Origin of the sequence: Kallipyga gabonensis (genome assembly GCF_001286805.1) — a bacterium.
GTDB lineage: Bacteria > Bacillota > Clostridia > Tissierellales > Peptoniphilaceae > Kallipyga > Kallipyga gabonensis.
The window spans coordinates 863,308-1,093,993 of sequence record NZ_CXYV01000002.1 but is presented as its reverse complement, the minus strand read 5'-3'; the positions used below and the strand labels follow the sequence as shown (position 1 = coordinate 1,093,993).

Annotated in this window: 203 protein-coding genes, 3 tRNA genes, 5 pseudogenes and 1 other annotated feature (2 of these 212 running past the window's edge); of the genes and pseudogenes, 30 read left to right on the top strand and 181 right to left on the bottom strand. The window is 48.8% G+C overall.

Annotated features, from left to right (window positions below; genetic code table 11):
• The 12 genes and pseudogenes from rpe to BN2373_RS06405 form a co-directional block, all read right to left on the bottom strand.
• A protein-coding gene (gene rpe / locus BN2373_RS06460; protein ID WP_053943277.1) for a ribulose-phosphate 3-epimerase crosses the window boundary here: on the bottom strand, positions 1–135 show its start. Its footprint begins 528 nt before the window's first position; the window shows 135 of its 663 coding nt (coding positions 1–135); it begins with the start codon at positions 133–135; its stop codon lies beyond the left edge, outside the window.
• A 24-nt stretch (positions 136–159) separates the two neighbouring features.
• Entirely contained in the window at positions 160–1,062 is a 903-nt protein-coding gene (rsgA, locus tag BN2373_RS06455) for a ribosome small subunit-dependent GTPase A (protein ID WP_053943276.1), read from the bottom strand.
• Positions 1,063–1,108: 46 nt separating this feature from the next.
• Entirely contained in the window at positions 1,109–3,082 is a 1,974-nt protein-coding gene (pknB, locus tag BN2373_RS06450; RefSeq protein WP_053943275.1) for a Stk1 family PASTA domain-containing Ser/Thr kinase, read from the bottom strand.
• The gene (locus BN2373_RS06445) at positions 3,064–3,807 is read right to left on the bottom strand and encodes a Stp1/IreP family PP2C-type Ser/Thr phosphatase (RefSeq protein ID WP_053943274.1); all 744 of its coding nucleotides are present in this window, start codon (positions 3,805–3,807) and stop codon (positions 3,064–3,066) included. Before BN2373_RS06445 ends, pknB begins: the two co-directional genes overlap by 19 nt.
• On the bottom strand, positions 3,804–4,841 hold the full coding sequence (gene rlmN, locus BN2373_RS06440; protein ID WP_074018036.1) for a dual-specificity RNA methyltransferase RlmN: 1,038 nt from the start codon (positions 4,839–4,841) through the stop codon (positions 3,804–3,806). Before rlmN ends, BN2373_RS06445 begins: the two co-directional genes overlap by 4 nt.
• Positions 4,842–4,887: 46 nt before the next feature.
• Positions 4,888–5,835: a methionyl-tRNA formyltransferase gene (fmt, locus tag BN2373_RS06435; protein ID WP_053943273.1), complete on the bottom strand. Its 948-nt coding sequence runs from the start codon at positions 5,833–5,835 to the stop codon at positions 4,888–4,890.
• 27 nt (positions 5,836–5,862) lie between these two features.
• Entirely contained in the window at positions 5,863–6,411 is a 549-nt protein-coding gene (def, locus tag BN2373_RS06430) for a peptide deformylase (RefSeq protein WP_337999381.1), read from the bottom strand.
• 65 nt (positions 6,412–6,476) lie between these two features.
• Positions 6,477–8,675 (bottom strand): replication restart helicase PriA, encoded by a 2,199-nt coding sequence (gene priA / locus BN2373_RS06425; RefSeq protein WP_053943272.1) that lies wholly within the window; start codon positions 8,673–8,675, stop codon positions 6,477–6,479.
• 28 nt (positions 8,676–8,703) lie between these two features.
• Positions 8,704–9,918 (bottom strand): bifunctional phosphopantothenoylcysteine decarboxylase/phosphopantothenate--cysteine ligase CoaBC, encoded by a 1,215-nt coding sequence (gene coaBC / locus BN2373_RS06420; protein WP_053943271.1) that lies wholly within the window; start codon positions 9,916–9,918, stop codon positions 8,704–8,706.
• Between the two features lie 100 nt (positions 9,919–10,018).
• Positions 10,019–10,192, bottom strand: a pseudogene (rpoZ, locus tag BN2373_RS06415) (DNA-directed RNA polymerase subunit omega); the annotation flags it as partial.
• Positions 10,185–10,796: a guanylate kinase gene (gene gmk, locus BN2373_RS06410; RefSeq protein ID WP_053943270.1), complete on the bottom strand. Its 612-nt coding sequence runs from the start codon at positions 10,794–10,796 to the stop codon at positions 10,185–10,187. The gene gmk and the pseudogene rpoZ, both read right to left, overlap by 8 nt.
• 10 nt (positions 10,797–10,806) lie before the next feature.
• A complete protein-coding gene (locus BN2373_RS06405) occupies positions 10,807–11,691 on the bottom strand; it encodes a YicC/YloC family endoribonuclease (RefSeq protein ID WP_053943269.1) in 885 nt (294 codons plus the stop codon).
• Positions 11,692–11,895: 204 nt separating this feature from the next.
• On the opposite strand from BN2373_RS06405, the gene BN2373_RS06400 reads away from it, so the two are divergent.
• From BN2373_RS06400 to BN2373_RS06390, 3 genes are read left to right on the top strand one after another with little or no spacing between them, the layout of a single operon-like run.
• The gene (locus BN2373_RS06400) at positions 11,896–13,638 is read left to right on the top strand and encodes an Rqc2 family fibronectin-binding protein (protein ID WP_053943268.1); all 1,743 of its coding nucleotides are present in this window, start codon (positions 11,896–11,898) and stop codon (positions 13,636–13,638) included.
• 20 nt (positions 13,639–13,658) lie between these two features.
• Positions 13,659–14,792, top strand: a complete 1,134-nt coding sequence (locus BN2373_RS06395) for an exonuclease SbcCD subunit D (protein ID WP_053943267.1) — start codon at positions 13,659–13,661, stop codon at positions 14,790–14,792.
• Positions 14,789–17,599 carry an AAA family ATPase gene (locus BN2373_RS06390; RefSeq protein ID WP_053943266.1) on the top strand — a complete coding sequence of 937 codons (2,811 nt, stop codon included), beginning with the start codon at positions 14,789–14,791 and terminating at the stop codon, positions 17,597–17,599. The genes BN2373_RS06395 and BN2373_RS06390 overlap by 4 nt, the downstream gene beginning before the upstream one ends.
• A gap of 49 nt (positions 17,600–17,648) precedes the next feature.
• Here BN2373_RS06390 and gltS read toward each other — a convergent pair whose 3' ends face one another.
• The 10 genes from gltS to BN2373_RS06340 all read right to left on the bottom strand — a co-directional run bounded on the left by gltS (position 17,649) and on the right by BN2373_RS06340 (position 27,837).
• Positions 17,649–18,875, bottom strand: coding sequence for a sodium/glutamate symporter (gene gltS / locus BN2373_RS06385; RefSeq protein ID WP_053943265.1), 1,227 nt, complete (start codon positions 18,873–18,875; stop codon positions 17,649–17,651).
• Between the two features lie 100 nt (positions 18,876–18,975).
• Positions 18,976–20,088 carry a sodium ion-translocating decarboxylase subunit beta gene (locus BN2373_RS06380; protein WP_053943264.1) on the bottom strand — a complete coding sequence of 371 codons (1,113 nt, stop codon included), beginning with the start codon at positions 20,086–20,088 and terminating at the stop codon, positions 18,976–18,978.
• An 11-nt stretch (positions 20,089–20,099) separates the two neighbouring features.
• Positions 20,100–20,534, bottom strand: a complete 435-nt coding sequence (locus BN2373_RS06375; RefSeq protein WP_053943263.1) for a biotin/lipoyl-containing protein — start codon at positions 20,532–20,534, stop codon at positions 20,100–20,102.
• A gap of 13 nt (positions 20,535–20,547) precedes the next feature.
• The gene (locus BN2373_RS06370; RefSeq protein WP_053943262.1) at positions 20,548–20,799 is read right to left on the bottom strand and encodes an OadG family protein; all 252 of its coding nucleotides are present in this window, start codon (positions 20,797–20,799) and stop codon (positions 20,548–20,550) included.
• A 99-nt stretch (positions 20,800–20,898) separates the two neighbouring features.
• Entirely contained in the window at positions 20,899–21,687 is a 789-nt protein-coding gene (locus tag BN2373_RS06365) for an acyl-CoA dehydratase activase (protein ID WP_053943261.1), read from the bottom strand.
• A 36-nt stretch (positions 21,688–21,723) separates the two neighbouring features.
• On the bottom strand, positions 21,724–22,884 hold the full coding sequence (gene hgdB, locus BN2373_RS06360) for a (R)-2-hydroxyglutaryl-CoA dehydratase subunit beta (RefSeq protein WP_053943260.1): 1,161 nt from the start codon (positions 22,882–22,884) through the stop codon (positions 21,724–21,726).
• Positions 22,884–24,158: a 2-hydroxyacyl-CoA dehydratase subunit D gene (locus tag BN2373_RS06355; RefSeq protein ID WP_082338224.1), complete on the bottom strand. Its 1,275-nt coding sequence runs from the start codon at positions 24,156–24,158 to the stop codon at positions 22,884–22,886. The genes hgdB and BN2373_RS06355 overlap by 1 nt, the downstream gene beginning before the upstream one ends.
• Positions 24,159–24,199: 41 nt before the next feature.
• Positions 24,200–25,957 (bottom strand): acyl-CoA carboxylase subunit beta, encoded by a 1,758-nt coding sequence (locus BN2373_RS06350; RefSeq protein WP_053943258.1) that lies wholly within the window; start codon positions 25,955–25,957, stop codon positions 24,200–24,202.
• 50 nt (positions 25,958–26,007) lie between these two features.
• Positions 26,008–26,799, bottom strand: coding sequence for a glutaconate CoA-transferase subunit B (gctB, locus tag BN2373_RS06345; protein ID WP_053943257.1), 792 nt, complete (start codon positions 26,797–26,799; stop codon positions 26,008–26,010).
• A 21-nt stretch (positions 26,800–26,820) separates the two neighbouring features.
• The gene (locus BN2373_RS06340; protein WP_053943256.1) at positions 26,821–27,837 is read right to left on the bottom strand and encodes a CoA transferase subunit A; all 1,017 of its coding nucleotides are present in this window, start codon (positions 27,835–27,837) and stop codon (positions 26,821–26,823) included.
• 244 nt (positions 27,838–28,081) lie between these two features.
• On the opposite strand from BN2373_RS06340, the gene BN2373_RS06335 reads away from it, so the two are divergent.
• Entirely contained in the window at positions 28,082–28,831 is a 750-nt protein-coding gene (locus tag BN2373_RS06335; protein ID WP_053943255.1) for an IclR family transcriptional regulator, read from the top strand.
• 74 nt (positions 28,832–28,905) lie between these two features.
• Here the strand turns inward: BN2373_RS06335 and BN2373_RS06330 are convergent, their stop codons facing one another.
• The 30 genes from BN2373_RS06330 to hflX form a co-directional block, all read right to left on the bottom strand.
• Entirely contained in the window at positions 28,906–29,919 is a 1,014-nt protein-coding gene (locus BN2373_RS06330; RefSeq protein WP_053943254.1) for a threonine aldolase family protein, read from the bottom strand.
• Between the two features lie 72 nt (positions 29,920–29,991).
• Positions 29,992–31,629, bottom strand: coding sequence for an arginine--tRNA ligase (gene argS, locus BN2373_RS06325; RefSeq protein WP_053943253.1), 1,638 nt, complete (start codon positions 31,627–31,629; stop codon positions 29,992–29,994).
• Positions 31,630–31,763: 134 nt separating this feature from the next.
• Positions 31,764–33,278, bottom strand: a complete 1,515-nt coding sequence (locus BN2373_RS06320) for a YfcC family protein (RefSeq protein ID WP_053943531.1) — start codon at positions 33,276–33,278, stop codon at positions 31,764–31,766.
• A 105-nt stretch (positions 33,279–33,383) separates the two neighbouring features.
• Positions 33,384–34,322 carry a carbamate kinase gene (gene arcC, locus BN2373_RS06315; RefSeq protein WP_053943252.1) on the bottom strand — a complete coding sequence of 313 codons (939 nt, stop codon included), beginning with the start codon at positions 34,320–34,322 and terminating at the stop codon, positions 33,384–33,386.
• A gap of 10 nt (positions 34,323–34,332) precedes the next feature.
• Complete coding sequence (argF, locus tag BN2373_RS06310; protein ID WP_053943251.1) at positions 34,333–35,337, bottom strand: ornithine carbamoyltransferase; 1,005 nt, start codon at positions 35,335–35,337, stop codon at positions 34,333–34,335.
• Positions 35,338–35,404: 67 nt separating this feature from the next.
• Positions 35,405–36,652 (bottom strand): arginine deiminase, encoded by a 1,248-nt coding sequence (gene arcA, locus BN2373_RS06305; protein WP_053943250.1) that lies wholly within the window; start codon positions 36,650–36,652, stop codon positions 35,405–35,407.
• Between the two features lie 372 nt (positions 36,653–37,024).
• A complete protein-coding gene (locus BN2373_RS06300; RefSeq protein WP_238379633.1) occupies positions 37,025–38,212 on the bottom strand; it encodes a peptidase U32 family protein in 1,188 nt (395 codons plus the stop codon).
• A gap of 28 nt (positions 38,213–38,240) precedes the next feature.
• Positions 38,241–39,914 carry a ribonuclease J gene (locus BN2373_RS06295; RefSeq protein ID WP_053943530.1) on the bottom strand — a complete coding sequence of 558 codons (1,674 nt, stop codon included), beginning with the start codon at positions 39,912–39,914 and terminating at the stop codon, positions 38,241–38,243.
• Between the two features lie 124 nt (positions 39,915–40,038).
• Positions 40,039–40,338 carry a DUF1292 domain-containing protein gene (locus tag BN2373_RS06290; protein ID WP_053943248.1) on the bottom strand — a complete coding sequence of 100 codons (300 nt, stop codon included), beginning with the start codon at positions 40,336–40,338 and terminating at the stop codon, positions 40,039–40,041.
• Positions 40,335–40,760: a Holliday junction resolvase RuvX gene (ruvX, locus tag BN2373_RS06285; RefSeq protein ID WP_053943247.1), complete on the bottom strand. Its 426-nt coding sequence runs from the start codon at positions 40,758–40,760 to the stop codon at positions 40,335–40,337. The genes BN2373_RS06290 and ruvX overlap by 4 nt, the downstream gene beginning before the upstream one ends.
• Positions 40,761–40,872: 112 nt before the next feature.
• A complete protein-coding gene (locus BN2373_RS06280; RefSeq protein WP_053943246.1) occupies positions 40,873–41,151 on the bottom strand; it encodes an IreB family regulatory phosphoprotein in 279 nt (92 codons plus the stop codon).
• Positions 41,152–41,161: 10 nt separating this feature from the next.
• Positions 41,162–43,789, bottom strand: a complete 2,628-nt coding sequence (alaS, locus tag BN2373_RS06275; RefSeq protein WP_053943245.1) for an alanine--tRNA ligase — start codon at positions 43,787–43,789, stop codon at positions 41,162–41,164.
• A 129-nt stretch (positions 43,790–43,918) separates the two neighbouring features.
• A complete protein-coding gene (locus BN2373_RS06270; RefSeq protein WP_053943244.1) occupies positions 43,919–44,332 on the bottom strand; it encodes an Rrf2 family transcriptional regulator in 414 nt (137 codons plus the stop codon).
• Positions 44,333–44,398: 66 nt separating this feature from the next.
• Positions 44,399–46,816 (bottom strand): leucine--tRNA ligase, encoded by a 2,418-nt coding sequence (gene leuS, locus BN2373_RS06265; protein WP_053943243.1) that lies wholly within the window; start codon positions 46,814–46,816, stop codon positions 44,399–44,401.
• A 26-nt stretch (positions 46,817–46,842) separates the two neighbouring features.
• A complete protein-coding gene (gene asnS / locus BN2373_RS06260; protein WP_053943242.1) occupies positions 46,843–48,219 on the bottom strand; it encodes an asparagine--tRNA ligase in 1,377 nt (458 codons plus the stop codon).
• A 10-nt stretch (positions 48,220–48,229) separates the two neighbouring features.
• Positions 48,230–49,597 carry a replication-associated recombination protein A gene (locus BN2373_RS06255; RefSeq protein ID WP_053943241.1) on the bottom strand — a complete coding sequence of 456 codons (1,368 nt, stop codon included), beginning with the start codon at positions 49,595–49,597 and terminating at the stop codon, positions 48,230–48,232.
• A gap of 65 nt (positions 49,598–49,662) precedes the next feature.
• On the bottom strand, positions 49,663–50,127 hold the full coding sequence (nrdR, locus tag BN2373_RS06250; protein WP_053943240.1) for a transcriptional regulator NrdR: 465 nt from the start codon (positions 50,125–50,127) through the stop codon (positions 49,663–49,665).
• A gap of 1 nt (position 50,128) precedes the next feature.
• A complete protein-coding gene (gene ftsZ / locus BN2373_RS06245) occupies positions 50,129–51,217 on the bottom strand; it encodes a cell division protein FtsZ (protein ID WP_053943239.1) in 1,089 nt (362 codons plus the stop codon).
• A gap of 84 nt (positions 51,218–51,301) precedes the next feature.
• Complete coding sequence (locus BN2373_RS06240) at positions 51,302–52,072, bottom strand: cell division protein FtsQ/DivIB (RefSeq protein ID WP_053943238.1); 771 nt, start codon at positions 52,070–52,072, stop codon at positions 51,302–51,304.
• Entirely contained in the window at positions 52,062–53,342 is a 1,281-nt protein-coding gene (gene ftsW / locus BN2373_RS06235; RefSeq protein WP_053943237.1) for a putative lipid II flippase FtsW, read from the bottom strand. The genes BN2373_RS06240 and ftsW overlap by 11 nt, the downstream gene beginning before the upstream one ends.
• 13 nt (positions 53,343–53,355) lie before the next feature.
• Complete coding sequence (murD, locus tag BN2373_RS06230) at positions 53,356–54,687, bottom strand: UDP-N-acetylmuramoyl-L-alanine--D-glutamate ligase (RefSeq protein WP_053943236.1); 1,332 nt, start codon at positions 54,685–54,687, stop codon at positions 53,356–53,358.
• Positions 54,688–54,696: 9 nt separating this feature from the next.
• Positions 54,697–55,668 carry a phospho-N-acetylmuramoyl-pentapeptide-transferase gene (gene mraY, locus BN2373_RS06225; protein WP_074018034.1) on the bottom strand — a complete coding sequence of 324 codons (972 nt, stop codon included), beginning with the start codon at positions 55,666–55,668 and terminating at the stop codon, positions 54,697–54,699.
• Positions 55,669–55,717: 49 nt separating this feature from the next.
• Complete coding sequence (locus BN2373_RS06220) at positions 55,718–57,871, bottom strand: penicillin-binding protein (RefSeq protein WP_053943235.1); 2,154 nt, start codon at positions 57,869–57,871, stop codon at positions 55,718–55,720.
• 31 nt (positions 57,872–57,902) lie between these two features.
• Positions 57,903–58,460 (bottom strand): septum formation initiator family protein, encoded by a 558-nt coding sequence (locus BN2373_RS06215; RefSeq protein ID WP_053943234.1) that lies wholly within the window; start codon positions 58,458–58,460, stop codon positions 57,903–57,905.
• A complete protein-coding gene (gene rsmH / locus BN2373_RS06210) occupies positions 58,453–59,400 on the bottom strand; it encodes a 16S rRNA (cytosine(1402)-N(4))-methyltransferase RsmH (protein ID WP_053943233.1) in 948 nt (315 codons plus the stop codon). The genes BN2373_RS06215 and rsmH overlap by 8 nt, the downstream gene beginning before the upstream one ends.
• Before the next feature lie 12 nt (positions 59,401–59,412).
• Positions 59,413–59,850 (bottom strand): division/cell wall cluster transcriptional repressor MraZ, encoded by a 438-nt coding sequence (gene mraZ, locus BN2373_RS06205; protein WP_053943232.1) that lies wholly within the window; start codon positions 59,848–59,850, stop codon positions 59,413–59,415.
• A 218-nt stretch (positions 59,851–60,068) separates the two neighbouring features.
• A complete protein-coding gene (lgt, locus tag BN2373_RS06200) occupies positions 60,069–60,863 on the bottom strand; it encodes a prolipoprotein diacylglyceryl transferase (RefSeq protein WP_053943231.1) in 795 nt (264 codons plus the stop codon).
• 20 nt (positions 60,864–60,883) lie between these two features.
• The gene (locus BN2373_RS06195) at positions 60,884–61,609 is read right to left on the bottom strand and encodes a YebC/PmpR family DNA-binding transcriptional regulator (protein WP_053943230.1); all 726 of its coding nucleotides are present in this window, start codon (positions 61,607–61,609) and stop codon (positions 60,884–60,886) included.
• 48 nt (positions 61,610–61,657) lie between these two features.
• The gene (locus BN2373_RS07900; protein ID WP_053943229.1) at positions 61,658–62,290 is read right to left on the bottom strand and encodes an IMPACT family protein; all 633 of its coding nucleotides are present in this window, start codon (positions 62,288–62,290) and stop codon (positions 61,658–61,660) included.
• A 21-nt stretch (positions 62,291–62,311) separates the two neighbouring features.
• Positions 62,312–63,616, bottom strand: a complete 1,305-nt coding sequence (gene hflX / locus BN2373_RS06185; protein WP_053943228.1) for a GTPase HflX — start codon at positions 63,614–63,616, stop codon at positions 62,312–62,314.
• Between the two features lie 541 nt (positions 63,617–64,157).
• Between hflX and BN2373_RS06180 the strand changes: the two genes are divergently transcribed.
• The 4 genes from BN2373_RS06180 (at position 64,158) to BN2373_RS06165 (ending at position 69,694) form a co-directional block, all read left to right on the top strand.
• Positions 64,158–64,403, top strand: coding sequence for a hypothetical protein (locus BN2373_RS06180; RefSeq protein WP_053943227.1), 246 nt, complete (start codon positions 64,158–64,160; stop codon positions 64,401–64,403).
• Between the two features lie 280 nt (positions 64,404–64,683).
• Complete coding sequence (locus BN2373_RS06175) at positions 64,684–67,551, top strand: transglycosylase domain-containing protein (protein WP_053943226.1); 2,868 nt, start codon at positions 64,684–64,686, stop codon at positions 67,549–67,551.
• A gap of 98 nt (positions 67,552–67,649) precedes the next feature.
• Positions 67,650–68,348: a response regulator transcription factor gene (locus BN2373_RS06170; protein WP_053943225.1), complete on the top strand. Its 699-nt coding sequence runs from the start codon at positions 67,650–67,652 to the stop codon at positions 68,346–68,348.
• Positions 68,345–69,694 carry a sensor histidine kinase gene (locus tag BN2373_RS06165; RefSeq protein ID WP_053943224.1) on the top strand — a complete coding sequence of 450 codons (1,350 nt, stop codon included), beginning with the start codon at positions 68,345–68,347 and terminating at the stop codon, positions 69,692–69,694. Before BN2373_RS06170 ends, BN2373_RS06165 begins: the two co-directional genes overlap by 4 nt.
• On the opposite strand, the gene dusB is transcribed toward BN2373_RS06165, so the two are convergent.
• From dusB to BN2373_RS06100, 13 genes are all read right to left on the bottom strand, one after another.
• Entirely contained in the window at positions 69,663–70,643 is a 981-nt protein-coding gene (dusB, locus tag BN2373_RS06160; RefSeq protein ID WP_053943223.1) for a tRNA dihydrouridine synthase DusB, read from the bottom strand. The genes BN2373_RS06165 and dusB overlap by 32 nt on opposite strands.
• Positions 70,633–71,472, bottom strand: a complete 840-nt coding sequence (locus BN2373_RS06155) for a type III pantothenate kinase (RefSeq protein ID WP_053943222.1) — start codon at positions 71,470–71,472, stop codon at positions 70,633–70,635. Before BN2373_RS06155 ends, dusB begins: the two co-directional genes overlap by 11 nt.
• A gap of 74 nt (positions 71,473–71,546) precedes the next feature.
• Positions 71,547–72,167 (bottom strand): ECF transporter S component, encoded by a 621-nt coding sequence (locus BN2373_RS06150; protein WP_053943221.1) that lies wholly within the window; start codon positions 72,165–72,167, stop codon positions 71,547–71,549.
• Positions 72,168–72,213: 46 nt separating this feature from the next.
• Positions 72,214–73,167, bottom strand: coding sequence for a P1 family peptidase (locus BN2373_RS06145; protein ID WP_053943220.1), 954 nt, complete (start codon positions 73,165–73,167; stop codon positions 72,214–72,216).
• 10 nt (positions 73,168–73,177) lie between these two features.
• Positions 73,178–74,806, bottom strand: a complete 1,629-nt coding sequence (locus tag BN2373_RS06140; RefSeq protein WP_053943219.1) for a CTP synthase — start codon at positions 74,804–74,806, stop codon at positions 73,178–73,180.
• A 17-nt stretch (positions 74,807–74,823) separates the two neighbouring features.
• Complete coding sequence (locus BN2373_RS06135; RefSeq protein ID WP_053943218.1) at positions 74,824–75,372, bottom strand: DUF5673 domain-containing protein; 549 nt, start codon at positions 75,370–75,372, stop codon at positions 74,824–74,826.
• Positions 75,369–77,231 (bottom strand): ATP-dependent zinc metalloprotease FtsH, encoded by a 1,863-nt coding sequence (gene ftsH / locus BN2373_RS06130; RefSeq protein ID WP_053943217.1) that lies wholly within the window; start codon positions 77,229–77,231, stop codon positions 75,369–75,371. Before ftsH ends, BN2373_RS06135 begins: the two co-directional genes overlap by 4 nt.
• 56 nt (positions 77,232–77,287) lie before the next feature.
• Positions 77,288–77,842 (bottom strand): hypoxanthine phosphoribosyltransferase, encoded by a 555-nt coding sequence (hpt, locus tag BN2373_RS06125; protein ID WP_053943216.1) that lies wholly within the window; start codon positions 77,840–77,842, stop codon positions 77,288–77,290.
• Positions 77,827–79,404: a tRNA lysidine(34) synthetase TilS gene (tilS, locus tag BN2373_RS06120; protein WP_053943215.1), complete on the bottom strand. Its 1,578-nt coding sequence runs from the start codon at positions 79,402–79,404 to the stop codon at positions 77,827–77,829. The genes hpt and tilS overlap by 16 nt, the downstream gene beginning before the upstream one ends.
• Positions 79,405–79,416: 12 nt before the next feature.
• On the bottom strand, positions 79,417–80,100 hold the full coding sequence (locus BN2373_RS06115; RefSeq protein ID WP_053943214.1) for an FtsB family cell division protein: 684 nt from the start codon (positions 80,098–80,100) through the stop codon (positions 79,417–79,419).
• Positions 80,093–80,350, bottom strand: coding sequence for an RNA-binding S4 domain-containing protein (locus BN2373_RS06110; RefSeq protein ID WP_053943213.1), 258 nt, complete (start codon positions 80,348–80,350; stop codon positions 80,093–80,095). Before BN2373_RS06110 ends, BN2373_RS06115 begins: the two co-directional genes overlap by 8 nt.
• Positions 80,351–80,425: 75 nt before the next feature.
• The gene (gene dut, locus BN2373_RS06105) at positions 80,426–80,845 is read right to left on the bottom strand and encodes a dUTP diphosphatase (RefSeq protein WP_074018033.1); all 420 of its coding nucleotides are present in this window, start codon (positions 80,843–80,845) and stop codon (positions 80,426–80,428) included.
• A 92-nt stretch (positions 80,846–80,937) separates the two neighbouring features.
• Entirely contained in the window at positions 80,938–81,789 is an 852-nt protein-coding gene (locus tag BN2373_RS06100) for a Cof-type HAD-IIB family hydrolase (protein WP_053943211.1), read from the bottom strand.
• Between the two features lie 143 nt (positions 81,790–81,932).
• Between BN2373_RS06100 and ypfJ the strand changes: the two genes are divergently transcribed.
• A complete protein-coding gene (ypfJ, locus tag BN2373_RS06095) occupies positions 81,933–82,805 on the top strand; it encodes a KPN_02809 family neutral zinc metallopeptidase (protein ID WP_053943210.1) in 873 nt (290 codons plus the stop codon).
• Positions 82,806–82,934: 129 nt separating this feature from the next.
• Here ypfJ and BN2373_RS06090 read toward each other — a convergent pair whose 3' ends face one another.
• From BN2373_RS06090 to BN2373_RS06060, 7 genes are all read right to left on the bottom strand, one after another.
• Positions 82,935–83,696, bottom strand: a complete 762-nt coding sequence (locus BN2373_RS06090; RefSeq protein ID WP_053943209.1) for an SDR family NAD(P)-dependent oxidoreductase — start codon at positions 83,694–83,696, stop codon at positions 82,935–82,937.
• On the bottom strand, positions 83,693–84,280 hold the full coding sequence (locus BN2373_RS06085; protein WP_053943208.1) for a TlpA family protein disulfide reductase: 588 nt from the start codon (positions 84,278–84,280) through the stop codon (positions 83,693–83,695). Before BN2373_RS06085 ends, BN2373_RS06090 begins: the two co-directional genes overlap by 4 nt.
• A 20-nt stretch (positions 84,281–84,300) precedes the next feature.
• Entirely contained in the window at positions 84,301–84,963 is a 663-nt protein-coding gene (locus BN2373_RS06080; protein ID WP_053943207.1) for a cytochrome c biogenesis CcdA family protein, read from the bottom strand.
• Positions 84,964–85,000: 37 nt separating this feature from the next.
• Positions 85,001–85,879, bottom strand: coding sequence for a DNA-3-methyladenine glycosylase family protein (locus BN2373_RS06075; RefSeq protein ID WP_053943206.1), 879 nt, complete (start codon positions 85,877–85,879; stop codon positions 85,001–85,003).
• The gene (locus BN2373_RS06070; RefSeq protein WP_053943205.1) at positions 85,876–86,124 is read right to left on the bottom strand and encodes a lipoyl domain-containing protein; all 249 of its coding nucleotides are present in this window, start codon (positions 86,122–86,124) and stop codon (positions 85,876–85,878) included. The genes BN2373_RS06075 and BN2373_RS06070 overlap by 4 nt, the downstream gene beginning before the upstream one ends.
• A gap of 68 nt (positions 86,125–86,192) precedes the next feature.
• Positions 86,193–86,822 carry a chromate transporter gene (locus BN2373_RS06065; RefSeq protein ID WP_053943204.1) on the bottom strand — a complete coding sequence of 210 codons (630 nt, stop codon included), beginning with the start codon at positions 86,820–86,822 and terminating at the stop codon, positions 86,193–86,195.
• Positions 86,819–87,442 (bottom strand): chromate transporter, encoded by a 624-nt coding sequence (locus BN2373_RS06060; RefSeq protein WP_053943203.1) that lies wholly within the window; start codon positions 87,440–87,442, stop codon positions 86,819–86,821. The genes BN2373_RS06065 and BN2373_RS06060 overlap by 4 nt, the downstream gene beginning before the upstream one ends.
• Before the next feature lie 182 nt (positions 87,443–87,624).
• Here BN2373_RS06060 and BN2373_RS06055 point away from each other — a divergent pair, with 182 nt between their 5' ends.
• The 3 genes from BN2373_RS06055 to ppk1 all read left to right on the top strand — a co-directional run bounded on the left by BN2373_RS06055 (position 87,625) and on the right by ppk1 (position 92,493).
• Positions 87,625–88,983 carry an NCS2 family permease gene (locus BN2373_RS06055; protein ID WP_053943202.1) on the top strand — a complete coding sequence of 453 codons (1,359 nt, stop codon included), beginning with the start codon at positions 87,625–87,627 and terminating at the stop codon, positions 88,981–88,983.
• Between the two features lie 415 nt (positions 88,984–89,398).
• Entirely contained in the window at positions 89,399–90,313 is a 915-nt protein-coding gene (locus BN2373_RS06050; protein ID WP_053943201.1) for a Ppx/GppA phosphatase family protein, read from the top strand.
• A 2-nt stretch (positions 90,314–90,315) separates the two neighbouring features.
• Positions 90,316–92,493 (top strand): polyphosphate kinase 1, encoded by a 2,178-nt coding sequence (gene ppk1 / locus BN2373_RS06045; protein ID WP_053943200.1) that lies wholly within the window; start codon positions 90,316–90,318, stop codon positions 92,491–92,493.
• On the opposite strand, the gene BN2373_RS06040 is transcribed toward ppk1, so the two are convergent.
• The 9 genes from BN2373_RS06040 to BN2373_RS06000 are packed head-to-tail and all read right to left on the bottom strand — an operon-like array spanning position 92,490 to position 103,201.
• Complete coding sequence (locus tag BN2373_RS06040; RefSeq protein WP_053943199.1) at positions 92,490–93,215, bottom strand: type I 3-dehydroquinate dehydratase; 726 nt, start codon at positions 93,213–93,215, stop codon at positions 92,490–92,492. The two genes, ppk1 and BN2373_RS06040, sit on opposite strands and share 4 nt — an antisense overlap.
• Positions 93,212–94,240, bottom strand: coding sequence for a 3-deoxy-7-phosphoheptulonate synthase (locus BN2373_RS06035; RefSeq protein WP_053943198.1), 1,029 nt, complete (start codon positions 94,238–94,240; stop codon positions 93,212–93,214). Before BN2373_RS06035 ends, BN2373_RS06040 begins: the two co-directional genes overlap by 4 nt.
• A 21-nt stretch (positions 94,241–94,261) precedes the next feature.
• Positions 94,262–95,497 carry a 3-phosphoshikimate 1-carboxyvinyltransferase gene (locus BN2373_RS06030; protein WP_053943197.1) on the bottom strand — a complete coding sequence of 412 codons (1,236 nt, stop codon included), beginning with the start codon at positions 95,495–95,497 and terminating at the stop codon, positions 94,262–94,264.
• On the bottom strand, positions 95,487–96,761 hold the full coding sequence (locus BN2373_RS06025; RefSeq protein WP_053943196.1) for a shikimate kinase: 1,275 nt from the start codon (positions 96,759–96,761) through the stop codon (positions 95,487–95,489). Before BN2373_RS06025 ends, BN2373_RS06030 begins: the two co-directional genes overlap by 11 nt.
• Positions 96,762–96,801: 40 nt before the next feature.
• A complete protein-coding gene (aroC, locus tag BN2373_RS06020) occupies positions 96,802–97,920 on the bottom strand; it encodes a chorismate synthase (RefSeq protein ID WP_053943195.1) in 1,119 nt (372 codons plus the stop codon).
• Positions 97,913–98,944, bottom strand: a complete 1,032-nt coding sequence (aroB, locus tag BN2373_RS06015) for a 3-dehydroquinate synthase (RefSeq protein ID WP_053943194.1) — start codon at positions 98,942–98,944, stop codon at positions 97,913–97,915. The genes aroC and aroB overlap by 8 nt, the downstream gene beginning before the upstream one ends.
• Positions 98,935–100,725: an ABC transporter ATP-binding protein gene (locus BN2373_RS06010; RefSeq protein WP_053943193.1), complete on the bottom strand. Its 1,791-nt coding sequence runs from the start codon at positions 100,723–100,725 to the stop codon at positions 98,935–98,937. Before BN2373_RS06010 ends, aroB begins: the two co-directional genes overlap by 10 nt.
• Positions 100,688–102,163 (bottom strand): ATP-binding cassette domain-containing protein, encoded by a 1,476-nt coding sequence (locus BN2373_RS06005; RefSeq protein WP_053943192.1) that lies wholly within the window; start codon positions 102,161–102,163, stop codon positions 100,688–100,690. The genes BN2373_RS06010 and BN2373_RS06005 overlap by 38 nt, the downstream gene beginning before the upstream one ends.
• A gap of 39 nt (positions 102,164–102,202) precedes the next feature.
• Entirely contained in the window at positions 102,203–103,201 is a 999-nt protein-coding gene (locus BN2373_RS06000) for an ABC transporter substrate-binding protein (protein WP_053943191.1), read from the bottom strand.
• Positions 103,202–103,382: 181 nt separating this feature from the next.
• On the opposite strand from BN2373_RS06000, the gene BN2373_RS05995 reads away from it, so the two are divergent.
• Both BN2373_RS05995 and BN2373_RS05990 read left to right on the top strand, forming a co-directional pair.
• A complete protein-coding gene (locus BN2373_RS05995; protein ID WP_053943190.1) occupies positions 103,383–103,655 on the top strand; it encodes a (2Fe-2S) ferredoxin domain-containing protein in 273 nt (90 codons plus the stop codon).
• Positions 103,652–105,175 (top strand): 4Fe-4S dicluster domain-containing protein, encoded by a 1,524-nt coding sequence (locus tag BN2373_RS05990; RefSeq protein WP_053943189.1) that lies wholly within the window; start codon positions 103,652–103,654, stop codon positions 105,173–105,175. Before BN2373_RS05995 ends, BN2373_RS05990 begins: the two co-directional genes overlap by 4 nt.
• Positions 105,176–105,218: 43 nt before the next feature.
• Here BN2373_RS05990 and BN2373_RS05985 read toward each other — a convergent pair whose 3' ends face one another.
• The 5 genes from BN2373_RS05985 to BN2373_RS05965 are packed head-to-tail and all read right to left on the bottom strand — an operon-like array spanning position 105,219 to position 108,883.
• On the bottom strand, positions 105,219–106,025 hold the full coding sequence (locus BN2373_RS05985) for a C39 family peptidase (RefSeq protein ID WP_053943188.1): 807 nt from the start codon (positions 106,023–106,025) through the stop codon (positions 105,219–105,221).
• A gap of 45 nt (positions 106,026–106,070) precedes the next feature.
• Complete coding sequence (locus BN2373_RS05980; protein WP_053943187.1) at positions 106,071–106,745, bottom strand: aspartate/glutamate racemase family protein; 675 nt, start codon at positions 106,743–106,745, stop codon at positions 106,071–106,073.
• Positions 106,742–107,608 (bottom strand): bifunctional 5,10-methylenetetrahydrofolate dehydrogenase/5,10-methenyltetrahydrofolate cyclohydrolase, encoded by an 867-nt coding sequence (locus BN2373_RS05975; RefSeq protein ID WP_053943186.1) that lies wholly within the window; start codon positions 107,606–107,608, stop codon positions 106,742–106,744. Before BN2373_RS05975 ends, BN2373_RS05980 begins: the two co-directional genes overlap by 4 nt.
• Entirely contained in the window at positions 107,608–108,363 is a 756-nt protein-coding gene (locus BN2373_RS05970; RefSeq protein ID WP_053943185.1) for an FUSC family protein, read from the bottom strand. Before BN2373_RS05970 ends, BN2373_RS05975 begins: the two co-directional genes overlap by 1 nt.
• A gap of 19 nt (positions 108,364–108,382) precedes the next feature.
• A complete protein-coding gene (locus BN2373_RS05965) occupies positions 108,383–108,883 on the bottom strand; it encodes a DNA-deoxyinosine glycosylase (protein WP_053943184.1) in 501 nt (166 codons plus the stop codon).
• 148 nt (positions 108,884–109,031) lie between these two features.
• On the opposite strand from BN2373_RS05965, the gene BN2373_RS05960 reads away from it, so the two are divergent.
• Entirely contained in the window at positions 109,032–109,724 is a 693-nt protein-coding gene (locus BN2373_RS05960) for a hypothetical protein (RefSeq protein WP_053943183.1), read from the top strand.
• Positions 109,725–109,728: 4 nt separating this feature from the next.
• Here the strand turns inward: BN2373_RS05960 and BN2373_RS05955 are convergent, their stop codons facing one another.
• The 12 genes from BN2373_RS05955 to BN2373_RS07895 form a co-directional block, all read right to left on the bottom strand.
• Positions 109,729–110,415, bottom strand: a complete 687-nt coding sequence (locus BN2373_RS05955; protein WP_238379632.1) for a cation:proton antiporter — start codon at positions 110,413–110,415, stop codon at positions 109,729–109,731.
• A gap of 124 nt (positions 110,416–110,539) precedes the next feature.
• A complete protein-coding gene (locus BN2373_RS05950; protein ID WP_053943528.1) occupies positions 110,540–111,493 on the bottom strand; it encodes an L-lactate dehydrogenase in 954 nt (317 codons plus the stop codon).
• Between the two features lie 240 nt (positions 111,494–111,733).
• Positions 111,734–112,402 carry an HAD family hydrolase gene (locus tag BN2373_RS05945; protein WP_053943181.1) on the bottom strand — a complete coding sequence of 223 codons (669 nt, stop codon included), beginning with the start codon at positions 112,400–112,402 and terminating at the stop codon, positions 111,734–111,736.
• A 24-nt stretch (positions 112,403–112,426) separates the two neighbouring features.
• Complete coding sequence (locus tag BN2373_RS05940; protein ID WP_053943180.1) at positions 112,427–113,533, bottom strand: ABC transporter ATP-binding protein; 1,107 nt, start codon at positions 113,531–113,533, stop codon at positions 112,427–112,429.
• A 10-nt stretch (positions 113,534–113,543) separates the two neighbouring features.
• Complete coding sequence (locus BN2373_RS05935) at positions 113,544–114,296, bottom strand: GntR family transcriptional regulator (RefSeq protein WP_053943179.1); 753 nt, start codon at positions 114,294–114,296, stop codon at positions 113,544–113,546.
• Between the two features lies 1 nt (position 114,297).
• Positions 114,298–115,119 carry a PfkB family carbohydrate kinase gene (locus BN2373_RS05930; RefSeq protein WP_053943178.1) on the bottom strand — a complete coding sequence of 274 codons (822 nt, stop codon included), beginning with the start codon at positions 115,117–115,119 and terminating at the stop codon, positions 114,298–114,300.
• A gap of 22 nt (positions 115,120–115,141) precedes the next feature.
• The gene (locus BN2373_RS05925; RefSeq protein ID WP_053943177.1) at positions 115,142–115,972 is read right to left on the bottom strand and encodes a carbohydrate ABC transporter permease; all 831 of its coding nucleotides are present in this window, start codon (positions 115,970–115,972) and stop codon (positions 115,142–115,144) included.
• Between the two features lie 4 nt (positions 115,973–115,976).
• Positions 115,977–116,864 carry a carbohydrate ABC transporter permease gene (locus BN2373_RS05920; protein WP_053943176.1) on the bottom strand — a complete coding sequence of 296 codons (888 nt, stop codon included), beginning with the start codon at positions 116,862–116,864 and terminating at the stop codon, positions 115,977–115,979.
• An 88-nt stretch (positions 116,865–116,952) separates the two neighbouring features.
• Positions 116,953–118,254 carry an ABC transporter substrate-binding protein gene (locus BN2373_RS05915; protein WP_053943175.1) on the bottom strand — a complete coding sequence of 434 codons (1,302 nt, stop codon included), beginning with the start codon at positions 118,252–118,254 and terminating at the stop codon, positions 116,953–116,955.
• A 19-nt stretch (positions 118,255–118,273) separates the two neighbouring features.
• Positions 118,274–119,251, bottom strand: a complete 978-nt coding sequence (locus BN2373_RS05910; protein WP_053943174.1) for an SIS domain-containing protein — start codon at positions 119,249–119,251, stop codon at positions 118,274–118,276.
• A gap of 616 nt (positions 119,252–119,867) precedes the next feature.
• The gene (locus BN2373_RS05905; protein ID WP_082338143.1) at positions 119,868–120,722 is read right to left on the bottom strand and encodes an IS3 family transposase; all 855 of its coding nucleotides are present in this window, start codon (positions 120,720–120,722) and stop codon (positions 119,868–119,870) included.
• Positions 120,723–120,733: 11 nt separating this feature from the next.
• Positions 120,734–120,976 carry a hypothetical protein gene (locus BN2373_RS07895; RefSeq protein ID WP_162200058.1) on the bottom strand — a complete coding sequence of 81 codons (243 nt, stop codon included), beginning with the start codon at positions 120,974–120,976 and terminating at the stop codon, positions 120,734–120,736.
• Positions 120,977–121,034: 58 nt separating this feature from the next.
• Here BN2373_RS07895 and BN2373_RS05895 point away from each other — a divergent pair.
• From BN2373_RS05895 to BN2373_RS05885, 3 genes and pseudogenes are all read left to right on the top strand, one after another.
• Positions 121,035–121,877 (top strand): annotated as a pseudogene (locus BN2373_RS05895) (DUF2800 domain-containing protein); the annotation flags it as partial.
• Between the two features lie 2 nt (positions 121,878–121,879).
• Entirely contained in the window at positions 121,880–122,449 is a 570-nt protein-coding gene (locus tag BN2373_RS05890) for a DUF2815 family protein (RefSeq protein ID WP_053943172.1), read from the top strand.
• A gap of 207 nt (positions 122,450–122,656) precedes the next feature.
• Positions 122,657–124,605 (top strand): annotated as a pseudogene (locus tag BN2373_RS05885) (DNA polymerase).
• Positions 124,606–125,156: 551 nt separating this feature from the next.
• On the opposite strand, the pseudogene BN2373_RS05875 reads toward BN2373_RS05885, so the two are convergent.
• Positions 125,157–125,897, bottom strand: a pseudogene (locus BN2373_RS05875) (cysteine peptidase); the annotation flags it as partial.
• A 398-nt stretch (positions 125,898–126,295) separates the two neighbouring features.
• On the opposite strand from BN2373_RS05875, the gene BN2373_RS05870 reads away from it, so the two are divergent.
• On the top strand, positions 126,296–127,564 hold the full coding sequence (locus tag BN2373_RS05870) for an ISNCY family transposase (RefSeq protein ID WP_053943169.1): 1,269 nt from the start codon (positions 126,296–126,298) through the stop codon (positions 127,562–127,564).
• A 597-nt stretch (positions 127,565–128,161) separates the two neighbouring features.
• Here BN2373_RS05870 and rlmD read toward each other — a convergent pair.
• Complete coding sequence (rlmD, locus tag BN2373_RS05865) at positions 128,162–129,607, bottom strand: 23S rRNA (uracil(1939)-C(5))-methyltransferase RlmD (protein ID WP_053943168.1); 1,446 nt, start codon at positions 129,605–129,607, stop codon at positions 128,162–128,164.
• 10 nt (positions 129,608–129,617) lie between these two features.
• On the bottom strand, positions 129,618–130,178 hold the full coding sequence (locus BN2373_RS05860; RefSeq protein ID WP_053943167.1) for a manganese efflux pump MntP: 561 nt from the start codon (positions 130,176–130,178) through the stop codon (positions 129,618–129,620).
• A 178-nt stretch (positions 130,179–130,356) separates the two neighbouring features.
• Between BN2373_RS05860 and BN2373_RS05855 the strand changes: the two genes are divergently transcribed.
• From BN2373_RS05855 to BN2373_RS05845, 3 genes are all read left to right on the top strand, one after another.
• Entirely contained in the window at positions 130,357–130,557 is a 201-nt protein-coding gene (locus tag BN2373_RS05855) for a DUF6465 family protein (protein ID WP_053943166.1), read from the top strand.
• A gap of 86 nt (positions 130,558–130,643) precedes the next feature.
• Positions 130,644–131,561, top strand: coding sequence for an AAA family ATPase (locus tag BN2373_RS05850; protein ID WP_053943165.1), 918 nt, complete (start codon positions 130,644–130,646; stop codon positions 131,559–131,561).
• A gap of 41 nt (positions 131,562–131,602) precedes the next feature.
• On the top strand, positions 131,603–133,483 hold the full coding sequence (locus BN2373_RS05845; protein WP_053943164.1) for a vWA domain-containing protein: 1,881 nt from the start codon (positions 131,603–131,605) through the stop codon (positions 133,481–133,483).
• Between the two features lie 109 nt (positions 133,484–133,592).
• Here BN2373_RS05845 and BN2373_RS05840 read toward each other — a convergent pair whose 3' ends face one another.
• The gene (locus BN2373_RS05840) at positions 133,593–133,964 is read right to left on the bottom strand and encodes a desulfoferrodoxin family protein (RefSeq protein WP_053943526.1); all 372 of its coding nucleotides are present in this window, start codon (positions 133,962–133,964) and stop codon (positions 133,593–133,595) included.
• Positions 133,965–134,176: 212 nt separating this feature from the next.
• On the opposite strand from BN2373_RS05840, the gene lexA reads away from it, so the two are divergent.
• Positions 134,177–134,821: a transcriptional repressor LexA gene (gene lexA, locus BN2373_RS05835; RefSeq protein WP_053943163.1), complete on the top strand. Its 645-nt coding sequence runs from the start codon at positions 134,177–134,179 to the stop codon at positions 134,819–134,821.
• A 52-nt stretch (positions 134,822–134,873) separates the two neighbouring features.
• On the opposite strand, the gene BN2373_RS05830 is transcribed toward lexA, so the two are convergent.
• The 3 genes from BN2373_RS05830 to BN2373_RS05820 are packed head-to-tail and all read right to left on the bottom strand — an operon-like array spanning position 134,874 to position 138,860.
• Positions 134,874–136,202, bottom strand: a complete 1,329-nt coding sequence (locus tag BN2373_RS05830) for a bifunctional folylpolyglutamate synthase/dihydrofolate synthase (protein ID WP_053943162.1) — start codon at positions 136,200–136,202, stop codon at positions 134,874–134,876.
• A 31-nt stretch (positions 136,203–136,233) separates the two neighbouring features.
• A complete protein-coding gene (locus tag BN2373_RS05825; protein WP_053943161.1) occupies positions 136,234–137,913 on the bottom strand; it encodes a formate--tetrahydrofolate ligase in 1,680 nt (559 codons plus the stop codon).
• Between the two features lie 11 nt (positions 137,914–137,924).
• A complete protein-coding gene (locus tag BN2373_RS05820; protein ID WP_162200057.1) occupies positions 137,925–138,860 on the bottom strand; it encodes an Abi family protein in 936 nt (311 codons plus the stop codon).
• Between the two features lie 198 nt (positions 138,861–139,058).
• Here BN2373_RS05820 and BN2373_RS05815 point away from each other — a divergent pair, with 198 nt between their 5' ends.
• On the top strand, positions 139,059–140,027 hold the full coding sequence (locus BN2373_RS05815) for a DUF1002 domain-containing protein (RefSeq protein WP_053943159.1): 969 nt from the start codon (positions 139,059–139,061) through the stop codon (positions 140,025–140,027).
• A gap of 74 nt (positions 140,028–140,101) precedes the next feature.
• Here the strand turns inward: BN2373_RS05815 and BN2373_RS05810 are convergent.
• The 9 genes and pseudogenes from BN2373_RS05810 to rbr all read right to left on the bottom strand — a co-directional run.
• A pseudogene (locus BN2373_RS05810) lies at positions 140,102–141,892 on the bottom strand (ribonucleoside triphosphate reductase); the annotation flags it as partial.
• 157 nt (positions 141,893–142,049) lie between these two features.
• On the bottom strand, positions 142,050–142,736 hold the full coding sequence (locus BN2373_RS05805) for an anaerobic ribonucleoside-triphosphate reductase activating protein (RefSeq protein ID WP_053943158.1): 687 nt from the start codon (positions 142,734–142,736) through the stop codon (positions 142,050–142,052).
• A gap of 118 nt (positions 142,737–142,854) precedes the next feature.
• Entirely contained in the window at positions 142,855–143,370 is a 516-nt protein-coding gene (locus BN2373_RS05800) for a YkvA family protein (protein ID WP_053943157.1), read from the bottom strand.
• A gap of 42 nt (positions 143,371–143,412) precedes the next feature.
• Positions 143,413–144,078: a cysteine peptidase family C39 domain-containing protein gene (locus BN2373_RS05795; RefSeq protein WP_162200056.1), complete on the bottom strand. Its 666-nt coding sequence runs from the start codon at positions 144,076–144,078 to the stop codon at positions 143,413–143,415.
• Between the two features lie 346 nt (positions 144,079–144,424).
• Positions 144,425–144,497: transfer RNA gene (locus BN2373_RS05790), tRNA-Ala, on the bottom strand.
• A gap of 156 nt (positions 144,498–144,653) precedes the next feature.
• Positions 144,654–145,895 (bottom strand): aspartate aminotransferase type Ic, encoded by a 1,242-nt coding sequence (locus BN2373_RS05785; RefSeq protein WP_053943155.1) that lies wholly within the window; start codon positions 145,893–145,895, stop codon positions 144,654–144,656.
• A gap of 39 nt (positions 145,896–145,934) precedes the next feature.
• Positions 145,935–147,272, bottom strand: coding sequence for a metallopeptidase TldD-related protein (locus tag BN2373_RS05780; protein ID WP_053943154.1), 1,338 nt, complete (start codon positions 147,270–147,272; stop codon positions 145,935–145,937).
• On the bottom strand, positions 147,272–148,702 hold the full coding sequence (locus BN2373_RS05775; protein ID WP_053943153.1) for a TldD/PmbA family protein: 1,431 nt from the start codon (positions 148,700–148,702) through the stop codon (positions 147,272–147,274). Before BN2373_RS05775 ends, BN2373_RS05780 begins: the two co-directional genes overlap by 1 nt.
• A gap of 183 nt (positions 148,703–148,885) precedes the next feature.
• Entirely contained in the window at positions 148,886–149,473 is a 588-nt protein-coding gene (gene rbr, locus BN2373_RS05770; protein WP_053943152.1) for a rubrerythrin, read from the bottom strand.
• Positions 149,474–149,708: 235 nt separating this feature from the next.
• Between rbr and BN2373_RS05765 the strand changes: the two genes are divergently transcribed.
• The gene (locus BN2373_RS05765) at positions 149,709–150,533 is read left to right on the top strand and encodes an exodeoxyribonuclease III (protein ID WP_053943151.1); all 825 of its coding nucleotides are present in this window, start codon (positions 149,709–149,711) and stop codon (positions 150,531–150,533) included.
• 14 nt (positions 150,534–150,547) lie between these two features.
• Positions 150,548–152,227 (top strand): DUF2207 domain-containing protein, encoded by a 1,680-nt coding sequence (locus BN2373_RS05760; RefSeq protein ID WP_053943150.1) that lies wholly within the window; start codon positions 150,548–150,550, stop codon positions 152,225–152,227.
• Between the two features lie 87 nt (positions 152,228–152,314).
• On the opposite strand, the gene BN2373_RS05755 is transcribed toward BN2373_RS05760, so the two are convergent.
• Both BN2373_RS05755 and BN2373_RS05750 read right to left on the bottom strand, forming a co-directional pair.
• Positions 152,315–154,222, bottom strand: coding sequence for an ABC transporter ATP-binding protein (locus BN2373_RS05755; protein WP_053943149.1), 1,908 nt, complete (start codon positions 154,220–154,222; stop codon positions 152,315–152,317).
• Positions 154,212–155,963: an ABC transporter ATP-binding protein gene (locus BN2373_RS05750; protein ID WP_053943148.1), complete on the bottom strand. Its 1,752-nt coding sequence runs from the start codon at positions 155,961–155,963 to the stop codon at positions 154,212–154,214. Before BN2373_RS05750 ends, BN2373_RS05755 begins: the two co-directional genes overlap by 11 nt.
• A gap of 160 nt (positions 155,964–156,123) precedes the next feature.
• Here BN2373_RS05750 and BN2373_RS08080 point away from each other — a divergent pair, with 160 nt between their 5' ends.
• Positions 156,124–157,194, top strand: coding sequence for a Maf family protein (locus BN2373_RS08080; RefSeq protein ID WP_074017972.1), 1,071 nt, complete (start codon positions 156,124–156,126; stop codon positions 157,192–157,194).
• A gap of 6 nt (positions 157,195–157,200) precedes the next feature.
• On the opposite strand, the gene malQ is transcribed toward BN2373_RS08080, so the two are convergent.
• The 27 genes from malQ to BN2373_RS05610 form a co-directional block, all read right to left on the bottom strand.
• The gene (gene malQ / locus BN2373_RS05740; RefSeq protein ID WP_053943147.1) at positions 157,201–158,688 is read right to left on the bottom strand and encodes a 4-alpha-glucanotransferase; all 1,488 of its coding nucleotides are present in this window, start codon (positions 158,686–158,688) and stop codon (positions 157,201–157,203) included.
• A 45-nt stretch (positions 158,689–158,733) separates the two neighbouring features.
• Entirely contained in the window at positions 158,734–160,104 is a 1,371-nt protein-coding gene (gene pepV, locus BN2373_RS05735) for a dipeptidase PepV (protein ID WP_053943146.1), read from the bottom strand.
• Between the two features lie 41 nt (positions 160,105–160,145).
• On the bottom strand, positions 160,146–161,348 hold the full coding sequence (locus tag BN2373_RS05730; protein ID WP_053943145.1) for a dicarboxylate/amino acid:cation symporter: 1,203 nt from the start codon (positions 161,346–161,348) through the stop codon (positions 160,146–160,148).
• Between the two features lie 122 nt (positions 161,349–161,470).
• Positions 161,471–162,673: a coenzyme F420-0:L-glutamate ligase gene (locus BN2373_RS05725; protein WP_053943144.1), complete on the bottom strand. Its 1,203-nt coding sequence runs from the start codon at positions 162,671–162,673 to the stop codon at positions 161,471–161,473.
• A gap of 28 nt (positions 162,674–162,701) precedes the next feature.
• Positions 162,702–164,210: an IMP dehydrogenase gene (locus BN2373_RS05720; RefSeq protein ID WP_053943143.1), complete on the bottom strand. Its 1,509-nt coding sequence runs from the start codon at positions 164,208–164,210 to the stop codon at positions 162,702–162,704.
• Positions 164,211–164,227: 17 nt separating this feature from the next.
• Positions 164,228–165,502 carry a GTPase ObgE gene (gene obgE, locus BN2373_RS05715; RefSeq protein ID WP_053943142.1) on the bottom strand — a complete coding sequence of 425 codons (1,275 nt, stop codon included), beginning with the start codon at positions 165,500–165,502 and terminating at the stop codon, positions 164,228–164,230.
• An 85-nt stretch (positions 165,503–165,587) separates the two neighbouring features.
• Positions 165,588–165,878: a 50S ribosomal protein L27 gene (rpmA, locus tag BN2373_RS05710; protein WP_053943141.1), complete on the bottom strand. Its 291-nt coding sequence runs from the start codon at positions 165,876–165,878 to the stop codon at positions 165,588–165,590.
• A gap of 1 nt (position 165,879) precedes the next feature.
• Entirely contained in the window at positions 165,880–166,227 is a 348-nt protein-coding gene (locus BN2373_RS05705) for a ribosomal-processing cysteine protease Prp (RefSeq protein WP_074017971.1), read from the bottom strand.
• Positions 166,227–166,535, bottom strand: a complete 309-nt coding sequence (gene rplU / locus BN2373_RS05700; protein ID WP_053943139.1) for a 50S ribosomal protein L21 — start codon at positions 166,533–166,535, stop codon at positions 166,227–166,229. Before rplU ends, BN2373_RS05705 begins: the two co-directional genes overlap by 1 nt.
• An 8-nt stretch (positions 166,536–166,543) precedes the next feature.
• Positions 166,544–166,629 (bottom strand) — a sequence feature (ribosomal protein L21 leader region).
• Between the two features lie 34 nt (positions 166,630–166,663).
• Positions 166,664–170,026 carry a penicillin-binding transpeptidase domain-containing protein gene (locus BN2373_RS05695; RefSeq protein ID WP_053943138.1) on the bottom strand — a complete coding sequence of 1,121 codons (3,363 nt, stop codon included), beginning with the start codon at positions 170,024–170,026 and terminating at the stop codon, positions 166,664–166,666.
• A 35-nt stretch (positions 170,027–170,061) separates the two neighbouring features.
• The gene (gene mreD, locus BN2373_RS05690) at positions 170,062–170,562 is read right to left on the bottom strand and encodes a rod shape-determining protein MreD (protein ID WP_053943137.1); all 501 of its coding nucleotides are present in this window, start codon (positions 170,560–170,562) and stop codon (positions 170,062–170,064) included.
• Positions 170,555–171,469 (bottom strand): rod shape-determining protein MreC, encoded by a 915-nt coding sequence (gene mreC / locus BN2373_RS05685; RefSeq protein ID WP_053943136.1) that lies wholly within the window; start codon positions 171,467–171,469, stop codon positions 170,555–170,557. Before mreC ends, mreD begins: the two co-directional genes overlap by 8 nt.
• On the bottom strand, positions 171,456–172,487 hold the full coding sequence (mreB, locus tag BN2373_RS05680) for a rod shape-determining protein (RefSeq protein ID WP_053943135.1): 1,032 nt from the start codon (positions 172,485–172,487) through the stop codon (positions 171,456–171,458). Before mreB ends, mreC begins: the two co-directional genes overlap by 14 nt.
• 168 nt (positions 172,488–172,655) lie before the next feature.
• Positions 172,656–173,351 (bottom strand): RadC family protein, encoded by a 696-nt coding sequence (gene radC, locus BN2373_RS05675; protein ID WP_053943134.1) that lies wholly within the window; start codon positions 173,349–173,351, stop codon positions 172,656–172,658.
• Positions 173,352–173,367: 16 nt separating this feature from the next.
• A complete protein-coding gene (locus tag BN2373_RS05670; protein WP_053943133.1) occupies positions 173,368–173,889 on the bottom strand; it encodes a Gx transporter family protein in 522 nt (173 codons plus the stop codon).
• Between the two features lie 9 nt (positions 173,890–173,898).
• A complete protein-coding gene (locus BN2373_RS05665) occupies positions 173,899–174,306 on the bottom strand; it encodes a NusG domain II-containing protein (protein ID WP_162200055.1) in 408 nt (135 codons plus the stop codon).
• 133 nt (positions 174,307–174,439) lie between these two features.
• Positions 174,440–175,297, bottom strand: a complete 858-nt coding sequence (locus tag BN2373_RS05660) for an RnfABCDGE type electron transport complex subunit B (RefSeq protein WP_074017970.1) — start codon at positions 175,295–175,297, stop codon at positions 174,440–174,442.
• Between the two features lie 10 nt (positions 175,298–175,307).
• Complete coding sequence (locus tag BN2373_RS05655) at positions 175,308–175,886, bottom strand: electron transport complex protein RnfA (protein WP_053943131.1); 579 nt, start codon at positions 175,884–175,886, stop codon at positions 175,308–175,310.
• On the bottom strand, positions 175,886–176,536 hold the full coding sequence (gene rsxE / locus BN2373_RS05650; protein WP_053943130.1) for an electron transport complex subunit RsxE: 651 nt from the start codon (positions 176,534–176,536) through the stop codon (positions 175,886–175,888). The genes BN2373_RS05655 and rsxE overlap by 1 nt, the downstream gene beginning before the upstream one ends.
• The gene (locus BN2373_RS05645; RefSeq protein ID WP_053943129.1) at positions 176,536–177,105 is read right to left on the bottom strand and encodes an RnfABCDGE type electron transport complex subunit G; all 570 of its coding nucleotides are present in this window, start codon (positions 177,103–177,105) and stop codon (positions 176,536–176,538) included. The genes rsxE and BN2373_RS05645 overlap by 1 nt, the downstream gene beginning before the upstream one ends.
• Positions 177,098–178,099: an RnfABCDGE type electron transport complex subunit D gene (locus BN2373_RS05640; protein ID WP_053943128.1), complete on the bottom strand. Its 1,002-nt coding sequence runs from the start codon at positions 178,097–178,099 to the stop codon at positions 177,098–177,100. The genes BN2373_RS05645 and BN2373_RS05640 overlap by 8 nt, the downstream gene beginning before the upstream one ends.
• 11 nt (positions 178,100–178,110) lie before the next feature.
• A complete protein-coding gene (gene rsxC / locus BN2373_RS05635; protein WP_053943127.1) occupies positions 178,111–179,442 on the bottom strand; it encodes an electron transport complex subunit RsxC in 1,332 nt (443 codons plus the stop codon).
• Between the two features lie 75 nt (positions 179,443–179,517).
• Positions 179,518–179,602, bottom strand: a tRNA-Leu gene (locus BN2373_RS05630).
• A gap of 225 nt (positions 179,603–179,827) precedes the next feature.
• Positions 179,828–180,487: a lytic transglycosylase domain-containing protein gene (locus tag BN2373_RS05625; protein WP_053943126.1), complete on the bottom strand. Its 660-nt coding sequence runs from the start codon at positions 180,485–180,487 to the stop codon at positions 179,828–179,830.
• Positions 180,474–181,112 carry a dephospho-CoA kinase gene (gene coaE / locus BN2373_RS05620; RefSeq protein ID WP_053943125.1) on the bottom strand — a complete coding sequence of 213 codons (639 nt, stop codon included), beginning with the start codon at positions 181,110–181,112 and terminating at the stop codon, positions 180,474–180,476. The genes BN2373_RS05625 and coaE overlap by 14 nt, the downstream gene beginning before the upstream one ends.
• Positions 181,099–183,753, bottom strand: coding sequence for a DNA polymerase I (polA, locus tag BN2373_RS05615; protein WP_053943124.1), 2,655 nt, complete (start codon positions 183,751–183,753; stop codon positions 181,099–181,101). Before polA ends, coaE begins: the two co-directional genes overlap by 14 nt.
• A gap of 47 nt (positions 183,754–183,800) precedes the next feature.
• Positions 183,801–183,885: transfer RNA gene (locus BN2373_RS05610), tRNA-Leu, on the bottom strand.
• Positions 183,886–184,105: 220 nt separating this feature from the next.
• On the opposite strand from BN2373_RS05610, the gene BN2373_RS05605 reads away from it, so the two are divergent.
• On the top strand, positions 184,106–185,968 hold the full coding sequence (locus tag BN2373_RS05605; protein ID WP_053943123.1) for an ATP-dependent helicase: 1,863 nt from the start codon (positions 184,106–184,108) through the stop codon (positions 185,966–185,968).
• Here the strand turns inward: BN2373_RS05605 and BN2373_RS05600 are convergent.
• From BN2373_RS05600 to gltA, 13 genes are all read right to left on the bottom strand, one after another.
• Complete coding sequence (locus BN2373_RS05600) at positions 185,965–186,522, bottom strand: metallophosphoesterase family protein (protein WP_074018027.1); 558 nt, start codon at positions 186,520–186,522, stop codon at positions 185,965–185,967. The genes BN2373_RS05605 and BN2373_RS05600 overlap by 4 nt on opposite strands.
• Positions 186,523–186,579: 57 nt before the next feature.
• The gene (locus BN2373_RS05595; protein ID WP_053943122.1) at positions 186,580–187,281 is read right to left on the bottom strand and encodes a pseudouridine synthase; all 702 of its coding nucleotides are present in this window, start codon (positions 187,279–187,281) and stop codon (positions 186,580–186,582) included.
• Between the two features lie 63 nt (positions 187,282–187,344).
• Positions 187,345–188,043 carry a response regulator transcription factor gene (locus BN2373_RS05590; protein ID WP_053943121.1) on the bottom strand — a complete coding sequence of 233 codons (699 nt, stop codon included), beginning with the start codon at positions 188,041–188,043 and terminating at the stop codon, positions 187,345–187,347.
• Positions 188,044–188,163: 120 nt separating this feature from the next.
• Positions 188,164–188,667 carry an ECF-type sigma factor family protein gene (locus tag BN2373_RS05585; protein WP_154826139.1) on the bottom strand — a complete coding sequence of 168 codons (504 nt, stop codon included), beginning with the start codon at positions 188,665–188,667 and terminating at the stop codon, positions 188,164–188,166.
• A gap of 295 nt (positions 188,668–188,962) precedes the next feature.
• Entirely contained in the window at positions 188,963–190,585 is a 1,623-nt protein-coding gene (gene groL, locus BN2373_RS05580; protein ID WP_053943119.1) for a chaperonin GroEL, read from the bottom strand.
• A gap of 44 nt (positions 190,586–190,629) precedes the next feature.
• Positions 190,630–190,905 carry a co-chaperone GroES gene (locus BN2373_RS05575; RefSeq protein WP_053943118.1) on the bottom strand — a complete coding sequence of 92 codons (276 nt, stop codon included), beginning with the start codon at positions 190,903–190,905 and terminating at the stop codon, positions 190,630–190,632.
• 189 nt (positions 190,906–191,094) lie between these two features.
• Positions 191,095–191,862: a class B sortase gene (locus tag BN2373_RS05570; protein WP_053943117.1), complete on the bottom strand. Its 768-nt coding sequence runs from the start codon at positions 191,860–191,862 to the stop codon at positions 191,095–191,097.
• A gap of 30 nt (positions 191,863–191,892) precedes the next feature.
• Positions 191,893–192,645 carry a hypothetical protein gene (locus tag BN2373_RS05565; protein ID WP_053943116.1) on the bottom strand — a complete coding sequence of 251 codons (753 nt, stop codon included), beginning with the start codon at positions 192,643–192,645 and terminating at the stop codon, positions 191,893–191,895.
• Positions 192,646–192,727: 82 nt separating this feature from the next.
• On the bottom strand, positions 192,728–194,494 hold the full coding sequence (gene pepF / locus BN2373_RS05560; protein ID WP_053943115.1) for an oligoendopeptidase F: 1,767 nt from the start codon (positions 194,492–194,494) through the stop codon (positions 192,728–192,730).
• Between the two features lie 92 nt (positions 194,495–194,586).
• Positions 194,587–195,708, bottom strand: a complete 1,122-nt coding sequence (mutY, locus tag BN2373_RS05555) for an A/G-specific adenine glycosylase (RefSeq protein WP_053943114.1) — start codon at positions 195,706–195,708, stop codon at positions 194,587–194,589.
• A gap of 58 nt (positions 195,709–195,766) precedes the next feature.
• Positions 195,767–197,044, bottom strand: coding sequence for an FHA domain-containing protein (locus BN2373_RS05550; protein ID WP_053943113.1), 1,278 nt, complete (start codon positions 197,042–197,044; stop codon positions 195,767–195,769).
• Positions 197,001–198,077, bottom strand: a complete 1,077-nt coding sequence (locus BN2373_RS05545) for a P-loop NTPase family protein (protein ID WP_053943112.1) — start codon at positions 198,075–198,077, stop codon at positions 197,001–197,003. Before BN2373_RS05545 ends, BN2373_RS05550 begins: the two co-directional genes overlap by 44 nt.
• 141 nt (positions 198,078–198,218) lie before the next feature.
• Positions 198,219–200,519 (bottom strand): NADPH-dependent glutamate synthase, encoded by a 2,301-nt coding sequence (gene gltA, locus BN2373_RS05540; RefSeq protein WP_053943111.1) that lies wholly within the window; start codon positions 200,517–200,519, stop codon positions 198,219–198,221.
• 292 nt (positions 200,520–200,811) lie between these two features.
• Between gltA and BN2373_RS05535 the strand changes: the two genes are divergently transcribed.
• Positions 200,812–201,492: a TVP38/TMEM64 family protein gene (locus BN2373_RS05535; RefSeq protein WP_162200054.1), complete on the top strand. Its 681-nt coding sequence runs from the start codon at positions 200,812–200,814 to the stop codon at positions 201,490–201,492.
• A 57-nt stretch (positions 201,493–201,549) separates the two neighbouring features.
• Here the strand turns inward: BN2373_RS05535 and msrB are convergent, their stop codons facing one another.
• From msrB to BN2373_RS08100, 17 genes are all read right to left on the bottom strand, one after another.
• Entirely contained in the window at positions 201,550–202,533 is a 984-nt protein-coding gene (gene msrB, locus BN2373_RS05530; RefSeq protein ID WP_053943109.1) for a peptide-methionine (R)-S-oxide reductase MsrB, read from the bottom strand.
• A 14-nt stretch (positions 202,534–202,547) separates the two neighbouring features.
• Positions 202,548–203,012 (bottom strand): SsrA-binding protein SmpB, encoded by a 465-nt coding sequence (smpB, locus tag BN2373_RS05525; RefSeq protein ID WP_053943108.1) that lies wholly within the window; start codon positions 203,010–203,012, stop codon positions 202,548–202,550.
• 6 nt (positions 203,013–203,018) lie between these two features.
• Positions 203,019–205,583: a ribonuclease R gene (gene rnr, locus BN2373_RS05520; protein ID WP_053943107.1), complete on the bottom strand. Its 2,565-nt coding sequence runs from the start codon at positions 205,581–205,583 to the stop codon at positions 203,019–203,021.
• A gap of 164 nt (positions 205,584–205,747) precedes the next feature.
• Positions 205,748–205,972, bottom strand: coding sequence for a preprotein translocase subunit SecG (secG, locus tag BN2373_RS05515; RefSeq protein ID WP_053943106.1), 225 nt, complete (start codon positions 205,970–205,972; stop codon positions 205,748–205,750).
• Positions 205,973–206,043: 71 nt separating this feature from the next.
• Positions 206,044–206,676: a ComEA family DNA-binding protein gene (locus BN2373_RS05510; RefSeq protein ID WP_053943105.1), complete on the bottom strand. Its 633-nt coding sequence runs from the start codon at positions 206,674–206,676 to the stop codon at positions 206,044–206,046.
• A 21-nt stretch (positions 206,677–206,697) separates the two neighbouring features.
• Positions 206,698–207,048 (bottom strand): ribosome silencing factor, encoded by a 351-nt coding sequence (gene rsfS, locus BN2373_RS05505; RefSeq protein ID WP_238379643.1) that lies wholly within the window; start codon positions 207,046–207,048, stop codon positions 206,698–206,700.
• A gap of 13 nt (positions 207,049–207,061) precedes the next feature.
• Positions 207,062–207,655 carry a bis(5'-nucleosyl)-tetraphosphatase (symmetrical) YqeK gene (yqeK, locus tag BN2373_RS05500; protein WP_162200053.1) on the bottom strand — a complete coding sequence of 198 codons (594 nt, stop codon included), beginning with the start codon at positions 207,653–207,655 and terminating at the stop codon, positions 207,062–207,064.
• Positions 207,656–207,692: 37 nt separating this feature from the next.
• Positions 207,693–208,301 (bottom strand): nicotinate (nicotinamide) nucleotide adenylyltransferase, encoded by a 609-nt coding sequence (gene nadD / locus BN2373_RS05495; RefSeq protein ID WP_053943103.1) that lies wholly within the window; start codon positions 208,299–208,301, stop codon positions 207,693–207,695.
• Positions 208,302–208,309: 8 nt separating this feature from the next.
• Positions 208,310–208,600 carry a YhbY family RNA-binding protein gene (locus BN2373_RS05490; RefSeq protein WP_053943102.1) on the bottom strand — a complete coding sequence of 97 codons (291 nt, stop codon included), beginning with the start codon at positions 208,598–208,600 and terminating at the stop codon, positions 208,310–208,312.
• 98 nt (positions 208,601–208,698) lie between these two features.
• Complete coding sequence (locus BN2373_RS05485) at positions 208,699–209,571, bottom strand: hypothetical protein (RefSeq protein WP_053943101.1); 873 nt, start codon at positions 209,569–209,571, stop codon at positions 208,699–208,701.
• Positions 209,564–210,619, bottom strand: coding sequence for a hypothetical protein (locus BN2373_RS05480; RefSeq protein WP_053943100.1), 1,056 nt, complete (start codon positions 210,617–210,619; stop codon positions 209,564–209,566). The genes BN2373_RS05485 and BN2373_RS05480 overlap by 8 nt, the downstream gene beginning before the upstream one ends.
• Entirely contained in the window at positions 210,616–213,540 is a 2,925-nt protein-coding gene (locus BN2373_RS05475) for a DUF5702 domain-containing protein (protein WP_053943099.1), read from the bottom strand. Before BN2373_RS05475 ends, BN2373_RS05480 begins: the two co-directional genes overlap by 4 nt.
• A gap of 471 nt (positions 213,541–214,011) precedes the next feature.
• Positions 214,012–214,212: a Flp1 family type IVb pilin gene (locus BN2373_RS08070; RefSeq protein WP_053943097.1), complete on the bottom strand. Its 201-nt coding sequence runs from the start codon at positions 214,210–214,212 to the stop codon at positions 214,012–214,014.
• Positions 214,213–214,239: 27 nt separating this feature from the next.
• Positions 214,240–214,818 (bottom strand): hypothetical protein, encoded by a 579-nt coding sequence (locus BN2373_RS05460; RefSeq protein ID WP_154826138.1) that lies wholly within the window; start codon positions 214,816–214,818, stop codon positions 214,240–214,242.
• Between the two features lie 263 nt (positions 214,819–215,081).
• A complete protein-coding gene (locus BN2373_RS05455) occupies positions 215,082–215,879 on the bottom strand; it encodes a type II secretion system F family protein (RefSeq protein ID WP_154826137.1) in 798 nt (265 codons plus the stop codon).
• 9 nt (positions 215,880–215,888) lie between these two features.
• On the bottom strand, positions 215,889–217,115 hold the full coding sequence (locus BN2373_RS05450; protein WP_053943094.1) for a TadA family conjugal transfer-associated ATPase: 1,227 nt from the start codon (positions 217,113–217,115) through the stop codon (positions 215,889–215,891).
• A 323-nt stretch (positions 217,116–217,438) separates the two neighbouring features.
• The gene (locus BN2373_RS08100) at positions 217,439–217,654 is read right to left on the bottom strand and encodes a helix-turn-helix domain-containing protein (RefSeq protein ID WP_074017968.1); all 216 of its coding nucleotides are present in this window, start codon (positions 217,652–217,654) and stop codon (positions 217,439–217,441) included.
• A gap of 136 nt (positions 217,655–217,790) precedes the next feature.
• On the opposite strand from BN2373_RS08100, the gene BN2373_RS05445 reads away from it, so the two are divergent.
• The gene (locus tag BN2373_RS05445; RefSeq protein ID WP_053943093.1) at positions 217,791–218,168 is read left to right on the top strand and encodes a helix-turn-helix domain-containing protein; all 378 of its coding nucleotides are present in this window, start codon (positions 217,791–217,793) and stop codon (positions 218,166–218,168) included.
• A gap of 182 nt (positions 218,169–218,350) precedes the next feature.
• Here BN2373_RS05445 and BN2373_RS05440 read toward each other — a convergent pair whose 3' ends face one another.
• The 8 genes from BN2373_RS05440 to rpoB all read right to left on the bottom strand — a co-directional run.
• Positions 218,351–218,854, bottom strand: a complete 504-nt coding sequence (locus BN2373_RS05440; protein ID WP_053943092.1) for a methylated-DNA--[protein]-cysteine S-methyltransferase — start codon at positions 218,852–218,854, stop codon at positions 218,351–218,353.
• Positions 218,855–218,920: 66 nt separating this feature from the next.
• A complete protein-coding gene (gene tuf / locus BN2373_RS05435; RefSeq protein WP_053943091.1) occupies positions 218,921–220,111 on the bottom strand; it encodes an elongation factor Tu in 1,191 nt (396 codons plus the stop codon).
• Between the two features lie 102 nt (positions 220,112–220,213).
• On the bottom strand, positions 220,214–222,319 hold the full coding sequence (gene fusA, locus BN2373_RS05430; protein ID WP_274380703.1) for an elongation factor G: 2,106 nt from the start codon (positions 222,317–222,319) through the stop codon (positions 220,214–220,216).
• Between the two features lie 18 nt (positions 222,320–222,337).
• The gene (gene rpsG, locus BN2373_RS05425) at positions 222,338–222,808 is read right to left on the bottom strand and encodes a 30S ribosomal protein S7 (protein ID WP_053943090.1); all 471 of its coding nucleotides are present in this window, start codon (positions 222,806–222,808) and stop codon (positions 222,338–222,340) included.
• A gap of 132 nt (positions 222,809–222,940) precedes the next feature.
• Complete coding sequence (gene rpsL / locus BN2373_RS05420; protein ID WP_019134107.1) at positions 222,941–223,354, bottom strand: 30S ribosomal protein S12; 414 nt, start codon at positions 223,352–223,354, stop codon at positions 222,941–222,943.
• Between the two features lie 144 nt (positions 223,355–223,498).
• A complete protein-coding gene (locus BN2373_RS05415) occupies positions 223,499–224,296 on the bottom strand; it encodes a patatin-like phospholipase family protein (protein WP_053943089.1) in 798 nt (265 codons plus the stop codon).
• An 83-nt stretch (positions 224,297–224,379) separates the two neighbouring features.
• Entirely contained in the window at positions 224,380–228,018 is a 3,639-nt protein-coding gene (rpoC, locus tag BN2373_RS05410; RefSeq protein ID WP_053943088.1) for a DNA-directed RNA polymerase subunit beta', read from the bottom strand.
• Between the two features lie 20 nt (positions 228,019–228,038).
• Positions 228,039–230,686, bottom strand: partial view of a DNA-directed RNA polymerase subunit beta gene (rpoB, locus tag BN2373_RS05405; protein WP_053943087.1) — the 3' portion only. It continues 1,141 nt past the right edge of the window; 2,648 of the gene's 3,789 nt are visible here — the last part of the coding sequence; its start codon lies off the right edge, out of view — the gene reads right to left on this strand; its stop codon occupies positions 228,039–228,041.

Sequence of the window (230,686 nt, the reverse complement as noted above, 5' to 3'; positions counted from 1 at the left end):
AATATTGGGCACATAGTGACCATCCATGACATCGAGGTGGAGGTGGCCCACCCCGGCATCCTCTATGGTTTTCAGCTCTTTATCCAATTGGGAAAAATCTGCCGATAGAAGAGAGGGTAAAAGTACTTTCTTCACAAACAACTCCTTTTTTCATCGTCTTTAATAGGATCTGGAGGCTTCCACTTCTTCTAAAATTTTCAAATAGGAACGATAACGGCTGGGGTGAATCGTCCCCTGGTCAAGGGCCTTCTTCACCGCACAAGCCGGCTCTTTCCGGTGGAGGCAGTTGCGAAATTTACAGGCCTCATTCAAGTGACGGAACTCCGGGAAAAAATCCTCTACCTGACCGGTATCCTCGATTTCCTCCAAACTGAGGGTGGAAAATCCCGGAGTATCAAAGAGATAGCCATCTCGTCCAATTTTGAAAAGACAGCTCTTCCGGGTGGTTTGCCGACCTCGAAGGATTTTTGAAGAAAGACCGCCTACTTCAACATCAAGGCCCGTCATCTTGGCGACCAGGGAGGACTTTCCTGCCCCGGATGGGCCGGCTAGTGCAGAAATCTTTCCCTGAAGAGCTTGGATGAGCGGATCCAGCCCTTCACCGGTTAAGGCATTTGTGCGAAGAGTGGGATAGCCTATAGAACGATAAAGTCGAGTCCAATCCTCCAGGTCTTTTTCACAAGCACGGTCCATTTTGTTAAAACAGAGAAGGATGGGTAGCTTCCTCTTTTCAATCGAAACAAGGGTTTTATCCAGGGCTAAGGGATTCAAACTGGGTTCTTCAATGGTTTGGACCAGCAAAACCTGATCCACATTCGCTACAGGCGGTCGGAGAAGAAGGTTTTTTCGAGGAAAAATTTCCTCAATTATCCCTTCAGGACTATCCTTCCTCCGAGTGATCTCCACCAAATCCCCAACATAAGGCCGAAGATTTTTATCCCTGAAAGCCCCGCGACCCTTACAAGGAATACAAATCTGGTCCCCATCCACTTCACAATTGACTCGGTAAAGATCTTTTTCCGATTCGACAATATGACCTCTTAACGTTTGGCTTTCCTTCATATTCCTCCTGTCTATCATCATTGCATGCGAACCAATCTCTTATCCTTTAACTATGCTCCTCGGATCCATTGGATTCGCTTTGTTCGGGTTCATTTGCCTGTGCCGGCTTTCCGTCATAGAAAATCCGAAGGTCTGCGTTTTCCCCGGCCCTGACATGAACAGGAATATATCCGGACCGGTTCACATCTTCCGCTTTCAACCTGCTCCGGAAGAGGGCTTTCTTGGTACTTTGATTGTAGTCGAAGACCTCAACCAAAAAGCTGTCCTTTCCTTCCGGCGGGTAGACCCGAAGAGTAAAGTCCACCAGGCCGGGCTCCTGGCTGGCCTTGGGACCGGAGGAGATGACCAGATTGATGGAAGTGGAGCTTGGGACCTCCTCCCCCGCCTTGATGGATTGTTCAATAACAATGCCCGAAGGATAGGAACTTTCCCGCGTTTCAATCTTTCCTAAGCTGAGTTCCGCTTCACGGAGGAGGTCCTTAGCCTTACTTTGGTCAGCTCCGATCAGAACGGGAACCTTACTTGTCCTCTTCTCCGGGCCATCGGAAACGACCAAATTGACCCTTCCCCCCTGCTCCAGTCTTTCATTCGCTCTGGGCTCCGTTCGTATGATATGCCCTTTCTCCACATCGTCTGAATTCTCAAAGATGTTTTGACCCGTAGTAAAACCGGCATTGGTCAAGTCAGCTGCCGCTTCTTCTTGGGTGGACCCGGTCACATCCGGTATGGGGAGGGTATTCTTCCCCCGTGAAACCTTGAGTTCCACCTTTGTTCCCTTGTCTACCGTTGTACCGGATTTGATGGACTGTTCCATCACCAATCCCTCATCCGTCTTATCATCATAGGTTCTTTCCACTACCTCACCCAGGAGTTCATTGGTTTTCAGGAGGTCCATGGCCTCGTCCACTGATAAGTTAATCACCGGTGGTACCCTGGTTTGACTGGCTTCCAGGCGGTTCGCATTTTGACCGCCCAGGAAAGAAGTGACAAGAAGGACTGTTGCGACCGCTACCGCCACCAAAACCAGGGCGAACCAGGGAAAGCCTTCTTTTTTTTCTTCTTCCACCACCGGGTGGTTGAGCTTACTCTCATAGACCACTTCACGATGTTTCTTCCTGGCCGGTTTATGGTCTCCCGGATGAAAGGTCGATACGGACGATGCCCTCTTCATATACACCGTATCCCGGTTGGATAACGTTCGGAAATTTTTCAGATCATCCACCAAATCGGAGGCTGAAGCGTATCGATCTTCCGGATTCTTCTCCATGCAGGTCAAAATAATCCGGTTTAAGGCCGGAGATAGATCAGGATTGAGTTCAATCGGAGGAAGGGGGCTTTCCTGAATATGTTTGATTGCAATCCCCACGCTATTGTCCGCATCAAAGGGAACTCGCCCGGTAGCCATCTCATACATAACCACACCAAGGGAATAAATATCCGACTTAAAATCAGTAAAACGACCTTTAGCCTGCTCAGGAGAGATATAGTGAACTGTTCCCAGGATGGAATTCGTGTAAGTGATGGTGGATGCTGAAGAGATCCGGGCGATGCCAAAATCAGCAACTTTAATATCTCCGGACTTCATGATCAGAATATTGGCCGGTTTAATATCCCTGTGGACCAGGTTGTGGTCGTGGGCACACTGGAGAGCCATAGCGATTTGACTCCCGATCCGGGCAAGAACGGTGGAATCCATTTGTCCCTGGGCTGCGATGGCTTCCTTAAGCGTAGATCCTTCAACCAGCTCCATAACAATATAGTGGTACTGGTTTCCCTGTATCTCTTCGCTGCCGACATCATAAATATTGACAATATTTGGGTGGGAAAGAGAAGCCGCTGCCAGGGCCTCATTTTCAAACTTTCGGACAAATTCCTCGTCCTCAATATACTGGTTTTTTAATACCTTAACGGCTACCTTTCTTTTCAGAAGAATGTCCTCCGCTTCATATACATAAGCCATCCCTCCGGTTCCAATCCTCTGAAGAATGCGGTAGCGGTTATTCAATAAAACTTGGTCCATGTCGCTCTCCTATATTCAAATACGGTCACCGTAATATTATCAGATCCCCCCTTGTCCAAAGCGGCCTGGACAAGACTGGTGACTTGACTTTTTGCCTCTGTCGTATCCAATAAAATATCAAGGATCTCCTGGTCTTCCACCATGGAGGTTAACCCGTCACTGCAGAGAAGAAGGGTATCGCCTTCTTCCAAGTCCAGGTAATCCACTTCCACCTCGACTCGCTCATCTGTTCCTACTGCCCGAGTTAAGGTCGAACGTTCGGGATGGTGGCGGGCTCTTTCATCACTGAGTAATCCCTGGTTAACCAGCTTCTGTACCAAAGAATGGTCCTCGGTTAACTGACGAAGAGACCGGTCTCGCATGAGGTAAACCCGGGAATCTCCCACATGGGCAATGATGGCCTTTCCGTCATGGACCAGGACGACGACACAGGTTGTCCCCATATTGAAGTAATCAGGGTTTGTTCCGGCCAGATCGTAGACTGCCTTGTTGGCGGCTTCCACTGCTTCTACCACCATATTTTCATAGTCTGTCCTCTCTTTGGCGGAGATGAGAAATTCCTGGATCGTTTCGCTGGCCAATTTGGATGCCGTATCCCCGGCTCGATGTCCTCCCATTCCGTCACAGACCACAAAAAGAGCAAGGCGGGAAGAAAAATAGTTGACATAAGAATCCTGGTTGTTCGACCTTTGGATCCCCTTATCTGTGAGAGAATAGGTGTTCATGATGGTCCTCCCATCCCTTGGTAGAGGATTCGAAGTTGACCGCAGGCCCCGTCGATATCCTCTCCTCGTTTTTTACGTACACTGGCATGAATGCCTCGCTTATGTAGGGCATCTTCAAAAGCATAAATCCTCTCTTCCCTGCTGGACTTCCCCTTGTACTCTTTGATGGGATTGAGAGGAAGGAGGTTGATATGCCACATGGGTCCCTTGAAAAGTCGGGATAGGGCATCCAGATCCTGGAGACGATCATTTTCTCCTTCTATTAAAACATATTCCAGAGAAATCCGTCGTCCCGTCTTTTCAAAATAAGCCAGACAGGCTTGAATGATCTCTCGAATGGAATAACGGTTGGCAATGGGCATGGTCCGTCTCCGGTCCTCGTCCGAACTCGCGTGGAGGGAAATCGCGAGGTTGAGGGGAATTCCCTCTTCCACCAAATCGTAAATCCGAGGAACCAGACCGCAAGTGGAGAGGGTAATTGATCGGGCGGACAGGTTCTTCCCCCGGGGATCGGTAATGAGGCGTAAAAAACGAACCACCTCGTCATAATTATCCAGAGGTTCCCCGATTCCCATGAGAACAATCCGGTCTATTCGATCTCCCGTTATCTCCTCAGTGACATAGACCTGGCTGAGCATCTCTTCCGCTTGAAGATTCCTTACAAAAGCAGCTTTGGTTGAGGCACAAAACTGACACCCCATCTTGCAACCCACCTGAGAAGAAATACAAAGCGTTGTCCGGTCGGGATAAGGCATATAGACGGTTTCTACGGTATTCCCATCTTCCAAAGCATAGAGAATCTTTCGGGACCCATCTTGGGAAAGGAGCTGCCTGACTTCCTCTACCGTCCTGAAAGGATAGGTTCTCAAGGCTTCCCTGAGCGATTTTGGAAGAGTGGTGACTTCATCCGGAGATTTCAACCCCTTTTCATGGAGACCATGAAAGAGCTGGCTTGCCCGAAAGGACGGTTGACCCAAATCAGTAAAAAGACCTTCCAGCTCCTTTTGGGTCATCCCATTGATGGCTCTTTCCATACTTCCTCCCTTCTCCTTATCCCGAAAAAGACTCCTCGTTTCCACCTTATTGATCTTCCTTGCCTTGAAAAAGGGCTCCCGGGTCCAAAGGATTCCCATTGAGAAAATCCGGAACCGCCATGGCTTTCTTGCCGGGTGCCTGGAGGGAGGTGATGAGAAAAATCCCATCGCCTGTCCTCACGCCCAGGCCTTCTTTGCCGACGAAAACCAGACTTCCTGGCTTTTCCGGACCTGCCCCTTCCAGGGCAGAAGCCCCATGAACCTTATAGGTCTTTCCCTGGTAGTTGAATTTAGCCCCTGGCCAGTCCTTTAATGCTCGAACATGGTTCACCAGGTTCCTGGCCGACTTAGTGAAATCCAAATAGGCATCTTCCTTCGTGACTTTCCGGGTTTTCGTCACCCGACTTTCATCCTGATCTACCTTCAGTTCGAGATAGCCCTCATAATCCCGAAGGACCTCCAACATCAGATCGGCAGAAAGAAGGGATAGACGGTCCTGGAGACTTTCCAAATCATCCTTCTCATGGATTTTTATGCTTGCTTTAGCGAGGACTTCTCCGGCGTCCAAACCCTGACGAACGATCATGGCAGAAACACCGGTCTCTTCTTCCCCATTTAAGAGGGCTGCCTGGATAGGCGAGGCTCCCCGGTACTTAGGCAGGAGGGAACCATGGAGGTTGAGAATGTCCACCCCAAAAGTCTGACGGAGATCCTTACCGATCAACTGACCATAGGCGATCACGACTAAAACAGTAGGTTTTGCCTCCATTATTTTTCGAATAGCATCCGGACTATTCACGTTCTCCGGAGTAATGACGTCCAATCCATGGTCCAGGGCATAGGCCTTGACGGGAGTTGGGGTCTTCTCCTTCTTCCGGCCCCGGACCCGGTCAGGTTGAGTAACGACCAGGACGGGATCCATATCCTCTTCTTCGACCAATGCTTCCAGGCAGGGAATCGCATAGGCCGGTGAACCAAAAAAAGCAACTTTCAATTCCTACCTCCTTACCCTTGAGGGCTTTTACTCTTCTTCAGCCTGGCTTTTCGGACTTTCATCTCGTCGGAGGTTTTCCTGGAGAATTCCGTGGTCCTTTAGGTAGTCCACCTGGTCTTGGGTGGGATCCGACAGGTTAATTTCCTTCAAGACCCGGTCACGGAAAAGAACTCCGTCCAAGTGGTCAATTTCATGACAGATGCAACGGGCAAAAAGGCCTTGAGCCTCAACTTCATGGTCCTCCCCTTCTTCATCCGTATAACGAAGGCGGACTTCCTCCGGCCGAAGAACCGTACCGTTGAATCCGGGGAGAGAAAGGCAACCTTCCACATCCTCTTCCATCTCTTCAGACCGGCTGATGATTTCCGGATTAATCATTTTGATCGGTCCCTGACCGACATCAATAACAACCATCCGGCGGAGCTTGCCGATCTGAGGTGCAGCCAAGCCAACCCCCTCTTCCTTATACATGGTTTCTACCATATCATCCAATACTTTACGGATTCGGCTGTTAATTTCCTTGACAGGGCGAGACTTCTTCCGAAGAATAGGGTCACCCTCAATTCGCAAATTCATAAAAGCCATTTCTCATCTCATTTCTATTTACTGCTAACATGCTGGGAACAATCCTGCAAAATGACCTAAAAAATGGATACAGGATCCATCGTTAAGACGATATTGATTTTCGGCGTAGAGGGAAAGCGGTCAAGAATTTCCCGACCAAGAATGCGTAAATCATCTTGTTTTATCGACCGGACCATGATGCCGAAACGGTAACGCCGGTTCACTCGCTCAATGACCGATGGTGTGGGCCCCTCCACTTGGCCATCTTCCACCTGCTTTATCCTGCCCTCAATGAAAGCCCGCAGGTCATAGGCCTTTTCCAGGAGGGAGGCTCTATCGGGCGAAGTTAAGCGGATGTGAAGCTCTTCACGATAGGGAGGGTAGTGGTTCATGGCCCGAATTTTTTTCTCCCAACTGTAAAAAGCATCCACATCATATTGTGAGGCAGTAACAATGGCCGGATGGTCGCTTTTGTAAGTCTGGATAATGACCTGACCGGGATGGTCTCCACGACCTGCCCGACCGGCCACTTGGGTGATGAGCTGAAAGGTTCGCTCATTTGCCCGGATGTCGGGGAGGTTTAAGGAAATATCAGCCGCCATAACTCCAACAAGGGTTACCCGGGGAAAGTCGAATCCTTTGGCAATCATCTGGGTGCCCAAAAGAATATCAATCCTTCCGGCTAACATATCGCGGTAAACCCGGTCATAGGCTCCCTTTCGCGTCATGGTATCGGCATCAGCACGGACAACCCTTGCCCGGGGAAAAAGTCGGCGAACTTCCTCTTCCAATTGCTCCGTTCCTGCTCCAAAGTCTCGAATCGCAGTAGACCCGCAATTCGGACATTTTTTGTTAAGGGTCTTCTCCCTTCCACAGTAGTGGCAGATCAGTCGGTTTTGTCCCTTGTGGTAGGTCATGGCGACATCACAGGCATCACAGCGGTAGACATAGCCGCAAGACCGGCAAAAGACAAAAGAGGTATGTCCCCTCTTGTTGAGAAAGAGGATAACCTGGTTTCCCTCCTTAAGGGTCCGGTCTATTGCACGGTGAAGAGAACGGGAAAACATGGTTCGGTTGTTGGCCTTAAGCTCCTCCCGCATATCCACGATATCTACCCGGGGCATGGGCCGGCTTCCTACCCTTTTGGGAAGGTTCAACCGGATGATTTCCCCCTGGTCTACCCGGTAAAGAGTCGTAACCGAAGGAGTGGCCGTACCCAGTACCAGGCTGGCTCCGTTGTACTTGGCCCGGAAGCGGGCAAGGTCGTAGGTGTGGTATTTGGGATTTTTTTCAGAAATATAGGAGCCTTCATGCTCCTCGTCAATCACGATAAGACCCAGTTGATCAAAGGGGGCAAAAATGGCGGACCTTGCTCCAATTGCTATGGAGACTTCCCCCTCCCGGATTTTTTCCCACTCCTCGTAGCGTTCAGAAGTGGAGAGACGGGAATGAAGAATGGCTACCTGTCGGCCAAAACGCCCTTCAAAGCGAGCGATCGTTTGGGGCGTAAGGGAGATTTCCGGAACCAGGACGATGGCCTGCTTACCCTCCCGAAGGGTCTTATCTACCAGCTGAAGGTAGATCTCCGTCTTTCCTGACCCTGTCACCCCGCAAACCAGGTAAGTCCCCCTTGCCCGGGAAATACGGTCGAAGACTTTTTTCTGGTCTCCGGTCAGAGGGAGCATGGAGTCTCTCCCCTCGACCTCCACCTGCCTCCGGGCTACACGCCGGTCCGACTTTTCAATCCACCCTTTACCCAAGAGGGCTTTCAGGGTTGAAGAGGAGGCTCCGGTCACCTTCAAAAGTTGAACCTGCTCCTCCTCTCCCTCTTTTTTCAGATATTCAACGAGGGCAGCCTGACGATAAGCCCGGTCCGGAATGAGACAGGTCTTTCCCTTGTCCGTTAACCGATAGAAGGTACGGATTTTAGGAACGAATTCACCGATGGTTCCCGGTGGAAGGACGGACTGAATGGCCGATGCCCAGTCGGACAGAGTCGTCTCCACCAGAAATTCAGCAATCGCCAGGGATTCCTCAGAAAGATCCGGAAGTTCATCAATCTTACTTATCACCTCTTTTGTGGGAAAATCCGGTATCCTTTCTTCGACATCCAGAACCATGGCCGGTGTTTTCCGGTTCCCCCGACCAAAAGGGACATAGACGGCCGATCCTCTTTGAACACTCTTATCAAGGGACGAAGGGAGGGCATAGGTAAAAGGCTTGTCGGTCATTCGAGTTCCGGAATTGACCAAAACCTGAACAAATTTCCCTGTCATGCCTCCTCCTTTCCCATCGTCTTTACTTCTATCTTCTTATCCCCTTCTCTTGAAGGGCTAAGACAACCCTATCCACGATTACCCGTGCCACCTCTTCCTTGGACTGGAGGGGAAGGTCTTCCCTATCCTCCTTGGTAAAGATAGTCACGATATTGGTATCACCGGCAAAACCGGCTCCCCTGGCTGAGACATCATTAGCAACGATGAAATCCAGGTTCTTTTCCTTGAGCTTCTTTTTTGCATACTCCTCCACGAACTGGGTCTCCGCAGCAAAGCCCACAAGGACCTGACCTTTTTTTTCAGCCCCAAGAGTCTTGAGAACATCGGTGGTTTCCTTCAATGCTAAAGAAAAGTTTCCGACCTTCTCTCCCTTCTTCATCTTCTGGTCCATATATTGAACCGGAGTCATGTCCGCCGGTGCCGCCGCCATGATAAGGGCCTGGGTTGCTTCAAAGCGGTCTTTAAGTGCCAAATAAAGATCCTCTGTCGAGGTTACCGGAACATCCTTTACTCCCTTGGGTACAGGAGCTTGAAGAGGGCCATGAACAAAGGTCACATCTCCACCCCGTTTAACGGCTTCCCGAGCAATGGCGATTCCTTGCTTGCCTGAAGACCGGTTGGAGAGAAAACGAACCGGGTCAATCATCTCACGGGTCGGCCCCCCCGTAACCAGAAGGCTGACACCGTCCAAGTCTTTCGGACTGAAGAAATGATCCAGAACTTCTGCCAGATCCTGAGCTTCCGGCATTCTCCCCTCTCCCTTTTCATCGCAGGCAAGCAAACCGGATTCAGGCTCAATAATCCCGATTCCCCGATTCCTCAGTACTTGGATGTTTTCTTGGGTGGCCGGATTTCGGTACATGACCACATTCATTGCTGGAGAGACCAGGACGGGGCAGTGGGCAGCCAGAGCCGTCGAGGAAAGAAGGTCATCGGAGATACCATGGGCCATCTTGGCCAGGATATTGGCCGTTGCCGGTGCAATTAAAAAGACATCCGCCCACCGGGTCAAGTCAATATGGGGGATAAAATGATCTTCCTCTGAAAAAAGATCCATGTAGACCCTGTTCTTGGACATGGTCTGAAAAGTTAAGGGGGTAACGAACTCACCTGCTCCAGCCGTCATCACCACACGGGTCTGGGCTCCTAATTTATTAAGAAGGGACAAAAGGGTCAAGGTTTTGTAGATGGCGATCCCACCGGAAACCCCAACCAGAATTTTCTTTCCTTGAAGCCGGTTCATGGGTCCCTCCTTAGTGCATGACCTCGTGTTCTGCAATTTCTTCTAATAAGCGGTTTTCCCGGTAATTATCCACCTGGGTCAGGTCTTTATCCTTCTTGACAACCTCCCCTTGCATAATTTCATCCAGGGCAACCGTGCAGGGCTTTTTCCCGGCTGATTTCACCAGGGGCTCGGAGCCGTCAATAAGAAGGCGGGCTCTCTTCATCACCATAACGCAAATATCATAGCGTGATTTGGAAATTTGGGACAATTCCTTAAATGATGGATTAATCATGATATTCCTCCCGATATTTTTTCATCAAATTGGCATCGATTCTCTGGTTTTCCGCATCGATGATATGAAGAACCATCTCGGCACACTTCTCCACTTCATCATTGACCACAGCGTAGTCATAATTATGAAGATTGGCCAATTCTCCCTGTGAATTTTTCAAACGAAGGGCAATTTCCTCCTCGCCTTCCGTTCCCCGGTGGTGGAGTCGGTCTGCCAGATCCTTGACTTGCGGAGGAAGAAGGAAAATAAAGACTCCTTCATCTAAATTTTCCTTAACTTGCATGGCCCCTTGAACATCAATTTCGAGGATAACGTCCTCTCCTTTTTCCAAGTTTTCCATGACGTAATCTTTAGGTGTTCCATAAAAATTACCGTGAACCCTGGCAAATTCAATGAGTTTGTTTTGATCAATTAAGTCCTGAAATTCTTCCATGGAGTAGAAAAAATAACTCTCTCCGGAAACCTCGTGAGGGCGTTTAGGCCGGGTGGTTGCGGAGATGGATAATTTAAGTGAGGGACGCTGACGCATAATTTCCTCACAGACCGTCCCCTTGCCGACCCCGGAGGGACCGGAGACGATGATCAGGTGGCCTTTCCTTCGCATAATGTCCTCCTTATTCAACATTTTGAATCTGTTCGCGGATTTCTTCGATCTTCGTTTTTCCTTGTATCGTCCATGACCGGATGGACTCGTCATTTGACTTGGAACCGATCGTGTTGACCTCCCGGTTCATCTCCTGAATAATGAAATCCAGGGTCTTTCCCACCGGACCATGTTTGTGAAGAGTTTCATTAAAGCTTTTGATGTGACTTTTCAGCCGGACAATCTCTTCATCTATCGCTGCCTTCTGGACAAAGATGGCCAGCTCATTTTCTAAACGTCCTTCATCCAAAGGAGCGTTTGCGGATAGAAGCTCCTCAACCCTCTTGTTCAGCCTGTCCTTTTCTTCCAGAACCAATTTCGGTGCTCTTTCGTCGATTTGACTGACCAGGTCAGACAGGCTATTCAGCTTTTCCAAAAGATTCTCTTTCAGTCTTTCTCCTTCTCCTTCCCTCAGGTCTTCCACCTGATCCAGGGCCCGGTCAACCACCGACATGGCCAGAGTCTGCCAAGTCTCTTCATCGATAGTAGGCAGGGTGGGAACCATAACGCCGGGGAGCTTAACCAATTCATCCAAACGAAGCATGGGACCTCCCTGGCTGGATATGAATTCCTCTGTAAAGTCCTCCAGGTCTTTAGCAATTTGAAAGAGAGCGTCCTTGTTCACCTGGTATTCGGCTTCCAGAGATTGGGAAAGATCCGTAAGGGTGACATTGACCCTGCCCCGATGAATCCTCCCTTCCACTTCCTTGCGAAGGACAGGTTCCAAAAACCGAAGAGGATCAGGAAGGTGAATATAAAGGTCTAAAAAACGATTATTAACAGTAGAAATTTCTCCTTCAAGGCGAAGGCTGCCTTGGGATAGGGCAGCCTTCCCGTATCCGGTCATGGAATGCATATTTCCTCCTAACATCAGTTTTTGTTTAGTTTAGACCTTTAGCTGCTTTTTATCCAGAAAATATAACATTTTTGTAATATAAATAAGAAATCCTTCTGATTTCAATACTTTTCCTTTGATTTCTTATCAGGACCTTCGGGTGATCAATCGATGTGGATTATGCCCTAGTGATATAATGAGGAAAAGAAAAGAAAAGGAGATCCTATGACTTTCGACGGAATCACTTGCCGGGCGGTCGTTTTGGAATTGAGAGAAAAACTCTTAGGCGGTCTGGTCCGCAAGATCAACCAGGTCGGTCCTTCAACCTTAACGCTTTCCATCTACGCTAACCGGTCAAACTACCTACTCTATTTATCGGCAGACCCTTCTAAGTCCTGCCTTTTTTTGACGGAAAAAAAATATAAAAATCCCACCACTCCACCTGACTTCTGCATGGTCCTCAGGAAGCACCTGTCTTCGGCTAAAATTGAAGATATTCATCAGGAAGGATTGGACCGGACAGTTCGTCTGGATTTCTCTGCTTCGGGTGATTTAGGTGAGCGTCTTTCCCTGTCCCTGGTTGGTGAATTCATGGGCAAGTACTCCAACCTTATCCTGGTGGATGAGGAGGGGCAAGTCATCGATGCCATCCGCCGGGTATCCCGGCATATGTCTCGAGTCCGCCAGGTCTTCCCGGGGAAACGCTATGAGGCTTTTCCTTCCGATAAGTTGGATATCCTCAAGGAAGACATCCATTTATCTGACCTGTCAAAAAATATGCCCCCATCCGCCCAGGCCAATAAGATTTTTATCCGCAATCTGACCGGCTTCTCTCCCTTGGCCGCTCGGGAAATTCTCTATCTGTCCAGTCTTGACCCTGATAAAACTTTGAGTTCCATCCAAGACGATGAAATGGCACGGATCCAAAAGGTTTTCAACCAGAGAGTCCGGGATATTCGGCAGGGGACCTTCTCCCCTTCTCTTTATCTGCAAAACAAGAGCCTCTATCATGCTTTCCCTGTCACCTATATGGGACCGGCCGATGAGACTTCTCCCTCCATGTCCCAAATCATTGACCATTATTTCACCCGCTTTGGACGGGATGACCAGGTGGGGCAGGTAAAATCCAACCTCCAAAGCCTCTTGAAGGGACCTATGGAAAAAGGAGAAAAGAAGCTCCTTCGTCAGGAGGAGGATTACAAAAAAACATTGGACCGGGAGGTTCTCAAAGAAGAAGGCGACCTTTTAGCCGGTCAAGTGCACCGTATCAAAAAGGGTGATCGCTCTATCGAAGTCACTGACTTCTACCATGGTGATCTTCCCCGGACCATCCTATTGGATAAGTCAAAGGACCCCTGGGAGAATGTGGAAATCCGCTATCATAAGTATTCCAAACTCAAAAGGGCAAACCAACTCCTTTCCCGGTCTATTCCCCAACTTAAGGAAGAACTTGACTACTTCCGACAACTGGCCACAATGCTGGACCATGCGGAGACGATGGAAGACCTGGAAGAAATCCGTCAGGAAATGGTCGACCAGGGCCTCTTGAAGAAAAGAAAAAAAGGAAAGAAACAGAAATCTCCCCAGGCAAAACCTCCCTACCACTACCGGAGCAAGGGCGGGCTGGATATATATGTGGGTCGAAACAATAAGCAAAATGATGCCTTGACCCTGAAATTGGCGAACAAAGAGGACTTTTTCTTCCATGCCCAGGCCATTCCCGGTGCCCACGTCATCCTCCGCGTTCCGTCCGGTGATTCTCCCTCGACAGAAGATATGGAAGCTGCTGCCTGGTTGGCTGCCACTCATTCTGCCCAAAGCGAAGAGGGAAAAGTCAGCGTTGACTATACCGAAAAAAAGAATGTCTATAAGGCCAAAGGGGCTAAGCCCGGCATGGTTTACTACAATGATTTTTCCACGATCCTTGTCAATACTGATGCTCGACCCGAGCTTGAGCGAATTGAATAAGATCAAGAAGGGAGCTTGCTTTGAAATTTTTTCACCTTGCTGACCTCCACTTGGGAAAGAGAGTCCACGATTTTTCCCTGTTGGAAGACCAGGAGGATATTCTTCAAAAAATCCTTATCCTTTGTGACCAAGAGTCCCCTGATGGGGTCCTTTTTGCCGGCGATATTTACGATAAATCGACTCCGTCTGCTCAAGCGGTTAACCTCTTTGACCGTTTTTTGGTTGCCCTCACCGAAAAAGTGGACCATATCTTCCTCATCCCTGGCAACCATGATTCTCCGGAACGCCTGGCCTTTGGCGGAAGGCTCATGGCTAATGAGGGTGTCCATATTGCCCCACCCTACCAAGGACCCCAGTTACCCTTTATCCTGAAGGATGACCATGGCCCCCTTTATGTCCACCTCCTTCCCTACCTTCGTCCCAGTCTTGTCCAGCCACATTTCCCGGAAGAAGTCATCAATTCCTACACAGAGGCTGTGGGTGCTGCCATCGACCACCTTTCTATTCATCCTGAGGAAAGAAACCTCCTTCTTGCCCACCAGTTTGTAACCGGGGCAAGAAGATCCGATTCCGAGCGGATTATTGTCGGCGGATCGGATAACGTCTCTTCCGCTGTCTTTTCTGACTTTGACTATGTCGCCTTGGGCCATATTCATGGCCCTCAAAATATTCTCAGTCCCCGTCTCCGCTACGCCGGATCCCCCTTAAAGTATTCCTTTTCTGAAAAAAATCAGATTAAGTCCCTTACCGTGGTGAATATGGAAGAAAAGGGATGCGTTCAGGTCTGGACCCTCCCTCTGGTTCCCAAGCATGACCTTCGAGAAGTTCGAGGAAACCTGGAGGATCTCCTATCTGGTGCCCCAAGTTCCGGTCCGGAAAAAGAGGATTACATTGGGGCTATCTTAACTGATGAGGAAATGCCGCCTATGGCCTTAGCCCGTCTCCGAAAGGTCTATCCCCGAATCATGTATCTGGAACTTGACAATGTACGAAGTCGCCATCAATCCTTTATCGACATGGATATTAAGGAAGACCTATCGGATCTTGACCTCTTTTCAACCTTCTATGAGAGTCAAAACGGCAAGCCCCTTTCTTCCCATCAACAAGCCTACGTGGAAAAAATATTCAAACGAATTGGAGAGGAGGATCAGTGAAACCCCTTCAACTAACCCTATCCGCCTTCGGACCCTATGCCGGTGAATCTCAAGTGGACTTCACCCGTCTGGGTAAATCCGGTCTCTATTTAATCTCCGGGGATACCGGGGCAGGTAAAACGACAATTTTTGACGGTATTTCTTTTGCTCTTTTCGGCCAGGCATCCGGTGACAGCCGGGATCCTTCCATGTTACGTTCCACCTATGCTGACCCTGATCGTGCAACTTTTATTGATTTTACTTTTTCCTACAAAAAGAAAGTTTACCGGATCCATCGGTCTCCGGCCTATGAAAGGCCCAAGAAAAGAGGCGATGGAACTACCCTTCAACCTGCCCGGGCCAGCTTAACCCTTCCCTCCGGTAAAGTCGTGGCGAAAACAAGTGAAGTTACTCCCTTTGTCGAAGAGCTTTTAGGCGTTAACCGGGATCAATTTGCCCAAATTGCCATGATTGCCCAGGGAGACTTCCGCAAACTCCTCTTTGCGGATACAAAAGAACGACAAGAGATTTTCCGTAAGCTCTTTCATACTGACCGCTTTCGCCTTTTTCAAGACCGGGTCAAGGATGACCTTGCTCAGGTGATACAAAAGAGAAAAGACCAGGAAAACCGACTCCGGCAATACATTGATGGCATCCTGGTCCCTGACCAGGAGCTCCCGGCTAAGGGCCATCCTGATTCCTTAACTGAGGGACCGGTAAGCGAGGATGACCTCCTATCCTTCCTTGCCTCCCTGGAAAAATACGATTCCTACCGGCTCCAAGTGGCTGAGAATGAAGTTTACTCCAAGGAAAAATCGCTGGAAGGACTCCAGGCAAAAATTGTGGAGATCCGCCAACGTATGGAGAGCCAAGAGGAATTCGACCGCCTGAAAATAGAAGTAGAAGAAATCGGAGAAAAGGAGAAGCATGTCCGAGCAGATCTTCATTGCTTAGAAGAAGAAAAAGAGACTTTTGACCATATCTTCATAGAAAACACTCGACTGGAAAATCTTATGCCGACCTATGATAAATGGCAGGAAAAAGAAAAAGAAGTAGACAAGGACAGGAGCCGGTTGAAGGATCTCCAAAAGAGCCTTAAAAAAGGAGCAGATGACTTAGCCCGTTTGGAACAGGAAAAAAGGGAAAAAACTTCCTTACAGAGAGATATCGCTGATCTTTTCCGAAAGAAGAAAAAGGTTAACCAAAAATATCAAGATGAAGATGCTCACTTGAAAAATCTGGATAAGCTGGCTGAACTTTTGTCGGAAAGAGAAAAGCTGGAAGGAGAAATCCAAAAAGGTCAGGAACATTACCTCGAATGGGAACGAAAGGCAGGACTTGCCTATAATCAGGCGGCACGGCTTCGCCAGGCCTTTCACTTGTCTCAGGCCGGTCTTATGGCCCGTGACCTCATTGAGGGATCCCCCTGTCCGGTCTGTGGTTCCAGAGACCACCCTAAGCCGGCAGAGCTGGCCCCGGATGCTCCTCGGGAAGAGGAGGTCGACCGGGCAGAGAAAAAGGCAAGGATGGCCCAAAACCAAGCCGGGCAGGCAGCCTCCGAATTAGCCGGTCTTCGAGGGAAAAACCAGGAAAAGGAAAAGGCCTATTATACGCTTGCCAGGGACATGGACCTTTCCATCATCAAGGAAAGTCCATCGGCCAATCCCGTCGACATTCTTCAAATCAATAAGGAACTGGTCGAAGCTCTTCGTGCAAAGACTCATGACTGCCTTAATAAATATAAAGAAGAGGAAGATCTTCTGGATAAAGACATTGTTGAACAGGAAGAACTTCAAAAAGCAATTCCTCTTCTTGATAAAAAACGTGAGAAGATCATGGCCGATCTCGCTATCGACCGGGAGAGAGAAGCAGCCATAATAACGAAGATCCATAATCGTGACGAACAAATCCGAGAAGAGCTGGACGCTCTCCCCTACCCTAACCGGACTCTAGCTCAGGAGGCCCTGGATCAGGGGCGGGCTGACTATGAACTTTACAAAAAGCGAACACGTGAAGCAAAGGAAGACCTCAATAAGATGGAACAGAGGATTCAAACGCTGAAAGGACAAGGCTCAGTTTTAGAGAAAAGATTGAAAAAACTTTGCACGGAATCTTTAGAAGAGGCTCTCTTGGAAAAGGACCGGGTGGAGAATGACCTAAGCCGGGCACGAAAGGATATGGAGAATATCCGTTACCGGATGATGAACAACCAAAATGTAGGAGAAAAAGTCAAGATCGTCCTAAAGGAGCGGAAAGCGAGTGAAGCGGACTGGATCCTCCTCCAATCCATCTCAGCAACCGCTAACGGCCAAATTTCAGGTAAGGCAAGGATCAGTTTAGAAGCCTACGTCCAAATGCGGTATTTTGACCGAATTTTGAACCGGGCAAACCTCCACTTTTCTCAAATGACCTCGGGCCAATACGACCTTATCCGTCAGGAGGATCCTCAAGACCTTCGGTCCCAATCCGGTCTGGAATTGGCGGTTATCGACCACGCCAACGGGTCGGTTCGGTCCGTCAAGTCCCTGTCCGGTGGGGAGACCTTTATTGCCTCCCTCTCCCTTGCCCTTGGCCTCTCGGAGGAGGTGGAAGCCTGGGCCGGAGGAATCCAGCTGGACGCCCTCTTTGTGGATGAAGGCTTCGGGTCCCTGGATGAGGACACCCTGGCCCAGGCCATGGCGGCCTTGGACTCATTAACCCGGGGATCCCGCCTGGTAGGAATCATTTCCCATGTCAGTGAACTCCAGGAAACCATCCCCAAACAGATTGCAGTCACCAAGAGAGCGGGTGACCAGGGGTCCCTAATTCAGATCATCAACCAGGGATAAAAAAAAGGACCAGAACGGGAGCACCCGTCCTGGTCCTTTTTCATTGATATTACTGAATGCCGAGCAGATTCATAAAGAAAGTGATGTTGGCGGCATTGGTGAAGTTGGAGAACATACCTCCAACAACAGGGACAATAATGAAGGCCAGCTTGGAGAATCCATAGACCGAGCAGACGGCTGTCATGTTAGCCATGGAAGCCGGCACGGCACCCATACCGAAGCCGATATGACCACCCGCCATGACGGCTGCATCGTAGTCCGAGCCCATGGCTTTGAAGGTAACAAAGTAGGTGAAGATGATGGTCGCGACGGTTTCAGCGGCCAGGATCAGAATCAGAGGAATAGCCAGAGCAATGAGATCCCAGAGGGCCATAGACATGACGGCCATGGACACGAAGATGCTCAGGCAAACCGAACCGAAGATGTCGATCTCTTTGGCCGGGGTGGCCTTGGAGGTCCCCTTGATGGCGTCATAGACGTTGCGGACAATGGCACCGCCGATCATACCCATGACGTGGACCGGAAGGGTGAGACTGGGAAAAAGGATCTTGAAGAGATCAGCTAAGTAAGCCCCGATGCCAAGACCGATGAAGATCATGGCGGACGCTAAAGCCACCCGCTTCTTGTCCAAAACAACATGATCATCCGCCTGGTTTTCGAAAAAGGCCTCTCTGGAAGCTTCCGCCTTCTCCGTGTTAACAGGGGTAGCAAGGTTATATTTTTTAATCAGACGGGTTGCCACCGGGCCGCCGATGATAGAGCCTGCAGCCAGACCGTAGGTGGCGGCGGCGACAGCGACGGAGACAGCTCCGGTTACCCCGGCGTCCTCAGCCAGAGGGGCATAGGCAGCGGCGTTGCCATGTCCCCCGGTCAGAGGTATGGACCCGCACATAAGACCCAGCTTGGGATCCAGCCCAACGATAGGAGACATGCCGACCGCAATGGCATTTTGAAGAACAGCCAGAACAGCAGCCAGGATGATGAAAACAACGAGCTTGCCGGAAGATTTCTTGATAAGTTCACCGGAGGCTTCAAAACCGGATGCCGTGAAGAATAACTGCATAAAGAAGGACTGAAGGCTGGTGTCAAATTTGAATTTCACCAGGTCCAGCTGGTATAAAATCAAAGTTAAAATAGCAAATAAGGTACCACCAACAACCGCTTCAGGCAGGGACCAGCGAACCAAAAAGGGAATTTTTTTCCGCAGGTAGCGCCCAAAGAAAACTAAAAATACGGCTAACATAATTGTCTTGGCCGTATTCATTTCAATAACCATATGTGCTCCTTAAAAGTGATATATTTGGAACAGCGACTTGGAAAGCCGCTGTCCCAAACAGGTTCAGTATACTTATGTTTAATCGGCAAAATTGTGCAGATCAGCCAAACATATTCAGAAGAAGTCCTGCAGCGACTGCGGATCCGATGACACCCGCAACATTGGGACCCATAGCGTTCATGAGGAGGAAGTTAGAAGGATCTTCCTTTTGTCCAACACGCTGGGCAACCCGGGCTGCCATGGGAACGGCAGATACGCCGGCTGCGCCAATGAGGGGATTGATTTTCCCACCGGAAAGAGCATACATGAGCTTTCCAAAGAGGACACCGGCCGCCGTAGCAATAGAAAAGGCAACCAGACCCATAAGAATGATCCCCAGAGTTTCCGCAGTAAGGAAGCTCGGCCCCGTGGCCGTTGCTCCTACTGTCATCCCAAGGAGAATCGTCACCACATACATGATAATATCAGCGGCCGCAGTGACCAAATGAGGCACAACACCCGATTCCTTAAAAAGATTCCCCACCATCAGCATCCCGATCAGAGGGGCTGCAGAAGGAACAATTAAGGAAACAACGATGGTGACAACAATAGGGAATAAAATCTTCTCCCGCTTGGAAACCTGGCGAACGGATTCCATCTTCACCTGACGCTCTTTTTTTGTGGTCAGGGCCCGCATAATGGGGGGCTGGATAATGGGAACCAGGGCCATGTAGGAATAGGCGGCTACAGCGATTGCGCCCAATAAATGAGGGGCCATCTTTGAGGTCAGGTATAAAGCGGTCGGACCGTCCGCCCCACCGATAATCCCGATGGAAGCTGCTTCCTGTGGATTAAAGCCGAGAGCTAAGGCACCCAAGAAAGCACCGAAAACACCGATCTGAGCCGCAGCTCCCAAAAGCATGGATTTGGGATTGGCAATTAAGGGACCAAAGTCGGTAGACGCTCCTACGCCCATAAAGATAAGGGGAGGATAAATGCCCAGGCTCACGCCCTTGTATAAAACATCAAGTAATCCCCCCTCATCAACGAGGCCGGCAAAAGGAAGATTAGCCAGGAGCATCCCGAAACCGATGGGAATCAGGAGGTATGGCTCATATTCCTTGGCAATTGCCAGATAGATCAAGGTGCAGGCGACGATGAGCATAATTAAAGACCGAATGTCCATCCCCGCTATACCTGAAGATTGGTAGAGATCCTTTAACATTTCAACCATAAACTACCTCTCTATTCTAAAGAATAAAGGTCAGCTCCTGCATCAACAGTCTCTCCATCCGACACAAAAATTTGACCAATGGTTCCGGCAGTCGGAGCCATAATTTCATTTTCCATCTTCATCGCTTCCAGGATCATCACTACGTCGCCGGCTTCAACCTGGTCACCGACTGAAGCTTCAACGCGAAGAATCTTGCCTTGGATAGGTGCTGTCTCAACCTGTCCATTGCCTGAGGGGGCGTGAGCCGGGGCAGCGGGGGCAGCCGGGGCGGCAGGAGCAACAGGAGCAGCCGGGGCAGCAGGAGCAACAGGTGCAACCGGCTTGGGAGCTTCAGGACTTCTGGAAATAGGAGCGGCAGCAGGTGCGGAGGAAACGGCTCCTTCTTCCACTTCTTTCACCGTTACTTCATAGTTTTTACCATCAACAGTTACCATAAGAGTTTTCATACCATTCACCTCACTAGTTCTTTGAATCGCTGACGATGCAACATGCGACAATAGCTGCAATCAGTTGGCTATCCTGTACGGTGACGGATTCCACCACCGGTTCAGGACTTTTTGGACTTTGCTTTTTTTGTTTGACAGGGGCTTCTTCCTTACCGACATACTTTAATAGCGAGACAATAAAAGAAAGAAGAATGAGGATGCCAAAAACAATTAAAATAGAAAAGGCAGATGCCGTTAACCCCTGTGCAAAGGTGTAATTTCCCATAGGTTCCTCACTTCCACAGTGCTTCAATCAATAAAATAGTAATAATTCCTGATAGGAGAGATCGATCTTAGTGGACCGATCTCTCTTATCTCAACCGCTTTATTCTTGGGCCTGTGCCTTGACTTTGCTGTAAGCGTATATGGCAGCCCCAAGAGCTCCAACATACTGAGACAGATCGGAGGTGGACACCTCATGCTTCAGCTGTTGGCTTAATGCATGAACGACGCCCTTATTCTGGGCAACACCACCGGTCATGACTACCCGATCCCGTATGCCGATTCGACGTGCCAGGCCCACGACACGGGCAGTGATGGCCCAATGGACTCCGTTGGCAATATCGGCCTTATTCACTCCCTTGGCCAACTGGCTGATCACTTCACTCTCTGCAAAGACCGTACAGGTGGAAGAAATTGAAATCTTCTCTGTGGACTTAGCGGCTAACTTATCCAAGTCCGATACGTCCACTTCCAAAATCCGAGACATGACATCCAAAAACCGTCCGGTTCCTGCAGCACATTTGTCGTTCATCTGGAAGTTCACCATAGCCCCGTTGGAAATCTGGATGACCTTAACATCCTGACCTCCGATATCAATCACCGTCTGGACATCCGGAAAGAGATAGTGGGCTCCTTTGGCATGGCAGGAAAGCTCAGACATCTGTCCATCAGTCCTTTCAAAGGTATTTCTGCCGTATCCGGTTGTCAACAAATAGGATATATCATCAATGGTCAGTCCTGCATCGTCCAGAACGCCCTCAAAAGCCCGGTTAGGACCCGACGTTCCGGTACCAACAGGAATCAAAGATTTTCCGATGATTTCTTTTCCATCCGCCAAGATGACACTCTTACAAGCGGAAGAGCCGATATCCAGGCCCATGGTATAGATCATAGTTTTACTCCCAACTCTATTCTGTTAACAAGCCCATTACATGGCTTTATTGGCCTTTACTTCATCCGCTAAAGCCTGGAGAGCTGTCTCAAGCTGGCCGAAGTCTCTCATCTGCATATCCACACCGATTTTCACATGGCGAACCCCGGCATCATTCAAGGCCTTATTGAGGTAAGGATATTCCATCTCTTCCGGGTCGCAGAAAGTCATCATAAAGACAACGAGTCCATCAGCCTTATTCTCTTTGACCAAGTTTACCACATAATCAGCCCGACGGTTTTGATGAGAATCCTCATCATAGAGGAGGACATCGTAATCCTGGCCGGCGAACTGGCGAGCCAGAGCCTCCATAGGATCACCCTCTTCCGGTGCATCCACCCGGAAGGACCGGGACTCGCTTGCTACATCATCAGCAACAATAGCGATGTCGTTCTTGTCGAAAATCGAAAGAAGGGTGGGATTATCACAAATGATGCCTGAAGTAACCAGACGGACACCCTGCCAGTTGGATTCAGGAAGGGCTTCCAGTTCCTTATTCAGCTCCTCCAGCAACTTGGTGTGGTCTTCTTTCCGCATGAAGTAAGAAGCCTTCAAAACCGCTCCACGATCCACAGCGGAAACAGCCTCAGGATGGTCCCCGGCCAGCTTGACAAATTGTCTTCTAGCCTGACGGTTTTTATTGTAGACCTTAATGGTCTCACTCAATGCCTGGTCGGTGATTTCCTTGCCGGCAATCTTTTCAAGTTCATCCTTGACATTCTTATACTGTGACATGGTATAGCGGATACCATAGTCCTTGGCCCGGTTCTGAGGATGAGCCAGGAAAATGACGGGCATCTTCCCCATTTTTTCCATGGCTACGCGGATATTCTGGCTCATGGGCCGAAGAGTATCACAGAGAACGGAAGTGATGACCCCGTCCAGATCGTCCAGGGTTCCATCCAATAGCATTTCCAGATCCAACTGAGCTAAGGAACAATAGAAAGAAGCACAATATTCCTTGGCCAGAGAGATGTACTTGTCATTGGTCCCCCAAAGGCCGAAGGGAACCATGCCGGCAGCATGGACCAGCTCTTCCGGTGCATAGTAGGGCATGCAACCGATAGCTTTATAACCTTGAGATTTGTAGGAGGCCAGCTGGGCCTTGGGGTTGTTGGCAATTTCATTAAATTCCTTGAGCAATGCATCAATGGCCATTACTTGGTCTCCTTTCTCATCTGTCGTCTCTCTTCCATGGCTTCGACTAAACCCTGGACACGGGTCTCATACTGGGCGACATTGAAGTTTCTCGGATCAGCCTGGTCTCCATCAAATGCAGCACAGGGAATGCCTAAATTCTCCGTCCACCGTCTCTGCATTTCCGGCATATAACCGGACCAGGGCTTGCAGGAGCGGTTATAGTTGATCAATGCCCCTTCAACCCCGTTTTCTTCCATTAGACCCTGTCTCCATTCCACGCCCTCTTCCAGGCATACGCTATTGGGTGCCTTGCAGTAAGCCCGGGCCATGGAGTCGATATCATCATAAACAAAGCCGAAGGCCGGTGCATAAACCACAGCAGTAACGTTGATGCCGTTTTCCTTAAGCGGATGGTAGAGGTTGCGAAGTCCCGGCCAGCAAGGAATTCCCTCAAAAAGAATCCGGTAATTTTCCTTAAATGGTGCAGTGGACTTCCCTTCTTCGTGATAACGCTGAAGGTCTTCCGCCAACTGTTCAAAGGCTTTGGCCGTTTCCGGTTTCGCACGGGCAGTTACGACATCAGCCATGTGGTTAAAGAGGTCAAACCCGGACATGGGTGAAGGTTCATAGGAACAGAACTTGCAGACCTTGAGCCAGGCTTCAGAGGTACGGTTAGCGTTAGCACAGACTTCCTTGAACTTCTCTTCATCAAACTTCTTACCGGAGATCTCTTCCAGTTGTTTAATCGCATCCTTAAACTGAGCCTTTAGATATTCCACATTCTCATCGGAAACCCCATACTCATTCCGGTAAGGAATATCAACCATGATCAGAGGAATGTTATGCATACGGGCGATATTTTCATACCACTTGGTCATGCAGTTGCAGATGTTGTTACAGCAAAGGACAAAGTCCGGCTCAGGGACCCGGCGGGATTCATTGGTTGTCTCCACACCGGCAGCATAGGCTAAAGAAATACGGGCGTAGCCGCAAATATCATTATCGTAGCCCATGTCTTCGGCTTCCTGGCACATCCGCTCGCCGTCGTGGCGGGCAGCAATGCCGGCAGCCTGGTTTTCAGGATAGACAACGGCCAGGTCGAAAACTTCGGCCAGTTCACAGGGGAATTTGGATGCGGACCAACCCACCGGCTTCCCCGCTTTTTTGTCATCCCAGGCCTTTTGATAAACCCTGGTAACAATATCTTGAAGGGCTTTCGCTCCGGGCAAAACTTCCCTTTTTTTCTTCTTTGGGGCTTCCTGTTCAACTTTCTCTTCAACTTTTTCAGCCACAATAAGCTCCTTTCCTCACATTGGATTCTCTCTCCGGTCTTTTAATGCAGGTTGTCGTAATCCCGGATGACTCTGGGGGTAAGCATTTGGTGGAAGGGACAAATGGAATCGGGATTCTGATAGTAGCCTTCTGCAAAGGCAATGATGTAGGAACGCATCTTATTCATTTCCACGATTTCATCGACCAAACCGATCTTGGCACAGAATTTCGGTGTTGATTTTTCCTTATAATTCTCGATCAGGTGGTTCATTTTCTCGATCGTCGGTTCGAGGTCATGTCCGGCCGCTTCTTCCTTAACCAAACGACGGGAATACATGGCGGCAGCGGCCGTCTCCCCGTTCATCACGTTCATCTCGGTAGCTGCTGTGCCCAAAGAAAAGACGTTGGTTGCGTGTCCCTGGGGTCCGCCCATGACATAGTGGGCCGCAGCCGATCCGGTCCGAACCGTAATTTCCATCTGAGCGAGCCGGGAATTCTGGATGGAGTAGATGAGAGATTGACCCAAGCCCAAAAGCTCAGCCCGTTCAGCATCATCGCCTACATCAATACCCGTTGTGTCCTGTAACCAGACAATGGGAATACGGTCTCTGGCACAAAGGTTGACAAATTCATTCATCTTGATCAAGCCCTGGCGGTAGAGTTTTCCACCCAATCCCACTCGACCCTGGACATATTCCGGATAATTCATGATTAATCCCTGGTTATTGGTCACCGTACCGACAAGAAGGCCGTTTACCTTAGCCAGACCACAGATAATTTCCGGTCCATAGCCTTTCTTGAATTCCAGGAATTGAGAATTATCGAAGAGTCGGGCAATCAGCTCGTAAGGCTTGAACTGACGCTTCTGGTTAAGAGGGATCAGAGAATAGAGGTCGTCCTGGGAATATTGGGGTTCCATAGGGTCGTCCACCCGGAAAAACTGAAGATTATAAGCCGGGAGATAATCGATGTACTTCCGAATTCCGGCTAATACCCCTTCTTCATCCGCATAGACTTCACGGAAAAATCCGGTTTCTGAGTAGTGAACGCGAACCTGACCCGGTGCTTCAGCCGTCCCCTGCTTCGTTGCCTGGATAAGCTGCTCGGCACCTTCATGGTCCATGTATCCCTTGGGGTTCATCCCGCCCAGGATCCCGGCTCCTCCCACCGCCATGTTGGCCTTCTGGTGGGCAATAAGGATGGTGGGCGAAATGGAATGGTATCCACCTCCGGCAGGATTGGTTCCGAAGATCCCGACGATAACCGGGATGCCCAGCTGGTTCAGTTCAGCATTGCGGTAGAAGGGAGATCCGCCTCCACGGCGGTTGGCATAGACCTTCTCCTGCTCATCCAACTTAACGCCTGAGCAGTTTAATACATAGACCAGTGGAATTTTAAGGAGCTTAGCTGTGTCCGATGCCCGAATCAGGTTCTCCGACTGTCCGGGAACCCAGGCACCGGCTAATTTCTTATTATCGGAAGCAACGATGACACACCACTTCCCTGAAATTTTTCCCAGACCTTTGATAATCCCGGTAGACCCGTTTTTATTGTCCTGGGGATTATAGAGGCTGTTCAAGGGAAGGAAAATCTGGTCGTCAACCAGGATCCTCACCCTTTCCATCGCCGTCATTTCTCCAGACTGATGAACCTTGTCCGTAGGTTTACCCGCTTCCAAAGCTTCCCGGGTTAACTCCGCAATTTCCTCTTCGATGGCCTTTAATTCCCGGCTGTTCTCTTCATCCGGCTTCCTGAGGGGACTTCCCACAGAAGGCATAGCCTGGAAATAAGAGGGCATGGAATAAAGTTCTTGACTCATACTAGTGTATCCTTTCACTCTTGGATCCCCGCTGGGACCATTGCCCTTGTCTATTTCTTTAATTTAATGAAGACCTGACCGGGATCAATCTCTTCACGAATGACACGAATGATCTCAGGGTCCGGACCTTCCATGAGCTCGGCACGAGAGGTGTCAATTTCAAAGCCCGTATTCTCCTGGCAGATTTCCGGGCTGGAGTAGGGATAGTAATAGGCCAGATACATTTTCTTGGTTTCCTCATCAAATTTGAAAATACCAAGATCGGTAACTACCATCTGAGGGCCTCGATCTTCCGGAAGTCCAGCTGCCTTTCTGCTTCCTGGACCGGTCATCCAACCGGGGCTGGTCACATAGCCAATCTTATCGACAAAGCGTCTGGATTGGTGCTGCATCATGATGATGGTGTTCTGGTAAGTGGCGATGCCGTTTGCCCCACCTGATCCGGTGAAACGAACCTTGGGATTGTTGTAATCTCCAATGCAGGTGGAGTTGACATTGCCGTAAATGTCAATTTCCGCCCCACCAATAAAGGCAATCATATTATCTTTCTTATTGAGGTAGGAATTGGTCTCAAATCCCACAAAGCGAACATTGGGCCACTGGACAGCACAGTGGGCCATAAAGCGGAGGTCACCCACCGAACGGGGGACTTCCACCGGGTCGCAGTCCATCAAACCGGACTCCACAATCAAGTGGCAGGAGGGCTGAATCACTTTTTTGGCCAGGGATGCCCCGATCAAAGGAAGACCCGTTCCGACAGTGACAATTTGATCTTCTTCGATAAACTTAGCGATGGCATAGGCCTGCATTTCCTGTTTTGTATATTGTGTGTAATCGCTCATGTCTCTCTCCTTTCTCTTGATTTATTTGATGGAAGTGGAATAGCCCAAACCGGGAACCACTCTCAGCTTTGTCAGGCGAGCACCGCCGATTTTATCCAAAAGCTGGTCTTGATTCTCGATGGAATAGATCCACTTCTGGCAATAATCTTCGAAGGTTTCAGGAGGATTCTTTTCATCGTATTCCAGGCCCTTTTTCTCCAACTTGGCCTTTGCCTCTCCGGCGTTCTGGTAGCGAGAAGCCTTATCATATTCGCGTAAGGCATCGGGATCATCGTCATAATAGCCGTAGCACTGGGAAGGCCAGGCACCGAAAGGAACATGGACCACGGCATCAACGCAACCGCTGAAGATGTTGGACCGACTGGGATCCTGGCGGATATATTCATTGGAAACCAGCTCTTCGCAAGTGATGATGACTTTTTTTGCTGCAATCGCAATGTCAACATCATGGAATTCATCCCCTAAGATAACAGCAGTTCCGTCCGGGCTGGCCATCTGAGCATGGATGATGGCCGTATCAATCCGAGGAACAGGAACAGCTAAAACTTCCTCCCCCGGTTTGAAAGGATTCTCCATGCGGACCAATTTCTTATTGTCCACCTTGTCCAAGGTCTTTCTTTTTTCTTCAGACATCCCCCAAAGATCTTCCAGTCCAGAAGCCTGCATGAGGCTGACCGGCAAGAAGGGAAGTCCTAAGGCTGAAGCGTGAAGCTGGAGCATCAAAACATCCTGAGAATAGTCCTCATAATTCAATTGACCACTTTCAATAGCTGCACGGAAACGACGAGCGACGTTGGTAAAACCGGAGTTCGCCGTGTAGCAGTTGATGTAGGCCTTCACCCGACCTTCACCAATCAAAAGATCCCAGTCACCGCCGCCGGGTCCGGGCCAACCCACAAAATCCGTTTTTCCCTGGCGCAAGATTTCGTAAACCGCTGCGTAGGGCTTACGGTTGGTAGTGAATCCGCCCAAGCTCAGGACGTCGCCATCTTCCACATACTTGGCAACCGCCTCCGATAGTGACATCGTTTTGTCCATGTCATCCTCCTTCAACCTTTTGGGTGTTTTTTATTGACCGGGACAAGAAATTGAATGCGTTCCATATTATGGAATGTATTCCCAGTCTTCTCTATAATAATATAAGATTGAAGTGTTTTCGTCAATTTCACGCCCTATCTTTAGACAGTTTCCGAGTGTTTTTCATCTGGTATAATACAAATATGATAGAAGAAACATTTTCATTCACAATCTCCATATTGTGATCTTCAGCAAAGGAAAAAACATGTCAACCATCCAATCTTTAGACCGGGCCATCCAAATCCTCAATCACATGATTCTCGATAATGAAAGCACGATCGCCGACTTATCCAGGGATTTGGACCTGGCACCATCTACCGTCCACCGGATCCTTCAGACCTTGCAAGCCCACTCCTACGTTGTTAAAAATGAGGAAGCCAAGACTTACTCTCTGGGTCCGGCACTCATACGACTGGGTCAAAAGGCCTCCGCTAACAATTCCCTTCTTAAACTTTGTAACCCTGTCCTGAGGGGGCTGTCAGAGGAGGTAGGCGAAGACACCTATTTCGTCATTCGATCCGACTATAAGGGGATTCTTCTCTCCCGCTATGAATCCCCCACGCGATTGAAAATTATTGAACAGTTCGGTTATGGTCTGGACCTCCACTGCGGAGCTATCCGCAAGGTTCTTTTGGCCTTTTCCGGCCCCGATTTTTGGAAAGAATACTTGACCTATATCGATAAGGTCGGCACTGACTATCCACTTCCCTCTGAAGATCGCCTGGTTCAAGACCTCCAGGATCTCGTAGAAAATAAAGGAGGTTGGTCTTACGGAGATTACATTCCGGGATGCTACGGCATCGGAGCTCCTGTTTTTAATGCTGACGGTTCTCTGGCCGGATCAATCGGGACAATCGTTCCTGAGCTTCACCTCGCCTCCAGGGAATTAGACCAGTTGGTTAGTCTGGTTAAAAAATATGGGGTGAAATTTTCCCGCTCCCTCGGCTATCAATAAAATGAATGGTCGAGACATAAAAAAGAGGAAGGAATTGATGGAAAAATCCTTCCTCTTTTTTTTATTTGTTCAGATTATAGGGCTTGGATAAGAGCATCGACTGATGATTCCTTTGTTGCCCAGGAAGTAACAAATCGGACAGAATAATATCCGTCACCCTCATCTGCCCAATCTTCAAAGGCAAATTCTTTCCGCAATTCTTTGATTTTCTCCCGGGTCATGATGGGGAATATCTGGTTGGATTGGGCTTCTTGAATGAGTTGATAACCCTTGGCCTGAAGTGCATCAGCCAATTTCAAGGCCAGGCGATTGGCATGGGTGGCCAGATCATAATAAAGACCATCTTCAAAAAGAACTTCAAACTGGAGTCCGGTTACAAAGGATTTGGCTAAAATTGCTCCATTTTGCTTCATGATGACCCGGAAATCCTCCTTGAGTTCATCCTTCATGATAACCAGGGCTTCGCCCAGGAGTGCCCCGTTTTTTGTACCACCGATAAAAAAGGCATGGGAGTACTTGGCAAAATCCGCTAAGGTCATATCATTAGCCGGAGAAGTCAAAGCTGAACCCAGCCGGGCTCCATCGATATACAAGAAGAGACCCTTATCCTCGCAGTAATTATAGAGAGCCTTAATCTCTCCTTTGGTATACACCGTTCCCACTTCGGTGGTATCCGATATATAGACGAGTTTGGGATGGGCTGTGTTTTCCGCTTGATGGCTTTGGACCAGCCGGTCAATCGCCTCCGGTCGGAGTTTACCATCAGGGCTGTCTGCTAAATAGATTTTATGGCCTCGTGATTCGATGGATCCCGCCTCATGATCATGGATATGGGCAGTCTGGGCCCCGATAACCGCCTGATGGGGGCGAAGAAAGGCGGTAATAGCGACAAGATTGGCCTGGGTCCCCCCCGGGATAAAGTGAATATCTCCATCCGCACGATCCATCTCTTTCCGGAGGAGGTCCTTGGCTCGGTCACAGTGAATATCGTAACCGTAACCGGGTTGGGGATCGGTAAGATATTCTTTCATTCGGTCAAGAATATCCGGATGACAAAATTCAGAATAGTCGTTAACAAAAAACTGCATGAAATCTCCTTTTCTAACCATTAAGAAGAAAAAAAGGCACCCAAGACCGGCTTGGGTGCCTTACATGAAAAATCACATGGATTCCGGAGCAGAAATTCCAATCAGCCAAAGTGCATTTTCCATGACCTGGCGACAGGCCAGGACAAGGCCTATCCGCTCATTAGAAAGCTCGGGATCTTCAGGAACAATGACTTTAGAGGATCCATAGAACGAATGGAAGGCTGTCGCCATCTGCATGAGGAAGTTGCAGATTCTGTGCGGACGACGGAGTTGTGCAGCCTCTTCAACGATGGAAGGGAAGTCATCCATGAGCTTCAAGAGGTCGACTTCCTTCTCTTCATTGAGGCGGGTAAACTCTTTCTGCTCTTTGTACTGGGGTGCATTTCTTAAAACCCCACAAGCACGGGCGTGAGCATATTGGATGTAGTAAACCGGGTTCTCATTGGAGTGAGACCGAGCAAGAGCAAGGTCAAAATCCATCTGGCTCTCCACGGCACGGGAGGCAAAGAAGTAACGGGTGACGTCTACTCCAACATCATCGATCAAGGCTTGGATGGTGATGGCGTTGCCGGACCGCTTGGACATTTTGACTTCCTGTCCGTCTTCGACCAGGTGGATCATCTGAATCAGGTCAACTTCCAAATCATCCGGTCCGAAGCCCAGGGTCTGAAGACCCGCTTTCATACGGGCAACGTAGCCATGGTGGTCGCCACCCCAAAGGTTAATCATCTTTGTATATCCGCGGTCATGCTTAAATCTGTGGTTGGCCAAATCCGGCGTCATATAGGTCAGGTTACCATCTGATTTGATCAGAACACGGTCCTTGTCATCGCCCCACTGGGTCGTTTTGAGCCAGAGTGCACCGTCATTTTCATAGGTGACGCCCAAATCCTTCAATTTTTGAATGGTCTCTTCCACCAAGCCGGAATCATAGAGCCACTGCTCACTGACCCAGGAATCAAACTCAACACGGAGGTCTTTCAATACTTTCTCAATCTTTTTGAGCTCAATCTCATAGCCCTTCTGCTTAAAGTACTCGATCCGGCCTTCTTCCTTGTGAAGCCAAACGTCCCCTTCTTCCAGGGCAATGTCTTCCCCGATCTTCTTTACGTCATCGGCAAAATAACCGTCTTCGGGGACTTCCACATCTTCACCAAAGAACTGGGCATAACGGGCATAAACCGACTTCCCCAAATTGATCATCTGGGCACCGGCATCGTTGATATAGTATTCGCGAAGAACATCGTAGTTGGACGCCTTATAGAGACGGCAGATGCAGTCTCCCCAAACCGCACCACGGGCATGGCCCAGGTGGAGGTCACCGGTGGGATTGGCCGACACGTATTCAACGAGAACTGGTTTCCGGACTCCGGAGTAGTTCCAACCGTACTTATCTCCCTTTTCAAAGACCCGACTTATGACAGCGCCCAAAGAATCGGATTTCAGGCGGAAATTAATGAATCCGGGACCGGCCACTTCAACCGTGTCAATCAGGTCCTTTTCTTTGAGAAGTTCTTCTTTCATTTCATCGGCAATAGCCCTGGGGTTCTTTTTTAGACGTCCTGCAAGTTGCATAGCAATTGGGGTGGCGTAATCACCATATTCCGTATTTTTTGGAATTTCTATGGTGACCAATCCTTCCTCCTCCACGCCGTAGAGGTTTTTGACGACCCCTTCAACCGTACTTTGAAGTTTGTTTTCATTATTCATAAGCTACTCCCATCTGACCATACTAAAAAAAACGAATTTGATTCATTTTACCATATCTTGAATGATATGGGCAGAAAAAAGCCCCCGGCTCGAGGCCGGGGGCGAGTGAATCATTTACTCGATGAAGAAATCGCTTAGGAAATCATCTCCGCTGCGGTTAAAATGACGATGTTGGCAATGCCGACGATGATGAGGAACTTCCACACGAACTTCAGGTAGGTGGAGTACTCAACACGAGAGGCGGCAACGCCGCCCATAACAACACCCGAAGTCGGGGTGAAGTAGTTGATGACGCCGCAAGCGGCGGAGAAGACCATGATCATGATGGTCGGGTTGAAGCCCAATTCTGCAGCCAAGGGGCCCATGACCGGGATGGAGAGTCCGGCCAATCCGGAAGTGGAGGGCACCAGGAAGGAAAGAATCAGGTAGATGATATAGGCCAGAGGGATGAAGACCAGGGCAGGGACGCCGGAGAGGAGCTGAGCAGACTTGTCCAGGATCCAGAAGTCCATGTGGGTAGCATTCATGACAACGGTAATACCACGAGCCGTAGCAATGATCAAGGCAACAGAAATCAGGTCTGCTGCACCGGCCAAGAAGGAGTTGATAAAATGCTTCTCGGAGAATCCGGCAATCACAGCAACGATGATGGAAGCAAAGGTGAACCAGGCGGCTAACTGGGTGAAGTACCACCAACCCAGGGGCTCACCGGTCAGGAAGTCCGTCCAACCCATGGCAGCCAGGAAAGCATCCTCGTCGCCGCCAAAGATGAGGTCGGGCCAGGAAATCAAAGAAATGATCATAACAATAAAGGAGAAGCCGAAGACGGTCAGGATGGCTTTGTGCTTGCCGGTGAATTCCAGTTCGGCAGCCTTGGCTGCTTCCTCGCCCAGTTCTTCTTCCATGATCTGCTGTTCACGGACAGTTAAAAGGGTGGAACCCTTGTCCGCCTTAACCTTCTTGGCATAAGAAGTGACATACCAAGCTGCAATGGCATAGGTGGAGAGCCAGAGAATAACGCCCAGGCCCATGATTAAGGTGACATTGGGCTCAATGCCGACGGACTTGAGGGACGACATGGCAACGCCGGTAGCAAAGGGGTTAATGGTGGAACCCAAAACACCGGAGGTAGCACCGATCAAAACGGTGGACAGGGCAACCAGGGTATCGAAGCCGGCTGCGACCATGGCGGTGGTAATGAGGGCATAGAAACCGATGGTTTCCTCAGCCATACCGTAGGTGGTTCCACCCAAGGAGAAGAGGAACATCAAGATGACGATCAGTCTTTCTTCCTTGCCCTTCATCTTTTTAACCAGGTGGAGGACACCGGCTTGAAGGGCACCGGTTTCCATAACGATACCGATAAATCCACCAATGCAGAAAATAAAGACGATAAGGTCAGAGGCATCCATAAAACCATTGGGGATGGACATGAAGAAATCTTTAATCCCGGCCCCAACAACCTCAACATGGTTGCCTTGCTCAAGAATCTCAAGGAGAGAGCCGTATCTTTCAGGATCCAAGTTCTTGATCACGCTGTCGGAAATGGGTGATCCAGACAGAACTGCAGATACAATGCAGAGAACGAGAAGGATCAGCATCAAAATACTAAAGGCTGATAGGGATCCTCTCTTTTTCTTTTCAGTCATAAAATGACTCCTTTCGGAATTTTTGCTCTTCGTGAGAAAAGCATTTGACAGATGATCCGCCTGAAGGCCCATTCATGAGAATGGGCCTAGATGCGGGGATCTTTCCTACGAGTAAATGATTGTTCCCGTTTTTCCTTCCAAGGCTTCCTTGGCCCTCTCGAGAGAGGTGATCAAGGCTTCTTTGCCCTGGTTGGCTTCAACAAAGGATAAGCAGGCTTCCACCTTTGGCAACATGGATCCCTGGGCAAACTGACCTTGGTCAATATATTCCTTAGCCTCAGCCACATTGATCTTTTCCAAAGCTTTCTGATCCGGCTTATTGTAATTCACATAAACCTGGTCAACGGCCGTTAAAATAACGAGGAGGTCAGCACCGATGTCGTTGGCAAGTTTGGCCGAAGATCGGTCTTTGTCAATGACGGCCGGTACGCCTTCATAGCCGAATTCTTTTTCGATCACAGGGATTCCGCCACCACCGGTGGTGATGACAATGTCACCCCGGGCAACCAATTGGTCGACCACATCAAGCTCAACAATCCGTTTGGGCATGGGTGATGCTACCACCCTCCGCCAGCCGCGTCCGGCATCTTCTTTAACCGTCCAGCCCTTTTCTCTGGCTTCCTTTTCAGCAACTTCCTGGGTCATGAAGGAGCCGATGGGTTTGGTCAGGTTTTGGAAGGCCGGATCCTTTTCATCAACGACGACCTGAGTGACCAAGCAGGCCACCGGACGATCCTTGATTCCCCGTCTTGCCAGTTCAGTTTGAATGGACTGGACCAGGTGGTAGCCGATATAGCCCTGGCTCATGGCTCCGCATTCGGGAAAAGGCATAGCCGGAGTCTCTCCCCCATTAGAAGCGGAGAAGGCCATGGCATTGTTGATCATGCCCACCTGAGGACCATTTCCATGACCGATGATGACATCGTAGTTTTCAGAAAGGTCAACAATGGTGGAGGCGGTTTTCTTCACTAAAGAAAGCTGTTCTTCAGGCGTAGAACCCAGGGCATTTCCACCCAGGGCAACGACAATTTTCTTCCTTGCCATAGAATAAACCCTACTTTAAGGTAGCGAACATGACCGCTTTGATAGTGTGCATACGGTTCTCCGCCTCATCAAAGACTCTGGATTGCTTGCCAAGGAAAACTTCGTCGGTCACTTCCATGCCGTTCAGATCATACTGATCGCCGAATTCTTCATTAACTTCACGGCCGGTAGAGGTCTCCAGGTCGTGGAAAGAGGGCAGGCAGTGGAGGAAGATGGCTTCAGGATCAGCCAGGTTCATCAATTCCTGGGTCACTTTGTATTTGTGAAGTTCAGAAATCCGCTTCTGGTAGATTTCATGGGGTTCACCCATAGAAACCCAGATGTCGGTATAGATGGCATGGGCACCCTTGGCGGCTTCTTCCGGATCTTCAGTAAACTCAACAGTGGAGTTATAGTATTTTGCGTATTCCTTGGCCTTAGCAATGAGATCTTTTTCAGGCCAGAGATCCTTAGGACCACATCCAACGTAGTTGAGACCCAGCTTGGCACAGGTGATCATGAGGGAGTTGGAAACATTGTTCCGGCAGTCGCCCATGAAGACAAATTTGAGCCCCTTGAGATAGCCGAAGTTCTCACGAACGGTCAGCATATCCGCCAGCATCTGTGTGGGATGGGAAGCGTCGGTCAGTCCATTCCATACGGGAACGCCGGAATACTTGGCCAACTTTTCAACCAATTTCTGGTCAAAGCCGCGGTATTCAATACCGTCATAGAAACGGCCCAAAACCTTAGCGGTATCTTCGATGGATTCCTTATGTCCCATCTGGCTTGAGCCGGGGTCCAAGTAGGTGACGCCCATACCCAGGTCCATACCGGCTACTTCAAAGGAGCATCTGGTACGAGTAGATGTCTTTTCGAAAAGAAGAACAATATTCTTTCCTTCAAGATATTTATGAGGAGTACGGGTGTGCTTTAAGCTTTTGAACTTAGCAGACAGGTCGATCAGGTAGGTGATCTCTTCCGGAGTGTAATCTTGAAGGGTCAGGAAGCTCCTGCCCTGAAAATTAATTGGCATAGTCGCCTCTTTCTAAGTGATTATCATGGGCCGGGTCGACACAACCCGGCCCCGGTGTCAAAATAAACTACTTGGCCAGTTTTTCGATGGGCTCACGAACCAGAGGCATGGACATGCAGCGTGGGCCGCCACGACCGACGGTCAGGTTATCAGAATCAAGCTCCAGAACCTCGAATCCGGCTTCCTTCAAGGACTTGTTGGTCTCATAGTTCCTCTTGTAAACCAGAATCTTTCCGGGCTCCAGGGTCAGGGTATTGGAACCGTCAGTCCACTGCTCTCTCTCAGCAGCGATGACATCGCCGGCACCGCAGGGGAAGAGACGGACTTCTTTGCCCAGGATGTTTTCAAGGATTTCCTTGAGGGAACCCTTCATCTCTTTAATGACGATCTCGCCTTCCTTGTTCTCATCCTTGGTCAGTTCGAAAACGCGGAGAGTAGCGGTAATGCCGGGATGGTAGGTGAAGGCATCGCGGTCGATCATGGTGAAGACAGTATCAAGGTGCATCATGGCACGGTTGTTGGGAATATCAAAGGCATAGATTCTCTTGATATTGTTGGCACCCTTCTCCCAATAAATGTTATGGGCTAATTTCTGGAGAGCATCGGCCTCAGTCCGCTGAGAAATACCAACAAAGAGGGTGTTTTCATCGACGTTGAAGACATCACCGCCCTCAATGTGGAAGTGCTCATGACGGCCATAGAGGTTGGGCACCTTGCCGGCGTATTCAGGATGGTAACGGAAGATATAGTCGCAGTAGATGGTTTCACGGTTTCTGGTCACAGAGTACATCTTGTTGACGACAGCGGCATCACCCACGGAAGCAAAGGGATCGCGGGTGAAATAGAGGTTGGGCATGGGGTTCAAAATCAGCTGAGAGCTTCTATCCAGCTCGTCGATCAGGAAGTTGGTTTCCACTTCAGGCAACTCGTCGAATTTGACACCGGCCATGGTCTTCATCACTAGTTCCTTGTTGTCCTTGTACTGGCTGAAGAAATCCTTCAAAATGTCATGGTAGGTTTTTGTGACGATTCCTGCATCATCCAGGAATTCATCTAAGAATTGATCTTTAAGGTCTGGGTTGGCATCTAATGTTTCAGCCATGAGGTCTTCCAAATAAACAACCTCTACACCCTCTTCACGCATAATGTCAGTGAAACGGTCATGCTCGGCCTGGGCCTTGCTTAAATCGGGAATATCATCGAAGAGCAACTCTTCAAGTGTGTTCGGAGTGAGATAGAGCAGCTCATCACCGGGACGGTGGACGAGTACCTTCTTCAACCTGCCAATCTCACTAGTAACATTAATTGGGTTCATGTAATCTCCTTTCAAAGATTAAAATAAAGTGACCTTAAATCAACAGTAGGCGAAGCGTTTCCAAGTGTGGTAAAAACACAAAAAAAGGAAGAATCTCTCCGCAAGAGGGCTTTCTACAAACCAAAAACCCGTCTCTATGTTCAGGACCTCCAACTTTTATCAAAAATCTGAAAAAGCTGAGCTGAAGTCCATCTTCATGGTGAGATACTCCCTAGCTTGAAAAATCATCTTCCCTGGACTTAATATAACATAGTTTATTGAAAAAAGAAATAAATTTCAAAAATAATAAACCCGACAAAAAGGCCTGATTTTCAACAATCAGGCCTTAAAAATATTTTATAGATAAAATAATTAATTTTGATTTAGCATGGGCTAATTCTTTCGCCTACGCACCATATCCCCGACTTGACAGGATTCTTCCAGGGGGATCCAAAAGTCTTCCATCGGAACTTTAGCTTCCTCTTGACGAGATCCCTCTTGATCCTCAATGTTTGAGATGAGAAAAGTAAGGTTATGACCTTTGGCTCGAACCATTTCCACCTCATCGCCCTCTGCAAACTTATTCCTGCATTGGACAAGAATTCTCCCTCCCTTCTCATCCACCTCCTTCACCAGACCGATGAAGTCGTAATCCTGGATATAAGAGGTGGTATCATAATTTTGTCCGCCCAAGCCGGGATTACCAAAGAGGAAGCCCGATGTGAAATCTCTGTGTGAGGTCTTAGCCAATTCTCTCATCAAATCATCAACCAGGCCTTCATCAAGCTTTCCTTCCAGTGCAGCATCAATCGCCTGGCGGTAGGCTTTAACTACGCAAGCAACATAAAAAGCGGTTTTAACCCTTCCCTCGATCTTAAATGATCGGATGCCGGCGTCCATCAAATCGCTCATGTAGGGCAGGAGACAGAGGTCCTTGGAATTCAAAATGAAAGTCCCTCCCCCATCCTCTCCGATGGGGTAAAACTCTCCCTCTCGTTTTTCTTCCATCAGGTGGTATTTCCACCGGCAGGCCTGGGCACAGTCGCCTTGATTGGCATCCCTTCCGGTCATGTAATTGGACAAAAGACAACGTCCGCTATAAGAGATACACATGGCCCCATGGACAAAGCACTCCAAGTCCACATCATCGTAAGAGTTTTCCCGAATTTTGCGAATTTCTTTCAAACTGAGTTCCCGGGCCAGAACCAGACGCTTTGCTCCTAGATCCGCCCAGAAATTGACCGTGTCAGATGAGGTAATCGAAGCCTGTGTGGATACATGGATTTCCATCTGCGTGTTATTTCGAAAGGCCATAAAAATTCCGGGATCCGAAACGATGACGGCATCCACTCCAATGGATTCCAGAAAGAGAGCATAGTCCTTTAAGCCATCCAGGTCATTATCATGGGGCAGAATATTGGTGGTCACGTGAATTGCTGCCCCTTTCGCATGGGCATAACGGACAGCTTCCTCCAGTTCTTCCCGAGAAAAATTCTTTGATGCCTTCCGGAGCCCAAAGTTCTCCCCGCCCAGGTAGACAGCATCCGCCCCGAAATGGAGGGCGGATTTTAATTTTTCCATATCCCCTGCGGGGGCCAAAAGCTCAAATTTACCGGAGTTTGCCATTGGAATTCTCTGTTTCCATTATTATTGAAAGGATCATAGGGTTTCTCTGAATTTCAGCATAGACATAGGATTTAATCTTGTCCCTGATTTCCGATTTGAGGAAAGACCAATCCTTGATGTTCTTCTTTTCCGCATTGGTGAAAATAGCACGAACCTGCTTTTTCATCTCCTGAATCATGTCAATGTTGTCCTTCATATAGACAAAGCCACGGGATATGATTTCAGGACCGGCTGCAAGGTGGGCTGAATTCTTATCGACTGTCGCCACAATGACGATCATGCCATCGTCCGACAGACGCTTGCGGTCATTCAAAACCACATTGCCCACATCGCCAACGCCCAGACCGTCGATCAAGACCTTACCGGCCTGAACTTCATTGTCCGTATTGGCCTTAACGTGGGCTCCACGGCGTTCAAATTCAAATACGGTCCCGTTTTGCCCCATAAGAACATGGTCTTCCGCCATGCCTAAAGACATGGCCAGCTCTTTATGGGCAACCAGCATCCGGGTTTCTCCATGGGCTGGAATAAAGTACTGGGCCTTGACCAGGGAGTGCATAAGCTTAAGTTCCTCCGCACAGGCATGGCCGGAAACGTGAACCTCAGCGAGCGAAGAATAGATGAGTTTAGGACCCATTTCGGTCAACTTGTTGAGCATATCTCCGATTGCTTTCTCATTGCCTGGAATCTGGGATGCGGAGAGAATGATCGTATCCGTAGGCTGAATTTGAATCTGCCGATGGGCATTATTAGCCATCCGGGATAGGGCAGACATGGGCTCGCCCTGGGAACCTGTAATCAGGAGGGTCACCTGAGACGGCTTGTAGTTTTTAACGTCATTAATATCGATCAAGGTATTCTTCTTGACCTTAAGGTAACCCAGATTCATGGCTACATCCACATTGGTCAACATGGACCGTCCGGTTAAGGCGACTTTTCTGTGATTGGCTTCCGCTGCCCAGATAATTTGCTGAACCCGGTGGAGGTTTGAAGCAAAGGTAGCTACAATGATCCGATCCTTTGCACGGTTGAAGATGTTCTTAAAGGTCTCTCCTACCGTCCGCTCAGACATCGTATAGCCCTGGTGCTTGACGTTGGTAGAATCGCTAAAGAGGGCGAGTACACCTTCTTCTCCGAGGCGGGCCAGGGCCTGGAGGTCGGTAGGCTGCTCATCGATCGGGGTGAAGTCAAATTTGAAGTCACCGGTGAAGAGGACCGTACCGACCGGGTTGTGGACAGCGATCGCACAGGCATCAGGAATAGAATGGGCAACTCTGATAAATTCACACTCGAATGCCCCCAGCTTAATCCGGTCTCCGGCCTGAACATATTGAATCCACTTTGTCGAAAGACCATGCTCATTGAACTTATTCTGAAGCATACCCCCGGTTAAACGGGTGCAATAGATATTTACCGGAAGCTTTTTCAGGACATAAGGAACAGCTCCATAGTGGTCTTCATGTCCGTGAGTGATCAGGATTCCCCGAACTTTGGTTTTATTCTTTTCCAAATAGGTGATGTCGGGGATAACTGTATCAATCCCGGGCATATCCTCGTCCGGAAAGGTTAAACCACAATCAATGACAATGATGTCACTTCCGTACTCGATGGCTGTCATGTTCTTGCCGATCTCTTTAAGCCCGCCTAAAGGGATAATCTTGAGTTTTTTGGATCGGCTTGAGTTCTTCCTGCCGGTGGACTTGGTCCTTGGGCTGGAGTTCGAGGACCGTCTATGGGAAGACCTCCCCTCTTGACGGGATGGTCTGGTCCGATTTTGATGGTTAGTTGTTGTCAAATTCCATTCCTTTCCTGATATTCTGTGATTTCTCGTCTCCCCTCTCCTGAAGAATTTCCTGATAGGCCTGATAAACCTCATCATATTCACTGGCATTCTCCACGAATTGAAAGACCATATCCTCTTTGTCGGAATAATAGCGGAAAAGGACAGGATCCTTGGTGTCGGGATCCTCTAACCAACAGTAATCCCTCTCATCTACAGCGAAGGAAGCGAGGATTTTTACCTCAACGGCCTCCCCATCCGCATAGAGGGTGATGGTTTGCTTATCATTATTCTCCATCATGTAAGACTCCTTTTCTCCTTATCCAACCACGTTTGCAATATAAACGTTGCTGCAAGGGCATCAACGTATTTCTTCCGATGTTCACGCCGGACACCTGTTTTTTGAAGTACCCGGTCTGCAGAGATCGTCGTCATCCGCTCATCCTGGTAGATTACATCCTGTCCGATTTCTTTTTCCAGTGCCCGACCAAAGCTTTTTGCCCGATCAACCGATCGACCCTGGTCGCCATTCATATGTTTGGGCAAGCCGATAATCACTTCTCTGACTTCTTCCTCTCGAATAATGTCCAGGATTTTCTGAATATCTTCCTTTTGGGAAGTTCTCTTTATCGTACCATGGGCCTGGGCAATCAAATATGAGGGGTCACTTAATGCCACCCCGATAGTCTTACTGCCGACATCCAGTCCCATTGCCCTTTTCATCTCTTCTCCATCTCTTCAACTCTTCAACTCTTGTCTATTCACTTCACTCTTTCATTGCCTTGAATAAGTAAACCTAGGCCGGACTCTTGATCCGGCCTAGTACTTCTCTGACTTAATTCTCCGCCTTCTCTTCTTCCCGGTCTCCCTTCAAATAATAGGCCAGGAGTTCTTCCAGGAGTTCATCCCGGTCGATCTGTCGAATAAGCTTTCTCGCTCCCTTATAACTGGTGATATAGGTGGGGTCTCCGGATAGAATATACCCGATCATCTGGTTGAAAGGAGAATACTCTTTTTCTTCCAGAGCTTGGTAAACTTCTTTAAGGATTTCCCGGAATTCTCTTTCCCGGTTAATCGGAGTAAACAGCATCGTCTCAGAATAATCTTTGGCCATTTGAATCCTCCTATTTTAATTGATCCTTCAGTTTCTCTTCAACCGTAGCCAGGGCTCTTTCAATAGCTCCGGGGTCCTTTCCGCCGGCAGTCGCAAAATTGGGACGTCCACCGCCGTTCCCCCCACACATCTGTGCCAATTCCTTAACCAGTTTACCGGCATGGCCACCGACTTTCACTGCTTCTTCATCCATGGAAACGACCCAGAAGACCTTTCCCTCCAAATCAGAAGCGAGGACAAGAATCATTTTATCTTTACCCTCTTTCAAGGCATCTGCTGTTCCCTTAAGTTCGTCCATGGTTTTCCCGGACAAGTGGTCTTTAACAAGGGTAAAGCCGGCAATTTCCTGGGTCTGACTTTCTAACTTTTTCGAAAGATCCTGGGCCATCTTGGATTCCACCGAAGCCAGCTTCCTCTTCAGCTCCTTATTGTCATCCAGGAGCTTAAGAATTTTCTCTTTCAAGTCGGATCCACCAACCTTGATCAGGTCTTTAGCCTCCTCAATGGTCTCACGGTCTTCTTTTGCCAGTCGATAGGCGGTTCTACCGGTGACAGCCTCGATTCGACGAATTCCTGAGGAAATTCCCTGCTCAAAGAGGATGCGGAAAGAGCCGATCCGACTCGTATTTTCCACGTGCGTTCCCCCGCAGAGTTCTTTGGAAAAATCCCCCATGGAGACAACACGCACCGTGTCCTTGTACTTATCTTCAAATATGCCGATTGCCCCGGTCTTCATGGCTTCCTGAAGAGGAAGGAGGTCCGTATGGACGGGATAGGCTTCATGTATTGCCTGGTTGACAATATCTTCAACTTCCTCAAGCTCCTGATCGGTCAAGGCTTCATAATGGGAAAAGTCGAAACGCAGCCTTCGGTCATCCACATAAGAACCGGCCTGGTTCACATGGTCCCCTAATACCTGATGAAGGGCCTTATTCAGGAGATGGGTCGCAGAGTGGTTTTTCATGACATCTCTGCGGTAGTCCTTATCTAGGACTGCTTCAGCCCGGACATTCACTTTCAAAATACCTTCGATTACTTCCACTTCATGAAGGTAATGGTCATCTTTATCTTTTTGGGTATCCAGAACCCGGGCCTTCCAGCCCTGACCCTCCAAAAATCCCCGGTCGCCTACCTGTCCGCCGCCTTCGCCGTAGAATGGGGTTTGATCCAAGAGGACCTGGCCCTCCTGACCGGCTTTCAGAGCCTTTACTTCCTCACCCTCTCGGAAAAGAGCAAGAAGCTCAACATCGCCCTGGAAGGTCTCATAACCGGTAAATTGGGTTGAGGGATAGGCAGATAAATCCAAACTCTTTCTATCTTCCCATCCATGCCCCCCCTTGCGGTTGGTCCTGGATTGGATGCGTTGATCTTCCATCTTCTTTTGGAAGGACTCCACATCAACTTCAATTCCCCGCTCTTTGGTAATTTCCCAGGTCAGGTCGAGAGGGAATCCATAGGTATCATAAAGCTTGAAAGCATCTTCACCGGAGAGAATCTTCTTTCCCGATTTTTCAATTTCTTCCAAACGGGTTTCTAAAAGTTCCAGGCCCTGGTCGATAGTTTTTTGGAAGTTCTCTTCTTCCCGAACAGCTATTTTGAAGATCCGGTCTTTGGATTCTGTCAGACCGGGATACTCCTCCCGATAGACGGGAATCACCTGGTCCATCGTTTTGGTCAAAAATTCACCGGTAATGCCCAATAGCTTGCCGTGGCGGTAGGCCCGACGGATAAGACGGCGGAGAATGTACCCCCTACCTTCATTCGAGGGAACAACGCCATCGTGAATCAGGAAGGTCATTGCCTTGGAATGGTCAATAATGATCCGCATGGATTCATCCACCTTTTGACTCTGACCGTATTTCTTTCCGGATAATTCTTCAATTTTTTCCCGGAGGGGCATGAACTCCTCCAGTTCAAATATGTTGTCTTTGTTTTCCGTAATGAGAGCAAGACGTTCCAGGCCCATACCGGTATCAATGTTGGGATGGGCTAAAGGAATGTAGGTGGTTCCGTCAGGCTGACGGTCAAATTGGGTAAAGACAAGGTTCCAAATTTCCATGAACCGGTCGGAATTCTCTGTGGGATCAGCTCCTTCTCCATAGGCAGGACCCCGGTCATAGTGGATTTCCGAGCACGGCCCGCAAGGCCCCTGATCGAGTTCCCAGAAGTTATCTTCCTTACCCAGTTTGAGGATTTTGTCCGCAGAAATCCCAATCTCGTCCTTCCAGATTCCATACGCTTCATCGTCTTCCTCGAAAACGGAAACCCAAAGGCGGTCCTTGTCCAAACCGATTTTTTCCGTTAAAAAGGTCCAGGCCCAATGGATGGCTTCCCTCTTAAAATAATCACCAAAGGAAAAGTTCCCTAACATCTCAAAAAAGGTTCCGTGACGGGCGGTTTTTCCAACGTTATCAATGTCCGCTGTCCGGACACAGCATTGGGAAGAAGTTGCCCGATCCTTAGCCATCTTCTTTTCACCCATAAAATAAAGCTTTAGGGGGGCCATACCCGCATTAATTAACAAAAGGCTGGGGTCATCTTCCGGAACTAAAGAAAAGCTCTTTAACCGCACATGATCCTGAGCTTCAAAGAAGTCCAAAAAAATCTTGCGGCATTCATTCAAACTGATTTTTTTCATTGCGTTCTCCCTTTACTTACCTTGGACAATTATATCATAGAGCCCATCTCATCAATGTACTAAAAGGAGGACCAGCCGGAAAAAGAGCTGGTCCTCCCACCACATTCGATATTACGGACCCGGACCGGACTAAACTGCCTTGTAAATCTCCGCCATGTCCGCTAAAGTCTCATCATCAACCGCATTTTCGATGGCTAAACTCATCTTTCGAATAATAAGACGGGTGGGACAATTGGTATTGCCACCCGGACATTCTCCGCACTGGGTACAATCGGAAAGCCAGAGATCCCCCTCCAGGGTCTTCAAAAGATCAAGAACCTTAATCTCTCCGGGGTCTTGAGTCAATTCATACCCCCCCTTTACCCCTCGTATGGAACGGAGAAAGCCGTCTCTCTTCAGGGCTCGCAGGAGCTGTTCAAGATAATTGTCGCTCAGACTGAGATTCTCAGCAATTTCCGTAGTAGGAATCGGACCTTCCCCTGCCTTGGAAGCAATGTAGGTCATCGCTCGGAGGCCATAGCGACTTCTGGTGGTTAATTTCATGGCAAACCCTCTCTATATCCGGAATATGATTCAATAAAGAATCTAATCTCTACTAAAATACTTGACTTATTTTACTACAAAATTCAGTATTTTTTTAGGGATATAAATGGTTTTAACCGGAGTTTTATCGAAAAGGTGACGAGCTACGCCTTCATCCTTGCGAGCAAGAGCAAGAACTTCTTCCTGACTCGCGTCAACAGGAACTTGAATATAGCCTCTTACCTTGCCGTTAACCTGAACCGGCATTTTGATCGACTCACCCAGAAGTTTGTCTTCATCATAGTCCGGCCAGGAACCATCCGTCGCCAAATGACCTTCAAATCCGGCTCTTTCCCAAAGTTCCTCTGTGATGTGAGGGGCAACAGGATTAAGGAGGGTCAGGTAGACCTTCCAGTCTGCCCGGGTCATGGTGCCGAGTTTTCGGATCTCATTCGACAGGGTCATGAGCTGGGCGATCGCTGTATTGAACTTGAGCGATTCAAAATCTTCCGTAACTTTCTTAATCGTCCGGTGGATAATTTGCTCCAGGTCCGGTGTAAAGTCCTGACCATCGGTTAAGACCTCCTCCATCTTCCAGACCCGGTCGAGGAATTTCCGACAGCCCATCACTCCCTGGTCGGTCCATGAGGCTGAGTTTGTGAAATCCCCGATAAACATCTCATAAGTCCGGAGGGTATCCGCCCCGTACTCCCTTACAATCTCATCCGGATTGATGACATTTCCCCGCGATTTGGACATCTTTTCCCCGTTTTCTCCCAGGATCATCCCGTGAGACGTTCTTTTATGGTAGGGTTCTTTGCTGGAAACCACTCCAATGTCATAGAGGAATTTATGCCAGAAGCGGGAGTAAAGAAGGTGGAGGGTGGTGTGCTCCATTCCCCCATTATACCAGTCCACCGGACCCCAGTATTTCTCCGCCTCCAAGGAAACGGGTTTGGTTTCATTGTGGGGGTCCATGTACCGCAAATAATACCAGGAAGAACCTGCCCACTGGGGCATGGTGTCAGTTTCCCGCTGAGCCGGTTTGCCGCAGATGGGACAGGTGGTGTTCACAAAATCCGACATTTCAGAAAGAGGGGATTCACCGTCTCCGGTAGGTTCATAGTGGTCCACTTCCGGCAAGAGGAGAGGAAGGTCCTCTTCCGGAACCGGGACCCATCCGTGTTCCGGACAGTGAATCATGGGAATGGGCTCTCCCCAGTAGCGCTGGCGGGAAAAAACCCAATCACGAAGTTTATAGTTGGTCGCTTCCTTGCCCAAGCCCTGGTCGTCCAGCCACTTGGTCATGAAAGGAATTGCCTCTTTTACCGACTTTCCGTTGAGGAAGTCCGAGTTAATCAGGGTTCCTGATTCCACATCTGTAAAGGGGGCTTCCTCCACCGGACGCTCCGCTCCGGAGACCACTTCAATGATGGGCATGGTAAACTTTTTGGCGAATTCCCAGTCCCGTTCATCGTGTGCCGGAACAGCCATAATGGCCCCGGTTCCATAGGAAGTGAGGACATAATCGGAAATCCAAATCGGGATTTCCTTTTGGTTGGCCGGGTTGATGGCCGTGAGTCCTTTCACCATGACCCCGGTTTTTTCCTTGGCCAGCTCTCCGCGTTCAAAGTCCGACTTGAGGGCTGCCTGGTCCCGGTAGGTTTGAATCTCCTCCCAGTTATTTATCCTCTCTCTATTCTCATCAAGGATGGCATGCTCGGGAGCCAGGACCATGTAAGTGGCTCCAAAGAGAGTGTCAGGACGTGTCGTATAAACGGTAATTTCCTGATCAACCTCTTTCAGCGAAAACTTGACCTCGGCCCCGTGGGAGCGACCGATCCAGTTGATCTGCTGTTGTTTAATCTGAGGCATGTAATCCACTTCATCAAGGTCGTCAATCAAGCGGTCGGCATACTCGGTAATCTTAAGCATCCACTGGTTCTTGACCTTGTGGACTACCGGTGTCCCGCAACGCTCGCAGGCCCCGCCCACCACTTCTTCATTGGACAAGCCCACCTTGCAGGAGGGGCACCAGTTGATAGGAACCTCTTTTTTATAGGCCAGGCCGTGTTTATAAAGCTGGATGAAGATCCACTGGGTCCACCGGTAATAATCAGGATCCGTTGTAGAAAGTTCCCGGTCCCAATCGAAAGAAAACCCGATCGCCTTAAGCTGGTCCTTAAAATGAGCAACATTGCGTTCAGTAACCAGGGCGGGATGAATATGGTTTTTTATGGCATAGTTCTCCGTTGGGAGGCCGAAGGCATCAAAGCCCATGGGAAAGAGGACGTTATACCCCTCCATCCTCCGCTTTCGGGATACGATGTCCAGGGCGGTATAGGGTCTGGGATGACCGACATGGAGACCCTGGCCGGAAGGATAGGGAAACTCAACCAGGGCATAAAACTTTTTCTTATCGGAATTATTGTCCGCATGAAAGACATCTTTTTCCGCCCAAAAGGCCTGCCACTTCTTTTCAATTGCATGTGGATTGTAATCCATAAAATGACTCGCTTTCCTTATCCGAATTAGAGGCTTCCAACGGTCCGAGGGTAAGGAAGAACATCACGGATGTTTCCCATTCCCGAAACATACATGACCAGACGCTCAAAGCCCAGGCCATAGCCTCCGTGGACACAACCACCGAAGCGACGGAGATTGATGTACCACTCATAGCCTTCTGTCTCCATCCCCTTCTCTTTCATCAGGGCGGTGAGCTTATCGGCATCATTTTCTCTCTCTGACCCACCAATCAGCTCGCCAATGCCGGGTACCAGCATATCGAAACAAGCTACCGTTTTTCCGTCGTCATTCTGCTTCATATAGAAGGCCTTGATTTCCTTAGGATAATCCGTAACGAATAGGGGGCCATGGACCACTTCCTCTGTCAAATAACGCTCATGTTCCGTTTGAATGTCAGACCCCCACTTGACCTTATAGTCGAAGCGGTCATTGGCCTTCTCCAGGATTTCAATCGCTTCAGTATAGGTCATCCGGGCAAAGGTGGAGTGGCGAACCTGGTTGAGTCGGTCAATCAGCCCCTTGTCAATCCACTGGTTGAAGAAGTCCATTTCCTCGGGGAGAGCTTCCATAACATGGTTAATGACGGATTTAACCATGGCTTCCGCATTATCCATGGTCATGGCATTATCGGCAAAGGCCAACTCAGGCTCAATCATCCAAAACTCAGCCGCATGGCGGGTGGTGTTGGACTTTTCCGCCCGGAAGGTCGGACCAAAGGTATAGACATTGCGGTGGGACATGATGAAGGGCTCAACCTCAAGCTGGCCGGAAACGGTAAGATTGACCTCCCTGCCAAAGAAATCTTCCCCATAGTCCACTTCACCCTTGTCGTTTTTTGGGACTTGTCCAAGATCCAGGGTAGTTGCCTGGAACATCTCCCCCGCCCCCTCGGCATCCGATGCGGTAATGATGGGGGTGTGGATGTAGGTAAAGCCCTCCTTGTGGAAGAAGTTATGGATGGCATAGGCCAGCTCAGACCGGAGGCGGAAGACCGCCATAAAGGTGTTCGTCCGAGACCGAAGAGAGGGATGGTCCCGCAGGAATTCAAAGCTTTGTCGCTTATTCTGAAGAGGGTAGTCCAGGCTGCAAGCCTCTAAAAGCCGCACAGAGGAAGCCTGGATCTCAAAAGCCTGTTTAGCCTGAGGGGTGGCGACAACTTTCCCCTTAACTTCAATGGAAGATCCATTAGGGATATGGGCAATATCCCGGTAATTATCCAGGTCCGCTGAAGCAACGACCTGAACCGGCTGGAAGAAAGATCCGTCATTGACGATGAGAAATCCAACATTTTTTGAAATTCGAGACTGCTTGATCCATCCTTGAATAGTAACTTCTTTCCCGGCGAAATCGTCCGGTTGCCGATAAAGTGCTTTGATTTGCATTCAGGCCTCCTTATTGGTGAAAGCCATTGGACGGATCCCCATCAGAGTCCGACCTTCGGCTTAAAATATCCGTTTTTTCATCGAGGAATTCCTTCATTTTCCCCTCAAATCCGTGGTTTGTTGGCTGATAAAATTCACCTTTCATTATCTCATCCGGGAGGTAGTTTTGCAAGACAAGGGCCCCGGGGTAGTCATGGGGATAGAGGTAACCCAAGCCTCGGTTAAGTTCTCCCGCTCCGGCATAGTGAGAATCTTGAATGTGGAGGGGAATGGCCTGGTCGGCATGCTTGCGGTAATAGTCCAGAGCCCTGTCAATGGCCAAATAGGCCGCATTGGATTTTGGGGCACAGGCCAGGTAGATGGTTGTCTGAGCGAGAATGATCCTGGCCTCCGGCATCCCAATCTTATTGACCGCTTCCATGCAGGACTGGGCCAGGACCAGGCCCATGGGCTGGGCGTTACCGATGTCTTCCGAGGCCAGAATGACCAGGCGGCGGGCAATGAAGAGGGGATCTTCCCCACCGGCCAACATCCGGGCTAAATAATAGATGGCGGCATCGGGGTCGGACCCCCGGACGGACTTGATGAAGGCGGAAATGGTGTTGTAGTGTTCCTCCTCCCCCTTATCGTAGCTGAGGACCTTGCGCTGGATGGATTGGAGAATATCATCTTTATCCAAAATCAGCTTTCCTTCTTCAATCGGGCTGGAAAGAAAGGCGATTTCCAGGGAATTCAAAAGGATCCGGCTATCCCCTGAGGAGGCGGAAATCAGAGCTTCCCTGCCCCCATCGGTCAGGCTGATCTCTTCCTTCCCCAAGCCGCTTTCCGGATCGGACAATGCCCGGTCCAGTATCTTGCCCAGGTCTTCCCGGTCCAAACGGTGAAGTTCCACCAGCTGGCAGCGGGAAAGAAGGGCCTTATTGACTTCGAAAAAGGGATTCTCCGTTGTCGCTCCGATCAGGGTGATAGTTCCGTCTTCCACATGAGGAAGGAGGGCATCCTGCTGGGCTTTGTTGAAGCGGTGGATCTCATCGATAAAAAGGATGGTCCGAATATTGTCGAAGCTGATGGCGTCCTGAGCTTCCCGGATAACCTGACGAACCTCTTTTACTCCGGCTGTTACTGCCGAGATTTTTTTGAAGGATCTCCTGGTAGTCTGTGCGATGACATAGGCCAAGGTGGTTTTTCCGGTTCCCGGTGGGCCGAAGAGGATAAGGGAAGGCACCCGGTCAGCTTCGATCAAGCGACGAAGGGCCTTCCCCTTCCCCAGGATGTCCTCATGCCCCATAAAATCATCCAAAGTTTTGGGGCGTAGGCGGTCAGCCAGGGGAGCCGTCTTTTGAATTTCTTTTTCTCTTTGGAGGTCAAATAGGTCCATAACATCCTCCTTTTCATGAAAAAAGAGAGCACTAGGCTCTCTTTATCAGTCAACATTCTAACCGGTCAATCTTCCTTACCCTCATCCTTCAGAAGCTCCAATTCGTCATAGAACTTCTCCACATCTTCAAACTCCCGGTAGACCGAAGCGAAACGAACATAAGCTACCTTGTCAATCTTCTTCAGCTGACTCATAACCAAATCGCCGATGTAGGTTGAGGAGACTTCCTTTTGGTTCAGGTGGTTGAGAGCCGTTTCTATCTCATCGGCTGCTCTTTCCAACCGGTCCACGGCGATGGGTCGTTTTTCACAGGACTTGATCATGCCACGAAGGACCTTAGCCCTGGAGAAAGACTCCCGCGTCTTATCTTTCTTAACCACGACAATAGCCTGGTCCTCAAAGCGTTCGTAAGTGGTGAAACGCTTGTGACACTGGAGGCAAACCCTCCGACGACGTATGGCCATGTTATCTTCGGTTGGGCGAGAATCAATCACCTTTGTGTCCAAAAAAGAACAGAAAGGACATTTCATCTTAACGGTACTTTCTCAGGAAATCAGGAATGTCCAGACCGTCATCCTGGCGGTCCTTGGCTTGTGCTGCACTATCATCTTTCAAATCCTTCGAAGACTTGGACGATTCGTTCTTATTGGCATTGAGCTGCTTGGAATCGAAGCCGGTGGCAATAACGGTGATCTTGAGGTCATCGCCCAGGGATTCATCGGTGCCGGCACCGAAGATGATGTTGGCATCGGAATCGACTGCTTCACGGATGAGCTCTGCCGCTTCATTAACCTCGAAGAGACCAATGTCTGCCGCTGTAACATTGACAAGGACTGCCTTAGCTCCGTCAATGGAAGTTTCCAGCAGAGGAGACTTAACAGCGGCTTTAGCCGCATTAACGGCACGATTTTCACCGGAAGCCAGGCCAATCCCCATGTGGGCGATGCCCTGGTCTTTCATGATGGATTCAACGTCAGCAAAGTCCAGGTTAATCATGTTCGGAACCGCAATAAGGTCGGAAATGCCCTTGATACCGTTCATCAGAACCTGGTCAGCCATACCAAAGGCTTCCCGCATGGTTGTCCGACGTTCGGCAATCTGGAGGAGACGATCGTTAGGAACAACGATTAAGGTGTCCACCTTATCCTTAAGAGCCTGGATACCTGATTCCGCTTGGCTTGCCCTCTTTCGTCCTTCGAATCCGAAGGGCTTGGTTACCACGCCAACGGTCAAAATGTTCATCTGCTTGGAGACTTCTGCGATAATCGGAGCAGCACCTGTCCCGGTTCCACCGCCCATTCCGGCAGTGATGAAAACCATATCGGTATTTTGGAGGAGGTCCTGGACATCGGATTTGGATTCTTCAGCAGCCTTTGATCCGACTTCCGGGTTTCCGCCGGAGCCTAAACCTCTGGTGAGCTTCGTTCCGATCTGAAGTTTGCGGTCCGCTTCGACGACATCCAAAATCTGTTTATCCGTATTAATGGCAATGAACTCTACGCCGTCCAGACCTTCTGTCTGCATCCGGTTCAGGGCGTTGTTACCGCCACCGCCAACACCTAATACCTTGATTTTTGCTAAACCGTCGTTATTTAATTCCATGTCAAAATTACTGGTCATTGGTCCCCCCATGCTTTTTCTACGCTCGGATTCCCCAAGGCATGACACACCTCGTCTCCAGCTTTCCAACGAATCTACTTTCTTTTACTTTTCCTGACCGGCTTCCTCACCTTCGGTCACAACAATCATCTCCCGGCCATCTTTCACAATAATTTCTTGGGCAGGAATGGATTTCGTCCGAATTTCTTTGATGGCTGCCGTAATGTTGTTGATTTTTTTGAAAATGTCATCCGGTTCCCCAAAATGAACGAGAATATCTTCAATCATTATATCAATATTGCCCGTTTTATCAAAGGTTACATGCTTGATATTATCAGATATTTTCGTTTTTAAGAGGGCTGCCATGAAGTCAATATCCCGGGGATCATCAGAAAGAGCTTTCCCCTTTTCGATTACCCCCTTATTCCAAACCACCTCCAAGGGAACAACCCTGTCTTTGATCACGTTTCCCTTTCCTCTTTCCCGAACTATCCCCCGGTTATCTACCTGGTAAGACGGATCCCCCTTCAGATTGGCCAAAATATAAGACTCTTTAATCAGGACGTTAATCCGGTCGGGCATATCCTTTTCAATGGAGACCTCCTGAATCCCCTCCACTTTTTGCAGGCGGAGAATGGCCTCTTTGGGTGAATAAAGAAAAATATTCCCTTCGATTTTCCCCATCTGATCCACTACTTCCTGATCACTCAGGAGGGTATTGCCTTCGACATTCACATAGTGGATTTCAAATTTTTTTGACTTTAGTACAAATCCGATGAAGCCGAACAACAGAAGAAAAAAGCCCAAGACAAGGGGCCAAATCCGTCGTTTTTTCTTCTTTGATTTTTTCTTTATCGATTTTTTCTTAATTTCCATGGTAGGCCCCCCTTTCCGAATCAGCCGGCAAGCTTTTCCCGGCCACAGGTTTTTGAACAGTCTCTCTGGAAATATTCAGTATGATCCCCATCATCATGGAAACAGCCAATAGGGAGGATCCGCCATAGGAAATAAAGGGAAGGGTAATCCCGGTCGGCGGAACCAGGCCGATGGCTACCCCGATATTGACCATGGCCTGAAAAGCAATAATAAAGGTGAGGCCAAAACCCAAAAGTTGTCCGAAACGATTTGGACAATTCCTGACCGCCTTGGCCATCCGATAAATCATATACGCGTAGAAAATGATGAAGATGGCACTGCCGATAAAGCCCAGCTCTTCGGATAAAACCGCAAAAATAAAGTCGTTATGGGGTTCATCGGCCAAATAATCAAACTTTTGTCGGCTCTGTCCAAATCCCACGCCGAATAGGCCGCCTGTCGTGACGGCAAAAAGAGACTGCATAAGCTGCCAGCCTTCATTAAGGGGGTCCTTCATGGGATCCAACATCACCAGAAGGCGGTTAAGTCGGTAGTTTCCCTCACGCGGCCAGAAGGCATAGAGGAGGCCGGCCAGGGCAAAAAGAGCTAGAGGAATAATTTCCCGGATCTTCATCCCACCGACGTAAAAAAGAACCGAAAGGCTGATAGAAATGACCATAACAGCGGAGAAATTGGGCTGTAATAGGACGGGAAGGATGGTTATGCCAATGAATGCCAAAATGAAAAAAAAGGACTTCCATGCTTTTTTCCCCTTATCCATGGCCCGGTTCCGCTTGGATAAGTAGCGGGATAAAAACATGATCGATCCGATCTTAAGAAAGTCGGAAGGCATGATGGTAAATGATTCATGACCAATCCAACGGTGGGCCCCATTACGAACGACACGAATACCCGGAACAAAACAAAGGATACAGAGGATAAAGGCTAAAATATAAAGGAGGTAGGCATAGCGTCGATAGATCCGGTAGGGAATCCGCGAAACCAGGACCAGGACAAAAATGGATATTGTTCCCCATACCAGATCTCGTTTCAAAACATAGTTGGGATCCCCGTACTCCCTTAAAGCCCACGGAGCAGAAGCAGAAAAGACCATAATCACGCCAAAAACAATAAAGCCCAGGGCTAATGCCAGCAGGGGGGCATCCATCTTCCCCTCCGGCTTGACAAAAAGACGGAGAAAACCGGGTCTCTTGCCGGAGACTTTGCGGATTTTTCCCCTTGTCTCTCCCTTTCTTTTATTCTTTTTTTGCATCATGGTTCCGACTCTCATGGAAACTCCTTATTTAATTCCGACCTTTCAGGTTTTGGACCAAATCCTTAAACTCCTGACCTCTTTCTTCAAAGTTATTATACATTCCCCAGGAGGCGGACGCCGGAGAAAGAAGGACCACGTCACCGGCTTGGGCCATATCATAAGCCTTGTCAATGGCTTCTTTAAGGCTATCGACCATGACCACCCGATCTCCCATTCCCCGCTCTTCCATTCCCTGCTTCAGGCTGTCCCGGGTCTGGCCCATGAGGATCATGGCCTTGCCCTGGGGACGGAAGGCCTCATAAAATTCGTCAAAGGGGACGTGCTTGTCGTAGCCGCCTGCGATGACGATGAGGGGGGCCTGGAGGGAGTGAATGGCCCGGACAGCAGAATCCACATTGGTAGCCTTGGAGTCATTGATATAAGTGACCCCGTTGATGGTGTCGACCACCTCCATCCGATGTTCGATGGCCCGAAAACTTTGAAGGGCTTCTTTTATGGTGGGCCAGTCCAGTCCTATTTCATGACAGAGGCCGGCAGCAAAGAGGGCATTGTCAACGTTGTGGCTCCCCACCAGGGTCCAAAAACCTGGCTGGCGAATTTCCTGAGCCCATTCCCCCTCCGGATCAATCCACTTGACATTGGCCTTGAAGCGGCCGGATTCAAAGGCTTCCCTGGAAGGCCGGTCGTGGGGGTTGAGGTAGAGAATGTCCTCCGGCCCCTGACTCTTGGAGATATTGAACTTACAGGCCGCATAATGGGCAAAATCCTTATGCCAGTCAATGTGGTCGGGGGTAACGTTGAGGATGGCGGCATAGGGGGGCTTGAACCGGTCCACCGAAGCCAGCTGGAAGGAGGAGGATTCAATGACCAGCCAGGTGTCGGGATCTGCCTTATCAATGGCTTCAAAGACCGCCAGACCGATATTCCCACAGGCGATGGCGGGATGGCCGGATCCATTGAGAATATGGGTCACCATGGAGGTGGTAGTTGTTTTCCCATTGGACCCGGTGATAGCCACCATGGGCTGGTTGGGAAAGAGTCGGTAAGCCAGTTCAATGTCGGAGCAGACCGGCAGGCCCTCTTCCCCGGCCCTTTTCAGGAGGGGCTTATCCAGAGGGATAACCGGAGCCTTGACCACATAGGCCAGGTCGGACCAGGGGATCTCATCCAGGTCCTTGGCCAAGTCCACCATGGAGAGGTTAAGACCCTCCTTAACCAGGTCGTCGAGACTGACCTCCTGGTCATTATAGAGAGTCACCTTCCATCCTGCTTTGGGGAAGGTAGAGAGAATGGCCTTTCCGGTGACGCCCAGGCCATACAAAAGGATGCGGTCTTTGCCTTCAGGGCTTTTGATTTTCATAGAAACCTCCTAAAAAATAGCCAGGGTAAGCAGGGAGAGAAGGAGGGAAACCAGGCTGAAAGCGACGGTGATCTTCTCTTCGGGATATCCGGACAGTTCAAAGTGGTGGTGGATGGGCGACATCTTAAAGATTCGCTTGCCCCCCGTCCGTTTGAAATAGGTGACTTGAATAATGACTGATAGAGCTTCCATCAAATAAACTCCACCCAATACCACCATGAAAAGTAGGCGGTTATAAAGAAGGAGGAGGGAGACGATGGCACCCCCGATGGCCATGGACCCCGTATCCCCCATCATGACGGAGGCGGGATGGGCATTAAAGAAGAGGTAGCCCACCAGGGCACCGGCAAAAATCAAGGCATAGTAATAGATGACATTGCAAACCGCATAGGGGTAAATGAGGGCGGCCAGGGCGAGGACAAAGAAGACGGGGATAGAAACCCCGGTACAAAGTCCGTCCAAGCCGTCCGTTAGATTGACGGCATTGACTGACCCGACCACGACAAACATGAGGATGGGAACCCAGAAAAAGCCCAAGTCCAGGGTGACATTAAAAAAGGGAATCTTCTGCCGGCTCAGGTCTCCATTCGTCAGGAAGGCCAGGATGACCAGAATAAAAGATAGACCGAATTGGAGATAAAGCTTCTGCCGTGGAGTCAAACCCTCATTTTGCTTTTGCTTGACCTTTTCATAGTCATCCAAAAAGCCGATCAGGGCAAAGCCCAGGGTGCCCAGCAAGAGAAAGAGGCTTTCCAGGCGAAAACCGGTAAAAATAAAAAGGAGGATCAGGCTGACCAGGGTAAAGACAATGCCGCCCATGGTGGGTGTCCCCGCTTTTTTATAGTGGGCCTTGTTGCCCTCCTCCCGGATGGGCTGGCCGATCGATTCCTTTCGGGAAAAGCGAATCCAAAAGTAAGTTCCCAAACCGCTAAAGAGGGTTGCTAAAAAGAAAACCAGCAAGCCCGGGTGTTGCAATTCCATCATAATCATCCTTTCTGTATCATGCGAAACAGGGTTGAAATCTCTTGCATCAGTTTCCTTCCTTCGTGTTATCCAGAATAAAGCGGACCCGGGTAGTTCCCGGAACTTTCGTTCCCGGCTTGGGATCCTGGTCGATAACCTTTCCCTCCCCTCTGGTATCAAAAGGAATCGACGTCGCCCGGAAGATCTCCTCCACCTTTTGTTTACTTGCCCCCGTCATGTCCGGAACAAGATAGGAAGCCTGGTCATCCGGATATAGGGTGATCGATTGGCCTTCCCGGTAAAGGCCACCTGCTTTAGGCATTTGGCTACCGATGATGGAAAACTCCGACATGGCCCCGTATCGGGTGAAAAGATAGCCGGTTTTCTCTGCTTCTTCCACCGTTTTTCCTACAAAATCAGGCAAGGCATGTCCAGGAGTGGGACCTTTTCTCTCCTCCCCGTCTTCCCTTTCCACATAACGGGTCAGGGTCTGACTGGCTACGGGAACAGCAATCAAGGAGCCATAGCCCTGGTTATTAGGGGTGTTGACAACGATTAAGATGGACAGTTTGGGATCATCAGCCGGATAAAAAGCAAAATAGGAAGCGACGGTATCCCGGGTATAGACCCCGTCCTTGGCGATTAAGGTCGTTCCGGACTTTCCTCCGACCGGTTTTCCCTTTAGTTCCTTAAAAGGCTTGGAGGCGGAAGCTTGAAGATAGTTCCGCATGGTCTTGACCGTATCTTGGGAAAAGATGGGATCCGGTTTCTCTACCTTGTAGGTGGAGAGAAGAGTCTTATCAGAATTTAAGGACTGGTAGAAAATATGGGGTTGGATATAATACCCCCCATTAATTGTGGCATTGGCCATGGTGAGTACCTGAATAGGTGTGACGGATAGGCCATGGCCGTAGGACATGGTGGCAAAGCGAGCCTGGTCCATGTCCGCCAGGGTTTTTGGCATCACTGATGAAGCTTCAGCAGGAAGGTCGATTCCACTCTTCCCTCCCACACGTAGAGCATGGAGGTAGGAAGTAAAGCGTTGAGGGCCGATTTTCCAAACAATCTGAACAAAGCCACAGTTGCAGGAATTCACTAAGGCATCTTTCAGGAGTTCCTCTCCGTGAGCTCTTCCCATGTCGCAGGAAATCCTGGTTTGAGGAGCAATTTGGATAGAACCTTGACAAAGGACGTGGTCCACATCTGCTGCAAGTGCCTGACTGTCCAGAGCTAAAGCCGTAGTGATGGACTTGAAAACGGAGCCCGGTTCATAGAGTCCGGATACCGCAGGGTTTTTCCACCGCTCGTAGAGAAGGTTGAGTTTATCTTCTTCAGTCATCGAGTCCCAACGAACCCGGTCCTCCTTACGCTCAGGTTGCCGGGGTTGGTTGGGATTGAAGTTGGGTAGGCTCTCCATGGCCAGGATTTCCCCCGTGTTGGGATCGGAAATGATCCCTGTGATGGATTTAGGGGTGTATTTTTCTGCACACTTGACCATCTCCTCCCGGAGGATTTTCTGGGCCTCCAGGTCAATGGTCAAACAGACGGATTGACCATTAGAAGGGTCAAAAGATTTGCCTTCTTCAGTGGGAACAACACGTCCGCGGAGGTCTTTGGTGAAGACATCCTGACCCGCCGACCCCCTCAAAACCTGGTCAAACTCCTTTTCTGCACCATAAATACCCAGCCCCTCATCGTTGGTATAGCCCAGGGTCTGGGAAAGAAGACTGTCGTTGGGATAAAAACGCTGGCTCTCATGCTCCAGCGATATTGCTCGAATTCCGGAAGCCGTCAAAGCCTGGATCTCCCCATCAGAAACTTTATCCTTGATTCTTATGTAGGATTTCTTGGATTTCAGGTCATCCATGACCTTGGACGGTTCCAGACCAAGGATGTAAGAAAGTGCATCGGCAACTTCCTGATAATCATCAGGATCCACCTGCTTAGGAGAAAGGTAGGCAGAAGTGATGTTGACGGAAATTGCCAAGGGCTCCTGGTTTCGATCGTAAATTGCCCCACGCTCAGCCTGAGCCGTTTTTTTCGTTCTCCGCTGGGCATAAGCCTGGGCCCGATAATCATCTCCTCCGATGACCTGCAAATAAAAAAGCCGAAGAAGAAATCCAACCACAACAGCCAGGAGACAGACATAAATCAGTCTTGTTCTTGACTGGAGGTTGATTTCATTCGGCTTATTCAATGATTTCAATTTTTTGAAAAGCATGCCTCACCACCTGGTTTTTAAGCGGCAGCAATTATCTTCCTTGATCAGCCAGTTGGTTTTGACTGCCGGGATCCTTATAGACGTCCTTGGGATTGGCATGTATAGAGATAATGTCTTTATCTTGGGGCTTGACCATTTGAAGGCGTTCTCTTGCCAGCCTTTCAATCCGGTCCGGGTCACTATAGGGGGCCATTTTCATGGTTAAAAGGTCTGTCTCGGACTGGAGGGCCTGGACTTTTTGCCGCGTTTCATTGATTTGATTTTGAACGATTGACACTTCATTATAACTGATTAGGTTGGCGATAAGCAAACCCACAAAGGCGGTCAACATCACGAAAAGCGATAGTCCCTGAGCCGGTGTGAAAAGAGCTCTCTGTCCCATCCGAGCGGTTCGGGCTTGTGGTTTGGCTTTTTTCTTCCCTTTCACCCTTGCCTTCTTCGCATGGCCCTTTCCTTTTTCATTCAAACCCTTCTTCGGTGATTGCCTCCTCCCCCTTTTCTGAACCGGCTGAGGCGGGTCCTGAATAATTTCAATTTGACGTCGACGGGCCGGTCTCTCTTCGATATATTGTCTTGCTGGCTCACCCATTGTTATCCCCTAACTTTTCTACAATCCGGAGTTTGGCTGATCGGGCCCTCGGATTGGACTTGGCTTCCTCTGAAGAAGCCTCAATCGGTTTACGGTTTATCCATTTGATTTCAGGATGGTGTCCACATACACATACCGGAAAATCCGGAGGACATATACACCCGGTTGCCATCTGTTTGAAAGCGTTTTTCACAATCCGGTCTTCTAAGGAATGAAAATCAATTACGCAGAGTCTGCCGCCCACTTCCAGGCGGTTCACTGCCTTTTGAAGACTCTCGGCAAGAACGTCAAGTTCATGGTTGACTTCAATACGGAGGGCTTGAAAAACCTGTCTGGCAGGGTGTTTATCCAGACGGGCTCCCTTGGGAACAGCCCGCTTGATGATGTCCACCAAATCAGCCGTGTTTTCGATCGGCCGATTTTTACGAGCCTCGACAATAAATGTTGCAATCCGGTCGGCCCATCGATCTTCCCCATACTCATAAATAATCCGAGAAAGATCCTCTTTGGAATACGTTTTAAGAATATCTTTTGCGGTAGGAATATCCGCACTCCGGTCCATCCGCATATCGAGTTCAGCATCCTGGTGGTAGGAAAAACCGCGTTCCCCTTGATCCAACTGGTAAGAGGATACGCCGATGTCCATCAGAATGCCTTCCACGCGATTAATGGACAGGTCAACAAGAATATGGTCGAGATCTTTGAAATTGGCGTGGACAAAACGAACATGCTCAGCCCATGGGGCCAGATTCACCTTAGCGGCGTCTAAAGCCTCGACATCCTGGTCGATAGCTATGAGTCTTCCGCTTGTCAACGCTTTTACAATCTCTTTCGAATGACCTCCCCCGCCCACTGTGCAGTCGACGTAGGTGCCATCCCCCTGAATGTTCAAGCCTTTCAAAGTCTCCTGAAGAAGGACGGGAGTATGTTGGAATTCCATCGATCCTCCTGTCTAGAGATCAGTATCGCTTGCATTCAGAGATTCAGTAAGCTCGTCATAATCCATAGCGTCAGAATCCATATAGGAATTCCATGCTTGCTTGTCCCATACTTCAATGCGGTCGCTGACGCCTACAATGACGGCATCGCTTTCAATGCCGGCATAGGACCGTAAATGAGGTGGAATAACAAAACGACCTTGCTTGTCCAGACTGACTTCCATGGCCCCGGCATAAAACATACGGGAGAAGCCACGGGCAGCCTTGGCGGTCAAACGGAGCTTGCGGATCTTCTCATCCATCCGCATCCACTCATCCTGGTCGTAGATAAACAGGCAATCTTCCATGCCACGAGTGATATAAAAGGGTTGAGAAAGCTGGTCGCGGAATTTAACGGGCAAGGAAATTCTTCCCTTACTATCCACGCTGTGATTGTATTCACCCAAAAACATGGCTTTCCTCCACTTTTCTCCACTTATTTCCACCTAAACCCATTTTAGGCCATAAATCATAAAAGAACAAGGGCGATTTCATTAAATTTCTGAAATAATGCATAAAAAAAGAGCAAGCCGTTTGGGGCTTGCTCACTGCATAACTCTTGATTTTTCAATCTTTTGAAGGAAGAGATCCGAGTTCCTCTTCAAAAGTGGAGGGAATTCCCATAAAAATGTCAGGAAGAAAGGCTCTCCTTGTTATCATATGGATTTTTCCCGGGTATGTCGGCATTGGCGGGTTTCCCGGAGAGAATGATATAACCGACCAGTCCCACCACCAGACCCGAAACAGCCAGAACCTGGGCAACACGGAAATTGCCGAACATGAGGGAATCCGTCCGGAGACCTTCAACAAAAAAACGGAGAATCCCGTATCCAACAAAATAGAGACAGGTGACCTGGCCATCCCTCTTCAGCCATTTCCTTGAATAAAGAAAAAGGAGGATAAAGAGGAGAATGTCACCCAGAGACTCATATAAAAAAGTGGGATGGTAGGATACCCCATCAATGATGACGCCCCATGGTAAGTCGGTGGGAACGCCGTGGGCTTCATTATTGATAAAATTTCCCCACCGACCTATTCCCTGAGCCAGGGCTAAGCCGGGCATGACAATGTCCGAAAGCCGGGGAAACCAGAACCCCTTCTTTCTGGCAAGGATCAAGCCTACAATAAGTCCGGCGATGATTCCGCCCTGAATTGCCAACCCCCCGTCCCGGATGTTAATCATATCCAGGAAGGAGTCATAGCGATGCCACTCAAAAATGACATACCAAATCCGAGCACCCACAACACCGAAAGGGAGAATCCAGAGGCCGATGTCATAAGCATCATCAGGATTCATCTTGCGGCGTTCCATCTCTTTGGATACTAAATAAAGGGCCAGGATCATCCCGGAGACAATGATGATGGCATACCAATAAACATCAATCCCAAACAGGGAAAATGCGACACGGTCTCCAGTGTATTGCATAGCAAATCCTTTCTTCGTGACTAAGCTTCCTCCCAATTGGAGTAGACATCCTGAACATCGTCATTGTCCTCCAAGTCGGAAATCAACTTCTCGATTTGACTGCAGGCCTCCTCATCCTCCACCTTCACTTTATTCTTGGGGAGGTAGCCCACCTGGGCGGAAGAGAAAGTATATCCCATTTCCTGAAGCTTTTTACTGACCTGGATGAAATCCGCAGGCTGGCAAGTGATCAAAAAGACATCATCTTCCCTCACCAGGTCCTCAGCACCTGCATCAAGGGCGTCCATCATTACCTCATCCTCATCCTTGCCCTCACCATCAACGGCTAAAATCCCCTTCCGGTCAAATTGGAAGGTGACGGAACCCGGGTTCCCCAGGTTTCCTCCGTTCCGGTCAAAGATATACCGCATCTCCCCGGCCGTCCGGTTCTTGGAATCGGTCAGGGTCTCCACGATAATCGCCACCCCTTCCGGGCCATATCCCTCATAGACAATAGAGAAGAATTCAGCATTGCCCAATTCTCCGGCTCCTTTTTTGATGGCCCGTTCAATGTTGTCGTTGGGCATGTTCTCTGCCTTGGCTTTTTCAATGGCCGATTGAAGGGCCGAGTTATATTCAGGTTCAGGCCCTCCCTCCCGGACGGCCACCATGATTGCCCTGGACATCTTGGTAAAGACTTGGGCCCTCTTGGCATCCTCTTTTCCTTTTACATTTTTCACCTTGCTCCATTTATTATGTCCTGACATGACTAACCTTCTTTCCTTATTTGATCAATCTTTATATTGTCATACCCCTTATTTCGGATTCACTTCCGGGAGCATGAGCCTTTGTTTTTCCTCAAATTTTGCCTGGCCGGCACTGATCTCCATGACCTGGGTCCGGATCCAACCGACCCGATCTTCCGGGATAAGCCAGGTTAAAGCGACCTGGTCCGTAAAGACCCGGTCCCTTTCGACCACCGGGGATTCCTGGAGGAGGTAGTCGCATTTCCCCAGGCTCTCGTAGGCAATCTGAATGTCCACTTCTTTCCAGGGGACATAAAGGGTAATCCGGCCGGCCTCCAGGGCTTCACGAGCCGCCTGACGGTAGGCCCGAACCAATCCCCCTGCCCCAAGTTTTATGCCGCCGAAATACCGGGTGACGACAATGACCACATTGGTCAGCTCCATCTGTTTGGCTGTCTCCAGTATGGGCATACCGGCTGTTCCTGAGGGCTCGCCGTCATCGTGGAAGCGCTGGATAAGGCCGGCCTCCCCTATGATATATGCCCGGCAGTGGTGGGTGGCCTGGGGGTGGGCGGTCTGGACGCCATCAATAAAGGCCAGGGCCTCTTCTTCGCTTTGTACAGGGCAAGCCTGACCGATAAAGAGGGATTTTTTGATGTCCAATTCAATCCTTGACGCTTTTTCTATGGAATAAAAAGTCAAATCTCCGCCTCCTCTCACGGGTCATTCTTTATCCCCTCCATCATCCAAAAAATCCGGCGGAGGCTTCCTTCTTTCCAAGGCAGGATTCTTCTTTAAGTAGCTATCCAGGACGCTTTCCCTGGTCCGGACCCACCAATGGAGGCCTTCTTCGTCCCCCCACTCCCTGATAACCTGAGACTGGTCACGGAAGGCTTGGAGGTTGCCAATGGCTTCGTAGGGAAGAAGGAGGTGGACCCTGTCTTCCTCCCCATAAAGTTCCATAAGGATCCGGTCGACCAGACCTTTTACAGACACCGGATCCCTGGCTGAAATCCGAAGGGTCCGGTCCCTGTCGGTAACAAGGGGTGGCCGATTCAGGTCAGATTTGTTCATGAGAAAAAGGATGGGCGGCGGGTCCCCCTGTTTTCGTAGGGTTTGAGTGACCAGGTTAATTTCCTCCTCATAGGCCGGGTTGGAGGCATCGATAAGAACTAAAAGGAGGTCGGCCGACTCCGCTTCCGAGAGAGTGGATTCAAAGGAAGGGAGAAGTTTGTCCGGGAGGTCATGAATAAAGCCCACCGTATCCACCAGGAGGAAGGGAGGCTCCCCTTCTTTTTGAATTCTCCTTGTGGCGGTATCTAAAGTAGCGAAAAGCCGGTCATCAGCATAGACATCCTTACCCGACCGGGCAGGCCCGCCAAAGAGGTCCAGGGTCCGGTTCATGAGGGTGGACTTACCCACATTGGTGTAACCGACCAGGGCAACCAGAGGGACGGAACCCGACCGCCTCTTTTCCGCCGCCTGAGCGGCCTGACCGGAAAGCTTGTTTAGCTTTGCTTTAATGGACTTGACCTGGCTTAATATGGCCCGACGGTCGGTCTCCAGCTTTTGCTCGCCGGGTCCCCGGGTCCCCACCCCGCCTCCCAATCGGGAGAGGGATTCCCCATAGCCCCGGAGGCGGGGTAGGCGGTATTCCAGCTGGGCCAGGTGGACCTCCAGTTTAGCCTTCTTGGTCCTTGCCCTCTGGGCAAAAATATCCAAAATGACATCCACACGGTCCAAAATTTTCGCATCAATGGCATCCTGGAGATTTTTTCGTTGGGACCCCGTCAGGGATTCTTCAAAAATAACCAGGTCCCAGCCATTGGCCTTAACCATGTCTGCCACTTCAGACAACTTTCCGGAACCAAGAAGGGTTTGGGGGCTGTAGGCATCCACTTCTTGACTGATAATAGCAACGACCTGAGCTCCGGAGGAAGTCACAATGTCTTCCAATTCCTTTTGCCTGGCCTCCTGTTTATCCCGGTCCTTTCTTGTATAAACAAAAACCAACAAAGCTTCTTCCATGGCCACCACCCCCTTTCTTGTACAGTATACTTTTTAGAGAATACCAGATTCCCGCCCAAGATGAAAGTGGGATGAACCTGCCGGATTGATGCCTGTCTTTCCTGAAAGGCTATTTAACAATCCATATGCCGCTTAAAATTGTAATTCATATAAATTGTTAAAGCGATCAATGAGGAAAAGGATTCCTTGATTTATTCATTATGCTGATATACAATTATATAAAGAAAAATAAAATTCTAAGGATAATGAAATGACCATCGAAGAATGCGTTTAGCATCGGTACATGAAATGATCATTTAGATCTCTTTTTTATATAGTTTGATTAAGTACTTTCATTCCAACATCCCTAAATATCAACTGATTGAAGAATATGGTGACTTTGGCGCTTGCCCAATCAATTAATCAAGAATGGAGTTAGCATGAAAAAATAATTATATTTTTTCTCTGTTTCGTATTTCTTTTGACAGCATGTGGAAGTGGCCAACATAAAAGTGAAGATTTCAAAGTAGATACTCGGCTTTCTTTCGATGAAAAAGGAGATGTGTCTGTCAAAGGGCGGGCCCAAACTCTGTTGAAGGAGGGCGCTGATGATGTGACCATCACCTACTTTTTGCAGCTCCCGGAAGAAGATCGTTTCGAGCTGGGCTCTATCCGTTTTGACCACATGGATTATGGTGAACAGAAAGAAATCGACCTCAAGGTGAACCAGGCGATAGAAGATCATAAGGTAAAGGAAGAGGAATGGTCCAAGTTAGATAAAATGGTCGTTTCCTATGAAGTAAAATAATATTTAGGACCTTTCCCCTCCACTTAACGAAGAAAAGAATTTTCTCAGCTTAGCCAAAGACTGTTTCGATGGCCACTTTTCCCTAAATGGAGAGTGGCCACTTTTTACTGTTCCTTTTACAGATCAATTATTTTGATCGGACCTTTAAAAGAGAAGGGCTCCGATAAATATATCCGCTGAAATATGGTAAAATGCTCTTAATAAAAAGTCTGCTTCTATCATTTTCAGACTGGCCCTCAAAGGACTTGACGGTCTGCCGGTTATCAACTTGGAGGATATTTTGCATAAGTCAATTGGAAAAACAGTAATAAACAGCATAGGGATTTTCTTCGTCTCCCTTCTGATTTTCTTGGGCATTCTTGGCGGCTACCTGGCCGGTTCCATGCTCCTCATTGCCTCTGAAGCCCCCGAGGTGGATTCCAAGGAGCTCCTTTCCGGCTTGACCGAATCATCCAAAATTGTCGACCAGGATGGAAAGCTCATCAAGCAAATTGAAACGGCTGAATTCCGCAAGGTCATCCCCTATGACAAGATTCCGGAGGACCTGGTCAACGCCTTCGTCTCTGCGGAAGACAAGCGCTTTTGGACCCATAAAGGCGTTGACTTCTTCGGCATCGCTGCAGCAGTCAAGGATTTGATGAGGTCCGGTGGACTCCGTGGAGCCTCAACCATCACTATGCAGCTAGCCCGAAATGTTTACTTAAATTATGACGTGAACTGGTCGCGAAAGATTCAGGAAATGTACCTGGCCCTCCAGATGGAAGAAGCTCTGACCAGCCGCTTAGGTAAAGAAGAAGCCAAAAAAAAGATCATGGAGAGTTATCTCAATCGGATCTTCTTTGGTCAACAGGCCTACGGCGTTGAAGCTGCTGCTGAAGTCTATTTTTCTAAGCCTGCGCTTGAACTGGACCTGGCCCAATGTGCAACATTGGCCTCTGTTGTTCCCGCTCCTTCCCACTATTCTCTCTATTCCACCTACCGTCCTTCCCAGGTAACGGATGAAAGGGTCCTGGGTGAAACAACCATCAATGGTGAAAAATATATCTGTGTCTATAACGCCCCTGCCTATGAGCGATCAAAATATGTCTTGAAGGAAATGTTGAACAATGGCTATATCACCGAAGACCAATATGAGAAAGCTTCCACGACGGATGTAGCGGAAACCATCAAACCGGTGACCAAGCAAATCGAAAACTCCTCCAGCTATTTTACAGACCTCATTCGTGACCAGGCGATTGAACTTCTTATGGACCAGGGCAAAATCTCAGAAGAAGAGGCGAAAAACAAGCTCTACTACGGTGGTCTTTCCATCACCTCAACGATTGACCTGGCTCTCCAGGATAAACTGCAAAAATCCATTTCATCCCTCAATACCACCGTCAACCAGACAGCAGGTGGCAGCGTGAGCAAGTTCCGTCTCAACTTGAACTATGACCGCTGGGGCAATGTTCTTAACGCCAACGACACCGTCATTTATTATAAAAAAGAAAATCTCATGGACGATCAGGGACGGGTTATTCTCCCGGCCAAGACCTTCCAGGTGAACGATGATGGTTCCTTATCTATCCAGCCGGGAAGGCTACGGGCAAACAAGGGATCCTTAATCATCACCAACTTCTATACTTATGATGATAACAATGTCTTCCGGACCCACCAGGTGTCTTCCATCGCCATTGGCGAAGACTATATCTCCACAGATCAGGACGGGACTATCCATATTTCCGCGGCCTACTTCAATTCCAGTGAAAACCAGCTCTACTCCCTCCGCAAAGATGGTGCGCTGGTCATCAATCCTGACCACTACGCCTTTGATGATGTAGGGATAAAACAACCCCAATTAGCTGTGACCGTCCTGGATACCAAGACAGGCGAAGTCCGGGCAATCATCGGCGGACGGGAGGATGACAACAGCAACTTTGTCAACCGTGCCTATGGCTTCCCCCGATCACCCGGTTCTTCCATCAAACCCATTGCCGAATATACAGCGGCTCTGGCTCAAGGTTACAGCCAGGCTTCTGTAATGGATGACGTTCCCATTTCCATGGTGGACGGCAAACCATGGCCCTCTAATAATAACGGTCGCTACCAGGGCCTGGTCTATATGAAAAAAGCGGTATCCGAATCCCTCAACCCTCCTGCTGTCCGTTGGTTGGACAAGGTGGGAATTAAGGCAACGAAAGACGCCCTGACCCGTTATGGAATTATCAACAAGGACCACCGGGACTGGGACCACTTTATCGAAGAGAATGAGTCCATCGGGGGAGCGAATGATGAAAACCTCTCCTTGGCCTTGGGAGCATTGACCCGGGGGTTGACCACCCTGGACATGGCCAATGCCTACCAGGCCATCGGCAACAATGGGAAGCGGATCCCTGCCCTGGCTATTTCCAAGATTGTTGATAATACCGGCAAGGTTTATTTTGAAAATAAACATCCGGAAACCGAAGTCCTCAATCCTCAAGTGAATTACCAGTTGCTGGATATGCTCCTGGCTGCTTCAAAGCAGTCCTGGATCAATCCCAGCATCCGCATCCGGGGGTTGGACCAGGGAGCAAAGACCGGAACCACCAACGACAATAAAGATTACTGGTGTTGTGTGACTAATCCCTATTACACCACTTCCGTCTGGGTCGGCATGGATAATGCACAGATGTCCATGGCCTATAATTCAGCCAATGGCGTTTCCGTCTATGGACGGGTAGCCAAAATCCTCATGGAAGATAAGGAACCGGCGAAATTTGACCAGCCTGAGGGGGTTTATCCCGTTTACCTATGTTCGGCTTCCGGTCTGAAACCGGGGTCTTACTGCAAACATGATAGCCGTCATCCCATTATCCAGGTCCTCTGTTCCAAGGAAACGGAACCCAAGGGTGTCTGTGACGTCCATGTGTCCCGTATTGTGGATACGCGGAACCTTCTTCTGGCTTCCTCTAATACGCCGAAGGAAGTCAAGGGCTACTGGGTCTTCACTCAAAGAAAAGATCCCTATGATCCTCAAAAATTCAACGGAATTACTCCTGAGGACTGGAAAACCGAAGTTCCCACCAGGTACTCCAGCCTGGGTCCGGTAGAGTCCAAATCTTCCAGCTCATCCAAAGTTGAAAAGCCCTCTACTTCCGAAGAGAAGCCCAAGGAGCCTGTCCATTAGTCTTGGAAAGGTCTTATGGGCATAAAGAAGAATGAAAAAGACCAGCTTCGTTAAAGAGGCTGGTCTCTCTACATTAGCAATAATGAAAGGAAGCAACAATGGCAAAAATCTTAATCTGTGAAGATGAGTCCTCCATCCTCAATATTGAAAAAGCTTACTTGGAGAAGGAAGGCTACGAGGTAGTCAGCTCAACCGACGGGAAGGAAGGTTTATCCCTTTTTCATGAGGTCGATCCGGATTTGGTCGTATTGGACCTCATGCTTCCTGAGCTTTCCGGCGAAGACCTCCTTAAGGAAATACGCCGGGAAAGCACGACCCCGGTAATTATCGTTTCTGCAAAAACCGATGTCTCCAACCGTATCGGAAACCTCAGAGAAGGAGCTGATGACTATATGACTAAGCCCTTCTCCGCCAGAGAGCTGGTGGAAAGAGTCAAGGCCATCCTCCGGAGAGTTCAAAGTACGGAAGAGGAGTCCACTGCCCTTTCCTCCGGAGATGGTCGAGTAGAGATGGACATAGAAGCCATGCGGACCTATAAAGATAAAGAAGAGATTCATTTGACCAAAAATGAATTTCTTATCCTCCAGACCCTCCTTTCCCATCCCAAAAAAATCTTCACCCGGGATGAAATTATTGAGGTAACCTTTGGCATGGACTATGAGGCCTATGACCGGGCCATTGACACCCATATTAAAAATATCCGCCAAAAGATCGAAGACGATCCGAAAAACCCTGAATATATCCAGACCGTTTATGGGGTGGGTTACCGGGCCGGAAGTCCGGCGAAAGAGTCATGAAACTGAGAACTCGGCTGGCTATCCAGGTCCTTCTCTTTATGATGGTTGGGGTCATGGTAATTGCCGGCTTCCTCGTTTACTCCTTTACCGATTCTTTTGACCGCCTCCTTGTTCACGTTGAAGAAGAGAGGATCCAAAGGGTGGTTGGGGACATATCGGATATTGTCCGTCAGGAGGGTTTTTCCTTCCGGGAAGATTCCTGGCGAGAAAAGCTAACTGCCTATGCGAGAAACTCCAACATCAACATCAGCATCTTGGATGACTCCTCCCGAATCCAGGTGAGCTATGAGGGCTTGGTTGAACATGACGACCAGGATCTCCGGGTTGCCCGTTATCTCCTTGTGGATAATGAACAAAATCAGATCGGCACCCTTCTCGTCACTCATGATCTCAACAACCCCATCTATGAGAAACTTCAAAACCGCTTTCTAACCGGTGCTTTAAGTTCTCTTGCCCTCCTTATTTTGGCCTACACGGTGGGGGCCTACCTCCTCACCAGTCGATTTTCCCGGCGAATTACTGAACCTGTTGAAATCCTCTCCCGCCAAACCTCACAACTTGCCCGAGCGGACTACGACCTGGACCCGGTTCATTCCAAGGTCCCGGAGATTCAAAACCTCTCCTCTAACCTTAATTATCTGGCTTCCACTCTCAAGAACCAGGAGGAAAGTCGCCTGAACTATGCCCAGGACATTGCCCACGAACTCCGAACCCCCTTGACCAACCTCTCCCTGGAATTTGAGGCTCTGGACGACGGGGTTGTCGACTGGAACGAAGAGGTCCTGAAAGGACTCCAGGCCAATGTCAACCAGCTATCAGCCATCGTTGTTGGCCTCAAAGAATCCTTTGATGATGCCTCCTCCGAAAACCGTCCGGCTTTTGAGTCCACCAACCTAACGAACTTAACCAACCAAATCCTGGACTCCTTTGAAGGGCCGATCAAGAAGAAATCCGGTCTCCTGGTCCGCGTCATTGACCCCATGGTCAAAATTGATACTGACCGTCGGCTCTACCGTCAAATTTTGGCCAACCTCCTATCCAATGCCATCAAAGCCATTGATCAGGGAGGACGGATTCGAGTCAGTTTGAACCAGGCAAAAAACACCGTCTATTTGACGGTAACGGATAATGGAGTAGGCATTTCCAAAGCTGACCAGAGCCACCTATTTGAACGTTTTTACCGAGTGGAATCCTCCCGGAATAAAAAAATGGGTGGGTCCGGCCTCGGCCTTTCCATCACCCAAAATTTTGTCCACCAATTAGGTGGGCGTATCGAAGTAACCTCCCGTCCCGGTCGTGGAACCAGCTTCCGGGTTATCTTTGAACAAGATCCTTTGAAAGGCTAGACAACCTGTCCCCATAGTCGGAGAGGATGGCAAAAACCTCTTGTCGTGTTTTTGCACTGTTGACCTCCTTTCGGACCTTGGATGCCCCGAAAAAACCTTCAATATAACAGGGAACCTGGGTCCTCATCATGAGGAGGGCCCCTCTCTCCCCTCTCTCCTTAATTTCCAAATCATAATGCCGGCGGACCAGGTCCAAAACCTGGCCATAGGTCATAGGCTCCCAAGTCCCTTTTTCAAGAAAATCCTTGATTTGTTGAAAAAGAAAGGGATGGCCCATGGCCCCTCTACCGATAGCAATTCCATCACACTTCGTCATCTCCATCATGGCCCGAGCTGAAGCCGGAGAGTTCACATCCCCGTTTCCGATAACGGGGATTTTTACATGGTCTTTAAGCCTGCCGATTGCTTCCCAATCCGCCTTTCCCGAATACATGGCCTCCCGGGTTCGACCGTGGAGGGTCAGAGAAGCGATTCCTTCCTCCTGGGCGATTCGGCCGATTTCCAGGTAATTGATGGAATCATGGTCCCAACCCAATCGATACTTCAGGGTAACCGGCTTGGTGGATGCCTTTACCATGGCCCGCATGACCCTGCCTGCAAGGATAGGATTTTTCATCAAAGCCGACCCATCCCCGTTTTTGACAATTTTCGGGGCGGGACATCCCATATTGAGGTCAAGGGCTACGAAGTCCTCTCTGGGGTTGACCACCTCCGTGATCACCTTGGCCAATATTTCCGGCTCATGACCGAAGAGCTGGAGAGAAAGGTCTCCCTCGTCGGGATGGGTGGCCATAAGATCCCGGGTTCGCCGGCTTCCGTAGTAGAGCCCTTTGGCAGAAACCATCTCTGTCACGGCAAAATCCGCTCCTCCCTGAAAAGCCAGTCGGCGGAAGGAAAGGTCGGAAACGCCCGCTAAAGGGGCAAGGCCGACCGGCTTACTACCTTTCATTATCCCTTGCCCGCATGGTTCTTTCATAGATCAAACGGAGACCCTGTAGGGTAAGGTCATGGTCGATATACTGGGTGTAGACGGAGTTGGAGGAAAGAAGACCGGAGAAGCCGCCGGTAGCAACGACTGTCACCTCCTGGTCCCCCCCTTCCCTTTCTTTAATTTCATCAATGAGTATAGAGGTTAGGTGGTCAACCAAGCCGATATACCCCTGGATGATCCCCACCTGCATGGCTTCCGCCGTATTCTTTCCGATGGCATGGTCCAGGAGCTGGAGCTCCACCTTAGGAAGCTTGGCAGTTCGAGAAGTCAAGCCGTCAGTGGCAATGCCTACACCCGGAGCAATCGTCCCACCAAGGTATTCGCCTTTGGAAGAGATGACATCATGAGTAATAGCCGTTCCGATGTCCACGACAATGAGGGGGCCGCCATATTTTTCATAGCCGGCCACGGCATTGACAATCCGGTCCGCTCCCACATCCTTGGGATTATCCATCCGGATGGCCATGCCGGTCTTCGTTCCCTCGCCAACAATGATGGGCTCGCGTTTCAGGAAGCGTCGGGACATGGTAGACATCCGGTGATTCATCAGAGGTACAACAGAGCCCAAAATCACATCCTTTAGACAGGAAGCGGAGTAACCCCAGTGGTTAAGGATCTGTTCGATTTCAATCCCATATTCGTCCGAGGTTTTCAGGGAATTTGACTGGAGCCGCCACTGGTGTTCGATGGTGGATCCCAAAAAGATCCCGATAGTAATATTGGTATTGCCGACATCCAAGGCCAGGAGCCGGGAATCCGGTACATTTTTGTTTAAGACGCTCGCCATGGTAAAAACAACCTTTCATTGAGTAAAAAAGAATCCCGGTCGGCCAAGGGGCCGACCGGGATTAGCCGTCTGATTTAGTGGCTGATCGTAGAAGGCTTTGTCGTATTGGCTTTCCCTGTCTTAACTTCATAAGCTCCCATTACAGCCAGGGATAAGATTGCGGCAAAGACCGCTTCCGGAAGCCCGTTGGTGGCAAAGACGGCCAGGACCATGGCCCGAACCGCTTCCATGTTTCCCCCGATCATCTCAGCCAAACGCTGGCCGTAGCCCAGGTAAATTCCACCCATGACCATGGTCGTGTGAACCATGGTGCCCAAAAATGCGGGGAGGGCATAGTGGAAGAAGGGGTTCTTGCCCTTTAACCGGTCCACCAGGAAGCCAACAAATAGGCCGAAGAGAAGACGAGGCAAGATGGAGAGAAGGGGGTTCATGAAGAAGGGGGTCATGAGACCTTCTCCTCCCTGAAGGGCCCTGAAGAAAGAGGTCAGGCCAAAAGCCAGCCCCAGGATGCCACCGTACCGCCAGCCGCCTATGCAGGCACCGATAATAACAGGAATATGCAAAGAGGTGACTGAAATAACACCAAAGGTAAAGTAGCCCAGGTGGGTCATATCAATCACCAGGATGATCCCGATCAAAAGGCCAAGAGTGGCCAGGTTCTTTGCATTGAAAAAACGTTCATTTTTTGTGTTCATGAATTACCTCCGATCCGGCTCGCTTGGGATGCCGGTCTCATTCGAGTCATAGAGAAACGTAGGACAGAAGTCCGTAAGCGTCTTCCGCTGACTCCCCTGCGTTGACAATCGCTCGTTGAACGGCTTTTGCCGCCAGGATACCTACGAGGTTAGGTTCCGACTCCACCCGATTTGAGGCCAGGCAGAAGAGGCTATCGCCGTCAAAAAGCGTATGGACGGGTTCGATGGATCGAGCAAGGCCGTCCTGACCCATTTGGCAAACCTTGAGGGTCCCGGCCTTATCCAGTTTCGCGTTAGTCGCTATGCAACCGATCGTGGTGTTCTTTCCCAGAAGATCCTCCCCACTTTCCCCGTCCATAAGAAAGTCCAAGGTGGAACCCGGTTTTCCATCGCGGCCTAAAAGACCGGCAATAGGTCGGTTGCCCTTTTCCGGGTCTCGAATGTCCCCAACGGCATTGACCGCAATCAGGCAGGAGACGACCAAGTCTCCAAGACGGAGAGAGGCCTGACCGAGACCGGACTTCATCGACCGGTCCATGCCGGCAATTTTGCCAACTGAACATCCGGTTCCCGCACCTATGTTTCCCCGGGAAGAATCCTTTGATGAAGCCCTGAGAAGAGCTTCCTTCCCCATCGTCATGTCCGGCCATTTTGCCTGCCCCAGTCCTAAGTCATAGAGGACAGCGGAACAGACGATGGGAACCTTGGCAAAACCCGTGTCCAATCCAATACCCCGGGCTGCCAATTCATTCATTACCCCGGATGCCGATTCTAAACCAAAAGCTGACCCTCCGGATAAAACCACGGCATGAACCTGAGAAACCATATTTTCCGGGCGGAGCAGGTCGGTTTCCCGGGAGCCCGGGGCTCCGCCTCTGACCTCAACTCCACCGGTTGTTCCTTCCGGAGGAAGAATGACGGTCACTCCTGTTCCCCATTCCCGGTTTTGCTCGTGCCCAACCTGAAAACCCGGAACATCCGTTAATTGTCCTGGATACATGGCCCCTCCCTTACTTCTTATTCTTTTTGTGAGAGGGGTTGGGATCCAGGCCCATGGCCGTCCGGATAAGACCGGTAAAGAGGGGATGAGGACTGTTGGGCCGTGACCGGAATTCAGGATGGAACTGACAGGCGATGAAGTAATTGAGGTCGGGTCTTTCCACAATTTCCATCAGGTTCATGGAGAGCTTTTCCCCGGAAAAGTGAAGGCCTGTCTTCTTTTCAATCTCATCCACATATTTGCTGTTCACTTCATAGCGGTGACGGTGGCGTTCCACGATGTCCGATCGACCGTAAAGGCGGTAGGCCAGGCTGCCTTCTTCCACGTGGCAGTCCTGGTTGCCCAGGCGGAGGGTTCCCCCCAAATCATTTTTATTTTCCTGATCCGGAAGAAGGTGGAGAATGGGGAGATCGGCATCGGGAAGGAATTCTGTGGAATTCGCTTCCTTCCACCCCAATTCATTCCGACAGGCTTCAACAACGGAAAGTTGCATACCCAGACAAATGCCCAGGAAGGGTTTATCGTGAACCCGGGCATATTCAATAGCGTTGAGCATGCCCTGGATCCCCCGGTTACCGAATCCTCCCGGAACCACAATCCCGTCCATATCCTTCAAGACCGCATCCATGGAATCCCGGGTCAGAGATTCGGAATCGATATAATCGACAGAAACCCGGGCACCAAGATTATAACCCGCATCCGTTAGTGCTTCGTAGACGGATAAGTAGGCATCTCTGAGCTTGGTGTACTTACCCACCAGGGCAATATGGATGTCTTTATCCGCGGCCTTGAACTCCTCGCACATTTTTTTCCAGTGGTCAATCCGATTCGCCTTGGGCTTGAGTCCGAAGTGTTTGAGAATATAAGTATCCAGGTTTTGCTGGTGGAAAACCAGAGGAACCTCATAAATTAAGTCCACCGTCTTGGATTCGATGATGGCCTCCCGGGGAAGGTCACAGAAAAGGGAAATTTTCTGGAAAACTTCATCGGTGATGGGCTCCTGAGCCCGAAGAATGAAGACATCCGGCTTAATCCCATAGGACATCAGCTCCTTGAAGGAGTGCTGGGCCGGCTTGGTTTTTAGCTCAGTAGAGGCGGGAATAGTTGGAATCAAAACCGTATGGATGAACATAACATCATCAGGCTGAGAAGAATGAATCTGACGAATTGCCTCAACAAAGGGCTGGGATTCAATATCCCCCACGGTTCCTCCGATCTCCGTAATAATGAAATCGGCTCCGGTGTCTTCAGCCACTTTAAAGACCTTCTCTTTGATCACATCCGTGACATGGGGAATAACCTGTACCGTCTTTCCTCCATACTCCCCTGCCCTTTCTCTACGGATTACAGTGGAATAAATCCTGCCTGAGGTAATGGAAGAATTCTTGGTCAATTCCTCATCAATGAAGCGTTCATAATGACCCAGGTCAAGGTCCGTCTCTCCTCCATCCTTGGTCACAAAAACCTCTCCGTGCTGGTAGGGAGACATGGTCCCCGGATCGACATTGAGATAGGGGTCAAACTTCTGCATAAAGACCGAATATCCCCGGTCCTTGAGCAAACGTCCCACACTTGCTGCGGATATTCCCTTGCCGATTCCTGAGATGACACCGCCCGTTACAAAAATAAACTTTGCCACAATCCCCTCCTCGTCCTCTACTTACCCAGCTTCAATTCACGTATCTTCAGGTTGACCGCTTCCATTAAATCCGTTCCCACATGGATGGTGGTATTGGATTCCGCCTTTCCACGCTCCTTAATCAGGAGGACCAGGTCCCCCTTTTGGGGGTCCCAGGCCCATTTTTTTACCTCATTCCAGGGAACAAAAACATTGTTGGATAAAATGCCGTTCTCCGCCAGGAAGATGGGCGATTTCATGAAGTAGAAGAAGACTACGCCCAGGGCTACCATAATAGCCCCGTCGATCCATTTCTTATTGAAGCAGGACAGGACGCCCAGTCCCACCATCAAAAGGCAGAGGATGACGTTGGTCTTGGACGTTGACCGGTCAAAACGAGAGACCTTCCCCTCCAACTTCCGGGTTCTCCGACTTGCCTGGATGAGCTGGAAGAGGAAGTAAACCAAGAGTCCCCCATAAATCAAGGTGATAAAAGTAATTCCGAGAGGGCCCTCAGAGGTCAAGAGAGAATTCCTCGCCACTTGACCGGAAGCAGCCATCTGTCCGCTTGCACCTTCTCCGCTCATTCACTTGCTCCTTTCATCTCTTCGAAAGTATGACCAAACTCCCGGAATAGCACTTCAAATTCATCCTTTCGGACAGTTTCCTTATCCAGGAGGAGCCTGGCCAAATTCTCCATCATCTGTCGGTTAGCTTCCAAAATCTTTTTCGCCGTATCATAAGCGGATGTCATCAAGCCTCGAACTTCCTTATCGATTTGACGGGCGGTTTCTTCGGAATAGTGCTTGACCTGGCCCAGCTCATTGCCTAAAAAGACATTCTCCCGATCCATTTCATAGGTCACCGGTCCCAAGTCGGAGCTCATTCCGTAGCGGACCACCATGGACCGAGCCATCTCCGTAGCCCGTTCAATATCGTTGGATGCTCCGGTTGAAATATCATCCAGGAATAAAGCTTCCGCTGCTCTTCCGCCTAAGAAGGAAACCAGTTCCGCTTTCATGGACTTCATGGACATAAACATCAGCTCATCCTCAGGAAGGAAGGCGGTAAACCCGCCGGCCATTCCCCGGGGAACAATGGTAATTAAGTTGACCATATCCGTATCCGGGAGGGCTCGGGTAACCACAGCATGACCTGCTTCGTGGTAGGCGGTAAGAATTCTCTCTTTCTCCACTACCTTACGGGACTTTTTCTCCGGACCGGCTTGGACTTTGATGGCTGCTTCTTCAAAAGTGGCCATGTCAATGACTTGCTCATTTTTCCGAGCGATCAGGAGAGCCGCCTCATTGGTCAGATTCTCCAGGTCAGCCGGGGTAAAGCCCGCTGTTTGACGGGAGAGAGCATCCAGGTCAATATCATCGGCGATGTGCTTATTTCTCAGGTGAACCTTAAGAATTTCGGCTCTTTCCCTGGCATCCGGCATACCGACCATAATCCGCCGGTCAAAACGACCGGGACGAAGGAGGGCAGGATCCAGGATGTCGGGACGGTTGGTGGCTGCCATGATGATAATGCCTTCATTTTCATCAAAGCCGTCCATCTCAACCAAAAGCTGGTTGAGGGTCTGCTCCCTTTCATCGTTTCCCCCGCCCAGACCGGCCCCGCGACGACGGCCGACTGCGTCAATCTCATCAATAAAAACAATGCAAGGCGCATTTTTCTTGGCTTCTTTGAAAAGGTCCCGAACGCGGGAGGCTCCAACGCCGACGAACATTTCCACAAAGTCGGAGCCGGAAATGGAATAGAAAGGAACGCCCGCCTGGCCGGCAACGGCCTTGGACAGGTAAGTTTTTCCGGTACCCGGGGGCCCCACCATCAGGATGCCCTTGGGAATTCTTGCTCCAACGTCCCGGTACTTGTTGGGAGCCTTGAGGAAGTCCACGACTTCCTCAAGCTCTTCTTTTTCTTCCTTCAATCCGGCCACATCGGCAAAAGTGACCCGCTTTCCCGTATCCTTGTGGAGCTGAGCCTTGGACTTGCCAAAGGTATTCATTCCCCCCTGGGCAGCCTGGGTTCTCCGATAGAAGGCATAGAGAATGAAACCCATAAAACCCATAAAGAGAAGGTCAGGAAGAAGGGCGAGGAGGAAGTTGGGCTGGGGACTCTCTTCAAAAACCAGCTTGACCTGTCCTTTTTCCACACCGCTTTTAATATATTGGTCATAAAATTCAGGAAAGTATTCCCGGGGAATCACTACCTCAAAGGATGAGCCTTTCTCATCCTTCAAAACACCCCTTAATTTATCACCCTGGTAAACCAGGCTCTTCACCTGATTCTTGTTGAACTGTTCAATCAATTGGCCATGAGTCATTGCTTCCTTAGTTTCTGAATTCCAACCGCCAAAGCTAAAGTACATAGCGATGATGACGATGGGAATCAGGTAGCCTAAGAGAAGTCGCCAATTTCGGTTTCGATGATTATCCATGCTTTCTTTCCCAACTCCTTTTTCATCCAAGCCCTCACCGGTGAGGGGGTAAAAATTTACTTATAATATCTTTCCTTCAGGACCGCTACAAAAGGAAGGTTTCGGAGCTTCTGGTTAAAATCCATTCCGTAGCCGATCACATACTCATTGGGAATCTCAAAACCGACATAATCCGCATGAAAATCATTGGCCCTTCCCTCCTCTTTGTTAAGAAGGGCCGCTACCTTCACCGACTTTGCCCCGCGGTCCATGAAATTCCTGGTCAAATACTCAAGAGTATAACCCGTGTCAATAATATCCTCAATAATAAGAATATTCTTCCCCATAAAGGATTCCTGAATATCCTTGATAATCCGTACATCACCGGAAGAAACGGTGGAAGACCCGTAGCTGGAGACCGCCATAAAGTCAATTTCAACATCCAAATCAATTTCCTTCATGATGTCGGCCATGAAAATGACCCCGCCCTTCAAGGTGCAAACCAAAAGAAGGTCAGCTTCCTCATTTTCGTAATCCCGGGTGATGACCTTCCCCATCTCCCTCACTTTGGCTTGAATCTCTTCTTCGCTGATCAGGATCCGATCAACATATTTCATCAAATCTTGGTCCATTTCGGCCTCCACTCCATTTCAACCACAGGGGCTTCTCCCCTTAAAGGGCCATACCCTGACCGTCCGGCCCAGGGTATCCATATGATCTTCTCCCCCTCCCAAACCAGGGGATAGTTTTCCCGCAAAGAGGAGGGAATCTTCCATTCATTAAAGACCTTCCGAAGGGTCTTTTTTCTACCGCCGAATTTCTCAAAAATCTCTCCGGGACGTCCGGGACCAACAGAAAGTCGGGTCAGAGCTTGAGCCGGAAAATAGGCAAAACGGGGATTGTGTAAGCGGGTTTTATCGACAGGACCCCGACAAATCCGAGCCAGGAGGCATCCCCTCGGCCGGGTCCATTCCTGGGTAAACTCTTTGGACTTTTCGAGGAAAATGGGATTTTGATTTTTCCAAGTATCCCTCTTTTCTCCGACGCCCCCGACTTCTATTCGGCCGGAAGATTTTCCATCAAAATCCGCCTCCGAAAGAAAAGAAAGTCCTTGAAAATCACATAAAATAATCATACCACAAAGCCGGCTCCATGTTGAAACAGACCCGCCGGCAAGGCGATAAATTTCTCCCACATCCTTGAAGGTGATTTCAAAGGATCGATCCCCGGAATTTTGTCGAACTTGTAGAGCTTTTCGAATCACCCGGTAAGCCAGGGCCGGTTCCAGAGCAAGCAAGTCTTTTTTTCTCAGGCTTATCCCACCCAAGAGGAGGGCATTGCGTTGAAAAATCCATTCGTCCCTTTGTCCATGAATCAAAAGCCGATCCAAGTCATTGAGGTTCTCCCTGGCAGGAGGATAGACCATCCCCTCCAACGCTTCTTCACTCATCCGGTCCAAAAAATCATCCTCGAGCTGAAGGATTCGAGCAAAGCGTGAAAGAGCTTCAACTGCCCGGGGATTGACGGTGGATTGGATGTCAGGGAGAAGGTGTAAACGGATCCGGTTCCGCAAAAACACATCGTTATCATTACTATTGTCTTCACGGTAAGGAATCCCTTGCTCCTTCAAAAATCCGTATAGGGCCTCCTTTGGCAGACCGAGGAATGGGCGAAAAATAGCATAGGTCTTCCACGTTCCTTCTTGTGAAAATTTGTGCGTGGAAAGCGGACGGATGCCGCCGGCCCCATGAATACCGCTACCCCGCAGGAGGTGGAGCAGGACCGTTTCCGCCTGGTCATCCTGGTGATGAGCGGTGAGAAGGAGTGGAGGATGGTCAGCTTTAACCATGTATTCTTCAAAAAATTGGTATCGAGCTTGACGACCGGCCAGTTCCAGAGAAATTCCTTCTTCTTGAGCCAAGTTTTTCACATCGACAGCCGTGGAATAGCAGGAAATATTATGCTTTTGACACCAGTCTTCAACAAAATCCCGGTCTCCATCAGCCTCCTTACCCCGAAGCATATGGTTGAGGTGGAGGACGGTTAAATCAGGATGAAAGTGACGTGCCGTCTCCAAGAGAGCCATGGAATCCGGTCCGCCGGAGACTCCAATAAAAAGGGAAGAAGGGGCCCCTTCCGGTCCCTTCTTCCACTGCCTACTCCACTCCCGGTAGACTTTTTGAGTAAAAGTCATGGTTCATCCTAACTATTCCTGAGGGGTTGAGGATTCTTGATTCGGATTATTTTCCGTCGGTCCTTCTTCAGAAGAGTCCTTGCTTTCCTGACCCTCTTGAGCAGAATTTTCGGATTCTTTGGACTCTCTTCCTTCCAATAAACCCTTGACCGCTTCCTGGTTGACATCATAGGATCCATCCTGGGTCTGAACCAGGATTTCATTGGGCCGAATCATCCCCAGCTTTTCATGAGCATACTTTTCTACATATTCATCAGTTTTGACCATCTTCAGCTGGTTGTTCAAATCATCGAGGGATGCTGCCAGCTGTTTTCTCTCTTCTTCCAACTGATTTTGTACTTTTTTTGCCTCAGCAAGTTGCTGGTTTGTCGTATATAGCTTGACACAGGCCGGTACGAGAAGGAGGAGCAGGATGACACCGGCAACGATCAGGTAAAGAAAGGGGGTCGATCCTCCCTTTTTTCTCCCATCCTGCCGTGAACGACTTCTCTGTCCTTCCTCCCTCTTTCGGGAAGACCGATCTTGAGTATTTCTTCGTCCGCTTCGGGAAGAAGGACGGACTTCGCTTTCTTCAAAAGAACGTCCATGAGATTCTTCTCTGGAGGAATGAGGTCTTTTCCGATAGACTTCTTCTTGTCGTCTTTCCCCATAGGAAGATTCCGGCTCCTGGGGAAGAATAGAACGAAACTTACTCATAATCACCCTCCTCAATCTCTTCATAGAGAGAGTCTGCATCTTCCTTGCGGACAACTTCCGGCGTATTCAAAACACGAATATAGAGAGGTGCTTTGGCAAAGGAAATCTTCATCAAATCTCCTTCGACCACCTCGGTCCCGGCCTTGGCAGTACGTCCATTAACTTCAATCCGGCCACCATCCGCTGCCTCTTTCGCAACGGTCCTCCGTTTAATAATTCGTGAATTCTTCAAAAACTTATCAATCCGCATCTTGCACCCTTTCCCCTCACCAAAGCCTGGACAAACCCCGTCCGAGCCTTATCATTTTTAACAGTATACCAAATATCAAAAACGTCCGGAAGAACCGAAACCCTCATGACCCCGGTCTGTAGAATCCAGCTCGTCCACCTCTTCAAATTCCACTTGAATATAGGGCAGGAGGATCATCTGGGCAACCCTTTCTCCTTCCTCCAACCGAATGACCTCTTCTCCGTGGTGATAGAGGGGGATCATGATTTCCCCCCTATAATCGGGATCGATGATTCCCACTCCATTAGAGAGAATCAGTCCCTTTCGACCCAGGCTGGAACGAATACAAACTAATCCAAAATACCCATCCGGAATGGCTAGCTTTAACCCGGTATGGATGGTTTTATGATCTCCAACTTCAAAGACCAGCCCCCCCTTATCCGCTAGAGACAGGTCCATGCCGGCAGCAAATGCATTAGCATAGATGGGGGGTCTTCCCTCCGCCATAATTTTCATTGTCTTTACTTCTTTTTTTCCCTCATTCTCCGGCAAATCTCTGCCCTCTTTTCTTTTTCCTATCCTTCCAGGACACAATCCCGAAAACATGATCAACGATTGAAAGTCGAGGTCCCTTCAGCTAAAAGGAGACCCGCTTCCGGATGGGCAATGATCCAATCAACCGCCTTGACAAAGCCCAGCCGGTCAACCGGGTCCGTAGTCATTCGAGCAGCCTGGATGGCTTTTTCCGACCCATCACCCATGGCGAAAGACCAGCCGACTCCCGCAAGCATCTCCTTATCGTTATCAAAATCTCCGATTGCTACCACCCGGTCCATAGGTATCTTCAGTGCTGTTGCCAGGGAGCGGATGCCCAAGAGCTTATTCACCCCTCCCGCCATCACTTCCACCTTATCATCACCCGATTGAGTGGCAGAAAGATGGCCACTTTGGTTGATTTCATCAATCAACCCCTGAATATTTTGCTTCAAATAGATGTTCATCTTGAAGACCCCTTCTTCCAAAAAAGAAGGATGGCCGGGAGAAAAGGTCCGAATCTTCATACCTGTGCGAAAGTGAACCATCCCGGAAGCCAGGCAGGATCCCATCAGGCATAACCAGGATCGGGGAATATAGCAAATATCCCGGCTATAAAAGAGGTATTTTCGGCCTGCACCTTCCGCCCTTTCGATCAGGGCCAGGGCCTCTTCCGGAGGAATCGGGTAGGCTTGAACCGACTCTCCCCCTTCGGGTAGGCAAAGGGCTCCGTTATTAGCGATGATATGGCCTTTTATCCCATATTTGTGGAAAATATACCGGATATTCGCTGCCGGCCGGCCGGATGCCAGAACAAAATCAAAACCATGGTCATTCAACTTATGTATAGCTTTTACATTCTCTTTTAGGATCTTTCCCTTTCGTGCAACCGTGTTGTCAAAATCACTGCAAAAAAGTCGCTTCATTTCGGCTCCTTCAGGATAAAATGAGTAAATTCCTCTTATTTTAACACAGTGGACAGGGGAAACCTAGAAGAGATGAGTTTAAGAAATCCGGGATCTGGTAAATATAAAGTAAACGCTTTTCAGAGAATAAGGAGGACCACAAAATGAAATGGCAGAACCGCAGACAATCTTCAAATATACGTTCCGGCGGACGAGGACGGGCGGGTATGGGCCTGGGCATTGGTGGTATCATCATGGGCCTGGTCGTCTTCGCTTTAACCGGTAACCCTTTCGCCGCCCTAAATGCCGGTTTATCCGGTGGTGCAATCCAAACGCGAAACATTAAGCAAGAAGATCTTCAGTTATCCGACAAGGAAAAAGTCCTCTATGACTATTCCAGCGTCGTCCTGGCTGATACCGAGGATACCTGGCATACACTTCTGTCCAGGGAAGGCGTCCGATATGAGGAAGCCACCATGTATATTTTTCAAGATAACGTAAAATCCGGGTGTGGAATCGCCCAGTCCGGCATGGGGCCCTTCTACTGCGGACAAGACCGGTCGGTCTACATGGACCTTTCCTTTTACGACACCTTAATAAAAGAATTTGGAGCCGATGAAGGCGACTTCATCCTCTCCTACGTCATCTCACACGAGATCGGCCACCACGTCCAAAATGTCCTGGGTGTAATGGATCAAGTCAACCGCTTACGGTCCAAGGCTAGCCAAGCCGAGTTCAACAGGCTCACCCTCCGACTGGAACTCCAGGCGGACTATCTGGCCGGGGTGGTTGCCCGCTACCAGGCGGACAAGGGCTATCTGGAAAAGGGCGATATTGAAGATGCCATCAAAACAGCCTGGGCCATCGGCGACGACACCATTCAAAAACGAATGCAAGGCCATGCTACCCCTGAATCCTTCACCCATGGGACTGCCGACCAAAGAATGCGTTGGTATAAGAAAGGCTATGATACCGGAGACCTCTCCCAATTCAATACCTTCGATACCGATAAATACCCCGATGTATCCGACCTCTAAATTCTCCTTTATCGGATAAGAGGCTGTGCCGGAAGGATTTTCTCTTTCCGGCACAGCCTCTTTTTTTTTCTGCTCAACCCACTTCAAACCCGGTTTTCTCCATAAGTTCGGGGGCTAAACAGTTGAGATCTAATAAAACCCCATCAGACCTTCCAGCCAAAGGACAAAGGAGTGGGGAAGAATTTTTGAAAAAAAACGGATGACATAAGCTGTAGGATGGGTTATGGATAGGTCCTTTCCCCGCCGTGACCGGTCCAGGGCTTTCTGTGCAACACGGTCGACAGAATCCAGCCCCAGCCTTTTTAACCCGGTCGGCCCTATCCCCCCGGATAAGTCAAAAAACTCGGTCATCATGGGATTGGGACACACCGCTGTCACTGAAATTCCCCTCTTCCTTACTTCACGGTGGAGAGCCCGGGAGAAGGAAAGAACATAGGACTTGGAGGCCGAATAAATACCTAAGCCCGGTTGGGGGAGGAAGGCGGCGACAGATGCGATGTTCACGATCCTTCCCCCCTGCCCCATGAAGGGTAGGCAGATATGGGTAGACAGGGTCAGCCCGCGAATATTGAGGTCCAAAAGAGTTTGAATATGGCCGCCATCCAAGTCCTCGAAGGCTCCTGCCTTCCCGATACCGGCATTATTGATGACCAGGGCCATGTCCGGCCTTTCCTTATCCAAGAGGTCTTTTAACTTTCCTGCCCACTCCTCTCCGCTCATGTCCCAGGGAAGGAGACGGCAGGGCGTCGTTAAGCCTCCCTCCAAATCCCGTAGACGGCCTTCCCGGCGGGCAAGGAGCCAAATCTCATCCATTTTTTCCTGACGGTCAACCAGCTCAGCCAATTTCCACCCCAAGCCTGAAGAAGCTCCTGTGATCAGTGCTACTCTCATTTAGACTCTCCTTCTTCAACCAGCTTCGCCAATCCCTCTGCCAGATCATCCTCCATCACCATGCCACGAATCGTTTGTACAAGCTTGCCGTCTTTAATAAAAACCGTAGTCGGATAGGCTGCCACTTGAAAGGCTGAAACTCCTTCTAACCCGGTATCGTAATAGACCGGAAAAGAAAAGTCCTTTTTCTCCAGAAAGTCCTGGGCACTTTCTTTCGTCTCCTGGAGACCATCCGTCACATTTAAGAAGATGAAGTTAATCCGGTCCTTATACTTCCGGTATGTCGCATCAAAGAGAGGCATTTCCTCTCGACAAGGTGGACACCAGGAAGCCCAAAAATTGAGGACGATCGGTTTGTCCTTAAAATCTTTCAAGGAAACCTCATTCCCCAAAGCCCCTTCCATGACAAAGTCCGGAGCTTCCACTCCAAGGTCTTCTTTTTTCCCGATGCTTGGGCTTGGCGGGAGAGACCGGGCTCCCTTATCTTTAAGGAAAGAATAGGCCAGACCCGCCAGGACAAGGATAAGGATGATGGCCAGAAGATAAATGAATCCCCGGTTTTTCTTTGAATTTCTACTTTTCATGATTTACTTCCCTTCGGTAATTAAGAGAGGACGGTAAAGAAAGCTTGGAGGAGGCCCGTAGCCATGAGAAAGCCCATGACCACAAGAGCTATCCCGGAAATCTTTTGGATGGTCCCATAATGGGCCTTGATCCCATCAAAGGTCGATTCCAGGTGGTCAATCAGTAAGGCGGAGAGAAAAAAGGGGATGGCCAGACCCATGGAGTAGGCCAAAAGCATAACTAAGCCCTCCACCATATGGGCCTGCTGTCCGGCCAACATCAAGGCAGCTCCGAGGAAGGATCCCAAACACGGTGTCCAGGCCAGGGAGAAGGTCAAACCAAAAACAAAAGACTTCCAAGGCGTAAGCCCTTCCCTCCCCTTCCCTGTCCCCATTCCTCGGAAAATGGAAAGCCGGAAAATTCCCAGATACTGGAGGCCGAAAAAGACCACCACCGCCCCCGTCAGGAGGTTGATCAGGACACGGTGCTTTCGCAATAGAAAACCCAGGCTTCCGGCCAAAGCCCCCATGGCCATAAAGACCAGGCTGAAGCCCAGGATAAAGGTCAGAATGTTTTTCACCATCCCGGACCGGCTATTACCCCCTCCCCCTCCAAAGTAGGCCAGGTAGATGGGGAGCATGGGCAATAAACAGGGGGATATAAAGGTAATCAGACCTTCAAGAAAGGATAATAGGTAGGGCATAATTGGTGTTACTCCTGTCGTCATTTTTCGGCTAGAGCTAAACTCCCCGGATTTGTCGGACATGGTAAAAAAGATATTGTTGGATGAGCCCGGCATAAGGGGAGTAGGTTGAAAGATCCATATTCCCTCCGTAATAGTCCCGGCTGACCCTCTCCATCCAGACATCAATAGGAGCCAGGTCCAACCGCCCATAGGCGAAAAGACCTACGCAGGAGGCGATTTTAATGCCTACACCATAAAACAAAAGGAGGCGGTCCATGAGTTCCTGATCAGTAAGGCGGTGGAAGCTCTCCAGCAATTGCGGATCAGGAGCTAAGTCACCGGCCAGCTTGCGAATATATTTCTCCCGGTAACCCAGGCGGATTCGGTGAAAGGACTCCTCCGAAAAAGTATGGATCTCTTGAGGACCCGGAAAGCGGTAGATCGGTCTTCCCTCTCCATCATGGGTCAGAAGATCTCCTCCCTCTTGGGCCAATCCTTCAACGGCCTTTTGAATAGCGGGTATATTCTTTCGTTGAGAGAGAATAAAGCTAACCAAGCATTCCCAGGGGTTCTGACGGAGGATCCGTATCCCTTTCCCTGATTCCAGAGCTTGAGCTAAAAACGGATCTGTCTTAGGGTTCAATCCCTCCCGGATAGTCCGGTAATCTCTATCCAGGTCAAAATAGGGCGACCAAATCCGGTCGAAATCTTCAAAGGAGCAATCCATGTAGACCCGGCCCTCCCTATCCTGGCCCAGGAAAAGAACCCGGTCCTGAACAGGCAGGCGGTAGGAATCCATGGCGATTCCTTCTTCATGAAGAAGCGAGAAAAGCTCAGTCTCACGAGGAGGCTGAGCCGGGATAAGGCGGAAGCATTGTCCGCTTTCCGCAATCTTCTTCACATGAAAATCCGGCCGGGAGGGAAGCCTGATCAAGCCTCTTCCTCTTTGATGATGGCCAACTGGTTACCCGGAAAAACCCTGTCACCCTCACCGGAAAGAAGGGCTTTGACGTTTCCCGTATATTTGGATTCCAATTCAACTACGGTATTTTCGCTCTCAAGTTCACAGATGACTTGGCCCCTGGTAATCCTGTCTCCCTTTTCCACTTCCCAAGTCTTGATCCGGTAGGATTCCGGTACGGAACCCACCAAGGGAACAATCACATTGAATGACTTCATTTTCCGCCTCCTCATCTTCATCTGAAAAAAGAATCTATCCCTGATAAAAAACAGTAACGTAAAACTGATTATAGCACAGGGAAAGCCTGGAGAATAACCTGGGCCAGGGCCCCAAAGACTGCACCACCCAAAAGAAGTTTCGTCATATCCGTCTTCTTGGACAAAAAGTAAAGGGCAGCCAGAAAAGGGATAAAAGCCAGAAGATCCAATCCCACCCCGCCTATAGAAAGGTAGGCACTTGCCCCTTCCTCCATGGATTGAGGAAAAAGGTTGGTGAAAAATAAATTGACCGTAATAGCTGCAATAAGGCCAACTGTAGCGGACCTGAGGGCCTGAATTGCCCAGTTCAGAGGCTTGAATGTCTTCCCCTTAAACATCATATGTGCAAGGATGGTCATCAGAATAATTTGGGGGGTGATCACGCCCAGAGAAGCAACGATTGAACCCAAAACCTGCCCAAATATACCCAAACCCAAGGTTTCCCCCATTTTGGTGCCTACAAAGGTCGCGGCATTGATAGCAATAGGGCCGGGGGTCATATTGGAAATGGTAAAGACATCTGTCCACTCGGTGGCGGATAACCAGGCCTGGTCATTAACCAGTGCCTCCTGAAGAAGGGGAAGGGTGGCCAATCCCCCACCGAAAGCTAAGGCACCGACTTCCAATAGAACCAGGTAAAGTTTGGCTAATAAAATCATTGGTCCACCTCCTCAACGTCTTTCTCCCCATCCTCTTTAAGAATGAATCCGAAGAGGACAATGCCGATAAGGATCATAATAAGAATAATGTAGGCAACATCCAGGAGTTGGAAATAGGAGGCAATAAAAGCAAAGGCCATGAGAGCCAGGGAAATCGCTTTGTGTTTTTTCACTGCAGGGACAAAGAGCCCTTTTACGGAAAAAATCAGCATGGCCACAATGACGCCCGACATGGCCCGAAGGGCGGCACGAACGAAGGGATTATCCGCCAGAGCTGAATAGATAAAGAATACGATGGTGATAATGATTAAAGGCGGAAGGGTGGAACCCAGGATCCCCATCAAGCCCCCAAAGTAACCGTCCAGCTTCATCCCTAATAAATATGAAGTGGATACAGCCATGGCTCCGGGACCGGATTCGGCAACAGCAATAATATCCAACATATCATCATCAGACAGGAGGCCTCGCTTCTCCACAAATTCCTGACGAATAATGGGAATGATGGTGTAGCCTCCGCCAAAGGTAACCGCGTTAATGCGGAAGAGGGTGGAAAAAATATTCCAGCCGGAAATCGGCTTTTTTTTGACCGGTCCGTCCTGGTTGTTTATTATCTGATCCAATACTCTATCCTTTCTCGCCGGTGACCCGCATCTTCCGGGTCAGAAATGACATTTTTTTTGAAGAATACGACACACATTATATCAAATTCTTCCGAAAAGTTTCAGCTGAGGACAATATGTAGTAAACTGGGTATGCTTTTATTTCATTACACCCTTTTTATTCTTTAATTAAGGAGGAATCTATGTTCGAGAAATACTTCAAGCTCTCCGACCATAAGGTAACGGTCCGGAGCGAAATCATGGCCGGTCTAACGACCTTTGTAACCATGGCCTACATCCTGGCGGTCAATCCCCAGATTCTGGGCGATGCGGGCTTGCCGGCCGGCGGCGTATTGATTGCCACCGCCATTGCATCCGCCATCGGCTGCTTCTGCATGGCCATCTTCGCCAACCTGCCCTTTGCCCTGGCCCCGGGCATGGGACTCAATGCCTTCTTTGCCTACACGGTAGTCTTAAAAATGGGCTACTCTTACCAAATGGCCCTCTTTGCCGTTTTCCTGGAAGGGTTGATCTTCATCGTTCTCTCGTTGACAAATGTTCGCGAAGCGATTTTTAATGCGATCCCTCTTTCGCTTAAAAATGCCATTTCCTGTGGAATTGGTCTTTTCATCGCCTTCATCGGCCTCCAATCTTCCAATTTGGTCGTTGGCAATCCCGAGACCCTGGTCTCTTTTTCCGGCTTAAATAAAAACTTCAATACTACCGGAATCTGTGCCCTTCTCTGCCTGATCGGTATCCTCATTATTGTCGTCCTGACCCATAAGAAGGTCAAAGGAGCAATCTTGATCGGTATCCTGTCCTCCTGGGTTTTGGGCATGATCGCCCAGGCTGCCGGTCTCTATATTCCGAATATTGAAGAAGGCTTCTTCTCCCTCTATCCCTCTTGGTCGGCTCCTCATTTTGAAGAATTTTCCGGCCTTGTCGGTCAGGCTTTCAAGATCGACTTCTCTTCCATCTCTCCCTTGGAACTCTTTTCCATTACCTTTGCCTTCCTTTTCGTCGATATTTTTGACACTGTAGGCACCCTGGCCGGCGTAGCTGCTAAGGCGGATATGCTGGATAGTCAAGGTCGCCTTCCCCAGGCTCGCGGTGCTCTTTTAGCGGATGCCGTTGCCACCTCCACCGGAGCTGTCCTGGGCACTTCCACAGTCACCACTTTTGTTGAATCTTCGGCCGGCGTTGAGGCCGGCGGACGGACCGGGCTCACCGCAGTGACGACCGGCATCCTCTTTGCCCTGGCCATGATCCTCTCCCCGATTTTCATCGCTATCCCGGGCTTTGCCACCGCTGCCGCCTTGATCTATGTCGGCTTCTCTATGTTCACGGCCGTCGTCAAGATCGACCTGTCTGACCTGACTGAAGCCTTCCCCGCCTACCTGGCCATCCTCTCCATGCCCCTCTTCTACTCCATCGCTGAGGGCATCTCCATGGGCGTGGTCTCCTTTGTTATCCTCAAGCTTTTGAATGGGAAGAAAAAGGACATCTCCCCCCTCATGGCGGTTCTCGCCTTCATCTTCATTCTCCGCTACATCTTCATGTAGGCTGAGAAAGACTAGGCTTACTCTTAAAGCTGTGTTGGAACGGAAATATCCGTTCTGACACAGCTTTTTGTTTTTAAGAGCTAAGCTATTACCATTCAACGCCTTCCAACCCTGTTATTCTCTATTTTTTCCAAAAAAGCAGGGTTCGTCACCCTGACAAATCCGCGATTCGATTAGATTGTCAGGTTTTTTACCTCTGAAAGTTCCTCAGGAGAAGACAATATCATGAGGTTCGCGGGGAGGTTGGATACAACTTTCCCTGCTCCCGGCGAGGATTACCCACCCTTGGGGGCTTATATTCCGCCATAGCTGACCCACTTGGGATATAATAAAGTTGGTGGGCCCGGGCTCCGGGCTCATGAAAAGAGAATCTCATTTGCCTTTTCACAGGACGCACAGAAATAAAGGGGACCTTATGTCAAAAGACTATTTAAGCGGTGTCATCGATATTGGCTCTAATACCATACGCCTTAATTTATACCGACCGACAAAGAATGCGGATGGGGTAAAAACCGTCGTGTCCAAAAAAACTTTTGCCGGTCTTGCTTCTTACCTAATAGATGGAAAGATGACCCAAGCCGGGATCCAAAAGGCGTCCAAGACCCTGAAGAAGTTTAAGCGGATCCTGGATGACCTTGAAATCGATGAATACTATGCCTTTGCTACTGCAGCCATCCGAAATGCCTCCAATGTCCGGGAAATTCTTGAAAAAATTGAAAACGAATCCGGAATCCGGGTAGAGCTGGTTTCCGGTGAAGAAGAAGGGTATTTCTCTTATTTGGGGCTTTGTTTAGACTTAGGCCCTTTCGATGAAGGCTATGTCATCGATATCGGCGGCGGATCCACAGAGGTCACCCTGGTGAGGAAGGGAGAGTACATCTCCACCTCCTCCATCCCTGAGGGTTCCCTTTCTCTCCACCGGGCCTTCGTCAAGGATTTGATTCCTACGATCGAGGAATTTCGCCTGATCAAATCCTATGTGGTGGAGCTTTTAGAGCGCTACCCCCTCCCCCTGGCCGCCTCCAACAAAGCTTTTGGTGTCGGTGGAACCATACGTGCTGTGGGAAACCTTGCCCAGGAAATCAACAATAAGGAGAGTAACAGCGAAACCACCCTGGCTGAAGTTGAAGACCTCTCCCTCCGTTTTTTAACCCATGACAGTGCTTCTTTGAAAACCATCCTGAAAGTCACCCCCGAGCGGGTCCATACCCAGCTTCCCGGTATGATTATCCTCCAGGAAGTCATGAAAACCCTGGCCTGCTCAACCATGACCATTTCCAGCAACGGCGTTCGTGAGGGCTACTTATTCAACAAGCAAAAGGAGGATTAATCATGGACCAAGATGACAACCACTTGCATGAGGAAGACCAAACGACGGAAACCGCTCCTGTCGGGAAAGTCAAGGATTGGGATACATCCTTTACTCAAAATCGTGAACTATCCTGGCTGAACTTCAATCGACGGGTGATGGAAGAAGCACTCGATGATGATGTTCCTCTTTTTGAAAAGCTCAACTTTATCAAAATCTTCTGTACCAACCTGGATGAGTTTTGCATGGTCCGGGTGGGCCGGCTAACTGACCTTTCCCTTTTTAACGAAGATAACATCGACAATAAGAGCGGTCTCACCCCCAATGGAGAACTTCAAGCTATTTTTGAAAAGATGCAGGAGCTCTACCTCCTCAAGGACCGCATCTTTGAAGAAATCGATGGAGAATTTGAAAAGCATGGGGTCTATAATCTCACGATTGATGCCCTTAGTAATGCCCAACTCCGGGCTGTAAAAAAATATTTTCAAGACTATATTTTCCCCATCCTTTCTCCCCAGACTATCTCTCTCCATCGTCCCCTTCCTTTTTTGGAAAACAAGTCGGAATATGTCATCTTAAAGCTGGAAAAAAAGGGGAAAATCTCCTATGGAATTGTGCCCATCCCCAACTTCCTCCCCAAAATCATAAAATTGCCTACGGACCGGGGCTACCCCTTCATCCGGACTTCCAAAGTTCTCTATGAGAATGTTGATCTCTGTTATCCCAAGTTCAAGATTCTCCAGAAGACGATTATCCGAGTCACTCGAAATGCCGACCTTTCTGCCGATGATGAGGTTTCCTACGAAGATGTGGACTACCGGTCTCTCATGAAAAAAATCCTAAAAAAGCGGAACCGCCTCCAGGCGGTTCGGGTGGAAGTGAATGAAAAGGATAAGGAAGCCTTTGTTGATTTTCTATGTAGCGAACTCAGTCTGGAGCCTAACCGGATCATCCAGTCCGATGCTCCATTAGCTATGGACTATGTTTCCGAGCTCAGGGAATATCTCGACCGGGATTTTATGGTTACCCATACTTATAACCGCTACCTTCCCCGCCTGGGCGGACGATTGGGCTTTTCCGGAGACTTGATCGAGAGAGTTCGGGAAAGGGACTGGCTCTTTTCCTACCCCTATGATTCCATGGATTCCTATCTTCGGCTCATGGACCAGGCTTCTCATGATGACCGGGTCGTATCCATCAAAATTACCATCTACCGTCTGGCCAACAATTCCCGTTTAGTCGAAACCCTCTGCCGGGCTGCTGAGGCCGGCAAGGAGGTTCTGGTTCTCATGGAGCTTCGAGCCCGATTCGACGAACAGTCCAACCTGGATTACTCCCGGCAACTCTATGACGCCGGTTGCGACATCATATATGGAATGGGGGGGTACAAGGTCCACTCCAAGGTAACCCTTCTTACCCTGAAAAATGAAAATTCCTGGTCCTATATTACCCAGATCGGAACCGGTAACTACAATGAATCGACCGCCCAGGGCTACTCTGACCTTTCTTTGATGACCGCTGACCCTGAAATCGGAAATGATGCCAATGATTTTTTCCGCAACCTCCAACTGGGTAACCTCTTCGGATCCTATAACCACCTCCTCCAATCTCCCTCAACCGTTAAACCCACCCTCCTTGACCTGATGGAAAAGGAAAAGAACAAGGGCACGGAAGGATTCTGCTTCTTCAAGATGAATTCCTTTACTGACCGGGACTTTATCGACAAGGTCGCTGAAGTTTCCCAGGCCGGTGGCCGGGTCCAAATGATCATCCGAGGAATAAACTGCCTCCTGCCCGGCATCCCGGGAAAGACGGATAATGTGGAATGTCATTCCATTGTCGGTCGCTTCCTGGAGCATGCCCGAATCTACATCTTTGGCAGGGAAAATCCCAAGATTTACATCGGTTCAGCGGATCTCATGACCCGGAATACCGAACACCGGGTGGAAATCCTCTGTCCGGTCTATGATCCCCGGGTCAAGAAAGAAATCCTGAACTTTATGAACCAGCAATTCCGGGATAATAAAAAGGGCCGAATATTCGGCCCTGACGGAGACTTACATCCTATTAATGACGGGAAAGAAGCTTTCTTCGCCCAACGCTATTTCATGGAGGAATCGTCAAAAGATTCGCTTGATTCGCTATCGCCAAAGAAGGAAGTCACTTCTCTTTGGGAAAAAATTAAAGCTTTCTTCTCCTAATTCCTCCCATAAAGCAAATGACTGAGCGTCCTCGCATCCAACTGGCCGGGGGCGCTTTTCTTTTGGATATAGGCATAGGTCCAAAGGGAGGGATTCTGGGGTCCGGGCAGGCGGCTGGTTAACCCGGCCTCCCCCATACCAATGAGGATGGGGCGAATATCCGGTCGAAGGTTCCTGGCCCGATCCAGTCCCTGAGCCGGGCCTTCCAGGTCCTCCGGCCGGGAGACCTGAAAAGCCAGCTTTTGGTAGTCGGATCCGGCCTCCACCATAGCCAAATAAAGAGCCTCTGCTTCCCGGGAAGAAAAGGAACCACAAAATCGGTGACAGGAGGAAATAACAGCCATTTTTCCCCCCCGGGCTGCTTCACCCAGGTCCTGAAGCCTGTCTCGACCTAAGGACCATTCCAAATCCAAAAGATCAGGCCCCCAGTCATCTCCGGGAGAGATGGCCAGGAGATCCCTGATGATTTCCGTCTTTTTCTTTTCATCCACCAGAGGATCCCCTCCCCCCTCCCGGTAAGTCCGGAGGGTCAGGATAAGGGGGTGGGGAGTGATTCTTCTTTTGATGGACCTGACGGCAGACAAAAGGCTCCTCCCTGTCCAAGCTTGGGTGAACATGTCCGCCCGAAATTCCAGATAATCATAGGATAGGTCCGTCAGGAGATCCAGCTGACCCCTGACCTCCACCTGATCTTGGGCCGACAGGCAAGCCACCAACTTCATTCCTTCCCCCTCTTGATGATATCCAAAATGAGTTTCCGGGTCTTGTCCCATCCCAGGCAGGGGTCGGTGATGGACCTTCCCTCCACCCTTCCATCCTCCGCCTGGGACCCGTCAAGGAGGTAAGATTCCATCATAAAGCCCTTGACCAGATCTTTGACCCAAGGCTCTTGAGACCGGAGATCCATAAGACCACGAACAATGTCTCCCTGCTTATCCGGATTCTTTCCGGAATTGGAATGGTTGGCATCCACCAGGACAGCCGGGTTCATGGCCCGACTTTTGCGGAAGAGATCCCTAACCTCCTTCAAAAAGTCCAGGCCCCAGTTGGGTTGTGGATTTCCCATCCGGTCGCTATAACCTCTCAGGATCAGGTGGGCATAGGGGTTACCCGAGCTCTCCCACTCCTTGCCCCGATAGGGAAATCGCTGGGCCATTTGTATGGATAAGAGGGAGGCCATAGCCACTGAAAGATCCCCCGATGTGGGGTTTTTTACCCCTACCGGAAGGTCCATGCCGGAAGCCAGCATCCGGATGGCGGGGCTTTCTACCGACCGGGCCCCAATGGTCAAATAGCCCATGAGATCATCAAAATATGCATAGTGGTCGGGATAGACCAGCTCCATAGCCGGAGCAAAAGCCCCTTCTTCCAGGACCTCCCGTAAGAGGGCCCTGCTGACGGAGAGGCCAAGAGAAATATCCGGATCTCCCAGAGGATCCGGGAATTCCACCATCCCTTTATAACCGGTCCCTCGAGTTCTGGGCTTTTCAACATAAACTCTGGGAATCAGAAGGGCTCGGTCACCCACCTCCTCTTGCAGACGACCAAGCCTTTTGATGTAGTCCATAACCGGACCCCTCCGGTCAGCAGAACAGGGCCCGAGGATAAGAAGAAGGCGGTCATCCCTGCCGGCAAGGATCTCCTTCATCTGACGGACAAGGGACCGGCGGAGATGGATATCCGTATCGGAAAGGGGAAGATCCTTCTTCAAATCTCCGGGTTGGGGTAACTTTCGTATTTCTTTCATCTCAGCCTCCTTTCTCCTCATTTACAGCCGACGATAGTCCAGGGATAGGGTCTCCAATTTTTCAAAATAGGAGGGAAAGGACTTGTCCACTGCCTCTTCTCCTTCCAACACTCCTCCGGTTAGGGTCAACAGAGGAACCAGGGCCATGACAAGCCGGTGGTCGCCATGGCTGGAAATAGGCTCCTTAGGGGCATGGAGAGAGCCGGCCTCCACCCGGACCCAATCCTCCCCCAGGTGGACAGCGATGCCGAACTTAGACAACTCTTCCTTCATCCCTAGAGCTCGAGAGGATTCCTTATCCTTTAATCTCCCGGTCCCGGTGAAGTAACCTCCCCCTTTCAAAGCAGCCAAGCTGAAGAGGAGAGGACCCAAGTCCGGGTGGTCTTCCAAATCCACTCGACCGGGGCCATGGACCAGGACTCGAAAGAAGTCCGGATAATCCCGGTCTCCCTGGAGGCTGGAAGGATCCGGTTGAGGAAGGTCCACCCGTCCTCCAATATCGTTAAAAATTGCCAAACCGGCCCCGTTGGACCAATCGCCTTCCAGGGCCAAACTGTGCGACCGTGCTTCCTGAGGACCATCCACATAAAAGATCACCCGGTCCTCCCTGTCCTGAAGGTCAAAGGTTATGCCAAAATCTTCCATCATGGTCAGGGTCATCCTGAGATAGGGGGCCGAAACCAAAGGTTTGATCACCGTTAAAGAAGATCTTCCCTTCAAGCGGGGAAGGGTGAGAAGGAGTCCGGACAAAAATTGAGAGGAAATATCCCCGGAAAGGCTAAAATCTCCGGCTTCCAGGGGGCCTCTAACCAAAAGGCCTTCTCTTTTTCTTTCAAAGAGCAGGCCCTTAGCAGAAAAAAGCGTTTTATAGGGCTCTAAAGGGCGGTCCATGAGCCTTCCTTCTCCCTGAAAGAGGACCGGCCGGTCCATGACCATGGCCTGGGGGATGAGGAAGCGAAGACTCGTTCCCGACTCTCCAAGAGGGATGACGAGTGGAGAAGAAGGATCCGGAAGATTTTCCCCCTTTGCTGCCAGAGGGCCTCGAACCCTCACTCCCCCGTCCTCTACCCGAATAAAGCCACCCAGGGCCTCCAATCCGGTCCTTGTGGCCAACAGGTCCTTGCTCTCCTCCCAGGGGGAAAGAAAACTCTCCTCTCCGCTAAGACAGGCTAAAAATAGGGCTCGGTGAGCCTGGCTTTTGGACGGGGGAAGACTGACCTGTCCTTTCAGCCGGCAGGGAAAAATCTCAAGAGTCAAGGCATCCTCCCCTCTGTGTTCTTTTTGACCAATCCTCTACAATCAGTTCTGCCACCTGGTCGGATTCCAGAGAACGAATATCCAGTCGGACGTCAGCCAGTCGGTAGAGGTCCACCCGCTCCTGATAGCGGTCCTCCATGGCCCGCCGGTTGGGGGTGAGGGGACGGCGATAGGTGGAGAAGAGTTCCTCCACAGGACGGTCAAGAAAATAGACCAGGCCATTTGCCCGAAGAGTATCCCGGTTTTCCTCACGGAGGATGGACCCTCCTCCGGTGGAAATGACCAGACCTGTTTCCAACCGGAGACCGGCAATCACCCGGCTCTCCCAGTCACGAAGGGCCTCCTCCCCTTCTTTGAGAAAGAGTTCCGAAACGTGGCGTCCGGTACCTTCTTCGATCAGCCGGTCAGTGTCAACCAGTTTTCTCCCCATCTTCCAGGCCAGAAATCGACCGACTGTGGACTTGCCGGAAGCCGGCATACCGGTCAGAACGATATTCCTCTTTTCCGCAAGCAAGTCCCGGAAAATCTGGTCGGCCCGGTCGCGATCAAGCTTCTGGCCCAGAAATAACTGGGCGGAATAAAAGGCCTGAAGGACTAACATATAGAAACCACCAGCTGATGGAACCCCCCGCTTTTCTCCTTCAATTACCAAAGGAGTGCGGAGAGGGTTATAGACCAAATCGTAAATGCCTTGGAGCTTGGGAAAGGCGGCCGGAGAGATGGGTAGGCGGTCCATGGGGTCCGGGGCCGTGCCAACCGGGGTGGTGTTGATCAGAAAATCGACATTTTTTCCCTTTTCTATTGCCTCTTGGTAAGTCAAGGCTCCTTGGCGGCCTGTCCGGGAAACCTTGCGGACCCGACCGGCACCCAGCTTATCCAAAACAAAATCTGACGTTTTTGAACTCCCCCCCGTTCCCAGGATCAGAGCGGATTTCCCGGCAAGAGAGAAACCGGCCTGGCGAATTCCTTCCTCCAAGCCCAATACATCCGTATTGTATCCATAGAGCTTGTCCCCCCGATTGATGATCACATTTACTGAGCCACAGGCCCTAGCCCCCTCATCCATCCCATCCAAAAAGGGAACCACCTTCTCTTTGTAGGGCCGGGTGACATTGATGGCCCGGAAGGGTCTTTGGCTCATAAATTCCTGAAAAGCATCAGGCGGGACTTCAAAATAGGTATAGGAATAGTCCGCCAAACGGCGGTGGATTTCCTGAGAATAGCTGTGAGTCAAGGGCCAGCCTAAGAGTCCGTAGGAATGCATAGTCCCTCCTTTCTTTCCTCTTCAGAGATTGTGATGCTTGTCATTGAAGGAAAAAATCCGGACCTTCCTGGGACAAGATCAAGTCAAAAAGGACCAGGGCGGTCATGGCATTTACAACTTCAAAGGCCCGGTGGACAATTGAAGGATCGTGACGGCCATGGATAACCAGCTTTTCCTCTTCGCCCGTCTTCAGGTTGACTGTCGTTTGCACTTTTCCGATGGAAGGGGTGGGCTTAACGACGGTCTGAAAAACAAGAGGCATGCCGTTGGAAATTCCCCCTTGAATCCCGCCCGAGTGGTTGGTCAAAAAGCTTACCCCTTCTTGGGTCATCACCATAGGATCATTAGCCTGAGACCCCTTCATGGCAGCCAGCTGAAATCCGGATCCGAAGGAAATACCCTTGATTCCGGGGATGGTGAGCACGGCGTGGGCTAATCGGGCATCTAGTTTATCAAAAAAGAGGCTTCCATAGCCCGGTTTCAGACCAACAACCACCGTTTCCAACCGTCCACCCAGAGAATCCTTGTCCTCTTTTGCCCGGGAGAGGAGGGCAAAAAAGTCGGACCGGAGGTCCTCTCTAATCAAGGGAAAATCGGATTTTCCCACTTTCCTTACGGCATCTTCAAGGTTCTCGCCATCAGCAAACCGCCCGTCTTTCAAGGGTCCGACCTGGGCAAGGTGGCTGCCGATGATAACCCCCTTATCCTCCAGAACCTTTCGAACGATTGACCCGGCAAAGACCAGGGGACAGGTCAAGCGACCCGAAAAAGCCCCACCTCCCCGGTAATCGTGGTAGCCGCGATAACGGATTGATCCGGTGTAATCCGCATGACTTGGGCGGGGAATGTCCTTGACCTCTTCATAGGGCCCCGAATCTACATCTTTGTTCCAAATCAGGACGGCCAGGGGGGTCCCGGAAGCCCGGACCTCTCCGGTCTCCGGATCCTTCCGGATGCCGGAAAGAAAAACATATTCATCCTTTTCCCGACGTGGCGTCGATACTGAAACAGGTCCCCGCCTGCGGCATAGGGCCTCTTCAATATAAGCCCTGTCGATGGGAAGGCCGGGCGGGAGGTTGGTCAGAACAAAACCTATGCCCAAACTGTGACTTTCCCCAAAAAGGCTGAGCCGGACAGATTTTCCAAAAAAATCAGACATGACTAGCCTCCTTTGTCCTGTTTTCTTCCTCTTTTTCCCGGAGGAGGTCTTCCATCCTTTCTAAACTGATTCGACGAATAAGCGGTTGACCGACTTCTTCCACAGCAATGGCCCGAACTTCTCCCCCATCCACCTTCTTATCATGGAGGATGGCCCGGAAAAGAGTATCCGCAGGAATATCGGTTTTGGTGGGAAGGCCATAGGCTTTAAGGAGTGGGAGAAGGCTAGTCAAAACCTTGGGCGAAGTGAAATAAGTCATTCCTATGGCCACCGATTCTCCATGGAGGAGGTTGGATGAAGCTTCGATGGCATGGCCTACGGTATGACCGAAGTTCAGGACCTGGCGGATTCCCCGGTCAGTGAAATCCTCCTGGATGATCCGGGCCTTTGACCGGAGGCAGGCCATGATGACTTCTTCCATTCTGTCTTCCGCCTGATGGCTGCAAAGGATCCGGTAGAGGTTCGGGTCCAAGATGACGGCCGTCTTAATGACCTCTCCCATCCCATTCCTGAATTGGCGGTCCGGCAGGCTGGCCAGGGTGTCCGGGTCAACCACGACTGACCGGGGATGGTGGAAAGCCCCGACCATATTTTTCAGACCTCCAAAATTTAAGGCCGTTTTTCCGCCGATAGAAGAATCAATCTGGGCTAAAAGACTGGTAGGCAGGGTATAAAAATCAATCCCTCTCATATAGGTTGCTGCCAGGAATCCCCCAAGATCCCCCACCACTCCGCCTCCCAAAGCAAGAAGGCAATCTCGTCTGGTGAATCCCTTATCCACCATAACTTGAAGGATGGATTCATAAGTTTTCAGACTCTTGGACCTCTCTCCGGAGGGAACCCGGACCGGACAGGGCGTTTGGCATTGACGAATGACCTGGTTGACATAGGAATCAGGAATACCTTCATCGGTCAGGATGAGAACCCTCCGGTTGAGGTCCATGTAGTGGCCCAGGGACAAGAGAGACCCCCGGCCCAGGTGGATCCGGTAGGCTTGATCTCTACCTTTGATTTCTAAATCCATGCCTTTTCCTCCTCATCCTCATCCATTCCTCCCTGATAGAGATCATAGTAGGCCCCATGAGCTGCCATAAGATCCTGATGGTTCCCCCGCTCAAGAATTTTTCCTTCTGAAAGAACAATAATTTCCTCAGCATCCCGAATGGTCGATAAGCGGTGGGCGATAATCAGGGTTGTCCGGTCCTTGGACAAGCGGACCAGGGACTCCTGGATAAAACGCTCTGACTGGTTGTCCAGGGCGGAGGTGGCTTCATCCAGGATCAGGATGGGCGGGTTCTTCAGGAAAACCCGGGCAATGGAAATTCGCTGCTTCTGTCCACCTGAAAGCATGACTCCACGCTCTCCTACATAGGAGTCAAAACCATCCGGCAGGTCCATGATAAAGTCGTAGGCCCCGGCCAGCTTGGCTGCCCGAACCACTTCTTCATAGCTGGCTCCGGGTTTTCCGTAAGCAATATTCGCTCCCACGGTGTCCGAAAAGAGGTAAACATCCTGTTGGACAATCCCGATATTATTGCGAAGAGAAGAGAGCGTCAGGTCCCGAATATCATGGCCATCAATTCGAATCGCTCCTGAAGTAACATCATAAAAACGAGGAATGAGATTGGTCAATGTGGTCTTTCCCCCACCGGACGGCCCGACGATGGCCAGCTGGTGACCGGGTTGGATGATGAGGTTAAGCTGATCGATAACGGCTTCATTCGCATTGGGATAGACGAAGGAAACCCGGTCAAAATCCAACTTCCCACGAACATTCCTGAGGTCCACAGCCCCCTCTTTTTCCTGAATATCGGATCTGGTGGACATGACACCGTCAAAACGCTCCAGGCCTGTCATCCCCCGCTGGAACTGCTCGGTGAATTCGATGATCCGTGCCAAGGTCACCAGGAGGGTCTGGGTGTAGAGGATGTAGGCCACGAACTCCCCCGGGCTGATTCGTGCCCAAACCAGGGAGAGACCGCCGAAAATGAGGACAACCACCATCATAAGGCCGTCAAATATCCGGGAGACGGACTGGAAAGCCGCCATGGCATAGTAAAACTCTTTCTTGATTTTGAGGAAAGAGGAGTTGTCTTTTTCAAATTTTTCTTCTTCCACATCTTCATTGGAGAAGGATTTGACCACGGAGAAGCCCAGGAAGGAATCCTCGATGGAGGCATTAATATCCCCGATCTTCCGCCGCTGGTCCATTTGTGCCTGGCGAAGACGGTGACGAAATTTAGCTGATACATAAAAATACAAAGGGATGAGAGCAAAGAGAATGAGGGTCAGCAGAACATCCACCCGGATCAGGATGATAAAGGATGCCAGAAGCTTGATCACCCCGATGAAATACTCTTCCGGACAATGATGGGAAAATTCAGTCACATCAAAAAGATCATTGGTCAGGTTGGACATGATGTGACCGGTTTTGTGGGTGGAAAAATAAGCATGAGGCAGGGTTTGAAGGTGGCGGTACATATCCGACCGCATATCCATTTCAATTTTTGCTCCCATGATGTGACCCGTTCCCTGCATAAAATAGCGGGCGGCGATCTCCACCAGGCGGAGAATGATATACAAGGCAGACATCTTCCCGATGAAGGTCACCGTCAGGTTGGCCATGTCCCGAGAGGCTGTATCCGTAATCCGGGACAAGATGAGGGGAAGAACGATGTCACATACTGTCGTTAAGGAGGCACAAAAGAGATCCCTGGCCAGGAGACCCGCATTTTTTTGGTAGTAGGGACGGAGAATGGCCATTAGTTCAAGGTTTGATTTTTTTATCGTTGTTTGCTGGGTCATAGCGACTCTTTCTAAGGGTTATGGGTTCGAGCTTTCCTGATTCCTCCAGGCTAAGAATAGCGGAATCTTGGGGAAGCATCAGTGCCTCCAAGTCTTCCGGATCATGGAAAACCAGGAGGACAGCTTGAAAGCGGGGGAAGGCCCTCTCCCTCAGCCAGGTCCAGGTCCGGTCCCGACTGGCCCGGTCCAGGCCGCGGAAGGGCTCATCAATGATCAAAAAGTCAGCCGGAGCCATGCCCGCCCGAAGGAGGGAAACTCGCTGTTTCATCCCCCCGGACAGGGTGTCCACCCGGCTCTCTCCTTCCCCCTCCAAATCCAGGGAAATGAGGTCCTGGTTAAGACCGGAGAAGTGCTTAGGAGCAACCAGACGGAGGTTCTGACAGACAGTCCAAGAGGGGATAAGCCGGTCTTCCTGGAAAGCCGCAGAAAAAGTCAGCCCATCCCTCCTCCCTACCTCCCCCTCATCCGCTTGGTCCAGTCCCAGGAGAAGGCGGGTAAGGGTAGTTTTGCCGGCACCCGAAGGGCCAAGAAGAATCGTCAGGCTTCCCGGCTGAAAACAATAGCTCACCCCGTCAAGGACCCTCCCCTTTTCAAAGGACTTTCCTACCGAAGTCATCTCGATCAGGGATCCTTCCTGATCGAGCGAACTCTCTTCAGTCCGAGGTCCTTTGGCCGGAAGGTCGGCTAAGGCCCTCATTGTGATTTGAAGAAGGCCGTGAAAAAGCTTCTGAAAAAAAGCGGCAAGAAGGATCAAAACAAAGGTCCAGGCCAGAAGTCCCGCCAAGTCCAAATAAAGCTTAGCATCGAATAGGGCTTCGCCGATAGAGGGGGCGGCCATAGCGATGATTTCCGCTGTTATCCCCGACTTCCAGGCCATCCCCATCCCCGTTTCCGCCCCGGCCAGAATTTGGGGATAAGCGGATGGGACAAGGATGGCCCGGAAGACCTCCCAAGAGGAAAGACGAAAGACTTGGGCAAACTCCAACATGGAAGGAGGTGTCGACCGGAAAGCTTCCAGGGCATTGGTATAAACCAGGGGAAAAACCACTACCAGGGGAATAACCAGGGATAAGTGGATAGGGGCAAGCCAGAAAAGGGCCAGGATGACAAAAGAGGCCATGGGGATGGCCCGCATAACCTGGACCGGAGCCCGAAGATAGACTTCAAGACCGGGAAAACGCCAGGAAAGATGGGCACAGGCAATGCCCATGATAAAAGCGATAAGAAATCCGGACAGAATCCGTAGACTGGAAGAGGCGAGGCGGAGATAAAAATCCGACTGAATCACCAGGTCAATCAGGGACCCGAAAACATCCAGAGGGCCTGGCAAGAGAAGGGGGCTGTTGACGAGAAAAGACAAAAAGAACCATAGTCCCATCCAAAATAGGATAGGACCAAGTCTTTCTCGTCCTCGATTCAGTCTTCCTGCTTGTTTCATCCCTCCCCCTCTTCCTGCTTGTCAATAAGATGAAGACTCCTATTTGGCAAAATAGTAAAAATCCTCACCGGGAATTTGACCTCCCAGGGATTTAGGATTTTCCTTAAAGAGGACGGAAAGGAATCCCCCCAACTTATCTTTCATTTCCTGGCCATCAATATAAACGAGGTTGCAATAAGGTAAGGCCTTCTCCGCAATCGGTGCTTTCATAATACCTAAGTCCTCTCCGATAATCCGGGCGGCTTCCTGGGGATGATTCACGACATAGTTTAAGGATTCATGGGCCTCTTCCAGATACCTATCGATAAGAGCCTTATTCTTATCCACAAAGGACTTGCGGGCAAGAGTCACTCCCATGACAAGGGCTGAGGTGGGATTCTTTCCTTCCTGAACCTTGTCCCACTCCTTGGTCAAATCCAAAGCCACTTTCAAATTTTTCATCTTGGTCTGGGCAACGGTCACAAAGGGCTGAGGGAGAAGAGCAAGGGCATCCGGATCCTTAGCCAAGGCTTGAAGGGCCTGGGTATGGTCCTGTTCCCACTCAATCTTGACCGACTTTCGATCAATTCCCTTCTCGTCCAAAAGATAGGATAAAACATATTCCGGACTGGCCCCTTTGCCCGAAGCGTAAAGCGTCTTTCCCTTCAGATCCTCCAGGCTTTTCACCCGACCTTGGGGATCAAGGATATAGAGAACGCCCAGAGTGTTGATATGAAGAACCTGGACATCTCCATTTAGTTTTTGGTAAAGAAGAGCGGCAACATTGGAGGGGACCGTAGCCAGGTCCGCTTCTCCATTAACTAAGGCAGTCACCGCCTGGTCAGGGCTGTCCACAATCGTGTAAGAGGATAAACTCTTTGACTTCCCCTCTTTCTGGTCTTTGAGGAGCTTGGACAGGCCCATGGAGGTCGGGCCCTTAAGAGCAACCATATTGATGGATGCCTGAGGTTCCCGGGGACCGCAAGCCGTGATAATCAGCAAGAAGACAAAAAATATACTTACTGTCTTTATTGCCAATCTATTATTTCTTTTTTTCATAGTAAGGACTCCTTCCTTTCATTGACCCCTCTATTATAAGACACCGGAAGTCCAGCGTAAAATCCAAGTCTCTCTTTGGCCTTTTAAGAAAAAATTCCCGGTACTGAGGAGCTTTTCCGATCAATTCTTGATAGAATAGAAATGGAGTGTTTTATCAATATGAAAGAAAGTTGGTGTAAGCATGGATGTAAAAATTTGTACCGGTGCCAAGTGCACCCTCTACGGAGCCAGTGGCATCATTGAAAGTTTAGAGGATCTTCAGGAAAATCTTCACGACTATCCCGGAATTCCCGCCGATGCGGTCCTCAACATTGAAATTATACGTTGCGACCGACGTTGTAAAGAGAAAAAAGTTTCCCCCCTTGTTTTCGTCGATGATGTACCTTTCGAAAATGCCAAGGTCCCTGAATTGATGGAAGCGATCTTGAATGGGTTGGAAAAGGAGAAAGCATGAAGTCATCGTATGTAGACGTTCTCAATATCCGTCGTATGGCCTTCGCCGCTATTGCCCGGATGGCCTATGAGGATGATGACTTACATAACATTGGACATGAGACTTATGAGGCCCTCCCCGGAGAGGTTGCCTCTTACCGGGAGAATATCTTCCGGGAAAGAGCTGTTTACGGGGAAAGACTCCGGATGGCCCTGGGACTGGACGCCCGCACGGCAGCGGACACCAATGATATTACCGATGGTCTGGAAGAAGTCGATGTGGCAAAAAGAGTCTACCAGCCTCCCCTGGTTTCCGTCATCAAAATTGCCTGCGAGGCCTGCCCCACGACCCACATCACCATCACGGACAATTGCCGGAAGTGCCTTGCCCACCCCTGTATGAATGTATGTCCGAAAAATGCGATTTCCACCGGCAAGGATAAGATGGATCTTAACCAGGACAAGTGCATCAAGTGTAAGAAATGCGTTAAGGAATGCCCCTATGGTGCGATCGTTGAAACCGGTCGCCCCTGTGAGGATGCTTGTGGAGTTCAGGCCATCGAATCCGACTATCTCAACCGGGCGACCATCAACCCGGACAAGTGCGTCTCCTGTGGCCAGTGCATCACCGCCTGTCCCTTCGGAGCCATCGCCGATAAGTCCCAGATCTACCAGGTTATTAAAAATATGAAGGAGGGCCATGACCACTATGCCATCATTGCTCCTTCCTTTACCGGCCAATTCGGTGCCCTGACTAAGCCCCCCCAGGTCAAGGCAGCAATCAAGGAGTTGGGCTTTAAGGATGTGGTCGAAGTGGGATTGGGTGCTGACCTCACCACCATGAACGAGGCGGAAGAGTTCATCGAAACCGTTCCTAAGGAAAGGGCCTATATGGGTACCTCCTGCTGTTATTCCTGGAAGCTCATGGTCCAGAAGAACTTCCCTACGGAAAATGACCTCATCTCCGACTCATCCACACCCATGATCTACACGGCCATGCAGATCAAAAAGGACCATCCGGATGCAAAGGTGGTCTTCATCGGCCCCTGCATTTCCAAGAAGTTGGAAGCCCTCCAGGAAAATGTCAAGCACTATGTTGACTTTGTCATCACCTATGAGGAACTCCTCGGCATGTTCGTTGCCAAGGATATTGAACCTTCGGCCATCGAAACCGATGATGTCTGGGAGGATGCCTCCCAAACCGGTCGTGGCTACGGCGTAGCCGGAGGCGTTGCCAAGGCTGTGGTTGACCGGGTCCACGAGCTGGAACCCGATCGTAAGATTTTCGTTGACAATGCAGAAGGTCTCCACGAATGCGTCAAGCTCATGCGTCTGGCCAAGGCCGGCATTAAAAAAGGCCACCTCCTGGAAGGTATGGCCTGTGAAAAGGGATGTATCGGTGGACCCGGCATCGTTGTTCCCCGTCATCGGGCTCGGAAGGCCAATGTGGCTTTTTCCCAAGCCTCCCCCTTCAAATCACCGGCTGACAACTCCAATATTCCGGAAGAAGATAAGCCCGTATATAAACCAGCTACGAAATAAAACAAAGGCTGTGTGGAGCAGAATGCTCCACACAGCCTTTTTCCTATTTATAGTAGGACCAGGCATTTTTGATTTGGGGAAAGAGTCGTTCCTGTGACCAGGTTTGCTGAGTTCTTTGCCAGGAATTAGGATCCTGAACCCGGATCTGATCCCCTTCCTTTCCCGCCAGGACAATGAAGTGGCCTTGGTTAGTGAAATCGCCCGGTTTCACCGAGGCAATCAAGACCCGGCCCCGGTCCAACTCTCTCAAAATATCTTCCGGTCGGTTGCCGATTTCCTCCCCGTGGAAGCCATACTTGGCAGGGGCTTCATTCATATAGGTCCACTTGGTCCCAACCTCTTCCACATAATAGTTCCCTGCTAAAAGCTCATCCGCCACCAGATCGGGGGTCAAGGCATAATTTCGGGTCACGGACATGGCCACCATGGCCATGCAGGTGGGTCCGCAGCCGGCTTCTCCTAGTGTGGATTCCCCCATGCCACGCTGGCTCCATCGCCCATCCTTCTGCATGAGATAAGGAACCGCCATTGCCTTTTCTTCGTCATCCAGAATTTTCGGCCGAAGCTTCAAGAAGGAACGAGGAATGTCCGATTTACTGTCCTCCATGATAACCAGATCCCGGCCCGGACCCTGATTATTGAGTTCATTTTCATTGGAAGACGACCCATCGTCCGGCTTTTTTCGGGACTCTACCCCACTGGAGAAGTCCCCTTTACCAAGAGACCCGGAAAAGGGACTTGGGCGTAGTATCTCCCTTATTAATAGAAAGGAGACAAGCAAAAGACCTGCGAGAATAAAAACAGATAGGATAAAAAGGGTTCTATTATGATCGGACTTGGTTTTTCTCATCGTTTTTTCCTTTTCACAGATGGACGAAGGGAGGGAAATGACGGTCTATTTTCTGGCCTTTAAGGCCTGCTTTAAGCGGTTTACCATATCATCCTTTGGATCAATGATGGGAATAGTAGTTTCCTTTTGCAGAGCTTCCTTAATATAAGGGAAGTGGGTGCAGGCCAGGATAATAGCATCTACCCGGTAATCAGGATCCTGAATTCCTTCGAAATAAGAGAGAAGGCCCTTGAGGTTGAGGTCACGGACGATGTCCGAACTGTCCTTCTCTTTTTCTATGGATTCAACGATAGAGAGATTACCCATGCAAACCGTCTTAATGTCCGGCTGGCTCTCACGGATGATCTCATCAACACTGTAGGCCGAAACTCCATTGGCAGCAAGGACAACGACCGAAGTTAAGTCCTTGGGCAAATTCCGGTAGGTTTCCAGCGGCGTAATGATGGGGAGACCGATCTTCTCCTCCGCCTCTTGATAATGGAGGGAAGCAGATAAGGAGTTGCAGTTGATGTAGACCCCTTGAGCTCCCTTTTCTTTGGCCTGGCTAATCCTGTCCTGGAAAGCCCGGTCTAAGTCTTCCTGGGAAAAATATTGGAGCTGGGTCTGGTCCTCAGGCGTCTTGGCCATAGGATAAGAAAGGGTCTCATAGCCCTCCTTTTCCATGATAGCTACCCCCATTTTTGTATCGACCGGTGTTCCGGCCACTACGGCAATCATCATTTTTCTCTCCTTCCTCCAAAAGTTAATTCTTTGGCTGCTTGAATCAGGTGTTGGGCAAGAATGGTCGTTGTAATCCCGGAAATTCCTCCAGGCGTTGGGGTCAGGGCCGCCACGATAGGCTCCACCTTCTCCCGGTTGACATCTCCCTTAAGCTTTCCCCCTTCGTAGGTCGTTCCCACGTCAATGACCACCTGGCCCTCCCGGACATAGGTCTCATCCACCAGACCAGGTACCCCGGCTGCGGAAATCAGAATATCCGCCTTCCTGGAAAAGAGAGACACATCTTCGGTAAAGACATTGGTCAGAGAGACAGTGGCCAAAGCATTGACCAGGAGCATGGCCAAGGGCTTGCCCACGACAAGACCGGATCCGATGATGCAAACATTCTTTCCCTTCACCGGAATCCCATAAAACTTCAGAACCTCCATGACGGCGGCCGGTGCACAGTAGGCATAGCCGTCCGGCCAGCCCGCCATCGTTGCTCCCAGGTTATAGGCTGTGGCACAGTCCACGTCCTTGATCGGATTGATGGCCTCCTTGACTCTCCTTTCATCCATTCCCTCCGGAAGGGGCTGAAAAAGAAGAATGCCGTGAATCTCCGAGTCCCGACCCAGGGCCTCCAGGCTTTGGATGAGCCTATCCTCATCCACATCCTCGGGAAAGACCACTGCCTCATAGGCAAGGCCATAGCTGTCCATCTTTTTAATAATTCCCTTTTCATAGGAGAGGTCGGGACCCTTTGTGCCCAAGCGAACCATAGCCAACTTGGGCGTGACTCCTTCTTCCTTCAGTTTCTGAAGATCCATCTGCCAACCGGCTTCTATCCCTCGGTTGACCTCCTTTGCACGCAATAGCTTTGCCATCACTCCCCCTTTCCCTTATTGATGCCGGAAGATGACCCTGTGCCTTGTCCCTTATTCGCATTAGCACGGAGTATCTCTTCTTTTTTTGCCAATTCTTCTTCCAGCTCGCCCAGGCGGACCTGGATCAGGTCGGCATTGATATAGGCCCTCTGACGATGTTTATCGTAACGATCCCCCATCTTGTTGAGAGGAGGAAACCAGTTGATAAACAGGGCAATAATGACACCGATGATATTATTCAACACGCGGGTCATAGCATAAACCACCGGCTGTTTATTTGCCGAATCCGATACGCAGATCAGAAGAAAGACGATGGTCGCAATGGTGACAGTATCCTTCTGTTTCAATAAAACCAGGACTTGCATCAAAGGGATCACAAAAAGACCCACAAGAAGGAGGTAAGGTAATGAATAACGCTCCAAGTTCGTATAGTTGGAAAGAATCGTTACAAAACATGATGCATAAATCCCGGCGGCAAAAGTCCCCAGAACTCGAAAAAATCCTGCTTTCCAGGTCCTTTTTGTATCCTGTCTCAGGGTAACAATTGTGGCGATGGAGGCATCATAAAAGTTGGAGGCTTGCCTGATATAGTCTACCGTCAAGCAGAGAAGGATGGAAAGGCAAGTTTTAAGAATCCGCATACCCGGCGAATTCACTAAGATCAAGTTCCCTGTATTATAGGCCTGGAGACGGAGGAAGGAGTCTTCCTTATCCAATTTTTCCAGGTAGGATAGGTATCCTTTTGGCTGTTCCATGAAGCGATTTTTCCTTTCTCTATGACGTGATCTGTGACCAGGCTTCAACCAGATCTTTCAACCGGTAGCGGGCATTGGCAGGACTGGTCGAGGGCAAACGAACCCCCTCCATATCCAGCTGTTTTGCTTGGTATTTCTGATAATACTTGTAAGCGGTTCCCCCGTTACAATAAACCCGGGTAATCTTTGCCACCCGGACAATCTTCTCCAGGTCGGCCGGGATTACATTTTTCACAGAGGCGTCGCTTGACCCAATAATATCACACTGGTAAATAGCATCATAAAGAGCGATTCCCTGACGGAGTAGAAAGGCCTTCTTCTTTTCCGGAGTCAACCCGACCGCCTCTTCGAAAAGGATCTCCATTAAGGGCCAAAAGCGGTTTTGAGGGTGGCCATAAAAGAATCCATATTCCCTGGTTTTCACGGAGGGAAAGGAACCCAGGATGAGGATTCGGGAATCTTCCCGAAAGACAGGATCCAATGGATGGGTGATGGTTTGATAGTTTCCCTTTTTCCTCATTGCGATTCCTCCTTTTTTCCAATTTATCTTTATCATTTTACCAGAGAAAAACCTCGGCCCTGGTATTTTTCCCAGAATTGTTTTACTTTCCCGAAAAAGGTATAATAAAAAAAAGGAATCGTTTGTCCACTGCAGAAAGGAGGACGTGATGAAAAAAAAGACAAGCCTCTTCATCATTGGAGGTCTCCTGATCATTATTCTCATTGAAAGCCTCATGCTCATCTCCCGCGAGAAAAAAGATAACTCACTCCACCAAAATACTTCCACCCTCGTCGAAGCCTCTTATTCGGAAGAAGGCCCCGAAGAAAGTTCCATTGAGGAAAGCAAGGAAATAAGCCCCAGTGGGAAAGAACCCTACATTCTCCCTCCAAAGGCCATGGTTGGTTCTATCTCCCTCGAAGAACTTCAATTTGACATGGAGGAGAAAAAGCTCATAACTTCCATTCAAGTCCATCCCCTCCCGGGAATGGAAGGGATCCTCTTAGACACCATGGTTTCCTCAATATGTAAGGCTGAATTCCGAGCCCAGCTATCCTTTTATCACGGCGACCAGCCGGACGATCTCCTTCCGAACCCGGTGGAGACGGAAGTGGACTTTAAGGCCAACCAGATCGTGAATCTCACTTTTTCCTTCGAAGATGTTCACTTCCCGGCTGATCTCTATACCATGAAGGATACCAACCAAAATCTTAACTCTGTCAGCATCATTGCCAAATTCCCTGCTGAATATATTGGAGAAGATGTCGAGTTCATCCATTCCGTGATCAACCCAAATCTCAGTGATCCTAACCAAAATGTTTGGGTCCATGAAGGGAAGATCGGGAATGAAATCCAGGACTAGTATTTTAGAAAATTACGCAGAAGACCCTCTCTTTCATGGAAAGAGGGGGCTTTTTTGTGGGCAACCAAACTCCGACCGACCGGAAAAGAAGGGCTAAGGCAATCAATAGGAGGACGGGGAATCCCGCTGCAAAGGTATAGCGGATATCGACTGCTGCTCCGACCAGGACAAAGAGGACAGGCTCTGCAGCTAACCAAAGCTTGCCGAACTTTTCAGACAAGCGGTCGGCCACCATCTTTTCCGACCGGTTTCTGATCATGAGGACCATGCTGACCACGGCCAATAAGCCGGAGACGGCAATCACTCCCTCCAGAGCTTCTTCAATAACCAAAAGGAGAAAGGCAAAGGCCATGACGAGAATGACCTTCACGCTGTTCCTAATAAGATGATCCCGACGATAGGCCCATTCAAAGAAAGCCTGGAGGACATAACCTGTCAGGAGCCCCAAGAGGATTCCCATGACGATGGAGACCGGGATATTGATGAAATCCATGACTTGGGCACCTTGTCCCTGGGCCATTTCCAAGAAGCTGGTGAAGAGAACGATGACGAAGATATCGTCGCAGGAGGCCCCGGCCATGAGCATCTGGGGGTCCCTCCAGTCCAGGGAGAGCCCCGCCTTGATCAGGATGATGATCAAAGCCAGCTTTCTCATCTGCTGCCAGCTCCCGGGCCCGGATAAAGTCCGCATAGATTCCTTTTCATTGAACAATCCGGCTGGTCCCAGGCCTCCGGGCATAAAAAATCCCCGCTGCTTGTCCTGCAAGCGACGGGGATTTTTAAATCCTTATTCCAGTAAAAAATCTCTACAAGTACTAAAGCCCTGCCGACCGAGCCACTTCCTTAAGAGCATTGGCCGAGGTCAGGAGGAGCTGGTGCTCTTCCACGCTTAAAGGCAGGGGGATGTGGTCGCCTACCCCCTCTTCCCCGACAATGACCGGCATGCTCAAGCAGATGTCACTGATCCCGTATTCCCCATTCATCTTGGTGGAAACCGAGAGAATGGACCGCTCATTCATAACAATGGCCTTGCAGATCCGGACAACCGACATGGCGATTCCATAGTAGGTAGCATGCTTCTTCTCAATAATTTCATACCCACTGTTTCTCACCTCGTCCGCAATTTGCTTCATGGACTCTTCGTGGGAAAAGAATCCCCGCATCTCACAAAAGTCATTCAAAGGAATACCGGATATATTGGTGGAGGACCAGGCGGCTATTTCGCTGTCCCCATGCTCTCCAATAATAAAGGAATGGACGCTGCGACTGTCGACATCCAGATGGTCGCTCAGCCTCATCTTGAGCCGGGCCGTATCCAGGACCGTACCGGATCCGATGACCCGATGTTCAGGCAGTCCGCTCAGCTCCAAGGCGGCTAGGGTCAGGATATCCACCGGATTAGACACGATTAGCAAAATCCCGGGATAGGACCGCTTTTTGAATTCCGGAAGGATGGATTGGAAAATTTTGATGTTTTTATTGACCAGGTCCAGCCGGGTCTCCCCCGGCTTCTGCGCAGCACCGGCAGTGATGACCACGATCGCCGCATCCATGATCTCATCGTAGTCCGCCGCATAGACTTCCACATGACCCACAAAGGGGACACCATGGGATATATCCAGGGCCTCTCCCTCCGCCCGCTCCCGGTCCACATCCACCAGAGCAATCTCGGAAAAGAGTCCGCTTTGCATCAGGGCAAAGGCTGCAGAAGAACCCACAAAGCCGCAGCCGACAATGGCGACCTTTCGATTATCTATTTTTTTATTCATATCATTCTCCTTCTGTCTTGGCAAAGACCGGTCCGCTCCTTGCTTTACTCTATCAACAAAGATTATTTCGTTAGGAATGGCTAACTTTATATTTTGCATTATACCCCTTTTTCCCCCTTCCCGTTGAAAATCGACCGGAATCGAGAGAATCATTCGCTCTCCATCTCATCGACCATATCGTCTAAACAAAAAACACCTACGAGGATGAATCATCCCCGTAGGTGGTATCGATAATTGTTTCTAAAATAAATCCAGCCCTTCTTTGATCAAGAAATAGGCTTCATAGAGGGAGCCCACCCGGTAGTCTGCCTCGCTTTGATCAAAGTCGAAGCGGTCATCTTCCCGAGCGATGACCCGGAGGCCGGCCCCTTTCGCTGCCTGGATCCCATAGGTGGAGTCCTCGATGACGATGGTCTCCTCCGCTTTTGCCCCTATACGGTCCAGGGTAGTCAGGTAGATCTCCGGATCCGGCTTAGATTTTCGGAACTCATCCCCGGAAACATAGAGGTCAAAAAACTTTTCCAGCTGACATTCCCGGATGGCCCTTCCAATTTGGTCCCTGGATGATGAGCTGGCAATGGCCAGCTTAAGCCCCATTTCCTTAAGGCGAGGCAAGACATAGCGAACGTAGGGCATGATGATTTCAGAGTAGTCCGGGAGAGCAAAATAAGGATGGTTGGCGGGATCCCGGTATCTGGCTTCCAGTTCATCCGCTGAATACTTCCCATCTAACTTGTTGGAGAGAAACTCCAGGTCTTTCCGGAAGGCCCTCCCCACCATTTGAAGGGACTCCTCCCTGGTCAATTCCACCCCATGAAATTTAGCGAAATTCCGAATGCGGAACCAGTACATGGGCTCAGAATCCACCAGAACCCCATCCATATCAAAGATGATGTTCTTTAAGGACACAATATTTCCTTTCCTTCAAACTTTTTATTCCGAAAAACTTAAGGCTGCCCCACTTTCCACATCGAAAATATGGATGGATTCCGGATCCGGCAAAAGGGAGAGGGCATCGCCCGGTTGGTAGATCTCATTGGATGCTGAACGGTTAATAATGTTCTCTCCACTTTCGGTGACCACATAGTTGAAGTTATCAGAACCCAGCATTTCAACTTGGTCTACAGCGACATCAAAAAATCCTGAATCCGTCTTGGACAGGCGGCAGTTTTCCGGGCGGAAGCCGAATATCACTTCCTGGGATTCAATCCCCTTCTTTTTGAGTTTATCTCCGACGGAGGAGGCTAAGATCATGGACTTCTGACCATATGCCAGTTTGTACTGTCCACCCTCTCGGCTTACTGTTCCCTTAAGCATGTTCATCCGGGGACTGCCGATAAAGCCGGCTACAAACTGGTTGATGGGGTTGTGGTAGATGTTTTGGGGGGTATCCACCTGTTGGATAATTCCCTTATTCATGACGACCACTCTTTGCCCCATGGTCATGGCCTCGGTCTGGTCGTGGGTGACATAGATAAAGGTGGTGTTGAGCTGTTGGTGCAATTTGGTGATCTCCGTCCGGGTCTGAACACGGAGTTTGGCATCCAGGTTGGACAGGGGCTCATCCATCAAAAAGACCTTGGGATTTCGGACGATGGCCCGGCCCAGGGCGACCCGTTGGCGCTGTCCACCGGAAAGATTCTTGGGCTTACGATTGAGGTATTCGTTTAAGCCTAGGATCTCAGAGGCATTTTTAATCTTTTCCTCAATTTCTTTTTTCGGCACTTTAGATAACTTGAGAGAAAAGGCCATGTTGTCATAAATGGTCATATGGGGATAGAGGGCATAGGACTGGAATACCATGGCGATGTCCCGGTCCTTGGCGCTCACGTCATTGACCTTCCGGTCACCGATGTAGATTTCGCCTTCGGTAATCTCTTCCAAACCTGCAATCATCCGAAGAGTGGTGGACTTTCCGCAACCTGAGGGCCCGACAAAGACAATAAATTCTTCGTTTCGGATATCCAGATTAAAATCTTTAACGGCGACAACATCCTCGCCATAAACTTTACTTACATTCTTTAATGTGACATCTGCCATTGCTGCCTCCTCATGACTTGATATCGATATCAATGGAAAACTTAAGCAAACTGGGCAATAGATAGAAATGAGAATAATGAATGATCTTTGCCGCATTGTTTTCAATTTGTTTTTTCACGGAAATCAAAGGGATTCTGCTACCTCCGGTCAAAAAATTCAACACATTGATATCAGAACATTGACTTAAGAATTCAATAGATTTGTGGGCCTTGGCAAATTTAGCCTTATACACTTCACGAATGAGCTGATAGGTGGAGGTATCATCAAAAATCTTTTTATCGATATTGGGATACAAGGAGAGAGGGAAATAAGCATAGTCCACTGAGAAGGGTTTCTCATTTTCATAAACACCCCGAACCAACTCAAGGATCTTGAATTTTTTATTGCTACGGAAGATCTTCATTTCTTCATCAGAAGATATTCTTACATTCTTTGCGAGAATAACTTTTGTGAATTGACTATCTTCTTGTGCCATCCCGTCCGTAAATCCACTAAAATCCAGGATTCGAATATCCTTTCTTTTTGTCTTCTTAACATAAGTTCCTTTTCCATGAAGAACCTCTATCAAGCCCTCTTTTTTTAGTTCATCAATCGCTCTCCGGACGGTTGGTCGACTGGCCTTGAATTGCCGACATAGTTCCATTTCAGATGGCAAGCGATAGCCATCTATCAATTGCTCTTGGTAGATTTTATCTCGTATATCCTTAGCTATTTCCTCATAAAGAAAAAATGTGCCCTGATTTCTAATCTCTGCTTTTGTCATATCAATCCTTGAGTTCCTTCGGGTATCCAAAACCACCACTTATTTGGCAAGTTCCTTGAGCACTTTTAACCGCACTCAAAAGAGCATTCTCAATCGACTTGCCATCCATATATGCCACCAGGAAGCCGGCAATAAAGCTATCCCCTGCCCCCATGGTATCAATAATATCAGTTTTCAAGGGCTCTCGTGTATATATTTTATCCCTGGTGTGCACTTCACATTCCTGATCACCACGAGTCATGCATACCAGTTCCACCCCCCTATCCAGAAGTAACTTTGCTTGCTCCCGTCTATACTCTTTCTCTGTCTGAGAGGCGGATACAAAAGCATAATTGATGTAGGGTGCAGCTTCCAACATTTTTTCAATGTTCTCAATCAAGGAAAAATCATAGGAAACCTTGACCAAATCCTTCAGTTTGGGCAATTCCTCCTCCAGGAAGGAATAGCAGCTGGTATGGAGTAGGTCATATTTTTGGATTTCGTCCAGGTCGCTTTGGACCAGGTGAAGCTTGGCCATAGTCTGGACAGTATCCGTATACCGGCGGACAAAAATCCGGTCTCCGTGTTCATCAATATTGACCCCGGGCTGACCTGACCGGCCCACCATCACTCTGGATTTGGAATAGTCTACTCCTTCTTTGTCCAGACAATCCTTGATATGGGCAGCCATCTCATCATTGCCGAAGATGCCGAGATAGGAAACAGCTTCTGCCCCGTTTCTCTTGGCATTGACGGCTACATTGACACAGTTGCCGCCGGGATAGTATTTCTTTTCATAAATGTAGCAATCGCAAACATTGTCTCCAACACAGATCAATTTCATGATAGGAGAATCCCCTTTCCAATCAGCCCTTAACAGAGCCTTCACTAATTCCTCTGACCAACTGCTTCTGGAAGACGATGAGAAGGATAATCATGGGCAAAGTGGCTATGGCCATGCCGGCCAAAAGCGTTCCCCAATCGGTCTGCAGGGCATCCCGGAAGTTCATCAATCCGGCAGGAATGGTCTTTTGAGAATCCGAGGAAATAAAAATAATTCCAAAGAGGAACTCATTCCAAGCGTAGTAGGCGGTCAGCAAGGTTACTGTAGTGAGCATGGGCTTGCTCATTGGTAAATAGATGTGGGCATAGATCTGAAATTCATTGCAACCATCAACAACAGCGGATTCATTAATTTCCTTGGGTATGGACAGGAAGTAGGACCGCAATAGAAGGGTGACCAAGGGGAGACGGAAGGCAACATAAGAGAGTATCAATGACCATTTGGTGTCAAGAAGATGGAAGTAGTTCAACATCTTAAAAAGAGGAACCAGACAAACTTGAGGGTTAATCATAATTCCCGCTGTCACCAGTAAAAATACCAGGTCAATGAAACGTGACTTATATTTTGACAGGGCAAAGGCACCCATGGAACCAACAAAAATCACCAGAACAACCGTGGCAAAAGTCACAATCAAGGAGTTGACAAAATAGCTCGCTACGCCACCATTCCAGGCTTTTACATAGTTTTCCCATAACCAGGTTTCCGGAAGACTCCATGTCGCGTTATAAATCTCATCATAAGATTTCAACGAAGACATAAACATCCAGAATAAAGGATAGATGATGGATGCGGCGAAAAGGACCAACAGAAGAACAATAATTATTCTTGAGGGACTTATCTTTTTCTTATCCATAAGATCATACATCCTTTCCGGTTTTCGAGATAACAATCTGAATGATCGAGACAATTGCAGTAATGACAAAGATCAAAACCGCTAAAGTAGAAGCATAGCCCATCTTATTTTTAATAAAGCCTTCTTGGTACATATGAACAGCCAAGGTGATGGAGGAAATTCCAGGTCCACCGCCTTTTGTCAAAATATAGGGTTCATTGAAAACAAGCATGGATCCTGAGATCGTAATCAGAGTGTTAACAAAAATGGTTTCTCGAACCTGCGGGATAGTTACATTAAAGAACCTTGATATACTTGATGCTCCATCAATTTCTGCCGCTTCATACAATTCATTTGGAATTTTCTGCATGGCGACGATAAAGAGCATCATGATATATCCGGTACTCTGCCACTGGCTCATGGCAATCGTTGCATAAATGGCTGTTGATGGACTCCCCAACCAAGTCTTCTTTAGAAATCCAAGACCTATGGCATCCAAAAATCCATTCAAAAGCCCCATCTGGGGATTGTAAATAAAACTAAAGAGCAGGGCGATAACTGAAATCGATATCATCACCGGCATAAAATATACCACTCTGAAAAAAGGAGCAACCTTCCTCAGGAACTTTTGTTCCAGAACAGCAGCGAGGATTAGGCCAATTCCCACTTGGCAGATGACCGAGATAACCGCATACCGAACGTTATTGGTCAAAGCTACGGAAATGGTTCGATCTTGTAAAAGACTTTTGTAATTTTTTAGGCCCACGAATTCCTTCACTGGAGAAAAGGAAGAAAACTCATAGAAGCTATTAATGAAGTTTTGAATTAAAGGTCCAAATATGAAAAAAATCAAAAAAAGTAAGAGTGGGAGGACAAACCATATTTGATTTTTATTTTTCTTAAGGCTTTTCATGTCAATCTCCTACCTTATAATACCGGCAGTTAAGAGGCCAAGCCTCTTAACTGCCAGCATAAATCTCACCTATTCTTAGCGAATATGATTATCTCAACTTAGCGGCTTCCTCCTGGACATTTTTCATGATCTCTTCAGGAGTTGTTTGATCAATGGCCAGAGACTGTCCACCACGCATGAAGATATCCCCAATCTTAATATCAACGGCATTATCAAACCAAGGAGTGATGGATTCTGCGGATTTGATCAGCTCATAGGCCTCACGGCTAGCCGGTGAAGCGGTTTCTTCAGTTACGCCACCTTCAATGGCAGTTAATTCACCACTATCTTTAGTAAATTGAGCGGCTTGTTCGGGAGAGGTCAGGAACTTCAAAAATTCAATGGCTTCTTTTGGGGCATCTTTTGATAGCATATAACCTTCAGGAGCACCTTCTAAGGTGTGTTGGTCGCCCTTGCCACCCTTGACTTCGGGGAAGTTGAAGTATCCATAGTTAACCGGGTTATCTCCCTTTTCAAGATAACGGATTTCTGCCAGCTGGAGGAATACAATGGGTGATTCCCCATTCATGAACATATTTCTGGACGTTTCATGGTCGATTGAGTTGGAGATTTCGCCCATGTAAGTGGTCAGCTCCTTGAACATCTTCAGGCCTTCAAGATAGCCGGGATCCGTGAATTCACCGGTTTTGACGTTATAGTCCTTGTCACGGATTTCCTTTGGAACCATCCGGTCAAAGATGGGGCCCATGTAGTGGGAGATAACCCAAGGCTCTGTTAAACCGCATACCAAGGGCTGTTCATAACCGGCAGCCTTGAGTTTTTCCAGAACCTGGATCAGTTCATCATAGGTATTGGGCACTTGGAGACCTTCTTTTTCGAAGATGTCTTTGTTATAGAAGAAAGATTTACCATCGATGGTTAAAGGTACACCATAGCACTTATCGTCAAAGGTGAAGCCTTTCTTCTGGGACTCCATAATCTTGCTTGCCCATTCCGTATCTTCCTGGTAAAGATCATCCAGTTCTCTCACTTTTCCGGAATTAACGAGGTTATTGGCAAAGGAATCCGACCATGAAACAAAGAGGTCAGGGATGTCGTTAGAGGAAACGAGGACACCAATTTTCTCCTTGTAGGAATCGTTGATGACGCTTTCAATCCGAATCTTCACATTGGGATTTTTTTTCATGAAAGCCTTAGCCATGGTATCAAAATAAGTCTTTTTCGGTTCATTGGGCCAACGGTGGAAGAAGTAAATCTCAACCTGTTCCTTACCACCCTGGTCCCCGCCTTGGCTGTCTGAGGTCTTTCCGGTGTCTCCACCGCCGCAGGCCGTCAATACGAGCAGGAAAGCCAGCAAAAGAGCGGCTATTGATTTAAAACGAGTTTTCATGATGGGATCCTTTCCGGAATTAATACTCCATTCTCCACATGTAACGTCTTACCGACAGAGGATGACCACGATGGTCAGCTAATCTCTCTGCATAATCACGTGCAATCTTGCCCGCAATAATGCCACCAACAAATTCCTGTAATTCCTCATCAATACCGTCATAAATAAAGTCGTTGGTATCAATGATGTAGACCATGTCGGAATACTTCTTGACGAAGGAGATGGCCCGGTCATCCAAGTGCTTGGTCTTGCCATTGGACCGGACAATCAGGAAGGGAACGTCGTAATCGGTAATTTCGAAAGGACCGTGGAAGTATTCACCGGAATGGATGTGGTGGGAGTGAACCCACTGCATTTCCATCATGAGGCAGGAGGTCCAGGCATACATTTCCGGATAATATTGGCCGGAAGCCATGGTGTAGATGATCTCATTTCTCTTTAAAGTCTTTCCGAATTCCTCGGCCTTTTCTTTATAGGCTTCCCGGTTTTTCTCAACCAGGCCTTCAATGCCCTTGAGCTGGTCCAGGAGTCTTTCATATTTTTCATTGGGTTCAATAGCGTTAAGAATGGATGCCATCAAACGAAGGGCAACCGTAGTGTCCCCTTCAAAAAGGTCAATCTTCTTCTCTTTGCTGTAATCATAATGGATGATGTACTTGGCTGCCTTGCAGAGGTCGCTCTCCTCTTCCATGGAGATGGCAACCGTCAATGCGCCGGCTTCAGTGGCCATTTTTGTTGCTTCAATGGTTTCCGGAGTTGTTCCTGAATGAGAACGTGTAATGACCAAGCAATTCTTGTTCAAACGAGTTGGTTTACGATAAACAAATTCATTTGCGGAATAGACTTTGACAGGAATATTACATTCCGTATCAAAGAAGTATTCCATCGGAGCAAGTGCGGCCATAGAACCACCGCATCCAACAAGGTAGATGGACTCCACATCGGCGGCCTTGACCGCCTTTACCACTTCATCGATTTGCTTTTGATGATGACTCATTTCAGCCTCCTTTTGTTATTAGAAATATGACATCACTTGACATCTGTTTTTATTCTAGCAGAATATTTTGTGGATGTAAACGTTTTATCATTATTTATTAAGAATTATCATTTTTTATCATTTATTTTTCGACTTTTCGAAATGAAATACACGATTATTATTTATCATTCAGAAGTAAACTATAGATACTGTTTGTAAACAGGGAATAAATGAGACTGTTTTAATAATTATTTATAAGAAGTCCACGATGAAAAAAATCTTTTTTTCCTGCCAAAGTATTGACATTCACATTCGGTATATTAATCCTCTCAGGGCTACCGGACGTCCAAGACAAATTGGGTGAACGCTAAATATCGTTGATGGAAAAATAGACAGGATCAATGAGGGCAAGATCACTGGCATCGTCCTTCTCCTGGTCGGCGGAATCTTTGTCAGCCGCTCCCGCTACTTTTCTGTAAAAAAAACAACTTAATGTAAAAAAAACTCCTGTTTCCGTAGTGGTTGTTTGCTATTTTTAATGAACCACCACTATGGTTTTTCCGCCTCATTAGTGGTGGTTTTGTTGTTTTTGAAGTGTCCCCCAAATAGTAGAGCCTACATTCATCTTTTCACCACCTTATTGGTGAAAGAACTCATGGGGTGTTTGGTATGCAAGAGAAGCATGCCTCCTTTTCTTCGCATAAAAGTGCCATACATATTCATAGACCAACTGCTTAGCTTCAAGAATGGTTTTCGGCGTATTATACAACCACTCCGCTTTCATCTTTCCAAAGAAGCTTTCCATCGCCGCATTATCCCAACAATCTCCTTTCTTACTCATGCTGCAGCGAACATTGTTTTTCCTTAAGAGCTTCTGGTAGGCCTCCGAAGCATAGGTGGATCCTCGGTCGGAGTGGATCAGGCAATTGGGCTTTAGGCGGTGCCTAGCAAGCACATCTTCAAAACAGTCAATCACTAAGTTCTGGTCATTTCTTCTTCCCATGGAAAGTCCTACAGGCATTCTTCCATAGAGGTCTAAAATAACAGCGACATACAAGGTGCCTTGGTGAGTGGGAACATAGGTGGTGTCACTAATGAGCTTCTCTCCAGGCGTTTTTGCGGAAAAGTTTCTTTGTAAGAGATTGTCCGCCGGCTTCTTCGTTTTCGAGGAATCCGTTGTTGCAATAAATTTCCGCCTTACCCGAGAATGCCATCCCTTCTCTCGCATAATTCGTTCTACACGTTTGTGATTTACCGCCGACTTCCCCTCTTGCTGACGCTGGGCATTCAGCTCCGCCGTCACCTTGCGAATCCCATACACTGCCCGGCTTTCGCTATAGATCTTTTCAATCTCTTCGGTGATTTCAATGTTCTCAATGTCGCGTAGACTCCAGAATGCTTGGCGTCTCAGCCATTTGTAGTAGCCACTTTCAGAGACTTCTAATACCTTGGCCATTCTAACGATTGCATGTTCTTTTCGGAATCGGTACATCAATGCAAACTTTAGTCTCTTTGGATCTTGGTTAGAAAGGCCGCGGCTTTTTTTAAGATTTCTACCTCCTCTTTCAGTTCAGCAATCTCCTTATCTGTCTTTGCCTTTAACTCTTTGTACGCTCCACTCTCCTTACTCTGAGAAGCATAAAATTGCTGAACATTCTCACAAAGAGCCATTTCTCCATGTTTTAGGTAGAGGTCCCTCCAGCGGCAGACGGTTGAGGGCCGGATATTATATTTTTCTGCAACCAAAAATTCCTTCCCCTCCATCTCCGGCCTTAAAGCTTCTTCTACAACTTTCTTTCGAACAGCTGATCCGGTGGTGCTGATCGAGCAGCGAGTGGATTTCTCCAAATGGGTGCCGGACGGTTTTGGCACGGCAGATGCGATCATTATCGCTGATGGTGTACTCAGTGTCATCGACTACAAGCACGGTCAAGGCGTGCTCGTCGAGGCTGATCACAATCCCCAGATGATGTGTTACGCACTCGGAGCTTACGAGATGTTCGCTGCGCTCTACGACATTGAAAGCGTCTCGATGACGATCTTCCAACCCAGACGCAGCAACGTCTCCACGTTCGAGATGAGCGTGGCTGACCTTCTCGCTTGGGCAGACACCACGCTGAAACCGACAGCGGATCTGGCCTTTGCCGGCGAGGGTGCGTATGCGGCGGGTGCGTGGTGTGGGTTTTGCAAAGCCAAGGTGGACTGCCGTGCTCGCGCGGAAGCAAACCTCGCACTCGCTAAATACGACTTCAACCTGCCACCGAAGCTTTCCGATGCCGACATCGAGGCCATCCTGCCGGTTTTAGATGATCTTGCCCGCTGGGCAGAAGACATCAAAGACTACGCACTTGCGCGTGCCATGTCCGGCAAAGCATGGTCGGGCTTCAAGGTGGTCGAAGGCAGATCCAACCGCCGCTACACCAACCCCGATGCTGTCGCCGAAGTCATCGCCAAGGCCGGATTTGATCCTTTCGAGAAGAAACTGCTCGGGATTACCGCCATGCAAAAACTGATCGGCAAAACCCGCTTCGAAGAACTGCTTACCGACCTGATTGAAAAGCCGCAAGGCAAACCAACTCTTGTGCCGGATACCGATAAACGACCGGCACTCTCAACCGCAAAAGACGATTTCAAGGAGGAAAACTAACTATGAAAACCAATACCTATAAGAACCCGATGAAAGTCATCACTGGCCCGGATACTCGCTGGAGCTACGCCAATGTCTGGCAGCCCAAATCCATCAACGGCGGCACACCCAAATACTCCGTCTCCCTCATCATTCCGAAAAGCGATGTGGTCACGGTAAACAAGATCAAAGCCGCCATTGAGGCCGCTTATAAGGAAGGTGAAGCTAAGCTCAAAGGAAACGGCCGAAGCGTGCCGGCGCTCTCCGTCATCAAAACACCGCTTCGGGATGGTGATGTGGAGCGCCCTGACGATGAAGCCTATGCAAACGCCTACTTCCTCAACGCCAACTCAGCGACCAAGCCCGGCATCGTGGATGCGAATCGAAACGACATCCTTGACAGCTCCGAGGTCTACTCCGGAGTCTACGGGCGCGCCTCAATCAACTTCTACGCATTCAACTCCAATGGCAACAAGGGCATCGCCTGTGGGCTGAACAACCTGCAAAAGATCCGTGACGTCGAGCCGCTTGGTGGGCGCATGAGTGCAGCCGATGACTTTGCAACCGATGAGACGGACGACTTCCTCGGCTAAACCCAACAAGGAGAACGACACATGACCTATCTGTTGGACTTTGCCACCCAGCTCATCTTGTCTCTGGCAGTCGGCTTTAGCTTCGTCGCAGCCTTTGCCAACGTGCTGATCGCACGGCTGGACAAGAAAAACAAGTAACACCCTTAAACCTTGGAAGGGCAGGTCATCCATCATGGTGGCCTGCCTCTTTCTTTCCGGAGGAACCCTATGAAAACACTCTCTGTTGATTTAGAAACCTACTCCTCGGTCAATATCGGAAAATCCGGGGTCTACAAATACGCCGAAAGTCCTGATTTTGAGATTCTCCTTTTCGCCTACGCAGTTGATGGCGGAGCCGTTCAGGTCATCGATGTGGCACAAGGTGAAACCATCCCACTTAAGATTCTTGATGCGCTTCGCGATGAGCGGGTCGTGAAATGGGCGTTTAACGCGAACTTCGAACGCATCTGCCTCTCCAGCTATCTTAAACGTCAAGGCATACTCAAAGACGACTACCTTTCTCCTTCTTCTTGGCGCTGCTCAATGGTGTGGTCTGCTGTTATGGGCTTGCCACTCTCGTTGGAAGGGGTGGGTGCTGTACTTGGCTTAGAGCAGCAAAAACTCAAAGAAGGCAAAGATCTCATCCGCTACTTTTGCGCGCCGTGCACGCCGACGAAAGCCAATGGTGGGCGCACTCGAAACCTTCCTCGCCATGCCCCTGATAAGTGGGATCGATTCAAGGCCTATAACCTGTGCGACTCGAGGTCGAACAAGCCATCCAAACCCGGCTTGCCAACTATCTCGTGCCAGATGTCATCTGGGAAGAATACGTGCTCGACCAAACCATCAATGACCGTGGCGTTGCAATTGACCTTGGTCTTGTCGATAAAGCCATAGCCATGGATGCCTGCTCCAAGGCGGAGTTGATGGAACGCATGAAAGCTATCACGCAGCTTGATAACCCGAACTCGGTTACGCAGATGAAAGACTGGCTCGCTAACCACGGCATGCCGACCGATTCGCTTGGCAAAAAGCAGGTTACTGCCCTCATTGAAACCGCACCGCCACGCTTGCGCGAAGCCTTGGAGCTCAGGCGGCAGCTGGCGAAATCCAGCGTGAAGAAATACCAAGCCATGAAAGAAGCCGTCTGCAAAGATGGCCGAGCGCGCGGTTGTTTTCAGTTCTACGGTGCCAACCGCACCGGACGCTGGGCAGGCAGGCTCATCCAAATGCAAAACCTACCCCAAAACCACCTCACTGACCTCGATCAAGCAAGAGCACTTGTCTGCCACGGAGATGTGCAAGCCGTGAAGCTTCTCTTTGGGGACGTGCCCGATACGCTTTCGCAACTGGTTCGTACTGCCTTTATCCCTAAAGAGGGGAGAAAACTGATCGTGGCAGACTTCTCCGCCATTGAAGCCCGAGTGATTGCGTGGTTTGCCAAAGAACACTGGCGGCAAGAAGTCTTCGCAAAAGGTGGGGATATCTATTGTGCGTCGGCTTCGCAGATGTTTCGCGTGCCGGTCGAAAAACACGGCATCAATAGCCATCTTCGTCAAAAAGGGAAGATTGCAGAGCTCGCCCTCGGATAGGGCGGCTCTGTTGGCGCGCTCAAAGCCATGGGCGCGTTAGAGATGGGACTTAGCGAAGAAGAACTTAAACCCCTTGTGACCGAGTGGCGGGCAGCCAATACGAATATCACGCAGTTTTGGTGGGACGTGGACAAAGCCGTAATCGAAGCTGTGGGACAAAAAGCAATCCGTAAAACTCACGGACTGACCTTTCAATGCACCCATGGGATGCTCTTTGTCACGCTCCCGTCCGGCAGACGCTTGGCGTACGTGAAACCCAAGCTCGGAGAAAACCAATTCGGCGGCACATCGGTCACCTATGAGGGTGTCGGAGTGAATAAGCGGTGGGAGAGAATTGAATCCTACGGGCCGAAGTTTGTCGAAAACATCGTCCAAGCAACCGCTAGAGACCTCCTCGCTCACGCCATGCAAAACCTCAAACACAAAGAGATCGTGATGCACATCCACGACGAAATCGTCATAGAAGCACCCATAAAACTCTCCGTTGAAGAAGTCTGCAAACGGATGAGCCAAGCACCCACATGGGCAAAAGGCCTGCTGCTCAATGCCGATGGATACGAGTGCGAGTTTTATCAGAAGGAATAGAGGTTCTATTCTCGCAAAAGAAAACTGGAACGCATACATTCCTACAGAGACGTACACATTCCAGTTTTTGTTCAAGTAGCTATATAGCAGATTACGTTCTTGCGACTTCTTGGGAATTCTGACTACGAGCTTGCAAGAGGTGGCTTAGGAATCCAAAGACGAGCAGAACACAAAGGACGATCAGCCATCCATTCCATCTAGGTACGCCCCATATGATACAGGGGACAAAAAGGAGAACCATGCTGAGCCCATACAGAATTGCTGTGACCATCCAAAAACCTTTTCGAGACTTTTGCCGAAAATGAATCACCTGAAGCAAAAGGACAATGATGAGGAGGACGGCAGCTAATGCACTGAAAGGTGTAATGCCTATTGTATTAATACGAAGGTCGAACATACTGTATTTTCTAATGTTTTCTCGAGTAGACGAGAGACCAAAAGGTACCCAGATGGGGTTAGTCAAAGCACCTATCATGCATGCAAGAAGCGTAGAGAGCAAGCTAGCTACAGGAAGAGAGAATAGACTTATACGTTTCATCGTGATTTCCTCTTTATGGATCAAATCGGGTGTTAGAACCTACAATCCCCGCATTCAAGAGAACATGTTCATACCCTGACCATCCATAATGACAGATGTACATGTCATTTTTTAGTCCATAACCGAGAACGGCATGAAAGACTTTCCCGCGTACTCCCATAGGCTCCATTTTGTCTACACTGGCAGGTTGAGGTGACGAAGGAAGGTATCCAAAAAGAATCACAGGTTTACCCGATCTAATTTGTCCAGAAAGGTCTCCCCATGAAAGAATACCGTAATGAGCTGTGCCCTTCAGAGAGTATTCTTTAACTAGCTGATTGATCGCACCCTTTATAGTTCTACCCCAACTATCATTGCTACCTCCGTACTTTACGAGTTTATCTTGTAACGTCATTCCAGTTGTTTTGAGGTTGCCATTAGAATCGAGAAATTCGGAAGGTACATAACCACCCTTGACCTTATTCCAATAATTCAAAAGAATACAAGCGGCTGTATAGCCACAGGTTCCATCGATGTTTTTTGGATAAACCGCATTACGGATATAGGAAGAAGATGGAACATATACGGTTTCAGCGGCGGCTGTGCGTAAACTGTCAGCATTAGATTCACCTTGAATTTGCGTGACTTGAGAAAGTTGGATCGGATGTAATCTTTCTATATTCTTTCTCAACTGTGAAGATAGAATCTCAAGCTGATCTTTTTCTAACTTCATGTGGGTTAATGTGTGAATAAACGTTCCAGAATCGTTATAGTGTAGCAAATGTAAAAACAATAAAACAGGATAAAAGAGTTGCAATAAATTTCAAATAATTCTTTATAAGTGCCCTCCTTCTTATTTCAAACTGAAAATAAGTGTCTAAATACAAAATCCTATATCAAGGCAAGAGAGCAAATGCTTATTACAGAAACTCCTCTTTTAAGAAAGAGCCCAATGCATTTTGCGTTCTCTCCAGCAAAGACAACGTGTAAGACGATATCTCTTCTTCGCTCATTGGACTCACCCCTCTCAAAATATATTCTTAATTTCTACATATCATAATTTAAGTTAAAAGTCAATAGTTTTTGCGTATTTTGTTATCGGTCAGCGATAATGTCATAGGTAAAGCTTCCAGGGAAAATGTCACCCCCTTCCTGTAAAATAAGAAAGGTATGATGACATTGACTCAACGACAACTTCAGGAGACCCATGTCCTAGAAGCTCTTCTTTCTGGACTCTACTCCAACCGTGAAGCAGCAGAAGTGCTGCAACTCAGTGTTTGTCAGATTCAGCGTAAGAAGAAGGCTTACCTCGTTGAACGGGAAGCAAGTGTAATCCACAAAAATACCGGGCGACACCCTGCTAACCGAATTTCTGAATCCATACGTTCACAAATCGTCCACCTCCTCCAAGGCCCACTCCAGGGCTATAACTTCACCCATGCGACGGAGATTTTGAAGGCAGACTACCAAATAGAAATTAGCGTATCGAGTGTGCGCCGGATTGCCCGAGAACACCAGCTTCTTTCTCCACGGAAACACCGAAAAACAAGACGCCATCCCTCCAGAGAGCGGCGATCTTTTGAAGGCGAGCTTGCCCAAGCCGATGCTTCACCCTTTGATTGGCTGAATACCGGAGAAATGCTCCATTTGCACGGTGCTATTGATGATGCCACCGGAAAAATTCTTGCCCTCTATTTGGCTCCTCAAGAAAGCTTTGAGGGCTACCGCCCATGTCTACTTTTCATGAACCGAAAGGGCCATCTTCCTCTCCACCTATACACCGACAAACGCACAATTTTTTGGTCCACCAAGAAAGAGGCGATGCCCAGCCATGAAGAACTCCTTCTTGGCATCCGTGTCCATGAGACTGACTTTGTACGGGGTTTACGGCAGATGGGCATACACACCATATTTGCCCACTCTCCCCAAGCCAAAGGGCGGATTGAGCGTCTCTGGCGTACGCTTCAGGACCGCTTGCCCAAGGATTTTAAGCGACAAGGAATTTGCCGGATGGCAGAGGCCAATGCCTATCTTGAACAATACATTGAAAATTTCAACCGCCAATTTAGCGTAGCGGCAAAAGAGGAAACCAAGAAATACCTTCCTCGTCTCCCGAAAACGAAGGTTCAACGTGCGCTGTCCCACCGCTACTGGCGAACGCTACACCATGGTTGTGAGTTCACTTTTCAAAACCAGCTTTATGTCCTGGACGAAGAAGACATGAAAAGAGTACCCGACACAACCAAACAAGTGGAACTTGCGGTGTATGATGACATTGGTCTGCGTGTACTCATTCCGAAGACTGAATTATGCGTAAAGGCGCATCCCATTCAGCCTAAAAAGAGTATACCAAAACCAAAGCACAGCGAAGAAGAATTACGGCGGATTCGCCAAGAAAACGGGCGCAAAGGAAAAGCCCATTCTCCATGGCGATTTTATTAACCCACACCCACCTCATATCCCGTCAAGGGCACGCGAAGCGTGTGCATTTACCCTTGACGGGAGCCCACCCAGATCCTTGTCGGTGGCAGCCCATGCGGGCTGCCTGCTTCCGGCGAGGATGGGGTCTGGGGCAAAGCCCCAGAGGGGAGGGGGTGATATTTTCCCTGGAAGAAAAGTCAGGCTAGGGGTGACATTTTCCCTGACGCTTGACATATAGGACGCAAGGACGGAAGAATGAAGGAAAGAAAACAATTTAATGTACAGAAAACCCCAACTGCCATAGTGGTGGTTTTCTATATATGGCGAACCACCACTATGTTTTTTCTGCCTCATTCGTGATGGTTTTGCTGTTTTTGGGAAACCACCACTATATTTTCCCCTTCAATAGTGTTGGATTAGCGTTTTTTGACGTATCACCACTATCTTCGGGAGTAGTTTAGAGCAAAAAATAGTGTTGATTTGCTGATTTCTCAAAACCAACACTATGCTAGGCCCAAGAACAATAGTGTTGGTTTGGTTGTTTTTCCCAAACCAACACCACTATCTCTCCAAAACACTAGTGGTGGTTTCCCGTTTTCGACAAAACCAACGCTATTGCTACTTCGATTCGCTGTGCGAATCTCGTACCAATAGGGTTAGGGCTTCAACTTGGCTTGTTTTCGGAAACATATCATAAAGCCGGATGAATTCCAGGGAGAAGCCAAAATTGGAGAGGGCTTCAATATCCCGGGCCAGGGTAGCGGGGTTGCAGGAGATATAGACCAGGTTTTGGATGATCGAATTTCCAATGGCTTCAAGGACTCGGGGATCCAGTCCCTTCCTGGGCGGATCAACCAGGGCTTTCCTCGGGGCCATATCTACCATGACCGGGCTGGTGAGGAGGTCCTCCACCCGACCGGGAAGAAAGGAGACGTTCTCCACCCCATTAACCCGGCAGGCCTCCCGTCCATCTTCGACGGCGTCCTCCAGGATTTCTATGCCCAGGACCTGGTCCACCTTTCCGGATAAGAGGAGGGAGGTGGTTCCCGTCCCGCAGTAGAGGTCCAGGACTTTATCCCCCACCCTGCTTTCTTCCGGCTCGGTGAGGAGCAGGATGGCTTGATCATAAAGACCAGGGGCAATGTCACCATTAATTTGGAAAAAGGAGGGCGGAGAAATATAGAAATGGTAGCCCATAAGATCCTCCCGAATGGAAGTCTTCTGGGTTCCAAAGAAAACTTCCTCCCCTGTGGAAACATCTCCCTCTCGGGGGTTGGCGGACTGGGCAAGAACGTCGAAATGAAAAATAGCCAGCTGATTAAAGAGTTCCTCCCGGTCTTCCTCATCGATGGGATCTGTAATCAGAAAACAAAGGCTTTCGCCGGAGGAGGACCAGCGGATGACAACCATCCGGACCTTCCGGACAATGGTACGGAAGCGGGGGTTCCTCTCGGCCTCATCCTGCCAAAGGTCGATCTTTTCCTGGATTTCCGGGCGGACAATGGGGCATTTTTCGATGGGAAAGAGGTCCATGGATCCGGATTGGGTGTAGGAGAGAAAGCCGTTGGGGTTGACCCGGAGGTTGACCTTCTTCCGGTAGCCCCATTCTCCTTGGCCGACGATTTCCGGCAGGCTTAATCCTTCCCCTTCCAGCCGGCCAATTCGTTCCAAAACATCCCGAACCATGGACCGCTTGAGGGCCAACTCCCGGTCCCTCCGGAGGGCGATGAGGGGACAGCCGTTACAGATGCCGGCATGGGGGCAGGGCGTATCCACCCGGTCGGGGCTTTTTTCAAGAATCTCCACCAGGTCGCCTTCGCCGTACCGCTTCTTGGTCTTGCCCAGGCGGACCCGGACCCGGTCGCCGGGAAGGACATGGGGTACAAAGACCGTAAAGCCTACCCGGTCATCCCCCTCCCTCAGGACAAGGTCACAGGCCCGTCCCATGGGGTCGAGGAAGGAAAGTCGGTCACCGGGTCTGAGATGGCCCACACCTCGGCCTTCCAGGGTAAAGTCGTCGATGGTAAAGGTGACCTCCATCCCTCGCTTGAAAAATTTTGCCATTAGTCGCCTCCTAGCCGATGATTCCGGTATGTTCAAGAAGGATTTTTATGCCCATCCCCATAAGGACAAGTCCTCCGAAAATCTGGGCTGGCCCCTGAAAGCGGGAACCGAAGAAGCGGCCGATATAGACACCGATGGCGGAAAAGGCAAAGGTGGCCAGGCCGATAAAAGATACGGTAGAAAAGATGGAAACATTGAGAAAGGCCAGGGTGACCCCCACTGCCAAGGCATCGATGGAGGTGGCGAGAGCCAAGGGGATCATTTCCCGAAAGCGTATCCCCCCTACAGGGCAGGCCTCGGGTTGAACCCCATCCCGGATCATTTGGATTCCTAGTATAGTCAATAAAACAAAGGCGATCCAATGGTCCCATGTTTGGATGACGTGAGCAAATGCTGATCCGGCAAAATAGCCGATAAGAGGCATGACTGCCTGAAAGAGTCCAAAATACAAACCCACTGTCAAGGCATCTCTGAGGCGTGCTCGAGGTAAGGAAAGACCTTTACATATAGCTACGGAAAAAGCATCCATCGATACGCCTACCGCAATAATCAGCAAATCAAAAAAAGACATCCCATCCTCCTTAAAAAGTCTCTTAAATTTTACTTGATTTCATTGATTTTTACAAAAAAACCTCGTGAAAACGCTATTTCAAGCCATTTCTTTTGTAAAAATTATTCATATGATATAAAATACTGTCAGAAAAATCATAGGCAATCTGATCGTTGTATTTTTCTGTGAGGAGGAAAAGATGAAATCGAAAATTGAAATTCAATATCAAGGACACAATGCCCTGGATAACGACCTCATTACCCAAGCCAAAGACTACTGGAAACAAGCCGGAAGAAAAATCGGTGAAATCAAGACGCTCGACATCTATGTCAAGCCGGAAGAATTCTGTGCTTACTATTCCATCAATAACGATGAGCAAAAGGGGCGGATTGAGTTTTAAGCCCAAGGGTAATAATACGAAGTGAGCCGACCTGGTTTACCAGGCCGGTTCTTTTACTCTATATCCTATTTAAGCACGGAGGACAGATGACACTATTTGATGCACTGATAAATGAAGGGGTGGACCGGAATCTTTTAGATCGGGTCCAAACCTTTACTGACGACTATCCCTTAGCAGAGGAGGACCGGGTCAGGTGGTACCGGCCGGAATTCTTTTACTTTGGCAAGAAGGTCTGGGAGGATGCTATTGCCGGACTTCTGGCCGGTGAAAACCTCCTATTGACCGGGCCAAAAGCAACAGGGAAAAACGTTCTGGCGGAGAATTTAGCCTATTTATTTTCCCGTCCGGCTTGGACGGTCAACTTCCACATCAATACCGATGCCAACTCCCTCATTGGAACGGATACCTTCAAAAATGGCGAAGTCCAGTACCGGAAGGGGCCCATCCTGGAATGTGCCCTCCACGGTGGTTTTGGTATTTTAGATGAAATCAATATGGCAAGAAATGATGCAGTTGCCGTCCTCCACCAGGCCCTGGATTACCGCCGATCGATCGACCTCCCGGGCTATGAACGCTTTGACCTCCGTCCGGAAACCCGGTTCATTGCTACGATGAACTATGGCTATATCGGAACCAGGGAACTGAATGAAGCCTTAGCTTCCCGCTTCCTCATCATCCAGGTTCCGCCGATCACCAACGACGAACTCAAGGCTCTTTTAGCCGATATTTATCCCGACCTGAAGGAAAAGTGGATGGATCAGTTGGCCGGTCTCTTCCATGACCTGGTCATAAAGAGTGAGAATGCGGAGATTTCTTCCAAACCGGTTGACCTCCGAGGGCTTCTTGCTTCTATAAAGCTGATGAAATTAGGCCTTCCCCCTTATCGAGCTTTGGAGATGGGCCTGGTCAACAAGTCCTTTGATCCCTTTGAAAAAGACCTGGTTCGCGATACTATTGCCCTTCGAATCCCAAAGAACCTAAGCGGAAGTGACCTCTTTGCCTAAAGTGAAATAGCGAACTTGATCATAAGAAGAAAGGAGGTAGGATGTCCCGTAACGATCAAAAAAAGAGGAAAGAGTCGTCGGCTGATGATGACCGGATCCGCAGGGCCCTTAATGTCCAATGGAATCTGGCTGAAAACTATACCCGATCTCTACCCCGCCGAGTGCAGAAAATCTTTGACCGGGATCGGTCCCTGTCTCCTGAAGACCACTTTTTCTACCTGAACGGCCTTTTAGGAATCCTTCAAGCCCAACACGATGTCGACCGCCTGTCCGCTTATGTCTCCTATCTCTTAGAGGAAGTGTCTGAAGGGGGCGTCTTTGTCCGTATGATGGCCTATCCCCTGGAAAAAGGAGCCGGAGAAAAGCTGATTTCCTTAAGACCCGTATTTGAAAGCTACCGCAAGCACTATTGGAGGGACCGGCTTGATCAGTTCCAACGGATTGCCCCGGCTGATGAGATTGAGTTCTTGGATATGGCCCATGGCCAGCGGGCCCTTGGACAGGTTCCCAAGATCAGCCCCCTTACCCTCCGTCTCCTGGATGACCTGGAGGCCCTTTCCGGCCTTCCTACGCCGGATTTTATCGAAGGAATGCAGAAGGTCCTGAAAACCAACTTCCATTTCAATCCCAGCCTCCGCCAAAAGGAAAAGCTCAAGGAGAAAGTCCTTACTCATAAAAAAAACGCCTATAAACGGGAATCCCTGGACTTCATCACCGATGAAGAAGTTTTTCAGGAAATGAATGTGGTCTCTGCGGAATTCAATGAGAATATCTTCCTGGATAAATCCGACAAATCCTATGCTTCTGAAGAGAACTCCTCAGCCTCCGTCCAGCCCAAAAGCCAGGTTCGCCAGTTTATGGAGAAAAATTATGGCCCCCCTCTCTTAAGCCCAAGGGAGGAAGCCTTTCTCCGGAGGGAAGCTGCCCAGGGCATCCATAAGGATGAACACTTTCTGATGACTCGAGGTTTTTCTTTTGACCCCAAGGAGATCCAAGAGGCTCTGGACCAAATGGACGACAATCCGAAAATGGAAGAATCTCTATATTGGCATCCTGAGCTCTACCAAGAAGGAGGGGAAGACCTCCCCTATCGTCAGCGGCTCATGCGTAGGGCAAGGATTGATAATGAAGCCTATGTTCGGGATAACCACCGGAAGATCCACCGGGCGGTCACTGTTCTGACTGAAAAATTGCGGTCGGCGGTTAAGGATGAAATTGCCCAGGGAACCGTATATGAGGACCATGGACGTCTGGACGGTGCTGTTGTTTGGAAGACCCCGGTCCTTTCAAAAAATAAAGTCTTTTTCAATCCCAGCCAGGATGAGCCCGGTGAGTTGGTCGTGGACATCCTTCTGGATTCCTCAGCTTCCCAGCTGGACCGGAAGGAAAGAGTGGCTACCCAGGCCTACATCCTGGTCCAGGCCCTTCAAAGAGTGAACATCCCCTTCCGAGTGACCTCCTTTCAAAGTCAACAGGGCTACACCATTCTCAAACTTTTCCACGGCTACGGAGAAAAAGGCGACCCCCACGACGTCCTCTCCTACTTCCCTGATGCCGCCAACCGCGATGGCTTTGCCCTCCGCCTGGTCAAAGCGGGGATGAAGAGAAAGGGACACGCCAAAAATGTCCTCATTGTCCTATCCGATGGCAAGCCGCTGGACCAGCGGGTGGGAATCAATATCCACTCCTTTGACCCGCAAAAATCCTATAAGGAAGAGCGGGCCATCCAAGATACGGCAGAGCAGGTTCGTTTAATTCGTGCGGATCAAGTGGCTGTCTTCGGCCTTTTTACCGGCGTAGAAGAAGACCTGCCTGCTGCCAAAAAGATTTATGGCCATGGCCTGGCCTATATCAAAGATATTGACCGCTTTGCCGAAATCGTCGCCGGCCTCCTCCAGGATCAGATCCGGGAGCTCCGGTAAACGAAACCCGGTTCCATTCATGCGAGATCCTCACAAAAAAAGGCTATGCCGGTAGGTGAAAATCCTTCCGGCATAGCCCTTTTTATTCGTTACGCTTCTGCAAGTAAACTTAAGCTTCAGCCTTCCATAAACCGTGCTTGTTGCAGAATTCATAGGCAACAACCGGACCATCCTGAACCAGGAAGTCTGCCTTGGGCTCTTGACCCGGCTGGAGGGTCTGAAGCTGGACCATTTCTCCTTGAACCACAGCGATGAATTCAATGTAGTGATCCTCTTCCATGGGATGAAGGGTGGAACCGACTTCAACATGAACCTTGTTGCCGTCACGGCTAATCACAGGAACGTGCTTTTCCTGAGCAGCGTCGGTGGTGTTAGCCTTGAGTTCGACCATATCTTGTCCACAGCAAACGGGATTGCACTTGGCATCATTTACTTTTACGACTAAAGAACCGCATTTTTCACAATGAAAGAATTTAATCATTTTTTCCTCCTCTATTTGGATAGCATTCAAAGCAATGACTTTTGCTTTCTGTATCTTTTTACCCATATTCCCCCTCTCTACTCCTTTAATCTCAGAAAAGGGTATTTCCCTTTGTTCATTTTCATAGTATAATAAAAAAAAGAATAATTGTTCTTTTTTAGGAGGGCTTCACAGCGAGAAAGTGATTCCTTGATTCCCGGAGAGGAGAAATGATGACGAAGGCAGAAGAACGGAGAAAAAAAGTTTTCCAATATATTGCCCAATACCTGGAAGAAAATGGCTATCCGCCTTCCTACCGGGAAATAGGGAGTGCTGTCGGCATTCCCTCCACTTCCACGGTTTCCGCAGATGTTCATGAACTCATCAAAAAAAGAATCCTCTCTATGGACCAAAGCTCTTACCGGTCCCTCCAAATTGTCCGAGTTCCCGAAGGTATGGAATCTAAACAGGAAGAACCGCCTGTCCACATCCGGGATGACGTTTATGATATTCCCGTTTTTGGTCCGGTCGCAGCCGGGGCTCCCATCTATGCTGACGATCACATCGAAGATTCTATCCCCCTACCCTCTGCCTTCTTTCATAATGACGGAGCGGATTATTTTATCCTGGAGATTCACGGAGAATCCATGATCGAAGCCGGTATCTATGACGGTGACCATGTCATCATTCGAAGACAGGATACCGCCCGAAACGGTCAGCAAGTCGTTGCTCTCATCGAAGATTCAGCCACGGTCAAAACTTTCTACCAACATAAGGACTATGTCGAGCTCCGACCGGAGAATGCTTCTATGGACCCCATTCTTGTCAAAGACTGCCGGATCCTGGGGATAGTATCCGGTCTTTACCGCCTCTACTGATTTTTTACAAAAAGAGGGTGTCGGAAAACATCCGACACCCTCTTTTTGTATTCTATTTTTCCCTTTTTTCCGCAAGGTAGTGGCTTGCCCCATCGAGAAGATAAAGGGATCCGGCGACAAGGATGGGTCGGTGGGGATTGTCTGCCAGAGATTGGACGATGGCCTCCCCAACTTCCCTAACCCGGTCCTCATCACTCACCTCTTCCACATCCACTGGATAAGTGGCATCGACAAAAGAGAAGATTTCCTCCCTCTTTTCCTCCGATACCTTGTCATCATGAGTACCATAGATCAGGGCGGGTGCCCCCCACTTTCCTCCCTTGGTCAGGCCTAACCAAGTCAGGTTGTCCATCAAAAGAGAGATAGCCTGGTCATTATGGGCCCCGTCAATAAGGATAAAGGGATCACGGCTTAAAAGCTCCAAACGACCCGGCAAGTAGACCTTGGACAGACTCTGGGAAATGGTCTTCTTTATCCAATCCCGTTCCTTAGAAAGAAAGAGGGCGTGGAGATTGGCAAATTCCTTCCGATCAGGGTCCATAAGGACTTCCATAGCGGAGAGGACTGAGCCCATATTCTGGACCTGATGAAGCCCCACCATGCAGGACCGGTAGGACCCGGACAGCCAGCCGTGGTCATAGTCGAAAGTCATGGTCCATAGGGTGGAGTCCGATTCATCGGCTTGTCCTCCCTTTTTCAAATTTTCCCCTGTCTCACCTTCTTGTCGGAGTTCCACCTTAGCCTTCTTCACCCAGGCCGGATCAAAAAAGAGAACCGGGCTCCCCGCCTTTCGGGCCAGGTCTTCAATCACCTCCCGGGCCTCCGGAGTCTGGTTGGTGGAGAGGAGGGTCTTGCCGGGAATGACGGCTGAGGCCTTCTGGAAGGCGATGTCCTCAAGACGGTTGCCCAAAACATTGGTATGGTCCAGGGACATGGTGGTGAGCAGGACGGCCTCGAAGGGGAGGATATTGGTGACATCTTCAAGAGCCCCGATCCCTGCCTCAATGACAGCGATCTTGAGGTCCTTAAAGGCCACCATGGCCTCAACGAAGGAATGGATAAAGTAGGAAAGAGAAGGAAGATTCCGGTCCTGTTCAACCCGGTCCAACTGGTCTTGGATCATTTCCAGGTGCTTGTCATCAATAGGCCGGTTTCCCATCATGATCCGCTCGTTGTATTTGTGGATATGGGGGGAAAGGAAGTGACCAACCTTCAGGCCCGTTAAATCTCCCAGACTCCTGGCCAAGGCCCGTCCCGTTGAGCCCTTTCCATTGGTCCCTACAATGTAAAGAAAAAGAGGCCCCCGCTCCGGATGTCCCAGAGCGGAGAGCCATTGATCCACTTCCCTTTGTTTTTCGTTCCAGTTCTTTGGATCTCTCATGGTTTATTCAACCTATCTACTCTCGCAACAGCTAGAAGAGGCCCTTGATCGTACCGTCTTCATCCACATCCATCCGGAGGGCGGCAGGTTCCTTCCCCAGACCGGGCATAGTCATGACAGCACCGGTCAGCATGACGATAAAGCCGGCTCCGGCCGACAGGCGGACCTCACGAATGGTGATCTTGAAGTCTTCCGGTGCATTGAGTTTACCCTGATCATCAGAGAAAGAATACTGGGTCTTCGCTACACAAATGGGTAAATTCCCATAGCCCTCCTTCTCCAACTTTTTGATCTTCCGGTTAGCTTCCTTGGTATAAATGACACCGGATGCCCGGTAAATCTTCTTGGCGATGGCTTCCATCTTTTCCTTAATCGGCTGGTCGAGTTCATAAGCAAAGGAGAAATCTTCGCTGGGCTGGTCGGCTACTTGAACCACTTTTTGAGCTAAATCCATGCAGCCTTCGCCGCCCTTTTCCCAACCTTCAGAAAGAGCATAGGAAACGCCCTTTTCATCCAGCTTATCTTCCAAAAGTGCGATTTCCTCATCAGTGTCAGTGATGAACTTATTAATGGCAACAACAACGGGAACGTGGAAGACCGTTTGGAGGTTTTCAATGTGACGGAAGAGGTTATCCAGGCCTTTTTCTTCAAAAGCCAAGAGTTCTTCTCCGGAATACTCCTCTCCCTTAACCCGTCCGCCGTGGTGGGTCAGGGCCCGGATGGTGGCGACAAGGACAACGGCATCCGGCTTCATCTGGCCGAAACGGCATTTGATGTCGATAAATTTTTCCGCACCCAGGTCAGATCCGAAGCCGGCTTCCGTGACCAGGTAATCCGCCAGCTTCCGTCCCAGCTTAGTGGCGGTCAGCGTGTTGCAACCATGGGCGATGTTGGCAAAGGGGCCGCCATGGACAAAAGCCGGGGTGTTTTCAATGGTCTGAACCAGGTTGGGATCCAGGACATCCTTCAGCAGGAGGGCCATTGCCCCCTGGGCCTGAAGGTCACCGGCAGTCACGTATTTTTTATCGTAGGATTGGCCGATCACAATCCGGCTCAAACGCTCTTTGAGGTCATCCAAATCCTGGGCCAGGCAGATGATAGCCATGATTTCGGAAGCGGCAACGATGTCGTAGTGGTCCTCGCGAGGGGTTCCTTGGCTGGCTCCGCCCAGACCGACTACGATGTTCCGAAGTGCCCGGTCGTTCATATCTATGCAGCGTTTCCAGGTAATCCGGGTAGGATCAATGCCCAGGGCGTTTCCCTGGTGGATATGGTTATCAATCAGAGCAGCTAAGAGGTTGTTTGCTGCGGCAATAGCATGAAAATCGCCGGTGAAATGGAGGTTGATATCCTCCATGGGGACGACTTGGGAATGGCCGCCGCCGGCTGCTCCGCCTTTAATGCCGAAAATGGGGCCTAAGGAGGGCTCACGAAGGGCTAACATGGCCTTCTTGCCGATTTTTGAGAGTCCATCGGCTAAACCGACGGAAACGGTCGTTTTGCCTTCCCCGTAGGGGGTGGGATGGAGAGCGGTGACCAGGACCATCTTCCCGTCTTTCCGATCTGCCCAGTCTTTCAAAAGCTGGTGGGATACCTTTGCCTTATCGCGACCATAGGGGTTCAGTGATTGTTCCGGGATTCCGAGACCATCTGCGATCTCCTGGATGGGCAGGCTTTTCGCCTCCTGGGCAAGCTCAATATCCGTTTTCATGTTGTCTCCTTTCAGGATTCTTCCTCTTGACCGTCCTGGTCAATGTCTTCGTTGATGGAAAGAAGGGTTCTCTTCCATACCGGGGGAAAGCCCATCCAGTCCGGATGAAAGTTCGGATAGGACCGGAAGAGCTTGTCAAAATGCTCAATTAGGGGACGAGCTTTTCGCCAATGGAGGAGGTGACACATGGCTACAACATTGGAAAAAAGCGTCTGAGAATCAACTTCAAAACCGGGATTATCCTCTTCCAGCCGTTTCCTGTCTTCCTCTAAAATAATGCAAGGATCCGGAAAAGACCGGTTGGATAAACGTCCGTGATGGGCACAGGTGTTTCGGATGAAGGTGAGTGAATGGATATAGGAGTAGAGGGCTTCCCCATCTTCCATGCCGTAAAAAGCGGCTACCCTTTCCTTCTCTTGGGGGAGAAAATTACGATAGAGTTGGGAGAGACCCCCAAAGGTCAGTAACTCAACCGCAATATAGATGGGAAAATCATCGCCATGATTTCGCTTTGCATGACTGACAAAGGGCTCATTCCCTCGCTCGGCCTCCTGGTGGACATCGTTCAAAAAGGAGGCGTGGTATTGAACATTTTCAAAATTCTCCACATCCAGATAGCCAAAATTCCCATAAGCCTCCTGGTGAACCTGGGCTAATACCATTCGAAGCTGTACCTCAATTTCCGCAAGAAAATCAAAGAGAAAATTCTTACAAAAACGGTCAGCCCGGTAAACCTGGTAGACCTCCTCAAACGTCGTACCCTCTTCATACCTTCTTTGGTTCATATGATAAAAAGGACGACCATATTCCTGGAGGTGAAAGGCAGATAGCTCCTGTAGGACTTGACGAGCAAACTCATCGTTGTTAACGACCAATCCTGCCTTCATCATCCCATATAATGCCGGATCCACGTCTAAATTTTGTCCACTTTTCTTCCTTTTTTGCATAGGTCCTCCCTTATCTTCGGTCATCTCTTTTTCCTTGGCTCAAGGTCAGTATAATGAAGACGATCTCAGCCTGTCAATTGTCGCCGTATCCATAAATTCAACAAATCCGGTGACTATCATTACTGAAGTAAGACTCAAACGATCACGAAATGTATTTACGTCCCTTTGAAGAACTCATTTTTAATGAAAGGATGAAATATGGCAAAGAAAATACAAGGAAGAAAGATTTTAGCCCTGGCCCTGGCTATGGTCATGGTCCTCCTTCCCATGGGTAAAATTGCCCGTGCTGAAAAGCTCAACCAGCCTGTTTATGCCTATGGAGAGTCCCTGACGGATAAGCAAATCAAGGAAACAGCTAAGCTACTGGGTGTTCCTGCCAATCCCGATTCCGACTTAATTACCATGAAAGTCAACATCGACGAGCTCAACGGCCTCCTCCATGACAACTATCACTACTACCAGGTTTATTCTTCCGTCTATCTGGAACCCACGGATAAGGTGGATGGTGTGGAAGTCGAGATTGCGACACCCAAGACGATTACCACCATTACCGCCAACCAATATGCCAATGCCGCCATCACTGCCGGAGCGGTTAACATGAAGATCACTGTAGCTTCTGTCAAAGCTGTTGACGGATCCGGTGCCCTGGCCGGTGTCTATAAGGCCTTTAAGGGAACCTCCGGCGAACTCAGCGAAGACAAGGTCAAAGTAGCCCAGAAGGAACTGGAAGTCACCTCCCAAATTTCCAAGGAAAATGAGAAAAAGTCCGACTTCTCCGATGACCAGTTAAATGCCGCCATTGCTGAAATCAAAGGACAAATCTCCAACTTCAAGAACGAGAACAACGGAACGATTAACGGAGATCAAATCGGTCAAATCATCAATAATGTCGTCAATAACTACAACTTAAACGGCATCCTGACCAAGGACAACATCCAAGAAATCCAGAATCTCATGGACCAGTTCTCGCAAATTGAACTTACTCAGGACCAGAAGGATGCCCTGAGCCGGTTTGGCAACAAGCTGGTCAGCGAAGGAGGCAAGCTTCTGGAGAATGTCAAATCCTCCTGGGATGACCTCTCCCCTGAAACCAAGGATGATGCGGTTGGCTTCTTCCAGTCCATCATTAACGGCATCATTCACTTCTTCCAAGGGCTCTTTTCCTAAGCATTTACAACCATTACCTCTTTTCATAAAAAAATCCTCCTCTGTTTCAGAGGGGGATTTTTTATGATCTGAATCTAGAAAATAGAGTTTTTATATTCCTTCCGATCCTTGTATTCCTGAACCTTTCCGTCATTCCAGTTCTGAACGGGCCGGTAGTAGCCGGTGATCCGGGAATAGACTTCGGTTTTTTCCCCGCATTCCGGACAGTCGAAATGCTCACCGGAGATATAACCATGGTTGGGGCAGATGGAATAAGTTGGCGAAATCGTATAGTAAGGCAGACGGAAGTTGTCGGAAATCTTCTTCACCAGGAGGGCGGCTGCCTTCCAGTTGGGGAGTTTCTCCCCAATAAAGGCATGAAAGACCGTTCCTGAAGTGTACTTGGTCTGAAGATTATCCTGGATTTCCAAAGCTTCAAAAAGATCGTCCGTTGCTCCTACCGGAAGGTGAGAGGAGTTGGTGTAGTAGGGAGTTCCTCCTTCGTTCGCTGTAATAATATCCGGGAAGGCCTCCTTATCGTGCTTGGCGAAGCGGTAGGTGGTGGACTCGGCCGGGGTGGCCTCCAGATTATAAAGGTCACCATATTCTTCCTGGTAATGGACCAGGTGGTTCCGCATGAAATCCAGCACTTCTCCAGCAAATACTTGCGTCTCGACATCCAAAAGATCTTTCCGGATCCAGGAGGCATTCAAGCCAACCTCATTCATTCCGATCAAGCCAATGGTGGAAAAGTGGTTGGCGAAGGTGCCCAGATAACGCTTGGTATAGGGGTAGAGGCCCGCTTCCAAAAGGCCAGTCACGAAGTCTCTTTTCATCTTCAAAGACCGGGCGGCAATGTCCATGAGACTTTCCAGACGCTGATAAAAATCCTGTTCGTCCCTGGCTAAATAGGCAATCCTGGGGAGATTGATGGTGACTACACCGATGGAACCGGTGGACTCCCCGGCCCCGAAGAAACCGCCGGACTTTTTCCGAAGCTCTCTCAGATCTAAGCGTAAACGACAACACATGGACCGAACGTCCGAGGGATCCATATCCGAATTGACATAGTTGGAGAAATAGGGAGTGCCGTATTTAGCCGTCATTTCAAAAAGGAGGCGGTTATTTTCGCTATCCGACCAGTCGAAATCCCTGGTGATGGAGTAGGTGGGGATGGGGTATTGGAAGCCCCGTCCCTCGGCATCTCCTTCGATCATGATTTCGATGAAGGCCTTATTGACCATATCCATCTCTGCTTGAAGATCGCCATAGGTAAAGTCCATAAACTCTCCGCCGACAATGGCCGGATCTTTTTCCAAATCCTTGGGCACGGTCCAGTCAAGCGTGATATTCGAAAAGGGTGCCTGGGTTCCCCAGCGGGATGGCGTATTAACACCATAGACAAAAGACTGGATGGACTGCTTAACCTCGTGATAAGAAAGGGAATCCACGCGAACGAAGGGAGCTAGATAGGTATCGAAAGAGGAAAACGCCTGAGCTCCGGCCCACTCATTTTGCATGATGCCCAAAAAATTGACCATCTGGTTACAAAGGGTGGAGAGGTGTTTAGCCGGAGAAGAGGAGATCTTCCCGGGTACTCCCCCCAGGCCCTCTAAAATGAGCTGACGCAGGGACCAGCCAGCACAATAGCCGGTTAACATGGAAAGATCGTGGATATGGATAGCCCCGGAACGATGAGCCTGGGCAATCTCTTCGTCATAAACCTCATTTAACCAATAATTGGCGGTCACCGTACCGGAATTGGAAAGAATCAGTCCCCCCACAGAATAGGTGACCGTAGAATTCTCTTTCACCCGCCAATCATTAATTCCTAAGTAATCTTCAACCTGCTTTTTTACATCGAGTAGGTTATTTCTATCTTTCTCTGGCATAGCTATCCCCCTTTTCTCATAAAAAACGCTACAAAAGTAGTATAGGCTGAAATAAAGGGAAAAGCAAGAGTATAGCACCATATATAGTGTCTATAATATCAACATTAATATTATTATACTATATATAGACGAGTAAAAAACTAGGGTTTTATCAATTTCTAACCTCAACCTTACCAATATGAGCGGCTAAAAGCTTCCGGTAGAGCTGGATTTTCTCCCGTCCGGGTGGGGCCAAGCTCCGATCCGGCACATGATCCGTCATCTCAAAGGCTTGGAGAAAAAGCCGGTCAGCCCCGGACAACCACTCCCCCATGGCTCGGATTCCTTCTTCGTCATGGAATTGCTCGATTACGGTGGTACGGAATTCATAATCTACCGGCCCGGACATGAGAAAACGAACGGATTCTTCAATCCCTTCCATATTGAGTTGTTTCAAACCGACTGTCTCAGCATAGCGGTTAGGGCAGTTTTTAATGTCCATGGCCACATAATCAACCAGGCCCCGGCCGACCAGGTTTTGGAGTCGGTCAGTCAGAAGGCCATTGGTATCCAGCTTTACCGCATACCCCTCCCGCTTGGCTAATCCCATCAAACTCTCCAGTTCCCGGGCCATGAGGGGTTCCCCACCGGTGAAACAAACTCCTTCCAAAAGTCCCTTTCGCTTTTTTAAGAAAGCGGCCAAATCTTCTACCGGCATCGCAGTAAGAGGGCGGCCATCAATCAGTTCCCAGTTATGACACCAGGGGCAGCGAAACTGACAGCCCGCCAAAAAGACCGTACAGGCCATTTTCCCGGGAAAATCCAACAAGGTTGTCGATTGGAAACCAACAATGGCCATTCCTATCCCCTTTCGAAAAAAATCCAGGTCCGAAAGACCGGATCCTGGATTTCATTACGAGATTTCGTGTCATTCTGAAAAATAATACCACATTTAGTGGTTGCCTGAAAGCCCTATACTATAGGTCATCTTCGCTCACTCGGTATTGAACCTCATCTTCCTGACCCGTCAGATCATCTTCAGGGTCATAGGTCCACTCCTCTTCATTAATCTTGTATTTTTTGAAATCCTCTTCGACTAAATCTTCTTGAAAAGAAGTGTCTTGGACAGGATTCCCCTGGTCCCGCCTCCAGGCCACATAACGTTTGAGCTCCAAAGATAACTTCGCAAAGGCCCAGGCAATCACTGCAAGATCATCCCCAAAGCCTAGACCGATGATAAAATCAGGGACAAGGTCAATGGGTGAAATGAGGTAAATCAATGCACCCAGGGCTAAGATCACATTCTTTTTAGACCAGCCCTTATACTTTCCAAAAACAGCATCGTGGATAAGGTCGATCATCAGGAGGACTTCCCCCTTTACCTGGCCAAGCTTCCTTTTGGAAGTAACCAAACCCAAGGCTTCCCGGGTTACCTCTTGAATCCGGGTTTTATTTTTCATGAGATAGGCGGCTCTTCGTATATATTTATTCATTTGACTCCTCACTATTTTTTTATCTTGTCTTTCCAGCTTCCATTACGGTTTGATCGTCGTCAACGAAAAGAGAAAGAACCCTCGGGGTCCCAATTCCTGCAAATCCACATAGCGGACTTGGTTGGACCAGTTATCCGCAACAAGGGCAAAGAAGAGTTTTCTTCCTCCGTTCATATAGGACCGGTAGCCCATGCAGGTCACCGTATGCTTTCGGTAGGCTCCGGCCACAAAATTCATAATAAGGGGACGGTCACCATCAATTTCTTTTCTGATCGTATCAAAAAGAGCTTCAGGCTTCTTAAATCGAAAGAGGCTCTGTGCTTTCCCCCGATAGCCGTAAGTCCTCCAGGCCCATGTGGCCAAAGAAGGGATGAAGAAGGGACTGGTCCCCATCCATGGAAAATAGTAAAAATCCGATCGAGCATGAGTCAGTAGATCCTGAAAGACCCGGTCTTCGTCCCCGGGGATCCCCGTGAACCCCCGATCCCGGTAATATTGAAATATGCCGGTCAGAGAAGCCAGGGAACAGTGATTTCTTGCCTGAAAGCGGTCCATGGACCGAATGGGAAAAGAATTCAGGACCCCCTCATGGAGAAGACGGTAGCCGGAGCCATATTTCTTCTCAATATATCCGGTCAGGTTTTGAATGACCGGCTTCCTTTTCCAGGGCAATCGAATCAAGGGCAATCTCCTTAAGTCTTTCCTCATCCATTTCTTCTTTCATCAGATCATGAATGAAAGGCATCCCCACTTGACCGCACTTTGTTATAACCTGTAAGAATGATACAACTGCCTTAGTTGTGACATCTAAGCCAGGTGGGATGATGGTATTTTATATACCCAACTCTTCTAGACTATCTTTTATGACAAGGAGTCTTCTATGACCCGGCTATTTATTCGCTCACACTCTACGAAAAAGACCTGGAAAATTTGTTGCCTTAATTGATACAGAAATACGGCGATCTAACGGGCTTTAACGAAGACAAGAAAACGGCTGAAAGCATTGAAAAATGCCCAATCCATTGAAATCAACGGATTGGGCATTTTCCTATCATGGAGAATAGGGGGATCGAACCCCTGACCTCTTGAATGCCATTCAAGCGCTCTCCCAGCTGAGCTAATTCCCCATCTATACTTATTGCCACGAATAGTGACTTGATTAGTATAGGCCATCTTCCCGGTCCTTGTCAAGGGGCAAGGCTGAGAAATCAAAGGGAATGTATCAGGATCCTCCTCCCCATCGCTAAGGGATGGGGAGGATTACCCATAACCGCCAAGAAGCCTTATTTGCCTTCGTAGGCTGCGATTTTTACGCAGAGACAGAAGAGGTCCATGGCTTTTTGAAGGTCTTCCAGAGGAGGAACGGTGATGGACAAGCGGAGGTTCCAGTCCCTGGGATCCTTATGATAGGGATAAGTTGCTCCCGGCTGAGTCAGGTGGAGGCCCGCATCCAGGCAAAGGTCATAGACTCGTCTGGCCGTTCCTTCCTTAAGATAGACAGAAAGGAAATACCCTCCCTTGGGAAGGTTCCACTTGGCTAGACCTTCTTCCTCCAATTCTTCCTTGAGGATCTTCTCTACCAGGTGGAACTTAGGCCGGATAAATTCCGCATGTTTTCGCATGAGAGCGTCTACTCCTCCCACTTGGCGGAAGAAGTTCACTTGGATCATCTGGTTAAATTTGTTAGGTCCAATGGAAGAGTTGGCAAAACAGGATCGGAACCAATCCAGCATGGGGAGGTTTCCGGCTAAAGCAGCAACTCCGGATCCCGGGAAAGACATCTTCGATGTAGAAGCCAGGGCCATAACCCGGTTGGGGTGGCCGACCTCTTCACAAAGCGAGAGAATATCCGGGATTTGAGGAAGGGCTTCCTCTTCATAGAGATAGTGAACCGCATAGGCGTTATCCCAAAGGATGAGGAAGTCATCCGCTGCCTCCATCTCGGCCAGGGCCCGACAGGTCTCTTCCGAATAGACGTAACCATCGGGGTTGGAGAACTTGGGCACGCACCAGATCCCCTTGACTGAGGGATCTTTGACTAGCTCGCGAACCTGGTCCATATCCGGCCCGTCCGGTGTCATATCCACCGTTACCAGATCAAAACCCAATTTTTCTGTCATATTAAAATGACGGTCATACCCCGGAGAAGGACAAATCCATTTTTTCCCCTTCTCCTGATTCCATGGGGCTTGACCGGGTAAGCCATAAATCAAACCGAAAGTCAAAACAGAGTTCATGACCCGGAGAGAGGAATTGCCCATGGTCATGACTTTTTCGGGATCCACCCCGATCATCTCCCCCATCAGCTTCCGCATGGCGGAAAGACCGGATAGCCCCCCGTAGTTCCGGAGGTCAATTCCCTCTTCTTCCTGAACGATACCCATGACCATGGCTTTCTCCATATACCTCTGAACCATGTCCAACTGCTTCACGGAAGGCTTTCCCCGTGTCAGATCCAGTTTGAGCCCGACCTTTTTGATGGCCTCATATTTCTCTAAATAAGCTTGCAGGTTTTCTTTTCCCATGGGATCTCCTCTTTCTTGAGCTTTTCTTTCTTTGCTGGCTTATTCCTTATCCTCTCCGGCCACCTGTACGCCTTCGATAAAGATGGCCTTGGGCGTGATGGACCGGGGACGCTGAATTGTCTCCCGGGAATAGGAAATCTTATCGGCCGACTTAAAGAGGTTGACGGAGATAGATCCGCCGGAGATATAGCTTTCCTTTCCTTCCTTGACCAGCTTGGCCAGGCGGAATTCCCCGCCGAAGTTCCCGGTTAGAGGAGAAAAATCAAAGGAAGAAAACTTGATGATCTCCAAGTGGTCTTTTTTCATCGTCTCATCCAAATCAGCAGACCCGCCCTCTACCTCAAAGGTGGAACACTTTCCCTTGTTTTCCATGCCCAAATAGTAGGAGTGGGGAGCGGAGGAAGCCAAGTTGACCACTGTCCCCTTATCTAAGAGTGGATAGGGGGTTAACAGAGTTCCATAGGAATCCACCGGAACAGCGTAGGGCGAATGTGCCAGGAAAGGATTCAGTCGAAGGCTGACCGGATCCTTTACCTCAGGACCCTTTTGGTCATGGGCAAAGGACGAACCCGGTTCTTCTTTGGATAATCCATTATAGACGCTCGTAGCGGACAAGCGGGAGGTGTACATCTGGAAGAAGTCCTCCACCTCATCACCGGTTATGACTACCCTAACATTGTCCATGGCTTGAGCCTGATCAGCCTGAGCTCTGGCCTGGGTTTCCTTCAACTGAGCATCCACAATTTCCTCGATTTTATTCGCATCCGGACCGGACAGAGTGTAGATCCGGAAAACCTCGACCGGGTCATTCTTCCCTTCCGCGTCAGTCACCAATTCAAACTGAAAAAGGTTAGCAGGATAGGCAGTGCGTAGTCCCTGGGAGGAAGCCAGACGGACCTGGACATCCTGGCAAAAAATCTCTGCAGAATTCACCTTGGCCAAACCGCCGCGGTCAGCAAAGAAGGCCTGAAAAACCTCCTCATGCTTGTGGGAGAATTCATGGATGGTCGAAGCTTGGACCATGTCGTGGCCCGGCTCTCCCCCGTTGTCAGGAAGAGGGAACCAGGGGTTTTTGATATAGGAAGCTTCTTCCCCTGCCCGAGCGATCTTGTCGACCACTTCCTCCTCACTGTCATCAGGTCCGAACTGGGCTGTAGATGAACCACGGGTCTTCGTCACCACCCCGTCCGTTTCCTCTTCATGGTCCACATAGACCGTGAGAATATATTCCCGGGTAACTGCCCGGCGGTTCATATCCAGGCGGTCCTTGATAAAGAAGAGTTCCTGAGAATCGGTGTCCTTGGACTGGAGAACCCAGTCCTGAATTTTCCCGCAGGCCAATGACCGGTCTGCTTCCTGAATAATTAAATCGAACATTAGTTGAGCCTCCCTCTGGCTTTCATATAGGCTCCGCCCATGGAAACCTTGACCCATTCCTTCCAACCTTTTCCACAGTAGCCGATGCCGTCCAGCTCCACATCATCGATAGAGGAAATCATGGAAATCGAATGGAGAAGGTCAGGCACATAGCCGGTCAGGTAAACCGGACTGACGATTTTCCCGGTTAGTCTTCCGTCCTTAATCTCCAGACCCTTGAGAGCCACGCATTGGATCCCCCAGTTCTTGGGGTCTTCCATACCGGAGGTGTAGCCTTGGAGGAAATAGCCGTGGTCGATAGAGGCGATCATGTCATCCAATCGGGCGTTCTGTCCGGGGAAGTAGGTGTTGGTCATCCGGGCATAGGCCTTGCGTTTGTAGGATTCCCGGCGGCCATTCCCTGTCGGATGGAAACCCAGCTGCAAAGCAGACAGCTCATCGCACATCCCGGAACGGAGAATACCTTGATCAATCACCGTGGTGTTGGCTGCCGGGTTTCCCTCATCATCAAAGACAAAGGAGGCTACCTGATCGACCCCTTCAGCCCCGTCCTTCATGGTCAGGATGGAAGAGCCCACCCTCTTATCGGTGAATTCATTCCCTTTTGCCCGATTTTTGACGTACATGTCCATCTCAGCACCATGGCCGAAGGCTTCATGAGCAATGAGCCCGGAGAAAGTCTGATCCGTAATAATGTCATAGACACCGGGTTCAATGGGTTCAGCATCTAAAAGACCGATAGCACTTTGAGCGGCTTTTTCGATCAAACCGGGGATTCGGTCCAGAACTTCAGAACCTGCCAGGCCGCTATAACCCGCAAAGTCCTGCTTAGATCCCTTGTCATTGGCAGCGACCGCTGCAGCCATGGCCTGGGCATAGGCGTAGGTTTGGGTCAGATCCTTGTTCTTAGACAGGAAAAGTTTATCCACCTGGGTGATAATCAGGGCTGTTGAGAGGAAGCTTAGCTCCTTATATTTTTCCAGGCCTTGGTCCAGCTCCTTACGAAGGGTTTGCAGAATCTCTTCCGCCGAATCTTCCTGGGGAAGGTTCTCCACCTCACGGACGAAGGAACCGGTCCATGCCTCATCCTGAGGTTCCTCTTCATAATCCAGGGGATCAACGCTCTGTAAAAGACCTGCCCGGTCGTTCTCAACGAGGGCCCGGGCCTTTTCAACCACTTCATCCACATCCAGGTGGTTAAAGGATAACTCAGAAAATCCCCTAGAACCCATCACACGAAGGACAAAGCCTCTTTCTGCATCCGGGCTATCTCCCAGTCGTACTTCGCTGGGAAGAACCTGATATTCCCTCCCGGTGACATCAGTCGCCAGGATAGAGACATAAGAAAAGTCCGGAGATAGGATGTCTATTATTTTTTTTAGGTCCCCTTTCACTTTCCTCAGGTAGGGGGAAGGAATTAATTTTTTCATTCCGCTTCCTTTCTATCATGTGAAACACTATTGGAGGGCTTCCCTGCAGCATGATCCTTGTTAGCTTGCGGAAATCCCACAATGATCAGGTTTATTATATCAAATGAGACCCGGATAAATGTAGAGGACGGGACAAAAAAAGGACCGGGAATAAACCCGGTCCCGGTCGAACAAAATTCTGCTTTAATAGGTTTCTTTGAAGAGCTCGAAGTAAGCCTGGGGATGGTGGCAGGAGGGGCACTTCTTCGGTGCTTCCTGACCCTTGGCGATGTATCCGCACTCATTGCACTTCCAAAGAACAACTTCATCACGCTTGAATACGCGGTCACCCTTGATGTTATCTAAGAGCTTCTGGAAGCGGATAGCATGCTTATCCTCAACCTTGGCAATCTGTCTGTACTGCTCGGCAATCTCGGAGAAGCCTTCTTCGTCAGCAACCTTTGCCATCTCAACGTACATATCGTCGGCTTCTTCTCTTTCGCCGTCGATCGCACCCTGGAGGTTCTCTTCTGTGGAGGACCAAACAACAGGATATTGGGCATCGAAAGCAATTCCTTCACCTGTAGCATAGCACTCGGGAAGGAACTTATAGAACTGAGCAGCATGCTCACGTTCATTTCTAGCGGTCTCCTCAAAAATCATGGAAATCTGAACATAACCATCTTTTTTTGCCTGCTTAGCGGCAAGAGTGTAACGCATATTTGCCTGGGACTCACCGGCAAATGCTGCCATCAGGTTTTTTGCCGTCTTACTACCTTTTAAATCAGCCATAACAACCTCCTTATTGAATACTTCACTTCATTGATCGATTCTCATCGGAAAGCCGAGGAAAATCCTAGGTCAACAACACTATTTTATCATATCAGGCATAAAAAAAAAGACATTAGAGGATAGAGGGCGGAAAGAATTCCCTGATTTGAGCCCTTGACAGGCAAAACTCCACTTCTTCCGCTATAATATAAAGGCCTTGATCATTAATAGTAAGAAGAGAAGAAAGGAGACTCTTTTGAAATTTATATCCTGGAATATTGATTCCTTAAATGCCGCCCTGACCTCGAACTCTAAACGAGCCCAACTATCCCGCTTAGTCCTTGACCGTATTGATGGGATGGATGCGGATATTATTGCCATTCAGGAGACCAAACTCTCTGTCGATGGCCCGACACAAAAGCACCTGGACATCATCAAACAAAGACTTCCTAACTATAAAATCTGTTGGCGATCCTCCACACCTCCGGCTCGAAAAGGCTATGCCGGTACCATGTTCTTATTCAAGGACATCTATACTCCCCTTGTCCGTTTTCCGGAAATTGGCGGACCCGATACCATGGACCTGGAAGGCCGGATCATTACTTTAGAATTCGAAGATTTTTTCGCCACTACCGTTTACACCCCTAATGCCGGTTCGGCTCTTTCCCGTTTACCGGAACGCCAAATCTGGGATGCGAAATACAGGGACTACCTTCGGAGCCTGGATGACAAAAAACCGGTCATCGCCATGGGGGACTTCAACGTCGCCCACAAGGAAATCGACCTGGCCAACCCGGACAGCAACCACTTCTCCGCCGGTTTCACCGATGAGGAAAGAGAGGGCTTTTCCCATATTCTGGACTCCGGCTTTACCGACTCCTTCCGCCATCTTCATGGAGATATTGAAGGGGTATACACTTGGTGGGCCCAGCGGGTTCCCACTTCAAAAATTAACAATTCCGGCTGGAGGATCGACTACTTCCTCGTCTCCGACCGCTGGGCTGACCGGATAGTGGAATCCAATATGGTGGATTCCGGTGACCGTCAGGACCACACTCCCCTGGTATTGGAAATTCAATAGAAAGGAAATCCCGGATGAAAAGAAAATACACCCTCTGTTTCATTTTTTTCATCGTCTGCTGTATATTCTCTTTACCCCCTCAAGTCCACGCAGAGGGAGGAGACCGAGTTCGGTCAGTCCTTATTCAGGCTAATCTGAAGGAAGATGGATCTGCGGACATCCGGGAGGAGTGGGATATTGAAATTGCTAGTGACTCTACGATTACGGAGTGGTACTTGCCCAAAAGCCACTTGAACGGGTCGACCATTAACAATTTTGTCGTTAGGGAGGATGGCCGGGTCTTTGAAGACCTGGGATCCAACTGGGACGTCGACCGGACCAGGGAGGAAAAAGCGGGAAAATCCGGCTTTGTTGCCAGTGATGATGGGCTTGAACTTTGCTTTGGCATTGGATCTGTCGGTCGTCACCACTTCACCCTGACCTACCAAGCCAGCGAGCTTGTTGACGGCTTCAGAGACAAAGATGGGTTTTATTGGCGATTTGTCAATGACCAAATGTCTCCCCCTCCGGAATCGGTTAGGGTGGAAGTCCGGGGTCCACGCCCTTTTACGTCACAAGACGTCGAATTGGCTCTTTATGGGAATACCGGTTCAATCTCTATCAATGAAGAAGGAAAGATCCTCGCCCATGCTGAGGGATCGGACTATGGATCCAAAGAGAATCATATGACCCTTCTTGTTTCTTTTACCAAGGGCATTTTTTCACCGGAAAAGCAAAACATGGACCAGGACATTGAGGACCTTGCCAATCAGGCGGAGGAGGACGGCGATTTTCCTTTTTGGATCATTCCGCTTATTGTCCTGCTGATCGTGGTGCCTGTTGCCGTGGTTATCCTCTTCTATTCAAAAGCACGGAAAAAAGAAGCCTACCTCCCCATGACCCGGAAGGAGAAAAAATCGGTGCCGATCCAGACCACCCCTCCCTTTCAAGGCGATCTGGTCATGGCCTATATGGCCATGAAAATCACCGATGAAAGCTTATCCACACCCATGCTGGATCAAAGGCTACAAACCGCCTATCTCCTGGATTGGGCCTTGAAAGGGAATCTTGACCTATCCTTGGATGAAAGCAAAGGCTTCTTTGAGGAAGATAAGAGTTCCATCCGCTTTCTTAGCGGAGATCCCGGCTTCTCGCCGGAAGACCTCTTTGCCCGGGCTCTTTGGGATTTCTTCATCCAAGCTTCCGGATCAAACCACCGCCTCACTATCCGGGCACTTCAGGATCATATTCGGGAGAATGACAAGGCTTATGAGAAATTGTGGAAGCTGGCCAAGGAAGAAGGGGAAAGGAAATTACTGGAAAGCGGAAATCTGGAGAGACTTTCTGATGAGGAAGCCCTCCAAGTTACTGGCCAAGGCCGCATGGAAATCCCCAAAGTCTATGGCTACCGAAACTATCTCCAGGAGTGGATTGACCGCTTTGATGGTCAAGAAGATAATCCCAACCTCCAAGAGACCTTTGCCTTCGCTTGTCTTTTTGGCTTGATGGGCGACTTTGAGAAGAAAATGAGGAAATTGGGCCTCCAAACGGCCGACCGGGTCGCCATGTCCCAGCACTCCTATGGTCTCCCCTGCTATTATTTCCTTTCCGCCAACCATTTCTCCCAGCAGAGTCAAAGCAGCTTTAGCTCTACCGGATCGATGGGCGGTGGAGGCGGATTTTCCGGCGGAGGATCCGGAGGAGGCGGACGCTGAGACAGTATAAAAAAAGATATAAAGCAAGAAAAAAGGGCTCGACAAGCGGAATTCCGCTTGTTGGGCCCTTGCTTATTTTTGCTTATTCTATTCCATTTCGAAGGCACCGGTATAGAGCTGGTAGTAGACCCCTTCCTCTTTGAGAAGGTCTTCGTGGGATCCCCGCTCAATAATCCGCCCCTGATCCATGACCATGATCACATCGCTGTTTTCTATGGTGGAAAGTCGGTGGGCGATCACAAAGACGGTCCGTCCTTCCATGAGCTTGGCCATCCCATCCAGGACAACCTGTTCGGTATGGGTGTCGATGGAGGAAGTGGCTTCATCCAATACTAAGGCCGGTGTTCCGGCAACCGCTGCTCGAGAGATGGAGAGGAGCTGACGTTGACCTTGAGAAAGGCTGGATCCGTTAGCGGAAAGTTCGGTTTGATAGCCCTCGGGCAAGCGGGAAATAAAGGAATGGGCTCCGGCAATCCTGGCCGCCTCAATACACTCTTCATCTGTAGCATCCAGCCGTCCGTAACGGATATTCTCCATGACCGTACCCGTAAAGAGGTTGGTGGACTGGAGGACCAGGCCCAAAGACCGACGAAGGTCTTCTTTTCGAATTTCCCTGATGTCGATTCCATCGTAGAGAATCCTTCCCCTATCAATCTCATAGAAGCGGTTCATAAGGTTGGTGATGGTGGTCTTCCCGGCTCCTGTTTGCCCCACAAAGGCCACCTGCTGACCCGGTTCAGCGTAGACCGTGATGTCGTGGAGGACGGGTTCACCCGGGACGTAGGAGAAGTCCACCCCTTCCATCCGCATATCCCCCTGCATGGCTTTATAGGAGAAGGTTCCATCCCCTTGGGGAATCTTCCAGTACCAGGACAGCTTTCTATCCGTGCTTTCCTCAAGTTGACCCCGGGCATTCTTTCGGCAGTGAACCAGGCGAATCTGCCCTTCATCAATTTCTTCCTCCCGGTCAAGGAAGCTATAAATCCGGCCCGCACCGGCCATAGCCATGACGACGGAGTTGATCTGCTGGGAAAACTGGTTGATATTCCCGGTGAACTGCTTGGTCATATTGAGGAAAGGAATGAGGATGGAAAGAGAAAAGGCCATGCGGGAAATGGAAAAGTTAGGTAGGCCGGAGAGGAGGTAAAAGCCCCCCACCATGGCCGTCAAAACATACATGACGTTTCCGATGTTCATGATGATGGGCCCCAGAGCGTTGGCATAGCCATTCGCTTTCGAGGATACCTCAAAGAGAGCCTGGTTCTTCTCCTCCATCTTCCCTATTGCCCGGTCCTCATGGTTGAATACCTTAACCACTTTCTGTCCGGTCATATACTCTTGAAGAAAGCCCTCCAATTCGCCTAACTTCTCCTGTTGCTCACGGAAAAAGCGGGCTGATCCTCCGGCAACCTTCCGAGTAACCAGGAACATGGCCCCAATACCGAAAAGGACCAACACAGTCATTGGAATGGAATAATAAACCATGATGAAAAAGAGGGTCAAAACGATGACGCCTGCTCGAACCATGGAAGGAAGGCCACCGGAAACTAGCATACGGAGAGCCTGGGTATCGTTGGTGTAATAGGACATAATGTCCCCGTGCTTGTTTTGATCAAAGAAGGAAAGGGGAAGGTCCTGCATATGGTTGAACATCCGCTGGCGGAGGGAATGAAGAAAGTGCTGGGTAACGACGTTCATTGCCTGCGTCTGGAAGGTGATGAGAAGGACGGAGAGAAGGTAGAGAATGACCAGGATGGCCAGCAAGGGGAAGATAAGCTCCTTGGCCTGGGGCCATGAGGTGTCTCCGGTCGCTAAGAAGTCCGTAAGGGTGGCCAGGATCTTCTGCTGAAAGATGGCCGGCAGGGCGGTAATTACCGACGAAAGAACGGTGGAAATAAGGACCAATGGGAGGAGAATGGGGGCTCCCCGAAAAAGGTCTTTAATGAGACGAAGGAGGATCCGGGGATTGGCCGTATTATTCTTTTTATTGGACATGGGTCCCACCTCCTTGTTTTTCGTTGGTCTCCCGGTAGGAAGGGACGGTTTTCAAGAGTTCATCGTGGCTCCCCATGGCTAGAACTTTACCGGACTGCATGAGGATAATCAGATCCGCATCTTTGACCGAAGAGATCCGCTGGGCAATAAAGATCTTTGTTGTTCCGGGAAGGAACTCCTTGAGCGACTGTTGAATCAGGGCATCTGTTTTCGTATCGACCGCAGAAGTGGAATCGTCAAAAATGAGGATTTTTGGCTTTTTCAGAAGGGCTCGAGCGATGGTAAGCCGCTGACGCTGACCACCTGAAACGTTGGTTCCCCCCTGCTCAATGACGGTTTGATAGCCATCCGGAAAGGAGCGAATGAAGCCATCCGCCTGGGCCAGCTTAGCTGCCCACTCGACTTCTTCATCGCTGGCATAAGGATTACCCCACCGGATGTTTTCCGCAATAGTCCCTGAGAAGAGGACGTTTTTTTGAAGGACAAGGACAGCCTGGTCACGAAGACTTTCCAAATCATAGTCCCGGACATCCCTTCCCCCAACTTCAAGAGATCCCCGACTGACATCATAGAGGCGGGGTATGAGCTGAACCAGGCTGGACTTTCCGGATCCGGTCCCTCCCAGGATCCCCACGGTCATGCCCGATTCAATCCTAAAGTTGAGATCGGAGAGGGTATCCTCTTCCGCCTCCTCTGAATACTTGAAGGAAACGTGGTGAAAGGATACCGATCCGTCGGAAATGGTCCGGATTCCTCCCTCCGGAGAATGGAGAGTCGACTCTTCCAGCAAGATCTCGTTAATCCGGCGAACGGATTCAGCCGACATGGTCAGGAGGACAAAGACCATAGAAAGGAACATGAGCTGGATCATGATCTGCATTCCGTAGGTCAGCATGGCAGACATCTGACCAACATTGAGGTCTACCCCACCGGAGGAAACAACCATTTTTGAGCCGACGACAAAAATAAAGAGCATGTTGAAATAGATGGCCAACTGCATAACCGGAGAGGAAAAATTTACGATGGTATTGGCCTTGGTGAAGATTTTCATCATCCTCTCCGAATCACCTTTGAATTTTTTCTTCTCATAATCGCCACGAGCATAGGCTTTAACTTCCCTGGCCGCCTGAACATTCTCCCCTACCGTTCGGTTGATTTCATCAAACTGGCGGAAGCCCTTACGAAAATGGGGCATGGCAATCTTGATGATGAAGAAGAAGGCGACGGCTAAAAAAGGGATGATGATTAAAAAGGAATAGGCCAATGATCCGGCCATCCGAAAGGCCATGAAGAAGGCAAAAATAATGACCAAAGGGGCCCGGACCGACTCGCGAATGAGAATCATGAAGGACATCATGACATTGTCGATATCCGTCGTTAACCGCGTAATCAGGGATGGTGTGGAAAATTTATCAATGTTCCCAAAGGAATACGTTTGAATTTTCCGAAAGAGGTCTCCACGGAGGTTTTTGGCAAAGCCGGAGGAGGCTTTGGCGGAGGTGAAACCTGCCAAACCGCCGGTTGTCAGAGACAGACCGGCCATGAGAAGGAGAAGAAGACCCGTTCGTGAAACGGCCGCCATGTCCATAGTCTGTCCTTGAAGACTATTGATCAGATTGGCGGTGAAAAAGGGAATAAGTGCATTAAAAATAGCCTCCATTACAATAAAGAGCACGGTCAGGAGGCTGAGCGTTTTATATTCCCTTAAGGATCCTAAAATATTTTTTGCATTTTTGACCATAAAAACCTCAACGATCTATACCCCTGTTCAGGCAGTAAAGAGAATAAAAGAAGTAAAATGTAGATACCCTCAGGAGCAAATTCAAAAACAGGAAAGACCACATCAGTTAGAATAGAAGAAGAAGTTGACTTAAAAGCCAATGAAGAAGGGGGAACTTCCTATGCACGGCATTGTTGATTACATTCATGGCGGTCACCTGGACAGTTTTGACCGGGTGGTCCTCTGTAGCCGGTCGCCCAGAAGGCGTGAACTTCTGGCCTATCTTAACCCCATCTGCCGGAGCCTGGACCTGGATGAGCGAACTATCGAATACCGATACATGGCCCTCTATGGATCCGACCATTTCATCGACCGGGTGGGTAAGACGGCCTGCGAATTAGCAGGGGCTAAATGCGGTCTTGGTGAAGGGCCTGAAGAAAGCGGAGCCCTGGCCGGAAGTCTCTATATCGGGGCAGATACTATGGTCCTTATGGATGAATCAGTTTATCACAAGCCTCGGGATCTTGAGGAAGCGGAAACCATGTTCCGGTCCTACTTCGGCCGAACCCACCACGTGGTAACCGGGGTCTGCCTTCGAACAGTCTCGGGCTTCCAGTCATTTTACGCCATTACGGCGGTCACTTTCGTTCCCTACTATCCGGACCTGGAAGAGTCCATTCAAGACTATCTGACTCATGGTCAAGTCCTGGATAAAGCGGGAGGCTACGGCATCCAAGACCTCGACCCTCGATTCGTCGCCTCCATTGAAGGAGACATTCATAACGTGATCGGCCTCCCTCTGGCTGAACTTGCCCGACGGATCGCTCCCTTTTCCATTGATCCCAGGCCGAAGGATTTTATTTCACTGGATGAGTTTACCCGGATTGTACGAGACTTAGTGGACGACCTTCCCCCCTCTTTTTTTGATGGACTGAACGGACTTGTTCAAATTCATCCGGAAGTCAGCTACCATCCTGAAGCCCGGGACAAAGACCTTTGCATCATGGGCCAATATGTCAGAGATAAGCTGGGACGTCGGATCGATCTTTACTATGGCTCTTTTCGGATCATTTATCGAGGCTGGTCAGGCCCTGCACTAAGAGACCGAATCAATGAGGTCCTTGTCCACGAATTTCGCCATCACCTGGAATCCAGGGCTGACCTCCGAGATCTTGAAATTGAGGATCAGGCTTTCCTTCAGTCCTACCGGGCCAACCAAGATCATAAGACTATCCGACAACTTGAAGATTAGCTACCGCTAAAAAAGATAGCGGCGATAGGTCGTCATGTAGTCGTTAAAACGGTTAATGAGGTCTTGGGAAGCATAGTCGGGCCTGACCCGCCAGGCCCAGTTCCCTCCCGCTATGCCCGGAATGTTGATTCGGGCCTCCTCCCCCAAACCCAGAAGATCCTGGAGGGAGAAAATGGTCAAATCGCTGACCGATCCTAATAATGACCGTACCGCTCCCCAGTGGGTGCCCTCTTCCTCATTCAAGAGAAGGTAGGTATCCACTCTTTTTTTTACCGGATCGGGAAGACTCCGATACCAACCGACAAAGGGATCCGAATCATGGGTGGAGGTGTAAATGACTGAATTCTTCACATAGTTATGGGGAAGGTACCGGGAATCATCCCCTCCGAAGGCAAACTGAAGGACCCCCATACCGGGATAACCCATGGTGTCTTTGACCCGACTGACCTCCGGTGTGAGAGACCCTAAATCCTCTGCAATCAAGGGAAGATCAGGAAATTCTTTTTGGATAGCCCGGAAAAAGTCCAAACCGGGTCCCCCGACCCATTCTCCCCGGTGAGCAGTCTTATCTCCGTAGGGAATGGAGAAATAGGTTGTAAACCCGATAAAGTGGTCAAGACGAATGAGGTCAAAGAGGCGGGCGTTGACCCTGATTCGGTCCAACCAATAGGAATAGCCCTCCGCTTTCAAGGTCTCCCAGCGGTAGAGAGGGTGGTTCCAGACCTGTCCATCGTCTGAATAGGCATCCGGAGGAACACCGGAAACCCGGATAGGTGCCTTCTCTTCATCCAGAAGAAAATACTGAGATTGGGCCCAGCAATCTCCGGAATCCAGAGGTGTATAAATAGGGAGATCGCCAATCAGCTGAACGCCCTTGCGATGAGCATAGGCCTTGAGACGGTCATAATGGCTAAAGAAGGCGTATTGGAGAAAGATCTGATAGTCTACTTCTTCCCCCTGAGTCTGACGGAAGGCTTTTAGGCTATCCTTCTCTCGATATTTCAGCTCCCTTGGCCAGTTTACCCAGTCCCGTCCGTAAATCCTGCGGAGACTTCGGTAAAGGCTATAGTCTTCCAGCCAATTTTTATTCCGGTCTAAAAAAACCTGGTAATCCTCCGGCCGGGGCCTTTCCTGAAAGCGGGTGAACGCCTGACGGAGGACCCTGTCCCTCCCCTGATCTAGGGCCAGGTAGTCAATTCTTGCGGGATCCTCCCCCCATTCCGGGTCACTCAGGTCCTCTTTTTCCAAGAGCCCTTCTTCCTGGAGAGCCTCTAGGTCAATAAAATAGGGATTTCCGGCAAAAGAGGAAAGGACGGAATAAGGAGAATTCCCGGATTCCGGACTGGTCGGTCCGAGAGGCAGGACCTGCCAATAGGATTGATGGGTGGCGGCTAGAAAATCGATAAAGCGATAAGCTTCCCGACCCAGACTTCCGATCCCGTAGGTAGAGGGGAGGGAAAAAATGGGAAGGAGAATTCCAGATGCTCTTTGCAAGGAACCGACCTCTCTTTCATGTGCTTATGGACTGTCTTTCCCGGTTTAATCGTCCTCCCGGGATAAAGCCAACATGGCCTGACCCACGATCGTCAAAGATTTCATCAACTTCTTTACATTTACTCTTTCATTGGGCTGGTGTTCAAGGGGAGTGTCTCCCGGGAAATTAGGCCCGAAAGCAACCATGTTGGGAAAAACCTTGGCATAGGTTCCTCCGCCTATCGCTAAGGGTTCGGACAAATCGCCTGTCATCGTCCGGTAGACCCCCAGGAGTCGCCGGATGAGTTCCGAATCTTTGGGAACATAAAGGGGATCGGTGATCTTCCGGTCTAAGAGCTGGAGACCATAGTCCAGGCAAGCCGATTCCAGGGCTTCCTTGACCTTGTCGTGGTCACCGTTTTTCGGATAACGAATATCCAAACCGAAAGAAAGTTTCCCTTCCTCGAGGCGAAGGGTGCCCAAGTTGACCGAAGTTTCTCCGGTCTCCGGATCCTCAAAGTGGATGCCCAATCCCTGCCCCTTGGTATCACGTCCTATTCTTTCCAGGATGAAGGACCGAACCTTGTCAAAGTCTCCTCCGATCTTCACCTCCCCCACCGCTTCAAGTAGGGTGACCAGGGCATTTCTACCCAGCTCGGGCATGGACCCATGGGCTCCGGCACCTTTCGCTTCAATGATTGTCTTTCCTTCTTCCTGTAAGACACAAAGATCTTCCTTCTCCCCAATATTCCAGTTTCCTCCCAGGACAAGGCGGGCGGAGTCCGGAACGACATTGAGGGCACGGCCGGCTTCAAAAGCCAGAATCGGAATGTCTCCTTGTTGAAAATCTTCACAGCCGATATAAGCGTGGGTGGTCCCTTTTTCAAAAAAGATCAGGGGAAAATCGGCATCGGGGGTAAAACCCATAACCGGCATTTCCTGACCGGATTCTACATAATGGCGGACACAATGGGAGCCGTTTTCTTCGTTGGTTCCAAAGATGACTCGAATTCGGCGATCAGTGGAAATTCCCAGCTCCTTGATGGCTTGTAAGGCATAGAGAGCTCCAATGGTCATCCCTTTATCATCAGCCGTTCCCCGTCCATAGATTTCCCCATCAATGACTTCACCAAAAAAGGGATCATGATCCCAATTCCCATCCACAGGAACGACATCCAGGTGACCCAGGACGGCAACCATATCCTTGCCCTCCCCATATTCCGCATAACCCACCCGGTTATCCACATTTTTTGTCTCAAACCCCATGGACTCCGCTAATCGTAAGGCATAGTCAAGGGCTTTTCTTGGCCCGGGTCCAAAGGGAGCTCCTTCCCCAGCAGGACCCATAACCGAATCAATCTTTACTGCCCCACCGATACCCCGGAGAACCTCCTCTTCCATGGACAAAATCTTCTGGGTTAATTCCTTTTGAATCATTCTCTTTCCCTTTCTAAAAGCTTTGCTTCCAAACGGAAAACTCATCTTTCATTCGATGCCGGTTCTACTTCGTCCGTCTTCCGGTTTGGTACCTTCTTAAAGAGGCCGGTGACCATAAGAGCAATGGCTCCATCACCGGTGACATTACAAGCCGTCCCGAAGGAGTCCTGAAGGGCGAAAATGGAAAGCATGAGGGCCGTCCCGTTATCATCAAAGCCCAGAACGGAAATAATCAGCCCTAGAGAGGCAACAACTGTTCCTCCCGGAACGCCGGGAGCCGCTATGGCAAAGATGCCGAGGAGACAAGCAAAGGTGACCATAGTCATGGGATCCGGCAAACGACCATACAAGATCTGGGAGACGGTCATAACAAAGAAGGTTTCGGTCAAGACAGATCCGCAGAGGTGGGTGTTGCAGCAAAGAGGGATACAAAAGTCCCGGATTTCCGGATCCAGGGTCTTGGCCTTGGCCGCTGACTTCAAGGCCACAGGTAGGGTGGCAGCCGATGACATGGTTCCCAGGGCGGTAAGGTAGGCCGGTGGATAGTGGCGGAGAACCTCCATGGGGTTGGTCTTGGAAAGGGCTCCACCAATGCTATAAAGAAGGGTTAGCCAGATATAGTGGCCGACAATGACGATCAGGATGATTTTGAAAAAGATGGGCAGCTCTTTGATGATGACCCCCTCATAGGCCAGGCTGGCAAAGGTGGTGAAGATATAAATGGGAAGGACGGGAACGACGACATTTTCTACGATCTTCAGGACCATATCGTTAAAGTCCTCCAGGAGCCTGGTCCAGGATTCCGACCGGGTCCAAATGACAGACAGACCGATAAGGACGGCAGTAATAAGAGCTGTCATGACGGGCATGATAGGAGTGAACTTGAGTTCAAGGAGGGCTTCCGGGAGGGCACGGCCCGATCCTACTTCTGAAACAATATTCAGGCCGGGAATGATCAGATAACCCGCTGCCATGGAGAACAGGGCTGCTCCCACGGAAGACAGGTAGCAAATGATCAGGGTCACGGTTAAAACTTTGCCCGCACTATGGCGGAGGGAGATGATCGCAGGGGCAATAAAGCCCAGAATAATCAGAGGAACCATATAGCCTATAAAGTCCCCGAGAATATTTTTCGCTGTTAATATCACTAAAATAAGGCCCTCTGAAGCATAGGTTCCTATAAGAACACCGGCCACAATGCCCAAGAGAAGTTTGAAAACGAGGGTGTGGGTAATTTTTTTCATCTTATCCTCTCTTTCTTTTCCTCCGACTTTCACTCAGGAGAGATCATAATCGATGTATACAGAAAACCCTTTGCTTGGCCGGTTGACCGCCGGACTTCCACAAAGGGTTGGAATATCACAGGTTATTCTTCTTCCAGGCCCGTAGTGAAATTATCGAAATAGCCTTGAATGAAGACGACCGGGGTTCCCTTATCTCCTGAACCGGAAACCAGATCGGCTAGGGAGCCCAGTAGGTCTGTCAGGTGACGAGGAGTGGTTCCCTCCGATTCCATTGCCCCTTTAAGGTCCTTGTCCTTGGCTTCAATTTTCTTGGCAATAGCCTTGCGAAGTTCTTCGCCCTTAAGATCGGCAAAGTCATTATCCGCAAGGTACTTGAGTTTAAGTTCATTGGGAAGACCGGATAGACCTTGCGTAAATCCCGGAGAAACGACAGGGTCGGCAAACTCCCAAATGCCGCCATGGGGATCCTTGAACCCTCCATCCCCATAGACCATGACTTCGATGTTCTTTCCGGTGACCTCCTTCAATTGCCGGGCCAGATTCTCAACAAAGGACTGGCAATCTCTGGGAAAGAGTTTGACTCTTTCTTCCGAGGCCTTATTGGATCCCAGAAGGCCATATTCCTCATTGTAACCGGAACCATCCACAGACTCCGTCAAAATATCATCCAGACCATAAACAACTTTTGCCCCGGCCGATTTAAGCCGGCGTTTGGATCTTTCCTTGGTATGGATATCGCAGGTGATGACCTGGTCGGTATATTGGAGAATAGCTTTAGGCTGGTTGGCCAGGAAAATGACCAATTCACAGTCTTCCGCCTCTACCAGATCCCGGTAGAATTTAATATAGTCCACGCCGGTAAAAGGATGTCCCACCTGACCGAAAATCCGATAAAAGTCTTCTTCAGAGATGACATCATTGTAAGGATCCAGGCCGGCCTTATCCATCGCCTCAACAGTGATAAGCTGGTTTCCCACCTCATCCGAGGGATAGGTCATCTGGAGGTAAATCTTGTCCATGGCCCGGGCAATGGCCTTGAGGTTCATGGAGAAGCGGTTGCGGGAGAAGATGGGGTTAAAGAGTCCGACTTCTCTCTCGGGGAACTTTTTTTGAATGTCCCGGGCAATCTGATCCACGCTGGCGTAGTTTCCCTGAGCCCTGGCGACAATGGCCTCGGTCATGCATAGGACATCCCGGTCATGGAAGGAAAATCCTCCTTCTTTTCCGGCAGCTTGAAGAGATTCGACCACCATGCTGGCAAGGTCGTCCCCTTCCCGGATGATGGGGGTTCGGATCCCTCTTGCCACAGTACCGATCATTCTCATTGGTGATTCCTCCTTAGTAATTTACTCATTAACTATATTTCAACGAAGAGGCATTTTTGGTTAAAACGTCGTGGGCTCCGCCTTCTACAATAGAAGTGGAGGAAACCAGGGTGAGCTTTGCTTTATCATGGAGTTCCTCAAGGTTGAGGGCTCCGCAATTGCACATGGTTGCTTTGACCTTGGCCAGAGACGCTTCTACATTGTCTTTGAGCCTCCCGGCATAAGGAACGTAGGAGTCAACACCTTCTTCAAACTTTAGCCCCTGCTTTCCACCCAGGTCATAGCGTTCCCAGTTGCGGGCACGAGCGGACCCTTCTCCCCAATACTCCTTCATCATGGAGCCATTGATGTTGATTTTCGCTGTTGGAGATTCATCAAAGCGGGCAAAATATCGACCCAGCATGCAGAAGTCCGCTCCCATAGCCAGGGCTAAGGTAATGTGGTGGTCGTAGACAATGCCGCCATCTGAGCAAATGGGAACATAAATCCCGGTTTCTTCAAAATACTTGTTTCGCTCACGGGCAACATCGATAACGGCCGTCGCCTGTCCACGACCGATGCCCTTGGTTTCGCGGGTGATGCAGATGGACCCGCCGCCAATGCCGATTTTGACAAAATCTGCACCACAGTCGGACAGGAAGCGGAAACCTTCCCCGTCGACGACGTTTCCCGCACCGACTTTGACCTTATCCCCGTATTCCTTACGAATCCATTCGATGGTCAGCTTTTGCCACTCAGAAAAACCTTCGGAGGAGTCGATGCAGAGGACGTCTGCCCCAGCTTCCACCAGGGCCGGAACCCTGTCCTTGTAATCCCGTGTGTTGATTCCTGCCCCGACCAGAAGTCTTTTATGTTCGTCTAAAAGTTCGTTAGGGTTTTCCTTGTGGCGGTCGTAGTCTTTACGGAAAACGAAGGCAACAAGACGGTCCTCATCATCAATAATGGGCAGGGCGTTGAGCTTCTTATCCCAGAGAATATTGTTGGCTTCAGAAAGAGTGATCCCCTCCTGACCAAAGACCAGCTGGTCAAAAGGCGTCATAAAAGTCTCCACTTTTTCCGTCCCATCCATCCGGGACAAACGGTAGTCTCGGGAAGTGACAATGCCCACCAGTCTACCATGCTGGGTGCCATCTTCTGTAACCGCCATGGTGGAGTGGCCGGTCTTTTCTTTCAGGGTCAAAACGTCATCCAGGGTGGATTCAGGAGAAATGTTGGAATCGGAGGGAACAAAACCGGCCTTATAATCCTTGACCGACTTGATCATCCGTGCCTGGCTTTCAATCGATTGAGAGCCATAAATAAAGGACAGACCGCCTTGACCGGCCAGGGCGATGGCAAGAGTGTCATTGGATACCGACTGCATGATTGCCGAAACCATAGGTATGCGGAGGGAAAGGGAGGGGCTTTCTCCCTTTTTGAAACGGACCAGGGGAGTCGTCAAATCAACACGGTCGGGGATATTTTCGCTGGATGAATAGCCGGGAATAAGCAGGTATTCATGAAATGTTCGAGATGGTTCTGTTAGGTAGATAGCCATGGGTCCTCCTTCTTGTTTTACAGCCAATCAAACTGAAATCCTTCAACATCAATCGTATCATTTTCTGAGGGATTTTTTTCCCGAATTTGGTCCATCACCCCCATATCCTCCAGTCGACGCTCAAAAAAGCGAACGGAGCCTTCATCCGTAATGATGAGCCGGCGAACCAGGTCTTTGACCGGTTCTCCGGTCACATAAATGGTCTCCCCCTTTCGCTCCACCTTAATCCCTTCATCCCTTTTGAAAAACTGTCCCACATCAACCAATTCTTCATCAAAGGAAGCCAGGGTTCGCGGCAGGTCCTTCAGTGCATCAACAATAGCGTATTTGAGATCTTTGATGCCCTCCGTTGTTCCCGCGGAAAGAGGGATGATCCGAACTGGCGTCTCCCCGATCGCTTCTTTGAATTTTTTCAATCCCTCTTCTGCACCGGGCAGGTCCATCTTATTTGCCGCAATGATCTTTACTCGGTTGGGAAGAGCCTCGTTGTAGGAGGCAAGCTCTCCTTGGATAAGAAGGTAGTCCCGGTAGGGATCTCTTCCCTCAGATCCCGCCATGTTCAGAACGTGAACCAAAACCCGGGTTCGCTCGATGTGGCGAAGGAAGTCATCACCTAAGCCGGCACCGGAGGAGGCCCCCTCCACCAAACCGGGAATATCTGCTAAAACAAAGGAAAGGTCGTGGTCAATGTCCACCACGCCCAGGTTGGGAGCAAGGGTGGTAAAGTGATAGTTGGCTATTTTGGGTCGAGCATTGGAGAGGATGGAAAGGATAGTGGACTTCCCCACATTGGGCAGTCCCACTAAACCCACATCTGCAATCAGCTTTACTTCCAAAACCACTTCCAATTCCTGACCGTGTTGGCCGGGGATAGCGAAACGGGGAGCCTGACGTACGGAGTTTTTGAAATGGGTGTTCCCCTTTCCTCCCCTTCCGCCTCGCACTGCTAAAAAGGTCTCCCCATCCTGGGTTAAGTCGGCGATGGGAAGGAGGGATTCTTTTTCCCGGATGACCGTTCCAACCGGAACCTTGAGATAAAGGTCCTGGCCCGACTTTCCGGCCATCTTCTTCCCCATCCCATTCATGCCTGACTCCGCCTTATAGCTCCGCTTATACTTGAAGTCCATGAGGGTAGCGACATTATTGTCGGCAATAAAGTAAATGGAGCCGCCTCTTCCTCCGTCTCCACCATCGGGGCCTCCGGAAGGAATAAAAGCTTCTCTCCTCCAGGAGACAGCACCATCGCCCCCCTTTCCTGCCTTCAGTTGTATGCTGGCTTTATCGATAAACATAGGCCCTCCTCATTACTCGGGGTCTTGGTTCAATTAAGAAAAGGAGCCGCTAAGGCGGCTCCTTCAATCCTCTGCCCAGTCCGACTTAGGCAGTGGCAACTTCTTCAAGGGGATAGACGGATACTGTCTTTTTCTTTCCGGCTGTCTCAAAGCGAACAATACCGGGAGCAATTGCGAACAAGGTGTCGTCTCCGCCCCGCTTCACGCCCATCCCGGGATGAATCCGGGTTCCACGCTGGCGAACGATGATCTGGCCGGGTTTAACGACAACGCCATCATGCTTTTTAACGCCCAGTCGTTTAGACCGAGAATCACGGCCGTTCTTGGATGAAGAAACACCCTTCTTCGAAGAAAAAAGTTGAAGATAAAATTTCATCTTAAAGGTCCTTTCTATCCTGAATCGTTATATATTCAGGATGGTCTTTAGCTAGATCTTTCAAATTAAAGACAAAAGTCTCCAGAGCAAAATCAGTATATGGTATAGCGGCCGGGTTCTCATTATTCGGAAGGAAAACGTCCATCTTTCCTTCGTCAAACTCGACCTTCAGTCCTTCAATATGAAGAACCTCCTGGAGAGCATTCACTGTTCCAATCGCCAGAGTAGAAGCCGCACAACAGATGAGGTCCTGGCCATAGGGACCGGAGTCCGCATGTCCTCTCATTTGAAAGCCTCTGTACCTTCTCTGGGAAGAGGTTGAATCATAAAAGAATCTTACTTGAATCATTAGCCCTGGATGTGGTCGATGGAAATCAGGGTGTAGGGTTGACGATGACCCTGTTTTCTCTTATAACCTTTTTTTGCCTTGAACTTTCCGACGATGATCTTTTTTGCCCGATCCTGGGCTTTGATCGTGGCTTCCACCTTTGCCCCTTCAAGATAGGGCTTGCCCACCTTCAGGCTATCACCGCCGACCACTAAAACCTGATCCAGGGCAATCTTATCGCCAACCTCGCCCTTGACCTTTTCAATGCGAAGAACTTGTCCTTCTTCAACTTGGTACTGCTTACCACCGGTTTTAATTACTGCGTACATATCTCTCTCCGTTCTGTTAGACTCGCCAATGGAGGTATTGAGACAAAGACTTCTCAATTTACGAAAAACCTCTTCTGAGCGGTTACACATCAAGTAATTATAGCAGAAGAAATCACAACGAGCAAGTCCTACTCAGCATGGTTATCCTCTTCTTCACTGTTTTCAGGCTTACTTTCCTGAACATCAATGTTCCTGGCTTTCATGGGCTGGTAGCTTTCATAACCTGAATAGTAAGACGAGTCATAGGCCTCGTTGGAAGGATCTGTCTTCAAATAGGCGGCGGCGTGGTCTCTGAGCATGGGTACGGCATTGACAGAGGAATCGCCCACAGGATAGAAGATCACTGTGGCAATCTTTGGATCTTCAAAGGGGGCAAAGCCCATAATCCAACAATAGGGGGCAAAGTAACGCCCGGTTCTCGGGTCAATCTGCTCCCGGGTTGCCGTTCCGGTCTTATGAGCCAGGTGGAAAGGAACAGTATTATTGATCCGGTAAAAGCTGGCTGAAGCCTGCCGCATCCCCTCCTGGACTTCCTTGAAGACTTGAGGGGAAATTTTGGCTTCCTTCTTCTTCGGTGATTGCTTATACACCATAGTCTTGTTGTCGGAACCTCTAATTTCTCTCACCAAAGTAAAATCATAGGACTGACCCAGATTAGCGATCGTTTGGTCCACTTTGAGCATGGTCACGGGAGAGTAAGCGTTTTGCCCCTGACCGATCATGGTGTTTACTGAATCAGCTGAGGTCCATTGAATCTGGTTAAAATAAGAATACTTCAAGATGTCTGCCAGACCTTCGTTTTTTCCCTCCAGTGGGGTCATCGGTTCATAGCCCAACTTATCCAAACGTTCAATCACTGCGTTTCTGGAAATGGGTTTTTCCTCATCCAACCAGGACAAAATTCGATTGCTATCTTCCTTAATGATGGATGGATTTTTCTTGAGTCCTTCTTTTTTATAGCTGGCCAGGTTGGCATCCAGAAACCGGCGAAGAAGGGTCTTGGATAAGGCCACCTTTTTCTCCTTGGAGGGGATGGAAGAGGGTGCCTCACGAGGAATGTTAATCTCCAGTCCCGAAGGCTGATCCATTCCAAGTTCTCTAGCTGTCTTCCCCAGCTCGTCAATTTCCAGCTTGAATTTTGGGGCGGCGTTTCCTTTAGGATCATAACCCAAGCCCAGAACATAGAAATAATAGTTACAGGATTCTCGAAGGGCCGAATAAAGATTCATTGGACCATGGGATCCTCCCTGGTGGTAGATCCAGCAACGGAAGCGTTGATCACCAATATCCATATAACCGGTACAATTGACGGTGGCTCGAGGGTTAAGACCGTGTTCCACGCTGGATATGCCGACTACGGTCTTAAAGATGGACCCCGGTTGTACCGAAGATTGGGTTGTGAGGTTAAGCAAGGGTTTGGGCTTATTTTCATCAGGATTTTCCTCATCATTGAGCCTCTTCCAATCGGACTGGGAAATCCCGGTGACGAAGAAGTTTGGATCATAGTCCGGATAGGAGACCATAGAAAGGAGTTCCCCGGTCTTAGGATCGACAGAGATAGAGGAACCTGAATTCAAGCTGGCGGACCCGGTAATTCCGCTGTAATTCCCCCATGGAGACTGGTAACTAATCCCATGTTTAATGGAAAGAAGACCATTTTTTACAATTTCTTCCGATTGCCGTTGGAAATTAGCATCAATCGTCAAGTAGAGGTTGTTTCCGGCCTTGGGTTCCGTTTTTGAAAGAGTCTCTGTACGGTTACCGTTGGAATCGATCATGACCACCTGTATACCGTTAACCCCATGGAGGGTATCCTCAAAGGCCTCCTCCACACCGGTTTTCCCCACTAATTCATTAGGCTGGTATTTTTTCTCTTTGATGTATTTCTGAACCTCGGCCTCACTGGCGATTTTCCCAATATAGCCCAAAACATGAGACGCCAGACTACCATTGGGATAGAAGCGAATGGATTCACGGGAGACCATGAGTCCGGTCAGATCAGGAATATTCTCCTGGATCTTAGCCACCGCCCGAGGGGAAAGTTCGTAACAAAGGTTAACCGGAGTATAGGCATAATCCGCCTGCCATATGATTCGACCTTCCGTAACGAGTTTTCCATAATCCCAAATCGTATCGCCTGTGCTGGGAAGTTTTCTTTTTTCTAAAAGGGTAGAAAAGGCCAAGTCCGGTCCCATATCCTCCAGCTTATACCGCTTGAGAAAGTCAGCATGGTCTTTTTCCAGTCCATAGGTCCAATGCTTTATATCTATGCCCGGATAGAGGCCTGCCCCAAAAAGAGCATCCTGGGCAAGCCCCTTAAAATCATCATCAACGATAAGATCTTCCAGCAGATGATGAGCCTTGGCAAGACGGATAAGCCGGTCGACAGGCTTCTCTTCCGTATCTTCCGTCTTCTCATATTCAATCGATACCGATTTCGCATCGGATTGGATCCGGTAGGTTAAATTGAGGTTTTTTTCTAAGGGAGTAAGCCGGTTGATTAAAGCTTCTGCGGGAATGTTGAAGTGGTTCTCCTCTCCTACCGCCATGGAGGTTAAAAAATCCTTCAAGGCTGAAGCCGTAACCATGGTAGTAAAGTCCTGCCTGGCGGTGGAGTCAGCACTTACTCCGGGGAAGCGCTGGTGAAAAAGGCCTTTTTTCTGCAAAAGAGCTTCCTTGTAGGTATAGGCATAGGGAGAAAGAGTCAACTTCCCTTCTACCTTCTTTTCCTTCATGAGGTCAAAAGCCATTTTCCGGGCAGCAGGATGGCCCATGATTTGAGTCAGAATTGTTGGATTCTCCTTGACCATATCCGAGAGAAGAGCCATGGGATCATTTTGATTTTTGATCTTCCCCGCTTCCAAAAACGTATCGTACTTGGGATTTTTCTTATCAAAAACAAGCTTTTCTTTTTTTCCCCCCTCCATCGTTAAGGGGAGGGCATGGCCTTTTAAGGAAAATGCTTTAAGTGCTCGATCAGCGATCGAGACCTGATAATTACCTTCCTTACCCTCGTATTCGTAGACCATCTTCAACCATTCGTCAGTCAGGTCCTTTTGAATCATGGTTTTTTCGGCCAGACTTTGGGGGGTCGTGGCTTCCTTGAAATAATCCTCCGGATCCTTGTAACAAAAGATGAAGGAAGAAATGGGAAACTCATCCAGGTAATCCACCCCATCCTCATCCATATAGAGAACGAGTTGGGTTAATGTTTGATCTCTTTCCTCCTTATCGAGATTGAGAAATTCATCCTTGTAGGACTGAACGGCATAGGAAATCCGGGTTCCTGCCAGGAGAACCCCGTTCCGGTCATAAATATTCCCTCTTGGAGCAGTAATTTGTATTTCCTTGGTCCGTTTCGAGGCGGATATATTTCGGTAATATTCTCCGTTAAGGATCATAAGATGAAAGAGCTTCCAAACCAAAGCACCCATAAGGATAAAAAGGAAGATGATAATGATATTGGAACGCAAATTACGGGTCTTTTTCATGACAACAACCTAACTAATTACAGGGTCCGCCGAAGTTAAAGGCCGGTAAATTTCCGGAGTGGGCGGGAGGGAATGGTGCGAGATAAGACAAACAGAACCAAGAGGTAGAGGAGGCCATTCAAAAGGCATTCCGCAAACAGCGGTCCCTTCCAATAGTGGGTGAAGGTGAAGGGAATGCGAAGAACCAGATAAATCAGACTGGAGATGGCCCAGCGAAATAAGGTGGCCAGAACCGTAACCAGAAGGCCCGTTGGAATCCGATTGGCTGTATTCTTCATGAAGTTGCCTACAAAAGTTCCCAGGAGGAAGTAAATGAGAGCCCGAACGCCGAGGACAGGGGCAAACATCACATCTTCCAAAAGCCCCAGCCCCAAGCCGGTGTATCCTCCCCATTTAGGGCCATAAAAGATGGCCAAAACAATGGTGAGGGGAATGTTGATCGTCGGACATGCTCCCCATATTTCCAGGCGGGAAAGGACTGTTGCTTGAAGAATCTGAGTGACCAGAATAACCAGGGCAAAACGCTTTTTATTCATGTTTTCCTCCTTGGTCGCCGGACCCGGCCTGATGGGCAGAGGACTCTCCCTCTCCGGTATTGATAGGATCCTCCGGGTGGAAGACCAGGAGGTCGTAAAGCCGATTAAAATCGATGACCGACCGAATGGCGACATTTTTCGTCAAACCATCTTTAGCCGTTTCGACCTTAGAAACCTGGCCGACATAAAGTCCCCGTGGATAAACGCCTCCCATTCCGGAGCTGACCACTGTCTCCCCCTCCTTAACCGGGGTTGAAGGATCCAGGAGATAACCAAAAAAGGATTCAGCATCTCGGGAATTGATGATCCCATAGCCGGTGGATTCGGCAAAAAGAACGGATACGTTGTTAGCCTGGTCCATAAGAGAAGAGACCTTGGCATAGGTTGGGCCGACTTCTACTACCTTTCCTACTAAACCCGCTGAGGAATAACCTTCTTCCGTCTTGACGCCTTCGATGACGACATCTCCCTCCCGAATTCCTGAGGTCATTCCCTTGTTAATGGTGAAGCGGATAAAATGATTGGAGGGATCCATACCGGAGATATGGGCTTCCACCATTTTATCCGGGTTAAGGGCACGTAATTTTGCCGATTCCCTGAGAACCTCAGAGTCCGCTACCACATTGCCCAGACGCTGTACCTTTTCCGTCAGGGCCTTGTTTTCCTTTATAAGTCGATCAATTTTTGCCTGGCTGGCCCGGTCGCCGAAGACCCGATCATAGAGGTCCTGTGCAGACTGGGAAATGGTATAAAAAACCGAATTCACCGGTGAAATGACCGTGTTTAAGATTTTGGACGGGAGAGCGGATGTTTGAGGATTTCTCTGTGAAAAAAGAATTAAGAGGATGAGCAGACCCAAGGTCACGATAAAAGAATAGGACTTCTTTTTTCTTTTATATCGAATCATTTTTCTTCCCCTTTAAGTCTTTATCCAGCTTTTTCATGATCATCAGAGAGCCTTGGATGGCGTCTTCCGCGGGAGCTTTGGAAACATGCACCGGCATAAGCAGGGTTTCCTGAAGGTATTCCCCTATTCCATCGAGAAGGGCCAACCCACCGGTTAAATGGATTCCCCGGCTGATGACATCCGAGGCGACTTCAGGAGGCGTTTTCTCCACCGTCCGACGGATAGTGTCAATGAGGTCATCGGCATAAGCGGTTAGTTCATCATACACATCGGAGGCATAAATATCGACGGACCGGGGCATTCCGGAGAGGGCATCTCTCCCTCCCACTTCCATTGCCGTGGTCTGCTTGTCTTTACGGAAAGAGGCAATTCCGTTTTTAATATTTTCTGCGGTATTGTCTCCGATAATGAGATCATAACTTTCTTTAAGTTTATTTTTTATCCGACCGTCCAGGTTTTCCCCGCCTTTTCGGAGTATCTCTGAAGTAATCACTCCATAGCCCGTTACGATCGCCGACTCTGCCGTTCCTGCCCCCAGGTCAACAATCAGAGCAGCCTGACTGGGCCGGTCAGGATCAATCAACCGGGCTCCATAGGCGGATGCAACCGGCTCCTCGATCAAAATAACATCCCGGGAACCTGACTGAAGAACAGCATCCTGAAGAGCCCTCTGTTCCACATCCGTTGCACCTGAGGGAATAGAGATGGCTACCCGTGGAGCGACCATAGATATTCCCGGGCTGGCTTTTCGGATGTAGTATTCCAGCAAGGCCTGGGTCAGTTCAAAATCGGATATAACCCCGTCCCGGAGGGGGCGGATAGCGATGACGTTGTCCGGAGACTTGCCGATCAGGTCCTTGGCCGCCTGTCCTACGGTAATGACTTCTTTTTTATCCAGGTCAAGGGCAACCACCGTCGGCTCGCGGAGGATGATTCCCTTATCAATCCTGGCGACCAGGGTGTTTGCTGAACCCATATCAATAGCAATATCAGGTGCTAGGATACGAAAGTATTTCATAGATGGTGACTCCCTATCTTTTCCTCAAACTTGAACGGTCGGTAATCCGACCCTTTGACGTTTTTTTTTATTGTATCTCATATCTCTTCTCTTATTGTAATGGATAAAGGGGGTCCTGTGTTTCTTTCGTTAAAAAATCCAGACTTTCGCCTGGATTCTTTGATCGCTTCAAATGATTTTTCTTTCCTTCATCGAAACATAAGCTTTTTCTCCTACAACCATGTGGTCGATGAGGGGAATTCCCACAATTTCTCCAACCTTATGGAGTCGTTTGGTAATGGAGATATCCTCCCAGGAGGGTTCCGGATCCCCGGAGGGATGGTTATGGGCAACCAGGATAGCATTGGCTCCGGACCGGATGGCTCCACGAAAAACTTCCCGAGGATGAACCAGGGTCTGGGTTAAAGTACCCAGGGAAATGAGGCTTTGGCGGAAAGGCCGGTTTTGAGCATCCAGATAGAGGCATACAAAGTGTTCCTGTTTTTCTCCCTGAAAAAGAGTGGAGAGATAATGAAAAACTGAACGAGGGGTGGAAAGGGATATGGCCTGGAAAGATCGAGTGGTATTGAGCCTTTTACCCAACTCCAATCCGGCAATAATCCGGCAGGCCTTGGCAGGGCCAATACCTTCAAAATTGGTCAATTCCTCCACAGTTGCCGTCAAAATCCACGTTCTCAATTTATCTTGCCTTAATATTGTGTCCGCAAGCTCAAGTGCGTTTCGAGAGGGAGTACCCGACCCGATAAGGATGGCTAATAGTTCCTCTTCAGAGAGAGCTTCTTTCCCTCGTCCGACCAGTTTTTCCATCGGGCGATCATAGCTGGGGTACTCTTTAATGGTCAAATTGCGAATCTTTTCCTCCATGGTAAATTCCTCCTCATTATGGAGAAGGGGGCGAAGTTGACCGATAGATTTTCTTCAGGTGATTGGTCACCTGGTGAGCAGCCAAGCCGATGAAAAGGCCCGAGGCCGCACCCACCAGGGTCATAATGGGAAGGTAGTAGAATATGGACGAATTGTCCAGAACAAAAGCAGCTACCAAAACCTGGCCGAGATTATGGGCAAAAGCCCCCAATTCACTAACCCCCACTACTGACAGAGGGGGAACCAGAAAGCGAAGTGACAGACTCATGGCAAGTGAAGCAAGAATAGCACCCGCCAGGGAATAAAAGAAGGAGGTAACCGCACCGGTTAAGAGCATGAGAAGAAAGGATTTGAGAATGGCAATAGTGAATCCTTCCTTTGGCCCAAAGGCAGCGATAGCGGTCAGGATGACCAGGTTGGATAGCCCCAGCTTTGCTCCGGGAATACCCACCGGAACCGGAAAGTAGTGTTCAAAAAGGGAGATCACCAGGGCCAGAGAAGTTAAGATAGCAACAAAGACCATTTTTCTCGTTTTCATGAAAATCTCCTAGTGCAAGATGACATCCGGCTGGCCGGAATTACCATTAGCCCTTTCCGATTTTATCTCCACCACAAAGCGGTTGGGCAAGCAAACGATCATGGCTCCCACCCTGGAAATTTTACCCTGTCGCATACAGAGTTTGTCGGGACAGTCGGCCTCCGAGACAAAGACCTTTCCTTCCTGAATTTCAAGAGTGTTCGTTCCATAGGCTGTCCGGTATGAATAGACTTGTTTTTCTTCTGTTGGAAGAAGGCGTATTTCGTCCACTACCTTTCCATCCACCTGAACAGATAGCCAACGTTGACCGGCCCCCCGACTCCGGAAGATGGGTTCGATGAGAAAAAAGAGACTCCCCCCTACCAAAAGTAAAATGAGAAGGAAGTCCGCTTTCGTCATCCACTTTTCTATTTTCATAGCTATCCCCACTTTCTGACTCATTCTAGCAAAGGGAACCTTCTCTTTCAAGAAAGGGCCGAGGGTCAAACCGTTCAAAAAAATCCCTTCTTCACCGGAAATACGGGAAGAAGGGATTCTTTCTTTATGTGATTTATTTGGATGTCACTTCTACTTGAGATTCGTCCGCAGGAATAGTGGCATTGATGTCCGGGTGAGGATCCAGGACAATGCACTTACCCGGGCACTTATCTGCTGCAGCCTGGGCCTTTTCCATGTCATAGCCCTCATGGAATGTAGGACGGGCCAGCTTGCCAACCATGGCGAATTCTTCAGGAGCCTGTCGGGTGCAGAGCGAACAACCGATGCAGCCGATGGAGCAGTTTCCGGAAACGGGCTTGCCGAATTCGGGGTTGGAACACTTAACCAAGGCCGGAGCATGGTAGGGTACTAAGTCGATGATGTGCTTGGGGCAAGTGTTGATGCACTTCATGCAGGCCACGCACTTTTCCTGATCGATAGTAGCAAGGCCGTTGACCATTTTGATGGCCCCGTAATCACAGACCTTCTGGCAGGTACCGCAGCCCAGGCAACCGTAGAGGCAGGACTTGCAGCCCCCGTAAGACTTGGTCATGACCCGGCAATCATCTACACCGGAGTAATCAAAAAGTTCACGGGTGTGGTCCTTATCCCCCTGGCAGTGGACGGAGGCAACCATCCGCTGGGAAGCGGAAGCATCCGTCCCCATGATGGCGGCAATTGCAGAAGCTGACTTCTCTCCGCCAACAGGACATCCATTGACAGGAGCCTTACCGGTAGCGATGGCTTCCGCCATATTGTCGCAACCGGGATAGCCGCAGGCACCACAGTTGGCTCCGGGAAGAGCTTCCCGAACCTGGGTGATCTTGGGATCCACCTCAATATAGGTAAGTTTTGAAACAACCCCCAGCATTAATGCAAAGAGAGCGCCGAGGATGGACATAATTATGACTGGCTGAATTAACTGATCCATTGTCTCCTCCTTATCCAAACATTCCGGAGAATCCCGAGAAGGCGATGGACATCAGGCCCAAGGTGATCATGGCCATAGGAACATTGCGGAAAGCCTTGGGAATCTGGTCATTGATGTCGTAGCGCTCACGGATTGCTGCGAGAAGGACGATGGCCATGAAGAAACCGATGGCGGCGGAAAGGCCGGAGAAGATCGTTTCAATAAAGCCATAGCCGCTTTGAACGTTCAAGAGGGCAACTCCCAAAACCATACAGTTGGTCGTAATTAAGGGAAGGTAGATGCCCAGAGCACCATAAAGACCAGGTGCTGATTTTTTTAAGAACATCTCCACGATTTGAACCAGGGTGGCGATAACTAAAATAAAGGCGATGGTCCGGAGGTAAATCAGGTTGGGTTGGAGCAAATAAGTATCGATTAACCAGGTGATCGCTGAAGCAAAAGTCACAACAAAGGTAACCGCCATTCCCATACCCAGGGCGGATTCCACCTTATTGGTTACCCCGATGGAAGGGCAAATCCCCAGGAACTGAGCAAGAACATAGTTATTGATAAAAATCGTTGAGAAGATAATCATAGGAATATTTTGCATTATGCTTCTCCTCTCTCAATGGCCGACAGATCCGGTTCTACCGGCTTGGCCAATTCCGCTTCTCTTTTCTTCTGCCGGTTATAGGTTGTCAGGGCAATAAAGATGCCCAGGATGATGTAGGCAGAGGCGGGCTGTTGGAAAAAGGGCAGAACATAGTCTTCGGGAATGATTGACATTCCAAAGAAAGACCCATTGCCCAGGAATTCACGAACAATCGCAACGGCCGTAATAACTAAGGTATAACCTAGTCCGTTGCCCAATCCATCAATGAGAGAGTCCACCACGCCGTTTTTATAAGCAAAGGCTTCAGCCCTTCCCAAGATGATGCAGTTAACGACGATCAGGGGAAGGAAGATACCCAAGGCGTTATAAAGGTCAGGAACAAAGGCGTGAAGGGCCATCTCCAGAATGGTGACGAAGGAGGCCACAACCACAATGAAGGAAGGGATGCGGATTTCGTCAGGAATAAATCCACGAAGGATAGAAATTACCACGTTGGAGGCGGTCAAAACCAAAAGGAGGGAAATCCCCATACCTAAAGCGTTGATGGCTTCCGTAGAAACAGCGAGAACGGAGCAAAGGCCGATCAGCTGAACCAGAACGGGGTTGTTTTTCAGGATACCGTCGGTAAATAATGTCTTTTTACTCATTACTTAGCCTCACTTCCACTCAATTGACCCAAGACCCGGGAGACCTCGTTCATCCCCCCAAGGACAGCATTGGTGGTCTTGGTCGCACCGGAAAGAGCAGGGATAGTTGACTCGCCGGCACTTTCACCACGCTTGATTTCACCTGTCAAAACAGAACCAACCATAGCTTGGGCATAGGCTTCATCCGCAACAGCAGCACCGAAACCCTTAGTCTCTGTCTGGCTGATGACCTGGAAACCTGTTACGGCACCATCGGTTGTTACTCCGACAACATAAGTGACCGGGCCGTCATAACCACTTGGAGATTCCACGTTAAAAATATAACCCTTAGTTTCTCCCCCGACCTTGGCTTCCTGGATGTCAAGAATGTGCTTGTTAAGCAGAGAATCGTCATCGACCGGCTTAATCTCTTCCGCATCCGGAAAAACTTTCTTATATGCAGCAATGGTTTCCTGTTTTTGCCGTTCAGCAATAACCGGCGCGGTCTGGGAGTTGGTAAAGGCAAGAACCAGGGTAGCAACTGCACAAATGATAAGAAGTCGAATAGCGTATTGAACAGACTTATTCATCTTTCACCCTCCCAAATGTTTTATTTTTAATGAAGTTGTCAATCAAAGGTGTGCAGACGTTCATCAGAAGGATAGCATAGGAAACACCTTCCGGATAACCACCGAAGTTTCGGATCAGGGCGGTAAGGAAACCCGCACCCAAACCGAAGATGAGCTGACCTTTTGAGGTAACAGGGCTGGAGGCGTAGTCGGTCGCCATAAAGAAGGCACCCAAGATCAATCCACCAGAGAGGATCTGATAAGGAATGTCTCCGAGACCGTTAGTTCCATTGACCATGCCGAAAATGAAGGTAAAGACAGCAAAGGATCCGATGTAGGCCAGAGGGATCCGAAGCTGGATAACGCCACGAACCAATAAGTAAATCGCCCCAAGCAAAAGAGCGGCAGCAGAAACTTCACCCAACATTCCGGGCACTTTACCCAGGAATAAATCCATGAGGCTGGGAACGACCACATCGCCGGAAGCGGCACCACCTTGGATGGCTTTGACTGCCGCCAGGGGGGTCGGTCCGGACAGGGTATCCGCCTTAAAAGGCAGAGGGGTAGCCGTCATTTCCTTGCCCCACTGGGCCAGAAGAAAGGCACGGCCGGCAAGAGCAGGGTTCATAAAGTTGGAGCCGAGTCCACCGAAGAGCTGTTTAACAACAACGATGGAGAAGACAGCTCCAATGGCTGCTTTCCAAAGGGGAAAACCTGCAGGAAGGTTAAAGGCTAAAAGAATTCCGGTTACCACCGCGGAAAGGTCATCAATGGAGACCCTCCGCCCCATGACCTTCTGACAAAGGGCTTCCGCGGCCACTGCGGCGATCACACAGACAGCGATCAACGAAAGGGCGGCAAAGCCAAAGAAGACACAGGAGGCAACAATAGCCGGGACCATGGCGATGATAACATCGAGCATAATCCGCTGGATGGAGTCCTCCGTCCGCACGTGCGGTGAGGAGGTTACCTTCAAAAGGGATCCTTCCTGGACAGGAGTATTTACGTTTGGCATAAAATCCTCCTCTACTTTTTCTTTCGGTTCATCGCCATGACTTCTTGCTTCCCGAAACGGATCAATTCAGTCAGAGGACGATGAGAGGGACAGATATAAGAGCATGACCCGCATTCAATGCAGGCAGTAACATCATTGGCCTGGGCAATATCCCAGTTCTCCATCTTGGAAGCGGAGGCAATGACTAAGGGTTCAAGGAAAACCGGGCAAACTTCTACACAACGGTTGCAACGGATACATGGGTCAATTCTCTTGGGTTCCGCCTCTTCCTTGGTCAAAACAAGGATGCCGTTGTTTCGCTTGTCGGTGACCGAATCCACACCGGCCTGAGCCACGCCCATCATGGGACCACCAAAAATAATCTTTCCGGCTTCAGTGGCAAGACCACCGGCAAAGTTAAGGACTTCTCCAATAGTCGTACCAAAGCGAACCACAAGGTTCTTGGGCTCATTTAATGCATGTCCGGTGACGGTAACCACACGCTCATAAAGGGGCTTTCCATAATACACCGCATCGACAATAGCACAGGTTGTTCCCACGTTGTCGACAATGCAGCCAACAGCAGCGGGCAAGCCGCCCATGGGCACTTCCCTGCCGGTGACAGCAGTGATAATCCGCTTTTCATCACCCTGAGGGTACTTGGTCTTGAGGACGGCCAGGGCCATATTCTCACTCTTGCCTTCCAAAGCCTTTTCAACAGCGGCAATCGCATCCGGCTTGTTATCTTCAATGGCAATAAAGCCCTTTTTTGCACCGGCGATCTTCATCATCAGGTGCAAACCGGCCACAATCTTTTCAGGCTGGGTCCGCATGGTGACATCATCGCAGGTTAAATAGGGTTCACATTCAGCACCGTTGATAATGATAGTATCAACCGGAGTATCCTTTGGTGGCTGAAGTTTGACGTGGGTCGGGAAGCCGGCCCCACCCATGCCGACGATGCCGGCTTCTTTTATGTAATCCAGCATCTCCTCTACCGAGAGATCTTCCTTCGATCGGTCCACCTTTTCATAGCCGAGGCTATCCTGTCCATCGTTTTCAATTTCAATGGCCTGGACCAATTGTCCGGTTGCTGAACGATAGTTCACAATTCCAAGGACTTTACCCGATACTGAAGAATGAACCGGGGCAGAAACAAAGCCGCCGGCTTCAGCGATCTTTTGTCCCACTTTAACCTCGTCCCCCTTCTTCACCAGGGGTTTTGCCGGGGCACCGATATGTTGGGACATAGTAAGCGTCACCTTGTCCGGTGCAGGCATAGGACTTGGAAGCGAACCACTCGACAGCTCCTTGAACTCTTCGATATGCGTACCGCCTCGGAAAGTCAAATTTTCGAGTTTCATTTACCACACTCCTCTCATCTACCTTTTAAATAAAAATAGCGGAGAACGGGTCAAGCCGTTCTCCGCTTAAAAGGATGCAGAAGATGGGATTCGAACCCACAAGAGCTTTTGGCTCACCACCCCCTCAAGATGGCGTGTCTGCCAGTTCCACCACTTCTGCACGCAAAAAAATGTAGCGACTTGACTATTATATCATAAATAGAAAGCCTGACAAGCTATTTGAATAGTAACAAGCAAAAAAAATAAACTCCCCAGTCCTTCGTTTGTTCACACCTCATTTATTCTATATTTAATTCTCAATTACTTCAAGCATAATAATTATTTTGTACCATAAGAAAAACCGAGCACAAGGCTCGGTTTATAAAAATGAGAGAAGATCATTTTCTTATTTTACTTTATGGTAGGTCCACTTCGCCGTATGAAGAAGATTCTCCCAGGCTAGTGAAAAACGGTTCATCTGACGAGTGTCGTCAGGCAGATGGTCCGGATAGAAGACCGAGTAGATAGAAAAAGCCTTATCCACCTTCTGAACATACTTTCGGGTAATGGGAACAGGGATTTTTTTCATCGTCTCCAGCTCCCAGGTGATGGTTCCCTCTTCCAACCACTGGTCAACCTTGGTATGACCAACATTGTAGGCTGCTGTGGCTAAGTGACGATTCTGATATTTTTGAATGAGAGAGGATAGGTGGTGACATCCCAGCTTAATATTGGTTGCAGGGTCAAGGACGGCCTTTTCGGAATAATCGATTCCGATTTCCTTGCACATTTCTTTGGCTGTCTCGGGCATAAGCTGCATTAACCCCAGCCCTCCATCATTAGCGATAACATCTGGGCGAAAATCCGATTCCGTTTTTATGATGGCCGCAATAAAACGGGGGTCCAAATTCTCATCTTGGGCAGCTTCCTCAATTTCCTTTCCAAAGCGAATAGGGTAGTTGGCGGTGCCGAAATAGGACATAGCGTAGGATCCACCGAAGGCGATCAAAAAAACAATCAAAAGCAAGATCAGGAGGTGTTTGATTAATTTTCTAAGAAATTTCATACCGGTCTCTTTCCCAAGCAATAGCTTGTCGGATTTCTTCATAAAGTTCCTTGAGCGTACCTTCATTATATATGATTTGGTCTGACTTGAGAATTTTTTGGTCGTCTCCCATCTGAGCATTAATCCTCGCCTGAGCTTGGTCGCGGTTTAGACCATCTCTTTTGCCCATTCTACGTATTCGATCTTCTTCCGGTGCCAGGACCAACCATATGGAATCGAAAGCCAGATTTTTTGCACGGTCCCAGGTTTCAAAAAGAAGAGGAAGGTCGAAAAAGAGCAGGTTGTCTTTAACGCCTATCCCCTCGGCTAAAACCGCCTTCCTGTCCAGATCTCGATAAATGAGGGGATGCATTACATTGTTCAATCTAGCCAGAGCCCGGGGATCATGGAAGACCAGGTCGGCCAGGCTTTTCCGGTCCAGGTTTCCCCTGTTATCAAGGGAATCGGGCCCAAAAGTTTGAAGGATGGCCTGAAATCCTTCTCCTCCTGGGGCCATCAATTGGTGCGCAATCTCATCACCATCCAGTACGGTATAGCCTTCCTTAATGAGATAATTTGTACAGGAGGACTTTCCCGACGCTATTCCTCCGGTGAGGCCGATCCTCCATATCCTACTTTGCTTCATACCAGGATTTCCCTATATTGGTATCGGCCAGAAGGTCAACGGCCAGGTCAGAAACATCTTCCATAATCTTCTTCATCTTTTCCCCCATCTCTTCCGCATGACTGCTGTCCACTTCTACAATTAATTCATCATGGATTTGTAAGACTAAACGTGCCTTGATTTTTTCCTCCCGGAGAGCCTGGTCCACGCGGATCATGGCCAGTTTAATAATATCGGCCGCCGTTCCTTGAATAGGGGTGTTGAGTGCGATCCGCTCCCCAAACGAGCGAACGTTAAAGTTGGAAGAGGCCAATTCAGGAACACTCCGACGACGACCATAGTAGGTTTCGACATAACCTTTTTCCCTGGCCTTATCGACAATGTCTGACATATATCTTTGGATTTCGGGATAGGTGGCCTTGTAGCCATCAATGTATTCCTTAGCCGCCTGACGACTAATCCCCAAATTCCGTGAAAGACCATAATCAGAAATCCCATAGATAATACCGAAATTAACCGCTTTGGCTGAAGATCGTTCAAGACCGGTGATTTGGTCAGGATCCTTGCCGAGAATTTCTGAAGCGGTTTTTGTGTGGATGTCGTGACCTTCCTTAAAGGATTGAATCATGGTGGGATCCCCGGATAAAGAAGCTAAGACACGAAGCTCAATCTGCGAATAGTCTGCATCCACCAGCAGCTTCCCTTCTCCGGCCACAAAAACCGCTCGAAGTTTCCTTCCTTCTTCTGTGCGAACAGGGATGTTTTGGAGGTTGGGTTCCGTAGAAGAAAGCCTGCCGGTTGCCGCTACATTTTGCTTGAATTGGGAACGGACTCGGCCATCCCTATCGATATATGGACGGAAACCATCAACATAAGTGGATATCAATTTGGATAACATCCGATACTCAAGGATAGCCGGGATAATGGGATGGTCATCGACCAAGCCCTCCAAAACATCCTTGGCTGTGGAATAGCCGGTCTTGGTCTTCTTTCCCGGTCGAAGGCCCAAATCAACAAAGAGAAGATCGGAAAGTTGCTGGGAGGAATTGATATTAAAGGTCTTTCCGGCATAATTGTAGATCTCTTCTTCCATTTCCCGGAGCCTGTGCGAATACTCCTTATCCAAGGTATTCAGTTTTTCTTCGTCTACGGCAATGCCCGCAATCTCCATGTGGGCAAGAACACGGGCAAGAGGGTTCTCTATCTCTAAATATAGCCTGTCCATTTTCATTTCCCGGATTTCCGCCCAGAGCTTATCCTCGCCTTCCATGACCACCTGAAGAAGTCCTCCCACATAGTCCAGAAGCTCTTGTTCATCAATTTGATCAAACTCTTTACGCTTGGCTCCCCTGCCGAGAAGTTCACGGCGAGAATGAATATTCACCCCAGAAAGTCTCCGGGCAAGATGGTCAATTTCATAGGAAGAGCGGGTGGGATCTAAAAGATATTCCATGAGCATAATGTCACGATAATCTCCGGTGAAGTCCAGGCCCATTTTATCCAAGAGAACCATGGATTCCTTAATATCATAAGCAAGAAGAAGAGGACCCTCTCCTGAAAAAAGGGAGCTGAAGGATTCTCGAAAGACCTCTTCCTGACCTTTCAAATCAAGAAGTAGCGTTTCTTTCCCACACCGGAAACAGGCGAAAATGGGGTTGGCATGAATATAATTATCTCCATCTCCCAAAATGGCAAAAGACGTTTTTTCCAACTTAGCTAATTTTTTTGCCAATCCGGGCCATGCCGGAGCGGCAATGATTTTGGTCGAAAAAGTGAGAGTTTCTTCTTTTTCGTCCAAGGCATAACGGTCGGCAAAAGACCGAAACTCCAAGCGGGTAAAAATATCCACCAATTTCTCCCGGTCTGCCTCGCCGGGTTGGAAGGCTTCCCATTTGTCTTCCAGAGGCATGTCCCGGAAGATCTCTCCCAGTTGTCGGGACATAAAAGCCTGATCCTCATTTTCAATGAGGTTTTCTTTGAGCTTCTTTCCTGATACTTGGTCGAGATTTTCGTAGATTTTTTCAATCGTGGAAAATTCTTTAATGAGCTTAATAGCAGTCTTCTCCCCTATGCCGGGAACACCGGGAATGTTGTCCGAAGTGTCTCCCTGAAGGCCCTTGATGTCCACCAGGGCGGAGGGGCTAACTTGGTATTTTTCCATAATATAATGGGGCGTCACCACTTCTATCTGGCTGATCCCCCGTTTCGTATAATGGACACTGGTCAAGTCCGAAACCAATTGGAAATAATCCCTGTCACCGGTTAATAAGATGGATTCTATCCCTTCATTTTCCGCTTTTTTGGACATGGTGCCGATAATATCATCCGCTTCATAGCCTTCCCTATCAATCGTTGTTACGGATAAGGCATGGAGGATATCCTTGACCATGCCAAATTGCGGGCCCAGCTCCGGAGGAGTGGCCTGGCGAGTTCCCTTATAATCAGCATAGATTTTCGTGCGGAAGGTAGGCTCAGAACGGTCAAATGCCACAAGAACATAATCCGGTCTAATCTCCTCCATGGCCTTCCAGAACATGGTCATAAACCCATAAACCCCATTGGTGTACACCCCATCCTGGGTCCGCAAGTCTCGGATGGCATAAAAGGCACGAAAAAGCAGAGATGAGCCGTCAATCATTAAGAAACGTTTATTCCTGGCCATACTTCCTCCTCATAAAAAAAAATACCACGTCAACCGACGTGGTTTCATGCTGGTGGTGGGACTTGAACCCACACGCTGCATAACAGCAACAGATTTTGAGTCTGTCTCGTCTGCCAATTCCGACACACCAGCTTACCAAGTCAGTTTAACAAAACCGGCAATCAAATGCAAAGTTTTTGATCAATAATTATTGTTTTCCCCTCTCTTCTACGGGAGTAAAACTATTCCCTTTCGTCTCATTCGACTTCAGCCCCTTGTCAGTGCCTTCCCTTCTTGAGTAAGATATACCTACCCGAAGTCAAGGCTCCCTACACGGAGTCTTATCCTGACTTTTTGGAATGGAGGAGGTTGTATGGAATTTACTGAACCACAAAAATCAGTCATTGGCCATAAAAAAGGTCCCTGCTTAGTGCTTGCGGTTCCGGGCGCCGGAAAAACAACGGTCCTTCTCCAACGAATCAATCGTCTATTAGCCTCCGGCATTACGGCTCAAGAGATTGCCACCATCACCTTCTCCCGACTCCAGGCAAGTGACCTGGAAAGCCGCTTCAGTCGGATCTACGGGCCTAACTCCGGCCTCACTTTCTCCACCATTCATGCCTTTTGCTTCCGGATTATCCAGGCTTTCGCACGAAAGAAAGGTGCCCAAATCAACCTGATTGAGGGGTCGAAATGCTGGAACAAATATGATCTCATTTCTTCCATCTATCGAAATCTTTTAGGACGTCCTCCCCGTGAGGGAGAGGTGGATGACTTTTTCCGGGTAGATGGCTACCTGAAAAATGCCCTGATTTCCTACAAATCATTCATAAAGGAAACCGGCGAGGGTTTACCCCATTTTTCAGAGATTTCTTCTCGTTATGAAGATTTCAAACGTCAAAGGAATTTGATTGATTTTGATGATATGTTGGTAAGAACCCTGGAAATACTGGAAAGAGAACCTGATATTTTAGACGCTCTTCAAAGTCGCTTTACCTACCTCCAGATTGATGAGGCACAAGACACTTCACGAGTCCAATTGGAAATTATCCAGCGGATTTGCCAACCCGAAAATAACCTCCTCATGGTAGCGGATGATGACCAGTCCATCTATGGCTTCCGCGGGGCCTCTCCCCTCTATTTACTCCATTTTAAGGAGACCTATCCTCTGGCGAAAATCATCAAAATGGAAGATAATTATCGATCTACCCCTAATATTGTGGCGGTATCCAGCCGGCTCATCCGGGAAAACAAAAACCGTTACCGAAAGGAGGCCCAAGCCAGGCAGGAAGGGGAGGAAAAAATCCGGGTCTACATCAAAAGCAATCTGGATAAGGAGTTGGACCTGGTCAGCAAAAAAATACAAGAAGATCTAACTCTGGGTAATGGAGCCATTCTCTTTCGCAACAATATTTCAATGATCGCCTTGGCTGATCGACTTGACCGGATGGAGATAGATTTTCAGGCAAAGGGAAATGACGAGCGTTTCTTTACTCATCCCGTGTTAAAGGATGTCATAGATATTTTCCACTTTGCTATGGACCCGACTGATTTCAACAGTTTTGAAAGAATCTATTACAAGCTCAACGCTTTTCTAAAGAAAGACTTTCTGATAAAGATCCGGTCCATGGATCCGATGATTCCCATTTTGGACCGTTTAGACCTTCTTGATGGTACCCAAAATCCCTTTTACCGGGAAAAATTAGACCGTCTCCATATCGGGTTTGGTCAAATCAGAAGAGTCAGGCCTCGACAAGCCTTGGAAGAAATTCGGGACCATCTGGGTTATGGCGATTATATGAAGGAGGGTTCCCGGATGAGAAATAGAACCCTCAATACGGGTGACCGAGTAATGGAAAGTCTGATTTCTATAGCCGGCCCCCTCTCCTCCCTTCCTGACCTGGAAAGACGACTCCCCCAAATTCAAAGCCTGGTCAAAGCATCTGATCGAGTCGATAAGAAATTGACCCTTTCCACCGTGCACGGTGCAAAGGGTCTCGAATATGACAGTGTATGGTTAATCGATCTTATGCAGAACGAGTTTCCTTCCATAACCGCCTTAGCCCAAAGAGGGCAGGTCGGCTCCGGCCTGCTGGAAGAAGAACGACGACTATTTTACGTTGGAATGACTCGTGCCCGACACCGACTCCGTTTGGTCGGTCGTCGGGAGATAAATGGACGAAAGGTGGAAGTTTCCCAATTCATTGACGAAGTTCGGGGGCGAACCCCTTCCTAAACTGACCCCTCCGGCCGCTTTTCCCGGTCTCGGTCTTTTTTATTGATGGCAACCAACTCATCAAAGGTTCGAGGCTTGAAACCAACCACATCCGCTCCGCAGTTAAGTGCCTTAAAGAGGCACTTTGCTCTTTCCTGGTTATCCGACAGATGGTTGTGGATGTGACCGTAGAGATGCCAGGTTCCATAATAATAGCCGTCCCATTCCAAAAGAGGATAATGAAAAAGAACAAGGCGGTGATTATGGTCCTCTACCACCAGATAATCGCTCACTTCAACGAAGCGTTCACGACATGCCGGATCCTTTAGCATGGAGCCATCGTGATTACCACAGACCAGGTGAAGCCTTCCCTTAAGTTTTTCCAAATAGCAAAGAGGATTTTCTGATCGAGAAATGAGATCACCAACGATGTATACATCGTCATAATCCCCGACTACTTTATTCCAATTTTTTATCATAACCTCATCCATCTCTTCAAGCGATTGAAAGGGTCGACGACTATAGGCTATCACTCGATCATCTCCGAAGTGACAATCGGCGATGTAATAATTCATGAACGTCCTCTTCTCATTTCTATCCCGGGCAAGTGATTCGGAGAAAATCAAAATTCTTCAAAGTTGTTGAAGCTTAGCGACTTCCTCCTCGCTCAAGGGGCGGTAACTACCTTTTTCCAAATTTCCCAACTGCAAGGGCCCCATGGCTATCCTCTTCAATTGTAAGACTTCTTTCCCCACCTTGGCAAACATTCTTTTGACTTGGTGGTACTTTCCTTCGGTGATCGTCACTTGTCCTAGGGTGTCTCCTAAGATAATCAGCTTTGCAGGCCGGGTTATGATGTTTTCCGGAAGCAGAAGAAATCCTTTTTTGAAAGCCTGAACATCCTCTTCCCTGAGTTCTTTGTCTACACGGGCAAGATACGTTTTTTCTATCCCCCTTTTGGGAGATAAGAGTCGATGGGCCAAGTCCCCGTTATTGGTCAAAAGCAGGAGGCCGGTCGTATCCTTATCTAACCTTCCCACAGGAAAAAGTCCTTTGCGGAAGTCTTCAGGACGGATGACATCCAGGACAGTTTTGTTCTGATCCCTTGTTGCTGAGATCACTCCTTCCGGTTTATGGAGAAGATAATAGACATATTTCTTTGCTTCCAAGGCTTTCCCATCAACTAATAACCGTGCTCCTTCTTCTACTCTTTTTCCGGGTTTTTCTACTACTACCCCGTCCACCTCTACCCGTCCCTCTCTGATGAGTAGACCGACTTCCTTACGTGAACCTACACTGGCGTTGGCCAAGAGTTTATCGAGTCGGATGGTCATCCGGGCCTCCTTTCTTTTATTTTTTAACTGGTCGAAAGAGAAGGACCGAAAAGTTCTATTTGATCACTCATTCGGACGAACCCAATCCGCATTGTTATAAACATAGCCTTCTTTCCACCGGGTTTCTACCAAGTCTTCCAATCCTAAACGGGAAAGTTTTTCTCTCAATCGGCGAATATAGACATCCACTGTACGAAGCCTGCCGGGCGAATGATCCGACCAAAGCTTTGACGCCAAATCCTCTCTGCTTAGTGCAAGACCTGCCTGATCAGCCAGGGTATAGAGGAGGCGGAAATCCATCTCAGATAGGGCAACGGTTAGGTCACCGGAGGAAATCTCGTGGTCAACCAGTTGAAAATGCAGAGGCGGAATATTAACAATAAGAGGTTTCTGATCCCCATTTTTTTCACGATTTCTTTGAAGGGCACGAATCCTCGCTTTAAGTTCCAGGATATGAATGGGGGCTCTCATATAATCATCAGCTCCATACTCCAAGGCCAGGACAGCATCTTTTGGGTCTGTTGATTGAGATAAAACGATGACAAGGGAGCCATGACCCTCTTTGAAAAGCTCAATCGAATGGAGAAAGCTACTATCGTTTTGTCTTCCCGCTAAAAGAACGAGATCCGCTTCTTCCTCTTCAGCCAGGACTTTTGCCTTGTCTATATCCTCAGCCATGTAGGTTAACGATCCGTCTTTTTCAAAGCTGTAGGCCAGGTCATTCATCATATCCTTATCCAAATTGACCATCAAAATCTTCATGACCCCTCCTCCCTCTCAGTAAACCTATCTTACCATATCAGACTTCAGACAAGAATGATCCTCCTGCTTTCGTCTATTCTTTGATGGTATTTTATGTATCATCTGAAAAGAGTGGCCTCATCAGTTTCCGCCAATCAAAATCTCCCGATCTTCTTCGGTAAAGAGTCGATTAAATTCATCGGTAAGCTCTTCTAAAACCTGGTCATGCCGACGATAAAAAGTGGACCGGGAACAAAAGAGTGCCTCACAGACCTTCTCAACCGGCAGGCGGTTAAAGTATCGGAGCTCAACCAGACGAACATATTCTTCCCGTAAGGATAATAGAAGAATCCGAACCACCTGGATTCGAAGCTCAATGTGATGGATGTGGTCCAGAACATTGGACTTTTCCAAGAGTAGTGTTTCTTCTATGGAAGAACCTGGGCTTTGTTGACCCGGAAGCCGGTCATAGTTTTCTGCGACGATTCCACCGCTGACCTTTCTCATCATAAAATCCGACTTCCATTCGCTGATAGTGGGGTCATTTCGGATACGGCTATACTTCTCTACATTGGACTGATGTTGCCGCAATAATTTAATAATGGCTCGTCTGGTTAGATTTCTGTTTTTTGAATTATTTATCATCAGTATTCCTTTCTATGTTTCATCCAATGAGGCCTTCCCTCCAATAGATAGAGGGCTAGTGCTTATTATTGTAAACGATTAGAGTTAAAAATAAATACCAAAGTGCTTCATTTTTGTTCTATTTTTCTTGAATTTGTGTTTAATTATGAGATTTCTATGGATTTTTAATATATTAGTATACTTTGGGACGCTTTGGGACACTTTGAGACAGTTAACCATTTCTTGCTTTTTGAAAAGAAAAAAAGCAGACCCCGATGGATCTGCTTTTAATCCCATGATATTGATGATTAATGAATTAATATGCGCCGTATCCGGGACCGGGGGCAGGAGCCGGCTCTTCCTTCTCAGGAATATCCGTTACCGCTGCTTCCGTAGTCAGGAGCATTGCAACGATGGAAACTGCATTTTGAAGAGCAGACCGTGTGACCTTAGTCGGGTCAACAATTCCGGATTCAAACATATCAACATATTCATCCTTGTAGGCATCATAGCCTTGACCCGCTTCCATTTCCATAACCTTGTGGAGAACAACGGAGTCTTCATGGCCCGAGTTCTTAACGATCTGACGCAGGGGCTCTTCCAGGGCCCGAAGAAGAATAGCTCCGCCAATCTTCTCATCACCTTCCAAGTTTTCAGTAAACTTCTTGACACCGGGAATAGCATCGACTAAGGCAACGCCACCACCTGCAACAATACCTTCTTCAACGGCTGCACGTGTGGCAGAGAGAGCGTCTTCAATTCTGAGTTTCTTTTCCTTTAGCTCCGTTTCTGTAGCCGCACCTACGCGGATCACGCCAACGCCACCTGAAAGTTTTGCTAAACGTTCCTGAAGCTTTTCACGATCATAGTCGGAATCTGTCGCTTCAATCTGTTTTTTGATATGGTCAACCCGCTCTTCCAGAGTCTTCGCATCGCCATGGCCACCGACAATAACGGTCTTATCCTTGTCAATATTAACCTTGGCAGCCTGACCCAACTGGTCGATCATGGCATTTTTCAGCTCCAGACCCAAGTCTTCCGTAATCACCTGACCTCCGGTTAGGATAGCAATATCCTGGAGCATTTCCTTGCGACGGTCGCCGTATCCGGGAGCCTTGATTCCGACCACATTGAGGGTTCCACGGATCTTGTTCAAGACTAAGGTGGCCAGAGCTTCTCCCTCAATATCTTCTGCAATAATCAGAAGAGGCTTGCCGGACTGCATGACCTGCTCAAGGAGGGGCAGAATTTCCTGGATATTGGAAATCTTCTTGTCGGTGATGAGGAGATAGGGATCTTCCAACTCAGCTACCATCTTTTCCCCGTCAGTTACCATATATGGGGAGAGGTATCCGCGGTCAAATTGCATACCTTCCACAACCTCAAGAGTGTTTTCCATCGTATTGGAATTCTCAACGGTAATAACCCCGTCCTTGCCCACCTTTTCCATGGCTTCGGCAATCATCTGACCGATCGCCTCGTCTCCGGATGAGATGGAACCGACAGATGCGATAGCCGCCATGGTATCCACTTCTTTGGAGTTTTCCTTAAGAATCCGAATGGTTTCTTCAGTGGTCTTCTGCATTCCTTTTCTGAGGACCATGGGATTAGCTCCGGCGGCCAGGTTTCTCAGGCCCTCCTGAACCAAAGCCTGGGCTAAAAGGGTGGCTGTCGTGGTTCCATCACCGGCCACGTCATTGGTCTTTGTGGCTACTTCTTTGACCAGCTGGGCACCCATATTCTCATAACGATCTTCCAGTTCAATCTCTTTCGCGATGGTCACACCATCATTAGTAATGACAGGAGAACCAAAGGACTTTTCAAGAACGACATTTCTCCCCTTGGGACCCATGGTGATTTTCACTGTATCTGCTAACTTGTTGACACCCTCTTGCATAGCCTTACGAGCATCATCACTGTACTTAATATCTTTTGCCATATAAATACCTCCTTTTACACCATCTTTATTAAAAGACGCTTCAACTAATCCTGAACAACAGCAAGCACATCTTCCATCTTGATGACGATATATTCATCGTCGCCAAACTTCACATCTGTGCCGGCATACTTGGAATAAATGACCCGGTCGCCTTCTTTAATATTCACTTTGTCCTTCTCCAATTGGTCGGAAATGGCGACAACTTCAGCATACTGGGGCTGTTCTTGAGCAGATGCAGGAAGAACGATGCCGGAAGCTGTGGTTTCCTCTTTCTCTAATTTTTGGATGACGATTCTTTCGCCGAGTGGGATAAGTTTCATACAAGCCTCCTTCAAAACGCTTTATTTTTCTTTTTATGATCTATCACTCATAATCATAGAGTGCTAACAACCGTCTCTATCATAACTAAAGGAAAGAAAAAATGCAAGTGCTTTTGTCTTTTTCTTTGCCTTCATAGGCCGGCCAAAGAAAAAAGCCCCAAAACGGGGCCTTTTTTTAATGATCACTATCTACTCATCCTTATTAATGAGGACGGCCAGGATAGCCAACCGTCGGGAAGCATCCTGATCAGGAGTACAGGTGGACAAGGTCAGAATTTTATCTTTCGGTAAAATGCTTTGGCCATAACGAAAATCCACTTCCGAGCCCTTGATCAACCGATTGACATGGTCCAAAAATTCTTTCTCCTTCATCTGAGGATTACGATAATCGGCAGCTTCCGGAAGGAAGGTCATGGCAATCATTCGGTATCGGTATACCCCACGGTCAGTAATCATTTGAATGTTTTTTGGGGATTCGTCCGTATAAGCCTGGTCCAGAAAATCCTGAAAATAACCAAACATAGAAGTCTTCCCAATATTCATCATATGACCGTAAATCACGGTATTTTGATCTTCAAGATTGGGGTTGTTTCGGTAATCCATATAGGGAATTCCCTGAAAGGAGTATTTTTTATCCAATCCCCGACGAAGATAGTAGTCATTATTTTTGGCTTGAACTACAGGATAGTTTATTTTTGTACCCTCAACCTGAAGATAAGCGATCACATCCTCGTTCTTCTCCCGGAGGTCTTTCATTATGGATTGATAGTCTAGTTTCTTTTCTTCTTTTCCTTGGTCTCCTCCTTGGTCCTTTCTCTCCTCCACTATCCTTTCAAGGGCGGTGAAAGAATCATCGGAAATTTTTCGTCCAAGAAAATAGGATCCAATCTTCCATAGACAAAAGATAATGACACAAAGAAGAACAAGCTCAATGAGCCGGTAAATCCATTTTTTCATCAGATTTTCCTTCTTATTCAGCGGACTCTATCACTTAAGATCCTCTTCATTGCTCTTTCCATTATCACTACCGAAGTCAAGATTACGATCAACCTGGGTAAAACCCCCATCCTCTTCACCAGGAACATTCACAGCTTCCTCGGCTTTATTGATAAAGTTCTCGAAGATAACTTGGGCATGGTCATTGGCATAGGCGTTAACGCGGTTGCTATCCCCCATGGACTTCTCACCATTTCTTTGAATGAGAAAATCATATTCATAGAGACGTCGAGCAAAGTCGGGGCTGGCCAGTTGAACTCTGTCCTGGGCCATCTGGTCCAATTTTCCCTGTCTTTCCTCAATGATGTAGTTGACCATTTCTGAAGGTGTGGAATATACCTTTCGATATAGACCTTGAAGATCAAAGTCTAAACCCGTAAATTCATAGACATCAATTGTGGATAGGAAGCGGGTAAGGATAGTTTTCAGAACATCATCGTTGAGGTCAACACCCTCATAGCCTTCACCATTCTTCATGTAGCGAACAGCTTCTTCCACATCCTGTCCAACGTAAATTGCCTTCTCCAGGGACTCATTTCGGTAAGGAAAATATCCTTCACCCTCCCCTTGGAAGAAGAGCCAATCCTTCATCTGAACAACCTTAGAGACTTTATCTAAAGTATTCCCGATCTTTTCATCGGTGAGCAAGTCATCAATATAGGCAAATGCTCGATCAGGCACCTGGTTTTCCACTTTTTTATTATCACCGGTAAAGAAGCCGGCAATATTGTCCATTACTCCCATGACTACCTCCTTAATTATTATTCCTTCTTCAAAGGGCAAGAGACACAGGCTAGCTTAACAGGGTCGTTCTGTTCAATATCTTTTAGACTAATTCATCAATTTCTTCCAGCTGGTCAACGAGTCCTCTAAATACATCCAAAGCCAAATCGACCGATTTTGGATCTGACATATCCACTCCTGCCATCTTGAGTTGGTCGATGGGGAAGTGATGAGCACCGTCTTTGAGGAACTTATAATAATTATCTACCGCTTTTTGCCCCTCTTTAATCACCTTGTGAGCCAGGGCCGTGGCTGCACAATAGCCGGTGGCATACTTATAGACATAGAAATTGGAGTAGAAATGAGGAATCCTCATCCATTCATGAGCAATGAGATCGTCGGAAATCATCGCTTCTCCGAAATACGCTTTGTTGAGATCGCTATAAATCTCATCAAAGTCTTCCTGGGTCAATGCCTCACCCGCTTCAACACGGTCATGGACAATCTTCTCAAACTCTGCGAACATGGTTTGTCGGTAAACAGTCGACTTAAAAGAATCCAAGTGGTGGGCAAGAAGCTCCTGTTTTTCTCTTTCCGTTTCTGCATGATCCATCAAATAATAGAGCAGGAGGTTCTCATTGAAAGTGGAGGCTGTTTCCGCTGCAAAAATCGTGTAATTGTAATAGAGAAAGTCGTTATTCTTCTTTGCAAAATAGGAATGCATGGAGTGTCCCATCTCGTGGGCAAGAGTGAAGACCGAATCCAGGGTTCCGGTAAAATTCATCAGAATATAGGGTTGTGAGTCGAAAGAACCTGAAGAATAGGCTCCGCCCCTCTTTCCGTCCCTGGGATAAACGTCAATCCAACCGTCTTCAAAGGCTGACCGGTAAATATCCTGGTATTCCTTCCCCAAGGGGGCAACGGAAGCGATGCAAACCTCTTTGGCTTCTTCAAAGGTATAGGTCTTGGAAGACCCCTTGACTAAGGGCAGGTAGACATCATACATGTGCTGTTCATCCAGACCTAAAAGTTCTTTTTTCTTGGCATAATAGCGGTGCATGAGATCCATATTCTTATGGATGGATTCAATCAGGGCATCATAAACCTTGGGATCCACATTATCGTCAAAGAGCTCCATCTGGAGAGCAGAATCATAGTGTTTAATCCCGGCTAAAGTGGTTAATCCTTTTACATTATTATAATAGGCGGTTGAAATGGTGTTACCAAACTTTTTGAAGGTGGAATAAAGATTCTCAAAAGCTTCCTTACGGACGGCGGGGTCACTATCCTGTTCCAAAGTGGTAAAGTTCTCCCCGGTCAGCTTCTCTCCGTCTTTACTCTCCAGGGGAGGGAATGTCAAATCGGCATTGGTCAGGAAGTAATAAATGTTTTCGGGGGCTTCTTCCAAAAAGGATATCTTAGAAAGAATAAATTCCTGGTCAGCAGTTAATGTATGTTCGCTGTATCGGAAGATCCGCTTAAGTTTCTCATGGTAGGGAGCCAGATCGGGATCATCCAGGAGTTTCTCCTGTTCAGCTTCATTTAGACCAAGGAGGTAAGGGCGGAAAAAGGACAAGGAAGCATCAAAATCAGTCAGAACAGTCATTGCCTCCTGATTGAGCTTCTGAGCTGAAGAGACTCGTGAATCCTGGTCCTGCTGCATATTCGTAAAGACGATGACATTTTCAGCCACTCTCATGTATTGGTTGATGGCATCAAAGATTTCCTTAATGTGAGTCCCCGGATCTTCAGAAAAGAATCGAATTTTTTCCATCCCTTCCCTAACTTTTTCTAAATCCTCTCTTACCAGGTCGGCATTTTGGTACATATCCGAAATTGTCCAACGCAAGTCTTTTTGTTTTTCTTCCATTGATGACTCCTATCCATTAACTGAGTGACAATTACCCGTGTGCTTTTATCCTATTATATCAATAAGAGGAAACAATGTGCTTAGGGGAAAAGTCATATCTCATCAACTTCACGCTCTGTAAAGAAAGGAAGAAAGGCCGATGGAATGGAATATTTTCGGACCAAGTCCTCCGGTCCCACCCATAACGCCTCATCAAAGGCCTCCAAGCCCCCGGCCTCTCCGGAATACGTCAGAAAAGCACTCTCCCTCTCCCCCGCCAGACACTTACCCGGCCTTGGATCATCCAACAGGTAACAAATCATATCCCATTCCACATGGGAAAAAATATGGCGGTAGGCCCCATTATAGCGGACAAGATAGGAGGAAAAAGAGCCGCCCAAATGTTCATCGATCCAGGTCACCACTTCTTCTTCGCCTAAATGACCGGCAATCATGGGCAAGGACCATAAGCCGCCCAGAAGACCTTTCCCGGGCCGTCGAACTAATAAAACGTCTTTCCCCCTTCGAATGAAAAGAAGGGTCTTTTCTTTCTCTCTTCTATTCTTTTTTTCTTTCCGCCGGGGAAATTCACCCTGTCTTCCCTCCATAAAAGCCAGACAGCCTGAATTAAGTGGACATCTTTGGCAAAGCGGCTCACCTTTGGCCAAACAAATGCCGGAACCCAGATCCATAAGAGCCTGATTAAAATCTCCCGGACGATCCTCAGAAAAAAATGATTCCAAAAACTTCTCCACCCTCCGCTTGCTGGAGGTCTTTTCAATCGCTTCTTCCTCCATAATCATCCGTGCACCAATTCGGTATAGATTCCCGTCCGGTGCCAAATATGGTTCCTGAAAAGCAATAGATAAAATGGCTCCGGCTGTATAGGGACCGATTCCGGGTAGCGCTGTTAATTCCTTCCACTGAGGAGGAATATCCCCCTCATATTGGTCAAGAATGATTTGTGCAGCCTTTTTCAAATTTTTCGCTCGAGAATAATAACCCAGACCCTGCCAAAGTTTGAGAAGAGAATCTTCATCCACTGCTGCAAGATCCTCAATGGAAGGAAGACGGTCCATAAACCGCTCATAATAGGGTATGACTGTCTCCACTCGGGTCTGCTGGAGCATGATTTCCGAAATCCAAACATGATATGGGCTAGGATCTTCCCTCCAGGGAAGGTGGGTCCTGCGATGGACATCAAACCAGTCTAATAGCTTTTGAGTTAAATTCATCGGTCAATCCTCCTGGATATTTAGTGTACCATGGATTGACCCTTCACAAGGAGGAGGACTAGGCAGAAAAGAAGATAAATTCCTCCTTTGCCAATGAGATATGGTTTTGATCCTTGAGTACCGCTTTCTCACCGGGGTCCAGCTTTTTTCCTTCCAGGAAGGTCCCATTGGATGAGCCTAAGTCGACCAGAAGGTATTGCCCATTTTCATATAGGATTTGTGCATGATTTCGGGAAACATAAGGATTCTCCACTTGGAGGCTTGCCTCTTCCCCCGAACCCAAGCCAAAGGGAGCTCTTTCCAAGGGAAATGCCCGTTTTTTTCTATCCCACCAGAGAAAAGCACCTGACCCCTTTAGTAACTTTGTCTCTCCTTCCATCTTCTCCATTTTTCCAGGAAGTCCTTCCGCTTTTTTCTTCTTTTGCAGACGGTATCTTTTCCAGTTTTCAAGAGAGAAGTGAAACATCAGATAGGAAAAAGAAATCCTCTCAGGCCTGGCTATGGCGGGATTAACCTGTTTGTTGTCCGTCTTTCTGTCGACTTGAAAAAAAGATGGCTTCTCTTTATGGTTTAGAGATTTATCTGTGACAGATTCTTTTTTTTGTATAAATTCTTCCGGAGAGGGATAGTCCTGAAAAAGGGCTTGGTTGTCCAAATTCTTTTGCTTGTCCTCAACCGTTTTTTTCTCCACGGCATGGCGACCCCCTTGAGCTTGGAAATCTTCTTTCAATCGTTTAGGGCTGGAAAGGACGTCCTTTTGACCATTTTTTTCTTCTTCAGAATAGGATGCCAGGAATTCCTCCAGCCGGGTTAAGGAAAAATCTTTCTCCCCCATAACAGCGATCAAATCCGGCAAAAAATCAAGATTTTCATTAGAGAAATGTCCTTCTACAATAATCTTCTTCAAAAAACGGTCTAATGGAGCCTTTTCGTTAGATAAGGCTACCGGTAGATAGATGATCCTGGGACCCTTTTCCCCCAAAAAAATCAACCGGTCCGTCCACGAAATATCCTTTTTCACTAAAAGATAGTCCTCAGCTTCTTTCCCGGCGGCAACCAGGTGAGCAAGAAAATCCAAAAAATCCTTTTTCTTCCAGATCCTTCCCCCTTCCAGACTTTCCAGTTCATCTTTAATAGGATAGCGAAGAATAACCTCCTCTTCCATCCATTGAGTGCTTGGCGTAATAAAATAGTGTAATTTATTTTTTTCCAGCATCGATAAGGCTAAAGGATCAAAAGCATCATGAATATCAAGGCGATAACAATAGGTTTTTTCATCGCCTATACCGGATTTATCCCCTCCGCTCGTGGAAAGTTGAGCCCCCAAATAGGTCATTTTCAACCTCCTTCCATAAGTTATCTTTTGATCTTTCAAAGGGATTAATCCAGCTTGCCCTAAACCCCTTCTCACGAGCAATCTTCATTTTTTCCTTTTGACTTTCTCTTCCTATCACGATAAGATAGGGCCTTTGCCCGATTCTTAGATAGTCATCCAACAAAGCTGCCAGGCTAGAGGAAGAGATTTGATCGAGAAGGCAGAGATAGGCATCCGCTTGTCCAAAGGTCTTGCTGTCGTAGCAAAAAGCTTGACCGGGATAGTCGACAACAACCCGGTCATAGTCAGACCGAAGACAGGATAGCACGAGTTTGAGGTCGCTCTCACCTAATGTCCATCCATCTCCCGGCGACCTTGGTGGAGGAAAAAAAGAAAAACCACGTGGATCAAGAGATTCCGCCATTTTAATTCGCAGGGAAATATTCATCTTCTGGCTTAAAAGACCTAGATATAGGGTGGACCAGGATTTTTCTTTCGATGAGGAGGACATTTCCAAAAGAGGATCCCTGTTCCAATAGAAGACCCTCTCCCCCCGGTTAACTTGGTAGGCCGCAAAAGACTGGGCAAGCGAAGAGAGCGGAAAATCCCTGTAGGGCGTCAGAAAAAGAGAGAGTTTATTTGATTTTTTGACCTTATCGCCAGTCTCTTGAAAGGACAGGGCGAGGAAAAGATCCTCCTGAAGTCCGGTCAAATCCTGGTAGCGATAGATTTCTCCGGGGCCTCTTCCGGGCCTGGGTGTCCATAAACAGGTGATGATTTGATCCAAACCGGGCCGTTCCGTTTTGTTTCCATCATCTTCCGTATTCATCATTGAATACAGGGGCCATAGGGGCAAATCCGAAAGAAGATCATCTTCTGGGCGGCTATCCGCTACAATTAAATCAGGATGAAAAAACTCTTTCATATTCTTAACTTGCTGCCAGCTGGAAAAAAAATGAATCTTCATGAGACCGTCCGTCTTATCTTCCAAACCCTCTTTACAACGCAGGGCATAAGACCGATCTCGATCAATAAAGGCAATTTGATAGGTCATACTTCCTCCTCTCTTGCCTATGCTAACATGGCCCATGTCCCGAAGGTTTCCCATAATTACGGTAAAGTGATCCAGGTCTTTATGGCATAAAAAAGAAGGGATAAGACTAAGCCTTATCCCTTCCACCTCTATGATTATCCTCTACAAGCCGGCTAGATAGCGATCGATTCCTTTCGCTGCCTGACGTCCGGCACCCATGGCCAGGATGACGGTGGCAGACCCTGTCACAGCATCACCGCCGGCAAAGACACCGGGGATATTGGTTGCACCGGTTTCTTCATCAATGACGATCCCATTCCAAGGGTTCTTTTCCAAATCATCCATTCCCTGAGTAGCTCGGGGATTGGCGTTGGTCCCCAGGGCCATAATCAAGGTGTCACAAGGAAGCACAAATTCAGACCCTTCAATAGGAATGGGCCGACGACGGCCGGATTCATCCGGTTGCCCCAATTCCATCTTGATGCATTTGACCGCTGAGATCCAACCTTGATCATCCCCATAGATTTCAACAGGGTTCTGGAGAAGGTTGAAGATGACCCCTTCTTCCTTAGCGTGCTCAATTTCCTCCCGTCGGGCAGGAAGCTCAGCATCCGATCTCCGGTAAACAATTCTTGATTCTTCTCCCAACCTGAGAGCGGTACGAGCTGCATCCATAGCCACGTTTCCGCCGCCAATCGTGATAACCCGGTTTCCACGGTTGACAGAGGTGTCATATTTCTTATCAAAGGCGTGCATAAGGTTGGTTCGGGTCAGGTACTCATTGGCTGATAAAACACCGTTTAGGTTCTCTCCCGGGATGTTCATGAAACGAGGTAAGCCTGCCCCGGAGGCGATAAAAACGGCATCGAAACCCTCTTCCTCCATCAGCTGAGGAATGGTAATGGTCTGTCCAACCAGGACATTTTTCTCAATTTCAACCCCAAGGCGTTCTACATTTTCCACCTCATAGTTGACCACTTCCTCCTTGGGAAGACGGAATTCCGGAATTCCATATTGGAGGACTCCGCCGGCCAGATGAAGGGATTCAAAGACCTTTACCTTGTGGCCCATCCGAGCCAAATCCGTAGCACAGGCGAGACCGGCAGGTCCGGCCCCGATGATAGCCACCTTCCTTCCGGTGTCCTTGATGTCCTCATCCAGTTCCGGATGGATCCCATGCCTTTTCGCCCAGTCGGCCACATAGCGTTCCAGCTTTCCAATAGCCACCGACTGGCCTTTAAGGCCGCGAATACAGGGACCCTCACATTGTTCCTCCTGGGGACAGACCCGTCCGCATACAGCGGGCAAGGAAGTTGAAGCCGAAAGAATCTTATAGGCCGCTTTTATATCCCCCTTTTTGACTTCGCGTATAAATCCGGGAATATTGATTCTTACCGGACAGCCTTCGACACACCGGGGCTTCTTACATTCAAAACACCGGGAAGCCTCCAACATGGCTTCCTGCTTGGTGTAACCCAGACACACTTCATCAAAATTTTGGGATCTCTCCAGCGGGTCCTGTTCTGAAATCGGCACGCGGACATTGGGGTCAAATTCCGCATTGGCAACCTGATCGGAACACTGGCCATGGTGGTCTTGATCAAGTTCTGCCCGGTCCTGGAGACGGAGGGCAGCCCGGCCTTCCAGTGTTCGATACATCTGGGCCCGCTTGAGGGCTTCATCAAAGTCAACGAGATGGCCATCAAACTCCGGTCCGTCTACGCAAGCAAACTTTGTTTCATTTCCAATGGTCAGCCGACAGGCACCGCACATTCCTGTCCCATCGACCATAATCGGATTCATGGAAACGGTAGTGGGAATGTTGAGCCCTTTTTCATCCGTAAGCTTGGTGACAAACTTCATCATAATCATGGGACCGATGACGACCACATGCCGGTAGTCTTTCCCCTCATTTTTAACCAGGTCCTCAAGGCACTTAGTCACCATGCCTTCCCTGCCATATGTACCATCATCCGTCGTTACATAGACATTATCCGCTACGGCACGCATTTTCTCTTCCCAGAAGATCAAGTCTCCTGTTCTGGCCCCCATGATGACATCAACTTTAACACCACGTTCATGCATCCAACGGACCTGGGGGTATACGGGTGCAATACCTAAACCACCGCCAATAAAGCAAAGTTTCATCCGGTTGAGCTCATCCGGATCTTTTTCCACAAGCTCTGAGGGTTGACCCAGGGGACCGACAATATCAGCAACGAATTCGCCTTCTTTGACCTTGCCCAGTTTTTGTGTTGATTTTCCGATAGCTTGAACCGCTACCGTCACTGTCTCCCCATCCCGATCATAATCAGCGATTGTCAGGGGAATTCTCTCCCCATACCGGTCAACTCTGACAATGAGAAACTGTCCGGGCAGGCAGGAACGGGCGATCCTTGGAGCATGCAGAACCAGGGTATAGATATGTTCGGATTGTTGGACACGTTTTAATACCTCAAACATTCACTCCTCCTTTTTTTCTCTATAAGAATGTTGCATCATCATATGTGGAATAAAAAAACACAAGCGATGGTAAACCGCTTTAATAGTACCATAAACTGCTGAGATCTTTGCGGTAACTCTTCCTATTCCATGGATCCGATATTATCAGGCCTAAACGAATTAGGGAAAATTCATTGACTGTATTATTCGGATAGTATAGAATCATTAAAGTGTTCTTGGATAAAGAAAGCAATCCCTACCGGTAAGGACGGATACTCTTATCTTATCCACTGAGGGAAAAGAGGTGATGAGTTTGGAAGAAAGACTTGACCTGTGTGCAAATAACCAGAGGGTTTCCACTCATAAAAAAAGCTTACATTATGAGATCGACCGGGAACGCGTGCGTCGGGTGGAAAAAAGGATTCGTTATATCACCATCATCCTTCTATTTGTAGTGGCTATCTTTCTTTTTTATGGTTATAAGAGGGATTGGTTCTCTTCCGCTGAGCCACTCAAGGACTTTTTTCAAGGTTTGGGCCCCATAGGTTACGTCCTCTCTGTCGGCTTGATCCTGTTTAACACTCTTTTTCCTGTCATCCCGGGTGCTCTTCCCGGTTTAGCCGCTTATATGGCTTACGGTCCTCTACTTGGCTATGCAACAGTTATGGCCTGTACCCTGGTCGGATCAGTTGCTTCCTTTCTTATCTCCCGCCGCTACGGAGAAACTTTTGTCAAGGCCTTTGTCCCCGACGAAGTCTTTTATAAAATTCAGTCCAAAATTAAGGATGAGAAAACTTCTTCAGTGATCCTTCTCCTGGCCTACATCATCCCGGGTGTCCCAGACGATGCAACAACCATGATTATGGGTTTAAGCGATATGCGTCTCTCTCGCTTCATCATCATTTGTCTGATTGGCAAACCTCTCCCCACCTTCCTCTACCTCTTTGGAGTAAGCTCTATCGTCAGCTGGGTAATTTCAACCTTCCTTACATAAACACACATAAAAAGAAAACCGGCCTGATTACTTGGCCGGTTTTCTTCTTTTCATTTCCTATTCCTCAACAAAGGGGATCCACTTTCCATATCCCTCTTCTTCCATTTTGGAAAGAGGAATAAAGCGGAGGGCGGATCCATCAATGCAGTAACGGAGGCCGCCAAGGCTTTGGGGACCATCCGGAAAGACGTGACCCAGGTGAGAATCCGCCCTTTCAGACCTGACCTCGGTCCGTTCTACAGCAAGGGTATGATCTCTTTTATAGGCAAGGGATTCTTGAAGGATGGGCTTGGAAAAAGAGGGCCACCCACATCCCCCATCAAATTTATCCCGGGATGAAAAAAGAGCTTGTCCCGAAACAATGTCCACATAAATCCCGGGCTCGTCCAATTTATCGTAGGGATGGGAAAATGGAGGATCGGTTCCCTCCTCCTGGGTAATATGGTAGGCCTCAGGGCTGAGTTCCTTTTTCAAGGTCTCCTTGTCCGGCTTGTGGTAATCCATAAAATCCTCATCCAGAGGTTTCCCGGCTAAAGAAAGATCGATATGACAATATCCTCCGGGATTTTTTTCCAAGTAATCCTGGTGGGCATCTTCTGCTTTGACCCAGTTCTTTAACTCTTCCAGTTCGATAACCGACTTTTGACCCAAGTTCATTTCCAGGGCCTCCAAGCACCGGTGAATTCTGCCTATGCCTTCTTCAGGAAAGTCCCGGTCAAAGTAAATGCCTGTCCGGTACTGACGACCCCGATCATTTCCCTGCTTATTGATGGAGGTAGGATCAATGATCCGAAAATAGTGGGCTAGAAGCTCTTCCAAAGATAAAACCCGGCTATTGAAAGTCACCTTTACCGTTTCCGCGTGGTCGGTCCGGGAAAGCTCATGGTAGGATGTCCCTGCCTGGTTTCCGTTGGCATAACCAACCTCCGTATCAAGAACGCCGGGTATCCGTTGAAAATAGCCTTGGACTCCCCAAAAGCAGCCTCCGGCAAGATAAAGGACCCAGGGGGCCGGTTCTTGTTCTTGTCTCAACAATCTCATCTTTATCCTCCTTTTCAATAATTCTTCATGGCCCTTTCAGCACGGCGCCGGTCATCCTCCCTCCGGAGACTCTCCCGCTTATCGTATAACTTCTTCCCCTTGGCCAAGGCAATATCCACTTTAACCAAGCCATTTCGGAGGTGGATGTTCAAGGGAACAATAGTATAGCCCAATTTTTGGACGCCATCATAGAGCTTCCGGATCTCCTTCTTGTGAAGAAGAAGGCGGCGAGAGCGGAGGGGGTCCTGGTCTTGCAGCCTTCCTTGCTTATAGGGGGTTACATGCATTCCTTCCATCCAGGCTTCCCCATCCTTTATGGTGACATAGGCTTCTTTGATCGAAACTTGTCCGGCTTTGATCGACTTGACCTCTGTTCCCTGGAGGGATAGTCCGGCCTCAAAGGTCTCCTCGATAAAATATTCATGGCGAGCCCGTCGGTTATCTGCTAGCCGTTTTGTTCCTTCCTGACTTTTGGCCATGTCTTCCTATCTCCCTTTCTTCCGCTGCCTGCCTCCTCGATTAGAGAAGGGCTTGCGGTTTTTCTGCCGACCACTTGCTTTCTCCATCCGAGTCTGGAAAGCCTTGGAGGGCTTTCCGCCCTTCATGCCCTTGCTGCCAGTCCGGTGGCTATCCCTCCCGGATTTGGCCCTTCTTCTCCCGCTGGACTTCTGAGAAAAATTGCTCCTGTTTTGGCCCTTTACCTCATCAGGCCAGAGGATCCGGAAGTCAATTTCCCTGGTTTCCGGATTGGATCCGGTTAATAGAACGGTCAGCCGATCACCATAATGGATCTTTCGATTGGATCTTTCTCCCCGGACAAGAAAATGGTCTTCATCATAGGTGTAATAATCATCGGTCATATCCCGGAAATGGGCCAAGCCTTCAATTTGATTCTCTAATGCGATAAAGACCCCAAAGTTGGTAAGGGAAGAAACCACTCCGGTGAAGCTGTCTCCAATAAACTGCTGCATATACTCCGCACACTTCATATCCACAACGTCATGCTCCGCATCTTCCGCATTTTGTTCGGTTTCCGTGATATGGAGGCACTGATCAAATATCTTTTCTTTGACCTGACTGTCATTCTTTGGATGACCATCCAACCAGGCTTTGAGAAGTCGATGGGCAATGAGATCCGAATAACGGCGGATTGGAGCAGTAAAATGGGAGTAGTGGTCTGCGGCCAAACCGAAGTGCATTGTTGTCGAAGGACTGTAGATGGCTTTTTGCAGGCTGGTTAATACAACCATCTGGATGAAGGACTCCTCTTTTTTCCCCTCGGCCAATTGAAGAATTTCCTGGAGGTCTTTCGGCTGGGCATTATCTGAAATCATAGGATAGTGGTAAGCCTGGAGAACCCTGTTCAAACGGTCAATAGCTTCCGGAGAAGGCAAGCCATGAATTCGGTAGATATAGGGGATCTTGAGGTCATAAAAATGACGGCCAACCACCTCGTTATTGAGGATCATAAATTCTTCAATAATCCGGTTGGCCACCCGTCTTTCCTCCTGCCCAACCTCCACCGGTCGGCCCTCTTCATCTAAGACCACTCGAATTTCCGGGAAATTAAAGTCGATGGCTCCCTCTTCTATCCTCCGCCGGTGAAGTTTATTAAAGAGAAACTCCATTAAATCCAAACGGTCATATAGGCTTCCATCATCTGTAAAGGTCTTTCCGAATTCCAGAAAATCAGATACATCCTCATAAACCAACCGATGATCAGACCGGATAAGAGAGCGATAAAACTGGTAGTCCACCACCCTTCCTTCCTCATCAAGAGTCATCTGGGTAGTCATGGCTAAACGATCCTCGCCCGGTAAGAGTGAACAGAGGCCATTCGATAGCTCTTCCGGAAGCATAGGAATAACACGGTCAAGAAGGTAGACGGAATTCCCCCGGGCATAGGCATCCTTGTCCAAAGCCGTTCCCTCTTTTACATAATGAGAAACATCGGCAATATGGACATAAAGGTTATAGTATTTCCCCCGCTTTTCCACAGAAATAGCATCATCAAAATCCTTAGCATCCGCTCCATCAATAGTCACCGTATACAGCTTTCTGAGATCCTTTCGCCCTTTCTTATCTTCAGGCTCAAGATTCTTAGGGAGCCGGCCAACCTCAGCCCTGGTCTCTTCAGAAAATTCATAAGGAAGATCAAAGGCCATGGCCACGGAGGTAATATCAACCCCCTTCCCATCCATGGGGCCAATCACCATGAGGACATGGCCCTCCGGGTTTTCCTTTTCTTTTTCAAAGCGGTCGATTTTAACCAAAACCTTATCATTTTCCCGGGCATCCATGGCGTTACCACCATCGATATAAATATCCTTAAAATAAGCCTTTTGGTCAGGGATGACAAATCCATAATCTCCCATATCCTGGTAGCGACCGACGATCTTCTTAGGATTTCTTGATAAGACCTCCATCACACGGCCTTCTACCTTCTTGCCCTTGGCCGGGTTACCCTGGTTGATGATCTGGATCCGCACCCTATCCCCATGTAGGGCACCATTCAAATCATCCTGTCCAATAAAAACATCTTCCATTTCAGGATTATCCGAGATGAAAAAAGCGAATCCCTTAGCATTTCCCTGGAGTCTTCCCTCATTTTTTTTACCGGTAACTGCCCCCTCTGAGGCCCCATCATCGGATGCCGGCTCAAGCTCCTGACTTTGAGCCTGGTCTTCCCTTTCTATTTCTTTGGTCTTTTCCTCATCCGTTATTATTTCTTGAGAATACTCCTCTTCTTCAATCAGAGGCACAGGCATATCCTCCGTTTGGAAAAAACTGTCGACATTGAGTCCGCTATCCTTGTCTTTCTTTGCTTTTTTATGGGATTTCTTCGCTTTTTTCTTTGACGGGATATAGGCAAGAACCTTACCTCGCTTAGTCATGCGAATAACCTCCTGAGCAAGGAGGTCATCAATAATATGATAAAAATCCAGTCTCTCTTCCCCCTCTAAACCGAAGAATTCGGCCAACTCCTGAACCCGAATAGGTTCATAGTTTTCTGACTGCAAATATGAAAGCAAGAAACTCTTAATGTCCATGATACCTTCCTTCCTGCTGTATTTGTCCTATTTTTCTTCTTCTCATCCTACTTGGGTTTACCTTCTTTTCTTACCCATTATGAGCAGGCTTAGTGACCTGAAGTTTGAAGACAAGAAAAGCCTCCAACTTGCGTTGGAGGCTTTGGGATTCGATACAAGGAAAACTATTTTACAATCACAAGACCGATCAGGCTGATGACGAAAATAATCGAACAAACTGCTGTTACCTTATTCAGCATAATATCCTTGCCTTTATAGGCAGAGGTCCCGAACGCATTGGCATCCTGACCATAGGATGACCCGGCCCCGGTCTTTGGATCCATGAGAACCGTTGCTCCAATAATGACCAGACTGGCTATTACCAAGACGATAACAAAAAATGTCTTCAAAGTCTTCACCCCTTACTTAAACAGATTCCAACAACTCAAAAAATTATACCAGACAAGTCCAGGTAAATCAACTACTTGACGGAAATCAGGTCTTTCATCTTGTCAAAAGTCTTTTGACCGATTCCGGATACATTCATGATGTCTTCCGGTTTAACAAAAGGGGAATGGTCACGGTAAGAAATGATCTCCCGGGCACGGCTTTCTCCAACGGAAGGTAAGGTGGTCAGTTCTTCCATTGAAGCCCGGTTGATATTGATCTTCCTCGTCTTTCCCCCACTTCCTCCTCCGGAAGAAGTGAGGTTGACTTCCGCAGACTCTACCTCCTCCCCCTCCTTAGGAACATGAATCTTCATCTCATCCGACAGGCGTAGAGCCAGATTCAAAGAAGCCGTATCACCTCCTGGAGTCAACCCTCCTGCTTCTTCGATGGCATCCTTTACTCTTGCTCCTTCCTGAAATTCGTAGACGCCGGGATTTTTTACTGCACCTTCTACATGGACATAGATAGAGGATGTTGAACTGGAAGCTTCTTCTCCCCGGTGTGAGCTGTCTGCTGTCTTTTCCTCTACAAATTCCTGAGCAGGAAGGTCAGACCGATGCTCATTATTCCTTTCCCCTTTCTTCCCCAGGCCGGTCCACAAACCATATAGGGCAAGACCTAAACCGGCAAGGATCAAAAGGATTTTTTCTTTCTTTGCCCCCAAGTCACGCCCCCTTTCTTTTCATTACTCTTTCTTATCGCTCTTATTTTCATTGGACCAAAGGCCTTCCAAATTATAAAAATCCCTTTGATCCGCCGTAAAGATATGGACTATTGTCTCCTCGCAGTCAAGAAGGATCCAAGAGCCTTCCCTGAACCCATCTTTTCTCAATGGAGGCATTTCATTTTCATAGAGGGCATCCTCTAGAGCATCGGCAATGGCCTGGGTGTGGTTTTTATTTCGTCCTGTCATAATAATGAAACAGTCACAAATTCCTCGACCGGGGTCCATTTCGATAACCTTAATATCCTTAGCTAGTTTATCGTCCGCCACTTTCAAAATAAGGGTATTCTTCTGTCCCATCTCTTTATCCATGTTCGTCAACTTTTTATCCTTTCTTCTCTTCCTTCATCTCTTCCAAAAGAGCATTTCTGGCAATGATGGTTTGAGGATTGATGATGGAATCATTCTTAACCAGGTAATTTATAGTATTGTTCATCGCTTTCAAAACTCCCTCATTAAGGCCTTCTAAAGCAGCTTCCTGAAGTTCAGGGAGGGTAGGAAATTCCCTGCCCGGTTCAATAAGATCGGCCAAAAAAATAATCTTATCCAAAGCTGACATATGATCGGACCCCAGGGTATGGGATTGAATGGCACGAACAATGTCCATATCCTCCAGGCCTAATAAATAGTGGACAGCTAATCCACCTATATAGGCATGAAGGTAGGGGCTGGGTTTCCAATCCACTTCCTTAACACAACCCAATTCTAAGAGCCGGTTAAAGTATTTCTTCTCATTTTTTTTTGCCATATCATGGAGAAAGGCCGCTTGACCTGCTTTATTTTCATCTTCCCCGTAGTAGCGAGCGAGAGCGATTGCTGTCCTGGTTACGCGGACAACATGACGGTACCTATGGTCGGAAAGGGTGGATTCCAAGATCTTGTTCCAACTGTTATAAGGTTCCCGACCTAAAAAATCCACTGCTACCTTCTCGACCAAATTTTCAAAATTTGAACACTCATTGTCCAAGGTAAAGCCCCCTCTCGAGGATATATTTTTCAACTTTTTTAGGAACGGCGTAGTGTATCGACCGTCCTGCTTTCACTTCCCGGCGAATTTCTGTTGAAGATAAACCGGTGATAAAGCGAGAAAAAAGAGTGATTTGATAGCCTTCTTGGCGTAAAACCTCCGCCTTCTTCACCGGATCTCCCTTTATGCCCAACCGGGCTGCCACCACAAGGTGAACCCGACTCAACAGATCCTCCGGACAATGCCAGCTTTCGATGTCCATCAGGGAGTCTTCCCCAACAATAAAGCAAATCTCCTGGTCAGGATTTTCCTCTTGAATTTCCCTGACCGTATCGACTGAATACCTGACTTTTCCACTATTAATCTCTCGGTAGTCTATCGCAAAATGGGGGTTATCTTCGATAGCCAGCTCCAACATATCCAGTCTCGCTCTGGCACTGTCCCCCTTGAAGTCCTTATGGGGCGGGCTGAAAGCCGGGAGAAAGTAAACTCGGTCAATATCCAGCAAGGTCCGTGAAGTTTCAGCGATAAGGAGGTGGCCCATATGAATGGGATCGAAGGTTCCACCATAGATGGCCAGTCTTTGATCCTTCTTCATGGCTTTACCTATTTGGGAAGCCGGATCTTGACATTTTTGGAAGGCCGATAGATGACAAGCTTTGATCCCAGGTGAGAAACAAAATCCGCATCCAATATTTCAAGAATCCGGTCCACCTCATCTTCAGGATCCACGCCTGCTGTGTCAAGAAAGGTCATCTTGACCAGTTCCTTGGCCGTAAGTTGGTCTTCCAACTCCTTAAGTGTATTTTTTGTTATCCCATCCTTTCCGATAATCAAGGTGGATTGCAGACCGTTTGATAAAGACTTTAGATAGCTGCGTTGTTTTCCTGTAAGCATTTTCTCTCCTTATTTACTCAAACATTTAGGGAAAGTCTTCCTATCCATTAACAATAGTATTTTAGTATAAAGGGTGGGAAAATACCAAAGTTTGAAGACTAAGACTCTTCTCTACCTTGAGCGAGAGCAGGAAAAACAATTCGATACCATCTCCCCTCCCTTCGGCCATAGGCCAGGCCTCTAGGAGAAAGTGGAGATAGCTCCTCATATTCACAAGGAAGAATCACCCGGCCCCGGTAAGAAAAACCCCAAAATCCCTTACTTTCTTTTCTTTGAAAAAAGTAATCTCCTGCCTCTTCCTGTGTTTTCTTTTCCTTCGTTAGTAGACCGGTGAAATGCCCCTTCTGATCCAAAAGGGCCCAATAATTTTTCCGCTTAGCCATGAATCCCCCTTGAATAGATTTTATCTCTTCATAACGATCATAGTTCACCCCTTGACCTAGAGCATCCACAAGGTATTTACCTAAGTTATCTTGAAGAATAGCCAAATCTCCAAACCAACCTGCATAAAACGAGGATTGACAGGGGATGATTTGCCTTTCTTGAAGTAAGTCAAAGAACAAAGGTTCAAATTCATTCTCAAAGGCCTTTTTATATTTGTTCAAAAAGAGGAATGCCTGATCAAAATCCCCCTTCTTCTTCCAGCCGGAAAAAAGCATGTGAGTTGCCGACTTGTTTTTTTGAAGATCTTGGCTTTGATCCATAAAGGCCTCTGCCCGAGTCAAGTTTCCTATCTCTACCAAAGCAGTAAGCTCCTGGAATGAAAAGTAATCACGATCCGGTTTGCTAAGACCTTGAATCCGAGATAGAGCTTCCCGATAATAACCTTCTTCCAAGAGAATACTTAATTCCTTCTCTACCCTATCTAATTCCTGATTTCTAGTCCGCATTCGCCGGAAGCTCAACAAACTCAAAGTAAGGGTAACTACAATAAGAATTGCGGGATAGAGCCAACGCTTTAGCTTAGTCATCTTTTTCTCCTCCCGGAAAAGCCTTCTGGTCAAAAATGACAACGATCGACAGGCCCTCTTCTTTCTCCAATTTCCGGGTTAAAGCATGAAGGTCGTCAGATAAGACTTCTGCCTCTTCCGGGAGCACCAGGATGATAGCTCCGGCTTTTACCTCTCCAATGTCTTCCCTGCTTGCATTAAATTTTTGAATATCTCTCTTCGTTTTCCGGATATAGGACCTGATTTTTTGGATAAAAGCCTCATCTTTCACCTGGTAAGCAGCCGGGTCTCTTCCCTCGCCCTGACTATAATGGTCTGAGAAAATATTGAGAGAAAAAACAGCCACACCCTTCCCTTCTTTATCGATAAAATCTATTCCATGCCCGGGCGGCAAGGACTTATCTGATTGTTTTCGGTATTTTTCAGCAAATTTTCTTCCTCTGGAAAAATTGGATTCCTTCCAAATGGACTCTTCCTTCTTTTTCCGGTCCTCCTCACTATTATTCCAAACTCCTAGAATGGGATCATCCGTAAATACCCAAATGCCGGTTCCTGCATTTTGATGGACTATTTTTGGTCCAAAGAGTTTCAAAGGACCCGGCAACTTCATTTCATAGGTTAGATTGACCTGGATCAGGTCATGTTCATCATCAATGGACGTTTCCAGGATCGGTTCTTCTATCCATTGGTCAATGGCCGGAGACAGCCTTTTTCTCCCACCCTTTAATTCCTCTTGAAAGGCTAAATACGTTGATCCGGTAAGGGTCATCTCCTCCAAACTCTCTTTTTCCATGTCATTGAGCGGTCCCGAAGGACGCAGGTCTACCGTATCCCTTAAGTAATTTCCAATTTTATTTATTCCATCTCTAAGAGAATGGACCATGGATATTTCATCGGAAAGATTGAGAACGGCTTGATCAAGGGCATGTTGCGTATAGGCTTGGATTTTGAAGAGATGGAGGATAAGAATCCAACTGGTGATAAAAATGATCATCAAGCCCATGATCAGTGATGCCTCAATGGTTAGTGATCCTTTCTCCCCCCTTAACTTCATCTTATCAGGTCTCATCCTCCGCCTCCTCTGGGCTTAATCTCTTTTTCACCATAGCCTTCTATCCAGGATCTTTTGATTTTATAAACCCCTTGTTGAAGACCCAAAGAAGGAGCCCAAATCCTATTTTTCCCGATCAAGCTAAGACCCACCTGGCCCCCGGCCGTCCAAGACAAGGCAGTTGGAGTCAACGTTAGGTCACTTTCTCCGTTTTCCGCATGGATAAGTTTACAGGTGTTGACTAAGAGGGAGTCCTTACCTGATCCGACCAGAGCAAGAAAAAGAAAGAGCTTGATATAGTCCTCATAACCCATGCTGAGACCCGCTCCTGTGGCAAGACCTGTTCCTAAATCTCCACCACCCAGTTCTTTTTGAAATCCATCAAACCACTTTCCTAAAGCTTCCTTGGTTTTCTCTTCTCCAGTCTGCCGAATCCCCTGAAGTTTTTTAGTCCATTTGGCGGAAAGTCCGTCAACATCCTTTGTAGCTTGATCGACTACCGGATCAATAACTTGATCCAAGAGGTCATTCAGCTTTTTCATCAAGTCCGAAGTCAGCTTTTTTTCCTTTTCTTTTTCCTTCCGGAGCATATCAAGTCCGGAAAGCAAGTCGCCAATCCTTCCCTCCAAACTCAATCCAGCTTCTCGTATCGCCCCATCCAACGCTCCATCGGAATTCAGACCTCCGATTTGACCAATCAGGGCTTTTAATCGGGCTTTATCTTTGGCCGGATCCGGTTTTTGAATTTGAGAAAGGGCCTGAGTCATCCAGGTCTGAATGGGTGTCTTAATGGCATTTTTTGCCATTTCTTTCGAAGAAGAAGCGATCTCCTTCATCTTTTCATTGACCAACTCATTAGCCGCTTCTATGGAAGCGGTCGCTTGAAACTCCCCGGCGTCAAAGAGATCCCCCACCATAGATTGAGCTAAGGGCTTAATCCCCGAAAGAGAAAACCTCCAGTTGGTTGAATTTTTCATAACCGGCACTTCCATGCCTGATAACAGGTCGTCCATATCGAGTTTTGTCTCACCAATGGAGAGAATCCCCAAGAAAATTGATTGAATAAATGGAAGGCCAAATCCTGACCAGCCTGCTATAGCCGTTGCCAAGGGGGCTGTCTCTTGGTAGAGATCGGGAGAAGTAAAGGCATAGGCTGCATTCATCATCAGCCGTAGACCGGCAATAGATATTGCGGCCCGGCGGAGATTATCCATAAGAACATCCTTGCCGAAAAGAATATATTCCAATTCGCCCCCATAAAATGGACGTTCCTTAAGGGGAAGACCGGTTAAAGATAACGTGTCCTTTCCTTCTCTCTTCTCTATTTTTTTACTTGTTCGATGGCTAAACATCCGACTCCAGTAAAGATAGAGCCTGGCACGACTTTCCTTATCACCAATATCATGCTTAAATGAGAACAGTCGTCCTGATTGATTAAAACCGGAGAGAACATTTTTTATTATTCCTTGGTCATTCGATAAACCGCCTAGTGGGCTAACTTCTGAACCTGTACCAATTGATCCTCCTGACTGGTAACGCTTTAAGCTATCGGCGGGAATGTATTGAGAGAGGGACCCGGCCAAGTTAACCATATTGAGTTTATCTGCCCATTTTGCCCGATTTTTCAGTTTTCTCTTCTCATTCCATGCCTTGATAAATTCCAGTAAACCGGATCGTTTATCAGGGTCGATACTGACCAGGGAAGATTGAGCATCTAAGGCTTGCTCAGAAAAGGCCTTCCCTTCAAGGGTATTTTTTCCAGGGGCCCTGACCTTCCCCTGTCTTCCTTCTTCAATCAGTATTTTTTCTCGATCCAACCAGGTAGAAAAGGAAAGTTGATCCAAAGATTTCCCCTCAAAACTGACCTCCTTCCATGCCTCCAAATGGTCAGAAACTCGATTTTCCATTTCCTCCATCTCCTGGGCCAAACGGTCAAAACCCTCAAAATCATCCTGACCTGTTTTTGCCAGATAATCCGCTTGAAAACCGGAAGCCATTGCTCCCGAAGGAAGATTCTTTACGGCGGCCTCCCAAGTTCCGGCTTTGTTTTGTATATCTGCCGAGCAACCACTCATTTTTTTTATTGACTGTTGAACTTGGTACAAGTAGGCTTGCAGGGCAATCAGCCCTGTCTTCATTTCCTGATAAGACTTTTTTAACTTGCCAAACTGGTCCTTTAATCGGCTAAGGTCGTCATTCTTGATGGAAAAATCTTCATTTTCATCCTCCCCGTCTTCCTTTCTGTTAACAAGCTTATCCAAACTGGTTTCCAAATTACGAAAACCGGTTTCCAAAGAGGAAAGATTCTCTTGTAGAGAAGGAATTCCCTTTACTATTTGACACCCTCCATGAACGATCGTCCAAGCTTCCGGAAGGGCAGAGGTATTGCTCAAGAGCTTTCCAATATGAACCAACTGATCATGATAATTTTTCAACCCTTTTTCATAGGTGGCTTTTGCATCCATAACGGGGCCTAATTGGCTGATCTTATTATAAATATCAAAATGGGCTTCCACTTCCGACCACAGAAGCCTGGGTGTCTGCCAATCCATGAATTGATCAATTTGATCCTCTATAACCTTTGGTTCTGAGAGGATCATACCCTCTACTTTCTCAACTTGGATTTCAGGGGCATGGAGAATAAACGAATCTGAACGAATGGCTGAAGGAGCATATCTCCTTTCCCAACCCTTCTTTGCCAGCATATCAACTTCTTCAGGGTTTTTGACGACAAAAAGTCCATACTCACGAGCTAATTTTTTATCGAATTGTGCAAGACCCATCCTCGAAGACAAACGAAGTCCGGTCAACATTTCAGCTCCGGCCACCTGAATTCTCAAATAATCTCCCAAAATGCCAACAACCACCAAAAGAAGGGAGAGGAATCCTGCAAAAAAAACGGTCAAAAATCCATTTTCCCGGGCCAGCCATTTCCGCACTTCCTCACTCCTCTCTATTGTTCGGTTTTTATCCAGGCTTGGATAGCCAGGTATTTCCACATCGCATTTGCTGAAGAAGTCCAGTTAAAGATAGGCCTTGTCTCTAGTTCTGTATTTTCTCCTAACTTAAAGAAACGAAATGCTCTATTTCTTTTTATAGGCCGTCCAGACTCCACTGACATTTTCTGTCGAAAAAGGCCGGTAATCTTCCATCCTCCTTCTTTTCCCAGAATCGGAATAGCTGAGGGATCCTTAAATAGTGGTGAATTAGTCGCTTGCTGGACTTCTTCGATTATCTTGCTTTCCCGGTGACCCCCCTTCCAAAGAAGAAAGGAGAGAAAGAAAAAGAAAATGAGAAGAAGAAAGGCTATGGGGTAAAGGTATGACGCCTCTACCAGGGCAACTCCACCTTCCTCCTTTTTTAATTTTCGGACAAAATTTCTCTTTACCATAGTCTCTCCTACGTTTACGTCAGATATTTAGGGCTTCCTGTTCAATTTTTTCAAAAAGAGTTCCCAGCAGTTGCGTTAAGTTATCCCTAAAAATGGCAATAAGGGCAATAACGACCAGGATGATGAGAACGATCGCTACCATATTGACTTCTCCTCTTTCCTCACGAATTATGTTTTTCCATTTTTCTCTTTCATATCCCACAAAAAATTTCAATTTCATCGGTATAAGCATATTATTTCCACCTTTCTATACCAGTCCCTGTGCCAACATAGGAGCCATTACCAAAATCAGGATCCCAATAAATAGCAAGATACTTGGAAATATCATTTGTTGGGATGCACGTTCCGCCTCTTCCATCATCCTCCGCCTTACCGCTTGGACCTGACGAGAACGTATGGTTTCGAGTTCTTTGACCAGTTGCTGGGTTCCCAGATGAAGTCCCTCAACCATAAGCTGACCGATCTCACCCAGAACAGGCAACTGAAAATGTCGTCCAAAACTGCGATAGCTTTCTGTTAAGCTGACACCCTGTTTGACCAGGACAGCCTGCTCCCTCATCTCTTCATATAAAATTCCTTCCTGGGATAAACCGGTTTCTGTCCAGGCATCTTGGACAAGAGAACCTGCTTGAATGGAGAGAAGGAGACGGCTTAGCATCTCAGGAAGACTTTGAATTACCTCATCTTGGATTTCCTTTGCCTTTTTGGATAGGAAATGATCCTCATAAAACCATCGACCAATAGAAAGGGCAAGGAGAAGGGGAAAAAGAGAGGGAAAAAGAATGGACGGTGAAATCCATCCGGCTAGAAGATAAAGATCATGCATTTTTCTGCATTCTCTGTAAAGAAGAGCTGCTTCCCCTTTAGCTTGACCATCAATGATCACCAGGAAATTCTTCTTTAAGGGCCACCGATAGGTCCTGATAGGCTCAGGAAGATGGGATAAAAGGAAATATCCTATTCCTCCACATGTATATCCGCTGTGATCCCCCATCTTTCCGTTCTTCCGGGAACAAGACATCTTGCCGTAAAGGATTAACCATCCAATAAGAAATATCCAAGCAAGAATCTGTCGGCAATAAAATAAACTCATAAAGACCTCGTTTGTTCCTTGAGCTCCGTTCGGTTGATGATCGCTTTTGCCCACCGCCAAGCCAGATAAAAGAGACCCAGGCAAAAGAGATGAATGATGAAATTAAAAAGCCCCTCCCCTCCTTGTTCCAAAGCACTATAGCGAAGGGAAGCCAATAATACGAAAGGCATGATGAAAAGAATGACCAGTTCTCTTTTTGCTGCATAGAGTTTCGTTTCCCGATCCCGGTTGAGTTCTTGACGGTCAAAAAGAAGGCGATAAAAACTCTCAGTCAACTGGGCAAGATCACCACCCTGTCGTATTCCAAGGATGAAATGGCGGATAAAGTTTTCAACCAGAGGGGAGGAAAGCTCCTGGCTAAAATATTCCAAAGCTTCCTCCAAACTTTTTCCTTCCTCATACTTCCGAATAACAGCCAAAACTTCTTCGGTCACTTTCTCTTGACCATCTCTTTCTTGCATTGATTGATATTTACTATCTCCTTCTCTTTTTTCCCCCTTAAGAGCACGTCCTGCTCCGGCCCAGGACTCCAAAGGATTATAGCCGGCATCTAAATAGTTCATTAAACGCTCGAAAAAAGACAAGAGCGACTCTTCCATCGCTTTATTCCGATCTCTAACCTGCTTCTCCTTCCACCAGGCTTTTATCTGACGCAGCCCCAATAACATTCCCGGAAGAACAAACCACCAACGAGGATAGTAAATCCATGAGAATAGACCGGATAAACTGAGTGCGAATAGCTGATAAAATCTCGGAAGGGGATAATACTTCTGATCTCTTGTTTCTATTTTCACGGTCTCCTCCTATCCGAGAATAGGGGTAACTACCCCTTCCCGTAAAAACTTATCCTTTCTCATCAGATAAGTTCCGGTCCACTTTGCCGGACTGTCCATTGGATCTTTCCAGGACTTATGAAAAAGGCTGTGATAGACGAGATGGCCATTTTCAATAACCAGCTCTTTAATATCGACCAGCTTCCGGGAATGGTCCGGCATGCGAGAGAGGTGGACAAAGATTTCAATGGCCGCTCCAATCTGCTGGCGAATTGCCTGTAAAGGAAGTCCTTCGTGTCCCCCGATTACCATGGTTTCTAAGCGAAATTGCATATCCTCAATCGAGTTAGCATGACCGGTGGAAAGAGATCCGTCATGCCCGGTATTCATGGCTTGAAGCATATCTATTGCCTCCTTTCCACGAACCTCTCCGACAATAATTCTATCCGGCCTCATCCGAAGGGATGTCCGGATGAGATCTCGAATATCCACACCTCCTTGACCCTTTATACTCGGTGACCTGGCTTCAAGGGCGATCCAGTTTTTCCGGCTTCCAAAATTTAATTCTCTGGCATCTTCAATCGTTATTAATCGTTCCTCCACCGGAATCTGGCCGGCCAAGGCATTAAGAAGGGTTGTTTTACCCGATCCTGTTGATCCCGAAATAAAGATATTTGATTTTGCTTTTATACAAGCGGAGAGAAAGTCTGCCGCTTCCTGACTCAGGGTATGGTTGGTTACCAGGTCTTCCAAGCCATAATAGGAATCGGAAAATCGTCTTATCGTTAAAACCGGAGAATGGGCAGTAATGGGTTCTAACACCACATTAACTCTGGATCCGTCCTTCATCCGGCAATCGCAGATAGGTTTTCTTCGATTAACCTCTTTACCGCTATCACTAACTATTTTTTGTATCGTATCAAGTAATTTTTTCTTTGATGAAAAGATTCGTTCTCCCCTATATATTTGTCCATGCTTTTCATAAAATATTTCATCATAGGTGTTGACCATAATCTCCGTAATTTTTGGATTTTCCAAATAATAATCTAAAATCCCATACCCTCGGATATTGGCATAGGTCTGGTCAATCCAGAGAGCCTTTTCCTCCAAAGTTCCTTTAGAAAGAAAAGGGTGGGTCAATATTGCACGTTCCACCCGGTCTAATAAAAGCCCATCATCAATTTCAGTCAAATCTTCCTTAACCCTAAGGTTATTGATGACATCCTCTAAAGCCCGCCTTTCTTGATCATCTCCCATGGTGTTATCACACTCCTTTCGAACCGAGGGTGGACGACCCTCGGTTGTTGCCCGCACCCGGTTTGTCCTAACCTGCCACAACCCCTTGTGGCTTATTGATGTGTACATATGTTCAGCGGCTTCCAAGCAAAGAGATAGAATCAGTTCTCAATGGTAGTGGGGATTCTCAGTCAATACACATCGCTGGGCACTTTTAATGATAAGGAAATAAGGTCCCCTCCGTATCCCGGTTTCCGGGGTATATGTTCCATGAGAATCTCACTTCTGGAAATAAAAAAAGCCCCTTCATATTGAGGGGACTTGATCCATCGTTCATTATTCACTTATTTTGATTTAATATCCGGACTCATAAAATAATTGACCGGCAGGTCTAACTCTCGACATAATAGAAAGTACACTTCAGCAGCAAGTTTACTCTTTCCATTCAAAATTCGGCGGAGGGCTTGGATAGATATTCCTGTTTTTTCGGATAGAAATCGAATAGAAATACCATGTCCTTCGATGTATGATTTGATCCTGGGACCTACTACATTATTCATTGAACCCTCTCACTCCATTTATAATGTATTATTTTTATTAACTCTATTTAGAATAGAATATCAAAAGAATTTAAGCCTGACAAGCTTGTACAAACACTTCTTCATCACTTATAATGGGACAATAGCGGAGGTCCCTATGAAAGAAGATATTTACAATCTAAAGCTGGCTATTGGAAGAAAGCTTAAAGTCTTTCGCCATGCCCGATCTCTCACCCAAAATGAGCTGGCAGAAGCCATCAATGAAAAAATGGGAACGTCCTATTCCGGCAATGCGGTTTCCGCTTGGGAGATGGGGAAAAACTCCATGTCTATCGAGCTTCTTGTTGTCATTTCCTCCATTCTCAAAGTGGATATTCGATCCTTTGATACTGAAAGCTCTCTCAAAGACGGTGATCCCTTTGATCTTTTGGATCATTATGAGAATTTGACTCCCAAGGAAAGGGAAAATGTCCAAGCCTATATCCACTTCCTCCTCTGGAAAAGAAGCCGGGACAAGGATACCTATCACTCTTAGCTTGTTGTCCTTGTTCATCCTCTATCATAAGCATATTTTGTCCCTGATGTGTTCCATACTCGGGAAGCAGCATCCTTTTTTGCATAAAAAAAAACCGGTTTTGCACTGACCCCCAAAAGTTGGACCAAGAAATCCAACTTTTGAGGGTCAGTGCATTTTCTACCGGAGCTTTTTATTGATCATTAGCGAAGAGACCCCTCCAACTCTAAAAGGAATTTCTTTCGCTCCATTCCGCCTGCATAGCCTGTTAAGGACCCGTCAGCCCCAATAACCCGATGACAAGGAATAAAAATGGAGATAGGGTTTCTTGCCACAGCACCCCCCACCGCCCGAGGAGAGGTTGGTCGACCATAGGTCTGAATATAGAGCTGAGACAGTTGAGCGTAAGAAACCAACTTTCCATAGGGAATATCGACCAGGAGATTCCATACTTCTTCCTGAAAGTCAGTACCTTGGGGTTCAAAACGAACGCCTGTTTCCTTCAAAGCACTTAACTCTACGGGTTGCCCGGAAAAGTAGGTATCCAGCCAATGCCCAATCCAGTTGATTCCTTCACCGGTTAGAGGAATGGACAAGCTTCGACGGGGCGGATGGAAGCCTTTGTGGTCCTCCCAATAGAGAGAATACAGGATATTTCTGGACATTTCGATGTATAGACGACCAAGGATGGAATCGTAATGATACATAGTTTCTCCTAATAAAAAATGTGCCAAGTGCATTGAGCACTTGGCACATTTTTTTACAAAAGGTAATTACTTGATAATCTTGGTAACCACACCGGAAGCAACCGTATGACCACCTTCACGAACAGCGAAACGAAGACCTTCTTCGATAGCGATCGGAGCGATCAGTTTGATGTTCAGCTTAGCATGGTCGCCAGGCATAACCATTTCGGTTCCTTCAGGAAGTTCAATATCACCGGTAACGTCGGTAGTTCTGAAGAAGAACTGAGGACGGTAACCAGAGAAGAAGGGAGTGTGACGACCACCTTCATCCTTGGTCAGAACATAAACTTCACCTTCGAACTCAGTATGGGGATGGATAGAACCGGGAGCGGCAAGAACCTGACCACGCTCAACCTCATTGCGTTGAACACCGCGGAGGAGAGCACCGATGTTATCACCGGCAACGGATTGATCCAGGGACTTATGGAACATTTCAAGACCGGTAACGACAACTTCACGGGACTTGTCGGTCAGGCCGACGATTTCAACCGTGTCACCAACCTTGATCATACCACGCTCAACACGTCCGGTGGTAACTGTACCACGGCCGGAAATGGTCATAACGTCTTCGACAGGCATCAGGAAGGGCTTGTCGGTATCACGCTCAGGAGTGGGGATATATTCATCAACCTTTTCCATGAGTTCAACGATAGCATCTTCCCATTCGCCGCCTTCTTCCAGGCACTTGAGGGCGGAACCAACAACGATAGGTGTATTGTCGCCATCGAAGTCATACTCGGAGAGCATGTCGCGGACTTCCATCTCAACCAATTCGATCAGCTCTTCATCATCAACCTGGTCCTTCTTGTTCAGGAAGACGCAGATCTTAGGAACGCCAACCTGGCGAGCCAAGAGGATGTGCTCACGGGTCTGAGGCATGGGACCATCAGCAGCAGAAACGACCAGGATGGCGCCGTCCATCTGTGCAGCACCGGTGATCATGTTTTTAACATAGTCGGCGTGTCCGGGGCAGTCCATATGAGCATAGTGACGATTGGGGGTTTCATATTCAACAACAGAAGTGTTGATGGTGATTCCACGTTCTCTTTCTTCCGGAGCCTTATCGATGTTTTCATAGGCAACGGCTGCACCGGTTCCGAATCTTTCATTCATCACCTTGGTGATCGCTGCTGTCAAAGTGGTCTTACCATGGTCAACGTGACCGATGGTACCAATGTTTACGTGCGGTTTATTCCGTTCAAATTTTTCTTTAGCCATTGCTTCCTCCTAATTCATTGTGAAAAGTAACGCTCATGACGATTATACGATAAAACGTCGAAAACTTCCAAATTTTAAGTCATCGCTTCGTTCCGAGAAGCTTTACTTATTCTTCTTCTCCGAAACTTCCTCTGCAATGGATTCGGGCACCTTCTCATAGTGATCAAAGTTCATCGAGTAAGTGGCACGACCCTGAGTCTTGGACCGGAGGTCCGTTGCGTAGCCAAACATCTCTGAAAGAGGAATGTAGGCATCGACAACTTGAACACCCTCACGCGGTGTCATCTTTTCGATGGTACCACGGCGAGAAGAAACGTCGCCCATGACATCACCCAGGTACTCCTCAGGGGTTACGATCTCGACTTTTTGGAGAGGCTCCAAAAGGGTAGGCTTGGCCTTCTTCAAGGCATTCTGCATGGCGATGGAGCCGGCAATCTTAAAGGCAGCTTCCGAAGAGTCGACTTCATGGTAAGAACCGTCGTAAAGTTCGACATCCACGTCCAAAACAGGGAATCCTGCGATAGGACCGGTCTGACAGGCCTCTTCGATACCCTGGATAGTCGGATTGATGAATTCCTTGGGAATAACACCGCCGACGATCTTGTTGTGGACAACAATACCTGTTCCGGGTTCACCCGGCTTAATCCGAATGCTGGCATCACCATATTGACCATGACCACCGGACTGACGAACGAATTTCCCTTGAGCCTCGGACTCGGTCGAGATGGACTCGCGGTAAGAAACCTGCGGGTTACCGATGTTAGCCTCAACCTTAAACTCACGGAGAAGACGGTCAACGATGATTTCCAAATGTAGTTCGCCCATACCGGCAATGATGGTTTGCCCGGTTTCAGCATTGGTATAGGTCCGGAAAGTCGGATCTTCTTCTGCCAATTTCTGAAGAGCAATCCCCATCTTCTCCTGGGAGGCCTTGGTCTTGGGCTCAATAGCTACCGAGATAACCGGCTCGGGGAAGGTCATATTTTCAAGGATAATCTGGTCGTCCTGGTCGCATAAGGTATCACCTGTGGTGGTGCCTTTAAGACCAACAGCCGCAGCAATGTCTCCGGCCTGAACGACCTCTATTTCCTGTCTCTTGTTCGCATGCATCTGAAGGATACGGGAGACACGCTCTCTCGTGCCCTTGGTGGAATTGTAGACATAAGATCCGTTTTCCAGCTTTCCGGAGTAAACGCGGAAGTAGCAGAGCTTACCCACATAAGGATCGGTCACGATCTTGAAGGCAAGAGCGGAGAAAGGTCCGTTCTCATCGGCTTGTCTTTCCAAAGCCTCAGGATCTTCCTCATCCTCACTTCCGGGTGCAATTCCCTGAACCGGAGGAACATCCGAGGGGCTGGGCATGTAGTCTACAATAGCGTCAATTAAAAACTGTACGCCACGGTTTTTGTATGCGGATCCACAAAGAACAGGGAAAACCTTCCGGTCGATGGTGGCGGTCCGAAGGGCCGTCCGCATCATCTCAGGAGTGATTTCCTTATCTTCCAGGTAGGCCTCAGCAATATCATCGGAAACTTCGGACAGTTCTTCAATGAGTTCCATCCTCATTTCCTCAGCCTTATCCTGAAGGTCAGCCGGAATTTCTTCTTCGGTGATATTCTTTCCCAACTCGTCATGATAGATTTCCGCTTTCATGCTGAGCAGGTCGATAATTCCCTTAAATTCCGCTTCGGAACCGATGGGGCATTGAACAGGAACAGCGTTAGCACGGAGTTTTTCACGAATCGTATCAACGGCCATGAAAAAGTTGGCTCCTGTTGCATCCATCTTGTTAATGAAGCACATGCGAGGAACGCTGTACTTGTCCGCCTGACGCCAAACGGTCTCGGACTGAGGTTCAACGCCTGACTTGGCATCAAACAGAGCAACCGATCCATCGAGAACACGGAGGGAACGTTCAACTTCAACGGTGAAGTCCACGTGTCCCGGAGTGTCAATAATATTTATACGGTGGAGGCGATCATTTCTCTTCCAGAAGCAGGTTGTTGCCGCGGAAGTGATCGTAATTCCACGCTCCTGTTCCTGGGTCATCCAGTCCATCTGAGCAGCACCTTCGTGGGTATCCCCCATCTTGTGGATTTTCCCGGTGTAAAAGAGGATACGCTCAGTGACCGTCGTTTTACCGGCATCGATATGCGCCATAATTCCGATATTGCGGATGTCTTTTAATTCTGTATGCTTTTCTGCCACAGAAAGTCTCCTTCCAAATTAGTAACGGAAATGGGCAAAAGCCTTGTTGGCCTCGGCCATACGGTGCATTTCTTCTTTTCTTCTTACACTCGCGCCTGTGTTATTAAAGGCATCCATTAACTCGCTGCCCAGTCTTTCGACCATGGTCTTCTCGCTGCGGGCTCTGGAGAATGAAACGATCCAGCGCAAAGCAAGGGTTTGACGACGTTCGGGACGAACTTCCATAGGTACCTGGTAGGTCGCACCGCCGATACGGCGTCCTTTTACTTCCAACAATGGGGTGGTATTTTCTAAAGCTTTATGGAAAATCTCCAGTCCATCCTGTCCCACTTTTTCCTGGGCGTAGTCAAAAGCACCGTAAACGATCTTTTGAGCAAGGCCCTTTTTGCCGTCTAACATCACCTGGTTAATCAACTTGGATACGGCGATGTCATTAAATCTTGGGTCCGGCATAACCTTTCTCTTGGGGATATGTCCTTTTCTAGACACTTCGCTTCCCTCCTTACTCATCTAAAAGTAGATTATGGGTACTCAACGCAGAAAACCTCAGTCTTCTTACGCTGCTGTGCATGGACACCCCTTAAAATGGGGAAATCTGTATGCACAAACATCTTACATTAATTAATTGGCATCTTTCTTAGCACCGTACTTGGACCGGGCCTGTTTACGGCCTTGAACACCGGCGGTATCCATGGTTCCACGGATGATGTGGTAACGCACACCAGGAAGGTCCTTTACACGACCGCCGCGGATTAAGACCACGGAGTGTTCCTGCAAGTTATGACCGATGCCCGGAATGTAAGACAATACTTCCGCACCGTTGGTTAAACGGACACGAGCGACTTTTCGTAGAGCGGAGTTCGGCTTTTTCGGGGTAACGGTACGAACCGAAGTGCAGACACCACGCTTCTGAGGGGACTGAACCGGAGTGGCTCGATTCTTCAATGTGTTGAAGTTGTACCCTAAAGCCGGGGTGGATGACTTGGCTCGTTCGGTCTTTCTCCCTTTACGAATGAGCTGATTAATTGTCGGCATACTCTTCCTCCTTTTCTTTGATAGTATCCGGTCTGGACCGGAGCTCGCGGTTCTATTCAATAAATAGGGAGGAGACTGAGCAATCTCCTCCAAGATAACCTTATACAGTATACATAGGATTCCCTATTTCGTCAAGTTTTTGGCCTATTTCAGCCTTTTTTGCTCCCTTAAAAAGATCCTGGTATCCTCATAGCCCAAATCCATATTCCGTCGAGCATTTTCAGGAGAAAAAGCCAGGCTCTTCCCCAAACTTCGCGATGGATGGATAAGGGTAACCCGGTCCTTGTTTTCAATGTTTTTATAACGGAGTTTATCGGGATTCAGGCCAATCGCCACAACCTCATCGGCAAGATCCTCCACCATGGAAATCGGGAGCCGGTCATGGAAAGCCCCATCAAGATAGTAATCCCCCATAATCGGTTTCATTTCAAAAACCGGTAAATAACAGGAGGCCATGAGGAAATCATGCAGGCTGCCCTGAGGGATATCCTCTAAAAATAATTCCACTCCCTGCCTCTTGGTAACATTGAAGGTGACCAGGCCGAATTCCTTACTTGATTGACGCAGGACCTCCTCATCAATGAACTGACGAAAAAGCTCTTTCATCGGTTCTACCGGTAAGCCCCGGTGGTCCAAAAGAACCTTCACCAAATCGGCTCCGGCGGTAATCCTTTCATAGAAATCGTCCTCTTCATAGAGGCGGTTCAAGTCGTTCTGGTCCAAGCCAAAAATTTCTGACAGATCCAAAGAAAGCCAGAGCTTCTCACAAAGTTCCGCCTTATCTGAAGCAAACATAGCCCCATTTAAGGAACCGATAGATACGCCAATAAAGCAGTCAAATTCCAATCCGGCCTCTTGAAGAGCACGGTAGGCTCCTACTTGATAGGCCCCCTTTGCCCCGCCGCCTTCAAGAACCAAAGCTCGTTTACTTTTTCTTGCCATCAACTTCCCCCTTATGCCTTTGACCAAAATAAAAAGGGGAAAGACCGGTAGGCCCGTCCCCCTTTATCTCCTATTCAATAAAACTATTCAGCAAAAGAAGCTTCTTCCCTTTCTTCTTCCGTTTCCTCGGCAAGGTCAGCAGATTCCTCGTCGGAATCTTCATCCTCCAAAGAATCCGTTCCGGCATAGGACTCGCCCTCAGCCCGAAGGCCTTCAATCCTGGCCAGGTCCTCATCCATGCCCTCATAGTCTATCTCATTATTGGCGTAGAGCTTCATTCCGGTACCGGCAGGAATGAGCTTTCCGATAATGATATTTTCTTTGAGCCCTCGGAGGTAATCCACCTTGCCCTTGATGGAAGCATCGGTGAGTACCCGGGTGGTCTCCTGGAAGGAGGCGGCGGAGAGGAAGGATTCCGAGGCGATGGAGGCCTTGGTGATTCCGAGAAGCTGGTATTCGTAAACTACCTCTTCCTTCCCTTCTTCGTGTAGCTGACGGTTCTTAAGGGCAACCAAACGAGCATTCATGAGGGTGCCCGGGAGGAAACCGGAATCTCCGGCTTCCAGGATCCGAACTTTCTGCATCATCTGGTGGATGATGATTTCAATATGGCGGTCATCGATATCAACGCCCTGGAGACGGTAAACCTTCTGAACTTCGGAAGTGATGTAGTTCTGTACAGCTTCCGGTCCTAAAACTTCCAGAAGCTCAACCGGATTGATAGATCCGGCGGTCAGCCTTTGCCCCTTTGCTACATAGTCCCCTTCCTGGAGGTCAATCTTGGAATCATAGGGGATGGTGTAGGTTTCCTGGTGTCCCTCCTCGGAGGTGATGACAATATCCCGGCGTTTTTTGTTTTCCTTAAAGGAAACTACACCGGAAGTCCGGGCTATGGGAGCAAGACCCTTAGGCTTTCTTGCCTCGAAAAGTTCTTCAACACGAGGAAGACCGGAAGTAATCGCGGTTCCTGCAACACCACCGGAGTGGAAAGTCCGCATGGTCAGCTGGGTACCCGGTTCGCCAATGGACTCAGCAGCGATGATACCGACAGCTTCACCGATATTAACCGCTTTGCCTGTCGCCAGGTTTCGTCCGTAACACTTGGCACAGACCCCGTGAACAGTGTTACACTCGAGGATGGACCGGACCTTGACCTTCTCAATTCCAGCCTTGACAATCTCCTCGCTGATTCTCTCGGTAATGGTGTCATCCTTGCGGACAATCAGTTCACCCGTGTTGGGGTGGAGGATGTCTTCAAAGGAGGTCCGGCCGATAATCCGGTCAGAGAGGGACTCGATCAATTCATCCCCTTCCTTAATGTCGGAAACCTCAATATAGCGGTCAGTTCCGCAATCATCTTCCGTGACGATGACATCCTGAGAAACGTCCACCAAACGTCGGGTTAAATATCCCGAGTCAGCGGTACGGAGGGCAGTATCCGAAAGCCCCTTACGAGATCCATGAGTGGAAATAAAGAATTCCAAAACGGACAAGCCTTCACGGAAGTTGGCTCGAATGGGAATTTCAATGGTTTCCCCGGTTGCGGAGGACATCAGTCCACGCATACCGGCCAGCTGAGAAATCTGCTTGGAAGAACCACGTGCCCCGGAAAGGGCCATGGTCGCGATGGAATTGTCCTCACCCAGGTTGTTAAAGACTTCCTTTTCAATGTCATCCGTAGTCTTGTTCCAAATCTCCACGACAGCTTTTTTTCGCTCGGTTTCCGTCATCCGACCACGGCTGGCCAGGCGTTTGATCTTATCCACTTCCTCATCAGCTGCATTCAGAAGGTCAAACTTAACCTGGGGAATTTGGACATCGTTCATCGATACGGAAAGAGCGGCCAGGGTGGAGTATTTGTAACCCAGAGCTTTCATATCATCCAACATGCGGGCCGTCCGAATGTTGCCATGGATACGGAAGCAACGGTCAATGATTTGGGTTAATTGCTTCTTTGCCACCCGCCAATTGATCTCCAGGCTATAAGGGTCTTCTGACCGGTCCACAAAACCCAGGTCCTGAGGAATGGCATGGTTGAAGATGAAGTTGCCTACTGTTGAGTTGACCAACTTCCCGTGGTCTTCCGGCCCCTGAAAGAGACGAACACCTACGTTGGAGTGAACATCGATATAGCCATTAACCAAGGCCTGGACCATCTCATCGTAACCCTGGAAGTTCATGACCACCTGGTCGGAGACAGGGGGCTTGGTCAGGTAATAAACACCGAGGACCATGTCCTGGGTTGGGGTATTGATGGGCTTTCCATCCTTTGGGGCCAGGATGTTGTTGGTCGACATCATAAGGAGGCGGGCTTCGATCTGTGCTTCTGTGGACAGAGGAACATGGACCGCCATCTGGTCGCCGTCGAAGTCGGCATTGTAGGGGGTGCAAACCAAGGGGTGGAGCTGGATGGCCTTGCCTTCAACCAGGATAGGTTCAAAGGCCTGGATGCCCAGCCGGTGAAGGGTAGGAGCACGGTTGAGGAGAACGGGATGGTCTTTAATAACCTTCTCCAGGGGACCCCATACGCGTGGATCCTTTCTTTCCACCATTTTCTTGGCATTTTTAATATTGTTGGCCTGGTCCTGTGCGACCAGCTCTCTCATCACAAAAGGCTTAAAGAGTTCCAGTGCCATATCTTTAGGCAGCCCGCACTGGTAGAACTTGAGGTGGGGGCCGACGACGATAACCGACCGTCCGGAGTAATCCACCCGCTTACCTAAAAGATTCTGGCGGAAGCGGCCTGACTTCCCTTTCAGGAGGTCAGAGAGGGACTTTAGGGGTCGGTTGGAAGCTCCGGTTACCGGCTTTCCCCGACGTCCGTTGTCAATCAGGGCATCCACCGCTTCCTGTAGCATCCGCTTTTCATTTCGAACAATGATGTCCGGAGCCCCGATGTCCAGGAGTCTCTTCAACCGGTTGTTCCGGTTGATGACCCGGCGATAGAGGTCGTTTAGGTCGGACGTTGCAAAGCGTCCTCCTTCCAGCTGAACCATAGGGCGGAGGTCCGGCGGCATGACCGGAAGGACATCCAGGCACATCCACTCCGGCTTATTTCCGGAAAGAAGGAAGGCTTCCACCACCTCCATCCGGCGGAGGATTCGAACCTTCTTTTGACCGGAGGCATCCTCCAACTCCTCTTTAAGCCTCTTTTCCTCCTCTTCCAAGTCTAACTTGGCCAGGAGTTCCTTAACCGCTTCCGCACCCATGCCGGCCCGGAATCCATCACCGTACTTCTCCCGATACTCATGGTATTCCGTTTCACTGAGGAGTCGCTTCTCATAGAGGTCGCCCTCGGCAATACCCGGATCAATAACGATGTAATTGGCAAAATAGAGGACCAATTCCAGGGCCTTGGGTGACATATCCAGAAGGAGACCCATTCGAGAGGGAATCCCCTTAAAATACCAGATATGGGAAACCGGGCAGGCCAATTCAATATGACCCATCCTCTCCCGGCGAACCTTGGACTTCGTGACTTCAACCCCACACTTCTCGCAGACCACGCCCTTATAGCGGATCCGCTTATATTTTCCGCAGTTACATTCCCAGTCTTTAGTAGGACCGAAAATCTTTTCGCAAAAGAGACCGTCTTTTTCCGGCTTCAGGGTCCGGTAGTTGATTGTTTCCGGCTTCTTCACTTCTCCGTGGGACCAGGAACGAATTTTTTCCGGAGAAGCTATTTTTATTTGAATGGCATCAAAATTATTGGTTCTTTTCAAGATCGAACTCCTCTCCCGGACTATTCGTCCTCTTCATCTTCCACGGCACGGTTCAGTTCTTCTTCTTCCTCATCTTCTAACCGACTGTCTTCCAGGTCATCAAGGTCGTCCTCATCGACATCGATCAGGTCGTCCTCATCTTCCTCTTCATCCCCTTCGCTGGCATCACGGATAAAGCGGTCCGGCAGGTCCTCACTCTGTCTCTCATCGATTTCTTCAATCTGGGAGAAGCGGGTGAGGTCGTCCAAGTCGTCCTTCAATTGAACTTCTTCCCCATCCTCATCCAGAAGTTTGACGTTCAGTGACAGGGATTGGAGTTCCTTAATCAGAACCTTAAAAGATTCGGGAATGCCCGGCTCAGGAATATTCTCACCTTTAACGATGGCTTCATAGGTCCGGACACGGCCGGTCACATCATCCGATTTGACGGTGAGCATTTCCTGGAGGGTGTGGGAAGCACCATAAGCCTCCAGAGCCCATACTTCCATCTCCCCGAAACGCTGACCACCGAATTGGGCCTTACCGCCCAGAGGCTGTTGGGTAACCAGGGAGTAGGGGCCTGTGGACCGGGCATGGATTTTCTCTTCCACCATGTGGTGGAGCTTGAGCATATACATATAGCCTACGGTAACGGGCTGGGCAAACTCCTCCCCGGTCCGTCCATCGCGAAGCTGGATCTGACCGGAAATATCGTAACCCGCACTCTCAAGGGCTTCTTCGATTTCATAGTCCTGAGCACCGTCGAATACCGGGGTCGCCACCTTCCAGCCCAGCTTCTTAGCGGCCATACCCAGGTGAACTTCCAAAACCTGCCCCAGATTCATTCGGGAAGGAATACCTAAGGGGTTCAGGCAGATCTGAACAGGGGTTCCATCAGGAAGGAAGGGCATATCTTCCATGGGCAGGATTCGAGAGACGACACCCTTATTCCCGTGACGGCCACACATCTTATCCCCCACCATGATCTTTCGCTTGGAGGCGATGTAAACCCGAACCACTTCGTTGATGCCCGGGGCCAAATCGTCCCCATTTGCCCGCGAATAGGTCTTGATATCGACGACAATACCGAATTCTCCATGGGGCACCTTCAAAGAGGCATCCCGGACTTCCCTGGCCTTTTCTCCAAAGATGGCCCGGAGGAGACGTTCCTCCGGTGAAAGCTCGGTTTCTCCCTTAGGTGTCACCTTGCCGACCAAAATATCTCCGGCAAAAACTTCCGCTCCGATGCGGACAATCCCGTTTTCATCCAGGTTCTTCTTCATATCATCGCCTACATTGGGAATATCCCGGGTAATTTCCTCGGGTCCCAATTTAGTCTGACGGGCTTCGCAGGTATGCTCTTCAATGTGAACCGAGGTCAGGGTGTCGTCAATAACCAGGGATTCATTGATGAGCATAGCATCTTCATAGTTGTAGCCTTCCCATTCCATGAAGGCAATGAGGATATTCTTGCCTAAGGCAATTTCTCCCATATCCGTAGAGGGGCCATCAGCCAGGGTATCACCCTTTTTCACCTTTTCCCCTTCGCGAACGATAGGACGCTGGTTAAAACAGGTTCCTTGGTTTGCCCGACGGAATTTCAAGATCTTATAGTGGTGGACTTCCCCATCCTTGTCAGTGACATCGACATGGTCACTGTCAACAGAAGTGACCACCCCGTCTTCTTTCGCCAGAACCATGACACCTGAATCGCAGGCTGCCTTGTGCTCAATACCGGTACCAATAATTGGAGCCGTGGTCTTAATCAGGGGGACCGCCTGACGCTGCATGTTGGTTCCCATCAAAGCACGGGTAGCATCGTCATTTTCCAGGAAGGGGATCATGGCTGCCCCGACAGAAACAATCTGCTGAGGAGAAACGTCCATAAGGTCAACTTCATCGCGTGGGAAAATTCCGTTTTCCGCCCGGATACCCCGGCCGGAAACGCGTTCGTTGATAAAAAAGCCCTTGTCGTCCAGAGGTTCATTGGCCTGGGCTTTGATGTACTTATCTTCTTCATCGGCCGTCATGTAGATGATCTCATCGGTCACCTGACCGGTTCCTTTGATGACCTTTCGGTAGGGGGTCTCAATGAAGCCCAATTTATTGATCCGACCATAGGTAGTCAAGGAAGTGATTAAGCCGATGTTGGGACCTTCAGGGGTCTCAATGGGACAAATCCGGCCGTAATGAGAATCGTGGACGTCGCGGACTTCCGCTCCGGCACGGTCTCTGGAAAGTCCGCCCGGCCCCAGGGCTGAAAGACGACGCTTGTGAGTCAATTCCGACATGGGATTGGTCTGGTCCATGAACTGAGAAAGCTGGGAAGATCCGAAGAATTCCTTGATGGCTGCTGTTACCGGACGAACATTGAGGAGGGATTGGGGGGTGGCCAAGTCCTGGTCTCCGGTGGTCATCCGCTCGCGGACCACCCTCTCCATCCGGGAGAGACCGATCCGAAACTGGTTCTGAAGAAGTTCACCAACGCAGCGTACCCGGCGGTTGCCCAGGTGGTCGATGTCATCGGTGTCGCCGATCCCGTCATACAGGTTCAGCTGATAGGATAAGGTGGCTAGAATGTCCGCCGGAGTAATATGTCGGGGGCTAATCTCATCCATATGACGCTTAATATATTGAACCTTCCGCCGGCTTTCATCAAAGGCTCCATTTTCATTGGCTTCAAAGGCCT

What these genes read in the sequence shown, in the direction of transcription:
- ppk1 (WP_053943200.1), top strand. Translation starts at nt 90,316, where the DNA reads ATGGACCAAGATGACAACCACTTGCATGAGGAAGACCAAACGACGGAA.
- ftsH (WP_053943217.1), bottom strand. Translation starts at nt 77,231, where the DNA reads ATGGATAATCATCGAAACCGAAATTGGCGACTTCTCTTAGGCTACCTG.
- BN2373_RS05905 (WP_082338143.1), bottom strand. Translation starts at nt 120,722, where the DNA reads ATGTACCGATTCCGAAAAGAACATGCAATCGTTAGAATGGCCAAGGTA.
- BN2373_RS06070 (WP_053943205.1), bottom strand. Translation starts at nt 86,124, where the DNA reads ATGAAGTCATTCAATGTGATTGTTCCCTTGGTGGGTTCCGTACCGGAA.
- BN2373_RS06080 (WP_053943207.1), bottom strand. Translation starts at nt 84,963, where the DNA reads ATGCCCTACCTATTATCCTTTCTTGAAGGTCTGATTACCTTTATATCC.
- rsxE (WP_053943130.1), bottom strand. Translation starts at nt 176,536, where the DNA reads ATGAGTAAAAAGACATTATTTACCGACGGTATCCTGAAAAACAACCCC.
- BN2373_RS06110 (WP_053943213.1), bottom strand. Translation starts at nt 80,350, where the DNA reads ATGCGGATTGATAAGTTTTTGAAGAATTCACGAATTATTAAACGGAGG.
- BN2373_RS05930 (WP_053943178.1), bottom strand. Translation starts at nt 115,119, where the DNA reads ATGAAATTGATCTGTGTTGGAGACAATGTTTGCGATTGCTACATTTAT.
- BN2373_RS05705 (WP_074017971.1), bottom strand. Translation starts at nt 166,227, where the DNA reads ATGATTCAAGTAAGATTCTTTTATGATTCAACCTCTTCCCAGAGAAGG.
- nadD (WP_053943103.1), bottom strand. Translation starts at nt 208,301, where the DNA reads ATGAAGAAGGATCAAAGACTGGCCATCTATGGTGGAACCTTCGATCCC.
- def (WP_337999381.1), bottom strand. Translation starts at nt 6,411, where the DNA reads ATGAATTTGCGAATTGAGGGTGACCCTATTCTTCGGAAGAAGTCTCGC.
- BN2373_RS05590 (WP_053943121.1), bottom strand. Translation starts at nt 188,043, where the DNA reads ATGAAGATTTTGATGGTCAATTTGGATAAGGATATGATGAATGACCTG.
- BN2373_RS05845 (WP_053943164.1), top strand. Translation starts at nt 131,603, where the DNA reads ATGTCCCGTAACGATCAAAAAAAGAGGAAAGAGTCGTCGGCTGATGAT.
- BN2373_RS05720 (WP_053943143.1), bottom strand. Translation starts at nt 164,210, where the DNA reads ATGGCTATCTACCTAACAGAACCATCTCGAACATTTCATGAATACCTG.
- groL (WP_053943119.1), bottom strand. Translation starts at nt 190,585, where the DNA reads ATGGCAAAAGATATTAAGTACAGTGATGATGCTCGTAAGGCTATGCAA.
- BN2373_RS06290 (WP_053943248.1), bottom strand. Translation starts at nt 40,338, where the DNA reads ATGATGGAGAATAATGATAAGCAAACCATCACCCTCTATGCGGATGGG.
- pknB (WP_053943275.1), bottom strand. Translation starts at nt 3,082, where the DNA reads ATGGACCAAGTTTTATTGAATAACCGCTACCGCATTCTTCAGAGGATT.
- arcC (WP_053943252.1), bottom strand. Translation starts at nt 34,322, where the DNA reads ATGGCAAGGAAGAAAATTGTCGTTGCCCTGGGTGGAAATGCCCTGGGT.
- argS (WP_053943253.1), bottom strand. Translation starts at nt 31,629, where the DNA reads ATGAATAATGAAAACAAACTTCAAAGTACGGTTGAAGGGGTCGTCAAA.
- BN2373_RS05940 (WP_053943180.1), bottom strand. Translation starts at nt 113,533, where the DNA reads ATGGCAGATGTCACATTAAAGAATGTAAGTAAAGTTTATGGCGAGGAT.
- mreD (WP_053943137.1), bottom strand. Translation starts at nt 170,562, where the DNA reads ATGAATAAAAAGCGTTTTGCCCTGGTTATTCTGGTCACTCAGATTCTT.
- BN2373_RS06370 (WP_053943262.1), bottom strand. Translation starts at nt 20,799, where the DNA reads ATGGGAAATTACACCTTTGCACAGGGGTTAACGGCATCTGCCTTTTCT.
- BN2373_RS05440 (WP_053943092.1), bottom strand. Translation starts at nt 218,854, where the DNA reads ATGTATCATTACGATTCCATCCTTGGTCGTCTATACATCGAAATGTCC.
- BN2373_RS06240 (WP_053943238.1), bottom strand. Translation starts at nt 52,072, where the DNA reads ATGGAAATTAAGAAAAAATCGATAAAGAAAAAATCAAAGAAGAAAAAA.
- dusB (WP_053943223.1), bottom strand. Translation starts at nt 70,643, where the DNA reads ATGAAAGGTAGTAAGCCGGTCGGCCTTGCCCCTTTAGCGGGCGTTTCC.
- BN2373_RS06300 (WP_238379633.1), bottom strand. Translation starts at nt 38,212, where the DNA reads ATGGAAAAATTAAAATCCGCCCTCCATTTCGGGGCGGATGCTGTCTAC.
- BN2373_RS06170 (WP_053943225.1), top strand. Translation starts at nt 67,650, where the DNA reads ATGGCAAAAATCTTAATCTGTGAAGATGAGTCCTCCATCCTCAATATT.
- BN2373_RS05775 (WP_053943153.1), bottom strand. Translation starts at nt 148,702, where the DNA reads ATGAAAAAATTAATTCCTTCCCCCTACCTGAGGAAAGTGAAAGGGGAC.
- alaS (WP_053943245.1), bottom strand. Translation starts at nt 43,789, where the DNA reads ATGAAAAAAATCAGTTTGAATGAATGCCGCAAGATTTTTTTGGACTTC.
- BN2373_RS05830 (WP_053943162.1), bottom strand. Translation starts at nt 136,202, where the DNA reads ATGAGAGATCCAAAGAACTGGAACGAAAAACAAAGGGAAGTGGATCAA.
- BN2373_RS06085 (WP_053943208.1), bottom strand. Translation starts at nt 84,280, where the DNA reads ATGAAAAGTAGAAATTCAAAGAAAAACCGGGGATTCATTTATCTTCTG.
- aroC (WP_053943195.1), bottom strand. Translation starts at nt 97,920, where the DNA reads ATGTCTGATTTTTTTGGAAAATCTGTCCGGCTCAGCCTTTTTGGGGAA.
- BN2373_RS06375 (WP_053943263.1), bottom strand. Translation starts at nt 20,534, where the DNA reads ATGAAAACTCTTATGGTAACTGTTGATGGTAAAAACTATGAAGTAACG.
- radC (WP_053943134.1), bottom strand. Translation starts at nt 173,351, where the DNA reads ATGGAGGAAAAGATTCGCAATTTGACCATTAAAGAGTACCCCAGCTAT.
- BN2373_RS05920 (WP_053943176.1), bottom strand. Translation starts at nt 116,864, where the DNA reads ATGAAAAGCCTTAAGAAAAATAAAAATCAAATATGGTTTGTCCTCCCA.
- BN2373_RS05565 (WP_053943116.1), bottom strand. Translation starts at nt 192,645, where the DNA reads ATGGGAGTAATGGACAATATTGCCGGCTTCTTTACCGGTGATAATAAA.
- coaBC (WP_053943271.1), bottom strand. Translation starts at nt 9,918, where the DNA reads ATGAACCGGCTTCAAGGAAAGAAAATTCTGGTTGGGGTTTCCGGTGGG.
- BN2373_RS05960 (WP_053943183.1), top strand. Translation starts at nt 109,032, where the DNA reads ATGAAAAAAAAGACAAGCCTCTTCATCATTGGAGGTCTCCTGATCATT.
- mutY (WP_053943114.1), bottom strand. Translation starts at nt 195,708, where the DNA reads ATGAATTTAACTCAAAAGCTATTAGACTGGTTTGATGTCCATCGCAGG.
- BN2373_RS06010 (WP_053943193.1), bottom strand. Translation starts at nt 100,725, where the DNA reads ATGACCCAGCAAACAACGATAAAAAAATCAAACCTTGAACTAATGGCC.
- BN2373_RS06035 (WP_053943198.1), bottom strand. Translation starts at nt 94,240, where the DNA reads ATGAAAGAAATACGAAAGTTACCCCAACCCGGAGATTTGAAGAAGGAT.
- BN2373_RS05925 (WP_053943177.1), bottom strand. Translation starts at nt 115,972, where the DNA reads ATGGATAAGAAAAAGATAAGTCCCTCAAGAATAATTATTGTTCTTCTG.
- BN2373_RS05980 (WP_053943187.1), bottom strand. Translation starts at nt 106,745, where the DNA reads ATGATGATTGCCGTAGTGGCCGGAACACCGGTCGATACAAAAATGGGG.
- mraZ (WP_053943232.1), bottom strand. Translation starts at nt 59,850, where the DNA reads ATGTTTTTGGGTGAATACAATCACAGCGTGGATAGTAAGGGAAGAATT.
- BN2373_RS05855 (WP_053943166.1), top strand. Translation starts at nt 130,357, where the DNA reads ATGAAATCGAAAATTGAAATTCAATATCAAGGACACAATGCCCTGGAT.
- mraY (WP_074018034.1), bottom strand. Translation starts at nt 55,668, where the DNA reads ATGGAATTGCAACACCCGGGCTTGCTGGTTTTCTTTTTAGCAACCCTC.
- BN2373_RS05605 (WP_053943123.1), top strand. Translation starts at nt 184,106, where the DNA reads ATGGAATTTACTGAACCACAAAAATCAGTCATTGGCCATAAAAAAGGT.
- BN2373_RS05815 (WP_053943159.1), top strand. Translation starts at nt 139,059, where the DNA reads ATGGCAAAGAAAATACAAGGAAGAAAGATTTTAGCCCTGGCCCTGGCT.
- BN2373_RS05670 (WP_053943133.1), bottom strand. Translation starts at nt 173,889, where the DNA reads ATGAAAACGAGAAAAATGGTCTTTGTTGCTATCTTAACTTCTCTGGCC.
- lgt (WP_053943231.1), bottom strand. Translation starts at nt 60,863, where the DNA reads ATGCAATACACTGGAGACCGTGTCGCATTTTCCCTGTTTGGGATTGAT.
- BN2373_RS05645 (WP_053943129.1), bottom strand. Translation starts at nt 177,105, where the DNA reads ATGAATAAGTCTGTTCAATACGCTATTCGACTTCTTATCATTTGTGCA.
- aroB (WP_053943194.1), bottom strand. Translation starts at nt 98,944, where the DNA reads ATGGATTTAGAAATCAAAGGTAGAGATCAAGCCTACCGGATCCACCTG.
- BN2373_RS05550 (WP_053943113.1), bottom strand. Translation starts at nt 197,044, where the DNA reads ATGACCTATTTGGGGGCTCAACTTTCCACGAGCGGAGGGGATAAATCC.
- gltA (WP_053943111.1), bottom strand. Translation starts at nt 200,519, where the DNA reads ATGTTTGAGGTATTAAAACGTGTCCAACAATCCGAACATATCTATACC.
- arcA (WP_053943250.1), bottom strand. Translation starts at nt 36,652, where the DNA reads ATGAACCCAATTAATGTTACTAGTGAGATTGGCAGGTTGAAGAAGGTA.
- BN2373_RS06000 (WP_053943191.1), bottom strand. Translation starts at nt 103,201, where the DNA reads ATGAAAAAAAGAAATAATAGATTGGCAATAAAGACAGTAAGTATATTT.
- BN2373_RS06380 (WP_053943264.1), bottom strand. Translation starts at nt 20,088, where the DNA reads ATGGTTGAAATGTTAAAGGATCTCTACCAATCTTCAGGTATAGCGGGG.
- asnS (WP_053943242.1), bottom strand. Translation starts at nt 48,219, where the DNA reads ATGCAAATCAAAGCACTTTATCGGCAACCGGACGATTTCGCCGGGAAA.
- ftsW (WP_053943237.1), bottom strand. Translation starts at nt 53,342, where the DNA reads ATGAGAGTCGGAACCATGATGCAAAAAAAGAATAAAAGAAAGGGAGAG.
- BN2373_RS05995 (WP_053943190.1), top strand. Translation starts at nt 103,383, where the DNA reads ATGGATGTAAAAATTTGTACCGGTGCCAAGTGCACCCTCTACGGAGCC.
- BN2373_RS06270 (WP_053943244.1), bottom strand. Translation starts at nt 44,332, where the DNA reads ATGAAATTAACCACCAGAAGTCGCTATGGCCTCCGAGCGATGACCTAC.
- BN2373_RS05640 (WP_053943128.1), bottom strand. Translation starts at nt 178,099, where the DNA reads ATGCCAAACGTAAATACTCCTGTCCAGGAAGGATCCCTTTTGAAGGTA.
- BN2373_RS06320 (WP_053943531.1), bottom strand. Translation starts at nt 33,278, where the DNA reads ATGACTGAAAAGAAAAAGAGAGGATCCCTATCAGCCTTTAGTATTTTG.
- BN2373_RS06405 (WP_053943269.1), bottom strand. Translation starts at nt 11,691, where the DNA reads ATGCATTCCATGACCGGATACGGGAAGGCTGCCCTATCCCAAGGCAGC.
- BN2373_RS05725 (WP_053943144.1), bottom strand. Translation starts at nt 162,673, where the DNA reads ATGAGAATGATCGGTACTGTGGCAAGAGGGATCCGAACCCCCATCATC.
- BN2373_RS06255 (WP_053943241.1), bottom strand. Translation starts at nt 49,597, where the DNA reads ATGGACCTATTTGACCTCCAAAGAGAAAAAGAAATTCAAAAGACGGCT.
- BN2373_RS06065 (WP_053943204.1), bottom strand. Translation starts at nt 86,822, where the DNA reads ATGATTTTATTAGCCAAACTTTACCTGGTTCTATTGGAAGTCGGTGCC.
- smpB (WP_053943108.1), bottom strand. Translation starts at nt 203,012, where the DNA reads ATGGCCAAAAGTCAGGAAGGAACAAAACGGCTAGCAGATAACCGACGG.
- ruvX (WP_053943247.1), bottom strand. Translation starts at nt 40,760, where the DNA reads ATGAAAAGGGCAATGGGACTGGATGTCGGCAGTAAGACTATCGGGGTG.
- rplU (WP_053943139.1), bottom strand. Translation starts at nt 166,535, where the DNA reads ATGTACGCAGTAATTAAAACCGGTGGTAAGCAGTACCAAGTTGAAGAA.
- BN2373_RS05480 (WP_053943100.1), bottom strand. Translation starts at nt 210,619, where the DNA reads ATGAGACCTGATAAGATGAAGTTAAGGGGGGAGAAAGGATCACTAACC.
- coaE (WP_053943125.1), bottom strand. Translation starts at nt 181,112, where the DNA reads ATGAAGCAAAGTAGGATATGGAGGATCGGCCTCACCGGAGGAATAGCG.
- BN2373_RS06350 (WP_053943258.1), bottom strand. Translation starts at nt 25,957, where the DNA reads ATGAGTCAAGAACTTTATTCCATGCCCTCTTATTTCCAGGCTATGCCT.
- BN2373_RS06135 (WP_053943218.1), bottom strand. Translation starts at nt 75,372, where the DNA reads ATGAGCGGAGAAGGTGCAAGCGGACAGATGGCTGCTTCCGGTCAAGTG.
- tuf (WP_053943091.1), bottom strand. Translation starts at nt 220,111, where the DNA reads ATGGCTAAAGAAAAATTTGAACGGAATAAACCGCACGTAAACATTGGT.
- BN2373_RS05965 (WP_053943184.1), bottom strand. Translation starts at nt 108,883, where the DNA reads ATGAGGAAAAAGGGAAACTATCAAACCATCACCCATCCATTGGATCCT.
- BN2373_RS05545 (WP_053943112.1), bottom strand. Translation starts at nt 198,077, where the DNA reads ATGACCTATCAAATTGCCTTTATTGATCGAGATCGGTCTTATGCCCTG.
- mreB (WP_053943135.1), bottom strand. Translation starts at nt 172,487, where the DNA reads ATGAAATACTTTCGTATCCTAGCACCTGATATTGCTATTGATATGGGT.
- argF (WP_053943251.1), bottom strand. Translation starts at nt 35,337, where the DNA reads ATGCCAATTAATTTTCAGGGCAGGAGCTTCCTGACCCTTCAAGATTAC.
- polA (WP_053943124.1), bottom strand. Translation starts at nt 183,753, where the DNA reads ATGGCCAGGAATAAACGTTTCTTAATGATTGACGGCTCATCTCTGCTT.
- obgE (WP_053943142.1), bottom strand. Translation starts at nt 165,502, where the DNA reads ATGTTTATCGATAAAGCCAGCATACAACTGAAGGCAGGAAAGGGGGGC.
- BN2373_RS05850 (WP_053943165.1), top strand. Translation starts at nt 130,644, where the DNA reads ATGACACTATTTGATGCACTGATAAATGAAGGGGTGGACCGGAATCTT.
- BN2373_RS05570 (WP_053943117.1), bottom strand. Translation starts at nt 191,862, where the DNA reads ATGAAAAAATGGATTTACCGGCTCATTGAGCTTGTTCTTCTTTGTGTC.
- BN2373_RS05975 (WP_053943186.1), bottom strand. Translation starts at nt 107,608, where the DNA reads ATGGCAAAGCTATTGCGTGCAAAGGAGGTCAACCGAGGGATAGAAGCC.
- BN2373_RS06025 (WP_053943196.1), bottom strand. Translation starts at nt 96,761, where the DNA reads ATGCATTCCTACGGACTCTTAGGCTGGCCCTTGACTCACAGCTATTCT.
- nrdR (WP_053943240.1), bottom strand. Translation starts at nt 50,127, where the DNA reads ATGAAATGTCCTTTCTGTTCTTTTTTGGACACAAAGGTGATTGATTCT.
- rbr (WP_053943152.1), bottom strand. Translation starts at nt 149,473, where the DNA reads ATGGCTGATTTAAAAGGTAGTAAGACGGCAAAAAACCTGATGGCAGCA.
- rsgA (WP_053943276.1), bottom strand. Translation starts at nt 1,062, where the DNA reads ATGAAGGAAAGCCAAACGTTAAGAGGTCATATTGTCGAATCGGAAAAA.
- BN2373_RS05985 (WP_053943188.1), bottom strand. Translation starts at nt 106,025, where the DNA reads ATGAGAAAAACCAAGTCCGATCATAATAGAACCCTTTTTATCCTATCT.
- BN2373_RS08070 (WP_053943097.1), bottom strand. Translation starts at nt 214,212, where the DNA reads ATGAAATTGAAATTTTTTGTGGGATATGAAAGAGAAAAATGGAAAAAC.
- BN2373_RS06115 (WP_053943214.1), bottom strand. Translation starts at nt 80,100, where the DNA reads ATGAGTAAGTTTCGTTCTATTCTTCCCCAGGAGCCGGAATCTTCCTAT.
- pepV (WP_053943146.1), bottom strand. Translation starts at nt 160,104, where the DNA reads ATGATTCAAAAGGAATTAACCCAGAAGATTTTGTCCATGGAAGAGGAG.
- BN2373_RS05585 (WP_154826139.1), bottom strand. Translation starts at nt 188,667, where the DNA reads ATGATAAATAATTCAAAAAACAGAAATCTAACCAGACGAGCCATTATT.
- rsmH (WP_053943233.1), bottom strand. Translation starts at nt 59,400, where the DNA reads ATGGAATTCCAACATACTCCCGTCCTTCTTCAGGAGACTTTGAAAGGC.
- priA (WP_053943272.1), bottom strand. Translation starts at nt 8,675, where the DNA reads ATGACAGGGAAATTTGTTCAGGTTTTGGTCAATTCCGGAACTCGAATG.
- BN2373_RS05655 (WP_053943131.1), bottom strand. Translation starts at nt 175,886, where the DNA reads ATGCAAAATATTCCTATGATTATCTTCTCAACGATTTTTATCAATAAC.
- ftsZ (WP_053943239.1), bottom strand. Translation starts at nt 51,217, where the DNA reads ATGACCAGTAATTTTGACATGGAATTAAATAACGACGGTTTAGCAAAA.
- BN2373_RS06005 (WP_053943192.1), bottom strand. Translation starts at nt 102,163, where the DNA reads ATGAAACAAGCAGGAAGACTGAATCGAGGACGAGAAAGACTTGGTCCT.
- msrB (WP_053943109.1), bottom strand. Translation starts at nt 202,533, where the DNA reads ATGAGATTGTTGAGACAAGAACAAGAACCGGCCCCCTGGGTCCTTTAT.
- rnr (WP_053943107.1), bottom strand. Translation starts at nt 205,583, where the DNA reads ATGGACATTAAGAGTTTCTTGCTTTCATATTTGCAGTCAGAAAACTAT.
- BN2373_RS06215 (WP_053943234.1), bottom strand. Translation starts at nt 58,460, where the DNA reads ATGGGTGAGCCAGCAAGACAATATATCGAAGAGAGACCGGCCCGTCGA.
- BN2373_RS06445 (WP_053943274.1), bottom strand. Translation starts at nt 3,807, where the DNA reads ATGAACACCTATTCTCTCACAGATAAGGGGATCCAAAGGTCGAACAAC.
- pepF (WP_053943115.1), bottom strand. Translation starts at nt 194,494, where the DNA reads ATGGAAGAAAAACAAAAAGACTTGCGTTGGACAATTTCGGATATGTAC.
- BN2373_RS05575 (WP_053943118.1), bottom strand. Translation starts at nt 190,905, where the DNA reads ATGAAACTTATCCCACTCGGCGAAAGAATCGTCATCCAAAAATTAGAG.
- BN2373_RS06340 (WP_053943256.1), bottom strand. Translation starts at nt 27,837, where the DNA reads ATGGACAAAACGATGTCACTATCGGAGGCGGTTGCCAAGTATGTGGAA.
- gmk (WP_053943270.1), bottom strand. Translation starts at nt 10,796, where the DNA reads ATGCGAAGGAAAGGCCACCTGATCATCGTCTCCGGTCCCTCCGGGGTC.
- BN2373_RS05820 (WP_162200057.1), bottom strand. Translation starts at nt 138,860, where the DNA reads ATGCAAAAAAGGAAGAAAAGTGGACAAAATTTAGACGTGGATCCGGCA.
- BN2373_RS05870 (WP_053943169.1), top strand. Translation starts at nt 126,296, where the DNA reads ATGACATTGACTCAACGACAACTTCAGGAGACCCATGTCCTAGAAGCT.
- BN2373_RS06040 (WP_053943199.1), bottom strand. Translation starts at nt 93,215, where the DNA reads ATGAAGTTGGTGGCTTGCCTGTCGGCCCAAGATCAGGTGGAGGTCAGG.
- BN2373_RS05485 (WP_053943101.1), bottom strand. Translation starts at nt 209,571, where the DNA reads ATGACTAAGCTAAAGCGTTGGCTCTATCCCGCAATTCTTATTGTAGTT.
- rlmN (WP_074018036.1), bottom strand. Translation starts at nt 4,841, where the DNA reads ATGGAAAGAGCCATCAATGGGATGACCCAAAAGGAGCTGGAAGGTCTT.
- tilS (WP_053943215.1), bottom strand. Translation starts at nt 79,404, where the DNA reads ATGACTTTTACTCAAAAAGTCTACCGGGAGTGGAGTAGGCAGTGGAAG.
- BN2373_RS05415 (WP_053943089.1), bottom strand. Translation starts at nt 224,296, where the DNA reads ATGGCAAGAAAAAGTAAACGAGCTTTGGTTCTTGAAGGCGGCGGGGCA.
- BN2373_RS05595 (WP_053943122.1), bottom strand. Translation starts at nt 187,281, where the DNA reads ATGACCATCCGACTCGATAAACTCTTGGCCAACGCCAGTGTAGGTTCA.
- BN2373_RS06055 (WP_053943202.1), top strand. Translation starts at nt 87,625, where the DNA reads ATGTTCGAGAAATACTTCAAGCTCTCCGACCATAAGGTAACGGTCCGG.
- BN2373_RS06280 (WP_053943246.1), bottom strand. Translation starts at nt 41,151, where the DNA reads ATGGCCAAAGATTATTCTGAGACGATGCTGTTTACTCCGATTAACCGG.
- hflX (WP_053943228.1), bottom strand. Translation starts at nt 63,616, where the DNA reads ATGGAAGAAGCTTTGTTGGTTTTTGTTTATACAAGAAAGGACCGGGAT.
- BN2373_RS05490 (WP_053943102.1), bottom strand. Translation starts at nt 208,600, where the DNA reads ATGCTTACAGGAAAACAACGCAGCTATCTAAAGTCTTTATCAAACGGT.
- hpt (WP_053943216.1), bottom strand. Translation starts at nt 77,842, where the DNA reads ATGGACCAAGATTTGATGAAATATGTTGATCGGATCCTGATCAGCGAA.
- BN2373_RS05730 (WP_053943145.1), bottom strand. Translation starts at nt 161,348, where the DNA reads ATGAAAAAAATTACCCACACCCTCGTTTTCAAACTTCTCTTGGGCATT.
- BN2373_RS06100 (WP_053943211.1), bottom strand. Translation starts at nt 81,789, where the DNA reads ATGAAGCGACTTTTTTGCAGTGATTTTGACAACACGGTTGCACGAAAG.
- dut (WP_074018033.1), bottom strand. Translation starts at nt 80,845, where the DNA reads ATGAAAATTATGGCGGAGGGAAGACCCCCCATCTATGCTAATGCATTT.
- BN2373_RS06155 (WP_053943222.1), bottom strand. Translation starts at nt 71,472, where the DNA reads ATGGCGAGCGTCTTAAACAAAAATGTACCGGATTCCCGGCTCCTGGCC.
- BN2373_RS05970 (WP_053943185.1), bottom strand. Translation starts at nt 108,363, where the DNA reads ATGGAACAGCCAAAAGGATACCTATCCTACCTGGAAAAATTGGATAAG.
- BN2373_RS05800 (WP_053943157.1), bottom strand. Translation starts at nt 143,370, where the DNA reads ATGAATAAATATATACGAAGAGCCGCCTATCTCATGAAAAATAAAACC.
- BN2373_RS05825 (WP_053943161.1), bottom strand. Translation starts at nt 137,913, where the DNA reads ATGAAAACGGATATTGAGCTTGCCCAGGAGGCGAAAAGCCTGCCCATC.
- BN2373_RS06165 (WP_053943224.1), top strand. Translation starts at nt 68,345, where the DNA reads ATGAAACTGAGAACTCGGCTGGCTATCCAGGTCCTTCTCTTTATGATG.
- BN2373_RS05750 (WP_053943148.1), bottom strand. Translation starts at nt 155,963, where the DNA reads ATGGTCAAAAATGCAAAAAATATTTTAGGATCCTTAAGGGAATATAAA.
- BN2373_RS05950 (WP_053943528.1), bottom strand. Translation starts at nt 111,493, where the DNA reads ATGAATAAAAAAATAGATAATCGAAAGGTCGCCATTGTCGGCTGCGGC.
- BN2373_RS06330 (WP_053943254.1), bottom strand. Translation starts at nt 29,919, where the DNA reads ATGCAGTTTTTTGTTAACGACTATTCTGAATTTTGTCATCCGGATATT.
- BN2373_RS05805 (WP_053943158.1), bottom strand. Translation starts at nt 142,736, where the DNA reads ATGGCCATTGTTGGTTTCCAATCGACAACCTTGTTGGATTTTCCCGGG.
- leuS (WP_053943243.1), bottom strand. Translation starts at nt 46,816, where the DNA reads ATGGATTACAATCCACATGCAATTGAAAAGAAGTGGCAGGCCTTTTGG.
- BN2373_RS06050 (WP_053943201.1), top strand. Translation starts at nt 89,399, where the DNA reads ATGTCAAAAGACTATTTAAGCGGTGTCATCGATATTGGCTCTAATACC.
- BN2373_RS05915 (WP_053943175.1), bottom strand. Translation starts at nt 118,254, where the DNA reads ATGAAAACTCGTTTTAAATCAATAGCCGCTCTTTTGCTGGCTTTCCTG.
- BN2373_RS06365 (WP_053943261.1), bottom strand. Translation starts at nt 21,687, where the DNA reads ATGATCTATACCATGGGCCTGGATATCGGCTCTTCCGCTTGTAAGAGT.
- BN2373_RS06195 (WP_053943230.1), bottom strand. Translation starts at nt 61,609, where the DNA reads ATGTCAGGACATAATAAATGGAGCAAGGTGAAAAATGTAAAAGGAAAA.
- BN2373_RS05755 (WP_053943149.1), bottom strand. Translation starts at nt 154,222, where the DNA reads ATGTCCAATAAAAAGAATAATACGGCCAATCCCCGGATCCTCCTTCGT.
- BN2373_RS05840 (WP_053943526.1), bottom strand. Translation starts at nt 133,964, where the DNA reads ATGATTAAATTCTTTCATTGTGAAAAATGCGGTTCTTTAGTCGTAAAA.
- mreC (WP_053943136.1), bottom strand. Translation starts at nt 171,469, where the DNA reads ATGATTCGATATAAAAGAAAAAAGAAGTCCTATTCTTTTATCGTGACC.
- BN2373_RS05785 (WP_053943155.1), bottom strand. Translation starts at nt 145,895, where the DNA reads ATGGGAAAAGAAAACCTGCAAGCTTATTTAGAGAAATATGAGGCCATC.
- BN2373_RS06400 (WP_053943268.1), top strand. Translation starts at nt 11,896, where the DNA reads ATGACTTTCGACGGAATCACTTGCCGGGCGGTCGTTTTGGAATTGAGA.
- murD (WP_053943236.1), bottom strand. Translation starts at nt 54,687, where the DNA reads ATGAAAATCAAAAGCCCTGAAGGCAAAGACCGCATCCTTTTGTATGGC.
- BN2373_RS06150 (WP_053943221.1), bottom strand. Translation starts at nt 72,167, where the DNA reads ATGAACACAAAAAATGAACGTTTTTTCAATGCAAAGAACCTGGCCACT.
- rlmD (WP_053943168.1), bottom strand. Translation starts at nt 129,607, where the DNA reads ATGGCAAAATTTTTCAAGCGAGGGATGGAGGTCACCTTTACCATCGAC.
- BN2373_RS05665 (WP_162200055.1), bottom strand. Translation starts at nt 174,306, where the DNA reads ATGAAAATAGAAAAGTGGATGACGAAAGCGGACTTCCTTCTCATTTTA.
- BN2373_RS05935 (WP_053943179.1), bottom strand. Translation starts at nt 114,296, where the DNA reads ATGACAAAAGCAGAGATTAGAAATCAGGGCACATTTTTTCTTTATGAG.
- BN2373_RS05460 (WP_154826138.1), bottom strand. Translation starts at nt 214,818, where the DNA reads ATGCATGATCTTTATCTTCTAGCCGGATGGATTTCACCGTCCATTCTT.
- BN2373_RS05890 (WP_053943172.1), top strand. Translation starts at nt 121,880, where the DNA reads ATGAAAACCAATACCTATAAGAACCCGATGAAAGTCATCACTGGCCCG.
- rsxC (WP_053943127.1), bottom strand. Translation starts at nt 179,442, where the DNA reads ATGAAACTCGAAAATTTGACTTTCCGAGGCGGTACGCATATCGAAGAG.
- BN2373_RS05795 (WP_162200056.1), bottom strand. Translation starts at nt 144,078, where the DNA reads ATGAGGAAAGACTTAAGGAGATTGCCCTTGATTCGATTGCCCTGGAAA.
- BN2373_RS08080 (WP_074017972.1), top strand. Translation starts at nt 156,124, where the DNA reads ATGCACGGCATTGTTGATTACATTCATGGCGGTCACCTGGACAGTTTT.
- BN2373_RS05600 (WP_074018027.1), bottom strand. Translation starts at nt 186,522, where the DNA reads ATGAATTATTACATCGCCGATTGTCACTTCGGAGATGATCGAGTGATA.
- rpmA (WP_053943141.1), bottom strand. Translation starts at nt 165,878, where the DNA reads ATGAAATTTTATCTTCAACTTTTTTCTTCGAAGAAGGGTGTTTCTTCA.
- gctB (WP_053943257.1), bottom strand. Translation starts at nt 26,799, where the DNA reads ATGAGCGATTACACACAATATACAAAACAGGAAATGCAGGCCTATGCC.
- ypfJ (WP_053943210.1), top strand. Translation starts at nt 81,933, where the DNA reads ATGAAATGGCAGAACCGCAGACAATCTTCAAATATACGTTCCGGCGGA.
- BN2373_RS06335 (WP_053943255.1), top strand. Translation starts at nt 28,082, where the DNA reads ATGTCAACCATCCAATCTTTAGACCGGGCCATCCAAATCCTCAATCAC.
- BN2373_RS05780 (WP_053943154.1), bottom strand. Translation starts at nt 147,272, where the DNA reads ATGTTCGATTTAATTATTCAGGAAGCAGACCGGTCATTGGCCTGCGGG.
- lexA (WP_053943163.1), top strand. Translation starts at nt 134,177, where the DNA reads ATGACGAAGGCAGAAGAACGGAGAAAAAAAGTTTTCCAATATATTGCC.
- rsfS (WP_238379643.1), bottom strand. Translation starts at nt 207,048, where the DNA reads ATGGATAAAGAGATGGGACAGAAGAATACCCTTATTTTGAAAGTGGCG.
- gltS (WP_053943265.1), bottom strand. Translation starts at nt 18,875, where the DNA reads ATGGTTATTGAAATGAATACGGCCAAGACAATTATGTTAGCCGTATTT.
- BN2373_RS05695 (WP_053943138.1), bottom strand. Translation starts at nt 170,026, where the DNA reads ATGAAAAAGACCCGTAATTTGCGTTCCAATATCATTATCATCTTCCTT.
- BN2373_RS05445 (WP_053943093.1), top strand. Translation starts at nt 217,791, where the DNA reads ATGAAAGAAGATATTTACAATCTAAAGCTGGCTATTGGAAGAAAGCTT.
- BN2373_RS05860 (WP_053943167.1), bottom strand. Translation starts at nt 130,178, where the DNA reads ATGTCTTTTTTTGATTTGCTGATTATTGCGGTAGGCGTATCGATGGAT.
- BN2373_RS05955 (WP_238379632.1), bottom strand. Translation starts at nt 110,415, where the DNA reads ATGCGGACTTTATCCGGGCCCGGGAGCTGGCAGCAGATGAGAAAGCTG.
- BN2373_RS06220 (WP_053943235.1), bottom strand. Translation starts at nt 57,871, where the DNA reads ATGCTTTTCAAAAAATTGAAATCATTGAATAAGCCGAATGAAATCAAC.
- BN2373_RS06145 (WP_053943220.1), bottom strand. Translation starts at nt 73,167, where the DNA reads ATGTATCCAGGACAATTAACGGATGTTCCGGGTTTTCAGGTTGGGCAC.
- BN2373_RS05910 (WP_053943174.1), bottom strand. Translation starts at nt 119,251, where the DNA reads ATGAGTCATCATCAAAAGCAAATCGATGAAGTGGTAAAGGCGGTCAAG.
- BN2373_RS05625 (WP_053943126.1), bottom strand. Translation starts at nt 180,487, where the DNA reads ATGAAATTTCTTAGAAAATTAATCAAACACCTCCTGATCTTGCTTTTG.
- BN2373_RS05990 (WP_053943189.1), top strand. Translation starts at nt 103,652, where the DNA reads ATGAAGTCATCGTATGTAGACGTTCTCAATATCCGTCGTATGGCCTTC.
- BN2373_RS08100 (WP_074017968.1), bottom strand. Translation starts at nt 217,654, where the DNA reads ATGAATAATGTAGTAGGTCCCAGGATCAAATCATACATCGAAGGACAT.
- BN2373_RS05450 (WP_053943094.1), bottom strand. Translation starts at nt 217,115, where the DNA reads ATGGGAGATGATCAAGAAAGGCGGGCTTTAGAGGATGTCATCAATAAC.
- rpsL (WP_019134107.1), bottom strand. Translation starts at nt 223,354, where the DNA reads ATGCCGACAATTAATCAGCTCATTCGTAAAGGGAGAAAGACCGAACGA.
- hgdB (WP_053943260.1), bottom strand. Translation starts at nt 22,884, where the DNA reads ATGGCCATTGATGCATTGCTCAAGGAATTTAATGAAATTGCCAACAAC.
- BN2373_RS06090 (WP_053943209.1), bottom strand. Translation starts at nt 83,696, where the DNA reads ATGAGAGTAGCACTGATCACAGGAGCTTCTTCAGGCTTGGGGTGGAAA.
- BN2373_RS05660 (WP_074017970.1), bottom strand. Translation starts at nt 175,297, where the DNA reads ATGGATCAGTTAATTCAGCCAGTCATAATTATGTCCATCCTCGGCGCT.
- BN2373_RS05760 (WP_053943150.1), top strand. Translation starts at nt 150,548, where the DNA reads ATGAAAAGAAAATACACCCTCTGTTTCATTTTTTTCATCGTCTGCTGT.